The 228,477-nt window shown below is 73.5% G+C and carries 205 protein-coding genes, 1 tRNA gene and 3 pseudogenes (2 of these 209 only partly in view); 121 read left to right on the top strand and 88 right to left on the bottom strand.

What is annotated here, in order from left to right; translation table 11 throughout:
• The 6 genes from ACSMX9_RS25150 to ACSMX9_RS25175 form a co-directional block, all read left to right on the top strand.
• Positions 1–30 carry the 3' portion of a hypothetical protein gene (locus tag ACSMX9_RS25150; protein WP_351239359.1) on the top strand. It extends 114 nt beyond the left edge of the window, so only the last 30 of its 144 coding nucleotides appear in the window; its start codon lies off the left edge, out of view; the stop codon is at positions 28–30.
• Positions 27–605, top strand: coding sequence for a sigma-70 family RNA polymerase sigma factor (locus tag ACSMX9_RS25155; protein WP_351239357.1), 579 nt, complete (start codon positions 27–29; stop codon positions 603–605). The genes ACSMX9_RS25150 and ACSMX9_RS25155 overlap by 4 nt, the downstream gene beginning before the upstream one ends.
• The gene (locus tag ACSMX9_RS25160) at positions 598–1,431 is read left to right on the top strand and encodes a hypothetical protein (protein WP_445397218.1); all 834 of its coding nucleotides are present in this window, start codon (positions 598–600) and stop codon (positions 1,429–1,431) included. Before ACSMX9_RS25155 ends, ACSMX9_RS25160 begins: the two co-directional genes overlap by 8 nt.
• Before the next feature lie 202 nt (positions 1,432–1,633).
• Entirely contained in the window at positions 1,634–2,020 is a 387-nt protein-coding gene (locus tag ACSMX9_RS25165) for a 6-carboxytetrahydropterin synthase (protein WP_445397220.1), read from the top strand.
• 99 nt (positions 2,021–2,119) lie between these two features.
• Positions 2,120–2,581, top strand: a complete 462-nt coding sequence (locus tag ACSMX9_RS25170; RefSeq protein WP_445397222.1) for a MarR family winged helix-turn-helix transcriptional regulator — start codon at positions 2,120–2,122, stop codon at positions 2,579–2,581.
• A 149-nt stretch (positions 2,582–2,730) separates the two neighbouring features.
• Complete coding sequence (locus tag ACSMX9_RS25175) at positions 2,731–3,378, top strand: isochorismatase family protein (RefSeq protein WP_445397224.1); 648 nt, start codon at positions 2,731–2,733, stop codon at positions 3,376–3,378.
• Between the two features lie 108 nt (positions 3,379–3,486).
• Here the strand turns inward: ACSMX9_RS25175 and ACSMX9_RS25180 are convergent, their stop codons facing one another.
• Together ACSMX9_RS25180 and rpmF are read right to left on the bottom strand one after the other, a co-directional pair.
• On the bottom strand, positions 3,487–3,912 hold the full coding sequence (locus ACSMX9_RS25180) for a cold-shock protein (protein WP_366115400.1): 426 nt from the start codon (positions 3,910–3,912) through the stop codon (positions 3,487–3,489).
• A 133-nt stretch (positions 3,913–4,045) separates the two neighbouring features.
• Positions 4,046–4,216 (bottom strand): 50S ribosomal protein L32, encoded by a 171-nt coding sequence (gene rpmF / locus ACSMX9_RS25185; RefSeq protein WP_445397227.1) that lies wholly within the window; start codon positions 4,214–4,216, stop codon positions 4,046–4,048.
• Between the two features lie 175 nt (positions 4,217–4,391).
• On the opposite strand from rpmF, the gene ACSMX9_RS25190 reads away from it, so the two are divergent.
• Positions 4,392–5,615 (top strand): thiolase family protein, encoded by a 1,224-nt coding sequence (locus tag ACSMX9_RS25190; protein WP_445397229.1) that lies wholly within the window; start codon positions 4,392–4,394, stop codon positions 5,613–5,615.
• Between the two features lie 18 nt (positions 5,616–5,633).
• Here ACSMX9_RS25190 and ACSMX9_RS25195 read toward each other — a convergent pair.
• Positions 5,634–5,723: pseudogene (locus ACSMX9_RS25195) on the bottom strand (DUF4440 domain-containing protein); the annotation flags it as partial.
• 166 nt (positions 5,724–5,889) lie between these two features.
• The gene (locus tag ACSMX9_RS25200; RefSeq protein WP_445397231.1) at positions 5,890–6,735 is read right to left on the bottom strand and encodes a response regulator transcription factor; all 846 of its coding nucleotides are present in this window, start codon (positions 6,733–6,735) and stop codon (positions 5,890–5,892) included.
• A 177-nt stretch (positions 6,736–6,912) separates the two neighbouring features.
• Here ACSMX9_RS25200 and ACSMX9_RS25205 point away from each other — a divergent pair, with 177 nt between their 5' ends.
• On the top strand, positions 6,913–8,589 hold the full coding sequence (locus tag ACSMX9_RS25205) for an AMP-binding protein (RefSeq protein ID WP_445397233.1): 1,677 nt from the start codon (positions 6,913–6,915) through the stop codon (positions 8,587–8,589).
• Complete coding sequence (locus ACSMX9_RS25210) at positions 8,586–10,202, top strand: AMP-binding protein (RefSeq protein WP_445397235.1); 1,617 nt, start codon at positions 8,586–8,588, stop codon at positions 10,200–10,202. The genes ACSMX9_RS25205 and ACSMX9_RS25210 overlap by 4 nt, the downstream gene beginning before the upstream one ends.
• Positions 10,203–10,256: 54 nt before the next feature.
• Here ACSMX9_RS25210 and ACSMX9_RS25215 read toward each other — a convergent pair whose 3' ends face one another.
• The 7 genes and pseudogenes from ACSMX9_RS25215 to ACSMX9_RS25245 all read right to left on the bottom strand — a co-directional run bounded on the left by ACSMX9_RS25215 (position 10,257) and on the right by ACSMX9_RS25245 (position 18,642).
• The gene (locus ACSMX9_RS25215) at positions 10,257–11,030 is read right to left on the bottom strand and encodes a hypothetical protein (RefSeq protein ID WP_445397237.1); all 774 of its coding nucleotides are present in this window, start codon (positions 11,028–11,030) and stop codon (positions 10,257–10,259) included.
• A 426-nt stretch (positions 11,031–11,456) separates the two neighbouring features.
• Positions 11,457–12,902, bottom strand: coding sequence for a glyceraldehyde-3-phosphate dehydrogenase (locus tag ACSMX9_RS25220; protein WP_351239637.1), 1,446 nt, complete (start codon positions 12,900–12,902; stop codon positions 11,457–11,459).
• A 204-nt stretch (positions 12,903–13,106) separates the two neighbouring features.
• Entirely contained in the window at positions 13,107–15,320 is a 2,214-nt protein-coding gene (locus ACSMX9_RS25225; protein WP_445397239.1) for an alpha-N-acetylglucosaminidase, read from the bottom strand.
• Positions 15,321–15,439: 119 nt separating this feature from the next.
• Positions 15,440–16,069 carry a hypothetical protein gene (locus ACSMX9_RS25230; RefSeq protein WP_445397241.1) on the bottom strand — a complete coding sequence of 210 codons (630 nt, stop codon included), beginning with the start codon at positions 16,067–16,069 and terminating at the stop codon, positions 15,440–15,442.
• Between the two features lie 61 nt (positions 16,070–16,130).
• Positions 16,131–16,709, bottom strand: a pseudogene (locus ACSMX9_RS25235) (response regulator); the annotation flags it as partial.
• A 76-nt stretch (positions 16,710–16,785) separates the two neighbouring features.
• Positions 16,786–17,379, bottom strand: coding sequence for a histidine phosphatase family protein (locus tag ACSMX9_RS25240; protein WP_445397243.1), 594 nt, complete (start codon positions 17,377–17,379; stop codon positions 16,786–16,788).
• A 54-nt stretch (positions 17,380–17,433) separates the two neighbouring features.
• Positions 17,434–18,642 carry a pyridoxal phosphate-dependent aminotransferase gene (locus ACSMX9_RS25245; protein ID WP_351239325.1) on the bottom strand — a complete coding sequence of 403 codons (1,209 nt, stop codon included), beginning with the start codon at positions 18,640–18,642 and terminating at the stop codon, positions 17,434–17,436.
• A 109-nt stretch (positions 18,643–18,751) separates the two neighbouring features.
• Here ACSMX9_RS25245 and ACSMX9_RS25250 point away from each other — a divergent pair, with 109 nt between their 5' ends.
• The 5 genes from ACSMX9_RS25250 (at position 18,752) to ACSMX9_RS25270 (ending at position 23,809) form a co-directional block, all read left to right on the top strand.
• On the top strand, positions 18,752–19,480 hold the full coding sequence (locus tag ACSMX9_RS25250) for a winged helix-turn-helix transcriptional regulator (protein ID WP_445397245.1): 729 nt from the start codon (positions 18,752–18,754) through the stop codon (positions 19,478–19,480).
• A 314-nt stretch (positions 19,481–19,794) separates the two neighbouring features.
• Positions 19,795–20,205: an apotyrosinase chaperone MelC1 gene (gene melC1 / locus ACSMX9_RS25255; RefSeq protein WP_445397247.1), complete on the top strand. Its 411-nt coding sequence runs from the start codon at positions 19,795–19,797 to the stop codon at positions 20,203–20,205.
• 17 nt (positions 20,206–20,222) lie between these two features.
• Entirely contained in the window at positions 20,223–21,047 is an 825-nt protein-coding gene (locus ACSMX9_RS25260; protein ID WP_445397249.1) for a tyrosinase family protein, read from the top strand.
• A gap of 168 nt (positions 21,048–21,215) precedes the next feature.
• Complete coding sequence (locus tag ACSMX9_RS25265; protein ID WP_445397251.1) at positions 21,216–22,403, top strand: MAB_1171c family putative transporter; 1,188 nt, start codon at positions 21,216–21,218, stop codon at positions 22,401–22,403.
• Positions 22,400–23,809 (top strand): NAD(P)/FAD-dependent oxidoreductase, encoded by a 1,410-nt coding sequence (locus ACSMX9_RS25270; RefSeq protein ID WP_445397253.1) that lies wholly within the window; start codon positions 22,400–22,402, stop codon positions 23,807–23,809. The genes ACSMX9_RS25265 and ACSMX9_RS25270 overlap by 4 nt, the downstream gene beginning before the upstream one ends.
• Before the next feature lie 13 nt (positions 23,810–23,822).
• Here ACSMX9_RS25270 and ACSMX9_RS25275 read toward each other — a convergent pair whose 3' ends face one another.
• The 8 genes from ACSMX9_RS25275 to ACSMX9_RS25310 all read right to left on the bottom strand — a co-directional run bounded on the left by ACSMX9_RS25275 (position 23,823) and on the right by ACSMX9_RS25310 (position 31,319).
• Positions 23,823–24,764, bottom strand: coding sequence for a fumarylacetoacetate hydrolase family protein (locus ACSMX9_RS25275; RefSeq protein ID WP_445397255.1), 942 nt, complete (start codon positions 24,762–24,764; stop codon positions 23,823–23,825).
• A gap of 136 nt (positions 24,765–24,900) precedes the next feature.
• The gene (locus ACSMX9_RS25280; protein ID WP_445397257.1) at positions 24,901–25,854 is read right to left on the bottom strand and encodes a VOC family protein; all 954 of its coding nucleotides are present in this window, start codon (positions 25,852–25,854) and stop codon (positions 24,901–24,903) included.
• 89 nt (positions 25,855–25,943) lie between these two features.
• On the bottom strand, positions 25,944–26,870 hold the full coding sequence (locus ACSMX9_RS25285; RefSeq protein ID WP_445397259.1) for an NAD(P)-dependent oxidoreductase: 927 nt from the start codon (positions 26,868–26,870) through the stop codon (positions 25,944–25,946).
• 51 nt (positions 26,871–26,921) lie between these two features.
• The gene (locus tag ACSMX9_RS25290) at positions 26,922–27,293 is read right to left on the bottom strand and encodes a YciI family protein (protein ID WP_445397261.1); all 372 of its coding nucleotides are present in this window, start codon (positions 27,291–27,293) and stop codon (positions 26,922–26,924) included.
• Positions 27,290–27,826: a nuclear transport factor 2 family protein gene (locus ACSMX9_RS25295; RefSeq protein ID WP_445397263.1), complete on the bottom strand. Its 537-nt coding sequence runs from the start codon at positions 27,824–27,826 to the stop codon at positions 27,290–27,292. The genes ACSMX9_RS25290 and ACSMX9_RS25295 overlap by 4 nt, the downstream gene beginning before the upstream one ends.
• Entirely contained in the window at positions 27,808–28,893 is a 1,086-nt protein-coding gene (locus ACSMX9_RS25300; protein WP_445397264.1) for a cupin domain-containing protein, read from the bottom strand. Before ACSMX9_RS25300 ends, ACSMX9_RS25295 begins: the two co-directional genes overlap by 19 nt.
• A gap of 47 nt (positions 28,894–28,940) precedes the next feature.
• Complete coding sequence (locus ACSMX9_RS25305; protein WP_445397266.1) at positions 28,941–29,816, bottom strand: fumarylacetoacetate hydrolase family protein; 876 nt, start codon at positions 29,814–29,816, stop codon at positions 28,941–28,943.
• 90 nt (positions 29,817–29,906) lie between these two features.
• Positions 29,907–31,319 carry an amidohydrolase family protein gene (locus ACSMX9_RS25310; protein WP_445397268.1) on the bottom strand — a complete coding sequence of 471 codons (1,413 nt, stop codon included), beginning with the start codon at positions 31,317–31,319 and terminating at the stop codon, positions 29,907–29,909.
• A 248-nt stretch (positions 31,320–31,567) separates the two neighbouring features.
• Between ACSMX9_RS25310 and ACSMX9_RS25315 the strand changes: the two genes are divergently transcribed.
• Both ACSMX9_RS25315 and ACSMX9_RS25320 read left to right on the top strand, forming a co-directional pair.
• Positions 31,568–32,350, top strand: a complete 783-nt coding sequence (locus ACSMX9_RS25315) for an IclR family transcriptional regulator (RefSeq protein WP_445397270.1) — start codon at positions 31,568–31,570, stop codon at positions 32,348–32,350.
• 309 nt (positions 32,351–32,659) lie between these two features.
• The gene (locus ACSMX9_RS25320; RefSeq protein WP_445397272.1) at positions 32,660–35,005 is read left to right on the top strand and encodes a transketolase-like TK C-terminal-containing protein; all 2,346 of its coding nucleotides are present in this window, start codon (positions 32,660–32,662) and stop codon (positions 35,003–35,005) included.
• Positions 35,006–35,013: 8 nt separating this feature from the next.
• Here ACSMX9_RS25320 and ACSMX9_RS25325 read toward each other — a convergent pair whose 3' ends face one another.
• The gene (locus tag ACSMX9_RS25325; RefSeq protein ID WP_445403094.1) at positions 35,014–36,204 is read right to left on the bottom strand and encodes an IS110 family transposase; all 1,191 of its coding nucleotides are present in this window, start codon (positions 36,202–36,204) and stop codon (positions 35,014–35,016) included.
• Positions 36,205–36,597: 393 nt separating this feature from the next.
• Between ACSMX9_RS25325 and ACSMX9_RS25330 the strand changes: the two genes are divergently transcribed.
• The 3 genes from ACSMX9_RS25330 to ACSMX9_RS25340 all read left to right on the top strand — a co-directional run bounded on the left by ACSMX9_RS25330 (position 36,598) and on the right by ACSMX9_RS25340 (position 38,492).
• A complete protein-coding gene (locus ACSMX9_RS25330; protein WP_445397274.1) occupies positions 36,598–37,557 on the top strand; it encodes a HipA family kinase in 960 nt (319 codons plus the stop codon).
• 59 nt (positions 37,558–37,616) lie between these two features.
• Positions 37,617–37,886 carry a SelT/SelW/SelH family protein gene (locus ACSMX9_RS25335; RefSeq protein ID WP_445403095.1) on the top strand — a complete coding sequence of 90 codons (270 nt, stop codon included), beginning with the start codon at positions 37,617–37,619 and terminating at the stop codon, positions 37,884–37,886.
• A 288-nt stretch (positions 37,887–38,174) separates the two neighbouring features.
• Positions 38,175–38,492, top strand: coding sequence for a DUF5955 family protein (locus ACSMX9_RS25340; RefSeq protein WP_351249100.1), 318 nt, complete (start codon positions 38,175–38,177; stop codon positions 38,490–38,492).
• A gap of 28 nt (positions 38,493–38,520) precedes the next feature.
• Here ACSMX9_RS25340 and ACSMX9_RS25345 read toward each other — a convergent pair whose 3' ends face one another.
• On the bottom strand, positions 38,521–39,333 hold the full coding sequence (locus ACSMX9_RS25345) for an IclR family transcriptional regulator (RefSeq protein WP_445397276.1): 813 nt from the start codon (positions 39,331–39,333) through the stop codon (positions 38,521–38,523).
• Positions 39,334–39,454: 121 nt separating this feature from the next.
• A complete protein-coding gene (locus tag ACSMX9_RS25350; protein ID WP_445397278.1) occupies positions 39,455–39,685 on the bottom strand; it encodes a hypothetical protein in 231 nt (76 codons plus the stop codon).
• A 180-nt stretch (positions 39,686–39,865) separates the two neighbouring features.
• On the opposite strand from ACSMX9_RS25350, the gene ACSMX9_RS25355 reads away from it, so the two are divergent.
• Both ACSMX9_RS25355 and ACSMX9_RS25360 read left to right on the top strand, forming a co-directional pair.
• A complete protein-coding gene (locus ACSMX9_RS25355) occupies positions 39,866–41,116 on the top strand; it encodes a sensor histidine kinase (protein ID WP_445397280.1) in 1,251 nt (416 codons plus the stop codon).
• On the top strand, positions 41,113–41,799 hold the full coding sequence (locus ACSMX9_RS25360; RefSeq protein WP_445397282.1) for a response regulator: 687 nt from the start codon (positions 41,113–41,115) through the stop codon (positions 41,797–41,799). Before ACSMX9_RS25355 ends, ACSMX9_RS25360 begins: the two co-directional genes overlap by 4 nt.
• 18 nt (positions 41,800–41,817) lie before the next feature.
• Here ACSMX9_RS25360 and ACSMX9_RS25365 read toward each other — a convergent pair whose 3' ends face one another.
• Positions 41,818–42,822 (bottom strand): Gfo/Idh/MocA family protein, encoded by a 1,005-nt coding sequence (locus ACSMX9_RS25365; protein WP_445397284.1) that lies wholly within the window; start codon positions 42,820–42,822, stop codon positions 41,818–41,820.
• 130 nt (positions 42,823–42,952) lie between these two features.
• On the opposite strand from ACSMX9_RS25365, the gene ACSMX9_RS25370 reads away from it, so the two are divergent.
• The 9 genes from ACSMX9_RS25370 to ACSMX9_RS25410 all read left to right on the top strand — a co-directional run bounded on the left by ACSMX9_RS25370 (position 42,953) and on the right by ACSMX9_RS25410 (position 56,222).
• Positions 42,953–43,690, top strand: coding sequence for a GntR family transcriptional regulator (locus ACSMX9_RS25370; protein WP_445403096.1), 738 nt, complete (start codon positions 42,953–42,955; stop codon positions 43,688–43,690).
• A 186-nt stretch (positions 43,691–43,876) separates the two neighbouring features.
• The gene (locus ACSMX9_RS25375) at positions 43,877–44,890 is read left to right on the top strand and encodes a sugar ABC transporter substrate-binding protein (RefSeq protein ID WP_445397286.1); all 1,014 of its coding nucleotides are present in this window, start codon (positions 43,877–43,879) and stop codon (positions 44,888–44,890) included.
• The gene (locus tag ACSMX9_RS25380) at positions 44,887–45,924 is read left to right on the top strand and encodes an ABC transporter permease (protein ID WP_366115995.1); all 1,038 of its coding nucleotides are present in this window, start codon (positions 44,887–44,889) and stop codon (positions 45,922–45,924) included. The genes ACSMX9_RS25375 and ACSMX9_RS25380 overlap by 4 nt, the downstream gene beginning before the upstream one ends.
• The gene (locus tag ACSMX9_RS25385; RefSeq protein WP_445397288.1) at positions 45,921–46,775 is read left to right on the top strand and encodes an ATP-binding cassette domain-containing protein; all 855 of its coding nucleotides are present in this window, start codon (positions 45,921–45,923) and stop codon (positions 46,773–46,775) included. The genes ACSMX9_RS25380 and ACSMX9_RS25385 overlap by 4 nt, the downstream gene beginning before the upstream one ends.
• 105 nt (positions 46,776–46,880) lie before the next feature.
• Positions 46,881–48,023 carry an ROK family glucokinase gene (locus ACSMX9_RS25390; RefSeq protein WP_445397290.1) on the top strand — a complete coding sequence of 381 codons (1,143 nt, stop codon included), beginning with the start codon at positions 46,881–46,883 and terminating at the stop codon, positions 48,021–48,023.
• A 5-nt stretch (positions 48,024–48,028) separates the two neighbouring features.
• Entirely contained in the window at positions 48,029–48,604 is a 576-nt protein-coding gene (locus tag ACSMX9_RS25395) for a sugar kinase (RefSeq protein ID WP_445397292.1), read from the top strand.
• A gap of 82 nt (positions 48,605–48,686) precedes the next feature.
• On the top strand, positions 48,687–51,608 hold the full coding sequence (locus ACSMX9_RS25400; protein WP_445397294.1) for a DEAD/DEAH box helicase: 2,922 nt from the start codon (positions 48,687–48,689) through the stop codon (positions 51,606–51,608).
• Positions 51,605–53,104, top strand: coding sequence for an SWIM zinc finger family protein (locus ACSMX9_RS25405; RefSeq protein ID WP_445397296.1), 1,500 nt, complete (start codon positions 51,605–51,607; stop codon positions 53,102–53,104). The genes ACSMX9_RS25400 and ACSMX9_RS25405 overlap by 4 nt, the downstream gene beginning before the upstream one ends.
• A 166-nt stretch (positions 53,105–53,270) precedes the next feature.
• Positions 53,271–56,222 carry a SpaA isopeptide-forming pilin-related protein gene (locus ACSMX9_RS25410; protein WP_445397298.1) on the top strand — a complete coding sequence of 984 codons (2,952 nt, stop codon included), beginning with the start codon at positions 53,271–53,273 and terminating at the stop codon, positions 56,220–56,222.
• A gap of 212 nt (positions 56,223–56,434) precedes the next feature.
• On the opposite strand, the gene ACSMX9_RS25415 is transcribed toward ACSMX9_RS25410, so the two are convergent.
• Entirely contained in the window at positions 56,435–57,178 is a 744-nt protein-coding gene (locus ACSMX9_RS25415) for a L,D-transpeptidase (RefSeq protein ID WP_445397300.1), read from the bottom strand.
• Between the two features lie 89 nt (positions 57,179–57,267).
• On the opposite strand from ACSMX9_RS25415, the gene ACSMX9_RS25420 reads away from it, so the two are divergent.
• The 5 genes from ACSMX9_RS25420 to ACSMX9_RS25440 all read left to right on the top strand — a co-directional run bounded on the left by ACSMX9_RS25420 (position 57,268) and on the right by ACSMX9_RS25440 (position 61,324).
• Positions 57,268–57,939 carry a DUF6232 family protein gene (locus tag ACSMX9_RS25420; RefSeq protein ID WP_445397302.1) on the top strand — a complete coding sequence of 224 codons (672 nt, stop codon included), beginning with the start codon at positions 57,268–57,270 and terminating at the stop codon, positions 57,937–57,939.
• A complete protein-coding gene (locus ACSMX9_RS25425; protein WP_445397304.1) occupies positions 57,936–58,286 on the top strand; it encodes a hypothetical protein in 351 nt (116 codons plus the stop codon). Before ACSMX9_RS25420 ends, ACSMX9_RS25425 begins: the two co-directional genes overlap by 4 nt.
• Before the next feature lie 177 nt (positions 58,287–58,463).
• On the top strand, positions 58,464–59,753 hold the full coding sequence (pcaDC, locus tag ACSMX9_RS25430; protein ID WP_445397306.1) for a bifunctional 3-oxoadipate enol-lactonase/4-carboxymuconolactone decarboxylase PcaDC: 1,290 nt from the start codon (positions 58,464–58,466) through the stop codon (positions 59,751–59,753).
• 83 nt (positions 59,754–59,836) lie between these two features.
• Positions 59,837–60,487, top strand: a complete 651-nt coding sequence (locus ACSMX9_RS25435; protein ID WP_445397308.1) for an MBL fold metallo-hydrolase — start codon at positions 59,837–59,839, stop codon at positions 60,485–60,487.
• Between the two features lie 57 nt (positions 60,488–60,544).
• Positions 60,545–61,324, top strand: coding sequence for an exodeoxyribonuclease III (locus tag ACSMX9_RS25440; protein WP_445397310.1), 780 nt, complete (start codon positions 60,545–60,547; stop codon positions 61,322–61,324).
• A gap of 16 nt (positions 61,325–61,340) precedes the next feature.
• Here ACSMX9_RS25440 and ACSMX9_RS25445 read toward each other — a convergent pair whose 3' ends face one another.
• The gene (locus ACSMX9_RS25445) at positions 61,341–63,104 is read right to left on the bottom strand and encodes a GDSL-type esterase/lipase family protein (protein WP_445403097.1); all 1,764 of its coding nucleotides are present in this window, start codon (positions 63,102–63,104) and stop codon (positions 61,341–61,343) included.
• 251 nt (positions 63,105–63,355) lie between these two features.
• On the opposite strand from ACSMX9_RS25445, the gene ACSMX9_RS25450 reads away from it, so the two are divergent.
• The 5 genes from ACSMX9_RS25450 to ACSMX9_RS25470 all read left to right on the top strand — a co-directional run bounded on the left by ACSMX9_RS25450 (position 63,356) and on the right by ACSMX9_RS25470 (position 67,215).
• Positions 63,356–63,796 (top strand): DUF6278 family protein, encoded by a 441-nt coding sequence (locus ACSMX9_RS25450; RefSeq protein WP_445397312.1) that lies wholly within the window; start codon positions 63,356–63,358, stop codon positions 63,794–63,796.
• A gap of 145 nt (positions 63,797–63,941) precedes the next feature.
• Positions 63,942–64,685, top strand: a complete 744-nt coding sequence (locus tag ACSMX9_RS25455; RefSeq protein WP_445397314.1) for an amino acid ABC transporter ATP-binding protein — start codon at positions 63,942–63,944, stop codon at positions 64,683–64,685.
• Positions 64,686–64,695: 10 nt separating this feature from the next.
• A complete protein-coding gene (locus ACSMX9_RS25460) occupies positions 64,696–65,634 on the top strand; it encodes a glutamate ABC transporter substrate-binding protein (protein ID WP_445397316.1) in 939 nt (312 codons plus the stop codon).
• 10 nt (positions 65,635–65,644) lie between these two features.
• Positions 65,645–66,289 (top strand): amino acid ABC transporter permease, encoded by a 645-nt coding sequence (locus tag ACSMX9_RS25465; RefSeq protein ID WP_351246830.1) that lies wholly within the window; start codon positions 65,645–65,647, stop codon positions 66,287–66,289.
• On the top strand, positions 66,286–67,215 hold the full coding sequence (locus ACSMX9_RS25470) for an amino acid ABC transporter permease (protein WP_445397318.1): 930 nt from the start codon (positions 66,286–66,288) through the stop codon (positions 67,213–67,215). Before ACSMX9_RS25465 ends, ACSMX9_RS25470 begins: the two co-directional genes overlap by 4 nt.
• Before the next feature lie 268 nt (positions 67,216–67,483).
• Here the strand turns inward: ACSMX9_RS25470 and ACSMX9_RS25475 are convergent, their stop codons facing one another.
• Together ACSMX9_RS25475 and ACSMX9_RS25480 are read right to left on the bottom strand one after the other, a co-directional pair.
• On the bottom strand, positions 67,484–70,015 hold the full coding sequence (locus tag ACSMX9_RS25475; protein ID WP_445397320.1) for an ATP-dependent Clp protease ATP-binding subunit: 2,532 nt from the start codon (positions 70,013–70,015) through the stop codon (positions 67,484–67,486).
• Positions 70,016–70,161: 146 nt separating this feature from the next.
• On the bottom strand, positions 70,162–71,403 hold the full coding sequence (locus ACSMX9_RS25480; protein ID WP_445397322.1) for a L,D-transpeptidase: 1,242 nt from the start codon (positions 71,401–71,403) through the stop codon (positions 70,162–70,164).
• Positions 71,404–71,575: 172 nt separating this feature from the next.
• On the opposite strand from ACSMX9_RS25480, the pseudogene ACSMX9_RS25485 reads away from it, so the two are divergent.
• A pseudogene (locus tag ACSMX9_RS25485) lies at positions 71,576–71,807 on the top strand (IS110 family transposase); the annotation flags it as partial.
• A gap of 61 nt (positions 71,808–71,868) precedes the next feature.
• Here the strand turns inward: ACSMX9_RS25485 and ACSMX9_RS25490 are convergent.
• From ACSMX9_RS25490 to ACSMX9_RS25500, 3 genes are all read right to left on the bottom strand, one after another.
• Positions 71,869–72,252 (bottom strand): HEAT repeat domain-containing protein, encoded by a 384-nt coding sequence (locus tag ACSMX9_RS25490; protein WP_445397324.1) that lies wholly within the window; start codon positions 72,250–72,252, stop codon positions 71,869–71,871.
• 291 nt (positions 72,253–72,543) lie between these two features.
• Complete coding sequence (locus tag ACSMX9_RS25495; protein WP_445397326.1) at positions 72,544–73,239, bottom strand: DUF4352 domain-containing protein; 696 nt, start codon at positions 73,237–73,239, stop codon at positions 72,544–72,546.
• Positions 73,240–73,364: 125 nt separating this feature from the next.
• The gene (locus ACSMX9_RS25500) at positions 73,365–74,120 is read right to left on the bottom strand and encodes a hypothetical protein (RefSeq protein ID WP_445397328.1); all 756 of its coding nucleotides are present in this window, start codon (positions 74,118–74,120) and stop codon (positions 73,365–73,367) included.
• A 145-nt stretch (positions 74,121–74,265) separates the two neighbouring features.
• Here ACSMX9_RS25500 and ggt point away from each other — a divergent pair, with 145 nt between their 5' ends.
• Positions 74,266–76,083 (top strand): gamma-glutamyltransferase, encoded by a 1,818-nt coding sequence (gene ggt / locus ACSMX9_RS25505; protein WP_445397330.1) that lies wholly within the window; start codon positions 74,266–74,268, stop codon positions 76,081–76,083.
• A 3-nt stretch (positions 76,084–76,086) separates the two neighbouring features.
• Here ggt and map read toward each other — a convergent pair whose 3' ends face one another.
• A complete protein-coding gene (gene map / locus ACSMX9_RS25510) occupies positions 76,087–76,854 on the bottom strand; it encodes a type I methionyl aminopeptidase (protein WP_445397332.1) in 768 nt (255 codons plus the stop codon).
• Positions 76,855–76,886: 32 nt separating this feature from the next.
• Between map and ACSMX9_RS25515 the strand changes: the two genes are divergently transcribed.
• From ACSMX9_RS25515 to ACSMX9_RS25580, 14 genes are all read left to right on the top strand, one after another.
• Positions 76,887–77,138, top strand: coding sequence for a helix-turn-helix domain-containing protein (locus tag ACSMX9_RS25515; protein ID WP_351246814.1), 252 nt, complete (start codon positions 76,887–76,889; stop codon positions 77,136–77,138).
• Positions 77,139–77,654: 516 nt separating this feature from the next.
• Positions 77,655–79,346, top strand: a complete 1,692-nt coding sequence (locus ACSMX9_RS25520; RefSeq protein WP_445397334.1) for a hypothetical protein — start codon at positions 77,655–77,657, stop codon at positions 79,344–79,346.
• A 224-nt stretch (positions 79,347–79,570) separates the two neighbouring features.
• Positions 79,571–80,413, top strand: a complete 843-nt coding sequence (locus ACSMX9_RS25525; protein ID WP_445397336.1) for a nitrilase-related carbon-nitrogen hydrolase — start codon at positions 79,571–79,573, stop codon at positions 80,411–80,413.
• Positions 80,410–81,693 carry an aspartate aminotransferase family protein gene (locus tag ACSMX9_RS25530; RefSeq protein WP_445397338.1) on the top strand — a complete coding sequence of 428 codons (1,284 nt, stop codon included), beginning with the start codon at positions 80,410–80,412 and terminating at the stop codon, positions 81,691–81,693. The genes ACSMX9_RS25525 and ACSMX9_RS25530 overlap by 4 nt, the downstream gene beginning before the upstream one ends.
• A gap of 51 nt (positions 81,694–81,744) precedes the next feature.
• Entirely contained in the window at positions 81,745–83,148 is a 1,404-nt protein-coding gene (hydA, locus tag ACSMX9_RS25535; RefSeq protein ID WP_445397340.1) for a dihydropyrimidinase, read from the top strand.
• 36 nt (positions 83,149–83,184) lie between these two features.
• Entirely contained in the window at positions 83,185–84,216 is a 1,032-nt protein-coding gene (locus ACSMX9_RS25540; RefSeq protein ID WP_445397342.1) for a TIGR03842 family LLM class F420-dependent oxidoreductase, read from the top strand.
• 118 nt (positions 84,217–84,334) lie between these two features.
• Positions 84,335–85,165 carry an inositol monophosphatase family protein gene (locus tag ACSMX9_RS25545; protein ID WP_445397344.1) on the top strand — a complete coding sequence of 277 codons (831 nt, stop codon included), beginning with the start codon at positions 84,335–84,337 and terminating at the stop codon, positions 85,163–85,165.
• 58 nt (positions 85,166–85,223) lie between these two features.
• Complete coding sequence (locus ACSMX9_RS25550) at positions 85,224–86,645, top strand: phytoene desaturase family protein (protein ID WP_445397346.1); 1,422 nt, start codon at positions 85,224–85,226, stop codon at positions 86,643–86,645.
• A 205-nt stretch (positions 86,646–86,850) separates the two neighbouring features.
• Positions 86,851–87,006 (top strand): hypothetical protein, encoded by a 156-nt coding sequence (locus ACSMX9_RS25555; protein WP_445397348.1) that lies wholly within the window; start codon positions 86,851–86,853, stop codon positions 87,004–87,006.
• A 142-nt stretch (positions 87,007–87,148) separates the two neighbouring features.
• The gene (locus ACSMX9_RS25560; RefSeq protein WP_445397350.1) at positions 87,149–88,408 is read left to right on the top strand and encodes a hypothetical protein; all 1,260 of its coding nucleotides are present in this window, start codon (positions 87,149–87,151) and stop codon (positions 88,406–88,408) included.
• Positions 88,405–88,917: a hypothetical protein gene (locus tag ACSMX9_RS25565; RefSeq protein WP_366116028.1), complete on the top strand. Its 513-nt coding sequence runs from the start codon at positions 88,405–88,407 to the stop codon at positions 88,915–88,917. The genes ACSMX9_RS25560 and ACSMX9_RS25565 overlap by 4 nt, the downstream gene beginning before the upstream one ends.
• A gap of 56 nt (positions 88,918–88,973) precedes the next feature.
• Positions 88,974–90,254, top strand: a complete 1,281-nt coding sequence (locus ACSMX9_RS25570; protein WP_445397352.1) for an MFS transporter — start codon at positions 88,974–88,976, stop codon at positions 90,252–90,254.
• A 255-nt stretch (positions 90,255–90,509) separates the two neighbouring features.
• Complete coding sequence (locus tag ACSMX9_RS25575) at positions 90,510–91,994, top strand: AlkA N-terminal domain-containing protein (protein ID WP_445403098.1); 1,485 nt, start codon at positions 90,510–90,512, stop codon at positions 91,992–91,994.
• A gap of 32 nt (positions 91,995–92,026) precedes the next feature.
• Entirely contained in the window at positions 92,027–92,518 is a 492-nt protein-coding gene (locus ACSMX9_RS25580; protein ID WP_445397354.1) for a methylated-DNA--[protein]-cysteine S-methyltransferase, read from the top strand.
• Positions 92,519–92,530: 12 nt separating this feature from the next.
• Here ACSMX9_RS25580 and ACSMX9_RS25585 read toward each other — a convergent pair whose 3' ends face one another.
• A complete protein-coding gene (locus tag ACSMX9_RS25585; protein WP_445397356.1) occupies positions 92,531–94,234 on the bottom strand; it encodes a BCCT family transporter in 1,704 nt (567 codons plus the stop codon).
• 206 nt (positions 94,235–94,440) lie between these two features.
• On the opposite strand from ACSMX9_RS25585, the gene ACSMX9_RS25590 reads away from it, so the two are divergent.
• Positions 94,441–95,553, top strand: a complete 1,113-nt coding sequence (locus ACSMX9_RS25590; protein ID WP_445403099.1) for a glycerate kinase — start codon at positions 94,441–94,443, stop codon at positions 95,551–95,553.
• Positions 95,554–95,627: 74 nt separating this feature from the next.
• Here the strand turns inward: ACSMX9_RS25590 and pssA are convergent, their stop codons facing one another.
• From pssA to ACSMX9_RS25605, 3 genes are all read right to left on the bottom strand, one after another.
• Positions 95,628–96,410, bottom strand: a complete 783-nt coding sequence (pssA, locus tag ACSMX9_RS25595; RefSeq protein WP_351246100.1) for a CDP-diacylglycerol--serine O-phosphatidyltransferase — start codon at positions 96,408–96,410, stop codon at positions 95,628–95,630.
• Between the two features lie 91 nt (positions 96,411–96,501).
• Complete coding sequence (locus tag ACSMX9_RS25600; protein ID WP_351246094.1) at positions 96,502–97,149, bottom strand: phosphatidylserine decarboxylase; 648 nt, start codon at positions 97,147–97,149, stop codon at positions 96,502–96,504.
• Positions 97,150–97,866: 717 nt separating this feature from the next.
• Positions 97,867–98,835 carry an HpcH/HpaI aldolase/citrate lyase family protein gene (locus ACSMX9_RS25605; protein WP_351246092.1) on the bottom strand — a complete coding sequence of 323 codons (969 nt, stop codon included), beginning with the start codon at positions 98,833–98,835 and terminating at the stop codon, positions 97,867–97,869.
• Between the two features lie 235 nt (positions 98,836–99,070).
• Between ACSMX9_RS25605 and ACSMX9_RS25610 the strand changes: the two genes are divergently transcribed.
• Positions 99,071–99,487, top strand: a complete 417-nt coding sequence (locus ACSMX9_RS25610) for a hypothetical protein (protein ID WP_445397358.1) — start codon at positions 99,071–99,073, stop codon at positions 99,485–99,487.
• Positions 99,488–99,508: 21 nt separating this feature from the next.
• On the opposite strand, the gene ACSMX9_RS25615 is transcribed toward ACSMX9_RS25610, so the two are convergent.
• The gene (locus ACSMX9_RS25615) at positions 99,509–100,321 is read right to left on the bottom strand and encodes a TetR family transcriptional regulator (RefSeq protein WP_445397360.1); all 813 of its coding nucleotides are present in this window, start codon (positions 100,319–100,321) and stop codon (positions 99,509–99,511) included.
• A gap of 143 nt (positions 100,322–100,464) precedes the next feature.
• Between ACSMX9_RS25615 and ACSMX9_RS25620 the strand changes: the two genes are divergently transcribed.
• Complete coding sequence (locus ACSMX9_RS25620; RefSeq protein ID WP_445397362.1) at positions 100,465–101,031, top strand: adenylosuccinate lyase; 567 nt, start codon at positions 100,465–100,467, stop codon at positions 101,029–101,031.
• A 16-nt stretch (positions 101,032–101,047) separates the two neighbouring features.
• Here the strand turns inward: ACSMX9_RS25620 and ACSMX9_RS25625 are convergent, their stop codons facing one another.
• On the bottom strand, positions 101,048–102,613 hold the full coding sequence (locus ACSMX9_RS25625) for an alpha/beta hydrolase (protein WP_445397364.1): 1,566 nt from the start codon (positions 102,611–102,613) through the stop codon (positions 101,048–101,050).
• Between the two features lie 138 nt (positions 102,614–102,751).
• On the bottom strand, positions 102,752–103,795 hold the full coding sequence (locus ACSMX9_RS25630) for an Rv2578c family radical SAM protein (protein ID WP_445397365.1): 1,044 nt from the start codon (positions 103,793–103,795) through the stop codon (positions 102,752–102,754).
• 207 nt (positions 103,796–104,002) lie between these two features.
• On the opposite strand from ACSMX9_RS25630, the gene ACSMX9_RS25635 reads away from it, so the two are divergent.
• From ACSMX9_RS25635 to ACSMX9_RS25665, 7 genes are all read left to right on the top strand, one after another.
• A complete protein-coding gene (locus ACSMX9_RS25635) occupies positions 104,003–104,446 on the top strand; it encodes an SRPBCC family protein (protein WP_351246080.1) in 444 nt (147 codons plus the stop codon).
• Between the two features lie 162 nt (positions 104,447–104,608).
• Positions 104,609–107,140, top strand: coding sequence for a SpoIIE family protein phosphatase (locus ACSMX9_RS25640; protein ID WP_445397367.1), 2,532 nt, complete (start codon positions 104,609–104,611; stop codon positions 107,138–107,140).
• Between the two features lie 56 nt (positions 107,141–107,196).
• The gene (locus tag ACSMX9_RS25645) at positions 107,197–107,919 is read left to right on the top strand and encodes a class I SAM-dependent methyltransferase (protein WP_445397369.1); all 723 of its coding nucleotides are present in this window, start codon (positions 107,197–107,199) and stop codon (positions 107,917–107,919) included.
• Positions 107,920–108,037: 118 nt separating this feature from the next.
• Positions 108,038–108,871, top strand: coding sequence for a M55 family metallopeptidase (locus tag ACSMX9_RS25650; RefSeq protein ID WP_445397371.1), 834 nt, complete (start codon positions 108,038–108,040; stop codon positions 108,869–108,871).
• Complete coding sequence (locus ACSMX9_RS25655) at positions 108,864–110,246, top strand: M20/M25/M40 family metallo-hydrolase (protein ID WP_445397373.1); 1,383 nt, start codon at positions 108,864–108,866, stop codon at positions 110,244–110,246. Before ACSMX9_RS25650 ends, ACSMX9_RS25655 begins: the two co-directional genes overlap by 8 nt.
• Positions 110,243–111,190: a S66 peptidase family protein gene (locus ACSMX9_RS25660; RefSeq protein ID WP_445397375.1), complete on the top strand. Its 948-nt coding sequence runs from the start codon at positions 110,243–110,245 to the stop codon at positions 111,188–111,190. Before ACSMX9_RS25655 ends, ACSMX9_RS25660 begins: the two co-directional genes overlap by 4 nt.
• Before the next feature lie 114 nt (positions 111,191–111,304).
• Positions 111,305–111,550: a DUF1049 domain-containing protein gene (locus ACSMX9_RS25665; protein WP_445397377.1), complete on the top strand. Its 246-nt coding sequence runs from the start codon at positions 111,305–111,307 to the stop codon at positions 111,548–111,550.
• 30 nt (positions 111,551–111,580) lie between these two features.
• Here ACSMX9_RS25665 and ACSMX9_RS25670 read toward each other — a convergent pair whose 3' ends face one another.
• Entirely contained in the window at positions 111,581–111,949 is a 369-nt protein-coding gene (locus ACSMX9_RS25670) for a VOC family protein (protein WP_445397379.1), read from the bottom strand.
• A gap of 163 nt (positions 111,950–112,112) precedes the next feature.
• On the opposite strand from ACSMX9_RS25670, the gene ACSMX9_RS25675 reads away from it, so the two are divergent.
• Positions 112,113–112,811 (top strand): GvpL/GvpF family gas vesicle protein, encoded by a 699-nt coding sequence (locus tag ACSMX9_RS25675; RefSeq protein WP_445397381.1) that lies wholly within the window; start codon positions 112,113–112,115, stop codon positions 112,809–112,811.
• Positions 112,812–112,833: 22 nt separating this feature from the next.
• On the opposite strand, the gene ACSMX9_RS25680 is transcribed toward ACSMX9_RS25675, so the two are convergent.
• Positions 112,834–113,643 (bottom strand): methyltransferase domain-containing protein, encoded by an 810-nt coding sequence (locus ACSMX9_RS25680; RefSeq protein WP_445397383.1) that lies wholly within the window; start codon positions 113,641–113,643, stop codon positions 112,834–112,836.
• Positions 113,644–113,848: 205 nt separating this feature from the next.
• A complete protein-coding gene (locus tag ACSMX9_RS25685) occupies positions 113,849–115,423 on the bottom strand; it encodes a bifunctional phosphatase PAP2/diacylglycerol kinase family protein (protein ID WP_445397385.1) in 1,575 nt (524 codons plus the stop codon).
• Positions 115,424–115,514: 91 nt separating this feature from the next.
• Between ACSMX9_RS25685 and ACSMX9_RS25690 the strand changes: the two genes are divergently transcribed.
• Positions 115,515–117,134: an ABC-F family ATP-binding cassette domain-containing protein gene (locus ACSMX9_RS25690; RefSeq protein ID WP_445397387.1), complete on the top strand. Its 1,620-nt coding sequence runs from the start codon at positions 115,515–115,517 to the stop codon at positions 117,132–117,134.
• Between the two features lie 93 nt (positions 117,135–117,227).
• Positions 117,228–117,467: a DUF6158 family protein gene (locus ACSMX9_RS25695; RefSeq protein WP_351246056.1), complete on the top strand. Its 240-nt coding sequence runs from the start codon at positions 117,228–117,230 to the stop codon at positions 117,465–117,467.
• 11 nt (positions 117,468–117,478) lie between these two features.
• Here the strand turns inward: ACSMX9_RS25695 and ACSMX9_RS25700 are convergent, their stop codons facing one another.
• Positions 117,479–118,690 (bottom strand): serine hydrolase domain-containing protein, encoded by a 1,212-nt coding sequence (locus ACSMX9_RS25700; protein ID WP_445397389.1) that lies wholly within the window; start codon positions 118,688–118,690, stop codon positions 117,479–117,481.
• A 244-nt stretch (positions 118,691–118,934) separates the two neighbouring features.
• On the opposite strand from ACSMX9_RS25700, the gene ACSMX9_RS25705 reads away from it, so the two are divergent.
• A complete protein-coding gene (locus ACSMX9_RS25705) occupies positions 118,935–120,221 on the top strand; it encodes an aminotransferase class I/II-fold pyridoxal phosphate-dependent enzyme (protein WP_445397391.1) in 1,287 nt (428 codons plus the stop codon).
• Complete coding sequence (locus tag ACSMX9_RS25710; protein WP_445397393.1) at positions 120,218–121,330, top strand: MBL fold metallo-hydrolase; 1,113 nt, start codon at positions 120,218–120,220, stop codon at positions 121,328–121,330. Before ACSMX9_RS25705 ends, ACSMX9_RS25710 begins: the two co-directional genes overlap by 4 nt.
• A gap of 14 nt (positions 121,331–121,344) precedes the next feature.
• On the opposite strand, the gene ACSMX9_RS25715 is transcribed toward ACSMX9_RS25710, so the two are convergent.
• Together ACSMX9_RS25715 and ACSMX9_RS25720 are read right to left on the bottom strand one after the other, a co-directional pair.
• Positions 121,345–121,977: a DedA family protein gene (locus tag ACSMX9_RS25715; protein WP_351246048.1), complete on the bottom strand. Its 633-nt coding sequence runs from the start codon at positions 121,975–121,977 to the stop codon at positions 121,345–121,347.
• On the bottom strand, positions 121,974–122,747 hold the full coding sequence (locus tag ACSMX9_RS25720; protein ID WP_366113522.1) for an MBL fold metallo-hydrolase: 774 nt from the start codon (positions 122,745–122,747) through the stop codon (positions 121,974–121,976). The genes ACSMX9_RS25715 and ACSMX9_RS25720 overlap by 4 nt, the downstream gene beginning before the upstream one ends.
• A gap of 83 nt (positions 122,748–122,830) precedes the next feature.
• Between ACSMX9_RS25720 and ACSMX9_RS25725 the strand changes: the two genes are divergently transcribed.
• Together ACSMX9_RS25725 and ACSMX9_RS25730 are read left to right on the top strand one after the other, a co-directional pair.
• A complete protein-coding gene (locus ACSMX9_RS25725) occupies positions 122,831–123,283 on the top strand; it encodes a hypothetical protein (protein ID WP_445397395.1) in 453 nt (150 codons plus the stop codon).
• A gap of 161 nt (positions 123,284–123,444) precedes the next feature.
• Complete coding sequence (locus ACSMX9_RS25730; RefSeq protein ID WP_445397397.1) at positions 123,445–125,700, top strand: phage holin family protein; 2,256 nt, start codon at positions 123,445–123,447, stop codon at positions 125,698–125,700.
• Here ACSMX9_RS25730 and ACSMX9_RS25735 read toward each other — a convergent pair.
• The gene (locus tag ACSMX9_RS25735) at positions 125,604–126,155 is read right to left on the bottom strand and encodes a hypothetical protein (protein WP_445397399.1); all 552 of its coding nucleotides are present in this window, start codon (positions 126,153–126,155) and stop codon (positions 125,604–125,606) included. The two genes, ACSMX9_RS25730 and ACSMX9_RS25735, sit on opposite strands and share 97 nt — an antisense overlap.
• A gap of 158 nt (positions 126,156–126,313) precedes the next feature.
• Between ACSMX9_RS25735 and ACSMX9_RS25740 the strand changes: the two genes are divergently transcribed.
• From ACSMX9_RS25740 to ACSMX9_RS25750, 3 genes are all read left to right on the top strand, one after another.
• A complete protein-coding gene (locus tag ACSMX9_RS25740; protein WP_351246038.1) occupies positions 126,314–127,375 on the top strand; it encodes an ATP-binding protein in 1,062 nt (353 codons plus the stop codon).
• Positions 127,372–129,186 (top strand): vWA domain-containing protein, encoded by a 1,815-nt coding sequence (locus tag ACSMX9_RS25745; RefSeq protein ID WP_445397402.1) that lies wholly within the window; start codon positions 127,372–127,374, stop codon positions 129,184–129,186. Before ACSMX9_RS25740 ends, ACSMX9_RS25745 begins: the two co-directional genes overlap by 4 nt.
• A gap of 98 nt (positions 129,187–129,284) precedes the next feature.
• Entirely contained in the window at positions 129,285–129,710 is a 426-nt protein-coding gene (locus ACSMX9_RS25750) for an OsmC family protein (RefSeq protein WP_351246034.1), read from the top strand.
• Positions 129,711–129,840: 130 nt separating this feature from the next.
• Here ACSMX9_RS25750 and ACSMX9_RS25755 read toward each other — a convergent pair whose 3' ends face one another.
• Positions 129,841–130,119 carry a hypothetical protein gene (locus tag ACSMX9_RS25755; protein WP_445397404.1) on the bottom strand — a complete coding sequence of 93 codons (279 nt, stop codon included), beginning with the start codon at positions 130,117–130,119 and terminating at the stop codon, positions 129,841–129,843.
• 350 nt (positions 130,120–130,469) lie between these two features.
• Here ACSMX9_RS25755 and ACSMX9_RS25760 point away from each other — a divergent pair, with 350 nt between their 5' ends.
• Positions 130,470–131,228 carry a GntR family transcriptional regulator gene (locus ACSMX9_RS25760; protein ID WP_445397406.1) on the top strand — a complete coding sequence of 253 codons (759 nt, stop codon included), beginning with the start codon at positions 130,470–130,472 and terminating at the stop codon, positions 131,226–131,228.
• A 79-nt stretch (positions 131,229–131,307) separates the two neighbouring features.
• Here the strand turns inward: ACSMX9_RS25760 and ACSMX9_RS25765 are convergent, their stop codons facing one another.
• Entirely contained in the window at positions 131,308–132,936 is a 1,629-nt protein-coding gene (locus ACSMX9_RS25765; protein ID WP_445397408.1) for a flavin-containing monooxygenase, read from the bottom strand.
• Between the two features lie 187 nt (positions 132,937–133,123).
• The gene (locus tag ACSMX9_RS25770) at positions 133,124–134,092 is read right to left on the bottom strand and encodes a hypothetical protein (RefSeq protein WP_445397410.1); all 969 of its coding nucleotides are present in this window, start codon (positions 134,090–134,092) and stop codon (positions 133,124–133,126) included.
• Positions 134,093–134,197: 105 nt separating this feature from the next.
• Here ACSMX9_RS25770 and ACSMX9_RS25775 point away from each other — a divergent pair, with 105 nt between their 5' ends.
• The gene (locus ACSMX9_RS25775) at positions 134,198–134,890 is read left to right on the top strand and encodes a MerR family transcriptional regulator (RefSeq protein ID WP_445397412.1); all 693 of its coding nucleotides are present in this window, start codon (positions 134,198–134,200) and stop codon (positions 134,888–134,890) included.
• A 13-nt stretch (positions 134,891–134,903) separates the two neighbouring features.
• On the opposite strand, the gene ACSMX9_RS25780 is transcribed toward ACSMX9_RS25775, so the two are convergent.
• Positions 134,904–135,857 (bottom strand): helix-turn-helix domain-containing protein, encoded by a 954-nt coding sequence (locus ACSMX9_RS25780; RefSeq protein WP_445397414.1) that lies wholly within the window; start codon positions 135,855–135,857, stop codon positions 134,904–134,906.
• Between the two features lie 228 nt (positions 135,858–136,085).
• Positions 136,086–136,931 (bottom strand): helix-turn-helix domain-containing protein, encoded by an 846-nt coding sequence (locus ACSMX9_RS25785; RefSeq protein ID WP_445397415.1) that lies wholly within the window; start codon positions 136,929–136,931, stop codon positions 136,086–136,088.
• A gap of 296 nt (positions 136,932–137,227) precedes the next feature.
• On the opposite strand from ACSMX9_RS25785, the gene ACSMX9_RS25790 reads away from it, so the two are divergent.
• A complete protein-coding gene (locus ACSMX9_RS25790) occupies positions 137,228–138,136 on the top strand; it encodes a class I SAM-dependent methyltransferase (RefSeq protein WP_445397416.1) in 909 nt (302 codons plus the stop codon).
• Between the two features lie 60 nt (positions 138,137–138,196).
• On the opposite strand, the gene ACSMX9_RS25795 is transcribed toward ACSMX9_RS25790, so the two are convergent.
• The 3 genes from ACSMX9_RS25795 to fdhD all read right to left on the bottom strand — a co-directional run bounded on the left by ACSMX9_RS25795 (position 138,197) and on the right by fdhD (position 142,108).
• On the bottom strand, positions 138,197–139,033 hold the full coding sequence (locus tag ACSMX9_RS25795; protein ID WP_445397418.1) for an aldo/keto reductase: 837 nt from the start codon (positions 139,031–139,033) through the stop codon (positions 138,197–138,199).
• Positions 139,034–139,147: 114 nt separating this feature from the next.
• Positions 139,148–140,980 (bottom strand): AMP-dependent synthetase/ligase, encoded by a 1,833-nt coding sequence (locus ACSMX9_RS25800; RefSeq protein WP_445397420.1) that lies wholly within the window; start codon positions 140,978–140,980, stop codon positions 139,148–139,150.
• Positions 140,981–141,256: 276 nt separating this feature from the next.
• Entirely contained in the window at positions 141,257–142,108 is an 852-nt protein-coding gene (fdhD, locus tag ACSMX9_RS25805; protein ID WP_445397421.1) for a formate dehydrogenase accessory sulfurtransferase FdhD, read from the bottom strand.
• 214 nt (positions 142,109–142,322) lie between these two features.
• Here fdhD and ACSMX9_RS25810 point away from each other — a divergent pair, with 214 nt between their 5' ends.
• The gene (locus ACSMX9_RS25810; protein ID WP_445397423.1) at positions 142,323–143,270 is read left to right on the top strand and encodes a beta-ketoacyl-ACP synthase III; all 948 of its coding nucleotides are present in this window, start codon (positions 142,323–142,325) and stop codon (positions 143,268–143,270) included.
• 211 nt (positions 143,271–143,481) lie between these two features.
• Positions 143,482–143,569: transfer RNA gene (locus tag ACSMX9_RS25815), tRNA-Leu, on the top strand.
• Positions 143,570–143,785: 216 nt separating this feature from the next.
• Here the strand turns inward: ACSMX9_RS25815 and ACSMX9_RS25820 are convergent.
• Both ACSMX9_RS25820 and ACSMX9_RS25825 read right to left on the bottom strand, forming a co-directional pair.
• Positions 143,786–144,190: a hypothetical protein gene (locus ACSMX9_RS25820; RefSeq protein ID WP_445397425.1), complete on the bottom strand. Its 405-nt coding sequence runs from the start codon at positions 144,188–144,190 to the stop codon at positions 143,786–143,788.
• A gap of 88 nt (positions 144,191–144,278) precedes the next feature.
• Positions 144,279–144,689: a hypothetical protein gene (locus ACSMX9_RS25825; protein WP_445397427.1), complete on the bottom strand. Its 411-nt coding sequence runs from the start codon at positions 144,687–144,689 to the stop codon at positions 144,279–144,281.
• A 161-nt stretch (positions 144,690–144,850) separates the two neighbouring features.
• Between ACSMX9_RS25825 and ACSMX9_RS25830 the strand changes: the two genes are divergently transcribed.
• Entirely contained in the window at positions 144,851–145,543 is a 693-nt protein-coding gene (locus ACSMX9_RS25830; RefSeq protein WP_445397429.1) for a recombinase family protein, read from the top strand.
• Positions 145,544–145,564: 21 nt separating this feature from the next.
• Here the strand turns inward: ACSMX9_RS25830 and ACSMX9_RS25835 are convergent, their stop codons facing one another.
• The 8 genes from ACSMX9_RS25835 to ACSMX9_RS25870 form a co-directional block, all read right to left on the bottom strand.
• Complete coding sequence (locus tag ACSMX9_RS25835; RefSeq protein WP_445397431.1) at positions 145,565–145,906, bottom strand: hypothetical protein; 342 nt, start codon at positions 145,904–145,906, stop codon at positions 145,565–145,567.
• A 5-nt stretch (positions 145,907–145,911) separates the two neighbouring features.
• A complete protein-coding gene (locus ACSMX9_RS25840; protein WP_445397433.1) occupies positions 145,912–146,418 on the bottom strand; it encodes a hypothetical protein in 507 nt (168 codons plus the stop codon).
• Complete coding sequence (locus ACSMX9_RS25845) at positions 146,399–147,304, bottom strand: aldo/keto reductase (RefSeq protein ID WP_445397435.1); 906 nt, start codon at positions 147,302–147,304, stop codon at positions 146,399–146,401. The genes ACSMX9_RS25840 and ACSMX9_RS25845 overlap by 20 nt, the downstream gene beginning before the upstream one ends.
• A complete protein-coding gene (locus tag ACSMX9_RS25850; RefSeq protein WP_445397437.1) occupies positions 147,301–148,488 on the bottom strand; it encodes a cupin domain-containing protein in 1,188 nt (395 codons plus the stop codon). The genes ACSMX9_RS25845 and ACSMX9_RS25850 overlap by 4 nt, the downstream gene beginning before the upstream one ends.
• A 14-nt stretch (positions 148,489–148,502) precedes the next feature.
• Positions 148,503–148,640 (bottom strand): hypothetical protein, encoded by a 138-nt coding sequence (locus tag ACSMX9_RS25855; protein WP_169435287.1) that lies wholly within the window; start codon positions 148,638–148,640, stop codon positions 148,503–148,505.
• A gap of 562 nt (positions 148,641–149,202) precedes the next feature.
• Complete coding sequence (locus tag ACSMX9_RS25860; RefSeq protein WP_445397439.1) at positions 149,203–150,036, bottom strand: helix-turn-helix domain-containing protein; 834 nt, start codon at positions 150,034–150,036, stop codon at positions 149,203–149,205.
• Entirely contained in the window at positions 150,033–150,545 is a 513-nt protein-coding gene (locus tag ACSMX9_RS25865) for a DUF6879 family protein (protein WP_445397441.1), read from the bottom strand. The genes ACSMX9_RS25860 and ACSMX9_RS25865 overlap by 4 nt, the downstream gene beginning before the upstream one ends.
• Positions 150,529–150,738 (bottom strand): hypothetical protein, encoded by a 210-nt coding sequence (locus ACSMX9_RS25870; RefSeq protein ID WP_265293932.1) that lies wholly within the window; start codon positions 150,736–150,738, stop codon positions 150,529–150,531. Before ACSMX9_RS25870 ends, ACSMX9_RS25865 begins: the two co-directional genes overlap by 17 nt.
• Positions 150,739–151,820: 1,082 nt before the next feature.
• Between ACSMX9_RS25870 and ACSMX9_RS25875 the strand changes: the two genes are divergently transcribed.
• From ACSMX9_RS25875 to ACSMX9_RS25895, 5 genes are read left to right on the top strand one after another with little or no spacing between them, the layout of a single operon-like run.
• On the top strand, positions 151,821–152,681 hold the full coding sequence (locus tag ACSMX9_RS25875; RefSeq protein WP_445397443.1) for a DUF4132 domain-containing protein: 861 nt from the start codon (positions 151,821–151,823) through the stop codon (positions 152,679–152,681).
• Complete coding sequence (locus ACSMX9_RS25880) at positions 152,678–157,795, top strand: hypothetical protein (RefSeq protein WP_445397445.1); 5,118 nt, start codon at positions 152,678–152,680, stop codon at positions 157,793–157,795. Before ACSMX9_RS25875 ends, ACSMX9_RS25880 begins: the two co-directional genes overlap by 4 nt.
• Complete coding sequence (locus ACSMX9_RS25885; protein WP_445397447.1) at positions 157,792–159,024, top strand: ATP-binding protein; 1,233 nt, start codon at positions 157,792–157,794, stop codon at positions 159,022–159,024. The genes ACSMX9_RS25880 and ACSMX9_RS25885 overlap by 4 nt, the downstream gene beginning before the upstream one ends.
• Positions 159,025–159,027: 3 nt before the next feature.
• A complete protein-coding gene (locus tag ACSMX9_RS25890) occupies positions 159,028–162,675 on the top strand; it encodes a vWA domain-containing protein (RefSeq protein ID WP_445397449.1) in 3,648 nt (1,215 codons plus the stop codon).
• Positions 162,672–164,447, top strand: coding sequence for a hypothetical protein (locus ACSMX9_RS25895; RefSeq protein ID WP_445397451.1), 1,776 nt, complete (start codon positions 162,672–162,674; stop codon positions 164,445–164,447). Before ACSMX9_RS25890 ends, ACSMX9_RS25895 begins: the two co-directional genes overlap by 4 nt.
• Positions 164,448–164,632: 185 nt before the next feature.
• On the opposite strand, the gene ACSMX9_RS25900 is transcribed toward ACSMX9_RS25895, so the two are convergent.
• Complete coding sequence (locus ACSMX9_RS25900) at positions 164,633–165,454, bottom strand: DUF6328 family protein (protein WP_445397453.1); 822 nt, start codon at positions 165,452–165,454, stop codon at positions 164,633–164,635.
• A 712-nt stretch (positions 165,455–166,166) separates the two neighbouring features.
• Between ACSMX9_RS25900 and ACSMX9_RS25905 the strand changes: the two genes are divergently transcribed.
• Positions 166,167–167,303, top strand: a complete 1,137-nt coding sequence (locus tag ACSMX9_RS25905; protein ID WP_445403100.1) for a glycosyltransferase family 4 protein — start codon at positions 166,167–166,169, stop codon at positions 167,301–167,303.
• Complete coding sequence (locus ACSMX9_RS25910; RefSeq protein ID WP_445397455.1) at positions 167,300–168,145, top strand: SAM-dependent methyltransferase; 846 nt, start codon at positions 167,300–167,302, stop codon at positions 168,143–168,145. The genes ACSMX9_RS25905 and ACSMX9_RS25910 overlap by 4 nt, the downstream gene beginning before the upstream one ends.
• Before the next feature lie 679 nt (positions 168,146–168,824).
• Here the strand turns inward: ACSMX9_RS25910 and ACSMX9_RS25915 are convergent.
• The 3 genes from ACSMX9_RS25915 to ACSMX9_RS25925 form a co-directional block, all read right to left on the bottom strand.
• Complete coding sequence (locus tag ACSMX9_RS25915) at positions 168,825–169,163, bottom strand: MerR family transcriptional regulator (protein WP_445397457.1); 339 nt, start codon at positions 169,161–169,163, stop codon at positions 168,825–168,827.
• A gap of 660 nt (positions 169,164–169,823) precedes the next feature.
• The gene (locus ACSMX9_RS25920; RefSeq protein ID WP_445397459.1) at positions 169,824–170,117 is read right to left on the bottom strand and encodes an SCO5918 family protein; all 294 of its coding nucleotides are present in this window, start codon (positions 170,115–170,117) and stop codon (positions 169,824–169,826) included.
• 173 nt (positions 170,118–170,290) lie between these two features.
• Positions 170,291–171,583 (bottom strand): DEAD/DEAH box helicase, encoded by a 1,293-nt coding sequence (locus tag ACSMX9_RS25925; protein WP_445397461.1) that lies wholly within the window; start codon positions 171,581–171,583, stop codon positions 170,291–170,293.
• A gap of 69 nt (positions 171,584–171,652) precedes the next feature.
• On the opposite strand from ACSMX9_RS25925, the gene ACSMX9_RS25930 reads away from it, so the two are divergent.
• Positions 171,653–171,898: a hypothetical protein gene (locus ACSMX9_RS25930; RefSeq protein ID WP_445397463.1), complete on the top strand. Its 246-nt coding sequence runs from the start codon at positions 171,653–171,655 to the stop codon at positions 171,896–171,898.
• 213 nt (positions 171,899–172,111) lie between these two features.
• Here ACSMX9_RS25930 and ACSMX9_RS25935 read toward each other — a convergent pair whose 3' ends face one another.
• The gene (locus ACSMX9_RS25935; protein WP_356631380.1) at positions 172,112–172,315 is read right to left on the bottom strand and encodes a cold-shock protein; all 204 of its coding nucleotides are present in this window, start codon (positions 172,313–172,315) and stop codon (positions 172,112–172,114) included.
• Positions 172,316–173,026: 711 nt separating this feature from the next.
• A complete protein-coding gene (locus ACSMX9_RS25940) occupies positions 173,027–173,749 on the bottom strand; it encodes a polysaccharide deacetylase family protein (RefSeq protein ID WP_445397465.1) in 723 nt (240 codons plus the stop codon).
• 258 nt (positions 173,750–174,007) lie between these two features.
• Here ACSMX9_RS25940 and ACSMX9_RS25945 point away from each other — a divergent pair, with 258 nt between their 5' ends.
• Positions 174,008–175,441, top strand: a complete 1,434-nt coding sequence (locus tag ACSMX9_RS25945; RefSeq protein WP_445397467.1) for an MFS transporter — start codon at positions 174,008–174,010, stop codon at positions 175,439–175,441.
• Positions 175,442–175,449: 8 nt separating this feature from the next.
• On the opposite strand, the gene ACSMX9_RS25950 is transcribed toward ACSMX9_RS25945, so the two are convergent.
• From ACSMX9_RS25950 to ACSMX9_RS25965, 4 genes are all read right to left on the bottom strand, one after another.
• On the bottom strand, positions 175,450–175,683 hold the full coding sequence (locus ACSMX9_RS25950; protein WP_351245981.1) for a hypothetical protein: 234 nt from the start codon (positions 175,681–175,683) through the stop codon (positions 175,450–175,452).
• A gap of 107 nt (positions 175,684–175,790) precedes the next feature.
• Entirely contained in the window at positions 175,791–176,978 is a 1,188-nt protein-coding gene (locus ACSMX9_RS25955; RefSeq protein WP_445397469.1) for an MAB_1171c family putative transporter, read from the bottom strand.
• Between the two features lie 7 nt (positions 176,979–176,985).
• On the bottom strand, positions 176,986–177,522 hold the full coding sequence (locus ACSMX9_RS25960; protein WP_445403101.1) for a toxin-antitoxin system, toxin component: 537 nt from the start codon (positions 177,520–177,522) through the stop codon (positions 176,986–176,988).
• 23 nt (positions 177,523–177,545) lie between these two features.
• Positions 177,546–178,289 (bottom strand): helix-turn-helix transcriptional regulator, encoded by a 744-nt coding sequence (locus ACSMX9_RS25965; protein ID WP_445397471.1) that lies wholly within the window; start codon positions 178,287–178,289, stop codon positions 177,546–177,548.
• 459 nt (positions 178,290–178,748) lie between these two features.
• Here ACSMX9_RS25965 and ACSMX9_RS25970 point away from each other — a divergent pair, with 459 nt between their 5' ends.
• From ACSMX9_RS25970 to ACSMX9_RS25985, 4 genes are all read left to right on the top strand, one after another.
• Positions 178,749–179,420: an MmyB family transcriptional regulator gene (locus tag ACSMX9_RS25970; RefSeq protein ID WP_445397473.1), complete on the top strand. Its 672-nt coding sequence runs from the start codon at positions 178,749–178,751 to the stop codon at positions 179,418–179,420.
• 194 nt (positions 179,421–179,614) lie between these two features.
• Positions 179,615–179,692 carry a putative leader peptide gene (locus tag ACSMX9_RS25975; protein ID WP_351249801.1) on the top strand — a complete coding sequence of 26 codons (78 nt, stop codon included), beginning with the start codon at positions 179,615–179,617 and terminating at the stop codon, positions 179,690–179,692.
• A 225-nt stretch (positions 179,693–179,917) separates the two neighbouring features.
• A complete protein-coding gene (ssuE, locus tag ACSMX9_RS25980; protein WP_445397475.1) occupies positions 179,918–180,469 on the top strand; it encodes an NADPH-dependent FMN reductase in 552 nt (183 codons plus the stop codon).
• Positions 180,470–180,542: 73 nt separating this feature from the next.
• Positions 180,543–181,889 (top strand): 6-phospho-beta-glucosidase, encoded by a 1,347-nt coding sequence (locus tag ACSMX9_RS25985; protein ID WP_445397477.1) that lies wholly within the window; start codon positions 180,543–180,545, stop codon positions 181,887–181,889.
• A 23-nt stretch (positions 181,890–181,912) separates the two neighbouring features.
• Here ACSMX9_RS25985 and ACSMX9_RS25990 read toward each other — a convergent pair whose 3' ends face one another.
• A complete protein-coding gene (locus ACSMX9_RS25990; protein ID WP_445397479.1) occupies positions 181,913–182,848 on the bottom strand; it encodes a hypothetical protein in 936 nt (311 codons plus the stop codon).
• A 239-nt stretch (positions 182,849–183,087) separates the two neighbouring features.
• Here ACSMX9_RS25990 and ACSMX9_RS25995 point away from each other — a divergent pair, with 239 nt between their 5' ends.
• On the top strand, positions 183,088–183,753 hold the full coding sequence (locus ACSMX9_RS25995; RefSeq protein WP_445397481.1) for a TetR/AcrR family transcriptional regulator C-terminal ligand-binding domain-containing protein: 666 nt from the start codon (positions 183,088–183,090) through the stop codon (positions 183,751–183,753).
• A 135-nt stretch (positions 183,754–183,888) separates the two neighbouring features.
• Here the strand turns inward: ACSMX9_RS25995 and ACSMX9_RS26000 are convergent, their stop codons facing one another.
• The gene (locus ACSMX9_RS26000) at positions 183,889–184,845 is read right to left on the bottom strand and encodes a DUF2510 domain-containing protein (RefSeq protein ID WP_445397483.1); all 957 of its coding nucleotides are present in this window, start codon (positions 184,843–184,845) and stop codon (positions 183,889–183,891) included.
• Between the two features lie 281 nt (positions 184,846–185,126).
• Here ACSMX9_RS26000 and ACSMX9_RS26005 point away from each other — a divergent pair, with 281 nt between their 5' ends.
• Positions 185,127–187,829, top strand: coding sequence for an ATP-binding protein (locus ACSMX9_RS26005; RefSeq protein ID WP_445397485.1), 2,703 nt, complete (start codon positions 185,127–185,129; stop codon positions 187,827–187,829).
• A gap of 23 nt (positions 187,830–187,852) precedes the next feature.
• Here ACSMX9_RS26005 and ACSMX9_RS26010 read toward each other — a convergent pair whose 3' ends face one another.
• Together ACSMX9_RS26010 and ACSMX9_RS26015 are read right to left on the bottom strand one after the other, a co-directional pair.
• Entirely contained in the window at positions 187,853–188,812 is a 960-nt protein-coding gene (locus tag ACSMX9_RS26010) for a DUF3048 domain-containing protein (protein WP_445397487.1), read from the bottom strand.
• Between the two features lie 92 nt (positions 188,813–188,904).
• On the bottom strand, positions 188,905–189,969 hold the full coding sequence (locus ACSMX9_RS26015) for an ATP-dependent DNA ligase (RefSeq protein ID WP_445397489.1): 1,065 nt from the start codon (positions 189,967–189,969) through the stop codon (positions 188,905–188,907).
• 111 nt (positions 189,970–190,080) lie between these two features.
• Here ACSMX9_RS26015 and ligD point away from each other — a divergent pair, with 111 nt between their 5' ends.
• Positions 190,081–191,121, top strand: a complete 1,041-nt coding sequence (gene ligD / locus ACSMX9_RS26020) for a non-homologous end-joining DNA ligase (protein ID WP_445397491.1) — start codon at positions 190,081–190,083, stop codon at positions 191,119–191,121.
• Positions 191,122–191,157: 36 nt separating this feature from the next.
• Here the strand turns inward: ligD and ACSMX9_RS26025 are convergent, their stop codons facing one another.
• The 4 genes from ACSMX9_RS26025 to ACSMX9_RS26040 form a co-directional block, all read right to left on the bottom strand.
• Positions 191,158–191,418 carry a WhiB family transcriptional regulator gene (locus ACSMX9_RS26025; RefSeq protein WP_351248929.1) on the bottom strand — a complete coding sequence of 87 codons (261 nt, stop codon included), beginning with the start codon at positions 191,416–191,418 and terminating at the stop codon, positions 191,158–191,160.
• Positions 191,419–191,524: 106 nt separating this feature from the next.
• The gene (locus ACSMX9_RS26030; RefSeq protein ID WP_351248927.1) at positions 191,525–192,496 is read right to left on the bottom strand and encodes an acyl-ACP desaturase; all 972 of its coding nucleotides are present in this window, start codon (positions 192,494–192,496) and stop codon (positions 191,525–191,527) included.
• Between the two features lie 508 nt (positions 192,497–193,004).
• Positions 193,005–193,421 (bottom strand): SsgA family sporulation/cell division regulator, encoded by a 417-nt coding sequence (locus ACSMX9_RS26035; RefSeq protein WP_351248925.1) that lies wholly within the window; start codon positions 193,419–193,421, stop codon positions 193,005–193,007.
• A gap of 169 nt (positions 193,422–193,590) precedes the next feature.
• Positions 193,591–193,890, bottom strand: a complete 300-nt coding sequence (locus ACSMX9_RS26040) for a YciI family protein (protein ID WP_445397493.1) — start codon at positions 193,888–193,890, stop codon at positions 193,591–193,593.
• 96 nt (positions 193,891–193,986) lie between these two features.
• Between ACSMX9_RS26040 and ACSMX9_RS26045 the strand changes: the two genes are divergently transcribed.
• Complete coding sequence (locus ACSMX9_RS26045; RefSeq protein ID WP_445397495.1) at positions 193,987–194,691, top strand: endonuclease V; 705 nt, start codon at positions 193,987–193,989, stop codon at positions 194,689–194,691.
• Here the strand turns inward: ACSMX9_RS26045 and ACSMX9_RS26050 are convergent.
• Genes ACSMX9_RS26050 through ACSMX9_RS26060 form a run of 3 tightly spaced genes read right to left on the bottom strand, consistent with a single transcriptional unit; the run spans position 194,629 to position 196,964 of the window.
• Positions 194,629–195,282 (bottom strand): VTT domain-containing protein, encoded by a 654-nt coding sequence (locus tag ACSMX9_RS26050; RefSeq protein WP_445397497.1) that lies wholly within the window; start codon positions 195,280–195,282, stop codon positions 194,629–194,631. The genes ACSMX9_RS26045 and ACSMX9_RS26050 overlap by 63 nt on opposite strands.
• On the bottom strand, positions 195,275–196,024 hold the full coding sequence (locus tag ACSMX9_RS26055; RefSeq protein ID WP_445397499.1) for an SDR family oxidoreductase: 750 nt from the start codon (positions 196,022–196,024) through the stop codon (positions 195,275–195,277). Before ACSMX9_RS26055 ends, ACSMX9_RS26050 begins: the two co-directional genes overlap by 8 nt.
• Positions 196,025–196,034: 10 nt before the next feature.
• Complete coding sequence (locus ACSMX9_RS26060) at positions 196,035–196,964, bottom strand: helix-turn-helix transcriptional regulator (RefSeq protein ID WP_445397501.1); 930 nt, start codon at positions 196,962–196,964, stop codon at positions 196,035–196,037.
• Between the two features lie 257 nt (positions 196,965–197,221).
• On the opposite strand from ACSMX9_RS26060, the gene ACSMX9_RS26065 reads away from it, so the two are divergent.
• From ACSMX9_RS26065 to ACSMX9_RS26085, 5 genes are all read left to right on the top strand, one after another.
• On the top strand, positions 197,222–198,436 hold the full coding sequence (locus tag ACSMX9_RS26065) for an acetyl-CoA C-acetyltransferase (RefSeq protein WP_351248913.1): 1,215 nt from the start codon (positions 197,222–197,224) through the stop codon (positions 198,434–198,436).
• A gap of 52 nt (positions 198,437–198,488) precedes the next feature.
• A complete protein-coding gene (locus ACSMX9_RS26070) occupies positions 198,489–200,678 on the top strand; it encodes a 3-hydroxyacyl-CoA dehydrogenase NAD-binding domain-containing protein (RefSeq protein WP_445397503.1) in 2,190 nt (729 codons plus the stop codon).
• Between the two features lie 128 nt (positions 200,679–200,806).
• Complete coding sequence (locus tag ACSMX9_RS26075; protein ID WP_445397505.1) at positions 200,807–201,670, top strand: oxygenase MpaB family protein; 864 nt, start codon at positions 200,807–200,809, stop codon at positions 201,668–201,670.
• A gap of 389 nt (positions 201,671–202,059) precedes the next feature.
• Positions 202,060–203,088, top strand: a complete 1,029-nt coding sequence (locus ACSMX9_RS26080) for an oxidoreductase (RefSeq protein WP_445397507.1) — start codon at positions 202,060–202,062, stop codon at positions 203,086–203,088.
• Positions 203,089–203,285: 197 nt separating this feature from the next.
• On the top strand, positions 203,286–204,923 hold the full coding sequence (locus tag ACSMX9_RS26085; protein WP_445397509.1) for an ABC-F family ATP-binding cassette domain-containing protein: 1,638 nt from the start codon (positions 203,286–203,288) through the stop codon (positions 204,921–204,923).
• A gap of 55 nt (positions 204,924–204,978) precedes the next feature.
• On the opposite strand, the gene ACSMX9_RS26090 is transcribed toward ACSMX9_RS26085, so the two are convergent.
• Entirely contained in the window at positions 204,979–207,342 is a 2,364-nt protein-coding gene (locus tag ACSMX9_RS26090; RefSeq protein WP_445397511.1) for a Tex family protein, read from the bottom strand.
• 343 nt (positions 207,343–207,685) lie between these two features.
• Between ACSMX9_RS26090 and ACSMX9_RS26095 the strand changes: the two genes are divergently transcribed.
• Positions 207,686–208,645 carry a GlxA family transcriptional regulator gene (locus ACSMX9_RS26095; RefSeq protein WP_445397513.1) on the top strand — a complete coding sequence of 320 codons (960 nt, stop codon included), beginning with the start codon at positions 207,686–207,688 and terminating at the stop codon, positions 208,643–208,645.
• 58 nt (positions 208,646–208,703) lie between these two features.
• Positions 208,704–209,327, top strand: a complete 624-nt coding sequence (locus ACSMX9_RS26100) for a DJ-1/PfpI family protein (protein WP_445397515.1) — start codon at positions 208,704–208,706, stop codon at positions 209,325–209,327.
• A 37-nt stretch (positions 209,328–209,364) separates the two neighbouring features.
• Here the strand turns inward: ACSMX9_RS26100 and ACSMX9_RS26105 are convergent, their stop codons facing one another.
• Positions 209,365–210,129, bottom strand: a complete 765-nt coding sequence (locus tag ACSMX9_RS26105) for an enoyl-CoA hydratase/isomerase family protein (protein WP_445397517.1) — start codon at positions 210,127–210,129, stop codon at positions 209,365–209,367.
• A gap of 71 nt (positions 210,130–210,200) precedes the next feature.
• On the opposite strand from ACSMX9_RS26105, the gene ACSMX9_RS26110 reads away from it, so the two are divergent.
• Both ACSMX9_RS26110 and ACSMX9_RS26115 read left to right on the top strand, forming a co-directional pair.
• Positions 210,201–210,821 (top strand): HdeD family acid-resistance protein, encoded by a 621-nt coding sequence (locus tag ACSMX9_RS26110; RefSeq protein ID WP_445397519.1) that lies wholly within the window; start codon positions 210,201–210,203, stop codon positions 210,819–210,821.
• Between the two features lie 205 nt (positions 210,822–211,026).
• Positions 211,027–211,536: an ATP-binding protein gene (locus ACSMX9_RS26115; protein ID WP_445403102.1), complete on the top strand. Its 510-nt coding sequence runs from the start codon at positions 211,027–211,029 to the stop codon at positions 211,534–211,536.
• Between the two features lie 79 nt (positions 211,537–211,615).
• On the opposite strand, the gene idi is transcribed toward ACSMX9_RS26115, so the two are convergent.
• Together idi and ACSMX9_RS26125 are read right to left on the bottom strand one after the other, a co-directional pair.
• Positions 211,616–212,209 (bottom strand): isopentenyl-diphosphate Delta-isomerase, encoded by a 594-nt coding sequence (gene idi / locus ACSMX9_RS26120; RefSeq protein ID WP_366113460.1) that lies wholly within the window; start codon positions 212,207–212,209, stop codon positions 211,616–211,618.
• A 270-nt stretch (positions 212,210–212,479) separates the two neighbouring features.
• The gene (locus ACSMX9_RS26125; protein ID WP_445397521.1) at positions 212,480–213,415 is read right to left on the bottom strand and encodes a cation diffusion facilitator family transporter; all 936 of its coding nucleotides are present in this window, start codon (positions 213,413–213,415) and stop codon (positions 212,480–212,482) included.
• Positions 213,416–213,966: 551 nt separating this feature from the next.
• On the opposite strand from ACSMX9_RS26125, the gene ACSMX9_RS26130 reads away from it, so the two are divergent.
• From ACSMX9_RS26130 to hpnH, 13 genes are all read left to right on the top strand, one after another.
• Positions 213,967–215,862, top strand: a complete 1,896-nt coding sequence (locus ACSMX9_RS26130; RefSeq protein ID WP_445403103.1) for a DUF5941 domain-containing protein — start codon at positions 213,967–213,969, stop codon at positions 215,860–215,862.
• On the top strand, positions 215,859–216,611 hold the full coding sequence (locus ACSMX9_RS26135) for a phosphocholine cytidylyltransferase family protein (protein ID WP_445397523.1): 753 nt from the start codon (positions 215,859–215,861) through the stop codon (positions 216,609–216,611). The genes ACSMX9_RS26130 and ACSMX9_RS26135 overlap by 4 nt, the downstream gene beginning before the upstream one ends.
• Entirely contained in the window at positions 216,599–217,660 is a 1,062-nt protein-coding gene (locus ACSMX9_RS26140) for an iron-containing alcohol dehydrogenase family protein (RefSeq protein WP_445397525.1), read from the top strand. The genes ACSMX9_RS26135 and ACSMX9_RS26140 overlap by 13 nt, the downstream gene beginning before the upstream one ends.
• Positions 217,638–218,417, top strand: a complete 780-nt coding sequence (locus ACSMX9_RS26145) for a CDP-alcohol phosphatidyltransferase family protein (RefSeq protein ID WP_445397527.1) — start codon at positions 217,638–217,640, stop codon at positions 218,415–218,417. Before ACSMX9_RS26140 ends, ACSMX9_RS26145 begins: the two co-directional genes overlap by 23 nt.
• Positions 218,418–218,681: 264 nt before the next feature.
• Positions 218,682–219,611 (top strand): ABC transporter permease, encoded by a 930-nt coding sequence (locus ACSMX9_RS26150; protein ID WP_445397529.1) that lies wholly within the window; start codon positions 218,682–218,684, stop codon positions 219,609–219,611.
• Entirely contained in the window at positions 219,604–220,383 is a 780-nt protein-coding gene (locus tag ACSMX9_RS26155) for an ABC transporter ATP-binding protein (protein ID WP_445397531.1), read from the top strand. Before ACSMX9_RS26150 ends, ACSMX9_RS26155 begins: the two co-directional genes overlap by 8 nt.
• Positions 220,384–220,827: 444 nt before the next feature.
• Entirely contained in the window at positions 220,828–221,799 is a 972-nt protein-coding gene (gene hpnC, locus ACSMX9_RS26160) for a squalene synthase HpnC (protein WP_445397533.1), read from the top strand.
• Positions 221,796–222,746: a presqualene diphosphate synthase HpnD gene (gene hpnD / locus ACSMX9_RS26165; RefSeq protein ID WP_445397535.1), complete on the top strand. Its 951-nt coding sequence runs from the start codon at positions 221,796–221,798 to the stop codon at positions 222,744–222,746. Before hpnC ends, hpnD begins: the two co-directional genes overlap by 4 nt.
• 67 nt (positions 222,747–222,813) lie before the next feature.
• Complete coding sequence (hpnE, locus tag ACSMX9_RS26170; protein ID WP_445397537.1) at positions 222,814–224,247, top strand: hydroxysqualene dehydroxylase HpnE; 1,434 nt, start codon at positions 222,814–222,816, stop codon at positions 224,245–224,247.
• Positions 224,244–225,362: a polyprenyl synthetase family protein gene (locus ACSMX9_RS26175; protein WP_445397539.1), complete on the top strand. Its 1,119-nt coding sequence runs from the start codon at positions 224,244–224,246 to the stop codon at positions 225,360–225,362. The genes hpnE and ACSMX9_RS26175 overlap by 4 nt, the downstream gene beginning before the upstream one ends.
• A 107-nt stretch (positions 225,363–225,469) precedes the next feature.
• The gene (gene shc / locus ACSMX9_RS26180) at positions 225,470–227,611 is read left to right on the top strand and encodes a squalene--hopene cyclase (protein WP_445397541.1); all 2,142 of its coding nucleotides are present in this window, start codon (positions 225,470–225,472) and stop codon (positions 227,609–227,611) included.
• Positions 227,611–228,324: a phosphorylase family protein gene (locus ACSMX9_RS26185; protein WP_445397543.1), complete on the top strand. Its 714-nt coding sequence runs from the start codon at positions 227,611–227,613 to the stop codon at positions 228,322–228,324. Before shc ends, ACSMX9_RS26185 begins: the two co-directional genes overlap by 1 nt.
• Before the next feature lie 6 nt (positions 228,325–228,330).
• On the top strand, positions 228,331–228,477 hold the 5' end (the start) of the coding sequence (hpnH, locus tag ACSMX9_RS26190) for an adenosyl-hopene transferase HpnH (protein WP_445397545.1). 876 nt of this gene lie beyond the right edge of the window; the window shows 147 of its 1,023 coding nt (coding positions 1–147); it begins with the start codon at positions 228,331–228,333; its stop codon lies off the right edge, out of view.

Consider the following 228,477-nt stretch of genomic DNA (forward strand, 5'->3'; position numbering starts at 1 on the left):
CCGCCCCGCTCCGCGCGGGAGGGCCGGTGATCCAGAACCACGGCGCCCCCACGCCCCAGCGCGTCACGTCGATGCCTCCGGCCCCGCCGATCGACTTCTCGGCGTTCCACCAGATGCACCGCCCGGCCTACCTCCGCTACGCCCGGGCCTTCTTACGCAACCACGCGGACGCCGAAGAGGCCGTCGACGCCGCCTTCGAACGCTTGCTGACCAAGTGGGTGCAGGTCCTGAGCAGCGACAGCCCCGACCGGTACGCCTGGGCCGTGCTGCGCAACCAGGTCGCCGACCACTACCGGCGGGCCCGTCCGCGCCTCCAACCCCTCGACGAGGCCGCCTTCGAGACCGTCGCCCTGCGCGCCACGGTCGATCCGATCGCCCAACTGGAGGAGTCCCTCACCTTGATGAGGGCCATCCGTCAACTCCCGGAACGGCAGCAGGACGTGACCGTGCTGCGCTACCTCCTCGACCTGCCGGTGGAGCGCATCGCCTACGAACTCGGCATCTCCCAGGCCGCCGTCCGCTCCAGCGACCGGCACGCCCGGCGCAGGCTGCGGGAGATCCTCGGGCCCGACCGCTCCACCATGGAGGGACGCTCCGGTGCGTGACGACCTGCTGGACCGGCTCTCCCGTGCCCGCCTCGTCGACGACGGTCCCTGCACCACCGCGGACATCGCCGCGGCGGAGGTCCGCATCGCCGCCAGGTCGGCCGCCCTGCCCGAGGCGCGCCCGCCGGGGGAGGGCAGGGCCGCGCGGGGTGACGCCCGGCGGGCCGCCGCGCTCCGACTGACCACCCTCTGCGAGACGGTCGTCACCCATGCCGCACTCGGTCGGCTGCGCCACTTCCTCGCCCGGGCGATGCCCGAACCGGACGGGGCGCTGCTGCTCGGCTGCCTCCTCCAGTTGGCGGAGGGCGAGGGCGGGGAGGAGGCCGCACGGTTCTGGTGGCAGTACGCCGCGGGGGCCGGGGAGCCGACTGCCGTCTCCTGTCTGTACCTCCACCACCTGGCGCTGGGGGAGGAGGCCCCCGCCAGTTGGTGGTACGTCCAGCAGCAGCGCCCGCTACGGGCTTCGGAGCCGATTCCTGTACGACGCATCTCGGCCGAACTGCCGGACGACCTCAGACACTTCGATGCCGCCGACGCCAGCCTCGACACCACGCTACGGGTGTTGAACGCGCTACGGGTGAGCGCCGATTGGCGGGTGCCGGCCGTGGTCGACGCGGTCCTGGATTACGTGTCCGCCGCTGTGGCGTGGGTCGACGAGGACGTCGAACTTCCGCTTCCGGAACCGGGATTCACCGACCGCATACGCCATCTGACCAGCGAACCCGTCGTCCAGGGGGGTGGGCGCGGGGAATCCGACCTCCCCGCGCGGCGGCGTCGCGCCCACGGCGGTGTGGCCACGGCCCACCGCGGTGGAGGGGGGCGCTGAGCCGGGCTTCCGGACCGAGCGGCTCCGGGCCGCCGTGCGCGGGTTCCGGCAGCGAGGCCGTACGGGTGTCCGTCGGTCGATGGATCACCCGGTCGCCGTCGTGCCACTGGTACCGGGCCGGCGGGCGTGGCAGCGTGGGCGGGTCAACTCGACACGGACGGACGAGAAGTCCTCGCCCGACAGGGAAAGGGATGAGTGCCCGATGGCGCTAGGCACGGAGACGGTGTACTTCAGCGCGACCCATACGGAGCACGGCCTTCCGCCGGGCCACCCGTGTGCGGGTGTGGCGCACAGCCACCTGTGGATCGTCACCCTGGAGACGGTCCTGCCCGACGAGAGCCCGGACGGGATGCCACCGGACGGGACGGAATCGGCGAGGGCCGCGTGTGCGGAGTTCGCCCGGTGGGCCCGACGGAGCCTGGACGACGCCCACCTCAACGAGGTGGCGGACGAGCTGCGGCACCGGGCCGGCCCGGACGAGCTGGCCCGCTGGGTCTACGCGCAGTGGTCCGCCCGGCTGCCGTTGCGTGAGGTGCGGGTCCACGGCCCCTACAGCGGACGGTGCGGCGCGGCCGTGCTGACCTCCTGAGCGCGCGCGGCACCGGGCTCGGCCCGGTGCCGCGCCCCGTCCCGCCACCACCTGCGAGAATGGTGCATACGCAAGCAAATGCAGGTGTGAGGAGAGATCGTGGTGGCGCAGTCGGAGCGGGTGGTGTCCCGGGGGTTCAAGGTCGGGGTGTGGCGGGCCTACATGGAGGTCAACCACCAGGTGCTGACCGCCATCGAGCGGGCGCTCGCGGACCGGCACCGCCTGTCGATCAGCGAGTTCGACGTCCTGGTGAACATTCCGCTGGCCGGGACCCGGCTCAAGGACCTCAAGGAGCGGGTCGTCCTCACCCAGAGCGCGCTCAGTCGCCTGTTCGACCGGCTCGCCCAGCGCGGACTGCTGGCCCGCAGCCCGCTGGAGGAGGACCAGCGCGGCGCGATGATCACCCTGACCGAGGAGGGGCGCAAGCTGCTGCGCGCCGCGGTCCGCACCAATGCCGAGGTGGTCGAGCGGACCTTCGCCGGCAAGCTGACCGACGACGAGTTGCGCACCCTGGACGCCCTGGTGGCCCGGCTGAAGGCGCCCGAGGTCTCCGAGGGCTGACCCCCGTCATGTGACTCAGATCACTCCGTGCGGGGGTGAGGGGCGGGAATGGGGGGCGTCCGTTCTGGGTTATGGTGCTTGCGCAAGCAACAAAAAGCGCGACAAGCCGGGGCCGTCCCCACGGCCCGACCCCCAAGGAACGGGAAGACATGAGCAGCAACAGCTACCTCACCGACCGGCTGACCCCCGAGAACACCGGGATCCTGCTGGTCGACCACCAGGCGGGTCTCATCCTCGGCGTCCAGGACCACGACCAGAACGAGGTCCGCCGCAACGCCCAGGCGCTCGCCCGCACCGCCAAGGTCTTCGGCCTCCCGATCGTGGCCACCACCTCCGCGCCGCAGGGTCCCAACGGGCCGCTCCTGCCGGAACTGGTCGCCGAACTGCCCGAGGGTGCGCCGATCATCCACCGCAGCGGCGAGGTCGACGCCTTCGACGACCCGCGGTTCGACGAGGCCGTCCGTGCGATGGACCGCCCCAACCTGATCATCGCGGGCGTCATCACGGACGTGTGCTTGATGTTCGCCTCGCTCTCCGCCCTCGGCCGTGGCTACCACGTGCACGCCGTGACGGACGCCTCCGGCACCACCAACAAGCTGGCCCGCGAGACCTCGCTGCTCCGCCTCCAGAACGCGGGCGCGACCCTCAACAGCACGGTCGGCGTCATCTCCGAACTGCTGCGGGACTGGAAGAACCCCGGCGGCCCCGGCACCGCCGACATCTTCAGCAGCCTGGCCATGCCGTTCTACGGCGCGGTCGTCGCCAGCCACTCCTCCGCCAGCGGCGGACAGGGCTGAACGGGACCGCACCCTCCTCGGGAACCCCGCTCGTGGGTGACGGGGACTCCCGAAAAGGCCGGTGGCCCGGGCGGAAGGACTCCGCCCGGGCCACCGGTCCGTTCCGGGTCAGCCCTCGGTCCACCCGTGGTTCTTGCCGAACTGGAGCAGCCCGCGGCGGACCGCGAGGATCTGCTCCCCGGTCAGCGAGGGCGCCGCGGACAGCAGGACCTCGGTCACGTCGTGGAGGAACTCCTCCGACGTGAGCACGTCACACAGCGAATCGTCGTCCACTTGTACCTGGCGCGCGACACCGGCGCCGCCGCTGCGCACCGGGATCGGTACGACCGCTCCCTCGGCGAGCCGCACGTCCGACGCCTTGGGGCCGCGCTCCCCTTCCTCGATCTCGAATTCGACCGCGAGTCCCGGACGCACCTGCTGTTCCGGCATCAACAGGTCGTTGACGTGCATGAACACGTCTTCCCCACCGAGATCCGGAGCGATGAATCCGTAACCGCGCAAACCGTCGAACCGCACCACACGACCGGCAACCATGCCGTCACCCCCACAGAAAACCGGGCCACATGCCCGGTAGGAACACCACAGGTCACGAAGCCTACGCGAGCCGCCCTGCCCACACCAGTACCCCGCTGCCCGGTCGCGGCGCCGCCGGCGGCCCGGCGCGGTTTCAGTCCTCCGGGTGCAGCAGTCCGCGTTCGTAGGCCCGCACCAGTCGTTGCGGTACGCGGTGGACGGCGCCGTCGACGGTGATCGGCACCAGCTGCTGCGGGCTCGCCTTCCACTGTGCCCGGCGGTGGCGGGTGTTGCTGCGGGACGTCTTGCGCTTGGGGACTGCCACGGAAACCTCCTGGTCGGGAACGCCCTCGACGCTATATGAAAACGGTAATCAATACCAATGGTGGGGGGTGTGGGTGGGGCCCTTGCCCGTCGACCGACCGTTCGGTTAGCTTGCGGTGCGCCCGGCACCCCGCCGCACCCCCGCCGGGTTCCGTCCCGCCGTGAGGAGTCCGCCCATGTCCGACGAGGTGTTCCTGGTCGACGGTGCCCGCACCCCCCAGGGGCGCTACGGCGGCGTCCTGGCCACCGTCCGCCCCGACGACCTGGCCGCCCTGGTGGTCGGGGAGGCGGTCCGCCGGGCCGGCGTCCCCCCCGAAGCCGTGGACGAGGTGGTCCTCGGCGCCGCCAACCAGGCCGGCGAGGACAACCGGAACGTGGCCCGGATGGCCGTGCTGCTCGCCGGCCTCCCCGCGACCGTGCCCGGCTACACCGTCAACCGGCTCTGCGCCTCCGGGCTGACCGCGGTGGCCTCCGCCGCCCAGGCCGTCCGATCAGGGGAGGCCGACCTGGTCGTCGCGGGCGGAGTGGAGTCGATGACCCGGGCCCCCTGGGTGATGGCCAAACCCGGTACCCCCTGGGCGTCCCCCGGCCCGCTCCACGACACCTCGCTGGGCTGGCGCTTCACCCATCCGCGCTTCACCGAAGCCGATCGCGCGGTGCCCGCCGGCGCGGGCCCCGAGGCCGTGCGGGTCACCCTGCCGATGGGGGAGACCGCCGAGGAGGTCGCCGCCGCGGAGGGCATCACCCGCGCCGACTCGGACGCCTTCGCGCTCCGCAGCCACCAGCGGGCCGTCGCGGCCCGGGAGGCCGGGCGCTTCACCGCGGAGATCGTGCCGGTGCCGGTCGCGGACACCACGGTGACCTCGGACGAGGGCCCCCGCCCCACCTCCACCCTGGCGAAGCTGGCGGCCCTGCGCCCCGCCTTCCGCCCGGACGGGGTGGTCACCGCCGGCTCCGCCTCGCCGCTGTCCGACGGCGCCGCGGCCCTGGTCGTGGCGAGCGGCGCCGCCGTCCGCAGGTACGGACTGTCCCCCCGGGCCCGGGTGGTCACCTCCGCCGCGACCGGCGTCCCCCCGCAGCTGATGGGGATCGGCCCGGTGCCCGCCACCGTGAAGGCGTTGGCCCGGGCCGGGCTGCGCACCGACGACCTGGGGGCCGTCGAGGTGAACGAGGCGTTCGCCGTTCAGACCTTGGCCGTGATCCGACGGTTGGGGCTGGAGGAGGAACGGGTGAACGCGGACGGCGGGGCCCTCGCCCTGGGGCATCCGCTCGGCGCCTCCGGCGCCCGGGTCCTGCTCACCCTGCTGGGCCGACTGGAGCGGGAGCGGGCCCGGTACGGGCTGGCCACGCTCTGCGTGGGCGTCGGACAGGGCGTCGCGCTGCTGGTGGAGCGCGTCTGAACCCCGGCCCGGCGGGGTTCAGACGGTCGGCCGGACGAACTCCGGCTGGTCGAGCACCCGCAGCCAACTCCCGTCCGGCTGACGCCTGACGACCTGGGCCCGGGCGGACCGGCTCTCCGCCCGCCGCCCGCTCGTCGACGTCGAGACGCCGGCGCTGCTCGCACTGGTCTGGAAGAACGGCCACCACCCCGCGGTGCGGGTGGCGCTCGGCCACCTCCGGCGGTCCTTCGCCGTCACCGACCGCGCCGGAGGGGAGCAGCCGTGACGGCCGCGGTCAGGGCAGGTACCCGGCCCGCCGGGCCGCCACCACCGCCTCCCCCCGGGTGGACGCCCCCAACTTGCGCATGGTGGAGCGCAGATACGCCTTCACCGTCTCGGGACGCAGTCCCAGCCGCTCCGCGACAGCGGCGTTGGTCGCCCCCGAGGCGAGACAGCCGAGGACGTCCACCTCACGCGCGGTCAACCCCGACTCGGGGCGGCGACCGTTGTCGGCACCGCCGGTCAACAGGCCGCATGCGGCCAGGAGTTCGGCCCGCAGTCCCGGATCGGTGATCCGCGGGGCGAGCGCGCGCAGCGCGCCGTGCGCCTCCCGCACCTGCTCCCACGCCGCGGCCCGGGCCCCGTCCGGGTCGCCGCGGGTCGCCCCGGCCGAGGTCAACAGCGAACGCGCCTCGTCCTGGACCACCAACGCCTGCTCCACGTCGCGGGCCGCCGCGACCGCCGCGCCGAGCGTCCGGTCGCCCAACGGTTGCGCCGCCCGCAGCGCCCCGTACAGCACGCCCCGGACCCGTCGGCGCACCACGACCGGCACCGCCAGCACCGCGTGCAGGCCCTCCTGCCGGACCGCCTCGTCGTACTCGTGACTGATCTGGCGCGAGGCGCGGTAGTCGGTCACCGCGCAGGGGCGGGTGCGGGCCAGCGCCTTGCCGCCCAGACCGTTGCCGAGGGAGACCACCAGCGCCCGCAGCGATGCCGTGGCCGTGCCCGACAACTGCTGGATGCGCATCTGCCGTCCGCCCGCCTCGATCAGCCCGCCGAAGGCGACCGGCAACCCGGTCGTCCGGCGCAACCGCAGCAGCGCCGCCCCGATCTCGGCCGCGTCCGTCCTCGTCGTCGTCACCGGTCCGTCCGCCTCCCGCTCGGCCGTTCCCGCACACGGCTCGCCACCACCCCCGTTCGGGGGTAGTGAGACCTGTATCACGGATTCCAGGATGGTAGGCAGGGGACGCACGCGAAGGGGGCGCCCGGGCGCCCCACCTGCCGCTGCCCGTGACGTCCGTGAGCGAAGGAGGCCAGGTTGACCCCGACCACCGCCACCGGGGAGTTCCGTGCCGCGCGGGATTTCCTGTTGCGCCACCGTGCGGATCTCGCCGCCGCCCGGGAGGGCTTCGTCTGGCCCCGCCCCGCCCGCTTCAACTGGGCCCTCGACTGGTTCGACGTGATCGCCGAGGGCAACGACCGCGTCGCCCTGCACATCGCCGAGGAGGACGGCCGGCAGGAGCGGACCACCTTCGCCGAACTGTCGCGCCGCTCCGCGCGGATCGCCAACTGGTTGCGCTCCCGGGGCGTCGCCGCCGGAGACCGCGTCCTGGTGATGCTCGGCAACCAGACCGAACTGTGGGAGACCGCGCTCGCCGCGATGAAGCTGCGTGCCGTCGTCATCCCCGCCACCCCGCTGCTCGGCCCCGCCGACCTCGCGGACCGGGTGCTGCGCGGCCGGGTCCGCCATGTGATCACCCGATCGGCGGACACCGCGAAGTTCGCCGACGTCCCCGGCGCGTTCACCCGGATCGCGGTCGGCGAACCGGTCCCGGGCTGGCTGGCGTACGCGGACGGGAAGGCCGCGCCCGCGCACTTCGAGCCGGACGGGGAGACCCTCGCCGACGACCCGCTGATGCTGTACTTCACCTCCGGTACCACCGCCCGCCCCAAGCTCGTCGAGCACACCCACGTCTCGTACCCCGTGGGCCACCTCTCCACCATGTACTGGATCGGACTGCGCCCCGGTGACGTCCATCTGAACGTCTCCTCGCCCGGGTGGGCCAAGCACGCCTGGTCCAACCTGTTCGCCCCGTGGAACGCCGAGGCCACCGTCTTCGTGCACCAGTACGCGCGCTTCGACGCGACCCGACTGCTGGCCCAGATGGACGCGGCGGGGGTCACCACCTTCTGCGCCCCGCCGACCGTGTGGCGGATGCTCGTCCAGGCCGACCTGAACGCGCTCCGCACCCCGCCGCGCGAAGCGGTGGCCGCCGGGGAGCCGTTGAACCCCGAGGTCATCGAGCGGGTCCGCAGTGCCTGGGGGGTCACCGTCCGCGACGGCTTCGGCCAGACCGAGACCGCCGTCCAGATCGCCAACACCCCGGGCCAACGGGTCGTGCCCGGCTCGATGGGACGCCCGGCCCCCGGCTACCGGATCGTGCTGCTGGACCCGGTCACCGGCGAACCCGGCGCGCAGGAGGGGGAGATCGCCGTCGACCTCGCCGACCGGCCGGTCGGCGTCATGGCGGGCTACCACGGCGATCCCGAGCGCACCGCCGAGGCCATGTCCGGCGGCTACTACCGCACCGGGGACATCGGCCGCCGCGCCGCCGACGGCCGTCTGTCGTTCGTGGGTCGAAGCGACGAGGTCTTCAAGGCGTCGGACTACAAGATCAGTCCCTTCGAGCTGGAGAGCGCGCTCCTGGAGCACGAGGCCGTCGTCGAGGCCGCCGTCGTCCCCGCCCCCGACCCGCTGCGGCTGGCCGTCCCCAAGGCGTACGTGGTGCTCGCCGAGGGGTACGTCCCCGGGCCCGAGACCGCGGCCCTGCTGTTCGCCCACTCGCGTGCGGTGCTCGCCCCGTACAAACGGGTGCGGCGGCTGGAGTTCGCCCCGCTGCCCAAGACCGTCTCCGGCAAGATCCGTCGGGTGGAGCTCCGGGAGGCCACCGCGCACGGGTCCGCCACCGAGTACCGGGAGGAGGACGTCCGGTGACGACGGACGCGCCGCCGTCCTACGCGCACGGCACCGACCCCACCCCGTTGCTCGGGGACACCATCGGCGAGAACCTCGACCGCGCGGTGGCCGCCTTCGCGGACCGGGAGGTCCTGGTGGACCTGGCCTCCGGCCGCCGCTGGACCTACGCGCAGTTCGACGCGGACGTGAACCGGCTGGCCCGCGGGCTGCTCCTGCGGGGCGTGCTGAAGGGGGACCGGGTCGGCATCTGGGCGGGCAACTGCCCGGAGTGGCTCTTCGTCCAGTACGCGACGGCCCGGATCGGCGCGGTCATGGTGAACGTCAACCCCGCCTACCGCGCCCACGAGTTGGCGTACGTGCTGCAACGGTCCGGGGTGTCCGTGCTGATCGCCGCCACCGGCCACCGGACCGCCGACTACCGGGCGTTGGTCCGGGAGCGCGAGGGCGACTGTCCGCAGCTGCGGACGACGGCGTTCATCGGGGAGCTCTCCTGGGAGGAGCTGCTGGTCGGGCCCGACCCCGACCTCGACGAGGAACTCCGACTCCGAGCCGGGGAGTTGAGCTGCGACGACCCGGTCAACATCCAGTACACCTCGGGCACCACCGGCTTCCCCAAGGGGGCCACCCTCTCCCACCACAACATCCTCAACAACGGTTACTGGGTGGGGCGTACCATCGGCTACGACGAACGGGACCGCATCTGCGTGCCGGTGCCGTTCTACCACTGCTTCGGCATGGTGATGGGCAACCTCGCCGCCACCTCGCACGGCGCCTGCGTGGTCATCCCCGCGCCCTCCTTCGACCCGGTGGCCACCCTCCAGGCCGTGGAGCGGGAGCGCTGCACCGCCCTGTACGGGGTGCCGACGATGTTCGTCGCCCAACTGAACCTCGCCGACTTCGCCCTCTACGACCTCTCCTCGCTGCGCACCGGGATCATGGCCGGTTCGCCCTGCCCGGTGGAGGTGATGCGCCGGGTGGTCACCGAGATGCACATGGCCGAGGTGGCGATCTGCTACGGGATGACGGAGACCTCCCCGGTGTCCACCCAGACCCGCCGGGACGACGACCTCGAACGGCGCACCGGCACCGTCGGCCGGGTCCTGCCGCACACCGAGGTCAAGATCGTGGACCCGGCGAGCGGGGTGACCCTGCCGCGCGGCGAGCCCGGTGAACTGTGCACCCGCGGCTACGGGGTGATGCTCGGCTACTGGGGCGACCCCGAACGCACCGCGGAGGTCATCGACCGGGGGCGCTGGATGCACACCGGCGACCTGGCGGTGATGCGCCCGGACGGCTACGTGCAGATCGTCGGACGCATCAAGGACATGATCATCCGAGGCGGTGAGAACGTCTACCCGAGGGAGATCGAGGAGTTCCTGCACGGTCATCCCAAGATCGCGGACGTCCAGGTGGTCGGGATCCCGGACGAGCGCTACGGCGAGGAGGTGCTCGCCTGCGTGATCCTGCGTGACCCCGTGGACCCGCTCACCCTGGAGGAGGTGCGCGCGTACTGCCGCGACCGGCTCGCCCACTACAAGGTCCCGAGCCGGCTGCGCCTCCTCGACGCCTTTCCGCTGACGGCCAGTGGAAAGGCGCGCAAGGTCGAACTCCGCGAGCGCTTCGCGGAGTGACGGTCGTCCGGGCCCCGTGTCGGCGCGGGGCCCGGACCTCTTCCCGGGTTCGGCTCAGGCTCCGGTGGAGACCAGTTCCTCGGCCGGTCCGTTGACCGGTCGGGGCACCCCGGTGAGGTCCACCACGAACAGCGGGACCCCCAGCGCGTCGGCGCGTTCGGGGACGCCGTCCTCGTACCCGGAGAGGGCGAAGTACGCGCAGCGCCGGGCCTCGGCGAGGGCGGCCAGCCAGAGGCACTCGACGTCCCGCAGGGTGACCACCCGCACGGTCGGTTCGACCACGGCGGACAGGGCGTCGGCGGACAGGTGCACCCCGGACGCGGTCGGGGGCTCGGCCCGCCGGATGTCCCGGCAGCCCAGCCAGCGCAGGTACAGCGCGGTGACCGTCACCGCGTCCCGGGCGGAGCGGATCACGGTGGGCCGGAAGGCGGGGCGGGGAGTGGCCGCGGTCGCCGGCAGGGGGATGTGCGCGGGGTACCGGGGGCGTGCGCGCCGTTCCCGGCCGGTGCAGTCCCCGGGACGGGAGGCCGTCCGGTCCCGGTCGTCCGCGGCCGGGTCGGGTGCGGACGGTGCGGCCAGGGGCACCCGCAGCACGGCCCCGCAGACGCAGCCCAGTTCGGGCCGGGGCCAGGAGTCCGCGCGTCCGCAGGAGGGGCAGGGGACGGTGACCCAGTCCGCCGCCCAGGCGCGGTCGGTCACGTTCTCGGGCGTTCCGCCCGCGGCGACCCGCGGGGCGAGCGCCTCGCCGCACGGACAGGGGTAGGCGGTCGGGGTGAACCGGTGGTCGCGGCGGCAGATCGGGCACCGCACCGGCACGCTCTCGGTCATGACCTCTCCAGGGCGGGGCTCGATGGTCCGTGGGTGCCGTCGGGCGCACCGGCAGCCGGAGCCGACCCGTGAGCGTTCCCGGGCGGTACCTCGACGGCCCCTCCATCGTGCTCCACTCTCCCCCGCGCGCGCAGCACTTCACCCCATGCCCGTGGTCCTTTGACGCGCCGGGTTCACGCCCCCCGTCCGCTCCGCCCCGTCGTGCGTGGGGTGCCTGTGGCCCGGAGGGACTCCCGATGCTCGGCTGACAGATGGGGACGCTACATCATGCCCATGCCAGATGAGGTCCATGCCGCCCCGACCGGGTCGGGGCGGCGGGCCCGGAAGGGCCGGGGGAGCGGAGGCGGCGAGCGGAAAGGCGGAGGGGGGACGGACACCGCCGTGTCCGTCCCCCCTCCAGCGGGAACCTGGTCGGGGACCCGCGGTCTACACCGCCGGAGCGGGGAAGGTCGGGTACTCCACGCCGGAGACGTGCTGGACCACCCGGATGACCTGGCACGAGTAGCCGAACTCGTTGTCGTACCAGAGGTAGAGGATCGCGTTGTCGCCGTCGACCTTGGTGGCCCCGGCGTCCACGATCGAGGCGTGACGGGAGCCCACGAAGTCCATCGACACGGCGTCGGGGGCGGTGGTGAAGTCGATCTGACGCTTCAGCGGGGAGTGCAGCGAGACGTCGCGCAGGTGGTCGAGGACCTCCTCGCGGGTGGTCTCGCGGCCCAGCCGGAGGCTGAGGATCGCGATCGAGACGTCCGGCACCGGGACGCGGATCGAACTGCCGGTGATCGGGGCCTTGAGGTCCGGCAGCGCCTTGGCGACCGCGGAGGCGGCACCGGTCTCGGTGATGACCATGTTGAGCGGCGCGGAGCGACCGCGACGGTCGGCCTTGTGGTAGTTGTCCAGCAGGTTCTGGTCGTTGGTGAACGAGTGGACGGTCTCCACGTGGCCGCGCAGCACGCCGAACTCGTCGTCCATGGCCTTGAGCGGCGGGACGATGGCGTTGGTGGTGCAGGAGGCGCAGGAGAGGATCTGCTCGTCCGGCTTGATCGTGTCGTGGTTGACGCCGTGGACGATGTTGGGGACGTCGCCCTTGCCCGGGGCGGTGAGGACCACCTTGTCGATGCCCGGCCGCAGGTGCTGGCCGAGGCCCTCGCGGTCGCGCCACTTGCCGGTGTTGTCGATCAGGACGGCGTTCTTGATGCCGTACTCGGTGTAGTCGATCTCGGAGGGGTCGTTGGCGTAGATCACCCGGATCGCGTTGCCGTTGGCGATGATCGTGCTGTTCGCCTCGTCGACCGTGATGGTGCCGTTGAACTGGCCGTGGATCGAGTCCCGGCGCAGCAGCGAGGCCCGCTTGACGAGGTCGCTCTCGCCTCCCCCGCGCACCACGACCGCACGCAGGCGCAGCCCGTTGCCGGAGCCCGCCTTCTCGATCAGCAGCCGGGCCACCAGGCGGCCGATGCGCCCGAAGCCGTACAGGACGACGTCGCGTCCGGTGCCGCGCTCCAGCTTGTGCTCACCGGTGGCTCCGGCGACGGCCTGCGCGGTGAACTCCTCCACCGACAGGCCGCGGTCGTCGGCCTTGTAGGTGGCGGCGAGCATGCCGATGTCGATCTGGGAGGGCCCCAGGTCGAGCGTGGTGAGCGCCCGCAGGAACGGCGCGGTCTCGGTGACCGAGAGTTCCTCCCCGGCGATCTGCCGGGCGAAGCGGTGGGTCTTGAGGATGCTCACCACCGACTTGTTCACCAGGGAGCGGCTGTGGAGCAGGACGGTGACGTCGCGCTCCCGGTGCATCTTCCCGATGATCGGGATCATCGACTCCGCGATCTCCTCGCGGGTCTTCCAGTTGGTGAAGGAGTCCTCGTTGGCAGTCACGACAGTCACAGATTTATCTTTCGAGCTAGGCGGCGCTCATATGGTAACCACCTCGCGCTTTGATCGATCAAGGCTTGTCGATGGGTGAGGTGCCGTGACTCGGGTCACGATCTCAAGGGAGATGGGGTGCTTTGGTGGGTTTTACTATGATTTCCCGCGTCGTTCTTCCCCGGCGATCCGGGGCGCATCCGGAGCGCGGGCCGCTCAGCGCGCCACCACCCGTTCGTACACCTCGGTCGCCACCGCATGGGTGCTGCCCCGCGGGGCGGTGGCCAGCGGCCCGGGGGAGCGGGTCCACTCCTCCTCGACCGCGTACCAATCGGTCTGCACGGGAGCCCGGCCGGTGCGCAGCGCCTCGGCGAGGTCCGCGAAGTACCGCGACCACCGCTGCCGGTACAGCCCGCCGACCAGACCGGCCCACTCCCGGTTGCCGTAGTCCCGCAGCCCCGCGGCCGCCGCCCGGCGGGGTCCCCACACGGTGATCAGCGACAGCGCGTCGTAGGCGAGCCGCTCCCGTTCCGCCGCGTCACCGCCCCAGGAACGGGCCTCGGCGAGGTGCCGCCCCAGCAGGTGGGCCCCGTCCGTCGCCAGCAGCCGCTCCAACAGGTCCATCAGATCGAGCCAGTGCCCGCTGAGTGCCTCGAACCGCCCGGCGTCCCGGGCCTCGTACGCGGCCCTGACCTCCGGCAGGAGGGTACGGCTCCGATTGGCCAGGACCTGGCGCGCCACGTCCAGCAGGTCCCGCCGGTACGCCGAGGAGTTCCGCAGTCCCGGACGGACCTCCAACAGTTCGCCGAGCGCGGGGGCGAACTCCGCGGGGTCGTAGCGCACCGCCTTCGGCGACCAGCGGGCCGCCCGCACCGCGGTGAGCGAGGGACGGGCCCCGAACAAGCCGTCGGCGCCCTCGCTCCAGCCGTCCTCGCGGGTCGTCCCGTACACCGTTCGACGCAACCGGTCCCAGGCCGCCGCCGCCTTCGGGTCCGGCTCCCCGTACCGGGCGTGCGCCCACCGGGCGAACCAGTCGCGGAGGTCCGTCGGACCGTCCGACCAGGCGAGTTCGGAGAAGAGTTCGAAGGCCGCCGGGTTGTTGTCCGCCGCCTCCGGCAACAGGGCGGTGCCGCGCAGCGCACCGCCCGGCCGGGCCAGCCGCTCGGGGAACGCCCGCACCCACTCCCGCGCGTTCGCGCCGAGCACGGTGTGCCCGCCGAAGTTCCAGATCGAGCCGTACGCGTACGGGGTCCCGCCCCAGGCCGCCTCCCGGTCCTGCGCCGCGGCGAGCCGGTCGGCGACCCCGTCGACCACCAGCATGCCCTCCCGGTCGACCGCCTCGACGACCTCCCGCGGCGGGTTCGTCCGCCACCCGAGCGTCACCCACACCGCATCGGGGCGCGCCGCCCGCAGCGCCCGCTGCACCGCCCGGGCCGCCTCCCCGACCGGCACGTTCCCCGCGGTGCCCCCTTCGTGCAACAGGTCGGTCTTGAAGAACGCGGTGCTCCCGAAGACCTCCCGCTGCACCGCGTAGTACGCGGCGGCGACCCGCGCGAACACCCCGGTGCGCGGGTCCAGCCAGTCCGGCCGGTCGAAGCCGTACCACTCGCCCTGGGCGATGGTGCGCGCCCCGGGGTTGCGGTCCGCGAACCCCGGGGGCACCATCCCGGACCACCCCGGCAACACCGGCTCCATGCCCAGTTCGCGCAGCCGGTCGCAGATCCGCCGGCCCAGCGCGGCGCGCTCGCCGATCAGCCGGCGGGACGGCGGAGCCGGGAAGCCCGAGAGGTTCTGGAGCAGCCACCACGGCTGGTGGGCCGGCCCCGGGAGCCAGGCCCGCACCTCCTCCCCGGTGTACCCGAAGTCCTGGAAGACCCGGTGGTGCACCGCTTCGGCGCCCAGTTGGACGAAGACCCGGTTGTAGCCGTGCAGGGCGAGGACGTCCACCTCCCGCTCCCAGTAGGCCCAGTCCCGGTAGGCGCCGGTGTAGCCGTCGTTGGTGTCGTTGAGCGCGAAGCGGTGCGGCACCCGGGCCGTCCGCACGGTGTCGGCCGGGGGCGCCGGGAGCACCCGGGGCAGGTCGAGTTGCTCGCCCGCCCATCCGAGGTGCGCGTGCGCGGTGTGCTTGAGGTACCAGCGCAGCGCGGTGAGCCGGACGGCCGGCGTGGTGCCGGCGAGGACGATCCGCCCCCGCTCCCCAAAGACCCCGAACGCATCGGCCCCGCCGCGCTCCGCCGCTGCGGGCAGGGTGCGGAAGACGAACTGGTCGGCGTGGCGGGGCAGCAGCCGCCGGGCGGCCCGGGCGGCGGCTCCGTCCCCGTCGGCGGGTGCCGGGGCGCCCACCGACGGGGACGGGGCGAGGCCGGCGAGGGCGACACCGGTCGTCCCGAGGGCGGTGGCGCGGAGCAGGGCGCGGCGGGGCAGCGGCACGGTGCCTCCCAGGACGGTGTCGGGGTCGGCACCTGTGTAGCGGCTGTGCTCCCGTCGGGCGGGGAGCGCACGCCCGTGTCGTCGGGAAGGCAGGGCCCGCACCCGGCGGGTCCGCCCGTTCAGCCGCGGCGCGGCGAGGCGAGCAGGTGCCGACGGCCGCCGCTGCGCGGCTCGGTGTGCTCGCTCACCTGCCAGCCCGCCCCCTCCAGGGCCGCCGCGCAGGAGCGGAGCCCGGCCGGGTCCGCCGCGTGCACGCCCACCGCCTCCGGCTGGGCGGAGGCCACCACCCGGTAGCCGGGGCCCTCCCCGGTCTCCGGTACGCAGCCGGCGGCCTCCAGCGCGAGGGCCGCGGCCGGTACCAGATGCGCCCGCTCCCAGGCACAGGGCCGGTCGGTCGCGCCGTCCGCCCGGGTCATCCGCCGCAGCTCCAGCAGCCCCGTCCAGGCGCTGGCCACCTCACGGGCCCGACGGGCGCCCCCGCGGTCCGGTGCGTCCCCGCCGATCCGGGCCGCGAACACCGCCGGCGGCGGCGCGGGCGCCGCGGCCGGCGCCGGGGCGGGCTCCTGGGGGAGGGTCCACCGGCGGCCCGCCGGGGTGAGGAACCAGTCGTGCGGGGGCCGGGGGTGTCGGAAGGCGAGCCCCAGCCGACCGAGGGCGGCGAGTCGTGCCGCGGTGCCGCGCAGCCGCCCGGTCACGGGATCGGCCGCCGCGATGAGGCGGCGCTGGGCCGCGGTCGGTGTCCGGTCCACGCCTGGCCTCCCCAACTCGCAGCGCCGGTGGCCCCCTGCCCCGTCCCCCGCTCCGGTCAGCCTAGTACCGCGGGGGCCGGTCCGTTCCGTCCACTGCCCGGCCCCACGCGCCGGGCGGGGGATCCGTGCCCTCGGCGCCCACGAAGCCGCCTTCGTAGGCCGCGATCACCGCCTGGGTACGGTCCCTGGCACCGGTCTTGGCCAGCACGGCCGCCACGTGCGACTTCACCGTGGCGTGGCCCACCGCCATCCGCCCGGCGATCTCCGCATTGGTCAGCCCGGTGGCCATCAACCGCAGCACCTGTTCCTCCCGTTCGGTGAGCCGTCCCGCCCACACCGGGGCCGTCGCCCTGCCGTGGGCCCGGGCCAGGGCCCGCACCGCCGCCGGGAACAGCAGCGAGTCCGTGGTCGCCACGAGACGCACCGCCTGCACCAACTGCTCGGGCTCGGCCCGCTTCAGGAGGAAGCCGGCGGCGCCGGCCCGCAGCGCCTCGTACACGTACGCGTCGTTCTCGAAGGTCGTGACCACCACGATGCGGGGCGGGGCCGTCATGGTGGCGAGGATGCGTTCGGTGGCGCGGATGCCGTCGACCTCCGGCATCCGCACGTCCATCAGCACCACGTCCGGCCGCGCGGCCCGGCCCTAGCGGACGCCGCTCCCCGGGGCCGCCCCCCGCACGGACCCGGCGCAGGGCCCGTCCTCGACGACGCGGACCTCAGGGCCTGACGTTCCATCCGGCGACGACCGGGCGGCCGTGCTCCGTGCTGAGCCGGCACACCGTTCCGGTGGCGAGTTGGAACAGGGCGCCGTGCGAGGCGGGCAACCCCAGGCGTCGTGCGGTCAGCACCCGGAGGAAGTGGCCGTGGGCCACCAGGACCACGCTGCCCTCAAGGTTGGCGAGCGCGGCATCGGCCCGGGCCAGCATCCGGTCCGCCCGCGCGCCCACCTCCTCGGGACTCTCGCCGGGGTGCTCGGGCGGACCGGCGGTCACTCCGTCGTCGAACAGGAACCAGCCGGGGCGGGTGCGGTGGATCTCCACCGTGGTCAGGCCCTCGTAGCCGCCGTAGTCCCATTCCCGCAGGTCCGGGTCGACGTGCACCTCGGGCAGTCCGGCCAGTTCGGCGGTCTGCCGGGCCCGTTGCATCGGACTGCTGAGGGTGCACGCGATCCGGTGCGAGGTGAGCAGCGGGGCCAGCGCCCGGGCCTGTGCGCGACCGTTCGCGGTGAGCGGGAGGTCGGTCCAGCTGGTGTGCTGTCCGGACAGCGACCACGCGGTCTCCCCGTGCCGGACCAGAAGAAGATCACCCATGGGCCCTTGATACCACCGGCCGGGCCGGGGGAGCGCACCGGCGGGCGCCGCGGGTCACTGGCGGTACCCCGCGAGGAACCGTCCGATCCGGCTGATCGCGGCGTCCAGGTCGTCCACGTGGGGCAGGGTGAGGATGCGGAAGTGGTCCGGGCGCGGCCAGTTGAAGCCGGTGCCCTGCACGACCTGGATCTTCTCCCGCAGCAGCAGGTCCAGCACGAACTTCTCGTCGTCGTGGATCGGGTACACCTCCGGGTCGAGCCGGGGGAAGGCGTACAGGGCGCCCCGGGGCTTGACGCAGGACACCCCGGGGATCTCGTTGAGCTTCTCCCAGGCGCGGTCGCGCTGCTCCCGCAGCCGTCCGCCGGGCGCCGTCAGCTCGCGGATGGACTGCCGTCCGCCGAGCGCCGCCTGGATGGCGTACTGGGCCGGCGCGTTGGCGCACAGCCGCATGGAGGCCAGCATGGCCAGGCCCTCCAGGTAGCTGCGGGCGTGCTGGCGGGGGCCGCTGACGACCAGCCAGCCGGAGCGGAAGCCCGCCACCCGGTAGGTCTTGGACAGCCCGCTGAAGGTGAGCACCACCAGGTCGGGCGCGAGGGCGGCGGCGGTGTGGTGCACGGCGTCGTCGTAGAGGATCTGGTCGTAGATCTCGTCGGCGAAGACCATCAGGTGGTGGCGGCGGGCGAGGTCGAGGACGCCCTCGACGACCTCCTTCGGGTACACCGCACCGGTCGGGTTGTTCGGGTTGATGAGGACGAGGGCCTTGGTCCGGTCGGTGATCTTGGCCGCCATGTCGGCCAGGTCCGGGTACCACTCGGCCTGTTCGTCGCACAGGTAGTGCACGGCCTTGCCGCCGGCGAGCGTGGTCACGGCGGTCCACAGCGGGAAGTCCGGTGCCGGCACGAGGACTTCGTCGCCGTCCTCCAGCAGGGCCTGCACCGCCATGGACACCAGCTCGGACACCCCGTTGCCGAGGAACACGTCGTCGACGTCGACCTCCAGGCCGAGCGCCTGGTACCGCTGGGCGACCGCGCGCCGGGCCGACAGGACGCCCCGCGAATCGGTGTAGCCGTGGGCCTGCGGAAGCATCCGGATCATGTCCTGGACGATCTCTTCGGGGGCTTCGAAGCCGAACAGCGCCGGGTTGCCGGTGTTCAGGCGCAGCACGCTGTGGCCCGCCTCCTCCAGGGCGTTGGCGTGCTCGATCACCGGGCCCCGGATCTCGTAGCAGACCTCGTTGAGCTTGCTCGACTGCCGGAACTCCATGCGCGGGCCTCCCAGACCGTGGGCGGACGTCGTCCGGTGGGACGGAGCCGGCGTCCTGTGTGGCGTGTTGCTTGGTTTTACCAAGCGTGAGCTTGGAAAGTCCAATGGCATGGCTAGACTGCGGCGCATGCCACGTCAGTTGCACGCCGCGTCGGGCCGTCCCCGACGCAGCTACGACCAGTACTGCGCCACCGCCCGGGCCCTGGACGCCGTGGGCGACCGCTGGACCCTGCTGATCGCGAGGGAGTTGCTCGCCGGACCCCGCCGCTACACCGACCTGCACGCCGACCTGCCCGGGGTCAGCACCGACATGCTGGCCTCCCGCCTCAAGGACATGGAACGCGAGGGCGTCGCCGAACGCCGACGACTGCCCGCCCCGGCCGCCGCCACCGTCTACGCCCTCACCGACCGCGGGCGCGCCCTGCTCCCCGTCCTCGACGCCCTCGCCGCCTGGGGCGGCCCCGCGCTCACCGACCCCGGGCCCACCGACGCCGTCCGCGCCCACTGGTTCGCCCTGCCGCTGCGCCGTCTGCTCGGCGCGCTGCCCACCGGGGGCGCGACCGGCCTCGTCGACGTCCGGGTGGACGAGGGCGAGTTCCACGTACGGGTCGGGGCCCTCCCCGTGGACGAGTGTCACGAGCCCTACGGGGACGGGCCCGCGCCGGGGGGTGCCGACACCCGGCTCGCCCTCTCCACGACCGTCTGCGCGGCGCTCGCCCGCGGTGACCTCTCCCTGGCCGAAGCGGTGCGGCGGGGAGAGGTCCGCGTGCACGGCACGGGGGAGGTCGCGGTGCTGCTGGGAGCTTCGACAGGCCCGTCCGGCCATCGCCCCGGATGAGGTGCGGGATCCCCCCCTGATTTTTCCAGCCATGTTCGGATCATTGCTCTGAGCTGGGGTGACCGGGTGTCAGCCGGAAGAAGTCCAGGCAACGGGCCCCGGGGTGGAGGATCTTTCCCCGCATCGCCTCCGCCGCGTCGGTGCCCGCGCCCTCCGGTGCCGCGGACCCGCCGCGGGCGGGCCCGAACGTGTCCGTATGACAGCCAACCGAAAACGTCCGTCTACTCCCGGCCGTCACTCCCCGGGTAGGCATGGTCACGGCGGCCCCGAACGTCCGGGGGCCGCCTCCACCATCCGTCTGGGGGTCTTCTGCCATGCCCGGAATCACTCGCCGTCAGGCCGTCGGGGCCATCACCGGCGTAGCCGCGGGAACCGCACTCGCCGGCGTCGCCACCGCCGTCGCCCACACCACCTCGACCGGCGACCGGAGCGGACCCGCCGCCGGCACCGGCGGCCCCGCGCCCTTCGACGAGGTCTACCGCGGCCGCCGCATCCAGGGCGAACCCGCCGCGGAGCACGCGCGCGCCCACGGCCACGCCGGACACCATTCCACCTACCGCGTCCTCATCGACGGCCGCGAACTCCAGGTGATGCAGCACGGGAAGAGCGGCTGGAGCAGCGCGATCAACCACTACGAACGGTTCGCCACCCCGCTCGACGCCGCCCGCACCGCGGTCACCTCGCTCAAGGGCGCCCACGTCGTCCCCTTCCACCCCGCCGTCTGAGCCCGGGAGCAGCCGCCATGACCGTACGCAAGAACCAGGCGAACCTCACCACCGCCGAGAAGAAGGCGTTCGTCGACGCCGTACTGGAGGTCAAGCGCCTCGGCGTGTACGACGAGTTCGTCGCCGCCCACCGCCTCCGCTTCGCCCTGGACATGAACACCGGGATATACGTCGGCCACTTCGGACCCTCGTTCCTGCCCTGGCACCGCAAGTTCCTCATCGACTTCGAGAACGAACTCCAGAAGGTGGACGCCTCGGTGTCCATCCCCTACTGGGACTGGACCGTCGACAACACCGTGGGCTCCTCGCTCTGGGCCCCCGACTTCCTCGGCGGCACCGGACGCCCCCTGGACGACCAGGTGATGGACGGACCGTTCGCGTACGCCGCCGGCAAGTGGCCGATCACCGTCCAGGTCGACAGCCGCCCCTTCCTCGCCCGCAACCTCGGCTACCGCGTCCCCACCCTCCCCACCAGAGCCGAGGTCGACGCCGCCCTCGCCCTCCCCACCTACGACTCCGCACCCTGGCGCGACGGTTCGGCGGGCTTCCGCTCCGCCCTCGAAGGCTCCGCCGGCTACCTGAGCATGCACAACCGGGTGCACACCTGGGTCTGGGGCCAGATGGAGTCGAGCGTCTCCCCGAACGACCCCGTGTTCTGGGTCCACCACGCGTTCGTCGACAAGCTCTGGGCCGACTGGCACGCACTCCACCCGAGCAGCGCCGAGTACCTCCCCGCCGGCGGCACGGTCGACGTCATCGACCTCAACGAGACGATGCCGCCCTGGACCAACGCGACCCCCCAGAGCGTGCTGGACCACACGCAGTTCTACACCTACGCCTGAGCGGCCGGGGCAACTCCACGGACCACTCGTGGAGATGCGGTGGAGGGGAGGGTAGGGTGACGCCATCCCGGCTCGTCCCACGACCACGGACGCCGTACCGCGACCGCCGCACCACCGGTCGCGGGAACGGAAGGACACCGGTCGGGCGGGCACGGGAGGGAACAGGCGGTGACTTCCGGGCCGGGCAACCTCGTCTACTTCAGCAGCGGGCTCGTCCTGCTGCTGGCCTGCGCGGTGAAGGTGCCGGCCCTGATCCGACGCCCGGACAACGCCCTGCTGCGGGCCGCCTGCCGGCTGCTGCTCGCCGGCGGCTGCATCATGTTCCTCGCCGCCCCGCAGACCATCGTCGCGCTCAACCGGTGGAGCGGGATCACCAACCTCTCCGCCCCCGTGGTGTACGCGACGCTGACCGCCTACTCCGGGTCGAGCCTCCTGTTGATCATCCACTGGAGACCGGCACCCCCCGAGCAGACCCGGCGCCTCGCACGGTGGTGCGTGATCGCCTACGCCCTCGCCGTCGCCGCCGTCTTCCTCCTGTTCTGGGCCGGTGACGCCCCGGTGGAACAGGTCACGCTGTTCGACGCGCACTACGCCAACACCCCGTTCATCCGGGAGATGATCGTCACCTACCTGGTCGCCCACGGAGTGGCGGCGATCGCCAACGTCGTCCTGTGCTGGCGCTGGTCGAAGCAGATCCGCGGCTCGCTGCGGGCGGGACTGCGCCTGCTCGTCGTGGCCTACCTGCTCCACCTCTGCTACGACGGCACCCGACTGGTCGCCGTGGCCGCCCGGTGGACCGGCCGCGACCTGGACTTCCTGGTCGACGAGGTCTCCCCCCGGTTCGTCGCCGCATCCGCGTTCATCGGCGCCATCGGCTTCACCCTGCCGCTCTTCGGACCGCGACTCGCGGCCGCCGCCCGGGCGGTGCACCAACTGCGACAACTCGCCCCCCTGAGCCGGGCGCTGCGGAACGTGTCCGCCCCCGGTGCCGTCCGGAGCCTGCTCCCGTGGTGGCGCACCTCGCCCGCAGTGCTCCTGACGAGCCGGAAGACCGCCCTGTACGACGCGGTCCTGGCCCTCGCGCCCTACTGCGACCGCACCCTGCGCGAGGCCGTCTACCGGGCGGCGCTCCGCTCCGGAGACCAGGAACCCTCCGCGGCGGCCGCCGCGGACGCGGCCATGATCATGGCCGCGCGGGAGCGGCAGCGCGCCGCGCCGGACCGGCTCCCCGACCACCCGCCCCCCGCGGCCTGGCAGGCGCCGGACCTGATCCCGATCTCCCTGGCGCTCGCCTCGCCCCACGTCAAGGCCCTCCACGAGCACCACCGTGCTCCCACGGAAAGCAGCACATCGTGAGCGGACGTCCGCGCCGAAGAACCACCCGAGCCGTCGTCATCGGAGGCAGCATCGCGGGCACCCTGGCCGCGGCGGCGGTCAAGGACCACGTCGACACCGTGGAGATCGTCGAGGCCCACGAACTGCCGCACGGCCCCGAGCCGCGCCTCGGAGTGCCCCAGGCCGCACACGTGCACCTGCTCCAGACCGGAGGCGCCGAAGCGATCGAGGACCTCCTGCCCGGCACCCTCGACCGGCTGGCGGCCGCCGGGGCGCACCGCATGCCGATGACCACCAACATGGTCATCCACTCGCCCGAAGGCTGGTACCGCCGCTGGCGACGGGCCACCCACTACCTCATGGCCGCCAGCCGGGACCTGACCGACCACGTGGTCCGGGCCCGCGTCCTCCAGGACCCCGGGGTGACCGTCCGCACCCGCGCCCGGGTGGTCCAACTGCTCGGCGACCGCCGACGGGTGACCGGCGTGCGCCTGCGCACCGCCGCCGGCGAGTCCGACTTGTCGGCCGACCTCGTCGTCGACGCGGCCGGCCGCACCTCCCGCACCCCGCAGTGGCTGCGGCACCTGGGCATCACCGGCCTCCGGGAGGACCGCATCGAGTCCGGGCTCGTCTACGCCAGCCGCATCTACCGGGCACCCGTCCCCACCGAGGGCTGGCCCATGGTGGCCGTGCACGCCGACCCGCGACGGCCCGGGCCGGGGAACTCCGGCGGCGTCCTGCCCATCGAGGGCGACCGTTGGCACGTGAGTCTGATGGGCGCCCCCGGCGGTCACCCCACCCGCGACCCCGAGGCCTTCGAACCCTTCGCCCGCACCCTGCGCCACCCCGTGCTGGCCGATCTGATCGCCCGCGCCGAGCCGCTCACCGACGTCACCCTGACCCGGACCACCGCCAACCGGCGCCACTACTACGAACGCCTCCCCGACCTGCCCGAGGGACTGGTGGTGCTGGGCGACGCCCTCGCGGCGTTCAACCCGGTCTACGGCCACGGGGTCTCGGCCGCCGCCCGCGGAGCCCTCGCCCTGCGCGACCAACTCGCCGCCGGACCGGCCGAGGACCTGACCCGCCGTGCCCAACGCGCCGTCGCCCGCCCGGTCGACGCGGCCTGGGCCCTCGCCACCGGCCAGGACATCCACTTCCCCACCACCACGGGCCGGACCCCCACCCCCGCCGACCGCCTGCTGCACCGGTACGTCAGCCGCCTGTCCCGCACCGCCGTCGGATCGTTCGGCGCGGCCACCGCCCTGACCGACGTCCTCACCCTCCAGGAGCCGCCGACATCCCTGGCCAAGCCGGGTGCCCTGGTCAGGGCCCTGGTCGGACCGCTGCGCCGCCCGCTGGACGGCCCCCCGTTCACCGCCGCCGAGCGCCGCCTGCTGGAGGGCCTGCCCGTACGCACGCGGTGAGCGCGGGCGGTCGTCAGGCCCCGGTCACCCGGTTCACCAGTTCGCCGATGCCCTCGACGCTGACCCGGACTTCGTCACCGTCCCGCAGGAACACCGGGGGCTTGCGGCCCATGCCCACTCCCGCGGGCGTGCCGGTGCTCAGCACGTCGCCGGGTGCGAAGCTGAAGTACCGCGACAACTGCTCGACGAGTTCGGCGACGCCGGTCAACAGGTCCGAGGTGTGCCCGTCCTGCATGAGCCGCCCGTTGAGCGTCGTCCTGATCCACAGGTCCTCCGGGTCGGCGATCTCGTCCGCGGTCACCACGGCGGGCCCCATCGGGCAGAAGGTCGGGAACTGCTTGCCCAGCAACATGTCGCTCCAGGTCACACGCCCCTCTTCCGGAGTCAGGGCACTGTTGATCGCGGGGAAGCCGTCACGGGCCGACACGTCGTTGATGATGGTGTAGCCGCCGATGTGGTCCAGGGCGTCCACGGCCTTCACACCGTGACAGGTACGGCCGAACACCACGCAGAACTCGCCCTCGAAATCGACCATGTCCGGGGCCGCGGCGGGGATGCGGATCGGCGCCCCGGGCCCGGTCACCGCGTGCGGCGACTTGACGAACCACGCCGGCTTCTTGGGCGGCTCCCCGCCCATCTCCCGTACGTGACTGGCGTAGTTGACACCGGCGGCGACGATCAGCACGCGTTCGCCGAGCGGGGCCAGCAGCGTGACGGGCCCGGGGAGCAGCCACCCCCGGTCCCGGGCGCGCCGGGGATCGGCGGTGACCTCCGCCAGCACGCCGCGTATGGAGTCCTGGTAGTCCTGCCCGCGCCGGAAGACGTCCGCGACGGAGGAGGGCACCGGGACGCGATGGGCGTCCAGGACCCGGGACAGGTCGACCACGCCCAGGTCGGGGAGGTCGACGCCGGGGGCCGGCCGACCGGACGGGTCCGCAAAACTGACGAGACGCACGAGGTTCCTCCAAGCTGTGTCGGGGCCCGCGGTGCGCCGTGGTGCGACGACCGGGCCCCGGCGGTCGGGGTGGGGCGCCGGCCCCGCCGTGGAGCGGTCGGGGCCGGCCGGGTGACGCGGCGCGCCGGGCCTGCGGCTACGTGAAGCTCTCCGGCGGGAAGGTGCCCCACTCGTCCGCCGATCGCGGGTCGGTGACCGACCAGTGCGTCGGCGAGTAGTTCTCGTCGTCGAGGATCGTCATCTCCTCCGAGGAGAACTCCATGATGTGCCCCACGTGGTCGCGGAAGTAGACCGCCATGTTGTGGCCCGGGCCGTGGCGCACCGGTCCCCAGAGGACCTCGACGCCGCTCCGGGTCATCGACTCGAAGGTCTCCAGCACGGCGGCCCCGTCCTTGACGGTGAACTGCACGTGGTGCAGGCCGTTCACATCGGCCCGGGCCAGCGCCATGCAGTGGTAGAGCTTGCTGCCACGGAAGAAGGCCATCAGCGCGGAGGAGTCGGGCAGTTGGATCTGGGAGCTCTCCATCAGACCCAGCTTGGTCTTCACGTACTCGATCTCGCCCTCCATGTCGACCGTGCGCAGCACGACGTGGTCCGAGGCGATCGGGGCGGGCGCCGCCTCGGGCCGCCGGGTCGACGCCGCGACGGGCACCTCCGGGGCGTGGCCGACCCTGAGTTCGATCGGGTGGCCGGCCGGGGTCCGGAAGCTCAGGGTCGGTCCGGGACGGAACCGCGAAGTCCCCTCGTCGCGGACGACGTCGACCTCGGCCCGGGCGAGCGTCGACGCGGCCTCCTCGAACGCCGCGTCGTCGGGGACGATGTAGGAGATGGTCTCCAGCCCGCTGACGCCCGGCGAGTAGACGAGCGAGTAGGCGTCCGGCCCGTGCCCCGCGAGGTAGTGGCGGCCCTCGTCGTCGTTGCCGGCGTGCAGGAAGCCCAGGTGACTGACGGCGTACTCGGCGGAGGCCGCCGGGTCGGGGCTGAAGAGCGAGACGTGGCCGGTGCGGAAGATGCCCAGCCCCTTCGGCTTGGTGACGGGCGCGAGTGGGCGCGGTATCTGCATCGCTTCGGCTCCGGTGTCGACGGACATCGTGCTGCTCCGATCAGTGGTGGTTGGGTGACTGGTGCGGGTGGTGTTCGTGGTGCCGGACGGGTCGATCAGGCGCGGCTACGGGCCGTTCAACAGACCACGGCCACGCCGGGGCGGTCGTTGCGGACGGACCCGGCGGCCCGGGATTCCAGGACCGAGACCAGGACGGCGATGTCCTCCTCGCCCAGGCCGCTCGCACAGGCTTCCTCGCAGATCTCCAGGACCTCGCTGAGCAGTGGCATCTCCGCTCCCGCTTCGGCCGCCGTCGCCATGATCGCCTCCACCACCTCGACGGCCCCGGAGACCGTGCCCTTCACGGGACGGGTCTGGCCTTCGGCCATCATGGGTGCGCGTACGTTGAACATCGTCGACGCGGCGGCGGACGGCCTGATGGTGTCGATCACCAACTTGGTGTCCAGGCCCACCGCCTTGGCCAGGGCGATCGCCTCGGCGGCGGCCGTGATGTGGACGAAGGTCAGGGTGTTGGCGACGAACTTCATCTTGGAGCCCGAGCCGAAACCCCCGGTGTAGATGACCCGGCCCAGGGCTTCGAGTGCCGGGCGGACCCGCTCGAACGACTTCTGGTCCCCGCTGGCGAAGACGGTCCCCTTGCGGTCGGCGACCATCGGCGGGGTGCCGCTGACCGGGGCGTCGAGCATGGTGATGCCGTGCGCCCGCAGGATGGCGTGCGCCGCCTCCTTGCGGCTGAGCGCCATCGCGCCGATGTCGACCACGAGCAGGTCGGAGCGGCCGGCCGCGAGGATGCCCTGCTCGCCGCCGATGACCTCGTCGAGGGCGTCCGCCGAGGTGACGCACGTGAAGATGACGTCGGCGCGCTCGGCCACCTCCCTGGCCGAGGCGGCGGCCCTGCCGCCGACGGCTTCGAAGTCCGCCATCGAACTGCGTCGGTATCCCCACACGGTGTAGCCGTCGGCGATGAGGTTCGCCGCGAACGGCAGGCCGATCTTGCCGGGTGCGATCAGACCGACGGTGAGGTCGGAGCCTTGTGCCGTCACCGGGTGCCTCCTTGGTACGTGCGCCGTTCGCGCAGATGGGTGGATGTGCGGTCAACGCAGCAGATAGGTGCGGTCCGAGAGGTCGATGGCGAGGTCGATGCGGCCTTGGTGCACCTGCCACTCCTCGACCCGGAACGTCCGCGCGCCGCTGCGGTGGAACGGGTCGCCCGCGGCGAGGTCCGCGGCCTCCTCGGCGCTCGCGGCGCGGACGATCAGCATGCCGCTGGGGCCGGGGTCGCCCGATACGTCGAGGAACGGCCCGGACATGAACAGCGCGCCCCGCTTCTCCAGCCCGGCGAGGTACTCCAGGTGCGCCGGGACCTGCGCGGGCAGCTCCTCCGGCCGGGCGCCGGCCTCGGAGAAGATCACGAAGAAGTGCTTCTTCAACGGCTCCACGGCGTGGCCGGAGGGCGTCGCGGTCATCTCCGCCGCCCCTTCTCCGCGGCGAGCTCCATGATGCGCGGATTGCCGTCGTTCCACAGCAGCACCATCGTCACCGAGGTGATCAGCCAGCCGGACCCGGCACGGACCAGGCCGAATGCGTAGGTTCCGTTGGTCGACGTGCCGGGGCTGCCCGCGGGGTTGGCGAGCCGCATCTCGACGCGGGCGTGCACGGTGCAGGTGGCCCGGTCGCCGTCGACGCCTATCCGGGGCAGCGACAGGAAGTGCTGCGAGGCGTCGGTGTGCACGAGGGTGGCGTTCCACCGGGCTGCCAGCTCTCCGGGGCCGAGCACGGCGGCGGGACGCCCGTTCACCGACGCGTAGTCCCAGGTGACCTCTTCGGCCAGACACCGGACGGCGCCCTCGATGTCGCGGCCGTCCAGGGCGAGGACGAAGGCGGCGACCGTGTCCTCGACGCGGGCGCGGTCCTGCGCGTAGTCGGCCGCCGGTGCGGGGCCCGTCACCCGGCCCGCCCGGGGCACCCCGCCGTCGCCGTTCACGCCTGGCGCGGGCATGCCCGCTCCTGGTAGAAGCCGAGTGCCTTCAGCACCGGGATGTCCGTGTGCGAGAACAGGATCGCCGGCTCGTTCTCGGTGTTGATGTGCTCGTGCACCGACCATCCCGGCACCGTGAAGGTGTCGTGCTCGGACCAGTCGAGCACGGTGCCGTCCACCACGGTCCGACCGCGACCGCGCACCACGTGGTAGATCGCGCTGCTGGTGTGCTGGTGCGCCTGGGTGTGCATCCGGGCCGGCAGCGCCTGGATGTACGCACCCATGGTCGGCATGATGGGTCCACCGCTGTTCGGGTTGGTGAACTCGAAGATGACGCCGTCGGTCGGCGAGCCGCTCCAGTCGTCGAGTGCGGTCTTGAGCAGCTGCTCGGTCTGGCTCCACGGGTAGTTGATGACGGGCGAGTACGGCTTGTCCCACGTCTGCCAGGCCGGGTTGAGCCGGCTGGTGGCGTAGAGCCGTTCGGTCGAGTTCGCCGGGCGCAGCTCGTCCTGGGCGCGCTCCGGTCCGTTGACGAAGAAGTTCGCCTCCAGCTTCTTGATCAGCGGTAGGTCGAGTCCGTCCATCCACACCATCGGCTCGTCGCTGAAGTTGCCGTGGTCGTGCCAGGCCCAGGAGGGGGTCAGCACGATGTCGCCGGGCCGCATGTGGGCGCGCTCCCCGTCCACCGCGGTGTACGCCCCCGATCCCTCGATGACGAGGCGGAACGCCGCCGCCGCGTGCTTGTGCATCGGGGCGATCTCACCCGGCAGGACCAGTTGGATGCCGGCGTAGAGGTTGTTGGCGGTCTCCACCTCGGGCGCCAGACCGGGGTTGATCAGCATCAGGACGCGGCGTTCCGCTTCCTCGGCGCTGATCAGCCGTCCCGCGGTCATCAGTTGGGCGCGGACCTCCTGGTACCGCCAGACGTGCGGCACCGCACGGCTCTTGGGCTCGGCGGGCAGCAGCCGCGGGTCGGTGTTGCGCCACAGCGGCTCGACGTTGAACGAGTCGAGACCGGCGTAGTACTGCTCGGCGTCGATCGCGGCCGCGGGGCCGGGCGCGACGCCGTCGATGCTGGTTCGGGGCATGTGTTCTCCAGGGGCTCGTGCTGTTCGGGCGTCGACGGCGGGGTGGTTCACCAACCGCGCTTCACCACGGGCAGGGTCAGCTCGCCCAGCCCGTCGATCTCGGCGCGCACCACGTCGCCCACCTCGATGGGGCCGACGCCTTCCGGGGTGCCGGTCGCGTAGACGTCGCCGGGCCGCAGCGTCACCACACCGCTCGCCTGCGCGATCAGCTCGCCGATGCCGACGATCAGGTCGCGGGTGTTGGCCTGCTGGCGCAGCTCGCCGTTGACCCACAGCTTCAGGTCGAGGGCGTTCGGGTCGGGCACCTCGTCGGCGGTGACGAGGAACGGGCCGATCGGGGTGAAGGTCTCGAACGACTTGCGCATGGTGCGCTCCTCCTGCTGCTCGCCCTCGGTGCGCAGGGTCAGGTCGAGCAGGACGAGGTAGCCGAAGATGTGGTCCGCGGCCCGCTCCGCGGGGACCCCGCGGGCGGGCTTGCCGATGACGATCCCCAGTTCCACCTCGTGGTGGAAGGCACGGTCCGGCATCGGCGGCAGTTCGATCGGGTCGGCGGGACCCGAGATCGATCCGGAGCTCTTGACGAAGAAGCCCGCCCGGCTCGGTGACTGGAGCGCCTGCTGATTGGTCGGCCGGTACCGGGAGTCGGTCATCTCGGCGACGTGCGCGTGGTAGTTGGCGGGTGCCGCGAGCACCTGCCCGGGACGCGGGACGGGCGGCAGCAGGTGCACGTCGGCCAGTGGGCGCTCCTCGGCAGCGGCCAGCGCCGCCCGGAGCGGCGCTTCGAGCTCGTCGAAGTGCTCGATGAGTTCGTTGATCACGTACGGAGTGCCGTGCCACCGGCTGTCGACGACGTCGGTGACGTCACGCACCGACGTTCCGTCGACGATGCCGATGCGGTACTGGTCGAAGAGTGCGATACGCATGGGGAGGGAGTTCCTTCGTGGGTGGAAGCGGGGAGAGGGGCGGTGACCGTCCGGGCGCCCGTGGTTGACGTCGTGGGCGCGCGGCGGACGTCAGTGATCGCCCTCGGGAGCCCGGGGCGGTTCCGGGGCCCAGCCGGGTTCGACGCCGGCCGCTTCGAGCAGTGCGGCGGCGGCTCCGGTCGCCCGGCGGCTGAGGGCGGCCACGTCCACGCCGAGGAGTTCGCCGTCGCGCTTGACGGCCCTGCCGGCGACGAAGACGGTGTCGACGGTCTGCCGGCTCGCGTGGTGCACGATCGAGGCCACCGGGTCGAGGACCGGGGTCATGGAGAGGTGGTCGGCACGGATCATGACGATGTCGGCCTGCTTGCCGGGGGTCAGGCTTCCGGTGACGCTCTCCATGCCGAGGGCGCGGGCGCCCTCGATGGTCGCGAACTCCAGCACGTCACGGACGGAGACGTCCAGCTGCCACGGGTTGACCGACTCGTCCAGCGAGCGCTGGTTGGCCAGCCCGCGCGGTACGGCGAGGGCGAAGCGCATCGCCGTGAACGGGTCGCCGCCGACGGCCATGCAGGTGTCGATGCCGATGTTGGGTCTGATGCCGGCCCTGAGCAGTTGGGTGATCGGCGGCCATCCGTGTCCCATCGCGGACTCGTCCTCGGGGGTGACCGAGGCGGACACCCCCGCGTCCGCCATCAGCCGGAACTCCTCCTCGGTGAGGAGGTTGCAGTGCCCGAAGATCAGGTCGTCACCGAGGAGCCCCTCCTTGTGCAGCCGGGTCACGTTGGGGCGGCCCTCCGGGTCGAGGACCCCCATGCCTATGTGGGTGTTGATCCGCAGCCCGAGCTCGCGGGCGAGGGCGAAGTCGGCCCGTACCACGTCCATGGTCGAGCTGTCCGGGCCGCGGACCGCGAAGCCCATGGTGACCAGGCCCGAGTCGGCGGAGAAGTACCGGCTGCGCACCCGTCGGATCTCGGCCTCGTTGCTGGGGCTGGTACTGGTGAACGGCGGTGAGAGGATCTCCAGTTGCTCGGCCATCGAACCGCCGTAGCCGAAGACCGCGCGGATGCCGCTCTCCTTCAGGGCGCGCACCGACTCGTCAGTGTGCTCGGGCGAGGACTGGTTGTGCGAGTAGTCGTAGACGGCCGTGACTCCGGAGTCGAGGGCGTCGTAGGCCCCGAGCGTGGTGCCCAGGGACATGTGCTCCGCCGTCATGTGGGGACCGAGCATCCCGAACATCGTCGTGAAGTACTGGAACAGCGACCAGTCGGCGCCGATACCGCGCAGCAGCGCCTGGTAGAGGTGCCGGTGGGAGTCGATGAAGCCGGGGATCACGAGGTGCCGCGAGGCGTCGATGACCTCGACGTCGCCCTCCGCGACCTCCAGACGGGGACCGACGGCGGCGATCCGACCGTCCTCGACGAGCACGTCACCGACCAGGTCACCCACGGCCGGGTCCATCGACACGATCCGCCCGCCGCGCAACAGTGTGCGCGCCGCCGTCATGTCGTGACCGCCTTGTACCGATTCAGAGCAGAGTTCATCCCAGGACCCCTTCTACGGGCGGTGGGCTAGTCTGATAATGTTCTGCATAACAGAACAGGTAACCGTTACTCAGAACAATATGTTCGCGCCGTTGTGAAGCTGTCAAGGGTTCGGACCGCTGTACGGCACCGCGCAACTCACTCAACTCGCGTGACGCGCCCTAGACTCGGCGCCGCCCCTCCGGACGCCGGACGCGAGGAGGGGATCAGATGACCGAGCCAGCCAAGGAGACGGACACCTTGACCCCGAACTATCCGATCGGCTCAGTCGACAGGGCGCTGCGGTTGCTGTGCCTGCTCGCCGAGGAGCGGGCGATCCGGGTCGCCGACGCCGGCCGCCGGATCGGGGTGGCCCGCTCGACGGCGCACCGGCTGCTGGAGATGCTGCAACTGCACGGATTCGCCCAGCAGGACCCGCTGACCCGTGCGTACGTGCCCGGCCCGAGGTTGCTGGAGATCGGGGCGGGGGCGCTACAGAACCTCGACATCCGGGCGATCGCCAGGCCCGTGCTGGAGGACCTGGTGGAGGAGGTCCAGGAGTCGGCGCACCTGGTGATCCTCTCCGGTGCGGACATGCTCATCATCGACGCCGTGGAGAGCCCGCGGGCGCTGCGGGTGAGCTCGCGCGTCGGGGTCCGGACGCCGGGGTACGCGGCAGCCGGTGGACGGGCGGTCCTGGCGGAACTGCCCGAGGAGCGCGTATTGTCGCTGCTCCCGTCCGAGGAACTGGACGCGGTCACCCCCGACACCGTCACCAGCCGGGCCACACTCATCCGGCTGCTGGCCGAGGTGCGCGAGCGCGGCTTCGCCGTCTGCGTCGGGGAGGTGGAACCCGATGTGGCGACCGTGGGTGCGATGATCCCCAACGGCGACCGCATCACTCCCGCGGCGATCACGGTCTCGGTACCCCGATTCCGGTTCTCCGAGGGTGACCTCGCACGACTGGGTCACGCCGCGGTGGCGGCGGCGCGGCGCTGCGCGGCCAAGGGCTGAGCCGACGGCGCTGGCGCGCTCCGCCGGGCGTCGCGCACCCGGAACGGCATCTGCGGCGGCGATGCCACCCCCGTACCGCCTGCCCTGCCGGGCCGTCGCGGGGTGCCCACCTGAACGGCTGCCGAGGGGTGACCGGGGCCCGCTCCGCCGCTGGGCTCGTTCGGCCAAGTAGCCGGCTGACAGGTGTGATTGAGCCAACTGTCCCGAAGGGTGCCGGCGCCTTGTCGAGTCGTCCGACGGGGTGTCTACTCGCTGAACACAAGCAGGCAAACCAACGCAAGGTGTACATAGGTACGGAGGTGGTCGGGCATGATCGTGAATGCTGTGTCCTCGGCTGGGTCACGTGACGCGGACGGTGTCGACGAGGGAGTGCTGCGGACGCTGGGGGAGGTCGAGCGGCGGGTGCTGTGGTTGTCCACGGCGATCATCGACCAGGCGAACCGGGTGCGGCCCAATCCCGAGGGGCTCAAGGTCGGTGGTCACCAGGCGTCCAGTGCCTCCATGGTGTCGATCATGACCTCCCTGTGGTTCCACCACCTCGGCGCGCACGACAGGGTCTCCGTCAAGCCGCACGCCTCGCCGGTCCTGCACGCCGTCAACTACCTGCTCGGCGAGTTGGACGAGTCCTACCTGAGCACGCTGCGCTCCTTCGGCGGGTTGCAGAGCTATCCCAGTCGTTCCAAGGACCCGGACCCGGTGGACTACTCGACCGGGTCGGTGGGCATCGGGGCCACGGCACCGGTCTGGGCGGCGATCGCCCGTCGGTACGTGGACGGCCGCTTCGGCCAGGCCGGTCGGGGGCGTCAGTTCTCGCTGCTCGGCGACGCCGAACTCGACGAGGGCGCGATCTGGGAGACGGTCCAGGACCCGATGGTGGCCGGTCTCGGCGAGGTCGTGTGGATCGTCGACCTCAACCGGCAGTCCCTGGACCGGGTCGTCCCCCACCAGGCCGCCGACCGGCTCCAGGGCATGTTCGACGCCGCCGGTTGGCAGGTGCTCACCCTCAAGTACGGGCGCCTGCTGGAGGAACTGTTCACCCGCCCCGGCGGCGAGGCGCTACGGGTCCGCATCGACTCCATGGGCAACCCCGAGTACCAGCGACTCCTGCGTTGCAGCCCCGCGGAACTGCGCGACCGGCTGCCCGGCACCGGATCCACCCGCGAACCGATCGCCGCCCTCATCGCCCCGCTCGACGACACCGAACTCCGTGCCGCCCTGCGCAACCTCGGCGGCCACGACCTCGGCGCCCTGCTGCACGCCTACGACAGCATCGACGACACCCGGCCGACCGTCATCTTCGCGTACACGCTCAAGGGCTACCAGCTCGCCAACGAGGGCCACCCGCAGAACCACTCCTCCTTGTTGACGGAGAACCAGATGCGTGACCTGGCCGACCGGCTGGGCGCCGACCTCGACTCCCCCTGGGGCCGCTTCCCAAAGGAGAGCGCGGCGGGGTTGCTGTGCGCCCGGGCCGCGGAACGGCTCCGTCGCCAGGACCCGCCCGCGCTACGGCCCCCCACCGTGCCCACCGACATCGGGCGCACCCCTGCCGGGACCGCCAACACCCAGCAGGCCCTGGGGCGCGTGCTGCTCGACCTCACCCGCCAGGCCCCCGAAGCGGCGGCACGGATCGTCACGGTCAGTCCGGACGTGAGTTCCTCCACGAACCTGGGCGGTTGGATCAACAAGGCCGGGATCTGGTCCGTCGCCGAACGCACCGACTGGTTCGCCGACGATGCCGAAACGATCCTGCACTGGCGGGAGCGACCCACCGGCCAACACGTCGAACTGGGCATCGCCGAGACCAACCTGGTCTCCCTCCTCGGCGAACTCGGCGCCACCTGGAGCCGCTGGGGACAGCCCCTCCTGCCCATCGGCGTCATGTACGACCCCTTCGTCAACCGAGCCCTGGAACCCTGGTCCTTCGGCATCTACGCAGGCGGCCAGTCCATCCTCGTCGGCACCCCCTCCGGCGTCACCCTCGCCCCCGAAGGCGGCGCCCACCAATCCATCACCACCCCCTCGCTCGGCATCGAACAACCCGGCTGCACCACCTACGAACCCGCCTTCGCCCTCGACACCGAGTGGTGCCTGCTCGCCTCCCTCAACCAACTCGGCAAGCCCGACGGCACCTCCGCCTACCTGCGCCTGTCCACCCGACCGGTGGACCAGACGCTGGCCGCGGTCCCCACCGACCCGGCCGCACGCGAACGTCGCCGCCGGCAGGTCGTCGCCGGCGCCTACCCGCTCCTTCGGCGTGAGGCGCCCGCGGTGACCATCGCGGTCATGGGCGCCCTCGTCCCCGAGGCCCTCGCCGCCGCCGGCCGCCTGGCAGCGCTCGGCATCCCGGCCGACGTGGTCTGCGTCACCAGCCCCGACCTGCTCTTCCGAGCCCTCCAAGCGCGCCGGGGCCTGACGGAGGGGCCGCACGGGATCCTCGACCAGGTCTTCCCCGCCGACCGGGCCACCCCCCTGGTCACCGTCCTCGACGGACATCCCCACACCCTCGCCTTCCTCGGCACCATCAACAACACGCCCGTCACCACGCTCGGCGTCACCCGCTTCGGCCAGTCCGGCACCATCCAGGACGTCTACCGCCACCACCACATCGACACCGACAGCATCGTCACCGCCGCCCTCGACCTCACCTCCTAATGCTGTTGTCAAGCGGCGACTGTGACAGGGAGTTCACGTTGGAAGCGCTGTCCGTCACGGATGAGGGCCCACAGGACGTTGACCCGTCGTCGGGCCAGGGCGAGGACGGCCTGGGTGTGCCGCTTGCCCTCAGCGCGCTTGCGTTCGTAGAAGCGGCGCGACTCCTCGCAGCTGCGGATGCTGATGAGCGCGGAGGTGTAGAAGACGCGCTGCAGGCCGCGGTGGTAGCGCCGGGGGCGGTGCAGGTTGCCGCTGACGTTGCCGGAATCGCGGGGCATCGGGGCGACCCCGGCGAAGCCCGCCAGGTGGTCGGCGCTGCCGAAGCGGCTCATGTCGCCGGCGGTGGCGGCCAGGAACTCCGCTCCCAGCAGGGGGCCGATGCCGGGCATGCTGGCGATCACGTCGGCGAGGTCGTGTTCGCGAAACCGGGCCGCAACGAGCTTGTCGATCTCTGCGATCTGCTCGTTGAGGCCCATCACCTCCTTCGCCAGGGTGTGGATCACCTGCGCGGCGACCTTCTCCCCGGGGAGGGCGGTGTGCTGGCGCTCGGCGGCTGTCAGGGCGGCCTGGGCCAGCGTGTCGGCCCCGCGGACCTTGCGATTGCGCAGCCAGGTCTCCAGCCGGCTGCGGCCGGTCCGGCGCAGGGAGGCCGGTGTCTGGTAGCCGGTCAGCAGAACCAGCGGGCCGACGTTACCCAGGTCCAGGGCGCGCTCCAACGCGGGGAAGATGCTGGTGAGTTGGCCGCGGAGGCGGTTGATCCGGCGGGTGCGGTCGGCGTTCAGGTCGGCGCGGCGGTTGGTGAGGATCCTCAGCTCGACGGCGTGCTCGTCGTCCGGCCGGATGACGGCCAGGTCCCGGCGCATCCGGGCCTGGTCGGCGATGACGGTGGCGTCCTTCGCGTCAGTCTTGCCCATGCCCCGGTAGCCGGCCGAGGCCCGGTTGACCGCCAGGCCGGGTATGTAGACCAGTTGCTGGCCGTGGTTGAGGAGCATGTTGATCAGCAGGGCGGCCATGCCGTCGGCGACGTCGACCGCCCAGACCACGTTCTCGTCGATGGCCAGTACGTCGGCGAGCAGGGCCAGCAGTTCCGGCTCGTCGTTCAGGACCCGGCGCGAGAGCAGCTTCCTGCCCTCTGTGTCCAGGACCACGCAGTGGTGGTGGGTCTTGCCGATGTCCGTCCCCGCCCAGATCTGGACCACCTGTTCCTCCGGTCGTTCGATGTGCACTGTTCGTCCGGACGACCTCGCCAGCGTGGTCCTACTCAGCGATGCACCCGAGGGGCCCGCAGCTCCTAATCAGCGGTCGAGTCGTCGTGAGACACCGGGCGGCCAGGTGAGCTGAACCATCGAGGGCAACCGACTGAAAGCCATACCCGGTGTCTCTGGATCTCTGGACCCTACGACGGCCCGTCCGACCCACCAACAACGTAGGACCGACTGACGCCCGGGACGGGCCGCACCCCGACCGCGGCGCTTCGGGTCCCGATCCGGAATCCGAGGCCCCGCGGGCCCGGCCCGCGGGGCGGCGGGCGGGAACCGCTCGGGGCCCCGGTCGGCGGATGCGTACCGAGCCACGCCGTATAGCCTGGGCGAATGCTGACCGAGGTGACCGCCACCCGCTACATCGAGCCCCTGACGGCGGGCGGCTCGGTGCCCGGTGTCGTGGAGGCCGACGACCTCGGCACCTACGTCGTCAAGTTCACCGGCTCCGCCCAGGGGCGCAAGGCGCTGGTCGCCGAGGTGATCGTCGGGGAGTTGGCGCGGGCCCTCGGGCTGCGGGTGCCCAGACTGGTGCGGGTGCACTTCGACCCGGCGGTCGGCGCGCACGAGCCGCACCAGGAGGTGCGGGAACTGCTGGAGGCCAGTCCGGGGCTGAACCTCGGCATGGACTACCTGCCGGGCGGCGCGGACTTCGCCCCCGACGCGCCCCCGGCGGCCTTGCGGGTCGACCCGCTGGAGGCCGGGCGGGTGGTCTGGCTGGACGCGCTGACCGCCAACGTCGACCGCACCCTGCACAGCTCCAACCTGATGGTCTGGCCCACCTTCGGCGGCCCCGCCGTGAACGTGCCGCGGCTGTGGCTCATCGACCACGGGGCGGCGCTCGTCTTCCACCACCGCTGGGCGGGCGCCGCCGAGGCGGTGGCCAAGCGCTACGACTTCCGCCGTCACGCGCTCGGCGGATACGCCCCCGACACGGCGGCCGCGGACGCGGAGTTGGCCCCCCGGGTCACCCGCGGTCTGCTGCGGGAGATCACCGCCCTGGTCCCGGACGAGTGGCTGGCCGACGAGCCGGGCTTCCCCGACGCCGACGCGGTCCGCGCCGCCTACGTCGACCACCTCGCGGCCCGGGCCGCCGCCTCGGCGCACTGGCTGCCCACCGACTTCCCGACCCGGGACCGGCTCGCCGAGGAGGACGCCCGGCGGGCGGCGGCCACCGAGGCGGGTCGCCCCGACTGGCTCAAGCGCGTACCGGACCTGCACGGCAAGCCCGCCGCGGCCCAGGACTGGTCGACCCATGTGGACAACCCCCGGAAGGGAAGCAACCAGCCGTGACCGCGCCCACGAGCCCCGTACCGCCCGGACCCGGCCGGGAGGACGCCGGACCCGCACCCGTGCACCGGGTGGGCATCGAGTACTGCACCCAGTGCCGTTGGCTGCCCCGGGCGGCCTGGCTCGCCCAGGAGCTGCTCACCACGTTCGAGGCGGAACTGGTCGAACTGTCCCTCGTACCGGGGAAGGGCGGGGTGTTCGTGGTGCGCGTCGACGGGGAGGTGGTGTGGGACCGCAAGCGGGACGGCTTCCCCGAACCGACCGCCGTCAAGCGCCTCGTCCGGAACCGGGTGGCCCCCGGACGCACCCTCGGCCACAGCGACCGCCCCTGACGCCGAGCCCCGCACCGGCCTCGGGGCAGGACTCGTGCAGGGCGTGCGGCAAACGGTTTCCGCCGGCGCGCGCAGAAGTCCGCACGCCCTCTTGATCCTCCACGCGCCGTCAGATTCGACCGCCAGGTGGATCGTTGGGCAAAGCCACGGGGAAATTCCGTCCGCGCGGTGGCGGTGACCCCGCCGGGTGGCGTTTACTGACCGCCAACCCCTGGATCGACCGGTCCGGCGGGGGACGGCCGAGCGATGAGCAAAATGCGCACAACGATGTGCGCGGGGGGAGCAGCGATGTTGCGGAGCGCGAGGCAGAAGCCAGTGACCGGCAGCGACGACGACCCGCGCGTCCTGGAGTTGCGGGACGCGGTGTCCCGACTCCGCAAGGAACTCGCCGTGCACCCGGCCGAGTTCCCCGATCGCACCATCGCCGAGGACGAACTGGCCGCCCTGGACGCCATGGCCCTCGCCGGCGCCCCCGAGGGTTCCCGGTTGCGCCGCTCCCTCCTGCTGATCGCCGGCTCCATCGGTTCGGTGAGCGCGCTTGCCGTGAGTCTCGCCCGGGTGCGCAACGCGGTCGACCTCTTCGGCGGCCCGCCGAGCCGGTACTGACGCACCGTCTGCTGCACGGGGTCCTCGGTCAGATCGACGGCCCCGTGCTGGCCAGCTCCGCGGACAGCTCCACCGCGACCTGCTGGAGCACCGGAACGATGCGTCGGGTCGCCGCGTCGGTGACCCGACCGGTCGGGCCCGAGATGGAGATCGCCGCGGTGGTCGGTGCGTCGGGCACCCGGACGGCGAGGCAACGCACCCCGATCTCCTGCTCGTTGTCGTCGGCCGCGTACCCGTGGCGGCGCACGTCCTCCAGCGCGGCGAGGAAACCGTCCACCGTGGTGATGGTCTTCTCGGTGGTCGCCGGCATGCCGGTGCGCCCCAGCAGTGCGCGCACCTCCTCGGCGGGCGCATGCGCGAGCAGGGCCTTGCCGACCCCGGTGGTGTGCGGCAGCACCCGGCAGCCGACCTCCGTGAACATCCGCACCGAGTGCTTGGACGGCACCTGCGCCACGTAGACGATCTCGTCGCCGTCCAGGAGCGCCATGTTGGCGGTCTCCCCGGTCTCCTCCACCAGACGGGTGAGGTAGGGGCGGGCCCAGGTCCCCAGCAAGCGGGCCGCGGACTCGCCGAGTCGGATCAGCCGGGGGCCCAGGGAGTAGCGGCGGTTGGCCTGCTGGCGCACGTAGCCGCAGGCGACCAGCGTCCGCATCAGCCGGTGGATCGTCGGCAGCGGCAGCCCGCTGGACGTCGACAGCTCGCTCAGCCCGACCTCGCCCCCGGCGTCCGCCATCCGCTCCAGCAGGTCGAAGGCCCGCTCCAGGGACTGCACTCCGCCGCTCGGGGCTGCGGGCCCACGGGGCTTGACGGCGTCGACGGGGCGGGCTGTGGGGGTGGGCACGGCGCGGTCCTTTCGGGGCGGACGGGCGAGCAAGCAGCCTACCCGGCCCCCCTGGGTCGGCTGCGGGCAAGGCACCGTGTCGGCACGCCGCCCACCGGTGGCCGGCGAGGACCGGACGGCGTCACCGGTCCTCCCGTCCCCCGGGGCCTCCGCTCCGCTTCCCCGTGCTCCCGGCGACGCCGAACAGGGTGAACGAGAGCAGGATCAGACAGAGGCTCACGAACAGTTCGTGGCCCTCGAAGAACGGCACCCGACGCACCACTCCCCATTCCCGGCCGGCGTATCGATGGGCGATCCCCATGACGCCCTGGAGCAGTGCGAGGAATCCCAGCAGTTCCCACAGACGTTTCATGGACGCAGATGCTTCCCCCCTCGCCCGGCCAGGGGGGTCGGCCACCGGGTGGACGTCCGACGCCGATCGGCCGACTTCCGTCGGGCCGGGTCCGTCGATGGTCGCACCCGTGCCGACGTGAGTCGCCCGTTCCGTCCCGGGAGCCGGAACGGCTGGTGCCGGTCCGTAGATTGGCGCAGCATGAGCGGTAGAGAACCCATCGAGCGCCCGCCCGCGGCGTCCCGCATGCGCTGGTTGCTGCCCTCCGCGGTGGCCGCCGAGCTGTACCCGCGGCGGGGCGAACGGCGCTCCCCCCGCCGCACCCTGCGCGACTGGTTCGTCGACTCCGTGTGCTTCCTGCTCGCGGTCTTCGTGGGGATGCTCGACGGGGCGAGCCTGGCCGACCACCCCGGTTCCTCGCTCCCGATGAACGCGGTGGACCAGGTCCTCGGGGCACTCGCCTGCGGCGCCGTGTGGCTGCGCCGCCGCTGGCCGGTGGCGATCGCCGTGGCCCTGATCCCGGTGGGGGCCCTGTCGGTGACCGCGGGCGGCGCCGCGGGCGTGCTGACCTTCTCGCTCGCCGTGCACCGACGGTTCGCGTACGTCGCCTGGACCACCGGGATCTCCCTGGCGATCGCCCCCGTCCACCTCTGGCTGCGGCCCACGCCGGGCCTCTCCTATCCGGCGGCCCTGGCCTTCACCCTCCTGATGACCGTCGCGGTCGTCGGCTGGGGCATGTTCGTCCGCTCGCACCGCGAACTCCTGCTGTCCCTGCGGGAACGGGCGCGACGGGCCGAGAGCGAGGCGGCGCTGAAGGCGGAGCGGGCCCAGCGACTGGCCCGGGAGGCCATCGCCCGGGAGATGCACGACGTCCTCGCCCACCGGCTCACGCTGCTCAGCGTCCACGCGGGCGCCCTGGAGTTCCGGCCCGACGCCCCGCGCGAGGAGGTGGTGCGGGCGGCCGGGGTGATCCGGGAGAGTTCCCACGAGGCGCTCCAGGACCTGCGCGAGATCATCGGCGTGCTGAGGGCGGGGGAGGGGGAGGAGGCCGGCCGGCCCCAACCCACGCTCGCCGGGCTCGACACCCTGGTCGACGAGTCCCGTGCCGCGGGCGCCGCCGTCCACCTCGACAACCGGGTCGCCGACCTCGCCGCGGTGCCCGTCTCCGCCGGTCGCACGGCCTACCGGATCGCCCAGGAGGCACTGACCAACGCCCGCAAGCACGCGCCCGGCGCCCGGGTCTCGGTCCGGGTGGCCGGCGCTCCCGGCACCGGTCTGACGGTGACGGTGCGCAATCCACCGCCCTCGGATCGGGTGCCCGCCGTCCCCGGCTCCGGCCAGGGGCTCATCGGCCTCACCGAACGGGCCACCCTGGCCGGCGGCCGGATCGAGCACGGACCGGACGGTGCGGGGGGCTTCCGCGTCAGCGCCTGGCTACCGTGGCCCTCATGACTGCGATCAAGGTGCTGTTGGTGGACGACGACCCCCTGGTCCGTGCGGGCCTGCGCCTGATGCTGGGCGGGGCCGCGGACATCGAGGTGGTCGGGGAGGCCGGGGACGGGAGCGAGGTGGCCCCGTTGGTGGAACGCCTGGCCCCCGACGTCGTCCTCATGGACATCAGGATGCCCACCGTGGACGGACTGGCCGCCACCGAGCTGCTGCGCGCCGGCGAACACCCGCCGGAGGTAGTGGTGTTGACCACCTTCCACGCCGACGAACAGGTGCTGAGAGCCCTGCGCGCCGGTGCCGCCGGGTTCGTCCTGAAGGACACCCGGCCGGCCGAGATCGTGGCGGCGGTGCGCAAGGTGGCCGCCGGGGTGCCCGTGCTGTCGCCGGCGGTCACCCGTCAGCTCATCAGCCGGGTCGCCGGCGACGACCCCCGCCGGGACCGCAGCCGACTGGCCCGTCAGCGGCTGGCGGCACTCGGCGAACGGGAGCGGGAGGTGGCCGTCGCGATCGGCCGGGGACGGCCCAACGCCGACATCGCCGCCGAGCTCTACATGAGCCTTGCCACCGTGAAGACCCACGTGTCCCGCATCCTGACGAAGTTGGAGCTCAACAACCGCGTGCAGATCGCCCTGTTGGCCCACGACGCGGGCTGGTTGCCGCAGGACGAGCAGGAGGCGCGGCCCTGACGGGCCGTCCGGCCGGGCTCACGCCCCCGGGACCTCCGCCAGTGCCACCGGCCGCCTCTCGCGCCGCGACACCTCGCACGCCTCGGCGATGCGCAGCGCCGCCAACGCCTCGTACCCGTCGCAGGGGTTGGGCCGCTCGCCGCGCACCACGTCCACGAAGGCCGTGAGTTCCGCCTCGTAGGCGGGGGCGAACCGTTCCAGGAACCCGGTCCACGGCTTGTCGGCGGCGGGCGGCCCCACCGGTTCCGTGGAGGTGATCGGCGTCCGGTCGTCCCAGCCCACCGCCACCTGGTCGGCCTCCCCGGCGAGTTCCATCCGCACGTCGTAGCCGGCGCCGTTGAACCGGGTCGCCGTCGCGGTGGCCAGCACCCCGTCGTCCAGCGTCAAGAGCGCCGCGGCGGTGTCCACGTCCCCGGCCTCCCGGAACATCGCGGCCCCCGCGTCGGAACCGGCCGCATACACGTCCACCACCTCGCGGCCGGTCACCCAGCGCAGGGCGTCGAAGTCGTGGACCAGGCAGTCCCGGTAGAGGCCGCCGGAGAGCGGGAGGTACGCGGCGGGCGGCGGCGACTGGTCCGAGGTCATCGCGCGGACGGTGTGCAGCCGGCCCAGCCGCCCCTCGCGCACCGCCGCCCGGGCCGTTCCGTACCCGGCGTCGAAGCGGCGCTGGAACCCCATCTGGAGGACGGTGCCCGCCGCCGCCACGTCCCGCAGCGCGGCCAGGGTGCCGGCCAAGTCCAGGGCGATCGGCTTCTCGCAGAAGACCGGCAGCCCCGCCCGGGCCGCCCGGGAGATCAGCTCGGCGTGCGCGGCGGTGGCGGTGGTGATGACCATCGCGTCGACGCCCCAGGTGAACACCTCGTCCACGCCGGGCGCCGCGGTCGCCCCGAGCCGGACGGCCAGCGCCTGGGCGCGCGCCCGGTCGGCGTCCGTGACGACGAGGGAACCCACCTCGCGGTTGCGGCTCAGGGAGGCCGCGTGGAACGTGCCGATGCGGCCCGTCCCGATGAGTCCGATGCGCATGGGTCCACGGTGGAGCGGCCCGCACCCCCTGTCAATGGTTTGTCCGGACAATCGGACCTCGCCGACTTCACGCCCCCCGATCGGCCGAGTACGCTCCCCAAGCGTGTCCCGACCAGATGCCGACCCGTCCGTGGCGCTCCACCTCAGTGTCGACCGGAGCAGCCCGATCCCGCTGTACTTCCAGCTGTCCCAGCAGCTCGAAGCGGCGATCGAACGCGGCGTCCTCGCTCCGGGCAGCCTGTTGGGCAACGAGATCGACCTCGCCGGCCGCCTCGGCCTGTCCCGCCCCACCGTCCGCCAGGCCATCCAGTCCCTGGTGGACAAGGGGCTCCTGGTGCGCCGCCGGGGCGTGGGCACCCAGGTGGTGCACGACCGGGCCCGCCGCTCCCCGGAGCTGAGCAGCCTGTACGACGACCTGGAGGCCGCCGGGCAGCGCCCCGCCACCCGGGTGACGGTCAACGGACTGGTCCCCGCCTCCGCCGAGGTGGCCGCCGCGCTCCGGGTCGCCGAGGGCACCCAGGTGCACCGGGTGGAACGGCTCCGGCTGGCGCACGGCGAACCCATGGCGTACCTGCGCAACCACCTGCCGGCCGGACTGCTCGCCCTGGACACCGAACGGCTGGAGGCCACCGGGCTCTACCGGATGCTGCGGGGAGCCGGGATCACCCTGCACAGCGCTCGCCAGTCGGTGGGGGCCCGGGCCGCCACCGCCCAGGAGGCCGAGCTCCTGGGCGAGCCGGTGGGCGCGCCCCTGCTCACCATGGGCCGCACCACCTTCGACGACACCGGACGCCCCGTGGAACACGGGGCGCACACCTACCGGGCCTCCCGGTACGCCTTCGAGTTCCACCTGCTCGTCCGCCCCTGACGGGCCCGCACCGGCCCGCGGCGGGCTACTCCGCTCGCCGCACGGGGAGCGCCGGCACGACACCCCAGCAACGCCCGCACCGGCTCCGTGGCCGATACTGGAGCGTTCGGGGTCGCAAAACCGACCCCCGGGACCGGCGCACCGGTCCCGGCGCACCGGGCAGTACGGCAAGGAGGGCACGGGTTCGTGGCAAGGGTACGAACAGGGGTACGCGGAGCGAGGGCCGCGCTGGTGATCGCGCTCGCCGTGGCGCTCGCGGGATGCTCCAGCACCGGGGGCAAGCGCGCCGAGGACGCCCGCGAGGCCGCCGCGGCACGGGGCAAGGCCGCCGTCAGCACCCCCCGCTGGACCTTTGCGATGGTGACGCACTCGGGGGACGGCGACACCTTCTGGGACATCGTGCAGAAGGGCGCGCGGGAAGCCTCCGCCAAGGACAACATCAACTTCCTGTACTCCCACCACGACGAGGCCCAGCAACAGGCGCAGCTCGTCGACGCGGCCGTCGACAAGGAGGTGGACGGGCTGATCGTCACCCTCGCCAAGCCGGCCGCCATGAAGGCCGCGGTGGAGCGCGCCCGCAAGGCCGGCATCCCGGTGGTCACCATCAACTCCGGGTCCGCCGAGTCCAAGGAGTTCGGTGGCCTCACCCACATCGGCCAGGACGAGACCGTGGCCGGTGAGGCGGTGGGCACCGAGCTGACCGAGCGCGGCCACCGCAAGGCCGTGTGCGTCCTGCACGAGCAGGGCAACGTGGGTCACGAGCAGCGCTGCGCGGGGGCGCGGAAGACCTTCCGCGGCGAGTTGGAGAACCTGTACGTCGACGGCACCAACATGCCCGACGTCCAGGCGTCGATCGTCGCCAAGCTCCAGGCCGACCGGGACGTCGACGCGGTGGTCACCCTCGGCGCGCCCTTCGCGGCCACCGCGATCAAGGCCAAGCGGGACGCGGACAGCGAGGCCGAGATCGACACCTTCGACCTGAACGCCTCCGTGGCCGCCGCCCTCGGCGACGGCTCCCTCGGCTTCGCCGTCGACCAGCAGCCCTACCTCCAGGGGTACGAGGCCGTCGACCTGCTGTGGCTCTACAAGTACAACGCCGACGTCCTCGGCGGCGGCGGCCCGGTGCTGACCGGCCCCCAGATCGTCACCCGCGACCAGGCCGCCGAGCTGGCGGACTACACCGAGCGGGGCACCCGATGACCGTCGGTGCGGCGGCCACCGACGAACGCCTGCTGCGGTCCTCCCCGCTGCGCCGGCTGCTGGGCCGGCCGGAGCTGGGCTCCGTCGTCGGCGCGGTCGCGGTGTTCCTGTTCTTCGCTCTCGTCGCCGACAGCTTCCTGCGACCCTCCAGCCTGAGCACGGTGCTGTACGCGGCCTCCACCATCGGGATCATGGCGGTGCCGGTGGCGCTGCTGATGATCGGCGGCGAGTTCGACCTGTCGGCCGGGGTGCTGGTCACCAGCTCCGCCCTCGTGTCCTCGATGTTCAGCTACCAGATGACCGCCAACGTCTGGGTCGGCGTCGGGGTGTCCCTCCTGGTCACCCTGGCGATCGGGGTGTTCAACGGGGTGATGCTCACCCGCACCCGGCTGCCCAGCTTCATCATCACGCTCGGCACCTTCCTGATGCTGACCGGACTCAACCTCGGCTTCACCAAACTGATCAGCGGCACCGTCTCCACCAAGTCCATCGCCGACATGGAGGGCTTCCCGTCGGCCAAGGCCGTCTTCGCCTCGACCCTGACCCTCGGCGGCGTCGACTTCAAGGTCACCATCCTGTGGTGGTTCGCGCTGGTGGCCCTCGCCACCTGGATCCTGCTGCGCACCCGCGTGGGCAACTGGATCTTCGCGGTCGGCGGCGGTCGGGACGCGGCCCGCGCGGTCGGGGTCCCCGTCACGGCCACCAAGATCGGCCTCTACGCAGGCGTCGGCCTCGGCGCCTGGATCGCCGGGCAGCACCTGCTGTTCTCCTTCGACGTCGTCCAGTCCGGAGAGGGCGTCGGCAACGAGCTGATCTACATCATCGCGGCCGTCATCGGCGGCTGCTTGATCACCGGCGGCTACGGTTCCGCCATCGGCTCGGCGGTGGGCGCCCTCATCTTCGGCATGACCAGCAAGGGCATCGTCTTCGCCGAGTGGAACCCCGACTGGTTCAAGTTCTTCCTGGGAGCGATGCTCCTCCTGGCGACCCTGCTCAACGCCTGGGTCCGCAAGCGTGCGGAGGCCACCACATGACCGCCCCGACCCCCGAGGGCACCGAGTCCGCCCCCCTGATCCGGTTGGAGGGGGTCGGTAAGCACTACGGCACCATCCGCGCCCTGGAGGGCGTCAGCCTGGAGGTGCACGCGGGCGGGATCACCTGCGTCCTCGGCGACAACGGCGCGGGCAAGTCCACCCTCATCAAGATCATCTCGGGGCTGCACCGGCACGACGCGGGAACCCTGCGCATCGAGGGTGCGGAGCGCCGCCTCGGCTCCCCGCGCGAGGCCCTGGACCTGGGCATCGCCACCGTCTACCAGGACCTCGCCGTGGTCCCGCTGATGCCGGTCTGGCGCAACTTCTTCCTCGGCTCCGAACTCACCCGGGGCACCGGCCCGCTGCGCCGGCTCGACGTCGACCTGATGCGGCGCACCACCCGTACCGAACTGTTGCGCATGGGCATCGACCTCCGGGACGTCGACCAGCCCATCGGCACCCTCTCCGGCGGCGAACGCCAGTGCGTGGCCATCGCCCGGGCCGTCTACTTCGGGGCGAAGGTCCTGGTCCTCGACGAACCGACCGCGGCGCTCGGCGTGAAGCAGTCCGGGGTCGTCCTCAAGTACGTGGCCGCCGCCCGGGACGCCGGCCTCGGCGTGGTCCTCATCACCCACAACCCGCACCACGCCTACCTGGTCGGTGACCGGTTCGTGCTGCTCAAGCGGGGCGTCATGGCCGGCAGCCACACCCGCGGCGAGATCACCCTGGACGAGCTGACCCGCCAGATGGCCGGCGGCAGCGAACTGGACGACCTCCGACACGAGCTGCAACGCGCCCCCGCCCCCACCCATCTGGGCGGCCACCCCACCCGGGAAACCCGGGACCGCTGACGTGCCCGACCTCCCGAGGGGCCGGCGCACCCCGGAGTCCGGCCGGCCCCCCGCCGCACCGGCGACGCGTGCGGCGCGGGGCGCCGGTGAGGCAGAATCGGCCCGATGAGCACTTACCGCGACCTCGCGCACCGCGGCTCCGCGCGCGCCACCGTCCTGCGGACCGTCGGTACGCGCGAGCGCCGGTCCCTGCTGGCCGCGCCCCGGGTGCCGACCGTGGGCATCGACATCGGCGGCACGAAGGTCATGGCGGGCGTGGTGGACGCCGACGGCACCATCCTGGAGAAGGTCCGCACCGAGACCCCCGACAAGTCCAAGAGCCCCAAGGTGGTCGAGGACACCATCGTCGAACTGGTCCTCGACCTCTCCGACCGGCACGACGTGCACGCCGTCGGCATCGGCGCGGCGGGCTGGGTCGACGCCGACCGCAACCGGGTCCTGTTCGCCCCCCACCTGTCCTGGCGCAACGAACCCCTGCGGGACCGGATCTCCGGCCGCCTCGCGGTGCCGGTGATGGTCGACAACGACGCCAACACCGCCGCCTGGGCCGAGTGGCGGTTCGGCGCCGGTCGCGACGAGGACCACCTGGTCATGATCACCCTCGGCACCGGCATCGGCGGCGCCATCCTGGAGGACGGCCGGGTCAAGCGCGGCAAGTACGGCGTCGCCGGCGAGTTCGGCCACATGCAGGTCGTCCCCGGCGGCCACCGCTGCGCCTGCGGCAACCGCGGCTGCTGGGAGCAGTACAGCTCCGGCAACGCCCTGGTCCGCGAGGCCCGCGAACTGGCCTCCGCCGACTCCCCGGTCGCCTACAACATCATCGAGCGGGTGGCCGGCAACATCCCCGACATCACCGGTCCCCTCATCACCGAGCTGGCCCGCGAGGGCGACCCCATGTGCGTCGAACTGCTCCAGGACATCGGCCAGTGGCTCGGCGTCGGCATCGCCAACCTCGCCGCGGCCCTCGACCCGTCCTGCTTCGTCGTCGGCGGCGGCGTCAGCGCCGCCGACGACCTGCTCATCGGCCCCGCCCGGGAGTCCTTCGCCCGCCACCTCACCGGCCGGGGCTACCGGCCCGAAGCACGCATCGCCCGCGCCCAGCTCGGCCCCGAGGCCGGCATGGTCGGCGCCGCCGACCTCGCCCGGCTGGTCGCCCGCCGCTTCCGGCGCGCCAACCGGCGCCGGGTCGAGCGCCACGAACGCTACGAGCGGTACGCACGGACCCGCCGCGCCGCCCAGGGAACCTGAGAGCCATGCCGAACGTGCCGCGCCAGGCCCCGCCACCCGACCGGCAGTCCCGCCCCGAGGGCCGAGCCCGGGTGGTGCGCCGCCGGGCCCTGACCCTGCTGACCATCCTGCTGCTCATCGGGGTGCCCGCCGGCTACCTGGTGATCTCCGCCGCCCAGAGCCGCGACAGCGGCCGGGACAAGGCCGCCAAGTACTCCGCGACGGGCCTCACCGAGGGCTGGCCGGCCAAGGTCCAGCGCCGCCTCTACGAGGTGCCCGTCCCGGCCTGGTCCGCCGAGGTCGCCTACTACGAGACCAACAACTGGAAGACCAGCCGGCTCTACGTCCAGTTCCTGACCAGCAACGAGGGGCTCGACCGGTTCCTCACGGAGCTGGGGCTCCACGGCGACCTGCTCCACGCCGGCGAACTGCCCATCAGCGACCGCGACCGGGGGATCGTGGGGTGGGACTTCTCCGGGGAGGGCCCCTGGTACGGCCTGAAGCGCGAGGCCGAGGACCCGCGCCCCTCCCACGACATCGTCGTCAATCGCTCCAATCCCGACCACCCGATGGTGTACGTCGTCTCCTCGACCACGCCCTGACCCCGCCGCCGGCCCGACGGCGTTGTCAGAGCGCGCACGTACAGTCGGAAACGACGGCCGACCCGGAGCGAGGAGGTGGGGGATGCGTTGGTCACGACTGACCGCGGTCTTCCTGCCCGGGCAGCCCCCGCGCGAGGGCCGCATCGCCCTCTGGGACCCGGAGGGCACCCTTCCGGAAGCCGACGGTCCGGGGACGCCCGGAGAACTCCTCGTCGTCCGCCCGCACGGCCCGGGCGTACGCAGCGCCACCGTGCCGGCCCGGCTGCTCCCCCTCGTCGACGCCCTCCCGCTGCTGGTCCGCGCGCGCCGCGACCCGGCCGCCGCCCCCGCCACCGCCTGCTGGGGGGCCGCCGCGCTCCTCGCCCTCCGCCTGGTCGCCCGCGGCCGCATCCTGCCCGGGCTCACCCCCGACGCCCACGACGCCTGGCGCGCCGGGCCCCTGGACCCCGGCGACCTGGCCCACCTGCGGGCGGTCGCCGCCGCCCTGCCGCCCGAGGGCCACGCCACCCCGCTGCCCGGCCGCACCCCGCTGGAACTGCCCCGGCCCGAGGACCTCGTCCGGGCCTTCCTCGACGCCGTCGCCGACACCCTGCCGCGCACCCCGGCCGCCCGGCACGCCACCGGCGCCCCTTACGCCGCCCGGGAACCCCAGCACCTGCCCCGGGCCGGGGAGTGGGCCGCCGAGGTCGCCGCCGGCGCCGACGCGGGCGTGCGCATCTCGCTCCGCCTCGACCTCGCCGCCGCCCGGGTCTTCGACCGCGCGGAGGAGGACGCCCCGGAACGCCGCGCCGGGGCGGCGGTCGTCCAGGTGCACAGCCTCGCCGACCCCACGCTGGTGGCCGACGCCGCGACCCTGTGGGCCGGCACGGCCGACCCGGCGTTCGGCCCCCGGGCCCAGGTGGACGCGGCCCTCGCGGTGCGGCGCGCCGCCCGGACCTGGCCGCCCCTGGAGCGCCTCGCCGACCAACCGGTGCCCGACGTCCTCGCCCTCGACGAGGACGAACTCGCCGACCTGCTGGGGCCGGCCGCCTCCCGGCTGGCCGCGGCCGGCACCGCCGTGCACTGGCCGCGCGACCTCGCCCGGGACCTCACCGCCCGGGCCGTCGTGCACGCCGCCCCCGGATCGGCGACGGACGGCAGCCCCGTGTTCGGCGGCCTCCTCGACCCCGCCGAGGGCGCGCAGCCGTTCCGCTTCCGCTGGCAGCTCGCCCTCGGCGACGACCCGCTCAGCGAAGCCGAGATGGACGCCCTCGCCGAGGCCCACCGCCCCGTGGTCCGGCTGCGCGACCAGTGGGTCCTCGTCGATCCCGCGCTGGTCCGCAAGGCCCGCGCCCGGGAGCTGGGCCTCCTCGACCCCGTCGACGCGCTCGCCGCCGCCCTCACCGGCACCGCGGAGGTCGACGGGCAGCACGTCCCCGCCGTCCCGGTGGGCGCCCTCGCCGCCCTCCGCGACCGCCTCACCGGCGGACTGCCGCCCGCCGACACCCCGCCCGGACTCCACGCGGAGCTGCGCGACTACCAGCGCCGGGGCCTCGCCTGGCTCGACCTGATGACCTCCCTGGGCCTCGGAGGCTGCCTCGCCGACGACATGGGCCTCGGCAAGACGGTCACCCTGATCGCCCTCCACCTGCGCCGCGCCCGCACCGCACCGACCCTGGTGGTCTGCCCCGCCTCCCTGCTCGGCAACTGGCAGCGCGAGATCGGCCGCTTCGCCCCCCACCTGCCCGTGCACCGCTTCCACGGCAGCTCCCGCACCCTCGACGTCCCCGATGACCCCGACGCCTTGGCCGGCGGCTTCGTGCTCACCACCTACGGCACCATGCGCTCCGCCGCCGCCCGACTCGCGGACCGGGACTGGGGCATGGTCGTCGCCGACGAGGCCCAGCACATCAAGAACCCCCACTCCGCGACCGCCAGGGCGCTGCGCACCATCCCCGCCCCCGCTCGGGTGGCCCTCACCGGCACCCCCGTCGAGAACAACCTCTCCGAACTGTGGGCCCTCCTCGACTGGACCACCCCCGGACTCCTTGGCCCGCTGCCCGCCTTCCGAGCCCGCCACGCCCGCGCCGTGGAGAACGCCACCAGCGCCGCCGTCGCCCTGCACTCCCTCACCCCCGGGCCCGCCACCCCGGTGCCCGACGCGCCCGACACCGAAGCCGTCGAACGGCTGGCCCGGTTGGTCCGGCCCTTCCTGCTGCGCCGCCGCAAGTCCGACCCCGGCATCCTCCCCGAACTGCCGCCCAAGACCGAGACGGACCACCCCGTCCCCCTCACCCGGGAGCAGGCTGCCCTGTACGAGGCCGTCGTCCGGGAGTCGTTGCTCGCGATCGGGGCCGCGGAGGGCATCGCCCGCCGCGGGCAGGTCCTGGCCCTGCTCACCTCGCTCAAACAGGTCTGCGACCACCCCGCGCTGTACCTCAAGGAGGCGTTCGACGGCCCCGACGGACGGCGCCCCCGACTCGCCGGCCGCTCCGGCAAGCTCGAACTGCTGGACGAGCTGCTGGACACCGTCCTCGCCGAGGAGGGGTCGGCCCTGGTCTTCACCCAGTACGCCACCATGGCCCGGCTGATCGGCAGCCACCTCACCGACCGCGCCGTCCCCGTCGAACTCCTGCACGGCGGCACCCCCGTACCCGAACGGGAACGCCTGGTCGACCGCTTCCAGGCCGGAACCACCCCCGTGCTGGTCCTCTCCCTCAAGGCGGCCGGCACCGGGTTGAACCTCACCCGCGCGGGCCACGTGGTCCACTTCGACCGCTGGTGGAACCCGGCGGTGGAGGCCCAGGCCACGGACCGCGCCCACCGGATCGGCCAGACCCAGCCGGTCCAGGTGCACCGGCTCGTCGCCGAAGGCACCGTCGAGGACCGCATCGCCGACCTGCTCACGGCCAAACGCGCCCTCGCGGACGCCGTCCTCGACGCCGACGGCACCGCCCTGCCCGACCTCACCGCACTCACCGACCGGGAACTGGCCGACCTGGTCTCCCTCCGGAGGCCCGCATGACCGGCACGGCACCGCTCCCCACCAACGAGCCGACCGGCCGCGCCCCCGCCGGTGCTTCCCGCCGCCCCTCCGAGGCCGCCCGGCAGGCCCTCCGCGCGGCCCGTCGCACCCGGAACCCCGTCGAGGACGGTCAACCCCCGAGACCGGCGCCCGCCCCCGCACCCCCCGAGCCGGCGGACCGTCCCGGGGACGTCGCCCGGCGAGCCCTGCGCACGGCCCGCGCACGACGGATCACCGAGCCCACCGCGGCGGCACCCGCCGACCGCGGCCCCGCGCCCCGGCCGGCCCCCGTCGAGACCCCGGGACCCGCTGCCGCACCCGAGCCGACCGTCCCCCTCGCCAGCACCTGGTGGGGCACCGAGTGGATCCGCGCGATGGAGGACCACGGACCCGAACGCCTGCTCCGGGGCCGCGGCCACGCCGCCGGGGGCCGGGTCGGAACGATCGCCGCCACCCCCGGCCGGCTGCTCGCCTACGTCCAGGACGACCGCCCCCGCCCCTACCGCGCCCAACTGGAACTGGGCACCCTCACCGACCAGGAGTGGGACGCCTTCCTCGACGCCGCGGCCGAGCACCCCGGCCACCTCGCCGCCCTGCTCGACGGGGAACTGCCGCCCGCCCTCGCCGACTGCGGCGCCCTGCTGCCCGGCCCGGGCGACCTCACCGCGTCCTGCGGCTGCCCCGGTCCCGACCGACCCTGCCGCCACGCCGCGGCCCTCGGCTACGCCGCCGCCCGACTGGTGGACGAGGATCCGTTCGTCCTGCTGCGGCTGCGGGGCCGCAGCGAGGACGAGTTGCTCACCGCACTCTCCCGGCGCGCCGCCCGCACCGGGCGACACCCGGCGGGGGCGCCGCCCCTCCCCGGCGTGCGGGCCCGCACCGCCTTCGCCGTCCGTGCCCTGCCCGCCCTGCCGCCCCCGCTGCCGGTGCTCGCGCACCCCGAGGCCCCACCGTCCTACCCGTCGCACCCGGACGGCCCCGACCCCTACGCACTGGACCAGTTGGCCTCGGACGCGGCGGCCCGCGCGCACGCGCTGCTCACCACCGGGCACGACCCCCTCGCCGGGCTGACCCCGTGGCAGGACGCCGTCCGCTGGGCGGCGGCCCGCCCCGGCTCGGGCCTCACCGCGACCACCCGCGCCCCGTACGCCTCGCTCGCCGCCGCGACCGGTCGGACGACCACCGACCTCCGTCGTGCGGTGGCCGCCTGGCGCCAGGGCGGCGCCGCCGGGCTCACCGTCCTCGAAGAGCCCTGGGACCCGCCCGCGGGCCGCTTCGACCGGGCCCGCCCCGCCCTCCTCGCCGCCGGCCTGCCGCCGTTCCGGCCGGTGCGCAACCACCTCACCCACCCCCGCGGCCACCGCCAACTACGGCTGGGCCGGGACGCCCTCTGGTACGCGTACGAGTCGGAACCGGGCCACGACGACTGGTGGCCGCGCGGCACCCCCGCCACCGACCCCGTCTCCGCGCTCACCGGCCTGGACACCACCGACTGACGCCTGCGCACAGCACCGGAAGGGAGGGCGCCGGTCCGGTCGGCGCGCCCAGCGAGTCGACCCCCGAATGCCCCGGGAGGTGCCCTGTCGGGTAGGTGAGTGAAGTTCACTGCCCCGGCCGGTGTGTTCCTGCCGGACGCCCGGGGGCGGAGGTGTGATGCGGTCTATGCGAACGATGAGCGGCCGTGGTGCCGCGTACGAGGAGAGCGGGGCCACGAGTCCCCGCGGATCGAGTCGAAGACGCCGCAGTGCGCTGTGGGCCGGCCTGGTGACGGCGTGCGCGGCAGTGCTGCCGCTCATGGGCCTGACCGTGCCCGCCGAGGCCGCACCGCGCGCCACCGGTACGCTGCGCCTGTGCGCGGACCGGAGCGTGGACGGCGGGCCCTTCTCGACCGGGCAGACGAGCACCGAGCAGCCGTTGCCGCCCGGCCACACCACGTACATGGCGGTCTACGACGCGGGGGTCACCCCGGGCGAGTTCGCCGACGAGGTGTACGACGGCATCGCCGGAGTCCCGACGCAACGGCAGGTGGCCGCGAACCTGGACACCGCCGACGGCCTGTTGGACCCGTCCAGCCCCGAGCTGTACGGCGGCCAGCTGTACGAGGTCCACGGGGGCTCGTGCACCGATGTCGTCGTGGACACCGCGCACACCTACTACGTGGTGCAGTACGAGCGGGAGTTCGACGCCAGCGGGAACCTCGTCGGCTACCGCGACCTCACCCAGTTCGGCCTGGGGCCGGACTGGTCGCTGGGGTACTGGGTGGACGGCGGCTTCCCGGCGGGGTCGCACTTCGACGACTCGGGCCTGTACGTCACGCCCTCCGGTGACCGGGCCTACTTCTCGGGCGGCAGTGGCGGCTACCTGGGCGGGCGTATCCTACCCGTCACGGTGGACGCCGGCGCGGTCCGCAAGGTCACCACGATCACCAAGCACTTCTCCGTCACCGCCGTCAAGGAGTTGGCCCCGGGAACGGCCGGATCGGTCGCCGACCGGACGATCCTGTTCACCAACAAGAACCTCGGCGGCTCGGTCGGCGGGGTGGGCGGCGTGTGCTGCACGGCGATCTACGCGTCCCGGACCGGTTCGGACGGCACCGCGTACAACACCGATCCGCTGGCCGGATGGCAGCTGACCGCCTACGAGTACATCAGCCCCGAGGAGTGGGCGGCCGGATACCGGTTGCAGTCGACCACCCAGGACGGTGTCGAGCGTCCGGTGGCCTACGTACCCGTCACCCAGACGCTCAAGGACGCCCTGCTGGCCTGGCCCTACCTCCAGGAGTACGACCGCGGTCTGATCGAGGCCGTCGAGGTCGGGGGCTTCTTCGCCGGCGGCGGCGCCATCCTCAACGACTCCAACGGCGGCTCGTACCGCGCGGCCCCCGTCACCTTCACCAACAACACCGGCGTGGTCCCCCCGGTGACCGGCGCCGTCACCGTGGTGAAGGAGGACGACGAGACCGGAGCGGCCCTCCCCGGTGCCGTGTTCGAACTGTGGCAGGAGACCAACGGCGTCGCCGGCCTCCAGACCGGCGGCGGCGATCCCGACACCCAGGTCGGTCTGCCCTGCACCACCGGCACCGACGGAACCTGCTCGACGGTCGTGGAACTCGGCACCTACTACTGGCGCGAGACCGAGGCCCCCGACGGGTACCAGCTCCCGGCCGAGCCGGTGTTCGGGCCGCTCGTGCTCACCGCCGCCAACGCCGCGCAGGGAGTCACCGTCACCGCCGACGACACGGCGGTCCCGCCGACTCCGGTCACCGGTGACGTCACGGTGGTCAAGGTGGACGAGGAGACGGGCACCCGGCTGGCGGGCGCGCTGTTCCAACTGTGGGAGGAGACCAACGGCGTCGCCGGCCTCCAGACCACCGGCGCCGACCCGGACACCAGGGTGGGCACCCCGTGCCTGACCGACACCCGGGGCGAGTGCTCGCGCACGGTGGAGACGGGGACGTACTACTGGCGGGAGACCGCGGCGCCGGAGGGCTACGACCTGCCGGCCGAGCCGGTGTTCGGGCCGCTCGTGCTCACCGCCGCCAACGCCGCGCAGGGAGTCACCGTCACCGCCCGGGACACGGCGGTCCCGCCGACCCCGGTCACCGGCGAGGTCGCGGTGGTGAAGCAGGACGAGGAGACCGGGACCCCGCTCGCCGGCGCGGTCTTCGAACTCTGGGAGGAGACCAACGGAGTGGTGGGTCTCCAGACCAGCGGCGCCGATCCCGACACCCGGGTGAACGGCTCCTGCACCACCGGAGCCGACGGCGAGTGCTCGCGCACGGTGGAGACGGGGACGTACTACTGGCGGGAGACCGCGGCGCCGGAGGGCTACGACCTGCCGGCCGACCCGGTCGGGCCGCTGCCGCTGACCCAGGCCAACGCCGAGGAGGGCGTCACGGTCACGGCCGGGAACACCCGGACGCCCGTGCCGCCGACCCGCGGTGAGGTGACCGTGGTCAAGGAGGACTCCGTCACCGGCGCCGCTCTGCCCGGGGCGGTCTTCCGACTCTGGGAGGAGACCAACGGCGTTCCCGGTCTCCAGACCACCGGCGCCGACTCCGACAGTCGGGTCGGGGCCTCCTGCACCACGCCCGCGAACGGCACCTGCACCCGCACCGTGCCGTTGGGGACCTACTACTGGCAGGAGACCCGGGCGCCGGAGGGCTACGACCTTCCCGCCGACCCGGTGTTCGGGCCGCTCATCCTCACCGCGGCCAACGCGGACGAGGGGGTGACCGTGGTCGCCGACAACACCGAGACACCGGTCCGCGGGACGATCCGGCTCACCAAGACCGACAAGAAGACGGGCGAAACCCTGGCGGGCGCGGTGTTCGAACTGTGGCGGGAGACCAACGGCGTCGCCGGCCTCCAGACCGGCGGCGGTAACCCGGACACCGAGGTCAACAGCGGTTGCTCCACCGACGGAGCGGGCACCTGTGACTTCGGTGACCTCCCAGCGGGTTCGTACTACCTGCGGGAGACGGCCGTGCCGGAGGGCTACGTCCTGCCCTCCAACCCGATCAGCGGCCCCTACGAGATCACCGAGGCCGACGAGACGGTCTCGGTCTCGTTGTCCAACAAGAGAGGGGAATCCCCCAAGGTGAGCAGCCCCTGACCGGCATCCGGTGACAGGATCCCGGGGGCGGACGTGCGGTCTCCACGTCCGCCCCCGGTCCACGACCGTCCGTTCGGTGATCTGCAACTGGACAACACGGTCGTCTCCGAGGTCCCGGGCAACAACTGCCCGGCCCGCAGCACCGACTGGCAGTGCACCACCCACGACGAGGTCACCGGACAAGAGCAGGAGGAGACCGTGACGGGCGCGCCTCAACCGTCCCGTTCGCCCCACAGCCGTACCGTGTCCCCGACCCGCAGCGCGCGCCACAACCGTTCGGCGTCCCGGTAGCGGAGGTTCACACAGCCGTGGGAGCCCGGCTCCTCCCAGATCTCGCGGTAGCTCCCGTGCAAGGCCTGCCCGCCGCTGAAGAACTGGCTGAACGGCATCGGCCCGTCGTAGAGGTCCGACCACTGCTCCTCGACCCGTTGGTAGATCGCGAACCGACCGGTGCGGGTGGCGTACCCCGGCATGCCCGAGCGCACCGGTACCGGCCCGAACAGCACCCGGGTCCCGTCACGGACCCACAACACCTGGCGCGTCAGGTCCACGCACACCACCACCCCCGTCTCCTGGCCACACCCCACCAGGCTCGACGGCTGCGCCGCCGCCCGTTCGAACTGGATGATCCGCCAGGTCTCCACCCCCGCGTAACCGTCCGCGGCCGTCAACTCGTTGCGCACCTGGAGTTGCCGTATCGCCTCGCAGTCGTCCGCCGACTGGACCCCGTCCTCGGGCAGGGACAGATGGTCCTCCGCCGCCTCCTGGTACGGGCCGGTGCGCAGATCGCACTCCGCGCCCGGGGCGCGCGCCCCGGCGAGCCCCCGCGCGCCGGCCGGCGCACCCGGCTCCGCCGGAACCCCGGCGTCTTCCACGGCCGGGTCGCCCGCCCCTCCCGTGTTTCGGCGTCCCGAGCGCAACACCAGGGCCAGCAAGCCGGGTTGACCCTCCGTCACTTCCCGGAAACTCCCTTTGCGCGGGGGCCGGATCGGGTGGTTAATGTTGCTCACTCTCGACGACGGTGCCGCACCAAACAGGGGGAACGATGCAACCGGTAGAACCGCCCGCCCAGCCACCGGAGCCGCCACCACGGCCCTGGCACGTCCCGCCCGCTCCCGCCGCTCCGCCGCCCGATCCGACCGGGGGCACGGGCAGCCTGCCCACCGGTCTGACCGGCTCGCTCGACCTGAGGGTCAGCCAGCGCCTGCTCTGGGTCGGTGGCGCGGTCTACCCGCTCCACAACATCGCCCGCGTCTACACGTACACCCTCCACCCGCGGCGCAAGGAAGCGGTGGTCCGGTTCGTCCGGCGGGTCGGCCTCACGCTCGCGGTGACCACGGTGCTCAGCCTGCTCGGCATGCTGATCGAGATCCTGGGACGGGACGGGGGCGGCGGAACCTTCGTGTCGCTGGCGTGGGCCGTCGCCCTGGGCGTCCTGGTCTACGCCCTGGTCGACATGATCATGGTGTTGTCCTCGCCCACCCACTTCGTGCTGGGGATCGAGACCTCCGGACCGTCCACCGCCGTGATCGCCGGCCGGGACCACGCGCAACTGCGGCAGCTGGTGCTGGACATCTCCCACGCCATCGAGAACCCCTCGGAGGAGTTCCGGGCGCGGGTGGAGACGCTGGTGATCAACAGCCCCAGCAACTACTACTTCGGCGACAACGTGAACATGTACGGCGGCAACGGCAACGTGGGGATGGCGAACTCGTGAGCGGCGGCAACTACTACTTCGGCGACAACGTGAACATGCACGGAGGGGTGGGCAACCAGGGCATCGTCCACCAGTACGCCGGTCCGGCCCGGGCGTCCTCGCCCGCGCTGGAGGAGGCCGTCCAGGAACTGCTGGTGCTCCTGCGCGAGTTGCGCACCAACGTGCCCCCGCTGTCGGCCCGGTCGATCGACGAGTCCGTTCCGGTGCTGACCGGGGGCCCCGAGGTGCAGCCCGAGGAACGGCACCGCGCCCTGATGGCCATCACGGGGGTCGCGGCCACGGCGGGGGCGCTCGGCCAGCCGGTGGTGGAGCTGGTGCAGCAGATCATCGGGCTCCTGGGCGGCTGAGCCCACCGCGTCCGGATGGCCCGGGGCCGTCGCCCCGGGCCCTCCGGACGCGGCACCACGGACGCGTGCCCGCCCCCGGAGGGTTCGGCGGTGCCGGAACCGTCGTGGTGAGGGGCGCGAGCCGTTAGGTTGGGACCGGCCATGCGGGATCCCGTGAGAGATGAGAGGGTCTGACGGGTGAGCGAGACACCGCCGAACACCCTGCAATACCGCGTCGACGGTCCGGAGGACGCACCGGTCCTGGTGCTGGGGCCGTCCCTGGGCACCACCTGGCACATGTGGGACCGGCAGGTGCCGGAACTCTCCGGCCAGCTCCGGGTGCTCCGGTTCGACCTGCCCGGACACGGCGGCGCCCCCGCCAGACCCGCCCCCTCGGTCGGCGAACTGTCCGACCGGCTGCTGGCCCTGCTGGACCACCTGGGGGTGCAGCGCTTCGGCTACGCGGGCTGCGCGTACGCCGGCGCCATAGGGATCGACCTCGCCCTGCGCCACCCCCACCGGGTGGCCTCGCTGGCCCTGATCGCCTCGTCCCCCAGGTTCGGCACCGCGGACGAGTTCCGCCAACGCGGGGTGGTCGTGCGCACCAACGGGCTAGACCCGATCGCCCGGTCCTCCCCCGAACGCTGGTTCACCCCCGGCTTCGCCGCCGCCCAGCCGGCCATCACCGAGTGGGCCGTGCAGATGGTCCGCACCACCGACCCCGGTTGCTACATCGCCGCCTGCGAGGCGCTCGCCAACTTCGACGTGCGCGGTGCGCTCGGCCGGATCGGGGTGCCCACCCTGGTCCTGGTCGGCTCCGAGGACAAGGTCACCGGGCCGGCCGAGGCCCGCACCCTGGTCGCGGGGATCCCGGACGCCCGACTCGCGGTCGTCCCCGGCGCCTCGCACCTGGCGCCCGTGGAACAGCCCGCAGCCGTCACCGACCTGCTCGTGCGGCACTTCGCCACGCCGTGGGGCGGCTCCGTCGACTCCACCGGCCAGCACCGGCTGGTCCCGCCGGGCGCCGCCCCGGCCGTGATCCCCCCGCCGGCCACCGCCCCGGTCGCCGCCATAGCACCGGCCGCACAGCAGTCCGGCGGCTTCCGCCCCGGGGACCGCTACGACGTCGGCCTCAAGGTCCGCCGCGAAGTGCTGGGGGACGCCCACGTGGACCGGGTGCTCGCCGATGCCGACGAGTTCGCCGAGGACTTCCAGCGGTTCGTCACCCGCTACTCCTGGGGCGAGGTGTGGGACCGGCCGGGCTTGGACCGCCGGATGCGCAGCACCATCGCGCTCACCGCACTGGTGGCCGGGGGGCACACCGAGGAGATCGCCACCCACACCCGGGCCGCGCTCCGCAACGGGCTCACCCCGCGGGAGATCAAGGAGGTGCTCCTCCAGACCGCGGTCTACTGCGGGGTCCCCGCGGCCAACCGGGCCTTCCGGGTGGCCCAGCGGATCATCCAGGAGGAGACCACCCCCCAGTGACGCCGCGGTGGTGCCGGGCGGTGCCCGGCGCCACCGGCGCACGCACCGCCGCCCACGACGCGCACCGACCACCAGGACGGACCATGCGACTGACCAAGCAGACCCATTCCTGCGTCCGCCTGGAGCGGGACGGCCAGGTCCTGGTCATCGACCCGGGCGGGTTCACCGAGGCGGACGCCGTGGCCGGGGCCACCGCGATCCTGGTCACCCACGAGCACCCCGACCACTTCAGCGAGGAGCACCTCCGCGCCGCCCTGGACGCGAACCCGGCGGCCACCGTGTGGACGCTCCGCTCGGTGGCCGAGCGGTTGGCCGCCGCCCACCCGGGCCGCATCCGTACGGTGGGCCACGGCGACGCCTTCACGGCGGCCGGGTTCGACGTCGAGGTGCACGGCGAGTGGCACGCGGTCATCCACCCGGACATCCCCCGGGTCACCAACGTCGGGTTCCTCGTCGAGGGCGCCGGGAGCGGCGGGGGAGCGCTGTTCCACCCCGGGGACGCCCTGACCGTCCCGAACCGGCCGGTGGACACGCTGCTGCTGCCGGTGCAGGCCCCCTGGAACAAGATCTCCGAGGTCATCGACTACGTGCGGGAGGTGGCCCCGCGGCGCGCGTACGACATCCACGACGCCTTGCTCACCGAACGGGCGCGCCCCATCTACGACCGCCAGATCGGCGCCCTCGGCGGCACCGAGCACCTGCGCCTCGCCCCGGGCGAGACGATCGCGCGGTAGCCGTGCCCCGGGTCGAGGGGGCGGGCGCTGTCAGAGCCGCCCGGTAGGTTGGACGGCATGCGCATCGCCACCTGGAACGTGAACTCGATCACCGCACGGACCCCCCGGCTGCTGGCCTGGCTGGAGAGCACCGGCACGGACGTGCTGTGCCTCCAGGAGGCCAAGACCACCGAGGCCCAGTTCCCCGCCGAGCAGTTGCGGGAGCTGGGGTACGAGGCCGCGGTGCACGCCACCGGCCGGTGGAACGGGGTCGCGGTGATCTCCCGCGTCGGGCTGGCGGACGTGGTCAAGGGCCTGCCGGGCGATCCGGGGTACGAGGGGGTCCAGGAGCCCCGGGCGATCGCGGCGACCTGCGGACCGGTCCGGGTCTGGTCGGTGTACGTGCCCAACGGCCGGGAGGTCGACCACGCGCACTACGCGTACAAGATCCAGTGGTTCGAGGCGCTGAAGGCGGCCGTCGCGGGGGACGCCGCGGGCAGCCGTCCGTTCGCCGTGCTCGGCGACTACAACGTCGCCCCGACCGACGAGGACGTGTGGGACGTCGCGGCCTTCGACGGAGCCACCCACGTCACCCCCGCGGAGCGCGCCGCGCTGGCCGCCCTGCGCGGCACGGGACTCTCCGACGTGGTGCCGCGCCCCCTCAAGTACGACCACCCCTACACCTACTGGGACTACCGGCAGCTCGCCTTCCCGAAGAACCGGGGCATGCGCATCGACCTGGTCTACGGGAACGAGCCCTTCGCCAAGGCCGTCTCCGACGCCTATGTGGACCGGGAGGAGCGCAAGGGCAAGGGCGCCTCCGACCACGCCCCGGTCGTCGTGGACCTGGACGTCTGAGCCCGCGGGCACGGGCTCAGGATCCGAGGGTCCGCAGGTCCACGGCGTCGGTGAGGGCCACCAGCCCCGCGTCGCCCGGGTGCAGGTGGTCGCCGCTGTCGTAGCGGGGCAGCAGCCGCTCGGGCCGCTCCGGGTCCCGGAGCACCCGGTCGGCGTCGAGCACCGCGTCGACGTGCCCGGGCCGGGCGCGCAGCGCCGCGTTGACGGTCTGCCGCCGGGCGTCGACCTCGGGCGTGCACCGCTTCTCCCCGCCGCACGGCGCCAGTGTGGCGACCACCGTGCGCAGCCCGTGCGCCCGGGCCCGTTCGGTCACCCGCCGCAGGCCGTCGAGGACCTCCTCGGCCGTGGCCCCCCACCGCAGGTCGTTGACGCCCTGGAAGACCAGGAGGACACGGGGCGAGGTCTGGGCGAGCACGTCCCGGTCAAGGCGGTTGAGCACGCTGACGCCGGAGGACTCCGCCGACTCCCCGTCCCCGGGGTACCGGTCGGTGAGGATCCGGTTGGCGGAGATCGCCTGGTTGAGCACCCCGTACCGGGGCGTGCGGTGCTGTCGGTGCAGCCGGGCGGCCAACAGGTCGGTCCATCGGCGGTCGGTGTCCCGGGTCCGGGAGGACGCGTCCGTGATCGAGTCGCCGACCACGACCAACGAGCCCTCGCCCCCGGCCACGTCGACGCCGGTCAACAGCGGCCAGGACCGCAGGGTCGTCGGGTAGGCGCCGCCGCCGGTCTCCCGGGTCCGGTCCCCGGGCCCGCCGAGGTAGGAGGTGTGGGCCGCCTCCCGGTGCAGCGGGAGCGCACGCACGGTGCCGGGCAGGTGGAAGCTGACCAGGAGGTCGTCCCCGGCCGGCACGGCGAGGTCGACCGGGTCGCTGACGGCCCGGGCCCCGGCCGGCACCTCGGTCCCGGCGCGCCCGCCGAAGGTGACCGGCACCGGGCGGCCCAGGGCCTGTGCGCCGGCCCGCCGCCGTGCCACCGAGGCGGCCCCGATCCGCACCGGTTCCCGGGCGAAGGCGTTCTCGAACCGCAGCCGCACCCGGGGGCCGCCGGCGGTGGTCCGGGTCACCAGCCGTAGGGTGCGGTCGGTCCACGGACCCACCCGGGCGTAGGTGCCGGGCGCGGCGGACCAGGTGCCGGTCCAGCCGGTGGCGGCGGGCCGTACCGACAGCGCGAAGACGTGCAGGTCGGCGCCGGCCGGATCGCGGGGGAGGGTCACCGAGGAGACCGGTCGTCCGGTGCGCAGCGGCACGCTGACCGCGTACAGCAGGGCCCGCTCGGCGACCCGTCCCGAGGGCTTGTTGAGGTGGGGCAGGGCCACCGCCTTGGCGCCGAGCGGGCCCCGTCGCCAGTCGGGCGCCGTCAACGTGAACGCGGCGTGCCCGCCGTCGCGGTAGTGCACGGTGCCGGTCCCGGTGGCGTCACCGCGGGTGCCCGCGACGAGCAGCACGAGGGCTTCACCGCGACCCTCGACCCGCACGGACTGTCCGTTCGCCCGGACGTTGTCGTCACCGCTCGGGGTGGGGCGCGGCCAGGTGAGCTCGGCCCCGTCGAGGGCGACGGTCCGGCCGGGCGTCCAGCCGGCCGCGGCGAGGGCGCCGGCGGAGAGCGAGGCGCCGGAGCCGTCGAAGTCGGCGTACTGGGGGTGCGCGTCCTCGCTGACGCCCCGGTTGTCGAAGTGTCGGGCGAGGGGGAGCGGGGTGCCGTCCGCGGGCGTGCCCGGCGCCCCGGGCAGGGGTGCGGCGCCGGCCCGCGGAGGCACCGTACCGGCCGTCGCGGGGGTCATCGCCGCGGCGAGGGCGAGCAGCCCCGCCCCGGCCCGGGCGGCGAGGCGCCGGAGGGCGCCCGTCGTCCGCGGCATGGTCACTCCCTGGAGGACGGTGGGGCTGGCGAGATGGATGTTGCACGTGGTTCCGCAGACGCTAAGCAGCCCGTCCCGGCCCGTCAACGTGCGACGCGCCATCACCCGGTGCGCACGGCCCGGGCGGGCTGGCGCGCCTGGGGTGCGGCGGCTCCCACCGGTGACAGGCTGCGGGCATGAGGATTCCCTTCCTGCGCGCCTGGCGCGGACGTTCCCCCGACCGATCGGAGTCCGCTGTCGCGACCGCGTTCGAGGACGACCCCGAAGGGGTGATCGAACTGTTCGGGGAGTGCGACCTGTTGCGGGACCGGGCGGCCGGTGCCGGCCTGGAACTGGACGGTTCGGCCGCCTCCCTGGGCGGGCTCGACCAACTCCCGCCCCGCTGGCGCGACGACCCCGAAACGCTGCCCGGGCTCGGCAGCGACGCCGGCCTCTACCTCGGCACGGTCATCGTGCGGACCGTGCCCGGGGCGTCCTGGCGCGTGGGCCCGGACGGGGCGCCACGGGTGCGGCTCGCCTCCGGCCGGGAGATCGGCGTGGTGGCCGTGGGGACCGAGTGGGCCGCGAGCGGGGCGCCCGGACTCTCCCAGGTGTACGCGGAGGCCGCGGAAGGGTGAGGCGGCGATGCGGGCCCGCCCCTGGTGCGTCGCCGGGCCGGCCGCAAATACGGTTAATCCCTCACCGTGCGTGTCGTCTGTTAAGTCCCATATTGTCGTGGATAGTTTGCGCGAACCGAGACGCCGACAGTGGGCAGGGCAGGGCATGGCCGTCGATCCCTTGATCGAACTGCGTGATGTGAACAAGTACTACGGGACCTTGCACGTCCTCCAGGACGTCAACCTCACCGTCGGCAAGGGGGAGGTGGTCGTCGTCATCGGCCCGTCGGGTTCCGGCAAGTCCACCCTGTGCAGGACCGTCAACCGCCTGGAGACCATCCAGTCCGGGACGATCTTCCTGGACGGCCAGCCGCTGCCCGAGGAGGGCAAGGCCCTGGCCCGGCTGCGGGCCGAAGTCGGCATGGTCTTCCAGTCGTTCAACCTGTTCGCCCACAAGACCGTCCTCCAGAACGTCTCCCTCGCCCAGATCAAGGTCCGTCGCCGGGAGAAGGGCCGGGCCGCGGCCCGCTCCCGGGAACTCCTCGACCGGGTCGGCCTCGCCGACCAGGCCGACAAGTTCCCCGCCCAACTCTCCGGCGGACAACAACAGCGCGTCGCCATCGCCCGCGCCCTCGCCATGGATCCCAAGGCCCTGCTGTTCGACGAGCCGACCTCGGCCCTCGATCCGGAGATGATCAACGAGGTGCTGGAGGTCATGCGCCAACTCGCGCACGACGGCATGACGATGGTCGTCGTCACCCACGAGATGGGCTTCGCCCGCTCCGCGGCCAACCGGGTCGTCTTCATGGCCGACGGCCGCGTCGTCGAGGACCGCACCCCCGAGGAGTTCTTCACCCACCCGGAGAGCGAACGGGCCAAGGACTTCCTCTCCAAGATCCTCAAGCACTGAAGGGGGACCGATGCGCCGCACCCCGCCCGGGCCTCCCCGCCCCGCCCTCCGCAAGGCCGCCGCCCTCCTGCTGGCCGCGCTCGCCCTCCTCGGTTCCGCCTGCGGAAAGGAGGGCAGCCCGCCGGTGAAGGGGCCCGCCCCCGGCGCGCTACCGCACTACGCGGTCGCCACGGACTTCCGCCTCCCCGACTCGCCCACCTGGGAACGCGCCAAGCGCCGCGGCCACTTCACCGTGGGGGCCAAGGAGGACCAGCCCTACCTCGGTGAGAAGGACCCGGCGACCGGCGCCTACGCCGGCTTCGACATCGAGATCGCCCGCATGATGTCCGCCTCCCTGGGCCTGGACCCCGCGACGATCCGCTTCCGCACCATCGCCTCCGCCAACCGCGAGACCGCCCTCCAGAACGGCCAGATCGACTACTACGTCGGCACCTACACCATCAACGACAACCGGAAGAAGCTCGTCGGCTTCGCCGGCCCCTACTACCTCGCCGGCCAGGGACTCCTCGTCCGCACCGACGAGAACGACATCCACGGCCCCCAGGACCTCGCCGGCAAACGGGTCTGCTCCGCCGCCGGCTCCACCCCCTACCAGCGCATCCAGAAGGACTACCCGAAGGCCACGCTCGTCGCCTACGACACCTACTCGGTGTGCGTGGACAACCTCCTGACGTACCAGGTCGACGCCGTCACCACCGACGACGCCATCCTCATCGGATACGCGGCCAAGGTCCCCGAGGAGCTGAAGGTGGTCGGCAAGCCCTTCTCCCGGGAGCCGTACGGCATCGGCGTCCCCCGCGGCGACAACGCGCTGCGCTTCGCCCTTGACGACGCGCTCGCCGCCCGCGAGGAGGACGGCGACTGGAAGGCGGCGTACCAGGCGACCCTCGGCCTGTCCGGCGTCCCCGCCCCGGAGCCGCCCGCCATCGACCGCTACCCGGCGAGCTGAACGAGGCCCCGTGAACGTACTGATCGACAACTTCGACACCTATGCCGAGGGCTTCCTCGGCACCGTCGAACTCACCGTCTACGCGTCCCTGCTCGCCCTGGTGCTCGGCTTCGTCATGGCGTCCTTCCGGGTGGCGCCCATCGGCTCCCTGCGGGCCTTCGGCACCGCCTGGGTGACGGTGCTCCGCAACACCCCGCTGACCCTGCTGTTCTTCGCGGTGCTCCTGGGACTGCCCCGGTTCGGACTGGTCCTGCCCTTCGAGGTGTTCGCCGTCCTCGCCCTCGGCTGCTACACCTCCGCGTTCATCTGCGAGGCGCTGCGCTCCGGCATCAACACCGTCCCCAAGGGCCAGGGCGAAGCCGCCCGCAGCCTCGGCATGACCTTCGGGCAGACCCTCACCCTGGTGGTGCTGCCCCAGGCGTTCCGCTCGGTCATCCCCCCGGTCGGCTCCACCCTGATCGCCCTCGCCAAGAACTCCGCCATCGCCGGCGCCTTCAGCGTCACCGAACTGCTCGGCACCTACAAGACGCTCAGCGAGCTCGGCTACAACATCATCTGGACCTTCGTCTGGATCGCCGTCGGCTACCTCATCATCACGCTCACGATCAGTGCCCTGTTCCACCTGATGGAACAGCGCTGGGGGGTGGCCCGTTGAACGCCGCGCAGACCACGACCGCCACGACCTCCCCGACCGCGGGACCCGCCCCCGAGTCGACGGCGCTCTACGACGTCCCCGGGCCCAGGGCCCGGCGCCGCCACCGCACCTACGGCCTGATCGCCAGCGCGGTGCTGCTCGCCCTGCTGGGCTGGTTGCTCTACCTGCTCTTCGACACCGGGCAGTTCACCGCCACCAAGTGGGCGCCCTTCGAGTACAAGGGCATCCAGGAACTCCTGCTGAGGGGGCTCGGCAACACCCTCAGGGCGTTCGCCATGGCGGCGGTGCTCTCCCTGGCGCTCGGCGCGCTCCTCGCCACCGGCCGGCTCTCCGACCACGCCCCGGTGCGCTGGGCCGCCACCCTGGTGGTGGAGTTCTTCCGGGCGATGCCGGTGCTGGTGATGATCTTCTTCATCTTCGTGGCGCTGAAGGTGCAACCGTTCCCCGCCCTGGTCGCCGGACTCACCCTGTACAACGGCAGCGTCCTCGCCGAGGTCTTCCGCTCCGGGATCAACGCGGTGGAACGCGGCCAGGGCGAGGCCGCGTTCGCGCTCGGCATGCGCAAGACCCAGGTGATGTCGTACGTCCTGGTGCCCCAGGCCGCGCGGGCCATGCTGCCCGCGATCATCAGCCAGTTGGTGGTGGCCCTCAAGGACACCTCGTTGGGCTATCTGATCACCTATGAGGAGTTCCTCCACGCCGGGAAGCTGATCGCGTCGAACCTCGACTACGATCTGCCTTTCATCCCCGTCGTGATGGTGATCTCACCGATCTACATCGGGATGTGCATGTTGCTGTCGTGGTTCGCCCACTGGGTGGCCCGCCGCCAGCGCCGCAATCCCAGGACGGAGGCCGTCGACGTCGCACCGGCCGAACCAGGGACGCTGCTGCCGGGCGGAGGTCCGCCCGCAGCCCCGAGGCTGTAGGGGCAGCGGCACAACCGGGCCACGCCCGACCGGTGACGGCCGGAGATCACTGTCCGTCCGGGGTACGACACGCGCCGCGTGCCGTCCCCGGTCGGAAGAAGGTCAGCCGTGCGCCGTCGGGCCGCTCCGAGCGGGTCGGCCGGGTCGGGGGCCGGGGCGTTGCGACGCCCGGCCGCCACGGCCCCGTCGACCGGCTGCCGAGGCCGAACGGCCCCCCGGCGCGCGACCCGCGCCGGGGGGCCGTTCGGGTGCCCGGCGCACCCGCCCCTCAGTACTCCGCAGACCCCTCCGCCTCCCCGGGCGGCTTGCGCACCGTGCAGACCAAGGAGTCGTCCCGTACGTCGGCCACCACCGTGTCCCCGGGGTCGGCCTCCCCGCTCAGCAGCAGCGCGGCCAGCCGGTTGTCCAACTCGGTCTGGATCGTCCGGCGCAGCGGGCGGGCGCCGAACTCCGGCTTCGTCCCGTGCGCCACCAGCAGCCGCTTCGCCGCGTCCGTCACCTCCAGGTGCAGCCCCTGGGCCCGCACCCGGCGCTCGCTGCGGTCCAGCAACAGGTCCAGGATGCGCGTCAGGTCGCCCTCGCCCAGGCCGTGGAACACGATGATCTCGTCGATCCGGTTCAGGAACTCCGGGAGGAACCGGTCCCGCAGGTCGTCCATCAACTCGTCCTTGAGCTGCTGGCTCAACGCCCCGCTGCCGTCGTCCACCTCCCCGCGCCGGGCCAGGATGCGCTGGGCGCCGACGTTGCTGGTCATGATGACGACCGTGTGCCGGAAGTCGACCGTCCGGCCCCGCGCGTCCGTCAGCCGTCCGTCGTCCAGCACCTGGAGCAGGGCGTTGAACACGTCCCGGTGCGCCTTCTCGATCTCGTCGAAGAGCAGCACGGCGTACGGCTGACGGCGCACCTTCTCGGTCAACTGGCCGGCGTCCTCGTGGCCCACGTAGCCGGGCGGCGCACCCACCAGGCGGGAGACCGTGTGCCGTTCCTGGAACTCGCTCATGTCGAAGCGGGTCATTCGGTTCTCGTCCCCGAACAGCAGCTCCGCCAACGCCTTCGCCAGCTCCGTCTTGCCCACCCCGGTCGGACCGAGGAACAGGAACGATCCCACCGGCCGGTCCGGGTCGCCCATCCCCGCGCGGTTGCGGCGCACCGCCTCGGCGACCGCCACCACCGCCTCGTCCTGCCCCACCACCCGGGCGTGCAGGGCGTCCTCCAGCTTCAGCAGCTTCTCCTTCTCGCTCTCGGTGAGCTGGGAGACGGGGATGCCGGTCTGCCGGGACAGCACGTCCGCGACGTCGTCGGTGGTGACCCTCATGACGCCCTCGCGGCGCTCCGCCACCCCCGCGATCTCGTCCTCGACCGTCGCGATCTGCCGCTTGAGCTCCGAGGCCCGCTCGAAGTCCTCCGCCGCGATCGCCTGGTCCTTCTCGCGTTGCAGTCGGGCCATCCGGTCCTCCCGCTCCACCACCTCCGTGGAACGCCCCAGCGACCGCAGCCGGACCCGGGCGCCCGCCGTGTCCATCAGGTCGATCGCCTTGTCGGGCAGGAACCGGTCGGTGAGGTAGCGGTCGGAGAGCTCGGCGGCGGCCACCAGCGCCTCGTCGGTGAACCGGACCTGATGGTGCGCCTCGTAGGTGTCCCGCAGCCCCTGGAGGATCTCGACGGTCTCCGCCACGGTCGGCTCGGGCACGGTGACCGGCTGGAAGCGGCGCTCCAACGCCGCGTCCTTCTCGACGTGCTTGCGGTACTCGTCGATCGTCGTCGCCCCCACCACGTGCAGTTCCCCGCGGGCGAGGGCGGGCTTGAGGATGTTCCCCGCGTCCATCGCCCCCTCGCCGCCCGAGCCGGCCCCCACCACCGTGTGCAGTTCGTCGATGAACAGCACCGTCGACTCCGAGGCCGCCCGCACCTCGTCGATCACGTTCTTGAGCCGCTCCTCGAACTCGCCCCGGTACTTGGAGCCGGCGACCAGACCCGACAGGTCCAGCGCCACCACCCGGCGGTCCTTGAGGGTGCCCGGGACCTCTCCGGCGACGATCCGCTGCGCCAGCCCCTCCACGATCGCCGTCTTCCCGACCCCCGGGTCACCGATCAGCACCGGGTTGTTCTTGGTGCGCCGGGAGAGCACCTCCACCGTCTGCTCGATCTCCTCGGCACGACCCACCACCGGGTCCAGCCGACCCGCCCGCGCCTGCGCGGTCAGGTCCCGCCCGTACTGGTCCAGCGTCGGGGTGGCGCTCTCCGGTTCCGGCGCGGGACCGCGCCGGGCCGGGGCGTCTGCGGCCCGGCGCAGCCTGCCGGCGTCCGGCACGTGGTGCGCGAGGGCCTGCGCGGCGCCGGAGTCCCGGTCCTCCAGCAGCGCCCCCAGGACGTGCTCGGGACCGATGTACGAGGAGCCCGCGGCCTGTGAGCGGGTGTGCGCGCTGATCAGCACCCGTTTGGCGGCCGGGGTGAGGCCCGGTTCGGCCGAGGCCGCGGCCGACTCGCCGGGCAGCGCCTCGGAGACCTCCCGCCCCAGGGCGTCCGGATCGGCGCCCGCCGCCTCGATCAGGGACCGGGTGGGCTCCGTCCGGGTGGCGGCCCACAGCAGGTGCTGGGTGTCCAGGTCCGGGCTGCCGTCCTTCTCGGCCCGTGCCGAAGCGGTGGCCAGCAGCTCCCGCGCCGAGTCGCTGAGCAGCCGCCCGATCGGCACCCGCTGGACGGCCGGGGGAGCGGTGCCCGGGGACATCCCGAAGAAGCGGTTCAGGAGGTCGGAGAAGGGGTCCGGGCCGCCGAGCGACCCGAAGGAGGACAGCGACATGGCACGCTCCGAGGACGTCCGTAGGGGAACACACCCACACAAACACCCCCCGACACGCCCCGCAATCGGGCTCCGTGACGCGCCGTGCCCCCGCCCCGCGACCGGCCGGTCGCGGGGCGGGGGCACGGGCCACCGGTGGACGGGCGTCAGCGCAGGGCGCTCCGCTGCTGCCACTCGGCCCAGGACAGGTTCCACTGGCCGTACCCGTTGCCCGGGGCCGGGGCGCCCTTGTGGCCCTCGCCGGAGACCTCGAAGGGGTCGCCGGGGCGGACCTTGCCGTACAGCCAGGCCGCGTTCTCCGTGCTCAGGCCGAGGCAGCCGGAGCTGCGGTTGGCGTTGCCGAAGTGGGCCGCGTTCCACGGGGCCGCGTGCGCGTACATCCCGGACCAGGTCAGCCGCATCGAGTAGTCGACCATCTTGTCGTACGCGTTGCCGAGCCCCACGGTCTCGGAGTTCATCCGGATGGTGCCCTCCTTGGCCATCAGCACCGTGGTGCCGCCCCAGGAGCGCTTCTTGCCGCCCGGCGTCCCCGCCGACATCGGCAGGCTCCGCACCACCTTGCCGTCCACCTCCAACCGCAGCTGCTTGGTGTTGAGGTCGGCCTTGACGACCTGCGCCGCGCCGATGGTGAAGGAGGTGTCGTAGTCGCGGACGAAGAAACCGCCCGCGGGACCCGAGTCGACGCCGTTGAGGTCCGCGCGCAGGCGCACCGTGGTCCCGGGACGCCAGTACTCCTTCGGGCGCCAGTCGATGCGGTCCTTGCCGTCGTAGTGCTCGATCCAGCCCCAGGACCCGACCGTGTCGTTGGAGGTGGTGACCTTCAACGCCCGCTCCACGGCCGCCTTGTCCTTCACCGGGTGGTCGAAGGTGATGGAGAGCGGCTGGCCGATGCCCACGGTGGTGCCCTTGCCGGGGGCCAGCGTCAGCTTGTTGACCTTCTCCGCGGCGACGGTGGTGAAGGCCGCCGAGGCGGTGCCGCCGTCCTTGGCGGTGGCCCGCACCCGGTAGGCGGTGCCGGGCGCGGCCGGTCGTTCGGAGGTCCAGCTCCGGCCGTCCGCGGAGACCTTGCCGGTCAGCGCGGCGCCCTTGGCCGCCGTCACCTTCACCCCGTCGAGTTCGCCCTCGGCGAGCCGCACCGTCACGGGCTTGCCCGCGGCGGCCCGCTCGCCCTTGAGGTTCACGGATATCTCGGCCCGGGCGGGGCCGGCCGCGGTGGACCCGCCGCCCTTGCCGTCGCCGGAGCCACCGGAGGAGCAGGCGCTGAGCAGGACGGCGCAGCAGGCGGCGCCCGCGCCGAGGGTCAGGAGCCGCCCACGACGGCCCCGGGCGGACAACGCGCCGGTCGGCACGTGTGAGCGCGGTGCGGGCGTGAGCGGTGAGCTGGACATGGGTCTCGTACCTCCGTGCGATTCGGAATCGATCGGAGAGAGCGCGTGCGCGGCCGGAAGGTTCCCCTCCGTTCGCCCCGGAGCGCCGTTGTCACAGAACCGGGACATACGGGCCCCACCGGGACGAGAACCACGCCCCTGTGGCCCCTCCCGCCCCGTCCACCACTCACCCGCTCTGGACGAACGGACCGTCGTCATCCCGGGCACCGGCGCTCTCGACACCGTCGTACCCTCCCTGGCCCGCTCGCTCGTGGCCGTCCACGAACAGCGGGCCGGGCCCCTGGACATCCAGCTCAACACCCTGCGGGAGGCGCGCCCTCTCTGCCCGGTCCTGACGTCGACGCCCCGGCGTCGGCGTCAGGACCGTCGCCGTCCTGCTGGTCACCGTCGGCGACGGCACCACTGTGAACCCCCCTCTCCCAAGCCGCGGCTGCATGAACCAGCCCGCAGGCAGGTCGATTCAGGTCAACGCCTTGTGCCGTCCGCCCATGCCGAGATGGCGGCGGCAGCCCGCCGGACGGCGTCCTCCTGGTCCCAGGCGAGGCTCGCGCAGGCCGCTGCGACGTCCGGCACGTCGTCCGGTCCCACGAGCGCGTCATGCACCCCGGTCTCCAGCCAGTCAGCCTGGTTGTCGTCAGCCCCGGCAACCGCAAGAGCAATGAGCCTCATGGCCGCCACTGTCCCCGTCCGGGCCAGGGCCTCTGCCGTCTGCCGGGTCACCGCCGTGTCCTCGACGTCCAACAGCAGCCCCACCAGCACTTCCGCCGCCTCGGGAACATCAGCGAAGGAAGCAAGCTCGCGCCCGGCACGAACACGTTGCGTCCACGAGGGCGACGATGCCTCAGCCAAGGCCGCCTCCGACCCACTCGTCATCTCTGGCACGACCGGACGGCCTCATGCTCCACGAAGAGGATCGAACGCCGGGCCGAAGCTGCCCACACGCCTGACGAAGGACGTAGCGGCACCCCCGACTCCGCCCACGCCGCCGGCCGGTGCCTCGACCGTCGACCGCCGGGTGCACCCGTGGGTGGTGGCGGCGGGGCGAGGCACCTGCGGCATCGAGCGCTCGGGACGGTCACGCCACGGCACGCGTACGGGTCCGCGGGACGACGACGAGGCCGCTGCTGCGGCGCGCCGGCGTCAGGACACGTCGACGCGCACGGGGTCACCGAGGAGCCCGTCGGTGTAGGTGACGTAGTCCGCCGTGAAGGTCCCCTTGCCGGTGACGGCGCCGGAGACCTTCTCCCCGGGCGCCAGGTCCACGGTGTCGATCTGGTTCTCGTCCACGCCGAGTTCCGCGGTGTGCTTGGTGCCGTTGCTGTCGGTGATGGCGAAGTAGAGGGGGTTGACGCTGATCGTGTCCTTGCTGTTGTTGCTGATGGTGACGAGGACACTGGTGTACGCGGTGCCGTCCGCGAGGAAGCCCTTGGCGAAGGAGGTCTTCTTCGCCGTGAGCTTCACGGCCGGCTCCTCGGCGGGCTTCGGCTTCTCCGCCTTCTCCGGGGCCTTGTCGCCTCCGGCTGCCGGAGCCGGCTTGTCGTCGCGCTTCTCCTCGGCGACCGTGGCCTTGTCACCGGCTCCGTCCGAGGTGTCGCCGCCGAGGGCCGCGCCGATGGCCCCGATGAGGACGAGCAGGACGACGATGCCGAGGCACCCGAATCCGATGATCTTCCCCGTGTTGCTCTTCTTCGGCGGCATGGGCGCGGGGGCCTGGAAACCGGGCGGGGGCGGAGGGTAGCCGTAGCCCGGCTGGTGGGGCGCGCCCCAACCGGGTTGCTGCGCGGGGTGGCCGGGCTGCGGTTGGTGCGGCTGCTGCGGCGGGTACTGCTGGTTCATGTGAGGCAGGGTGCCGATCGTCGGGCGGGCGGGTCCGGCGGGGAGGAGCGGCTCGCACGGGACCTCCCGACGAGCAGCGAGCCGCGCCGGCGCTCCGGTGGCACGGGTGGAGCCGCCCTGCTCCCTCAGGAGGCCCGGTGCGAGGTCCGCGGGGCCGGGGTGGGGACGGGTTCCTGGGCGACGCGGGTGACGTCCGCGACGAGTTCGACCACATCGGGCCCGTACGCCTGGGAATTCACCACCTTCAGCAGCAGCACCAGGGAGTCGGTGCCGTGCTTGCGGGCCAACCGTTCGTGGTGGCGGGCCAGGTAGCGGGTGGCCGCCTGGTTGGTGATGGCGCGTTGGCCGCAGAACAGGAACACCGGGCGGGCCTTGCGGTCCTGTCCGGCGGTCAGCCGCGCCAACAGGACGTACTCGGTCCGGCCGGTCTCCAGGCGGTACCGCTCGCTGCCCACCTGGAAGGCGCCGCGGTCCGGGCCGCCGTCCGGGTCGGCGTTGACCCGCACCCCGGGCAACAGGCTCGCCATGTGGGCGGCCATCCGACGACTGACCGTGGGATTGCCCACCACGAACTCGGTCCGCTCCCCGAACCCCTGGGGCGCCGTGTCGTGCGCGACCACCTGGGCGTGCGCCCCGCACTCCTGGACCAGGGCGGCGAGTTCGAGCAGTGCCGACATGTCGAAGCGGTTGACGGACAGGTCCGCCCCGCCCGGGTCCCGGCTGACCACCAGCAGCGACTCCGCATGCTCGGGCAACCCGAAGAACGCCTGCTTGCGGCGGAGCCTGCGCCGTGACAACTGGGTGCGGACGGTCCAGCCGAGCGCGGTGCCGCCGGCGGCGGCGACCGTCCCGAGGACGAGGAGGGGGAGGACGTCGGTCATGGGCGGGCATGCTAGCGGCCCCCCGTACGGGGGTTCGAGAGGGGGCCGTTCGGCTGGTTCGTGCGGGACCGTGGCGCGAACCCGTCCTGCCCGCGCGATGGTGGCGAAGTTACGCTGCGCGGACGTCTGTTGACCGGAGGCATGCATGCGCCGTTACGTCACCCGGAACCTGTTGTCGCTGGCCGTCGCCGTCACCGGTGCCGTCGGTGTCGGCGCGGCGGCCCCGCCCGCCCCCGCGACCGGGGGCGCTCCGCCGGGGGTGCCGGTGAAGGCGCCGGTGGCCGTCGGGCACGGCGGGGCCGTCGCCAGCGTCGACGCGGACGCCTCCGCGGCCGGGATCGAGGTGCTGCGCAAGGGCGGCAACGCGGTGGACGCGGCCGTCGCCACCGCTGCGGCCCTCGGGGTCACCGAACCGTACTCGGCGGGCATCGGGGGCGGCGGCTACTTCGTGTACTACGACGCCGCCTCGCGCACCGTGCGCACGATCGACGGCCGGGAGACCGCGCCCCGTTCGGCGGACGCCGGGCTGTTCCTGGAGGGCGGCAAGCCGGTCCCGTTCGCCGAGGCGGTCACCAGCGGGCTGGCGGTCGGGGTGCCCGGGACGCCGGCCACCTGGCGCGCCGCCCTGGACGCCTGGGGCAGCCGCAGCCTCGCCACCCTGTTGCGGCCCGCCGAGCGGCTGGCCCGCGAGGGCTTCACCGTCGACACCACGTTCCGCGCCCAGACCGCGGACAACGAGGCGCGGTTCCGCGACTTCCCCGCCACCGCCGAACTCTTCCTGCCGAACGGCGAACTGCCGGTGGTCGGCTCCACCCTCACCAACCCCGATCTGGCCCGCACCTACGCGCAGTTGGCGCGCCGGGGCGTCGACGCGCTGTACCGGGGCCCGATCGCCGAGGACATCGTCCGCACGGTGCAGGCTCCGCCGGTGGACCCGGCGGCGGCCCGGGTGGTGCGGCCCGGCGATCTGACGGCCCGGGACCTGCGGACGTACCGGACGAAGTTCCAGCAGCCGACCCGCACCGCGTACCGGGGGCTGGACGTCTACTCGATGGCCCCCTCCTCCTCCGGGGGGACGACGGTGGGGGAGGCCCTCAACATCCTGGAGGGCACGGACCTGTCGAAGAAGTCCGAAGCGGCGTACCTGCACCGGTTCATCGAGGCCAGCCGGATCGCGTTCGCGGACCGCGGCCGTTGGGTCGGCGACCCGGCCTTCGAGGACGTGCCCCGGCGCGAACTGCTCTCGCAGCGGTACGCCGACTCCCGGGCCTGCCTGATCAGGGACGACGCGGTGCTGCGCAGCCCGCTGGCCCCGGGGAACCCCCGACGGCCGGTGCCGTGCGCCGCGGGTGACCGGGCGGCTCCGACCACCTACGAGGGGGAGAGCACCACCCACCTCACGACCGCGGACAAGTGGGGCAACGTCGTCTCCTACACCTTGACCATCGAACAGACCGGCGGGAGCGCGATCACCGTTCCCGGGCGCGGCTTCCTGCTGAACAACGAGCTGACCGACTTCTCGTTCACGCCCGCCGACCCGGCCGTGCACGACCCCAACCTGCCCGGCCCGGGCAAGCGCCCGCGCTCCTCGATGTCCCCGACGATCGTCCTGGACGGGGCGGACCGTCCGGTGCTGGCGCTCGGTTCGCCGGGCGGGGCGACGATCATCACCACCGTCCTCCAGACCCTGACCGGGGTGGTGGACCGGAAGCTGCCGTTGGTCGACGCGATCGCGGCGCCCCGCGCCAGCCAGCGCAACCAGGCCACCACCGAGCTGGAACCGGGACTGTGGGACGGCGCGGTGCGCCCCGAGCTGGAGGCCGTCGGACACGCCTTCCGGCGGAATCCGGAGATCGGCGCGGCGACCGGGGTGCAGCGCCTCCCGGACGGCCGGTGGCTCGCCGCCGCCGAGCGCGAGCGCCGGGGCGGGGGGTCGGCCATGGTGGTCCGGCCGGCCGGGTAGCCGTCATGGCAGCGTGAGCACCCGGGGGCCGTCGTCGGTGATCGCCACCGTGTGCTCGGCGTGGGCGGCCCGGCTGCCGTCGGTGGTGCACAGGGTCCAGCCGTCGGCGGCGGTGAGGTAGTCGTCACCGCCGCCGGCGATCACCATGGGCTCGATCGCGAGCACCATGCCGTGTCGCAGGCGCACCCCGCGCCCGGGGCGGCCCTCGTTGGGCACCGAGGGGTCCTCGTGCATCCGGCGGCCGATGCCGTGGCCCCCGAAGCCGTGCGGGATGCCGTAGCCGGCGCCGCGGCAGACGGCGCCGATGGCGTGGGCGACGTCCCCGATGCGGTTGCCGACCACGGCCGCGTCGATGCCGGCCGCGAGGGCGCGTTCGGCGGTCTCGACGAGGGCGAGGTCAGCCGGGCGGGGGGTGCCCACGGTGAAGCTGACGGCCGCGTCGCCGGCCCAGCCGTGGAGGAGTGCGCCGAAGTCGGCCGAGACCAGGTCCCCGTCCCGCAACGGCAGGTCGGTGGGGATGCCGTGCACGATCGCGTTGTTCACCGAGACGCACAGCACCGCGGGGAAGGGCACCGGCGCGAACGAGGGGCGGTAGCCGAGGAACGGGGAGGTGGCCCCCGCCTCGTCCAGCACCGCCCGGGCCACCGCGTCGAGGTCCCGGGGCGTCACGCCGGGCCGGGCCGCCTTCCGCACTGCGGCCAGGGCCCGTCCCACCACGCGTCCGGGGGCCCGCATCGCGTCCATGGACGCATCGGTCTTGAGCTCAATCATGCCAATTACTATACCGGTATTAGAATGGTGCCATGGTGCGAACCCCCTTGACCCCCGAAGAGCGCGAGCGCGGCGAGCGGCTCGGTCGCCTGCTGCGCGAGGCGCGTGGTGCGCGCAGCATGGCGGAGGTGGCCGCGCAGGCCGGCATCTCCGCCGAGACCCTGCGCAAGATCGAGACCGGGCGGGCCCCCACCCCCGCCCTCTTCACGGTGGCCGCGCTGGCGCGGGTGCTCGGGCTCTCGCTGGACGAACTGGTGTCGCGCTGCGCCCTGGTGCCCGTGTGAGGTGCCGGTGTGACCGGCGTTGCCGAGGGGGCGCGTGGGGTCGGCCGGGCTGAGGGTGCTCTTCCGACCGGATGCGCCGTACGGTTCGGCCGTTGCGCGGGCGTCCGTGCGGTCGACGGGAACCTTGGCCTGGGCGTCCTTCTCGTCGGTCCGGCGCTCCGGGTAGCCGGTGATCCCTCGGTGGTCGTAGTCCGACTGCGTTCAATGGTGTGGGTGCGGATTCGTGCCGGGCGTGTTTTGGGTGCGTGATCCGTGGTGCGGGAGCGCTCCCTCCCCCGGACGGGGTGGGGTGGGTCGTCCGCTCTGTGATGCTTCGTCGGGAGTTTCTTCCCCGAGGCGAAAACCGCGTGTAGTCATGCTGTAACACCGTGGGTGTTGGCTACCGGGCTGACGCCGGACAGTGACCGCACTGCTAGCGGACCGGGGGATTCCCGTCCGACACGGGGGTGGGTTTCGATGACCTTGCATCAACTCCCGGAACATGTAAGGGAGTTCGCGGCATACTTGAGGGACCTGTTGGCGCGTGTTGACCAGCGCGCCGGCTGGTGTGGGGTGTTCTGGCAGCGCGATCCCGAGGGGATGCGGGCCTGTATGGAGGGGCGGGAGATGCCGCCCTGGGACGTGGTGGAGGCGTTGCTCCAGGACGTAGGAGCGAACCTGGGGGCGCGGGTGGCCCGACTGGAGACCGCCCGCGCCCGCACCCTGCACGCCGCCGCCCTGGCCGCGTTCGACGCGCGCCCCGGCGGGCGCGACATCCTGGGCCGACGGCTGGACGTCATGCTCGGGGAACAGCGGTACGCCGCCGAACGGCGGCTGGAACTGAGTCGTCTACTGGACGCCGCGACCCACCCCGAGGAGGCCGAGGGGTACCGCCGCGACCTGGCGTGGGCGCAGGACGACCACGAGCGGGCGACCGCCCGGTGCGGGGAACTGCGGGCCCGTATGCTCGCGTTCGACCGACTGGCGACGCCGAACGGGCGGCTCACGCCGACCGGCCGGAGCGAGGGCCGGCCCCGCCCCGCGGTCCGACCCGCGCCCGTCGCCCCACCGGGGCGACCGGACCCCTCGGTCGCCCACCGCGGGGACCGGGAGGAGCCCGCGGAACAGGGCGGCGGGACCACCGGGTCCGGCCCCGCTGCCCTGCCCCCGCACCCCCAGGTGTCCCGTCCCGCCCGTTCGTACCGCTCCGGGCCCGACGGCGAACGCACCACCGACCCGGACTCCGGGCGCCAACCCGTCTCCCGTCGGCCGCCCGCCCCGAACCCGTACGCCCTCGGCACGCCGGGGGGGACCCCGCACTACGACCCCCGGGGCCATGCCGCACCGGCTCCGGGCGGCCCCTACGGGGCGGATTCCCCCCGGCACGGCGCGCCCCCGCCCCCCGTCGCCCCGCCACCCGCCCCGCCCGCGGACGCCGCACCCCGGCCGACGGCGCCGCCGCCCGCTCCCGTCCCCGCGCCCACCCGGGCGCGGCACCCCGCGGCGCCCGAGGCGCCCGATCCCCCCACCGGCCGCCGTGGCCTGCTGCGCGCCGGCCGCCGACTGCGCGGCGCCCGCTACGGGGTGGCGGGCGACTCCGAGTCCACCGGCGGCACGGCGGTGCCGCCCAGCGGCGGCACCGCACCGCGGGGCGCCCGGTTCGCCGGCACGGAACCCGGGCCGGAGGCCGTCGACGGGGACGAGGCCGGCCGGGACACCGCCGCCGCCGTCGCCGCCCTGGTCCGCCTGCGCGCCGAGGGGCGCGGCGGCGAGGCGCACGGAGTGCTGGTGGAGGCCGCCGCCGGCCCCGCCGACCGCTTCCCGCTGCTCGCCGTGGAACTGCACCGGGCCGGGCTGGCCGCCGACTGGGCCACCCTGCTCTGGGAAGCGGCCTGCCTGCCCGTGGAGCGGCTCGTCGCGGTCGCCGACGCGCTGGCCGTCGCCGGCCGCACCGATGACGCCGCACTGGTGCTGCGCCAGGGGGTGGGCCGTCCACCGGCCGAGATCGGGGAGGTGATCACCGACCTGGTGGTGGAGGGGCGGCGCCGTGAGGTGCGCGCGCTGGCCGAGGTGTACCTGCGGGTCCGCACCGCGGAGGAGGTCGCCCGGTGCGCCGGGACCGACCCGGGGCGTCTGGTGCCGCTGTTCCTGGAAGCCGCCGACCGGGTCTCCGAGCAGCGGCGCCGGGACCTCGTCCACGCCCTGCGGGTGGCGGGGCTCCACACCTGAGGCCCACCGAGCCGGCCCGTTCCTCACCCACCCGGGTGCGAAACGCGGTCGGCTCGGCCCGTTCCCCGGGATGGTCTTGCTCCGTCCGACCCGCGGGCCTAGGTTCGTCCATCTACGCCCCGTATGTCCGTACGGGTTCGGGTGGTTGCCGGGCGGCGCAGCCCGGCGAAGGTCCTCCACGGTGCCGCCGAGGGCGTCCGTCGAGGGAGTCGAAGGAGCAGTCCATGGCCGCCGTCGTCCGTGCCGCCCTGGTCCAGGCCACCTGGACCGGCGACACCGAGTCCATGATCGCCAAACACGAGGCGCACGCCCGCGAGGCGGCCCGGCAGGGGGCGCGGGTCATCGGCTTCCAGGAGGTCTTCAACGCCCCGTACTTCTGTCAGGTCCAGGAGCCCGAGCACCACCGCTGGGCGGAACCGGTGCCGGACGGGCCGACCGTCACCCGGATGCGGGCGCTCGCCGCCGAACTGGGCCTGGTGGTCGTCGCCCCCGTCTTCGAGACCGAGGGCCCCGGGTTCCACTACAACACCGCGGCCGTGATCGACGCGGACGGCCGCTACCTCGGCAAGTACCGCAAGCACCACATCCCCCAGGTCGAAGGGTTCTGGGAGAAGTACTACTTCCGCCCCGGCAACCTGGGCTGGCCCGTCTTCGACACCGCGGTCGGGCGCATCGGCGTGTACATCTGCTACGACCGCCACTTCCCCGAAGGGTGGCGCCAACTCGGCCTGAACGGGGCCCAGCTCGTCTACAACCCCTCGGCGACCTCGCGCGGCCTCTCGGCCCACCTGTGGCGGCTGGAACAGCCCGCGGCGGCCGTCGCCAACGCGTACTTCGTCGCCGCGATCAACCGGGTCGGCCGGGAGGAGTACGGCGACGACGACTTCTACGGGACGAGCTACTTCGTGGACCCGCGGGGCCGGTTGGTCGGCGAACCCGCCGACGACCGGAAGGAGGAACTCCTGGTTCGGGACCTCGACTTCGCGCTGATCGAGGAGGTCCGCACCCAGTGGGCCTTCTACCGCGACCGCCGGCCCGACGCCTACCAGGGGCTGGTGCGGCCGTGACCGGACTCCACGCCCGCCACCGCGCGGTCCTCCCGGACTGGGTGACCCCGTACTACCGCGAGCCGATCGAACTGGTCCGCGGCGAGGGACGCCACGTCTGGGACGCCGACGGCACCCGCTACCTCGACTTCTTCGGCGGCATCCTCACCACGATGACCGCCCACGCCCTGCCCGAGGTCACCCGGGCGGTGTCCGAACAGGCCGGGCGGCTGGTCCACTCCTCCACGCTGTACCTCGACCGCTCCATGGTCGAACTCGCCGAACGCATCGCGGTGTTGTCGGGCATCCCGAACGCCCGCGTCTTCTTCACCACCTCGGGCACCGAGGCCAACGACACCGCCCTGCTACTGGCCACCGCGTACCGCGGCTCCGCCCAGGTCCTGGCGATGCGCAACAGCTACCACGGTCGTTCCTTCAGCACCGTGGGGATCACCGGGAACCGCGACTGGTCCCCGACGCACCTCTCGCCCCTGCACACCCTGTACGTGCACGGGGCGGTCCGCACCCGCGGCCCGTACGCCGCCCTGTCCGACGCGGACTTCACCGCCGCCTGCGTCGCCGACCTGGAGGACCTGCTCGGCCAGTGCCACGGCCGGGTGGCCGCGCTGATCGCCGAACCCGTCCAGGGCGTCGGCGGGTTCACGGCCCCGCCGGACGGACTGTACGCGGCCTTCCGCGAGGTGCTGAACCGCCACGGCATCCTGTGGATCAGCGACGAGGTGCAGACCGGTTGGGGCCGCACCGGCGAACACTTCTGGGGTTGGCAGGCGCACGGCGCCAGCGGCCCGCCGGACCTGCTCACCTTCGCCAAGGGCATCGGCAACGGCATGGCCATCGGCGGGGTCGTCGCCCGGGCCGAGGTCATGAACTGCCTGGACGCCCGCTCCATCTCCACCTTCGGCGGTTCACCGATCACCATGGCCGCGGGCCTCGCCAACCTCGGCCACCTCCTCGACCACGACCTCCAGGGCAACGCCCGGCGCGTCGGCGGGCTGTTGGGCCAACGGCTGCGTGCCGTCGCCGCCCGGGTCCCGGCCGTGCGGGAAGTGCGGGGGCGGGGCCTGATGATCGGGGTGGAACTCGTCCGACCCGGTACCGACGAGGCCGACCCCGACGCCGCGTCCGCCGTACTCGAAGCGGCCCGCGGGGGCGGTCTGCTGATCGGCAAGGGCGGCGGCCACGACACCAGCGTGCTGCGGATCGCCCCGCCGCTGTCCCTCACGGTCGCCGAGGCGGAAGAGGGCGCCGCGATCCTCGACGACGCCCTGCACGCCCTCTGAGCCCCCGCACGCCCCCGCGGCCTCGTCCCAGGACACGACGGAGCACACCCCATGAGCACCCGCACCCTGATCCGCGGCGGCCTGGTCGTCACCGCCGCCGAGGAGGTCCACGCCGACGTCCTGATCGAGGACGGCCGCATCGCCGCGCTCGCCGGCCACACCACCGCCACCGCCCGCTCCTGGACCGCGGACCGGGTGATCGACGCCACGCGGAAGTACGTGATCCCGGGCGGCGTCGACGCGCACACCCACATGGAACTGCCCTTCGGCGGCACCGCCGCCTCGGACACCTTCGAAACCGGCACCCGCGCCGCGGCCTGGGGCGGGACCACGACGATCGTCGACTTCGCCGTGCAGTCCAAGGGCGGGGCGCTCCGGGCCGGGCTGGACGCCTGGCACGCCAAGGCGGACGGCAACTGCGCGGTGGACTACGCCTTCCACCTGATCGTCTCGGACGTCAACGGGGCGACGCTCAGGGAGATGCCGAGACTGATCGAACTCGGCGTCACCTCGTTCAAACTGTTCATGGCCTACCCGGGGGTCTTCTACTCGGACGACGGACAGATCCTGCGGGCGATGCAGCGGGCCGGCGAAACCGGCGGGCTGATCATGGTGCACGCCGAGAACGGCGTCGCCATCGACGTGCTGGTGGCCCAGGCCCTGGCCCGCGGCGAGACCGCGCCCCGTCACCACGGGGAGGTCCGCAAGGCGCTGCTGGAAGCGGAGGCCACCCACCGGGCGATCCGGTTGGCTCAGGTCGCCGGGGCCCCGCTGTACGTGGTGCACGTGTCGGCGGCCGAGGCCCTCGCCGAGCTCACCGCCGCGCGCGACCAGGGGCTGCCGGTCTTCGGCGAGACCTGCCCCCAGTACCTGTTCCTGTCCACCGACGACCTGGCCGCGCCCGGCTTCGAGGGCGCCAAGTACGTCTGCTCCACGCCCCTGCGGCCGAAGGAGCACCAGGCGGCGCTCTGGCGGGGGCTGCGGACCGACGACCTCCAGGTGGTCTCCACCGACCACTGCCCGTTCTGCTTCGCGGGGCAGAAGGAACTCGGACGCGGTGACTTCTCCAAGATCCCCAACGGTCTCCCGGGCGTCGAGAACCGCATGGACCTGCTCCACCAGGCCGTCGTCGACGGACACCTCTCGCGCCGGCGCTGGATCGAGATCGCCTGCGCCGCCCCGGCCCGCATGTTCGGCCTCTACCCGCAGAAGGGGACCATCGCCCCGGGCGCCGACGCCGACCTCGTGGTCTACGACCCGCACGCGGTCCACACCCTGTCCGTCACCACCCACCACATGAACGTCGACTACTCCGCGTACGAGGGCCGGACGGTCACCGGCCGGGTCGAGACCGTCCTCTCCCGCGGCACGGTCGTCGTCGACCGCGGAACGTACACGGGCCGCGCCGGCCACGGAACCTTCGTCCCCCGCACCACCTGCCAGTACCTCGACTGACCCCCACACCCCACACCCCGAACCAGGAGGTCCCGCGTGGACTTCGGACTCGTCCTCCAGACCGATCCGCCCGCCTCGCGGGTCGTCGAGCTGATGCGCCGGGCGGAGCGGAACGGCTTCCGCTACGGCTGGACCTTCGATTCCGCGGTGCTCTGGCAGGAGCCCTTCGTCATCCACAGCCGGATCCTCGAACACACCACCGAACTGCACGTCGGCCCGATGGTGACCAACCCCGGAACCCGGGCCTGGGAGGTGACGGCCTCCACCTTCGCCACCCTCAACGACATGTTCGGCAACCGGACCGTGTGCGGCCTCGGCCGCGGCGACTCCGCCCTGCGCGTCGTCGGCCGCCGACCGAACACCCTCGCCCGGCTCGCCGAGGCCGTCGACGCCATCCGCGACCTCGCCGAGGGCCGCGAGGCCGTCGTCGACGGCAACCCGGTCCGCATTCCCTGGGTCAAGGACGGCAGGTTGCCGGTGTGGGTGGCCGCGTACGGCCCCCGGGCGCTTGCCCTGGCCGGCCGGAAGGCGGACGGCTTCATCCTCCAACTCGCCGACCCCTTCCTCACCGAGTGGATGGTGCGGGCCGTGCGGACCGCGGCCCGGGAGGCCGGCCGCGACCCCGATGCGCTCACCATCTGCGTCGCCGCCCCCGCCTACGTCACCGCGGACGACTCGCCCGGGGCGCTCGCCCACGCCCGCGAACAGTGCCGCTGGTTCGGCGGCATGGTCGGCAACCACGTCGCCGACCTGGTCGCCCGGTACGGCGAACACTCCGCCCTGGTCCCGGCCGAGCTGACCGCGTACATCAAGGACCGGCACGGCTACGACTACTCCCACCACGGCCGGGCCGGGAACCCCTCCACGGACTTCGTCCCGGACGGCGTCGTCGACCGCTTCTGCCTGCTGGGCCCCGCCGCCGCCCACGTCGAGCGGCTGCGGGCGCTGCGCGACCTCGGCGTCGACCAGTTCGCCGTCTACGCGATGCACGACGCGCGCGAGACGACGATCGACGCCTACGGCGCCGAGGTCATCCCCGCTCTCACGGCCGTCGACGGACGGCACTGACCGGCGTTCCGGTCGGCTCGGGCCGCCCCGCCCGACCGACACCCGCAGGACACCCGGCGTTCGGCCCGGGTTGGGGAGCCCGTCGAGGGATGTCAGCTACACGTGCTTCGATGGAGGCATGATCAACGACTTCCTCGCCCATGACCTCCCCCGGGTGGAAGCTGCGGTGCGCGAGGCCGCGGCGGCCGAGATCACCCCCCGTTTCCGACAGCTCGACGTCGCCGAGATCCACCAGAAGTCCGGCCCGCACGACCTGGTCACCACCGCCGACCGGCTCGCCGAGAAGCACCTGACGGCCGCGCTCACCGAACTGCTCCCGGGCTCGGTGGTGGTCGGCGAGGAGGCGGTCTCCGAGGACCCCTCGACCTACGCGGCACTGGACGGCGACGCGCCCGTGTGGATCGTCGACCCCGTGGACGGCACCCGGCAGTTCGTCCGCGGCGAACCCGCCTTCTGCACCCTGGTCGCCCTGGCCCACCGCGGCGAACTGCTCGCCTCCTGGACCTATGCGCCCGTCCTCGGGCAACTGGCCGTCGCGGTCCGCGGCGGCGGTGCCCGGCTGAACGGCCTGCCGCTGAGCGCGGGCACCCCCGAGGTCGGGGCGGACCTGAGGGTGGTCACCTCGCACCCCGACTTCACCACCCCCGTCGAGGAGCGCGCCCTGAGCGGTCTGCACGGGGTGCCCGGGATCAGCGCCAGGCCGTGCGGCTCCGCCGGCCTGGAGTACCTGGCCCTCGCCCGGGGCGCCTCCGACGCCCTCGCCTTCACCTGGCAGAACGCCTGGGACCACGCGGCCGGCCTGCTGCTCCTCGCCGAGGCGGGCGGCGGCCACGCCACCCTGGCCGGTGCCCCGTTCCGGCTCGCCGGCGGCAACGCCCTGCCCTTCTCCGCGGCCCGTGACACGGACACCGTCGACCGGGTGCTGGCCCTGCTGCGCCCGGTCGGTTGAGCCTCTTCCACCGGGCCTATCCTGGGGGTCCGGCCATCGTGACGTGAGGAGTCCGACAGTGTCGTCGATGCTCGACGTGGTCGTCGTGGGCGCGGGGCCGAACGGGCTGACCGCCGCCGTGGAACTGGCCCGGCGCGGCCGGTCCGTCGCGGTGTTCGAGGCCCGCGACACGGTGGGCGGGGGCGCCCGCACCGAGGAGCTGACCCTCCCCGGCTTCCGCCACGACCCGTGCTCGGCCGCCCACCCGCTGGGAATCGCCTCCCCCGCCTTCTCCGCGCTGCCCCTGGCCCGGTACGGACTGGAGTGGCTGCACGCCCCGCTGCCCATGGCCCACCCCTTCCCGGACGGCACGGCCGCCGTGCTGTCGCGGTCGGTCGCCGAGACCGCCGCCTCCTTCGGTCCCCGGGACGCGGGCGCCTACCGCAGGCTGGTGGCCCCGTTCGTCCCCCGCTGGGACCAGTTGGTGCGGGACTTCATGGCGTTGCCGCTGACCGCACTGCCGCGGGACCCGGTGACCCTCGCCCGGTTCGGCCTGGCCGGGCTGCCGCCCTCCACCTGGCTGATGCGCCGCTTCCGGGACGACCGGGCCAAGGCCCTCTTCGCCGGACTGGTCGCCCATGTCATCGCCCCGCTCGGCGGCATCGCCACCGGTGCGGTCGGCCTCGTCTTCGCGCTCGCCGCGCACACCGGCGGCTGGCCGGTGGCCCGGGGCGGCTCCCAGGCCATCGCCGATGCCCTCGCCGGCCATCTGCGCGACCTCGGCGGCCGGGTGCACACCGACTTCGAGGTGAAGCGGCTGGACGACCTCCCGCCCGCCCGCGCCTACGTCTTCGACACCTCGCCGCGCGCCCTGGCCCGGATCGCCGGCCTCGGCCGCGCCTACGAGGGGTACCGGTACGGCGCCTCCGTGTTCAAGATCGACTACGCCCTGGACGGCCCGGTGCCGTGGACCGCCGAGGCCGCCCGCCGCGCCGGCACCGTGCAGGTCGGACCCGGCAGCAAGGACATCGCCACCGCCCTGCGCGCCGCCTCCCGGGAGGGCCGGGCCCCCGACAAGCCGTTCCTGATCACCGTCCAGCCCTCCCTGGTCGACCCGGGCCGGGCCCCCGAGGGCAAGCACGTGTTCTGGGCCTACGGCCACGTGCCGAACGGGTGGGACGGCGACCTCACCGATGCCGTGGAACGCCAACTGGAGCGGTTCGCCCCGGGCTTCCGGGACCTGGTGCTCGCCCGGGCCACCGCCGGGCCCCCGCAACTGGCCGCGCGCAACGCCAACTACGTCGGCGGGGACATCGCCTGCGGTGCCGCTGACGGACTGCAACTCCTGCTGCGGCCCCGGCCGAGCCTGCGGCCGTACCGCACCGCGCATCCCGCCGTCTTCCTCTGCTCCTCCGCCACGCCCCCGGGCCCGGGGGTGCACGGCATGTCCGGGCACAACGCGGCCAAGGCCGTCTGGCGCTGGCTGCGCACCACGGCCTGACCACCGGGCGGCCCGGTCGGTGCCCACCCGTCCCGCGCGGCTCCACCGCGCCCGGACGCCCCCGTTTTCCTACCCGTCTTCCGGCCCGATGACCATGAGCGTTTTCTCATTCTTGCTTCCATTGACACGCATAGCTGCGGACTCCTAGCTTCCTTTCATCGAAAGCGCGGTCAATGGGCCGCGCTGCCCCCAACGGGAGGTCGAAATGGAACAGCTCATCAAGAAGATGGCCCAGGACGACAACTGGCAGGCGTGGAACGCGCTCAACTCCGCGACCGCCGGCGACAAGACCGGATGCATCAGTGCCGCCCCGAAGAGCGGCTGCATCAGTGCCGCCCCCAAGACGGGCTGTATTTCCTAGGCGCTCGTCCGGTTCGGACATCCACCCGGTGGATCGCGCGCCCGGGTGGCGGCAGCCAGTCGCCCCCCAGGTGCTTTCCGGAATTCCGATTTCGATTCCCCTTCTGTTCTCCCTCCCTGTTCCACACCCCACGAAGGCGAGCATGGAAAGCCAGCCGGGCCCCGACGTCATCGACCAGATCAGGGACATCCCGATCTACCGGGAACACATCGAGCGCGGTCACTTCCCGATCCTGGAGAAACCGGAGATAGCCCGCGGGTTCCCGGAGAACTGGATGACGCCCCGACTGGCCGCCGCGCTGGACCGCGGTGAAGCGGAGTTCGTGCTCTCCACGGGCACCAACCACGCCCGGATGCAGCTCATCCGCCCGCCGTACTTCCTGCTCAAGAGCTACTACCAGCTGTGGAGCGAGCACCCCGACATCGCCCGTACCTGGCAGGCGGGCTGCCGGCGGGTCTCCCTGACCACGGTCCTCGCCACCGAACACGTGGCCCGGGTCAACGCCCGCAAACGCGGCGCCGCCCCGGACCCCGAGCCCGCCCTCGACGAGCGCCGGCTCGACGAGCGCACCGTCTACCTCAACCTCCGGCTCGACCCGGACCTGTGGGAACGGACCGACGTCCAGCGCATGCTGGCGGAGATCCGGGCCGAGCGCGCCGCCCACCCCGAGGGCTGGTACCACCTGGACTGCTCGGGCTACCACCTCGCCCACCTGGTGCGCAAGGCGCTCCGCTGGGACCTGTGGGACGGGTTCCCGCTGCCGGAGACCGTGATCACCGCGTACGAGTACACCCCGCTGAACGTCCGCCGCTTCCTGGAACGCCGGCTGGGCCGCCCGGTGATCGACCTCTTCGGCAGCACCGAGCTGGGCTACCTCTACTACAGCGACCGCTCCGGGCGGTACCACCCCCACCTCGACCGGATGAGCCTGGAACTGCTGCCCGTCGCCCCGGGCAGCACGCTCTACAGCCTCATCGTGACGAGCGTGCGCAACCCTTACATGCCGCTGGTCCGCTACCGCTCCGGCGACTGCGTCCGCACCCTCGACGGCAGCCCCGACCCGGCGAAGGCCATGCGCTTCTGCGGTCGGGAGAAGGAACTCCTGGACGCTCCCGGGGGCCCCGTCTCCCAGGGCGACCTGGACGAGTGCGTGGCCGCCGCCTCGCCGCGCGTCTTCCTCTACCAGCTGCGCCTGTCGGACCGGGCAGAAGCACGTCTCCACTTCACCACTTTCGATGACGAACCCCTCGAACCGTCCGAATCCTCGGCGCTGGAGAAACTCGTGGCGGACCTCACCGGAATGCCGTGCACCGCCCGGCACCGTACGCACATACCGGTGGGCCCCTCCGGGAAGCACGCCTGGCTCGTGACGGAGAACCCCACCCGGTCTGGAGAACGATGAAGACGCAGGAGCGCATGACGGAAGCGGACCTCATCGGCCTGCTCGGTGAGCCGCTGCACGAAGAAGTCGTCACCCACTTCCTGAAGGAAACCGGCGCCGATCGACACGAAGTCGAGCGGCAGGTCGCCGAATGCCTGCGCTATCTCTATCTCGTTTCCCGGCACCGTTCCGAACTGGCCGGACTCTTCCTGCCCGTGGAACAGCACATCGACGAGATATGGCACTACCTGATCCTCCAGACCCGGGAATACCGGGAACTCTGCGAGGAACGCCTTCCCGGGAAGTTCTTCATCAACCACCGCAGCATCGGGTACGAGGAGTACGCCGAGGAGCCCGGCCGCGAGCGGACCATCGAGGAAGCCCTGCGCTGGATCCCGTTGTACTGCCAGGAGTTCGGCCCCTTCGAGGAGGAGGCCGTCCCGCACTGGACCATCGTCCGGTTCCTCCGGGACCGCATGAACCTGTCCCTGGCCGACATCGCCGCACTGCGTTCGGCGCGCGCGGCGTAGCCTCTCCGGACCGGGGCGCGTCCGCCGCCCTCACCGGCACCACGAGGAGCGAGCGCATGACGTCCCCCACCGCACCGTCCGTCACGGCGGACCGCGGGGAGCACCCGGCCCAGCGGCGGGTCCTCACGGTCCTCGTGGCCACCCAGATCCTGAGCGGCGCGGCCCTCGCGGCCGGAATCACCGTCGGCGCACTGCTCGCCGAGGAGATGCTCGGTTCCACCGGCCTGGCCGGTGTGCCGAGCGCGCTGTTCACCATAGGCGCGGCAGTGGGGGCCGCGGGCATAGGCCGGGCCTGTCAGCGCTGGGGCAGACGGCCCGGCCTCACCCTCGGCTACGGCGGGGGCGCCGTGGGGAGCCTCCTCGTGGTCGCCGCCACCGCCTGGAACAGCGTGCCGCTGCTCTTCCTGGGCCTGCTGGTGTACGGCGCGGGCACCGCGTCCGTCATGATCGCCCGGTACGCGGGCGCCGACCTCGCCTCGCCCGAGCGCCGCGGTCGTGCGGTGTCCACCGTCCTGTTCGCCACCGCCGCCGGTGCGATCGCCGGCCCCGGGCTCGTGGGCGCCACCGGCGACCTCGCCGAAGCCTGGGACCTGCCCCGCCTCTCGGGCCCGTTCCTGCTGGCGACCGCGGCCTTCGTGTCCGCAGCGCTGGTGACCTGGTCCTTCCTCCGCCCCGATCCGCTGGTGCTGGCCCGCCGGGCGACGCCCCCCGCAGCACCGGCCCCTTCGCCGGCCGAGCCGGCCCCGGTGGCCGGCCGGCTGCCGCGCGAGGACCTCCGCCGGATGGCGGCCGGAGGAGCGGTGATGGTGCTGAGTCAGGTCGTCATGATCGCGATCATGACGATGACCCCCGTGCACATGGCGGACCACGGTCACGGCACCGGTGTCGCCGGACTCGTCATCGGGCTGCACATGGGGGCGATGTACCTGTCCTCCCCGCTCTCCGGGTACCTGGTCGACCGCACCGGGCGGCTGCCCACCGCGGCCCTGGGAGCCGTGGTGCTGGGCGCCGCCGCACTGCTCGCGTACGTCGCCCCGCCCGGTTCGGCACCCACCCTCGCCGCGGCGCTGATCCTGCTCGGCATCGGCTGGAACCTGGGTTTCGTCAGCGGAACCACGATGGTCACCGATGCGGCGCCGGCCGACCGGAGGGCCGCCTACCAGGGCCTCATGGACGTGGGCGTCCTGGTCGCCGGCGCCTCCGGCGGGCTGGCCTCGGGGATGCTGGTCGCCTCCGGCGGCTTCGGGCTGCTCACCGGCACGGGCGCGGTCCTCGCCCTCGCCGCCACGGTGCTGCTGCTCGCCCGGGGTGGCCTGCCGAAGGCCCCACGGGGATAGCGCCCGGCGCTCCGGCTACCGCGGAGCGCACCGGAGGTCGGTCGTCCGGAGCTTCCGGGTCGAGACCAGGGGGGCACCCGGACCGTCGTCGAGCGGACCTTCTTCCACGGCCGCACCACCAGGGAGGCCCCGCCCGCTGACCCCGCTCGGGAGTGGCCAGGGCACCACCCGGGGCCACGTCAGCGGAACACTCATGTCGGATTCCTGCCAGCGACACCGTCTCGCGTCCCCGATGCTGGAGACATGCGAAGCGCGATGCACGCCGACACCGAGCGGTGCGTGAGAGCGGTGCAGTCCAAGGACAGCCGGTTCGACGGCTGGTTCTTCACGGCCGTGCTCACCACCGGAATCTACTGCCGCCCGAGCTGCCCCGCGGTGCCGCCCAAGCCCGAGAACATGGTGTTCCACCCGAGCGCCGCGGCCTGCCAGCAGGCGGGGTTCCGGGCCTGCAAGCGCTGTCGGCCCGACACCAGCCCCGGTTCCCCGGAGTGGAACCAGCGCGCCGACCTCGTCGCCCGGGCCATGCGGCTCATCGCCGACGGGCTGGTGGACCGGGAGGGCGTTCCGGGACTCGCCGCCCACCTCGGCTACAGCACCCGACAGGTGGAACGCCAACTCCTGGCCGAGTTGGGCGCGGGCCCGCTCGCCCTCGCCCGGGCCCAACGGGCGCAGACCGCCCGACTGCTGGTCGAGACCACAGCACTGCCCATGGCGGAGATCGCCTTCGCCGCCGGATTCGCCTCCATCCGCACCTTCAACGACACCGTCCGCGAGGTGTTCGCGCTCTCCCCCAGCGAACTGCGGACCAGGGCCGCCGGCCGCTCGGGCGCCCCGGCGGCACCGGCCGGCACCCCCGGGGCGCTCTCCCTGCGGCTGCCGTTCCGCGCCCCCCTGACCCCCGACAACCTGTTCGGGCACCTCGTGGCCACGGCCGTCCCCGGGGTGGAGGAGTGGCACGGCGCGGCGTACCGCCGGACCCTGCGGCTGCCCTACGGCCACGGCATCGTCGCCCTCACCCCGGGACCGGAGCACATCGGCTGCCGGCTGACCCTCACGGACCTGCGGGACCTGCCCGTCGCCATCAGCCGCTGCCGCCGGATGCTCGACCTGGACGCCGACCCGGTGGCCGTGGACGCCCAACTCCGCGCCGATCCGCTGCTCGCACCGCTGGTCGACAAGGCCCCCGGCCGCCGGGTGCCGCGGACCGTCGACGAGGACGAGTTCGCCGTCCGGGCGGTGCTCGGCCAGCAGGTGTCCACCGCCGCGGCGCGCACCCACGCGGCCCGGCTGGTCACCGCGCACGGCACCCCGGTCGACGACCCCGAGGGCGGACTCACCCATCTCTTCCCGACCGCACGGGACCTGGCCGCCCTGGACCCCGAGGCGCTCGCCCTGCCCCGGAGCCGCCGCGCCACCCTCACCACCCTCGTCGAGGGGCTCGCCGCGGGCACGCTGCGCCTGGGCGCCGAGTCCGACTGGGCCGAGGCGCGCGCCCGTCTCGCCGCGCTCCCCGGCTTCGGCCCGTGGACCGTCGAGGTGATCGCGATGCGCGCCCTCGGCGACCCGGACGCCTTCCTCCCCACCGACCTCGGCGTGCGCCGTGCGGCCGAAAGGCTCGGCCTGCCCTCGACGCCCGCGGCCCTCACCGCCCGCGCCGCGGCCTGGCGCCCCTGGCGGGCGTACGCGGTGCAGCACCTCTGGGCGACCGACGACCACCCGATCAACGTCCTTCCGGGTTAGCCCCCGGTCGGCAGCACGCACCAGGAGCCACCATGAACCCCGTCCGGCAGCACCTCCACCACGACAGCCCCTACGGCACCCTCACCCTGGTCGCCACCGAAGGCGTCCTCAGCGGGGTGTACATGACCAACCAACGGCACCGTCCGCCGGAGGAGACCTTCGGCGACCGCGATCCCGGGCCCTTCACCGAGGCCGTCCGTCAGCTCGACGCCTACTTCGCGGGCGAACTGACCGCGTTCGACCTTCCGCTGCGCCTCGACGGCACCCCGTTCCAGCGCTCCGTCTGGGACCAGTTGCTGCGCATCCCGTACGGGCGCACCCGCACCTACGGGGAACTCGCCGAGGCCCTCGGCAATCCGGCGGCCTCCCGGGCGGTCGGGCTCGCCAACGGCAAGAACCCGATCAGCGTGATCGTGCCCTGCCACCGCGTGATCGGCGCCAACGGGGACCTCACCGGCTACGGCGGCGGCCTGGCCCGCAAGCAGCGGCTGCTGGACTTCGAACGCGGCACCGCCCTGTTCTGACCCCCTCCGGGCTCACTCGGGCGGGTCCGACTCGCCCGGCCCGGGGCCCTTGCGGGCGAGTCGACGCAGCCGCCGGTGCCGCTCCGGCGCGACCTCGGAGATGGCCTCGCCGACCATCGCCCGCACTGCGTCCCGGAGCCCGTGCAACCGCTGCGTACGGGCGGCCCCCGCCCCGGGGTCCACCCGCAGCTCCGCCAACAGCGCCCAGCACAGCACCAGCATCACCACCACGAACGGCAGGGCCACCAGGATCGTCGCCGTCTGGAGCGACTCCAGCCCCCCGGCCACCAGCAGCACCGCGGCCACCGCCGCCATCAGCACGCCCCAGGTCACGACCAACCAGGTCCGCGGGTGCAGGGCGCCCCGGCTGCTGAGCGACCCCATCACCAGGGAGGCGGAGTCCGCACTGGTGACGAAGTACGTCATCACCAGCAGCATCGCCACCCAGGAGGTGACCGAGCCGAGCGGCAGCGCGTCGAGCATCGCGAACAACGACGCCTCGGCCCCCTGCTCCACCTTCTCCGCCATGTCCACCCGGCCGGTCTGGTCCAGCCGGATGCCGGTGCCGCCCATCACGCAGAACCAGACGACGGTGGCGCCGCTGGGCACCAGCAGCACCCCGAAGAGGAACTCCCGAATGGTCCGGCCGTGCGAGATGCGGGCGATGAAGGTGCCCACGAACGGCGCCCAGGAGAGCCACCAGGCCCAGTAGAAGATGGTCCACGCCCCGAGCCAGGCACTGTCCGTGAAGGCACCGGTGCGGGTGGCCATGGACACCAGGTCGTTGAGGTAGCCGCCGACGCTCGCCGGAACGGCGTCGAGGATGAACACCGTCGGCCCGAGTGCGAAGACGAACACCATCAGACAGGCGGCGAGCACCACGTTGAGGGTGCTCAGCCACTTCACGCCCTTGTGGAGCCCGGAGAACGCGGAGAGCACGAACGCCCCCGACAGCACCACCACGATGAGCAGTTGCAGCGTGGTCGAGTCGTCGACCCCGGCGGTCAGCCCGAGGCCGGTCGCGACCTGGAGGGTGCCCACGCCGAGGCTGGTCGCCGTCCCGAAGACCGTCGCGAACACCGCGAGCAGGTCGATCACCCGCCCCGGCCAGCCGGCCGCCCGCCGTTCCCCGAGCAGGGGAACGAACACCGAACTGAGCTGGTTGCCCCGGCCCTTGCGGAAGCTGGCGTAGGCCAGGGCGAGTCCGGCGATCCCGTAGATCGCCCACGGGGTCAGCGTCCAGTGGAAGAACGAGTACTCCAAGGCCACCCGGGCCGCGGCGGGCGTCCGCGGCTCCACCCCGCTGGCCGGCGGCGGCTCCAGGTAGTGGGTCAGGGGCTCCCCGACGCCGTAGAACATCAGCCCGATGCCCATGCCGGCGCTGAACATCATCGCGATCCACGCCAGGTTGGTGAACTCCGGTTCGCTGTCGTCCGTGCCCAACTTCACCCGCCCGAACCGGGAGAGGGCGAGCACCAGGCACAGCACCAGGAAGGCGTCCGCGGCGATGACGAAGAGCCAGGCGAAGTTGGCGAGCACCCAGTCCAGTGCGGTGCCCGACACCGAGTCGAAGGACTCCTTGCCGATCGCCGCCCAGGCGACCACGGCGAGGACCACCCCGACCCCGACGCCGACCACGATGAGGTCGGGCGGTGGGCTCGCCCCGTCCGGTGCGCCGCTCTCCCCGGGGTCCGTTTCCAGCGTCTCTGTGCTCATCGCGCCCCACTATGGGGGGAAACATCCGGCTTCGCCGTGGTGGCGCGCCGTGTCCGTGACGGGGAGCCCGAGCCGGCCGGGGGGACGCCGGCTAGGGTCGCAGCGGCGCGGGCCGACGAGTGAAGGGGACGGGACAGCACGTGACGAAGGCATCGGTGACCGGGGCGGACGACCAACGCGGCGGGGGCGGGGCCCCGCGGCGGCTCGTGCTCGTGGCCGCGGACAAGTTCAAGGGCTCGTTGACGGCGGTCGAGGTGGCCGACCGGGTGACGGCCGGACTCCGCCGGACCGTGCCCGACCTGGAGGTGCGCGCCCTTCCGGTCGCGGACGGCGGCGACGGCACGGTCGCCGCCGCCCTCGCCGCGGGCTTCGCGCCCCGCGACGTCCGGGTGCGCGGGCCGCTCGGCGACGCGGTGACGACGCGGTTCGCCCTGCGGGACGACACCGCCGTGGTGGAGATGGCCGGGGCGTCCGGACTGCAACGGCTCCCGGTCGGGGTCTTCGCCGCCCGCACCGCCACCAGCCACGGCACCGGCGAACTGCTGCGCGCCGCGCTGGACGCGGGCGCCCGCACCATCGTGTTCGGCATCGGCGGCAGCGCCACCACCGACGGTGGTGCCGGGATGCTCAGCGCCCTGGGCGCCCGGTTCCTGGACGCGGCCGGGGAACCGGTGGGCCCGGGCGGTGGAGGTCTGCTGGACCTCGCAGCGGTGGACCTCTCCGGCCTGGACCCCCGGTTCGCCGAAGTGGACCTGGTCCTCGCCGGCGACGTCGACAACCCCCTCACCGGCCCCCGGGGAGCGGCGGCGGTGTACGGCCCGCAGAAGGGCGCCGACGCGGCCGACGTCACCGCCCTGGACACGGCGCTGAGCCGCTTCGCCGCGCTCATGGAACGGGCCACCGGCGTGCGCGCCGCGGAACGCGCCGGGGCGGGCGCCGCGGGCGGCGTGGGCTACGGGGCGCTGGTGGCCCTCGGCGCCCGGTTCCGCCCGGGCATCGAGGTGATGCTGGAGGTCCTCGGCTTCGCCGCGGCGTTGGAGGGCGCCACCCTGGTGGTGACGGGGGAGGGCTCCCTGGACGGGCAGACCCTGCACGGCAAGGCACCGGTCGGGGTGGCCGCGGCGGCCCGGGCCGCCGGGGTGGAGGTGGTGGCCGTGTGCGGACGCCTCGCCCTGTCGGCCGGGGAGCTGGAGCGCGCCGGCATCCGCCGCGCCTACGCCCTGGCGGAGCTGGAGCCCGACCCGGCCCGTTCGATGGCCCAGGCCGGACCGCTGCTGGAGCGCCTGGCCGCCCGGCTGGCCGAGGACCGTCTGGTCTGATCGCCGGCACCACGGACGCCGGTGGGCCCCGACCACGTGGTCGGGGCCCACCGGCGTCTGCGCGGGGCGCGCGGTTACGGCATGTGGGCGGCGCGGGCCTCGCGCCGGTTGTCCCGGAAGTTGTTCACCCGGCGGGCCGTGGCGAACAGCGGGATCACCGCACCCATGACCAGCTGGAGCGCACAGCCGGTCTGGAGCAGCAGCAGCCCGCCGGGCGCGTCGAACGCCCAGGCCGCGAGCAGCCCCATGCTGAGCACGATCCACGACAGCATCGCCACCGCGAGCCGTCCGCGCGGCTTGGGATACTCCACCCGGCTCACCATCAGCCACGCGGTGCCCACGATCGCGAGCAGCGTCGCGAAGAAGGGCAGTCCGAGCAGCACGATGGAGACCACGGTCAGCGCCCCGAAGGGGCTGGGCATGCCCTGGAAGACCCCGTCACGCAGGGTGACGCAGGAGAACCGGGCGAGTCTCAGCACCACCGCCAACAGCACCACGATCGCCCCGACCGCGGCCACCTTCTGGTACGCGTCGTCGGCGACCATGCCGTAGACGAGCACGAAGTAGGCGGGGGCGAGGCCGAAGCTGATGAGGTCGGAGAGGTTGTCGAGCTCCGCTCCCATCGGTGACGACCGCAGCTTGCGGGCCACCAGGCCGTCGAAGAGGTCGAAGACCGCCGCGCACAGCATGAGGATCACCGCGGTGGCGGCGGAGTGCCGGGCCATGCCGGACTCGTCGCTGCCGGTGAGGTGCGGGATCAGGATGCCGGTGGTGGTGAAGTACACCGCCATGAAGCCGCAGGTGGCGTTGCCGAGGGTGAGGGTGTCCGCTATCGACAGCCGGAGCGACAGCGGCATGTCCTCCGCTTCGTCCTCGGTTCCCTCGCGCCCCTCGGCGGCCTTGGCCTCGGGCACCCAGCCGGGCTGGGCTCCGGGCGATGTTTCGGGATCAATCACGGTCAATGCGAGTCACCCCCGCGGTCGTCTTCTGCCCGACCTCGACATCCACGTCCACGCCTTCCGGCAGGTAGATGTCGACGCGCGAGCCGAAGCGGATGAGGCCGATCCGATCACCCTGCTCGACCTTGGTGCCCTGCGGCACGTACGGCACGATGCGACGCGCGACGGCTCCGGCGATCTGCACCATCTCGATGTCGCCCAGCTCGGTGTCGAAGTGCCAGACGACGCGCTCGTTGTTCTCGCTCTCCTTGTTGAACGCGGGAACGAATCCACCCGGGACGTGCTCCACGGACGTCACGGTGCCGGAGAGGGGAGCACGGTTGACGTGGACGTTGAGCGGGCTCATGAAGATCGCGACCCGGGTCCGTCCGTCCTTCCACGGCATGATGCTCTGCACCACTCCGTCGGCGGGGGAGATGACCCGGCCCTGGGCGATCTCGCGCTCGGGGTCGCGGAAGAACCACAGCATGCCGGCCGCGAGTGCGGTCGCGGGCACGGCGATGGCGGCGGCCTTCGAGGAACGACGCGACCGGGCCAGGCTGAGGGCGGCGGTGGCGACCGTCGGCAGGAGCCACGGGGACGCTCCGCGAGCGAGGCGGACCCGGCCGCGAGGTGCAGAGATTTGGCTGTCGGGCATGGATGACCTTCGTAGCGGGTGGTGCCGCGCTGGACGGGGGACGGCGGCTGTTCCGCGATCGTATCGGTTGCGGGCCGCAACTGGGCAAGCCAGGAAGCTGAGTCGAAGCCCGAACAGGGTGGACAGGATGTGACGTTCTTCTCGAAGAAACCACCCTTATCGGGGCAACCAGCCCGATGGCCGTCCAGGGAGTCGGTGTCCTTCGAACGGTCCGAGCCGAGGGGCACCGTCTGGATCCGGGCGGTTCCTTCGCCGATCAGCAGCATCGGTGGCCCCGGGTGGAGGCGTTCGATCTCGTACCCCGTGGAGGAGCCGTAACCGCGTGGTTCCGGACGGTGTCCCCGCGACCTCCGCGACCTTGCCCGGAGGTGAGGCGCCCGCCGTCCCGGCCCCGAGGCCGTTTCGTCGTCCGGAGTCCTTTTTGCGCGCTGCGGTCACCATCATCGCACGCGCCGTCCCGACCGTGGTAGCCATCTCGGCCAGCCCTGACCGGGCGGCCCGACCCCCGCCGTTGACGCTCCGCGCGCCGTCCGTCGCCATGGGTGAGAAGCGCCAGTTCCCGCACCCGCCCCGGGGCCGGGTGGCCGTGTACGGGCCCGTCCCCCGCCCTGCTTCCCGCTGTTCCCATCATCCGATGGAAGCCCCGGTGAAGGACACCCCCCGGTCCGTGATTGGCCGGAATGCGCGGGCCGTGCGGGGCCGGGGGGCTCCGCCCTCCTACCGCTCCCCGGGAGCTTCGAAGGCCGAGGTCCGGGACAGCCCGGCGGCGCGGCCCTTGCCCGCGATCACCAGGGCCATCTTCCGGGACGCCTCGTCGATCATCTCGTCGCCGAGCATCGCCGAACCCTTGCGCCCGCCCGCCTCCGACGTGTGGTGCGCATAGGCGTCCAGGATCAACTCGGCGTGGTCGTAGTCCTCCTGGGAGGGGGAGAACACCTCGTTCGCCGCCTCCACCTGCCCCGGGTGCAGCACCCACTTGCCGTCGAAGCCCAACGCGGCGGACCGCCCCGCCACCTCGCGGAAGCCGTCCGTGTTGCGGATCTGGAGGTAGGGGCCGTCGATCGCCTGGAGGTCGTGGGCGCGGGCCGCCATCAACAGCCGCATCAGGATGTAGTGGTACGCGTCCGCGGGGTACCCGGGCGGCTGTTCGCCGACCACCAGCGTCTTCATGTTGAGGGAGGCCATGAAGTCCGCCGGGCCGAAGACGATGGTCTCCAGCCGCGGCGAAGCGCCCGCGATCGCATCCACGTTCACCAGGCCCCTGGCGTTCTCGATCTGCGCCTCGATGCCGATGCGGCCCACCTCGAAGCCCATCGCCTTCTCGATCTGGGTCAGCAACAGGTCCAGCGCCACCACCTGCTGGGCGTCCTGCACCTTGGGGAGCATCAGGCAGTCGAGGTTCTGGCCCGCGCCCTCGACCACCGTCACCACGTCGCGGTACGTCCACTCCGTCGTCCAGTCGTTGACCCGGACCACCCGGGTCTTGCCGCCCCAGTCGCCCTCGTTGAGGAAGGTCACGACGGTGTGCCGGGCCCCGGGCTTGGCGAGGGGTGCGCAGGCGTCCTCCAGGTCCAGGAACACCTGGTCGGCCGGGAGCTGCTGCGCCTTCTCCAGGAACCGGGGGTTCGACCCGGGGACCGCGAGGCAGGAGCGGCGCGGACGGAGTCGGTTGACGGGGGCGGTCATGCGGGGACCTCCTGGGTCGGGGCGGTTCGCCGAGCGGGTCCCGTCGACGATACGGCTGTCGATCTCGATGGTGCCGAATCCCCCGGGCAGCCCGACGACCGCCCCGCCCGAACGGACTTTCGCGGAGGTACGGGACGGAAGCGGTTCACGGGACGGGGGCGTTCGACGATTCTGCTGTTTCTCCCCGGTGGGTCCCGCATGATGGGGCCGTTCATCGACCGTCCTGGGGAGAAACATGCGCACCCGGATCACCACGGCCGTCGTCGGCGCCGTAGCCCTGCTGACGCTCACCGCCTGTAGCGCCGAGCCCGACGCGCCGGCCGCGGCCGGGCCCGCCGCCCAGGAAGGGGCTCAGAAGGCGACGGAGGAACGGCTGGCCGCCGCGCGCGAGGCGGCGGGGGTGCCGGACGAACCCACCGGCGCGGCGCGGACCGAACTGATCGCCGCCATCGCCGAGGTGGCGCCCGAGGCCGCCCAGCACGAGCAGAAGGCCGTGATCGCCGCCCAGAACCAGTGCGCGGCGATGCACGCGAAGGCGCCCAAGGTGGACTGGCTCGCGGCCCAGCGCTTCAGCTACGAGGGCGTGAAGACCACCGAGGAGCAGGGCAGGAAGCTCAACGCGGCCCTGGAGCGCGGTTTCTGCGCGTCCTGACCCGCGCGCGCGGAGGGGGGCTCAGCCCTCCGCGCGCAACGCGCCCTCGATGGTCCGCATGACCTCGTCCAGGGGCGCGTCCGTCCGGGCCACGGCGACCAGCACCTGCCCCCCGCCGGCCGTTTCCGCGGTGGCCGCGGAGGCGGTCCGCCCCGAGCCGATGCCGGTGCCGAACGTCCGGCGGACGATCGCGAAGGCGTGGTCGAGCTGGGCCTCCACGTCGCCCTCGCCGCCGGCCCGCAGCCACCGCCGCAGGACGTGGTTGTGGGCCGTCACCACCGCGGAGGCCGCCACCTCCGCGAGCAACGGATCGTCATTGCCGTCGTGGTGCGCCTGCTCGTCGAAGTGCGCCAGCAGATAGCGGGTGAACAGCCGTTCGTAACGGGCCACGGAGGCGATCTCCCGCTCCCGCAGCGTCGGCACCTCCCGGGTGAGCCGGTAGCGCTCCACCGACACCGCGGGCGAGGCGGCGTACATCTTCATGACTTCCTTGATCCCGCGGCACACCGTGTCCAACGGGGGCTCGTGCGGCGGGGCCGCGTTGAGCACCGCCTCGGCCCGGACCAGGGTGTCGTCGTGGTCGGGGAAGATCGCCTCCTCCTTGGACCGGAAGTGGCGGAAGAACGTCCTGCGCGCGACCCCCGTGGCGGCGGCGATCTCGTCGACCGTGGTGGCCTCGTACCCCTTCGTCGCGAACAGCTCCATGGCCGCCGCGGCCAGTTCCCGGCGCATCTTCAGACGCTGGGCGGCGGCGCGGCTCCCGGCCGAGCTCCCGGGTGCCTCGGACGCGGGGGGACGGGGCGGACGGCGGGCGGAATCCGCGGACTGGGACATGCCATGAACGTACTCCATCCGATCGTTCCGGCGCGCACGTCCCCGCTCCGGGGCGACGGCGCACGCCCCCCGCCCCCGCCCGGCCGGACCGCCGTGTCCCCGGGTGTCCCCGGGGTGACGTTCCGCAGCGGTAGGGTCGGATCGTGGACGAGGAGCGGCGCGTGCTCATGGAGCGACTGCGCGAGGAGTCCGGCGGTGGCGCCTCCTACCGGCGGCTGGCCGCGACGAGCGACCCCGAGGTGCTGGCGGAGGCCCTGGTGACGACCGGGCAGCCGTTGTGGGCAAGGGAGTTGGCCGCCCTGCGGCTCGGCGCCACGGGGGACCGGCGCGCCTTCGAGCCCCTGGTGCTCCTCCTGAACCACCGCGATCCCCGGCGGTGCGCCGGCGCCGCCGCGGCGCTGGCCCGGCTGGCCGACCCGCGGACCGCCCGCGCCGCGGCGGCGCTCGCCACCAATGAACTCAGGGTCGGGTACGCGCTGCACCCGGTGCGTCTGCTCACCGTCCTGCGCGCGCCCGAATCGGTGCCCGCGCTGATCACCGTGCTGGAACGCCGGCTGGCCCCGCGGGACCCGCACCGGGCGGTGGCCCTGGCGTGCGTCGACGGGCTGGGGGAGCTGGGGGACGCCCGCGCCCGCCCGGTGCTCCGGGAGGCCAGGACCCGCGCGGCCCTGGCGCCGAGCGCCGAGCGGGCGCTGGCCCGGTTGGGCTGAGCCCGCCCCGCCCCGCTCAGCGGCCGAAGCCCAACGCCCCGTGCAGGGCCGCGCCCCGGCCCGTCGCGGCACCGCGCCCGGGACGCGGTGCGGGTGCGGGCCCGGGGGCGCAGACGGCGTCCGCACCCGGGGCCCGCCCCCGCGGCACCCGACCGGTGTCCAGGTAGGCGGCGAGGTGACGGTCGAGGCAGTCGTTGCCGCTCAGGGTCACCCCGTGGTTCCCGCCGCCCTCCTCCACCACCAGGCGGGAGCCCCCGAGCGCCCGGCGCAGGGCGAGCGCGCCGGCGAAGGGCGTGGCGCCGTCCCCGGTCGCCTGGAACAGCAGCACCGGCGGCAGCTCGTCGGTGCCGACGCGCGGGCGGACCGACGGGGGGACCGGCCAGTGTGCGCAGGGCGCGTTGTACCAGGCGTTGTTCCAGGTGGAGAACGGTGCCGTGGGGTGCAGCCGGCGCTGGTCGGCGCGCCAGTCGTCCCAGTCGCGGGGCCACCAGGAGTCCCGGCACTGCACGGCGGTGTACACGCTGTAGCCGTTGTCCCCGGCCGCGTCCTGGGCGCCGAACCGCTCGTAGGCGGCGACCAGCGGGCCGGTGTCGCCGCCGTGGGCGTAGGCGGCGAACGCCTCGGCCAGGTGGGGCCAGTAGCCGTCGAAGTAGCCGCCGGGCAGGAAGGTGTCCTCCACCTCCGCACCGCCCACCTCGCCGTGCGCCGGGGCGCGGGTGAGCGCCTCGCGCATCGCGTACCACGCCCGCGCCACCCGTTCGGGATCGGTGCCGAGCCGGTAGACGGCGTCGTGCCGGGCCACCCAGGCCAGGAACGCCCGGTGGCGGGCGTTGAGCGCGGTGTTCTGCCGGAGGTTCGCCCGGTACCAGACCTGCTCGGGGTGGACGACCGAGTCCAGCGCCATCCGCTGCACCCGGTGCGGGTAGCGGGTGCCGTAGACCGCGCCGAGGTAGGTGCCGTACGAGTAGCCCAGGTAGCTGATCCGCGGAGCGCCCAGTGCGGTGCGGATCGCCTCCAGGTCCCGCACCGTGCTGACGGTGTCGAGGTGGGGGAGGACGTCCCCGTGCCTCTCGCCGCAGGCCCGGGCGAAGGCCCGGGCCCGTTCGACGTTGGCCCGTTCGTCGGCGGCGGTGCCGGGCACGCTGGGCGGGCGCAGCGGGTCGAAGTGGCCCGGGAGGCAGTCGAGGGCGGGCTCGCTCCGGCCCACGCCCCGCGGGTCGAAGCCGATGACGTCGTACCGGGCCGCCACCTCCTTCGGGAGGCCGTCCGCCACCACCCCGGCGAGGGACAGTCCGCTGCCGCCGGGACCGCCGGGGTTGACCAGGAGGGGCCCCCGGTGGGTGCGTGCGGTGTGCGGGACCCGGGACAGGGCCAGGGTGATGTGCCGGCCGTCCGGGCGGTCGTGGTCCAGCGGGACGTCGAGGGAGGCGCACTGGAGGGCGGGGTGGCGTGCGGTGCCGCAGTCCGACCACTCCAGGGCGGTGGGTGCCGGTGCGGGGGCGGCGCCGGCCTGCGGGGGGAGGGCGAGGGCGGGGAGCAGTGCCGCGGCCAGGCCGCAGAGCGCGGCGGTGCGTTTCTTCACGGGGCCTTCCGGGGCGGAGGGTGCGGGGCCGTGGACCCACGGACCCCCCGCGCATGCTTCCGGACCGCGCTGGGGGATCGGCCCCGGTCGCCCGGGTGTTGCCGCTCGTCGCCCCGAACGGGTGAGGGGCGGCACGGGTCACAGCAGGGTCAGTTGGGTGGCTCCGGGCGGTTCGGAGGTGGGGGAGCGGTCCGTGTTCCGCGCCGCCGGGCGTCGGTGGTCGGTGCGCGGGCCGATCCCGTACTCCGCGGCGAGTTCGTGGACCTGTCGGGTGATCCGGCGCTGGTACCAGGTCGGCGCGTACGCCCCGTGGGCGTACAGCCGCTCGTAGCGCGGCACCAGCCGCGGGTGGGTGCGGGCCAGCCAGGCCGTGAACCACTCCCGAGCGCCCGGGCGCAGGTGCAGCACCAGCGGGGTGACCGAGCCGGCTCCCGAGGCGGCGACGGCGCGGACGGTCTCCCGCAGCTGTTCGGGGGAGTCGCTGAGGAAGGGCACCACCGGGGCCATCAGCACCCCGCACCGGATGCCGTGCTCCCGGAGGGTGGCGATCGCGTCGAGGCGGCGCCGCGGGTCCGGCGTGCCCGGTTCGATCGTGCGCCACAGCGTCGGGTCCGTGAAGCCCACGGAGAAGGAGACGCCGACCTCGGTGACCTCGGCGGCCTGACGCAGCAGGTCGAGGTCCCGCAGGATCAGGGTGCCCTTGGTCAGCACCGAGAACGGGTTGGCGCGGTCGCGCAGCGCCGCGAGGATGCCCGGCATGAGCCGGTACCGCCCCTCGGCCCGCTGGTAGCAGTCGACGTTGGTGCCCATGGCGACGTGCTCCCCCGACCAGCGGGGTGAGGCCAGTTCGCGGCGCAGCACCTCGGGCGCGTTGACCTTGACCACGATCTGGGTGTCGAAGTCGACCCCGGAGTCCAGGTCGAGGTAGCCGTGCGACTTGCGGGCGAAGCAGTACACACAGGCGTGGGTGCAGCCGCGGTACGGGTTCACGGTCCATTCGAACGGCATCCGGGACGCCCCGGGCACCCGGTTCAGCAGGGAGCGCGCCCGGACCTCGTGGAAGGTGATCCCGCGGAACTCGGGGGTGTCGAAGGTGCGGGTGGTCACCGCGTTCGCGTCGAACAGTCCCGGGGTGCCGCCCGCGCGGGGTGCGGTGTCGTCGGTCAGGTTCTCCCAGCGCATGGCGCCTCCTCGTCAGCTCACCCGTACAGACTAGAACAGATGTTCGTTTTTGTGTCGAACGGGGATGCGGGCGGTCGTTCGAGGGCGGTCGACGGCCCGGTCCGCCGCCCCGGGCGACCCGAACCACGACCCCGATTTGGGGGCGTGACCGCCGGGGTGGTTGGCTTTCCGTGGACCTTTGGGAAAACGAGCCTTGGAGGAAGTGCAATGGCGCAGGTCGAGGCCACCACGGAGCGGATCATCGCGGCGAACCCCGACGACGTCTTCGACGCACTTGCTGACTACAGCGACGTGCGCGCGAAGCTGCTGCCGGAGCAGTTCAGCGAGTACGAGGTCCGCGAGGGCGGCGACGGCGAGGGCACCCTCGTCCACTGGCGGCTCCAGGCCACCAGCAAGCGGGTGCGGGACTGCCTGTTGGAGGTCACCGAGCCCAAGGACGGGGAACTGGTCGAGAAGGACCGCAACTCCTCCATGGTCACCACCTGGATCGTGACCCCGGCGGGGGAGGGCCGGGCCCGGGTCGTCGTCACCTCCCGCTGGCAGGGCGCCACCGGCATCGGCGGCTTCTTCGAGCGGACCTTCGCCCCCAAGGGCCTCGGGCGGATCTACGACGCCCTCCTCGCCCGGCTCGCCGTCGAGATGGAGAAGTAGCGCTCCCTCCCCGGGCGGTGCGGGCCGCCCGGGGGCGTGCGGGGGCGTGGAAGGCGGCGCGGGGCGGCGCGAGTTCTGCCGTTGTCGCACACCGCGACGCGCGCCGGACGTACCGTGGTCACCGGACCAGACTGGTGGCACGCCCCGGAAGGAGCCTCGGCCATGGAGCACGGCACGGGACCCGTACGCCCCGGGGGCGCCGGAGGCCCGGCCGGCCGGGTCCCGCTCGCGGTGGTCGTCGTGGACGGCGCGGGCCTGGTCACCCACTGGAGCACGGGTGCCCGGCGGCTCTTCGGACCCGCCCGGGACACCGCCGTGGGGCGCCCCGTCACGGATCTGCTGCCCGTCGCCGGGGTGCTCCCCGACACCCCGGAGGGGTTGCCGGCCGAGGACGACGGCCCCGACCTGGCCCGGACCCTGGACGAGGGCACCGGGTACGCCGTCGCCGGGCGCGCCCGGCTCCCCGCAGCCCCGGCCGGGGCGCACACGGCGCGCCGCGTCCGGGTGCCGCACCCCCGGTCCGCGGCGGCAGACGCCCCGACCGGCCACCGCACCGAGGTCCTGTGGTGGGCCTATCCGCTGGTCGGACCGGCAGCGGCGCGACTGCTCGTCCTCGCCACCGAGATCGACCGGAGCGGCGACGCCGAGGAGCTCGACGCCCCGGACGGTACGCGAAGCGTGGCGCCCCGCTTCGCCCGGCACACCGAGTTCCCCGACGCCGAGGACCTCGCCCGACGGCTGCCCGAGATCCTGCCCAGCATGAGCGTCGCCGAGAGCGCCGCCATCGCCGAACAGGTCCTCGAACTCGGCTATCCGGTGATGGAGTTCAGCCAGTACGACCGCGTCCCCGTCACCCCGGACTGGGGAGTGACCCGTCGTGCCGAGCGCCGGGAGCGCCGGGCCCGCGCCGCCGCACCACCCGCCCCGGACGGTACCGCGGCCCCGGACGAGGAGGCGGTCGACCTGGAGTACGCGGCCGTGCGGGAGCGCCTGGAGTTCCTCAACGAGGTGAGCGGCCGGATCGGGTCCTCGCTCGACCTGGCGCGGACCATCCTGGAGGTGAGCCGTGCGGTGGTGCCCCGGTTCACCGACGTCGCCGGCACCTACCTGCGGGAACAGGTGGTGGCGGGCGAGGGCTTCCCCCAGGGGCCGCCCGACGCGCGCACCCTGTGGCACCGGGTCGCCGTGGAGCACACCGACGAACCCGGCCGCTGGGACGACGTGGTGCCGGTGGGCGAGTCGATGCCCTTCCCGGTGCACACCCCGTTCTTCCAGTGCATGACCACCGGAGACCCCGTCCTCGTCCCGCGGATCAGCGAGGAGATGGGCAACGCCATCGCCGCGCAGTTCGAGAAGCGCGACATCCGCCCCCTCATCACCCACCGCTCGATGCTGGTCGTTCCGCTCAAGGCCCGCAACGTCGTGCTCGGCTTCATGATCCTGCTGCGCCACCGGGAGCGGCCGGTCTTCAACGACATGGACCGGGTCACCGGCGCCGAACTCGCCGCCCGCGCCGGGCTCGTCCTGGACAACGCCCGGATGTACACCCACCAGGAGAACGTGGCGGAGACCCTCCAGGACAGCATGCTGCCGCACATCGCGCCCCGGATGCCGGGCTGCGACCTCGCGACCCGCTACCTCCCGGGCACCCTGCTCGGGCGGATCGGCGGCGACTGGTTCGACGCGGTGAAGCTGCCGGGCTCCCGCACCGCCCTGGTCGTCGGCGACGTGATGGGGCACGGCCTGAACTCCGCCGCGATGATGGGCCAGTTGAGGACCTCCGTCCAGACGATGGCCGCCCTCGACCTGCCGCCCGCGCAACTGCTGCGCCATCTGGACGACCTCGCCCAGCGACTGGGCGAGCACTACCTCGCCACCTGTCTGTACGCGGTGTACGACCCGGTGCGGGGCCGGCTGGAGATCGCCAACGCGGGCCACGTCCCGCCCGTGGTGGTCCGGGCCGGGGACGGGCGCAGCGAGCTCCTCGACCTGCCGACCGGCGCCCCGATCGGGGTCGGCGGAGTGCCCTTCGAGACGGTGCGGGTGCCGGTGTCCCCCGGCGACCGCCTGGTGATGTGCACCGACGGACTGGTGGAGGCCCGCGACGAGGACATCGGGGTGGGCCTGGCCACGCTCTGCGAGTCGGCGGCCCACCCCGCGGCCTCGATGGACGCCGCCTGCGACACCATCATCCGGGCGTTGGCCCGCCGGGGCGGCCGCAAGGACGACGTGGCGCTGTTGATGGCCCGGCTGAACGGCATCGACGCCGGGGACGTGGCCCACCACCTGCTGCCCGCCGACCCGGCGCGGGTCCCCGGAGCCCGGGCCTTCGTGGCCGACCGGCTCACGGACTGGGGGTTGGCCCCGCTCGTCGACACCGCCCGACTGCTGGTCGGCGAGCTGGTCGCCAACGCGGTGCGGCACGCCGGCGGCGGCGAGGTGGCGGTGCGCCTGGTCCGGGGCGCGGACGGCGTGCTGTGCGAGGTCACGGACGGGGACCACCACCTGCCGACGCTGCTCAGTGCGGGCTCCCGGGACGAGGCCGGACGTGGACTGCGGGTGGTCAGCGCACTCGCCCGGCAGTGGGGCAGTGGGCGGACCGCCACCGGCAAGACCGTGTGGTGCGAACTCCCGTTGCCGCACGTCCGGGCCCGGCCCGGGCGGCGACCCTTGCCGATGTCTCCCGCTGGGTAGACCGTTCGTACCGACGTTCGGGAGCGGCTCGAACGCGCCGGCGGACGGGGCACCGCATGGACGAGGGACGGGCGCACGAAACGGCCTGGCAGGGGTTCTGGAGCGAGGCGCCCGGCGAGGCGGGCGGAGTGTTCTGGGACGCCGACCCCGCCACCACCGTGGCCGTCCACCTGACCCTGTTCGAATCCCACTTCATCGGCGGACTGCCACTGGTGGACATCGGCTGCGGCAACGGCACCCAGACCCGCTACCTCGCCCGGCGCTTCCCCCGGGTCGTCGGCACCGACCTGGCGCCCGCGGCGGTGGCGCACGCCCGACGCGCCGACCCCGCCGGCACCGTCGACTTCCGCACCGCCGACATGGCGGACCCCGCCACGGCCGAGCAACTGCACGACGAACTCGGCGACGCCCACGTGTACATGCGCGGGGTCCTGCACCAGTGCCCGCCCGAGGAGCGCCAACCGCTCGTGGACGGGATCGCCACCCTGCTGGGCGCCCGCGGCCGCGGCTTCCTGGTGGAGCCCGCCGAAGCCGCCGGCGCCCTGCTGCGCGGCCTCGCCGCCGCCCCGACCGGCCCGCCGGCCAAGCTCGCCCCGGTCCTGGCCCACGGGATCGCGCCCGGCGAGGTGCCGGACGCCTCGGTGCCCGTGCACGTGCGCGCCGCCGGGCTCGGCATCCTCGCCCGCGGCGACCTCCCCCTCACCACCACCGAGACCACCGAGGCCGGCCCGATCGTGCTCCCCTCCCGCTGGCTGCTGGTCACGGCCCGGGAGCGCTGAACGACCGGCCGGTGCCCCGGCGCGCGGCAGGGGTCCGGACCGGTGAACCCGCTCCGGGGTTCCTGGCCCCGCCCCCGGGCGGCGCGTACCGTGACCGGAGGAAGAGGGGAGCCCCGGTGTGAAGATCCTCATCAGCGCCGACATGGAGGGCGCGACCGGAGTCACCTGGCCGGCCGACGTACTGCCCGGCACCCCGCAGTGGGAACGCTGCCGCACCCTGTTCACCTCCGACGTCAACGCGGCCGTCCAGGGCTTCTTCACCGGGGGCGCCGACGCCGTCCTGGTCAACGAAGCCCACTGGACCATGCGCAACCTGCTGCTGGAACGCCTCGACGACCGGGTCGAACTGCTCACCGGCCGCCACAAGTCGCTCTCCATGGTCGAGGGCGTGCAGCACGGCGACATCGACGGCATCGCCTTCCTCGGCTACCACACCGGGGCCGGGATGGAGGGCGTCCTCGCCCACACCTACCTCGCCAACTCCCTCACCGGCGTCTGGCTCAACGGCGAACGCGCCAGCGAGGGCCTGCTCAACGCCCGGGTGGTCGCCGAATTCGGAGTGCCCGTCATCCTCGTCACCGGCGACGACCTGACCTGCGAGGACGCCCTCGGCTACGCACCGGGCGCGCTCAAGGTGGCCGTCAAGGACCACGTCTCGCGGTACGCCGCGGTCTGCCGCACCCCCACCCGCACCGCCGCCGCGATCCGCTCGGCGGCCACCGAGGCGGTGGCCCTGGCACGACGCCACGCCCCCGCCGGGGACGGGCCGTTCACGGTGGAGATGGAGTTCGACGCGGAGCACCTCGGCCACGCGGCCACCGTCGTCCCGGGCGTGCGCCGTAGCGGGGAGCGCCGGGTCGTCTACACCAGCGACACCATGTACGAGGGCATTCGGACGTTCAAGGCGGTCACCACGATCGTCTCGGCAGCGGTGGAGGAGAGCTATGGCTGAGCTGAGCCCCGGCCACCCCGGCGCCGACGGGGCCGCCGCCGCGTCCGGGGAGGCCACCGGGGTCGACGAGCGGGCCCTCGACGAGGTCGTGCGCTTCACCTCCGACCTCATCCGCATCGACACCACCAACCGGGGCGACGGCACCTGCCGGGAGCGCCCCGCGGCCGAGTACGCGGCGGCCCGGTTGGCCGGGGCCGGGCTGGAACCCGTCCTCCTGGAGCGGGTTCCGGGCCGCACCAACGTCGTCGCCCGCTACCCCGGCACCGACCCCACCGCCCCCGCCCTGCTGCTCCACGGCCATCTGGACGTGGTCCCCGCCGAGCCCGCCCGGTGGTCCGTGCCGCCGTTCTCCGGGGAGGTCCGCGACGGGGTGGTCTGGGGCCGGGGCGCCGTCGACATGAAGGACATGGACGCGATGGTCCTCGCGCTGGTGCGCTTCTGGGCCCGCGCCGGGGTACGCCCCCGCCGTGACGTGGTGATCGCGTTCACCGCCGACGAGGAGGCCAACGCCGCGGACGGGGCCGCCTTCCTCGCCGACCGGCACGCCGCGCTCTTCGAGGGCTGCACCGAGGGCGTCAGCGAGTGCGGCGCCTACACCTTCCACGACGGGCGGGGCACCCAGATCTACCCGATCGCCGCCGGCGAACGCGGCACCGCCTGGGTACGGCTGACCGCCCGCGGCCGGGCCGGTCACGGCTCGAAGATCAACCACGCCAATGCGGTCACCCGGCTCGCCGCCGCCGTCACCCGCATCGGCGCCCACGCCTGGCCCGTCCGGCTCACCCCGACCGTGCGCGCCTCGCTCGCCGCCCTCGGCTCCCTGTACGGGCTCGACGCCGACCCGCACGCACCCGACTTCGACGTCGACGCCCACCTCGCCGCCCTCGGCCCGGCCGCCGCACTGGCCGCCCCGGTCGTCCGCAACAGCACCACCCCGACCGTGCTCAAGGCCGGCTACAAGGTCAACGTCATCCCCGGCGAGGCGACCGCCCTGATCGACGGCCGCTGTCTGCCGGGCACCGAGGAGGAGTTCCGCGCCACCCTCGACGAACTCACCGGACCCGACGTCGAATGGGAGTTCCTCCACCACGAGATTCCCCTCCAGTCCCCCGTGGACACCCCCACCTACGCCCGGATGCGCGCCGCGCTGGAGGAGTTCGCGCCCACCGCCCGCGTCGTCCCGTTCATGATGTCCGGCGGCACCGACGCCAAGCACTTCTCCCGCCTCGGGATCACCGGCTACGGCTTCACCCCGCTCCGGCTGCCCGCGGGGTACGACTACGGGGCGATGTTCCACGGCGTGGACGAACGGGTCCCGGTGGACGCCCTGCACTTCGGGGTCCGGGTGCTCGACCGCTTCCTGCGCACCGCGTGACGCCCCCGCCCCCGGCCCCGCCGGCCCGTGCCGCCCGGCTGCGCCCCGGCGACCGGGTCGCCGTCGTCGCCCCCAGCGGTCCGGTACCGGCCGACCAGCTCACCGCCGGCCTCACGGTGCTGCGCGGCTGGGGCCTCGACGCCTTCGCCACCCCTCACGTCCTCGACGGGCACCCGCACCTGGGCCACCTCGCGGCCTCCGACGACGCCCGGGCGGCCGACCTCCAACGCGCCTGGTGCGACCCCTCCGTCGCCGCGGTGGTGTGCGCCCGCGGCGGCTACGGCGCCGCCCGCATCGTCGACCTCCTCGACTGGGCAGCGGTGCGCGCCGCCGGCCCCAAGGTCTTCGTCGGATTCAGCGACGTCACCGCCCTGCACGAGGCCCTCGCCGTCCGGGCCGGGTTCGCCACCCTGCACGCACCGATGCCGGCCACCGCCGACTTCCTCGCCCCCACCGGGGCCGGGGACCGCGCCCGCGAGCACCTGCGGACCACCCTGTTCGCCCCGCAGGAGGTGCGCACCCCCGCCACGGGGCGCGCGCTGTTCCCCGGCCGGGCCGAGGGCACCACCCTCGGCGGCTGCCTCTCGGTGCTCGCCGCCGACCTCGGCTCCCCCCACGCCCGCCCCGGGGCCCGCGGCGGGCTGTTGTGCCTGGAGGACGTGGGGGAGGAGCCCTACCGGCTGGACCGCTACCTGACCCAACTGCTGCGCGCCGGCTGGCTGGACGGGGTCGCCGGAGTCCTGCTCGGCTCCTGGCGCGACTGCGGCCCCGCGGAGGCGGTCCGTGCCGTGTTCGCCGACCGGCTCGGCCCGCTGCGGGTGCCGGTGCTGGAGGAGTGCGGCTTCGGCCACGCCCCGGGGGCCCGCACCCTGCCGCTCGGCGCGCCGGCCGTCCTCGACGCCGACGCGGGCACCCTGACCCTCGGCGCCCCCGCCCTGGGCTGACCGTCCGCGTCCACCCGCTCGCCCGGTGTCGCCGGCCCTCCGGTTCGCCGTGCGGAGCGGCCGGTGGCTGCCCATGCTGGTGGGGAGGCCCGGACACGGCGAAGGGTGGGCACCATGAGCTCCAGAACGACCACGACCAAGTCCCGGAGCACGGTCGGCGAACTGGCCACGCCCGGCCGGATCGTCGTCATCGTGCTCGCGATCCTGGCCCTGATCTTCATCTTCGAGAACACCCAGGACACCGAGATCAGGCTGCTGATCCCCGAGGTCACCATGCCGCTCTGGCTGGCCCTGCTGGCCATGTGGATCATCGGGGCGCTCTGCGGGGCGTACTTCCTGCGCCGCCGCGGCCGCCGCTGACCGCTGCCGGCGTCGGCGCCCGCCGGGGGCCTACCCGGCGTCCTGACCCCCGCCCGCCCCCCGGTCCGCGTACTCGAACACCGAACCGTCCGGGTGCAGCGCGATCAGGTTGCGCCCGGCGGGGGTGTCCACGGGCCCCGCCAGGACCTTCGCCCCGGACGCGCCGAGCACCGCTGCCGTCTCGTGCACGTCCCGCACGGCGATGGTCGCGGCCACCCGGCGCAACAGGTCCAACTCCTCGGCCGGACCGCTCATCAACAGGAAGCAGCCGACCGCGGCCACCGACACCCCGCCGCGTTCGAAGCGTTGTGCCGGACGGCCGGTCAACCGCTCGTAGAACGACACCGAGGACGTCAGGTCGGTGACGCAGATGCGCAGTGTGGTTCCCAGGATCTCCATGCGGGCGAGCCTAGTTGGCCACCGCGCGGCAGGTGATCGGTTCCTCCGAAGGGCGTTCCGGCCGGCCCCGGGCAGTACCCCGATCGGTTGGTCCTCGCCCGGGCCCCGCGCGCCGCCGGCTCGAAGATGTCGTCCCGGGCCCGCCGCGGGGAAGGGTGGCACCATGACCGATCCGCGATACCTGTACGCCGTGTGCCGTCCTTGGAGCGCACCGCTCCAAGCCGAACTGCGGGGCGTCGCCGGGGCGCCGGCCCGGGAGGTGCGGCACGGCTCCCTCGTCGCGGTCGTCAGTGCCGTGCCCGCCCGGGCCTTCGCCGGCGAGTCGCTCCGTGCCCACCTGGCCGACCCGCAGTGGTACGCGGGCGTCGTCCGCGCCCACGAGGCGGTGCTCTCCGCGCTCGCGACGGTCACCACCCCGCTGCCGGTGCGCCCCGGGGCGGTGTTCCCGGACGACAGCGCCGTCCGGGTGCTGCTGGCCGCGGACGGGGACCGGCTGGCCCGCACCCTGGACCGGCTCGCGGGGCGGGTCGAGTGGACGGTGACGGTGACCGGGGAACCCGGTGCGGCGGACGACCGGCCGCCCCCCGGCGGCGCACCGGAGGGTGCGGTGCGGGAGGTGCACGAGCGGTTGACCGCGCTGGCCGACGAGTGGCGCCTCGATCCGCCGGACCGGCACGGCGCGCCGCCCCCGTCGCAGGGCCCGGTGTTGCTGCGCGCCGCCTATCTGGTGCCCCGCACCCTCAGCGAGGAGTTCGTGGAGACCGTCGACCGGTACGGTGCGGGGCGCCCCGCACCGACGGCCTCGCTGTCGGGACCGTGGGCGCCCCGTTCCTTCACGCCCGCTCCGTACGGCGGCGACTGACCCGCCGGACGGTGGGGGGCGGTCACGCCCGGCAGAGCAGTTCGCCGTGCAGCACGGCGAACCAGCCGTCGGGTGCCGCGCTCCACTGCCGCCACGCCTCGGCCACCCGCTGGAGTCCGGCCCGGTCGGCGTGGCCGCCGGCCAGGGCCCGGTCGGCGTAGGAGGAGGCCACCGTGCGGTCCGCCCAGAGCCCGCCCCACCAGGCCCGTTCCTCCTCGGTGGCGAAGCACCAGGTGTCGGCGGTCGCGGTGACCTCGGTGAATCCGGCCGCCAACGCCCAGGACCTGAGCCGCCGTCCGGCGTCCGGTTCGCCGCCGCCGGCCCGGGCCACCCGCTCGTACAGGTCCAGCCAGTCGTCCAGGCCGGGCACCCGCGGGTGCCAGACCATGGCGGCGTAGTCGGCGTCCCGCACGGCCACCAGACCGCCCGGTCGGGTCACCCGTCGCATCTCGGCCAGGGCCCGGACGGGGTCGCCGACGTGCTGGAGCACCTGGTGGGCGTGGACGACGTCGAAGGAGTCGTCCGGGAAGTCGAGGTCCTGGACGTCGGCGACGACGAAGTCCGTGTTGGTCAGGCCGCGTTCGGCGGCCGTGGCCCGGGCCCGGGCCACGATCCCGGGGGCCCGGTCCACCCCCGTGACGTGTCCCTCCGGTACCAGGGCGGCCAGGTCGGCGGTGATGGTCCCGGGGCCGCAGCCGACGTCCAGGACCGTCAGGCCCGGGGTCAGCGAACCGATGAGGTAGCCGGCGGAGTTGGCGGCGGTGCGCCAGGTGTGCGAACGCAGCACGGACTCGTGGTGGCCGTGCGTGTAGACGGCGGTGTCCTTCGACATCGTGTTCCCCTGTCCCGGTGTCCCCCGGCCCGGACGGCGGTCCCGGCCCTCCCGCGTCGACCACGGCCCGGGCCCGCCCGACGCGGGTCGCGGCGCGGCTCGGGACGGTCCGGACCGCCGCTCCACGGCACCCCGGACCGTCCCTCCGACCGTACGCCCCCGATCGCATCCTGAGACAGGACGTCTTGAATGGTGAGACGTCAGGTTACAGGGTGAGCGGTCGGTACACCGTCAGCGCCTCGTGCAGCTTGTCGACCCGCAGCACCGGACCGCACGGCCCGATCTCCCCGTCGAACGCCAGCCGGGTCCCCGGGGCGATCCCCTCCACCCGCACCCGCAGCCGGCGCACCGCTGCGTGGAACGGCGACCGGGACAGCGGCCCCGCCAGGGCCGCCCCGAGCAGGCGCACGCCCGGCCAGCGCCCGCCGTGCACCGCCCGCACGTCCAGCAACCCGTCCGCCAGGTCCACCCGCCGCCCCGCGGTCAGCCCCATCCGGCCGTAGGTGCAGTTCCCCGCGAACAACAGCCACAGCGCCCGTCGCCGGCCGTCCACCACCGCCCGCAGCGGCCGGCTCCGCCGGCGCACGTGCACGGCCGCCACCACGTCCGCCAGCCGCCCGCCGATCCGCCCCGACCACCGTTCCCGCTCGTGCACCAACTCCGGGTACACCCCCAGGCTGAACGTGTTGAGGAAGATCCCCGACGTCCCCTCCGGTCCCGAGCGGAAGCGCCCCACGTCCACCGCCACCGCCTCCCCGCGCTCCACCGCCCGCACCAGGTCCTGCGGGTCCTCGACCCCCAGGTCGTAGGTGAAGTGGTTGAGCGTGCCGCCCGGCAGCACCGCCAGCGGCAGACCGTGCCGCAGCGCGGTGGCCGCCGCCGTGTTCACCGTCCCGTCCCCGCCGCACGCCCCCAGCGCCACCGCGCGCTGCGCCGCCGCCTCCAACTCCCGCGCCAGATCGGGGCCCGTGGTCTCCACGACCTCCATCAACGGCAGCGCCTCGCGCAAGGCCCGCACCCGGTCCGGGGTGCCCGCGCCGGCGTTGACGACCATCACCAGCCCCCGCCCGCCGGGCAGCGCGGGCGTGTCCACCAGCGGGCGCCCCGGCGACGGCAACTGGTCGCGGGTCGGCACCAGGCCCCGCACCGCGAAGGCCGCCCCCACCCCGAGGGCTGCCCCCGCCAGCACGTCCGCCGGGTAGTGCACCCCCGTGTAGACCCGGGAGAAGGCCACCGAGAAGGCGATCGGCGCCACCACCGCACCCCACCCCCGGGACTCCAGGGCCACCCCTGCCGCGAACGCGGCAGCCGAGGCCGCGTGCCCCGAGGGGAACGAGGTCGTGATCGGCTGCCGCTTCAGCCGCCGCACCACCGGCACGGCGTCCAGCACCGGCCGGGCCCGGCGCACCGAACGCTTGCCCAGGGTGTTGATCGTCGCCGAGGCCACCGCCAGCGAGGCCATCCCCCGCACCGCGCCCCGGCGGGCCCGCCGCGAGCGGGTCAGCACCAGGCCCGCCGCGACCGCACCCCACAGCAACCCGTGGTTGGCGCTGCGGCTCAGCCGGGGCAGCACCCGGTCGCCGTACGGCCAGTGGTGGTCGGCGACCGACTCGAACAACCGGGTGTCCACCGTCGCCAGTCGGTCCTTGAACGAGGGCGGCACCGGGGGCTCGCCCGTCGCCCTCCGCAGCCGCTCGTACGCCGCGCGACCGGCGCGGCGCACCCCCAGTGGGACCGGGCGGAACCCGAACCCTTCGTGATCAACCTGGTCAGGACGCATGGGGCTCGTCTACCCGCTCCGGCCCCGCCGATCCCGGAACGTGGCGAAAAGCATTTGGTCCCCCGCCGCCCGCCCCGGAGAATGCGACCCCATGGGACACCTCGAAGCCGCGCACCTCGCCTACGACCTCCCGGACGGCAGACCGCTGCTCGGCGACGTCTCGTTCCGGGTCGGCGAGGGGGCGGCCGTGGCACTGGTCGGACCCAACGGGGCCGGCAAGACCACGCTGCTGCGGCTGATCTCCGGCGAGCTGAAACCGCACGGCGGCACCGTCACGGTGAACGGCGGCCTCGGGGTGATGCGCCAGTTCATCGGCTCCGTGCGCGACGAGACCACCGTCCGTGACCTGCTGGTGTCGGTCGCCGAGCCCCGCATCCGGGCCGCCGCCCGAGCGGTGGACCGTGCGGAGCACGCGATCATGACCGTCGACGACGAGGCCGCCCAGCTCCAGTACGCCCAGGCCCTCGCCGACTGGGCCGAGGTGCGCGGCTACGAGGCCGAGACGCTCTGGGACGTGTGCACGGTGGCGGCGCTCGGCGTCCCCTACGAACGTGCCCAGTGGCGCGAGGTGCGCACCCTCAGCGGCGGCGAACAGAAGCGACTGGTCCTGGAGGCCCTGCTGCGCGGCACCGACGAGGTGCTGCTGCTGGACGAGCCCGACAACTACCTCGACGTGCCCGGCAAGCGCTGGCTGGAGGAGCAACTGCGGGAGACCCGGAAGACGGTCCTGTTCGTCTCCCACGACCGGGAACTGCTCGCCCGCGCCGCCGACCGCATCGTCAGCGTGGAGCCCGGGCCCGCCGGGGCCGACGCCTGGGTGCACGGCGCCGGCTTCGCCACCTTCCACGAGGCCCGCAAGGAGCGCTTCGCCCGGTTCGAGGAACTGCGGCGCCGCTGGGACGAGAAGCACGCCCAGCTGAAGAAGCTGGTGCTCAACCTGCGCCAGGCCGCCGAGATCAGCCACGAGCTGGCCTCCCGCTACAAGGCGGCCCAGACCCGGCTGCGCAAGTTCGAGGAGGCCGGGCCGCCGCCCGAGCCGCCCCGTGAGCAGGACATCCGGATGCGGCTGCGCGGCGGCCGTACCGGAGTGCGTGCGATCACCTGCGAGGGCCTGGAGCTGAGCGGGCTGATGAAGCCGTTCGACCTGGAGGTCTTCTACGGCGAGCGGGTCGCCGTCCTCGGCTCCAACGGCTCCGGCAAGTCGCACTTCCTCCGGCTGCTGGCCGGCGGGGAGGTCGCCCACCAGGGCCTGTGGAAACTGGGGGCCCGGGTGGTCCCGGGACACTTCGCCCAGACCCACGCCCACCCCGAGCTGGCCGGACGCACCCTGTTGGACATCCTGTGGCGCGAACACGCCCGGGACCGCGGGGCGGCCTCGTCCCTGCTGCGCCGCTACGAGCTGACCGCCCAGGCCGAACAGTCCTTCGACCGGCTCTCGGGCGGGCAGCAGGCCCGCTTCCAGATCCTGCTGCTGGAGCTGGCCGGGGCCACCGCGCTGCTCCTCGACGAGCCCACAGACAACCTCGACCTGGAGTCGGCGGACGCCCTCCAGGAGGGCTTGGAGGCCTTCGACGGCACGGTGCTCGCGGTCACCCACGACCGCTGGTTCGCGCGCGGCTTCGACCGGTTCCTGGTGTTCGGCAGCGACGGGCGGGTCCGCGAGACCCCGGAACCCGTCTGGGACGAACGCCGGGTCACCCGCGCCCGCTGACCCGAGCACGCCCGCCCCGCCCGACAGGCGGGGCGGGCGTCCAGCGGGGAGAGTGGGAGGAGGACGCACACGATCCGAGCGGGGTGGTGCACCATGACCGGAGTCGAACCCGCGCGGCTGGACGACCAGCAGCTCATGCGGGAACTGGAGACCATCCACCGCACCCGCCACGACACCCTGCTGCACGGCTCCAACGACGCGCTGCGGATGCACAACGCCAGGATGGCCGAACTGGAGGGCGAGTACCTGCGCCGCCACCCGCGCCGACCGGTGGCCTCCGGCCGGACCCGGGAGGGGGCACGCGAGCGCACCCCCCTGGCCGGCCCCGGCTGACCCCGCGCGCCCTACCGCCTCGGAACCCCGTCCCGGCCCCCGGCCGGACCGGCGCCCTCCGGCTCGGTGCCGCAGAACTCGGCGTTCAAGGGGGCCTCCAGCCCCTTCGAGGTCCAGTCGCTGTTGAGGTTGTAGGCCAGGGAGTGCTTCCCGTCCTCGGTGGCCATCGCCACGGTGACCGACCCCATCCAGCCCCCGGTGTGGCCCCAGACCGTGCCGCAGGCCGTCCGCATCTTCTCCAGGCCCAGCCCGTACCCGGTCCCCGGGTCCGACTCGTCCGGCACCAGCGTCTTCATCGCCTCCAACTGCCGGGCGGGCAACAGCTCACCGCCGAGCAGCGCCCCGAGGAACCGGTTCAGGTCCCCGGCACTGGAGATCATGTCGCCTTCCGCCCACGACTGGCTGCCGTTCTGGAGGGTCACGTCGTAGACCTTCGTCGCGTTCGGGTCCGGCGACAGGACCGAGTACGAGCGGCTGCTGGGCCGCGGCAGCCCCAGGGTGTTGCCCGGCATCACGGTGCCGCGCAGCTTCAGGGGCTTGATGATCCGCTCCCGCACCTCCCGCTCGTAGGAACGGCCGCCCGCCTTCTCCATGACCAGTGCGGCCAGCACGTAGTTGGTGTTCGAGTAGCTTTGGCGGGCACCGGGCGGGCCGGTGGGCGCGTGCCGCATCGCCACCGCCACGGCCACCTCGGGGGCGCGGTCCAGGAAACGGTTCTTCAGGTAGTTCGGCGCGAACATGTAGTCCCGCATGTAGTCCTCGTCGCTGAGGTAGTCGAACACCCCGCTGGTGTGGTTGAGGAGCTGACGGACGGTGATGTTCCGTCCGTCGTGCCCGTTGCCGCGCACCAGCCCCGGGAGCCACCGCTCCACCGTGTCGTCGAGGTCCAGCTTGCCCTCGGCCTCCTGCTGGAGCAGCACCGTCGCCACGAACGTCTTGGTGATGCTGGCGATCCGGAACCGGTCGTTCTTGCCGTGAGGGGCTCCCGTCCGCACGTCGCCGACGCCGGCGGCGCCCTTCCACACCCCGTGCCCCTTCCGTGCCTGGCCGGTGACGCCGTACGCCCCGTTCGCCACCACCCGCTCGAAGGCGCGTTGGGTCGCCCCGCGCTCCGCGACACCTCCCCCCGCCCCCTGCGCCGCTGCCGGAACCGTGCACACGCTCGCCACGACCGCCGCCGCGATGCCCACCGCAGCCGCCCGCGCCGCACGTCTCGTCGTCATTCCCCGCTCCTTCGGTCCCGGGCCCGTCCCGGTCGTCGAAGATGACTCCGACCGGTGCCACGGGGTTGACTCCCGCGTGGTGAAGGGTCGTTGACCCCGTCCCCGGTTGCCTGGCCGCCCGCCCGCGGACCGCCGCCCCGCACCCCTCGGCCCCCGTCCGGTCGCGGACGCCCCCCAACGACGGAACCCTGAGTACCAGAGCGCCGGGCACCGGCCGGGTGCCCGACCCACGGCGGAGGTGCCCATGCGGTGGACGGACGAGGCGGTCGGCGCCGGCTCGCCCACCGGACACGGCGCGCTCCGCCACGCCCCGCCCCGGCCCGGCACCGGACGCCCCGAGCCGCCCGGGACCGGCCGGGCCCTGGCCGGGGCCGCGCCCGGCGCCGAACCGCTCGGCGGCGGCCCCGCCCTGCGGGCCGCCGCCTGCGGCTACTGGGCGCGGCGGGGCCTGGCCACCGCCCGGGAACAGGTCGTCGCCGCCCCGGGGGGCGCCCCGCTGCTGCTCGCCCTCGCCGCCGCCCTCGGCGGGGACCTGCTCCTGCCGCGGCCCTGCCCGGCCTGGTGGCTGCCCCAGGCCCCGTTGCTGGGCCGGACCGCGCACCCGGTGGCGACCCCCGCCGAGTGCGGCGGGGTGCCCGACCCGTACGCGCTGTGGGAGACGGTGCGGCGGATCCGGGACGAGGGCGGTGACCCCCGGCTGCTGGTCCTGGCCGTGGTGGACGACCCCACCGGCACCGCGGCCCCGCCCGAACTGCTCCACCAGGCGGTGGCGGCCGCCACCGAGGCGGGCCTGCACGTCGTCAGCGACGAGACCTGGCGGGACACCGTCCACCCCGTCCCCGCCGGCCGGGCCCCGGTGCTGGCCGGACCGGCCGGAATGCTGCCCGCGGAGGTGACCGTGCTTACCGACCTGGCCGGAGCACTGCTGCCCGGCGGCTGGCCGGTGGCCGTGGCCCGGTTCCCGGCCACCGACCGGGGAGCCGTGCTCCACGACGAGGTGCTGGACGTCCTCGCCGGCACCGGTGCCGTCCTCGCCGCCCCGGTGGCCGCGGCCGGAGCGCACGCCCTCGCCGAACCCGAGGAGGTGGTCGCCCAGGCCGTCGACGCCGCCCGGGTGCACGGCCGACTGGCCGCCGCCCTGCACGGGGTGCTCCGCACCGCCGGCGCCCTCGCGCTGCCGCCGTGCGGCGGACGGCAGCTGTACGCGGACCTCGGTCCGCTGGGGGAGGCGCTCGCCGCCCGCGGCGTCGGCGACGCCCAGGAGCTGGAGGACCACCTCACCGGGCTGCTGGGCTTCCCGGTCCCCGGCGGCCACCGCTTCGGCGACGACCCCGCCGCGCTCCGGGTCCGCTTGGACACGGCGGCGTTCCTGGGCGCCACCGCCCCCGAGCGGACCGCCTCGCTCACCGCCGCGGACCCGCTGGACGTGCCCGCCGTACGGGACGCGGTGACGATGTTCGCGGCCGTCCTGGACGGCCTGCGCGCCGATGCCCGCCGCGCCGACGCCCAGCGAAGGGAGCGCCCCCGATGACCCGTCACCGCTCCGAGCCCCCGCGCACGGCGACCCCCGGCCCGGGCGGCCCCCCGGCTCCGCCCGGCGCCCACCGGGCCGGTGCCGCCCCGCCGGGCGGGACCACGACGGCGCCGCCTCCGGCCGCACCCCGGCCCCCGGCAGACCTCCCCGCGTCCGCGCCCCGCCGGCTGTGGCCGAAGTCCTTCGCCGATCGGCTCACCTCGCCGCTGCCCGGGCCCGGCGCCCTCGCCCGGCTGGCCCGCGAGGGCGCCCTGCGGCCCCGCCCGGACGGGCTGCGGGACGTACCCCGACTGCCGTTCGCCCCGGGGCCGCTGCCCCGCGTCGACGCCCGCACCCTCGCCGTCACCTGGGCGGGGCACGCGAGTTGGGTGGTGCGGATCGGCGGGCTGACCGTCCTCACCGACCCCGTGTGGTCCCGTCGCATCCTGGGCACCCCCGCCCGGGTCACCCCGGTCGGCGTGGCCTGGGAAGCGCTCCCGCCCGTGGACGCGGTCCTCATCAGCCACAACCACTACGACCACCTGGACGCCCCCACCCTGCGCCGGCTGCCCCGGGACACCCCCGTCCTCGTCCCGGCCGGCCTCGGCCGCTGGTTCCACCGGCGCCGCTTCGAACAGATCACCGAACTCGACTGGTGGCAGGGCACCACCCTGGGCGGCGTCCGCATCGACTTCGTCCCCGCCCACCACTGGTCCAAGCGCACCCTGCTCGACACCTGCCGCAGCCTGTGGGGCGGCTGGGTGCTCACCGACGCCCACGGGCAGCGGCTGTACTTCGCCGGCGACACCGGGTACGGCCACTGGTTCGACCGGATCGGCCGCCGCTACCCCGGCATCGACCTGGCCCTGCTGCCGATCGGCGCCTACGCCCCGCGCTGGTGGCTGAGGGACGTGCACTGCGACCCGGAGGAGGCCGTCCGGGCCGTGCGGGACCTCGGCGCCCGTCGCATGGCCCCCATGCACTGGGGCACCTTCCTGCTCTCCGCCGAACCCGTGCTGGAGCCCCTCCACCGGGTCCGGGCCGCCTGGCGGACCGCCGGACTCGACCGCGCGGACCTGTGGGACCTGCCGGTCGGCGGCTCACGGCTGCTGCCCGCCCCCGCCTGACCGTCCGCCGCCCGTCAGCCGGACGCCCCGGGGGCCCGGTGGCCGCGCAGCCGCCGCCACACCGCCGGCACCGCGCTCAGCAGCAGCGTCAGACCCACCGCGGTGGCGACGCCCTCCCAGGGCTCCGCGAACAACGCCCCGCCGAGGATGCCGATCAACTGGTAGGTCACCGCCCAGGCCAGGGCGGCCGGCACGGCGCCCCGGGCGAACCGGTGCACCGGCCACTCGGCCAGCAGACAGGCCAGCATCACCGGAATCCGCCCGGCCGGCACCAGCCGGGACAGCACCAGCACCGCCACCCCGTGGTCCTGGAGCCCCTGCTGGGCCCGGGCCAACCGGTCCGCGGGGGCGTGCGCCCGGATCGCCCCGAGCCAGCGCGAGCCGCCCCGCGACCGGAGCCCCCGCTGCCCCAACCAGTACAGGGTCACGTCCCCGACGAGCGCCGCCAACGAGGCCACCACGAACACCAGGAGCAGGGCGAACGGCGCGGTCTGGTGGAACGCGACCACCGCCGCCGAACTCACCAACGCGCCCGTCGGCACCACCGGCACCAACGCCCCGATCAGCACCAGCAGGAACAGCGACGGATATCCGAGTGCCTGCTGGGTGGACTCGTGCGGCACCGCCGAGGCGGCCAACCAGTTCACCGGCCGACCTCCGGCCGCACGCTCTCGCCGTGCCCCAACAGGTGCACCGCCACGCCCGGCGCCCGTGCCGCGACCGACCGCACGAACTCGTCACCGGGGGAGTGGAACTCGTGCGGGCGCACCCCGTCCATCCCGATCGGCCAGTAGGTGCCGTAGTGCACCGGCACCGCGCTGCGCGGGGCCAGCCGGGCCGCCGCCTCCGCCGCCCGGCCCGCGTCCAGGTGCCCGTGGCCCAGGAACGGGCCCCAGCCGCCGACCGGCAGCAGCGCCACGTCCACCGGCCCCACCTCGGCCGCCATGCCCTCGAACAGTCCGGTGTCCCCCGCGAAGTACGTTCGTGCCTGGCCGCTCACCACGAAGCCCAGGGCGGGCGAGCGCCGCGGACCCACCGGCAGCCGCCGTCCGTCGTGCGCCGCGGAGACCGCACGCACCGACAGGTCCCCGTGCGCGAGCTCCTCGCCCGGCGCGACCTCGGTGATCCGCGCCCCGGTGAGCCGGCGCAGCGCGGGCACCGCCCGCAGGGCGCCGCGCGGCACCACGACCCGGGTGCCCGAGGGGAGCGCCGCCAGCGAGGGCACGTGCAGGTGATCGGCGTGCAGATGCGAGACGAGGACCAGATCGGCCGCCCGCGCGCGCCCCGGCGGCACGGCGCCCCGGCGGCGCCGCAGGTGGGCCAGCCGCCGCGCGAACAGCGGGTCGGTGAGCACGCGGGTCCCCGAATCCTCCACCGTGCAGGTGGCGTGCCCCCACCAGGTGATCTCCACCGGCACCGGTTTTCCTCCTCCGCGCGACTCCCCCCGAGCCTACGGGCAGCGGTAGGGTCGACGCCCGAACGATGACGTGAGGGGCTCGCATGGACAGCGACGGCAACGGCGACGGCGGCGTTGACGACGGCGACACGGGCGGCGCGGTACGGGTCGCGGCGATCGCGAGCCTGACCCCGCTGGAAGAACTGGACGCCGACCCGTTCCTGGTGGACTCGCGCAGCCAGTACGCCATGTGCGCCCGCTGGGCCGCCGCGCAGGGCTACGTGATCACCCGCGAGCTCCTGGTGCACGCCCTCCGGTTCGACCACCGCGCCCTGTGGACCGACGTCGACGACGGCCAGGTCGACCTGTTCGTGGCGCCCAGTCGCCGGGTGCTGGAGCGCGCCCTGCGCTCCGTGGAGGAGTTCACCGCCGAATGCGCCCGGCGCGGGGTGCGGGTGGAGACGGTGGGCTCCGAGGAACCGGCGTACGACGCGGAGATGAAGGCCCGGGTGCACCGCAGGCTGTCGATGCCCACCGCGGGGTACGACGGACGCTGACCGGTCGTCCCCCTGCCCTACGGTCCGCTCCGGCGCGTACGGGCGTGCGCCCCGGAGCGGAAGGCGGGCGCACGGGTGCCCGGGGCGCGGTCCCGACCTGCGACGCCTCCGGGCGCCGGGCGACGTCACCCCGGGGTGTGCGAGGGTGGACGGGGAAGCGGATGCGTGAGGCGGGTGGACGTCGGGTGGCCACGGGACGATGGCGGCGGATCGGCAGTGCCGCATGGCGCTCGGTCACCGTGTGGGCGGTCAGCACGCTCACCATGCTCGTCCTCGCCGGCATCCTGCCCGACTTCCGCCTCCAGTCGGCCGACGGCGACAGCGCCACCCGCATCGCCGTCACCGCAGCCCTCGGTGCCGGAGCGTTCGGCCTGCTCAGCGCCCTGGTCTGGCCGCTGCTGGTGCGGGCCCTGCTGCTGGTGCCGGCGCTGGTGCTCGGGCTGCTGGTGTTCTTCCTGAACGGTTCCCTGCTCCTGCTCGCGATGCGCCTCAACCCGGCCGGCCGGGGCGAGGTCGCGCCCGAGACCGCGGTGGTCGTCGCCGCGGTGATGTCCGCCGTGGCCTCGGCGACCGGCGCGGCCCTCGCGGTCCGCGACGACGACGCCTACCGGCGCCGCCTCTCCCGGCTGGCGGCCCGCCGGCGCGCCCGTACCGACAGGTGCCCGGGCACCCCCGGCACCGTGTTCATCCAACTCGACGGCGTGGGCCACGACGTCCTGGTGCACGCCGTCGACCACGGGCTGATGCCCACCGTCGCGGCCTGGCTCGGCGTCCCCGACCCGGCCGACGGGCCCGGGGCCCCGACGGGCACCGCCACCCACGGGCTGGTCCCCTGGCGCACCGACTGGTCCAGTCAGACCGGGGCCAGCCAACTCGGCATCCTGCACGGCAGCAACCACGACGTCCCCGCCTTCCGCTGGTACGAGAAGGACACCCGCGAGGTGGTGGTGTGCAACCGCCCCACCAGCGCCGCCGAACTGCAACGGCGCGCCGTCGCCCGCACCGGCGGCCCCGGGCTGCTCGCCCTCGACGGGGCCAGCCGGGGCAACCTGTTCAGCGGCGGCGCCGACCAACTCGCCCTGGTGCTCTCGGTCTCCGCCCGACGCGGCCGGGAGAACCGGTCCCGCGCCGGGTACTTCGCGTACTTCAGCGACCCGGCCAACGCGGTCCGCACCGCCCTCTCCTTCGTCGCGGAGGTGTCCCGCGAGATCACCCAGTCCACCCGGTCCCGGCTGCGGCACGACCGCCCGCGGGTGTCCCGCGGCGGCCTCTACCCCCTGGTGCGGGCCTTCGCTACGGTCGTGGAACGCGACGTCGTGGTGGCCGCGGTCCTCGGTGACATGCTCGCCGGCCGCGGCGCCGTCTACGCCGACCTGGTCGCCTACGACGAGGTCGCCCACCACTCCGGCCCCCGCAGCGGCGACACCGAGCGCGTCCTCACCCGGCTGGACCGCTCACTGGCCCTGCTGGCGCAGGTCGCCGAACACGCACCCCGCCCCTACCGCATCGTGGTCCTCTCCGACCACGGCCAGAGCCCCGGGGAAACGTTCCTCGGCCGCTACGGCCTCAGCCTCGGCAACCTCGTCCGCGCCGGCTGCGGACTACCGGTACCGCGGCGGGCGCACCGCACCCACAGCGGCGCCGAAGCCCGGGCCGCGGTCCGGGCCGCCCTGCACCGCCCCGTCGAGGAGCCCTCCTCCGTACCGGACGCCCCGACACCCCGCGCTGAGCCCCTGGTCCTGGCCTCCGGCAACCTCGGCCTGGTGTCCTTCCCCGACGTGCCGCACCGGATGACCCGTCAGGAGATCGACCGCCGCCACCCCGCCCTGCTGTCCACCCTCGCCAACCACCCCGGCATCGGCTTCCTCCTCGTCGCCGACGAGGAGCACGGCGGGGTGGTGCTGGGCGCCCGCGGCCTCGCGGTCCCGCTCACCGAACTCGACCGCACCCCCGGCCCGCTCGCCGACTTCGGTCCGGGCGCCGCCGACGCGGTCCGGCGCACCCACGCCTTCCCGCACGTCGCCGACATCATGGTGAACTCCTGGTACGACCCGCAGAGCGGCGAGGTCCTCGCCTTCGAGGAACAGATCGGCTCGCACGGCGGACTCGGCGGCGACCAGAACCGTCCGTTCCTGCTCCACCCCCTCGACCTGCCCGATCCCCGGACGGACGGCGCGGAACTCGTCGGCGCGGAGCACCTGCACCGGGTGTTCCGCACCTGGCTCGCCGAGACCGAAGGCCCCCAGATACCGCTCACCGCCACCCGTACCGTCCGCACGCCCCCCACCGCCGTCCCCCCGAAGGAGCCCGACCGGGGAGGTCACCCGAGCCGGACGGCCGGCAGCGGCTCCACGTCGAACGGGCGGACGCCCAGGGCCTCCTCGGACCGGGCGCGCACCAGCGGCAGCGCCTCGTAGAGGTCCGCACCGAGACGGTGCAGGGTGTCGGAGCGGCGCGACTCCCAGACGGGGAACTCCCCCTCGGCGGTGCGCGACGCGGTCTCCCAGAGCAGCACGTCGCCGTTCTCGCTCCGGGCGAAGACCTCCAGCGAGCCGGGCAGGGCCCAGCGGCCGTCCGGTTCCACCATCCAGTCGAAGCCCTCGTGCTCGCCCTCGCGGTACGCCGCCCGGAAACGCTCCGTGAGCTCCGCGCCGCGCCCCTGCCAGCCGTCGGCGTACCCGGCGAGCACCGGCGGATGGACCAGCCACAGACCGAAGGCGCGCCCCCACCCGGCGCGGCGGACGAACGCGCGGTACGAGGGCGGGAACCCACCGCCGTCCGCGAAGCGGTACCCGTCGAGGACGTCGAAGTCGACGTGCCCCAGCGCGGGCGTGCCCCGCACGCGCAGTCCGACCACGGCTCCACCGTCCATGCGGGGAGCCTACCGAGGGCCCGGCCGGGCCCGGTCGGTGGCTTCCGGACGCCGCGCGAAATGCAGCTGCACCGGCAGGACCCGCCCGGCACACTGGTGGCTCCGGTCGGTGCTCCCTCCACCGGCCCGCCCCCGTCCCCACCCGCTGGAGCCGCCGAGTGCAGTCCGCCGTCACCGTCACCCCCTCCCGGATCCCCGAACTGCTGCTGGGCCTCGCGACCGTGCGGCCGGTGTTCCTCTGGGGCGCGCCCGGCATCGGAAAGTCCTCCCTGGTACGGCAGTTCGCGGACTCGCTCGGCCTGGAGTGCGTGAGCCTGCTCGGCACCCAGCTCGCCCCCGAGGACCTGATCGGCGTTCCCCAGATCCGTGACGGACGGTCCGTGTTCTGCCCGCCCGAGACCATTGCCCGCGACGAGCCGTACTGCCTCTTCCTCGACGAGCTGAACGCCTCCACGCCCGATGTGCAGAAGGCGTTCTACTCGCTGATCCTCGACCGTCGCATCGGCAGTTACGAACTGCCCGAAGGGTCCCTGGTGATCGGTGCCGGCAACCGCGCCACCGACAACGCGCTCGCCCGACCGATGGCCTCCGCGCTCCTCAACCGGCTGACCCACGTCCACCTCCGGGCCTCCGCGACCGACTGGCTGACCTGGGCCGCCGGCCACGACATCCACCCCTGGGTCCTCGACCACCTCACCGACCGACCCGACCACCTGTGGTCCACCCCGCCCAAGACCGAGGAGCCGTTCTCCACGCCCCGCTCCTGGCACATGCTCTCCGACGCCCTGCACTCCTTCGGGCCGGGCATCGACGAGGACACCGTGCAGATCGTCGCCCACGGCACGCTCTCCCCGGCGCACGCCGTCGCCTTCTGCGGCTACGTGAAGATCGTGCGGCACGCCTACGGCATCGAGGCCATCATCAAGGGCGACGCCTCCTGGCCCCGCGGCCGGGGCGACCGGGACCTGCTCTACTACCTCGCCGAGGCGTTCCGGGGCCGGCTCATCAAGGAGCTGCCCGCCGACCGGGAGCACGTGTCGCCGACGGTCCGCCAGACCGCCTACCGGGCCAAGTCCCTCCTGGTCCAACTCGCGGAGATCTCCGTGGAGGTCGCCCAGACCGTCATCGCCGACGACGCGGCCGGCCAACCGGTCCTGCCCGCCTGGTTCCTCATCGAGGCGGTACGCGACATGCCCCGTCTGGTGGAGGCCCGGCGGTGAGCCGCCGCGGCCCGGCCCGCCGGTACCCGAAGGCCAGCGACCCGGCTGCCGAGGCGTTCGCCACCGGGCTGCGCAGCGCCCTCGCCAACCCCGCGCTGGCCGCCCTGGAACCCCGGGTGTGCCGCACCAAGAAGTGCTGCGACTGCCCCCGCGAGGGGCTGTGCCGCATCGACTCCACGGGCGTGCTGCACGTCAACCCCACCCGCCGGGCCGAACCCGACGCCTGGGCCTGGGCGGTCGCCCACTGCGTCATCCACCTGGGATTCGGTCACGTCCCGGCGGCGACCGGAGTGCGGATCCAGCCGGACCGGTTCGACACCGCCGCCCGCTGCACCGTGGTCAGCCGCTTCCAGGAGACGTTCCCCTGCGGGCGCGCCCCCGAGGACCTGCCCGCGCACTGGCCCGGCGGCGACGAGGAGCAACTCGCCGCCCGCTGGCGCCGCGACGGTCTGCCGCCCGCCCACGAACGCTGCGGCACCGCAGGCGCTTCCCCCGACCAGATCCTGGTGCCCTGGCCCGAGGAACCGTGCCAGCCGAATCCCCCCGACTGGCGGGAAGCGTTCGCCCGGGAACTCACCCGCGGCGTCTCCCTGGCGATGGACGTGGCCGGCGGGCGCCGGGCCTCCGCCGACGCCGAAGCGCCGGCGCTGCACCCCTGGGACCTGGCGCTGAACTGGTTCGTCTCCTCCTACCCCCTGCTCGGCGGGATCGCCGCCGGGATGACCGTCGTCGCCGATGCCGGGGTGGCCCGCAGCCACGACATCGCGATCGCCGCCGTCCATCCGGAGGCGGGCGAGATCTACGTCAACCCCCTCGCCCACCTCACCGAGGAGGAGTGGCGGTTCGTCCTGGCCCACGAGATGCTGCACGCCGCGCTCCGCCACGGCGAACGGCTCGGCGGCCGGGACCCGTACCTCTTCAACGTCGCGGCGGACTACGTCGTCAACGGGTGGCTCCACGCGATGGACGTCGGCCGGATGCCCGAGGGACTGCTGCACGACGCCGCCCTGGCCGACCTGTCGGTCGAGGAGGTGTACGACCGGATCACCGTCGACCTGCGCCGGATGCGCCGGCTGGGCACCCTGCGCGGCAAGGGGCGCGGCGACATCCTCGGGGAGCCGCCGGCCCGCTCCGCCGGCGTCTACGTCGACCTCGACGAGTTCTACCGCCGCGGCCTGGTCCAGGGCTTCGACCTGCACGGGTACCAGGACCGGGGGCTGTTGCCCGCGGGGCTGGTGGAGGAGATCCGGGCGCTCAGCCACCCACCGCTGCCCTGGGACGCCCGGTTGGCCCGCTGGTTCGACGCCCAGGTCCCCCGTCCCGAGTCGCTGCGCAGCTTCGCCCGGCCCTCCCGACGACAGGCGTCGACCCCGGACATCCCGCGCGCCGGACGCTGGTTCCCGCCCGAGGAGGTGGCCCGCTGCACCTTCGGCGTGGTCCTGGACACCTCCGGCTCGATGCCGAGGGAACTGCTCGGCAAGGCGCTGGGCGCCATCGCCTCCTACGCAGCCGCCCGCGACGTGCCCGCGGCCCGGGTGGTGTTCTGCGACGCCGCCCCCCACGACGCCGGGTACCTCCCCGTCGAGGAGATCGCCGGCCGGGTCCGGGTCACCGGCCGCGGCGGGACCGTGCTCCAGCCCGCGGTCGACCTGCTGGCCCGCGCCGAGGACTTCCCGCCCGGTGCTCCGCTGTTGGTCATCACCGACGGCGACTGCGACGTGCTGCGCATCCGCCGCGAACACGCCTACCTGGTCCCCCAGGGCGCAGGGCTCCCGTTCCACGCCCGGGGGCCGGTGTTCCGGGTGCACTGAGCGGGTGGGCGCGCGCGCCCACCCCGGAGTGTGATCGGATGGGGGGCGACGGTCCCCGTCGACGGGGACCCGGCCGTACGTCAGGAAAGGGCACTCACGTGGCAACCACGCGCTCCGCGCACACCGTTTGGGAAGGCAACCTCCTCCAGGGCAACGGTGTCGTCACCTTCGACTCCTCCGGCATCGGCGAGCAGCCGGTGTCCTGGCCGTCCCGCGCCGAGCAGGCCAACGGCAAGACCAGCCCCGAGGAACTGATCGCCGCCGCGCACTCCAGCTGCTTCTCGATGGCGCTGTCGCACGGCCTGGCCGGCGCGGGTACCCCGTCGACCAAGCTGGTCACCTCGGCCGACGTGACCTTCCAGCCGGGCGAGGGCATCACCGGCATCCACCTCACCGTCGAGGGGACCGTTCCGGGCGTCGACGAGGAGACCTTCGTCGCCGCCGCCGAGAACGCCAAGGCCAACTGCCCCGTCAGCCAGGCCCTCACCGGTACGACGATCACGCTGTCGGCGAAGCTGGTCTGATCCGCCGGCGTTCCGGAGCGGCCGCTCCGGATGTGCCCGGGCCTGGGCCGGTCGTCGTGCTGACGGCGGCGTGCCCAGGCCCGGTCCGCCTATGGGGTGGAGCGGTGCCCCGGCCCCGCGGGGACCACGGTCACGTGCGCTCCTCGTCTTCCTGGGACACCAGCCGTGCCCCGGCGATCACGAGTTCCCGAGCCAGGGCCCTGCGGACCCCGGGCAGCGTCGCCAGCCTCTGTTCGGAGGGGACCAGGCAGAGCAGCCGCACGTCAAGGGCCTCCGAAGTCCGCACGGCCAGCAACAGCCGTCCCCAGGCCGGACGGTTGTAGTCCAGGAGCGCGTGGGCGCCCAGGTCGACGAACTCTCCCCGCACCCGCCAGCCCCGGTCGGAGGCGTACTCACGGGCGCTCTTCACACGTGCCAGACACAGTGCGGAAGCGGGCGAGTTGGCGCTGCGGTCGTACAGGAAGACCACGGTGAACGGCGGACTCGGCGGCTCTGCGCTCCGTGTGGGCGTCGTGGTTGCAGTGACCTCGGCCGTGACGGGTTCGACGCGTGGCCCCGTGATGTTTCCGGGCATGATGGAGACACCCTTCCAAGGGTCGGGGAGCGGCGGAACTGCTGGCAGGCGTACGCCGCTCCTTGTTGTTTGCACACAAGCACAGTCCGTAAGGGCTAGCCGTATTCAGATTGGAGATCTTGCTCGCGCATGTCAACAGGGCTAGCCTTAAAGAGTGGACATGAGGCGGTGCGAAGGAGGTGAGCGTGGTGATCGGGTACAAGGAACTCTCCGATGAGCTGCGACGACGCATCGACTCCGGGGAGTTCGGGCCGGGCGACAAGCTCCCCAAGATCACGGAACTCATGGAGGAGTACGGGCTGGCCCGTCAGACCGTGCGGGGAGCCATCGGCGAACTCGCCGACGAGGGGCTGGTGGTCGCGATCCGCAAGGCCGGGACGATCGTCCGACACCGGACGCCCGTCGTCATCCCGCTGAACCGCTACCGGCGCGCCATGGCACCCGGCAATGCGGGTGGGCCGTGGGAGACCGCCACCGCCGCGCAGGGGCTCGACGGCTCCATGCAACTGGTCAGGGTCGAGCGGGTTCCCGCGGACGCGGAACTGGGGGAACTGTTGAACGCCCGGGGCGGGCCACTGGTGTACCGCCTCCGCCACGCGGTGATCCGGCCCGACGACGTGGTGCAGATCCAGCACGCCTGGTACCCCGTCGACCTGGCCGAGGCCGCGGGCATCGCCACCTCGGACAAGGTCCGGGGCGGTGTCTACCGGGCCCTCGCCGCCGCCGGGTTCGCTCCGGTCAGCATCAGCGAGACGGTGACGGCCCGCACGCCCACCACCGAGGAGGCCGCTCGACTCCGCATCGGTGGCAAGGTCTCGGTACTGATGGTGGAACGCCTGACCCGGGGTGAGGGCGGGCGGGTCCTCGAAGTCCTGCGGACCGTCGCACCCGCGGACCGGGTCAAGCTCAGCTATGACGACCTTCCCTTGGACCCGGGCTCTTGAGGGCGGAGCCGGTCCGGGCCCGCTGTGTGGTGCCGTGCCCCCTGTTCGGGGCACCGCACCACCCGGGCCCGCGGGGGGCTCAGGCGAGGGCGAAGCCGGCGTAGCCGTCGCGGGCGACCGCGTCGCAGCGCTCGCGGTAGACGTCGGCCCCGCCGGTGTAGGCGAGGAAGCCGCGGGCCTTCCCGGGGACGTTCGCCCCCGTGTACCAGGACTCCGCGGCCGGGTAGAGGGTGCGGTCCGCGACCTCGGCGGCGTGCCGGACCCACTCCCGTTCGGCCGTCCCGGTCGCCTCGATCTCGGTCCAGCCGCCGTCCCGCAGGAACCGGAGGCAGTCCGTGATCCACTCCACGTGCTGCTCGATGGAGACCGCCATGTTGGTGAGCACCGAGGGGCTGAGCGGCCCGGTCACCGTGAACAGGTTGGGGAATCCGGCCGCGGCGAGCCCCAGGTAGGTGAGCGGGCCGTGCGCCCACTTCTCGCGCAGGGTCACCCCGTCCCGTCCGACCAGGTCGATGCCGGTCAGGGCGCCCGTCATGGCGTCGAAACCGGTCGCCAGCACCAGGACGTCCGCGGGGAACTCCTCCTCCTCGGTGCGCAGCCCCTTGGCCGTGACCTCCACCAACGGGGTGCGCCGCAGGTCGACCAGGCGCACGTGCGGCTGGTTGAACGTCGTGTAGTAGCCGGTGTCCAGACAGGGCCGCTTGGTGCCGAAGGGGTAGGTGCGCGGCGAGAGCAGTTCGGCGGTGGCCGGGTCGGTGACGGTCGCCCGGATCTTGCCGCGGACGAACTCGGCGACCGTCTCGTTCGCCGTCCGGTCCACCAACAGGTCGGTGTAGGAGCGCAACAGGGCGCTGAGGACGCCCTCGGACCAGGCGGCCTCGTACCGTTCGACGCGCTCCGCCGCCGACGCCTCCAGCGCCGACCGGGTGGGCATCGGGAGCACCGAGCCGCCCTTGCTGCGGCGCTGTGCGTCCCGGAACGCCGGGTACTCCGCCTTGCGCGCGGTGACCTCTGGTCCGCTCAGCGGCCGGTTGAGGGCGGGGAGTGCGTAGACCGGGGTGCGTTGGAACACGGCCAGGGCGGCGGCCCGGCGGGCGATCAGCGGGATGCACTGCACCCCCGAGGACCCGGTGCCGATGACCGCGACCCGGCGGTCGTCGAGGTCCGCACCGGTGCGCGGCCAGCGCGCGGTGTGGTGCACGGGGCCCGCGAAGGCATCGAGTCCCGGCACCTCCGGGTCCTTGGGCACGGTGGAACAGCCCGAGGCCATGATCAGGAACCGGGTGGTGACCCGCTCGCCGGTGTCCGTCGACACCTCCCACCAGCGGTGGCGCTCGTCGTAGACGGCGCGGGTGACGCGGGTGCCCAGGGTGAGGTGCGGGCGCAGCCCGAACCGGTCGGCCACATGGCGCAGGTAGCGCAGGATCTCGGGCTGGGTGGCGTACCTCTCGGACCAGACCCACTCCTGGTCCAGTTCGGGGGAGAAGGAGTAGGAGTACGTCATCGACTCGATGTCGCACCGGGCCCCGGGGTAGCGGTTCCAGTACCAGGTGCCGCCGACGTCGTCCCCCGCTTCGAACACCCTGGTCCGCAACCCCAGTTCCCGCAGTCTGAGCAATTGGTACAGCCCGGACATCCCGGCCCCGACGACGACGGCGTCGGTTTCCGGGGCGGGTGCGTCGGGGATGCGGGCTGCGGCGGCGGGCATGGGGGCTCCTGGGCAGGGTGGATCGCCGCGGAACCGCCATTCCGCACACGGGGACGCGTCGATGCTGCTCCAGTGGCGGCACGGCGCGCCACCGGCCGGCGGGGAACGGCCGGATCACCCACCCCGCATCGGCCGGTTCTCGCCGTCGTCTCGGTGCACCAGAACGCGAGGCCGAAGAGGAGTCCGGTCATGCGGAGGCCGCCTCGCGCCGTTGCGCGGCGGCAGGGTCCGGCGGGGAGCCCCCCGCCCGCAGCACGGCCAGGCCGGCGAGCAGGGTGCCCGCGACCAGGGCGGCACCCAGGGCGAGGGTGACGGCGTCGGGGCGCAGCAGCGGTTGTCCGCGCAGTGCCTGCCAGGTCACCAGGGCCAGCAGCCCCGCGTAACCGCCCGAAGCGGTGAGCACGAGGCGTACCCGTACCCTCTCCGTGCCGAGCCGGGGCAGGTGCGGGGCGAGCGCGGCGAGGACGAGCAGCAGCAGGGGCAGCACCTGGAGGGCGTGCATGCCGACGAAGTGGGGGATGCGCAGGTCGCCGCCGGTGGTGGACCACCCGGTGAGCGGCATCGAGGGGCCGCCGTCGGGCACGCCCACGCTGTGCGCGCCGACCACGTCCAACGGGCCGTCGCCCATCGCGGCCCGCTGGGCGGCGGTGGGTTGGGCCATCAGGAATCCCACTCCCGCGCCGGCGAGTGCGATCACCGAGCCGAGGCGCAGCGCCCAGGCGGAGGCGCGGTCGGCGAGCCGGGAACGGAACAGCAGGACGGCGATGACCAGGGCGGCCGTCCACAGCACCGCGACGCTGAGGCCCATGACGTCGTAGAGGGCGGAGTCGAAGGCGGTCTCGTGGTTGAAGTGGCTGCGCCGGCCGCGGAACACCTGGCCGATGATGAGGACCATCTCGACGGTGCCGGTGAGGGTGATGACCGTGCCGGCCCACCAAGCCGCCCTGCGGGCGCGGGTGACGAGCGAGAGCATCCAGGCCAACGACAGTGCGTACGCCAGCAACGAGACCGAGAACTTGAAGGGCTTGAACCAGATGGGCGAGCCCACCAGGGTGCGGTCGTCGAGGAGCAGGCCCACAGCGGAGAGCAGACCCGTCGCGACCATCAGGGCGGCGAAGAGCATCAACGGTCGATGCCAGGAACGCCAGGAAGACATGGAGACCCCCGTTCCATTATGGATAGCAGAACTATCTGCTTTCTGTTGTGCACTATCTAGGATGGGGACCGTTAGACGCAAGGGCGAGGAAGGGCGAGCGGGGTCGTGCGCATCGGCGAGTTGAGCCGCAGCACCGGGGTCCCGGTGCCGACGATCAAGTACTACGTGCGGGAGGGCCTGCTGCCGGCCGGTGAGCTGACCCACCGCAACCAGGCGACCTACGGCGAGTCCCACCAGCACCGACTACGGCTGATCCGTGCCCTGCTGGACGTCGGGGGCCTGCGGGTCGCCGTGATCCGGGAGGTGCTGGCCGCGGTCGACGACTCCGGCCGCTCGCTGCACAGCGTGCTGGGCGCCGCCTCCGACGTGCTGATCCGCCCGACGCCGGCGCAGGGGTCCGCGGAGACGGAGCCCGAGAGGGACGAGGTGCTGACGGCGGCTCGTGCCCGGGCGCTCGAACTGATCGCCCGTCGGGGCTGGCGGGTGCAGCAGACCTGTCCGGGCGTCGAGGCGCTGGCCGTGGCGCTCGCGGCGCTGGACGGGGTCGGACTCGACGGGTTCGCGGTGGTGCTCGACGACTACGCCGAGGCCGCGGAGGCGGTGGCGCGGGCGGACCTCGACTTCGTGTCGGGCCGGCGCACCCTCGACGAGGTGGTGGAGGGCGTCATCGTCGGGACGGTGGTGGGGGAGGCCATGTTCGCCGCGCTGCGGCACCTCGCCCAGGTGGACCGTTCGGCCCGGATGCACGGGGCGGGAGCCGCCGGGCCGAGCACGGAGCCGGCGGTCGACGGGGGCTGAACCCGCCCGGGCCCTACCCGGGGTGGTGCCGGGCGGCGCCGGCCTCGCACCGCTCGGCCGCATCGAGCGCCTCGACCGGGAAGGGGTCCTCGTCCTTGGTCAGGGACCGGTAGTGGTCGCGGGCGTCCCGCAGGATCTCCCGGGTGCGGTCCGTGGAGGCGGCCTGCGCCGACATGTGGTCGAGGACCTCCAGGTGGTTGGCCACCTCGATGGGGGAGTCCAGGTACAGCGCCCCGGTCAGGAACTCGCAGTAGACCATGTCCGGCAACTCCGGCTGGGTGAACCGGAACAGCGAGAACGGCCCGTACGTCCCCGGATGGGGCCCCTCCGCGAACTCCGCCACCTGGAGCGTGAGCCGGGGCGCGTGGGCGGCGGTGACCAGCCGGTCCATCTGCTCGGCCATCACCTCGGCGCTGGCGACCGGGCGGCGGAGCACCGTCTCGTCCATGATGATCCACAGGTGTGGGGCCTCGGGCTTGGCCAACAGCTGTTGCCGGTCGAGACGCAGGGCGACGTGGCGCTCCACCTCTTCGGGATGGGAGTGGCCGATGGTGCCCGCGGTCATCACCTCGCGGGCGTAGCGATCGGTCTGGAGGATGCCCGGCACGAAGTGCGGTTCGTACGACCGGATGAGCCGGGCCTCCGCTTCCAGGCTCACGTACAGGCTGAACCACTCGGGAAGCACGTCGTGGTACCGCTGCCACCACCCCGGCCGGTTGGCGTCCTCGACCAGGGAGAGGAAGGCTTCCGTCTCCTCGGCGGACGCTCCGTACAGCGGCAGCAGGATGTGGACGTACGGCACCTTCAGCGCCACCTCGGCGGTCTCCATCCGCCGGACGGTGGCCGCGGTGACCCGCAGTTCGCCCGCGGCCTCCTCGCGGCTCAGGCCCTTGGCCTCCCGCAGATCCTTCAGCCGCTTGCCGAGGACGACCTGTCCCACGGTCGGCGCGGCACGCCGTTCGCTCATGTCACGCCTCCCCACCTGCCGAACACGTGAGCAGTGTGTCATGTCGCGGCTACGGGGCGGGGCCGCTCCGCCGTTCGCAGAGGAAGTTACGTTCCGGTCACGGGTTCGGTGCGGGGTGGGAACCGGGCGTTAGGGGAAGAGAACCGGCGGCGCCGGAGGCTCCTTCGTGGTGGATGTCACACGGGGTTCCTCGGGCGGCGAGCAGGGGCCCGTCACGGTGACGCTCCGTCAGAATTCCAGTGACCGAAGGTAGTCGGCGGTGCTCCGATCTGCGGGGACGAAGGTCTCGATGGCGAGCTCCGCGACGGTCACGTCCATCGGGGTGTTGAAGGTGGCGATGGACGACACGAACGAGAGCAGGCGGCCCTCGTGCTCCAACTGCATCGGCAGCGCGAAGTACGGTGCCCCGGAGTTCTCCGTCGCCTTCCTACCCGGGTCGAGCACCGGATAGGCCGCGACCTCCTCGTAGAGTTCCCGGGCCGCGGGTGAACGGTCGAGCGCGATCTGGCGGGCCATCTGCTCCAGCAGGTGCCCCCGCCACTCGGCCAGGTTCCGGATGCGCCGCGCGAGACCCTCCGGGTGCAAGGTCAGCCGCATCGCGTTCATCGGCGGGGCCAACAGGTGTTCGGGGATCCCCGCCAGCAGCATCGTGATGCCCCGGTTCGCCGCGACCACCCGGTACGTCCCGTCGACCACCAGCGCCGGATACGGTTCGTAGCCGCGCAGCAACTGCTCCAGGGCCTCGCGCAGCTCGCCCATCGCCGGGTCGTCCATCGACGTCTCCGGGAACCGGGGCGCGTAACCGGCGGCCAACAACAGGGCGTTGCGCTCGCGCACGGGGACGTCCAGGTGATCGGCGAGCCGGAGGATCAACTCCTCGCTGGGACGGGACCGCCCCGTCTCCACGAAGCTGATGTGCCGCGCCGACGAGTCCGCACGCAAGGCCAGTTCGAGCTGGCTGAGCCGCCGTCGCTCGCGCCAGTCGCGCAGCAGCGGTCCCACGCTCCGCGTCCCCTCGGGGAGGGCGGGGCTCCTGCGGGCGGGTCGGTGGACGGCCGCGGCCGGGGTGCTCATGCCCCCGACCGTAATCGACCCGTGCGTCCGGTGTGGAACCCCCGGAGCGCCCGCCGGGCCCCGTCCCGCCGTCGCGCCCCGCACGCGGCGGGAACAACCGGGGCGAAAGGGGGCGAGTCGGTTGCGTCCGGTTCCGGCGCCCCGCCCCGCCTGGCGTGAATCCGCCAAGCGACCGCAGGGCATCGACCGTCCGGTTTGCCGGACCGGCAACGCCACTGGCCCTCGACACCCGGGCCGCGCACCCTGACCGGAGCGGCGCCGCCCGGCGCGCCGCCCCGCACACGGAAGGCGACCCCATGGCGCACACCCCGCACCAGCACGGCCCGCAGGCCCCCCACGGACACCACCACGGGTCGGGTCAGCACGCCATGGACTGGACCGAGATGGGCCCCTACCTCGAACAGGAGGGCGAGGTGATGGCGCCGCTGTACCGGGACGTCGCCCACTGGCTCGCCGCCTCCCGCCCGGCCCCCGGGCGGATCCTCGACGTGGGCAGCGGCCCCGGAGTCGTCTCCTGCCTGCTCGCCGAGGCGTTCCAGGAGGCCGAGGTCACCGCCGTGGACCCCGAGGAGTACCTCCTCGGCCGGGCCGTTGAACGGGCCGCCCGCGCCGGAGTGGCCGACCGGGTCCGCACCCACCGGGCCGAACTCCCGGACGGACTCGACGCCCTGGACCCCGCCGACCTGGTGTGGCTCGGCAACTCCCTGCACCACGTGGGGGACCAACGGGCCGCGCTCACCGCCGTCGCCCGGCGGGTCGCCCCCGGCGGGGTCGTCGCCCTCCTGGAGGGCGGCCTGCCCACCCGCGTGCTGCCCCGTGACATCGGCTTCGGCCGCCCGGGCCTCCAGGCCCGGATCGACGCCGCCGAACAGGACCACTTCACGGCGATGCGCACCGAACTGCCCGGCACCGTGCGCGAGACCGAGGACTGGTCCGCCCTGCTGGCCGCGGCCGGGCTGCGACCCACCGGGAGCAAGACCTTCCTGCTGGACCGCACCGCGCCGCTGACCGACCACGAACGCGACTACGTCATCGCCGCCGTCGGCCGCCGCCGGGGGTCGCTCGGCGATGTCCTCGACCCGGCCGACCTCGCCGCCTTGGACCGGCTCCTCGCCCCCGAGGCCGACGAGGGGCTCGCCCGACGCCCCGACGTCTTCCTGCTCACGGCGCGGACCGTGCACACGGCCGTCGCCGACCCGGCCTGAGCGGGGTGGCCGGAGCCGCGGGCCCACCGCGGCTCCGGCCACCCGGGGCGCGTCCGCCGGTCAGGTCACGTTGAAGCCGGCCGGGTCCGGGCCCAGCCGGCGGTTCTCGTTCAGGGCACTGATCGCGGCGAGGTCCTCGGTGTCCAGTTCGAAGCCGTACACATCGATGTTCTCGACGATCCGGGACGGCGTCACCGACTTCGGGATCACCACGTTCCCCAGCTGGACGTGCCAGCGCAGCACCACCTGCGCCGGCGTGCGCCCGTGCTTCTGCGCGATGGCCACGATCGCCGGCACCTCCAACAGGCCCTTGCCCTGGCCGAGCGGCGACCACGCCTCCGTCGCGATGCCCTGCTGGGCGTGGAACTCGCGGGCCTCCCGCTGCTGGAGCCGGGGATGCAACTCGATCTGGTTGACGGCCGGGATGATCGACGTGGCCTCGATCAACCGCTCCAGGTGCTCCCGGAGGAAGTTCGACACCCCGATGGACGTGGCGCGCCCCTCCGCGTGGATCTTCTCGAACGCCCGGTAGGTGTCGACCGCCTTGCCCAGCGCCGGCGCGGGCCAGTGGATCAGGTACAGGTCCACGCGGTCCAGGCCCAACCGGGCGAGGGAGGCGTCGAAGGCGCGCATCGTGGCGTCGTACCCCTGGTCGCTGTTCCACAGCTTGGTGGTGACGAACAGCTCCTCGCGGGGCAGGCCCGAGGCCGCGAGCGCCCGCCCGGTGCCCGTCTCGTTCTCGTAGACGGCGGCGGTGTCCACGCTGCGGTAGCCGGCCTCCAGGGCCGTGGCCACGGCCCGCTCCGCCTCGGCGTCCGGGACCTGCCAGACGCCGAACCCCAGCTGGGGCATCTCGACGCCGTTGTTCAGGATGACCGGGGGGACCTTGCTGCTCACGGGAATACGATCCTTCGCGTCGTGGGGTCAAGCCGCTGGAGTGCACACGGAGCACACCTCCATCGTGAACGATCGGGTGCGCCCGCGCATTCCGTCCCGCGTGCGACGCGCCCCTCACACCCGGTACAGCGCCGCCACCTCCGTCGCATAGGTCCGCTCGATCTCCTCGCGCCTGAGCTTGCCGGAGGGCGTCAGCAGACCGTGCTCCTCCGTGAACCGGTGCGCGAGGATGCGGAAGGTGCGGATCGACTCGGCCCGGGACACCACGGTGTTCGCGGTGACCACCGCCCGCCGCACCTCCGCCTCCAACTCCGGGTCCCGCACCAACCGGGCCACCCCGGGTGCCTCCTGGCCCCGCATGTGCAACCAGTGCGCCACGGCCTCGGCGTCCAGGGTGATCAGCGCCGCCACGTACGGGCGGTCGTTCCCCACCACCAGGCACTGCGCCACCAGCGGATGGCTGCGCACCCGCTCCTCCAACCGGGCCGGGGACACGCTCGTGCCGCCCGAGGTCACCAGGAGGTCCTTCTTCCGGCCCGTGATCGTCAGATGGCCCTCCACGTCGAGCACCCCGAGGTCCCCGGTGGCCAGCCAGCCCTCGTGCAGCACCGCATCGGTGGCCTTCGCGTCGTCCAGGTAGCCGGCGAAGACGTGCGGGCCGTGCAACCAGACCTCACCGTCCGCCGCGATGTGCACGCTCGTGCCGGGGATCGGCGGCCCCACCGTCCCGCAGCGCACCCGCCCGAACTGGTTGCCGGTGGCCGCCCCGGCCGTCTCCGTCAGCCCGTACCCCTCGTACACGGCGATGCCGGCGCCGGTGAAGAACAACCCGAGCTCCCGGCTCATCGGCGACCCCCCGGACATCGCGCACCGGGCCCGGCCACCCAGCGTCCGACGCAGCCGGGCGTACACCAGCCGGTCGTACATCCGGTGCCGTGCCCGCAGGGTCGCGGACGGGCCGGGGCCGGTGCCGAACGCCCGGTCCTCCAGGGCCTCCGCGTACTGCACGGCCGTCTCCACCGCCTTCTCGAAGACGCTTCCCCTGCCCTCCCGCTCGGCCTGCCGCCGTGCCGTGTCGAGCACCCGCTCCAACAGGTGCGGCACCACCAGCAACAGCGTCGGCCGGAAGGTGCCCAGCCCCGCTTCCAGGGCCGTGGCGGTCAACTCCGGCTGGTGCCCCAGCCGCAGCTTCCAACGGACCGCCGCGACCTGCGCCGTCCTGGCGAAGACATGGGCCAGGGGGAGGAACAACAGGGTCGAAGCGGTCTCGCCGCGCCGCGGGCGGAAGGCATCCCGCCACCGGTGGTAGAGCGTGTCCGCCTCGAACATCAGGTTCCCGTGGGTGAGCACGCAGCCCCGTGGTCGACCCGTGGCGCCCGAGGTGTACACGACCGTCGCCACCGACCCGGGGCCCACCCGTCCGCGCTCCCGGTGGACCAGTTCCTCCTCGACGTGCCGCCCCGCCTCGGTGAGCTCCCACTGCGCGCCCGCGTCGAGCTGCCACAACCGCTGCAATCCGGGCAAGCGGTCGATCACGGTGGCCACGGTCATCGCGTGGTCCTCGTGCTCCACCACCGCGGCGCTCACCTGCGCCTCGTGCAGCACCCACAGCACCTGCTCCGCCGAGGAGGTCGGATAGACCGGGACCACCTCCGCGCCGAGGGTCCACAGCGCGAAGTCGAACAGCGTCCACTCGTAGCGGGTCCGCGACATGATCGCGACCCGGCTCCCGGCGCGCACCCCCTGCGCGAACAACCCCTTGGCCAGCGCCCACACCTCGTCCCGGAACTCCGCCGCGGTGACGTCGCGCCAGACGCCCGGCGCCACCTCGCGGGCCAGGACGACCCGCCGGGGGTCGAGCCGGGCGTGCTCGTAGACGGTGTCCGCGAGCCCGCCCGCGAGCGACTGCGGGACGTGCGACAACGGTGGGCTGGTGAACTCGCGCAAATGTGCTCCTCGTGCCGGCTCTCCCACGGCGCCGCAGACCGTACCCCACCCGGTCGCGCGGCGGGAGGGGGACGGCGAACCCCCGTGGTGGGGGTGACCGGACGCCCGTCCGGTCACCCCCACCACGGGGAACCTCCACCCGGCATCCTCGCGACCGCGCGGCTCGGACACCGCGATCTGCACCGAATCGCCACCGGCTCCGCCGGATCACCACGGCCTCCACGCGGGCCGCCCGTACCGGGCGCGCGGTACCGTCCGGATCCCGCGCCGACCCCCTCAGCGCCCCGTGGACCCCGGGTCGTCCAGGACCAGCCGGTGGTCGTGGCTGTAGACGTTCATCGACGCCCCGCGCAGGAAGCCGACCAGGGTGACCCCCGTCTCGACCGCGAGGTCCACCGCCAGGGACGAGGGCGCGGAGACCGCGGCGAGCACCGGCACGCCCGCCATCACCGCCTTCTGCACCAACTCGAACGAGGCCCGCCCCGACACCAGCAGCACCCCCCGCGACAAGGGCAGGGCGCCGGACTGCAAGGCCCGCCCCACGACCTTGTCGACGGCGTTGTGCCGCCCCACGTCCTCCTGGACGTCCAGGAGGTCCCCGCCCTCGTCGAACAGGGCCGCCGCGTGCAGACCCCCCGTCCGGTCGAAGACCCGCTGGGCGTCGCGCAACCGCTCCGGCAACGCCGACAGCACCTCGGGCGCCAGTCGCACCGGCGGCTCGTCCGCCACCGGCCACCGCGTCCGCGTCCGCACCGCGTCCAGGCTCGCCTTGCCGCACAGCCCGCAGGACGACGTGGTGTAGACGTTCCGCTCCAGCCGGATGTCCGGCACCGGCACCCCGGGGGCGAGCCGGACGTCCACCACGTTGTAGGCGTTGCCGTCGTCGGGGGAGGCGCCCGCACAGTACGCGATGGTCCGCACCTCGTCCGCGGCGGCGAGCACCCCCTCGCTCACCAGGAACCCGGCGGCGAGCGCGAAGTCCGCGCCCGGGGTGCGCATGGTGATGGCCAGAGCCTTCCCGTTCAGTCGGATCTCCAGCGGCTCCTCGGCGACCAGGCTGTCCGGGCGGCGGTCCGCCCGCCCGTCCCGCACCCGGAGCACCCGTCGGCGCTCGGTGACGCGTCCCATGTGTGTCCGTCCCGATCCTGTCCGTAGCGGCCGGTGTGCGCCGGTGGGCGCACCGGCCGCCCATTCTCGCGCACCACACACTCGGCGGGCCTGGGCGCATGACCGGAGCCAACAACGCCCACGCTCGAATCCTGTCGCTTTAGTCGTCCGCCTACTGACGAGTCGGTCAGCAGACTGGCAAATCCGTGATCTCACCGGAACCCGAGGGGGACCCTTGCACGGCACGCGCATCGCGGCGCTCGGCCACTACCAACCGTCCGGTGTCCTCACCAACGAGGACCTGGCCGGGATGGTGGACACCAGCGACGAGTGGATCACGTCACGAGTCGGCATCCGCACCCGGCACATCGCCGGGCCCGAGGAGCCCGTGGACGAGCTGGCCGCGCACGCCGGAGCCAAGGCCCTGGCCACGGCCGGGATCACCCCTTCGGACATCGACCTGGTGGTGGTCGCCACCTCCACCGCGATCGACCGCTCCCCGAGCACGGCGGCCCGGGTCGCCGCCCGCCTGGGCATGCCCGGCCCTGCGGTCCTCGACCTCAACGTCGTCTGCGCCGGGTTCACCCACGCCCTGGCCACCGCCGACCACACCCTGCGGGCCGGCGCCGCGACCCGGGCACTGGTCATCGGCGCCGACAAGATGACCCAGATCGCCGACTGGACCGACCGCACCACCTGCGTCCTGGTCGGCGACGGGGCCGGCGCCGCCGTGGTGGAGACCTGCGCCCCCGGGGAGGAACCGGGCATCGGGCCGGTGCTGTGGGGCTCGGTCCCGGAGATGGGTCACGCGGTGCGGATCGAGGGCACCCCGCCGGTCTTCGCCCAGGAGGGGCAGAGCGTCTACCGCTGGGCCACCACCCGGCTCCCTCCGCTGGCCCGCCAGGCGTGCGAACGCGCGGGCGTCGCCCCCGCGGACCTGGCCGCGGTCGTCCTCCACCAGGCGAACCTGCGGATCATCGAGCCGTTGGCCGAGCGGATCGGCGCGGTGAACGCGGTGGTCGCCCGCGACGTGGTCGACTCCGGCAACACCTCGGCGGCCAGCATCCCGCTGGCCTTCGCCAAGCTCGTCGAACGCGGCGAGATCCCCTCCGGGGCCCCCGTCCTCCTCTTCGGCTTCGGCGGCAACCTGTCCTACGGCGGCCAGGTCGTCCGCTGCCCCTGACCCCCGCCACCCCCACCGGACGCGCCGCCGGAACCGGGCGGCCCCGCCCCGCCCCGAGCTGCCCGTTCCCCGTGCGCGTCACCCCGTGTCAGTGGCCGTCGACGGACCGTCACCCACCCCGCCGGCCTGCGGATACGTGGGTGAAAGGCACTCGGAAACCTTGGTATTGTTGTCCATGTCGCCGCGGGGAAGCCCGCGAAACACCACACCAGTCCGGGTGGCGGAATGGCAGACGCGCTAGCTTGAGGTGCTAGTGCCCTTTATCGGGCGTGGGGGTTCAAGTCCCCCCTCGGACACCAGCAGAAACCCCAGTTCACCTGGGGTTTTTCTGTTTCTCCGGCTGTGGCGTGACCAACCACGTGACCAACAGCCGAGCGAATCCCCAGGTCAGACCAGGGATGACAGGCCGAGTCGGCCCGCTCCGGAGGCGGCCAGTCGGCGCGCTCCGTCCTTACGTGAGTGCCCGTACCGGGCCATGGTGTAGCCCGGCGAGTGCCGGACGTTGGCGAAGACCTCTACGGGGTTCTCCCCGGCCTCCAGGTCGTTCGTGACCTTGCTGTGCCGCCAGTCGTGGATGCGGAAGTCCTCGGGAGGTGGAGCCGGGTGCGCAGGGTGCGCCAGCGCGCCGCAACCTTCTCGGGGTCCTGCGGTCCGCCCGCCTCGCCCCGGTACAGCTTGAAGCCGTCGCGGGCGAAGACGAGATCACTGTCCGCCCACGCGGAGCCGAGCCGTTCTCGCTCCGCGTTCTGGCGTTCCCTCTGCCACTTCAGGACGTTCATCACGGACTGGTCCACGTAGATGACGGCGTTGTCGTCGCCGTCCTTGGTGAGCTTGCGCAGCCGATAGGTATTGCCCTCCTCGACCACGACCCAACCCAGTTCGATGGACCCCGCATCCCAGTTGATGAGGGACCACTTCATGCCGAGTGCCTCACTGCGGCGCACGCCGGTAGCGGCGTACAGGGTCCACAGCGGGGCGTCCCGCAGACAGTGGTGGGTCAGGCCCCCGTCACAGGCCCGGTTGCCACACCGTCCCCAGGAACCGGGTCGTCTGACCGTCGTCCAGCGTCGGATACCTCGACTCCTGCGCCCGGATCTGCCGGGCGGTGGGAGGGTGCGCCGTCGCGGCGGGGTTGACGGGTATCAGCTTGGGCACCGCCGCCCCCAACGCGCCGGACAGGATGTTGTGCACGTGGCGCACCGACTTGGCCCCGAGCGGCTTGCCCTTGTTGGTCGGGCACGGGGTCGTTTCCAGCAGCCGGTACAGGTCGTCAAGGGTGTCGTCGGTGACCTCGCACAGCTTCACGCCGCCGATGTGCGGCTTGATGTGCAGGCGGACCTTCGTCTCGTAACCGGCCATGGTCGTTCCCTCCTTCCTGTGGTTGCTCAGCCACTTGTCCAGCCAGTCACCGAGTTTCATGTCCGAGCGGGCGGCGACTTTGCCTGCCTCGTAGTCGGTGATCCAGACCCGGAGTGCTCTCTCCGCCGCCGTCTTGTTCTTGTATTCCCGGCCTATCCAGTGGCGCTCCCGCTTCCCTGTCGCCTCGCTACCACACGGGGCGCTTCGCCCTCGTGCCCGCCTTGAAGGCAGAACTCACCGTGAAGACCCCGGCCGACAGGCAGCCTGGCAAAGCGTGGACACAGGGCGCACCCGTGACACAGGCGCCCGGAGGGAAGCCGGGCGCAGCGATCCGGCTCGGCTACGCCCGGTGCTCCACGGTGGGTCAGGAACTCCAGTCCCAGTTGGACGCCCTTGCCGGTGCGCAGTGCACCCGCGTGTTCTCCGAGAAGATCAGTACCCGCGTGAAGGAGCGGCCGGAGTTGGAGAAGGCTCTCGCCCTCGCGCGGGAGATCCAGGCAGGCCGCACCCGGGCAAGCCGTCATCCTCACCGTGGTCGAGATGAAGCGACTCGCCCGCAACGCGGCAGAGCTGATGTCCCTGTCCGCCACCCTCCAAGCAGACGGCATCCAACTGAACTCCTCTCCGGCCCCCTCCCGGGTGTGTACGACCCGAACGGGGCGGGCGCCATCGTCTTCGCCGTACTCGCTGTCAGCGCGGAAGTCGAGCGAGAGGGCATCCGGGAGAAGACCTTGGAAGGTCTTGATGCTGCAGCCCGCAAGCGCAACCACGGGGGACGCCCCACCGTCGTGGACGACGACAAGCTAGCCGCAGCCCGCGCCCGGCACGCCAAGGGAGAGAGCGTCACCGTCATCGCCAAGGCCCTGGGGGATCTCCCGAGCCACCCTTACCGGCACATCGGTGAGAGCGCCTGAGACAGGCGCACAGGGGCGCAGTCAGGCGCTCACCTCGGAGTGCACAGGAACGGGCGGGCGCACTCCGGTGAGCGCCTCCGCTCGGGCAACCAGGCGGGGCGCAAGGTCCGGGTACCAGCCACGCGCTACGGCTTGCAGCATCTCGGCCAAGGCGGCGAGTTCGCCGATTCGGCCGGCGGGGGTGTCGAGTGTCGGCGCGAATTCCTTGCGGATGCGGGCGGCTACGTCAGGGACAAGCAGGCTGTTGGCGCAGAGGAGTCCCACGTCGTAGCCGAACGGCACGAGGCCCCATCGCTCCCAGTCCAGCAGGCACAGGGGCGCGGTGGTGAGGTTGCCCCAGTGCAGGTCACCGTGACCGGTCACCCGCTTTACCCTGGCAGGGGCCGGGATGCCAAGGAACTGAGGAAAGGCCCGTTCGATCCACCCGTCCCGGACGGTCGTCTTCGCACCTCCGCTTCAGCAAGCAGGGCAAGGGCTTGGCGAAGATCCACCCACCACTCGTCAGGCAACCCGGGGTCGTGGTCGATGTCGGCCCGGTCCGGGGACACCACCGGTTGCGTGAGGTAGTCCAGGACTTCCGCCTCGAAAGCCCACTCGCCGTCAGTCCAGTCGTGCACCCCGTACAGGCGGGGGCGGGGCACGCCGTCAGGCACCAGCTCCGAGGCCCCGACGATGCCTTCCCCCGCCTTCCTGCCCGCGTTCCTCTTCGCCGTCCGGCTGACCCGTAGCCACCGGTCCCCCACTCGGCGTCCGAGAGTGACACCGAGGAAGCCCCACGCCAGCGGCCCCGTGCAGGTAAGCCCCAGTGCCTTGGCCGCCCGGTCGTGGGCGGCCTCCATCAGGGCCTGCACCCCCTCATTCACCGGCGAGTTCATCCGTCACCCTCCTGAGTTCCTGGGCCGTCAGCGGCGCAGCCAGAGCCTTGGCCACATCGTCCCAGTGCTCGCAGGTGCTCGCGGAGGTGAGGACGACATCGAGGCCGGGGCACGAGCCAACGGCCAGCAGGGCAGTGGCTGCCGCCGACAGGCCGGGGCGGATGAGGTTCACCAGTTCGGGTGTCATGGCGTCGAGGAGTTCGCCCCCGTGCAGGGGAGCGGAGCCGAAGGTGATCAGCCCCGCGTCCTTCGCCTGCACCAGTGGTCCGCCGCCGTTCAGGGCCTGTGTGATCGGGGAATCCATGATCAGGCTGACGGGCATCTGCAAGCCCGTGAAGTGGTGCTCGGCGGACCCGGCCGCCTGCCGGGCGAGCGTGAGCAATTCGGGCACGCTGAGCGCTCCGGAGGTCAGGCCCGACCAGGTGGCAACGCCGTACCCGCCGATCCTGCCCGCGTGGGCGAACTCTTCCAGCGCCGTGAAGGCTTGCCGCACCCGCCCGTGCAGAGCGGCACGGTCAAGGCCGTGCCCGTGGTGCTCCGGGTTGTGCACGAACACCAGGTCCACGCGCCCGAGCGCGGCCAACGACCGCTCCGTCTGCCAGCGGACGAAGCCCCGCTCAAGGCTGTGCCTACCGACCGCCTCTTCCCGGGCGAGCATGCCCTCAGCCAGGGCAGCACGGCCCTGCTCCTCCGTGAAGAACCCCGTCTTCGTGGCTACCCGCACGGTCGGGTACTCTCCGAGAACCGGGCGCAGTTCCTCATGCGCCCGACCACGGGCGTAGTTGGGTGCCGTGTCCACCCAGGGACTCCCGGCCGCCAGGGCGGTGCGCGCCGCCCGACTGACGGCACGCACGCGGTATGTCCCCAGGCAGAGCGCGGCGGTCACAGCGCCGTCCCCACGACTGCGACGGCGTGGCCGTCGATGAGAACGGAGACCAGTTCGGCCACCTCCTTGACCTCAAGCCCGGCGGAGTCGGCGAGTTCGCCGAGCGTGGTCGGCTGGTTGGTCAGCAGCGTGCCCAGCGCGGGCGCGGCGGACTCGGCGAAGTCCCAAGCCGTACCGGCCGCAGAGAAGGTGACCGTGCCCTGTTCGCGGTTCGCCGTCAGGCGGCCCCTCGGAGTGGTGAGCTTGACCGCGATCTCCCCCCGTGCGGGGAGTTCGCCCACGTAGGGCAGCGACGGAATCGCGTGGCCCAGATCCGTCGTGTCGATCGACTCCGCCCACCGCTCCACGAGGCGGGGGTCCGCCATCATGTCGGCCACCTCACGGCGTACAGCGTCGATGAAGTCCGACTGTTCCGCCGACGAGCCGAAGCGCGGAATGTCCCGGCGGAGCGCGAGGGACGCCCTGAGCTGATCGACGACCCACAGCATCAGGTCAGCACCTGTGTGCGGGACCATCCCGAACGTGAGGTGAAGGGACTCTGTCCCCTGATCGGCGGTGACCGAGTGCCACCAGCCGCGCGGCAGGTAGAGCACGTCGCCCGCGGACAGAACGAGGTCCGCCATCGGGTCGCCCTCCGGCTCCTCCGGCGACTCCACGTCCCGGAAGGTGGGCGCTTCACGGGTCATCCCCCACAGGCGCCACCGCTTCGAGCCGTGCAGTTGGACCACGACCACATCGTGGTCGTCCCAGTGCCGGCCGAAGCCCTCCCGCTCGGTCCACGAGGCGTACACGTTGGCCTGCACGGAAGTTCCGAGGAAGCGTTCCAGTGCCTCCGCAGCCGCCCCCACGGCGGGGTGGATCTTCTCCACCGCGTCAAGGACCAGCGACGCCCCGTCCCTGAGCTGGGCGTGGAAGTCGGACGGCTGGATGCGGGACCAGGTGACCGCACGGCGGTTCGTGGTGGGGATCGCGTAGCGGTGGAGCGGGACCATCTCGCCGTCGACCGACAGGCGCAGCCGGGGCGGCTCCAGCCGCTGCGTGGCGATGATCCGATTCAGGTCATCCCAGGAGAACAAGCCCGCCGTGTCGGCGACCCCGGGGAAGTGCGCGTATGAGCGGTGGTACGTCTGGGCGAGGAACCTGTCCCCGCCCAGACGCCCCGCCCACGAGGCTGCATCAAGCAACGTGGGCGCTCCCGTCAGTCGTTGCCGTCGGAACGGCCACTGCTGACGTCAGACTCCTGCTCGGCACGGGTACGCGCGGCCACGATCTTCCGCTTCGCGACGAGCAGGCCACCCCCCTCGGGGGCCACCGAACCGGTGTTCTCTTCCACCATCGGACTACCTCTCTTCTCGGGAACTCCCGCCGGGAATCCGGCAGGAAGCAAAGGGGGACAACGACGAGTGCAGCAGTTACCGAAACGCCAGGGTTCCAGCGAGAACCAGGGCACAGCCGCCGAGGATCGTGGCCAGGTAGAGCGGCCCCGCGTACCGGCCAAAGCGGCGCAGCACCCAGTGGCCCAGGCGACGCATCACGTCGCCTTCGGCTCCACCGCCATGGGGCGGAGAGCACTGGCAGGCAACGAACTGCGACCCGTGCACCGAGGGCACCCGCACGGCGGGTACTTGGTCGGCGAACCCAGGATCACCGCATTGCGTGGCTCCACCTGCACCTCACGAACCGGGCCGTATGTCCGGCCGCCGTCGTACGACACCCGCATAGTCATGCGCCCCATCACGAGCGCACACCACCATCAGGGCCGAACGTCCGCCGGTACTCCAACCCCTGACCTACGCCGTAACGCACCCGCTCTTCGTTTCGCTCGGTCGCTGTCATGGGGGAAATCATTGGCCCAGAAAGCGGGGGCTGTGTAGTTGTTTCCCGTCATGGACTAAAGATCATGAACGGCAGGCGGTAGCCCACTCCGTCAACAAGGCTCGCGCTTCGGCCCCGAACAGCGCGTACCCCTCCAGTGTCGAGAACAGTTCCAAATGCATTTCGATGTCGCGCGGATCTCTCAGGATCACGACTCCGGTGGTGTTCTCCACCGTGGCCAGGGTGTTGTCGTAGACAGTGAAGGTGTCCATCGGAGCCATGGGCTTATGGCCCGCGATTGGAATGACACCGAGCTTCACATTCGGCAGGTGGCTCAGTGAGGCCAGCCGGTCAATCTGCATCGCCATCGCGGCCGGGGGCAGGAGTGGCCACCTCACGGCCTGTTCGGTGAGGATGAAGGTGAACCGCTTCTTCGTGTCGTAAAGAACCTCCTGCCGTTCCAGCTTCCTCGCGATCGTCTTAGTGACATCAGCCGGTGAATGGGCAAGGCTGGCCCGGATGTACTCAGGGGTGGACAGCAGTCCCGTAATCATCGAGAGCAGGAAGAAACGGAACTCGGTAGAGGATGATTCGAGCGCGGCAAGTTCGGTCTGCTTCTTCTCCAGCCCCCGTCGCCGTAGCGAGCGCAGGTCTTGCCACTCGGTATTGGCCAGCCTCGCGAGGGCAATGACCTCCTCGATGACCTCGGGCGGAGCAACGACAGCCCGGAGGATTCTTTCCAGGTCGAGCAGGCTCGATTGCGCTTTCCCGTTCTCGATCCGACTGATCTTCGATTGGGACATGTTGCAACGCCGAGCGAGTCGGTCCCCAGTGAGGCCGGCTCGCTTACGTAGTTCTTTTAGCAGGGCGGCCAATTCTTGCTTCGGCTGCCCCAACTGTTCAGGGTCGAACGTCACCCGCTCACGTACTCCAGGAATGGAACCGACTCGGCAACGGCAATCCGCTTCCACTGCCGATACGGCTCAGGATCACCCTCGTACAGTTCCCGATTTATCTGCGTCCCGTCCGCCCGGTAGTTCATCAGCACCACCTTGGACTCATCGAACATCCAGAAGTCCTGGCCTGGAAGCCCCAGGCTCTCTCGGTCGGTGAGGTCGAGAATGCGGATATCCTCGCCCGCCTTAACGTGGTGCCGGTAGTAATACTCGAACTCGAACCGGAGGTAGTCCGAGAGCGGGCGGGTTACGACATGCACCCTGCCTACGCTCTTCCCTTCCGAGGCCCATTGCCGAACCTCGTCCATCCAGGCCGACATGTAATCGTCCGGGGACTTCTCCCCGGCGAGGAAGCGCTTCAGCCTTTCCGCTTCCTGGGGCATGGTGTAAACGGGCAGCGTCTCCAGCCGCCACGCCTCACGCTCCATGGAATCGAAGCAGTCATTCCACGCGTCACCATCCAAGTGCACGGATTGCCTCCCTGAGAACCGCCTCCGGGATTTCCACGAGCCCTTCCCCGGCGGGCGGGGTGAAGGCGTCGGACACGTCGCCCTGCACGACGAACGATCCCGTGGCCGTGCGGTACACGTTCGGGCAGTCCTTCTCCCCGCACTCGCCGTTGCCGTTGCCCGTGAGCCGGGTGAGTGCCGAACGTTCGGCCATGCCAAACCCCCTTGCTCTGGCCCCGTTTGGGCCGCCTGGCCAACGACAGTAGAGGGGGTGGCGCTACGCGTCTATGCGTGAACGCGACTATGCGTGTCCTTGCATAAACAGGTCCCCGACCGCGCCAGCCCACCCCGTACGCGGTCACGTACGCGACCGTGCAGACTGGGCGTAGCCCCGTGGCGCCGTCCGGGAAGCCTGACCAGGGACGGACGCCCCGAGGAGGGCTGGTCACATGACCAACGCGTGACCAACAGGGGCCCGAGGGCCTGAACCAGCAGGAAAGAACAGGAGAAGCGCCCGCCGAAATGAAGCCTGTCAGCGGGCGTTTCCCCAGATCGGTTGTGGGCTGGTGCCCGAGTGGAGAGTTCAAGTCCCCCCTCGGACACCAGCAGAAACCCCAGTTCACCTGGGGTTTTTTGCTTTTCTGGGGTGCGGCGCAACAGCATGTGCTCGCGTGGTCGGCCCCTCTCAAGGCGTGGCCGTGCGGGTGGGGCGTCCGGCTCGACGGACCGGAACGGTCTCGGAGCGTCCGAGAAGAGGGCGATCGACGGGCGGGGTCGGCGTGATCACGCATGACCAACAGAGGCCCGAAAGCACAGGAAACAGCAGGAAGGAAGAGGAGGAGCGCCAGCCGAAATCCCGCTTGCTGGAGCGCGTTTTCGCAGGTCAGAGTCGTTGGGAGCTGGCGCCGAAGGAAGAGTTCAAGCCCCCTCGTACACCGGCAGGGACCCCACCGGCGTGTGGGGTTCTTCGTTCTTCAGGGCAGGCCCGTGACCACCCGCGCACCCGAGGGCTTCCGGTCCGGCCACCCAGGTCGGTCCGGCTCGCGCTCGGGGCGGCCGGCCTGTCCGCTCCGTCGGTTCGACGCGGGCCGTAGGCCGCACACGGTCGACGCGACGAGTCCGGCGGGCGGCGGCCGATGAGGCGGCGCCGGCCCGACGACCAGGGCGGACCGCTCCGAAGACGTTGTCACAGGGTGCGCCTAGAGTCTCTTCCACTCGTCACGGCGCGTTGCCGTGGACGGGTCTCATCAACGTGCCGTCGGTCCGGCGGCGTCGAGAACCACAGGGGAACAGCGCATGGGGTGGGTATCGGCGGGTGACTACGAGGTCGCCCTGGAGGCGGGCACGGTGGTCTGCCGCAACGGGAAGGGCCGGCGGTTGAAGTCCGTTCCGGCCAAGCTCAAGGACGATCCGGCGGTCGTCGGACTTCGGCAACTGACCGAGTGGTTGGAGCGGCACGAGCGCCGGTGCCTGACCGACGTCGAGCAGTGGATGGTGCGTTCGCTGCCCGTTCCCGCGGCTGTCTTGGCCCGGGTCTGGCCCGATCCGGCGTGGCAGGCGGCCCTGCGGGACGTGGTGGTCGTCGGCGCGGACGGCGGGGTCGCCGGGTTCCTGCGCGACGTCGACCCCGAGCGCGGCCTCGGCCTGGTCGACCTGGACGGCGACACGGTCCGCATCACCCCGGACGTCGTCCGCCTGCCCCACCCCGTCCTCCTCGACGACCTCGACGAACTGCGGGAGTTCGCGGTCGAACTGGAGGTGCGCCAGAACGTGGAGCAGCTGTTCCGCGAGGTGTGGCGCCGCCCGCCGGGCTTCGCCCCGGACACCACCTCCGTGGAGACCTACGCCGGCGGAGCGTTCAAGGAACTGCGCTTCCTGCACGGCCGCGTCACCCAGCTCGGCTACCGCTCGCGCGGCGGGTACGCGGTCTGCCCGGTCGTCGAGGACGGGACCACCGTCGAGGCGCGCATCTGGATCGGCGAGCACGACGGATACGACGCCCACGACACCGAGACCGGTCCCCTGGGCTGGACCGACCCCGCGGGGCGCACGCTGACGGCCGCCGAGGTCGGTCCCGTGGCGTGGTCCGAGGGCATGCGCATGGCGGCGGCGCTCTACGCCGGTCGCGACGTGGAGGACGAGGAGCGGGCGGCATGAGCACGACGACGAACACGCACACCCACACGGACACGGAGTCCGGCTCCGGCCCGGCCGACGCGAGCCGCGCGGCGGCCCTGCTGGACGCGGGCGCGGTGCTCCCCGCCGGCACCAGCGACCGGGACGACGCCGACGACCTGACCGCCCGCACCTACACCCACACCGCGCTCGGCGACCGCCCCGTGGTCCGACTGGTGCCCGGCACCCTCGGCGAGGCCGAGGACCTGGCGCTGGAGTTCCTCGGACTCGCCCGGTCCGCCGAGGCCCCCGTCGTGGGCCAGGTGCGCCGCGAGACGCTGGGCTTCCCCGCCTGGGCCCTGGTCAACGACCCGGCCAACGGGCACCACGCCCTGGCCCTGGTCAAGGACATCGAGCGGCTGGGCCGGCAGGCCAAGAGCCGCGCCGGCGCGGCCAAGGAGGGCTTCGACGCCCTCGGCACCCGGCTCGGTCGGGCCGTACCGCACTTCCTCCCCACCTACTACGAGCAGGTGGCGCGCCTCTTCCTGGAGGTCGAGAACACCTCCTACGCCGCGTCCTTCTTCGGCAAGGCCCGCGAGGCCGAGCGGGTGCACGGGCTGGTCGTGGACGAGGACCGGCAGCGGGCCGTCTTCCTGGAGTTCGCCTTCGCCGGGGCCCTGACCGTCAAGGCGCTGCGGCAGTACGTCCGGGACCTGGTGGCCCGGCTCGCGCCGGCGGACGCCTGGGCCCAGTTCCGCCGTCTGCTGGTCGAGCGCTGCGCCGCCGGCATGCCGCCGTACGCGGCGCTGCCCCAGGACGTGCGCGCGCTGGTCAAGGAAGCCGGGCTGGACCGCGAGAGGGCCGAACGCGAGCTGGTGGGCGATCTGATCGGCTCGCCGGGCGTGGTCCGCGCCCCCGCCTCGTTCTGGACGGCCTACGGTTCCGCGCTCGTCGCCCTCGCCCGGCAGGACGAGAGCGTGCGCACCCGGCTCCTCGGCTTCTTCCCGGAGAACTTCAGCCAGAGCGGCCAGGACCGGGACGGCGAACGCAGCTGGCTGGCCCTGCTGGCGGAGACCGGCGCCGAGGAGCTGTTGACCGCCCGTCCGGACGCCTCCGACACCGCCCGGGACCCCTCCGTCTCCGCGGCGGAGTGGCTCGGCCGTTGGGAGGCGCACCGCCGGCGCAACCGGGCCATCTGCGGCCGCAGCCCGGAGACCCTCGAACTCGTCGCGCGGATGGCCGACCGGCTGCGCGCCGAGGGGCGGCCGGTGGAACTGTTCCAGGGCCGTTGGCGGCGCACCGCGGACCTGGACCTCCTCGACCTCTGCCTGGCCTCGGACGTCCCGGTCGTCGACCCGGGCGAAACGGATGCGGACACTCCCTCGGAGGTCCCGCTCGGCACCTGGCTCACCGACACCGCGCCCGGCGCGCGCGACCTCGCCGCCGTCGCCGGACGGCCGGTCTTCCGCGCCCTGCTGAGCCGGACCATCGGCGGATTCGGCGGCGGGCGCGCCCAGCAGCTGGGCACCGCCGCGATGGCGGGGCTGGCGGCGCATCCGGTGCTCTCCGGGGTCCTCAGGGAGTGGCTGACCGCCCGGGCCGAGGAGTACGCGAAGGCCCGCGGGCTGCCCCGGCTGCTCACCACCTTCAACCGGATTTCGGCGTTCCGTGCGGTGATCGCGGACGTCGCCCCCGAGGCGGTACGGCTCCTCGCGGAACACGAGGTGGTGCCGCTGCTCGCCGCCACCCTGCGCACCGGCCTCCTCGACGAACTGGGCTGGTCCGCGCTCGACGAGACCTACGCCGAACTGGCCGCCGAGGTCGCCGCCACACGTCAGCGGTCAGGCAGGTCGGAGGGCGTCACCGTCACCGGCGCCTGGCCCGCGCTGATCCTGAGCACCCGCGAACGGGCCGTCGTGGTCGGCCCCGAGGGCGTCCTGCTGGAGCACACCCTGCGGCTGCCCGGCACGGTCGACCGGTGGCGTGCGGTCGCCTTCCGCTACGTCGACGGCGAGTTGCTCGTCATCTGGTGGGAGGACGGCAAGCAGCGCGGCTACTGGTCGCACCGTCCCGCCGAGGTGTTCGCCGTCGGCGGCGAGCAGATACCCCGCTGGGGCAACTCCGGTCCCTCCGACGAGGTCTGCCTGCCGCTTCCCGGCGGCGGCCGGGCCACCGGCGGCAAGGCCCTGCACGCCGGCGACACCTCGCTGCCGCCGCAGCGCGCCATCATCTCCGACGGCACCGGGCACTGGCGGGCGGGCCGTCAGGGCACCCGACGGGTCTGGCTGGAGTACGACCCGGCCAGCGGCACCCACGGCCGTTCCTCCCTGCCCGCCTTCCTCCGCTCCGCGGTGCAGGACGGCACCCGGCTGCTCACCGAGCACTGCCAGGTGCTGCCCCTCCAACCCGGTCTGGAGACCACGCCGTTCGGCACGGACGGCACGGTCCTCGGCCGCTGGGTCCGCCGCACGGTCACCGAACCGGGCGCACCCGCCCCCGCGGGCGGGCACCGGATCGTCGCGGGCACGCCCGACGGCCACACGGCCGCGCTGCCCGACGGCGGTTCCTCGGTGCCGCTCGGCGCCCTCGCCCTGCCCGGCGGCTCGCGGCCCGTCATGGCCCTCGGCCGGCGCTCCGTCGAAGCGCACCCGGCGGACACCGACGGCGCCGGCGGCAGCATGTGGTACGTGACCACCGACTCCTCCGGCCAGGGCGCTGCGGCGGGCACCCCCTACGTACCGCCGGTCGCCTACTGGCACGCCCTGCGCCCGAGGGACGAGCGCGGTTCGGCCGCGCTGCGGCAGCTGACGGACTCCCGGGCGGAGGAGCTCGTCGAGGTGGTGGCCGCCACCCTCGCCCGGCACCTGGAGGCGTTCCGGGCGGTCGAGGAGTACACCGGGCCCACCTCGCGGGAGCTGACCGAGGAGGCCGTCGCCAAGGTGCTCCCCGAGGTGTCGGACGCCCGGCTGCGCAGCGGCGTCACCGCGCTGGTGTGCGACGCGGTGCAGCAGGCCGCCACGCTCGCCCGGTACCTGGCACCGCCGGAGCCGGCACGGCCGGTCACCCCCCGGACCACCGCGCGCACCCAGGGCATGTTCTTCGACCGCGCACCCCAGCACGCCGACGACCTGACCCTCTCGCAGGCCACCGCCTGGGGCTCGGACCGCCCGTACCGCGGCTGGTGGGGCTCCGGGCCGCAGTGGACGCTGGTCCGGCAACTCCTCGCCGTCAACCACGTCCTCGGCGGTGATCCGGCGTACGGCCCGCCCGTGCCGGCCAAGGAGCCGTTCACCCCGGTGGACGGCTGGCAGCGGGACGAGCACACCGTCCCCGCCCAGTGCCCGGACTGGACGCGGCTGCTCGACGTGCTGCCCGAACTCGCCTACCGGGCCGCCTCGGCGGCCACCTCCCCGGAGCACCGGGCCGGGCTCCTGGTCCTGCTGGACGCCCTCGCCGAAGGACCGCTGGCCGATCCGGCGGGTACCGTCCGCCGGGTGCGGCTCACCGAGGCGTCCGCCGCCGTCACGCCCGCCGGGAACCGCCGGAAGGCCCCGTCCCGTCTCGGCCAGGTGTTCCGCAACGGGGACCGCACCGTCGTGGTCATCGCCGAAGGCGGCTGGAACTCCGGGCAGGAGACCTTGCGCTGGCTGGCCCTGGACCACGACCCCAGCGGCGCCTTCGGACCCGTTGCCGGCTTCGCCCTGGAGGACGAGCACGTCCACCGGCAGGGCATCGCCCGGGACCGGCTGACCCGGCTCACGGCCCTGGTCCGGGAGCGGGGGCCCGCGCCCTGGCGCCCGGAGGCGGCCAAGGCGTTCCACACGGCCACCGGCATCGGCCCGCTCCAGTCCACCGCCCTGCTGTCGGCCGCCGTTCCCGACTCCGGTGCCGGGACGCTGGCGACGCTCGACGTGAAGGCGCGCGCCTTCGGGGGCGCCCAGGCGCAACTGGACGCCCTGCCCCGAGCCGACCACCAGGCGGTGCAGCGGGCCCTGCTGCCGGCGGACCCGGCCGAGCTGTGGTCCGCGGGTCCGCAGGTCGACGCTGCCGTCGAGGTCTGGCGGGAGCGCCTGGGCTCGCTGGTCCGCGTCCCCGAGGAACTGGACCTCGACCTGTCCGGCACCACTGCGGGCGCCGTCGACCTGGTCCTCAACGCGGACTCCCGGACCTGGCTGGGCCGGGGCACCCGGATGGAGGGCGGCGCCGGAGGACCGGGGCTGCGAAGGGTGAGCACGTACGGCTCGCTCTCCTCCGCGCTGACCGCGCTGCGGACCCTCGCCTACGTGCTGCCGTACCGGCACCCCCTGCGGGCGGGCCTGGTCACCGGCCTCGCGGCCGTGCGCCGCACCCTCGCCGACCCGGACCTGGTGCTGGACCTCCAACTGGACTGGACCGAGGAGGGCGGCCCGGTCGGTCCCGTGATCCGCGCGGCCCACCAGCTGCCGGAGACCGGGGGCGCCGGGGCCGACGGGCTGGTCCGGGCCGGCGCCGCGCTGCTCCTCGCGTCCGACGAGGGGGGCCGGGAGAAGCTGCTGATCCGCCCGGCCGGCCTGGAGGGCCCCGAGGACCCGGCCTTCGGCCTGGTCGAGGGCACCGTCCAGCGGTACCGGCTGGACGAGGTCCGCGCCCTGCGCGCGTTGCTGGCGAAGGACGCCGACGCCATGGTCTCGGCGGGTGCCCCCGACGGCACCCCGCACCACCCGGCCCAGGACCCGACCCGTACGGTCCCGGACCTGGTGGCCGAGGCCGCCGGGACGCTCGGCCTGAGCGCCGACGCCACCGTCCTGTACCTGATGCTGCTCGCCCTGCCCGACCCGACGGACCGCAACTGCGTCCGCTGGACCGGGTGGGGGCCGGCACGGGTCAAGCGGGCCCGGGCGGAACTCGCCGCCACCGACCTCGTGGTGGAGGCCAAGCGCTCCCGCGCCGGCCGCTCCCTGTTCCTGCCCTGCGGCTGGCTGGAACGCGGGGCCCCCGGCCTGCCGCTGGAGACCTGGAAGGAAGGGCTGTACCCGGTGGCGGGGTCCGTCCGGGTCCTGCCCCAGCTCCCGGTGCCCGAGCTGTTCGCCGCGGCGTGGACCCGGGTCCGCAGCGGCGACGCCCCCGCCTTCGAAGAACTGGACACCCGCGCACCCCGGAAGGGCCGCCGCCGATGACGAGCGACACGCACACCACCGACACCCCCGCCACGGACGGGGTCCCGGACCCGACGGAGCCCCCCCTCGCCCCCGGCGGCGGGGAGAACCGCCAGGTCGTCCCGCCCGAGGACCGGCACGCCACCGAACTGGCCTTCCTCGCCGCCTACGACCCGGGGCCGCGCCCGCCCGGTTGGCTGCTCACCCCGCGCGCCGTCGTCACCTTCGTGATGGGCAGCGCGGGCGAGGCGCTGGGCCTGCCGAAGGGCGCGCGGCCCGGCGCCGGGGTGCCGCGCCGTCTGGTGATCGAGCAGAAGTTCGTCGGCGAACGCGCCCTGGTCGAGCGGTGCGTGGTCACCCTCGCCGGGGAGCGCGGGCTGCTGCTGGTGGGCGAGCCCGGCACCGCCAAGTCCCTGCTCTCCGAGCTGCTGTCGGCGGCCGTCTGCGGGACCAGCGCGCTCACCGTGCAGGGCACCGCGGGCACCACCGAGGACCAGCTCAAGTACGGCTGGAACTACGCGCTGCTGCTCGCCCAGGGCCCCACCCCCCAGGCACTGGTGCCCTCCCCGGTGCTCACCGCCATGACCCGGGGCGCCGTCGCCCGCGTCGAGGAGGTCACCCGCTGTCTGCCCGAGGTGCAGGACGCGCTGGTGTCGCTGCTCTCCGAGCGGCGGATCGCGGTGCCCGAACTCGCGGGCGGCGAGGGTTCCGCACTGCACGCGGCCCCCGGGTTCACCCTCATCGCCACCGCCAACCTGCGCGACCGGGGCGTCTCGGAGATGTCCGCCGCGCTGAAGCGGCGCTTCAACTTCGAGACCGTGGGCCCGATCGGGGACCTGGACGCCGAGACCGCGCTCGTCCGGCGCCAGTCGCGGGCCGCCGTCGAACGCGCCGGCACCGCCTACCAGGTGGACGACACGGTCCTGGAGGCCCTCGTCACCGCCTTCCGGGACCTGCGCGAGGGTCGCTCCGCGGAGGGCTGGGAGGTCGAGCGCCCCTCCACGGTGATGAGCACCGCGGAGGCCGTCTCCGTCGCCGGTTCGCTCGGCCTGGCCGCCTCCTACTTCCCCGGCGACCGGGACGTGCTCTCGCTGCTCCCCGGCCATCTGCTGGGAGTCGTGCGCAAGGACGACCCCGCCGACGCCGCACGGCTGCTGGGCTACTGGGACGGTCCGGTGCGCAGGCGCGCCGAGCAGGGTTCGGCCACCTGGCGCGCCCTGTGGGAGCTGCGCGCGGTGCTGGAGAGCTGACGGATGAACCACTCGACCACCCCCGGTCCGGGGCCGGCCACCACCCCGGAGGGCGCGGTGGCCGCCCTCGCGGCCACCGGCCCGGGGCTGCCGTACCTGATCGGGGTGCGCCACCACGCACCCTCGCTCGCCGCCGCCCTCCCGGCCCTGTTGGACGCGGCGGCCCCCGAGGTCCTGCTCGTCGAACTGCCCGCCGACTTCCAACCCTGGTTGGGTTGGCTCGCCCACGAGGAGACCGAGGCCCCGGTCGCGCTGGCCGCGGTCGCCGGGGACGGGACGGGGGCGGCCGGCGAACGGGGGCCCGCCTTCTACCCGTTCGCCGACTTCTCGCCCGAACTGGTCGCCCTGCGGTGGGCGGCCCGCAACGGGGTCCCGGCCGTGGCCTGCGACCTGCCGCTGGCCGACCGGGCCTGGGCGCGGGGCGGGCCGGACGCCGCCCCCGTCCCCGCGCCCCCGCCCACGGCGGGGGAGGCGCAAGGGCTCTCCGCGGCCCTCGGGTCCCGGCTCACCGGCCGGGACGGCGACGACCTGTGGGACCGGCTGGTGGAGGCCCCCGCACCCGGTTCGACACCCGAGGCGCTCCGTCGGGCCGCCCTGCTCACCGGCTGGGCGCTCCGGTACGAGGCCGAGGCGCGGGGCGGGGTGGACGGCACGGACCTGGCGCGCGAGGCGTGCATGCGCGGACACCTCTCCGAGGCCCTGGCGAGGGGGCGGCGGCCCGCCGTGGTGGTGGGCGCCTTCCACACCCCGGCACTGCTGCCGCCGGCCTCCGTGCCGGTCCCGCCGGGGCCGGTCGAGGAGGGCCGGGCGGAGCCCGCCGCCGACGGGACGACGTGCACGGTCTCGCTGATCCCGTACACCTACCCGCTCCTCGACTCACGGTCCGGGTACCCGTCCGGCATCCGGGACCCGGAGTGGCAGCACACCGTCCTGGAGGCGGCAGGTGACCCGGCGGCGCTCCACGAGGCGCTGGTCCGCACCGCGGTACGGATCTGCGCGGACCTGCGCGAACACGGCCACCCCTCCGGCCCGGCGGACGCCCGGGAGGTCGTCCGGGTCGCCGCGGACCTGGCCCGGCTGCGTGACCTGTCCGCCCCCGGCCGCGGCGAACTCCTGGAGGCCGTGCAGACGGTCCTCGGTCGCGGCGAGACCCACGGCACGGGCCGGGCCGTCGCCCGGACCCTCGAACGCGTACTCGTCGGAGCCCGCACCGGACGACCCGCCCCCGCCGCTCCGCGCGGCGGACTGGGGCCCGCGGTGGAGGCCGAGACCGCAGCGCTCTCGCTCCCCGGCCCCGGGGACGCGCACGAGAAGGCACCGCGCGACCTCCGGCTCGACCCGGCCCGCTCCGGCCTCGACGGGCGGCGTGAACTGCTGCTGCGCAGACTGACGGTGTGCGGCATCCCCTACGCGCAGGAACAGGGGGTGACGGGTGCCGCGGGTGCGGAGGGCCTGACGACCCGTTGGCAGGTGCGGTGGACTCCGGCGACGGCCGCGATGCTCACCGCGGCCGGGGTCCGCGGTGTCACCCCGGCCCAGGCGGCCGAGGGGGTGCTCCGGCAGCGGCACGCGGCCGAGCGCGCGGCGGGCGGCCCCACGGCCGCCCAGGCGGTGCGGGGCCTGACGGAGGCCGCCGAGTGCGGGCTGCCCGTCCTGTCCGGCGAACGGCTCACGGAACTCGCGGCCGTGCTCCCGGCCAGCGGGACCCTCCCTGAGCTCCTCGCCGGGCTCGACCTCCTGGACCGCATCGCGGCGGGCCACCTGCCGGGCTGCCCGGCGAACCCCGACGCCCCGCCGGCCGAGGACGCGCCCCGGGTCCCGGAAGCCACCGCTCCCGCCGGTGCCGTCGAGGTGGCGCACGCGGTGGAGCTCCTGACGGCAGCGGCGGTCCGGCAGGTCGACGGCCTGACCGGTTCCGAGGAGCCCGAGGACGCCCGCGCCCTGCTGGAACTGGCCCAGCGCGCCGACCGGCTGGGCGGCATCCGCCTCGCGGACGCCCTGGTGCGGCTGGTCGCCAACGGCACCCCGCTGATCGCGGCTGCGGCCGGGGCCGTCCGGGTGCTCACCGGCCACGAGGAGGCCGGGGCGTTCGGCGTCCGCATCGCCTCCTGGGTGGACGGAGCCGTGGACGCTGCTTCCCGGGCCGCGCTCACCGCCCGCCTCACCGGAGTGCTGACGGCGGCCGGCCCGCTGCTGACCGTCGGCGTCGGCGCCCTGGACCCGTTGCTGCACCGCGTCGTCGAGGTGGACGACGCCGCGTTCCTGACCCGGTTGCCCGCCCTGCGCGGCGGCTTCGAAACGCTGAGCCCCGCTGCCCGGGACCGGCTGTTGGACACCGTCGAGGAGCGCTTGGGCGAGCGGGTGGACGGCCCCGACGCCGAGGACCCGGCCGAACTGGCCCGCCGCACGGCCGCCGACCTCGCGGCCCGTGCCCTCCTGTCCGACCTCGGCCTGCCGGTGCCGACCCCGGCACACGAGGACCGGCCGCCGCGGTCCTCGGCGCACCCCGAGGCGCACCCGGCGACGTCCACCGCCGCCCTCGGGCGCACCCTCGCACCCGCCGACCGGTGGCGGCTCGTGCTCGGCCGGCGTCCCGACCGGCTGCCGTCCGGTGCCGCCCGCCTGGCGACCGCCCTGGACGAGCTGTACGGGGCGGGACACGGCGAGGGTTCCCGCGGCGGCACCACCGGCCCGGGCCGCGGTGGTCGCGAGGCGTCCTTCCCCGGCGTGCGCGAGTGGTCCGAGGAACTGGCCGCGCTGTTCGGCCCCGGCATCCGCGAGGAGGTCCTCGCCGCCGCTGCCGCGACCGGCCGACCGGACGTCCTGGCCGAGCTCGACCCGGCCGCCGCCACCCCTTCCGTGGAGCTGCTCCGGACGGTCCTGCGATACGCCGGCGGCCTCCCCGAGGCGCGCCTGGCCGCGTTGCGCCCGCTGGTCCGCCGCCTGGTCGACGAACTGACCCGGCAGCTCGCCACCCGGCTGCGGCCCGCCCTGACCGGCACCATGCTGGCCCGGCCCACCCGCCGCCCCGGAGGTCGGCTGGACCTGCCGCGCACCGTGCGCGCCAACCTGGCCGCCGCCCGCCGGACGACCGACGGAACGGTCCGGGTGATACCAGAGAAGCCGGTGTTCCGCAGCCGCGCCCGCCGGTCCGCCGACTGGCGTCTGATCCTGGTCACCGACGTCTCCGGCTCCATGGAGGCGTCCACGATCTGGTCCGCGCTGACCGCGTCCGTGCTGGCCGGGGTGCCGACCCTGAGCACCCACTTCCTGGCCTTCTCCACCGAGGTCATCGACCTCACCGGTCATGTGCACGATCCCCTCGCCCTCCTGCTGGAGGTGAGCGTGGGCGGGGGCACGCACATCGCCGCCGGGCTGCGGCACGCGCGCAGCCTCGTCACGGTGCCCACCCGCACCCTCGTCGTCGTCATCAGCGACTTCGAGGAGGGCGCTCCGCTGGGCGGACTGTTGGCCGAGGTACGGACTCTGGTGGCCACCGGCTGCCACCTCCTCGGGTGCGCCAGCCTCGACGACGCGGGCCGGCCCCGCTACTCGACGGGAACCGCCGGGCAACTCGTCGCCGCCGGCATGCCCGTGGCCGCGCTCAGCCCGCTCGAACTGGCCCGCTGGATAGGGGAGAAGACCGCATGACCACCGCCCCACTGCCCCCGGTCGCGCCGGAGGTCACGGCCACCCTGGTGGAGGCCCTCTCCCCCCGGCTGCGCAAGCGGCTGGACGCGGCGGTCGCCAAGCTCGGCGCCCGGCCGACCCACCGTGACGGGGAGACGGTGACGATCGCGGTCGACGACGAGACCGAACTGCGCCTGCACGCACCGGGCGGTGCGGTGGTGTCGGTGGACGCCATCCGCTGCGGCTGCCTCCTCGCCCCGGCCTGCGTCCACCGTGCGGCCGCCGCCTGTGCCGCTCCCGCGGCGGAGCCCGCCCCCGCTCCTGCTGCGGAGCCCGAGCCGGCCCCGCACCCCGGCCGGGACGACCCCGACGCCCTCTCCGTCCTCCCGCCCGAGACCGCGAGCCCGGCCGAGCGCGCCGCGGCCGAGGCCCTGTGGTCGGCGGGTGCCGCGGTGCTGGAGGCCGGGGTCGACGGGGCCGGCGCCGTCGCCCAGGCAGCGCTCCTGCGCGCCGCGCACACCGCACGGCTCCGGTCCCTGCCGCGTCCCGCGGGCGCGGCGCTGTCCGTCGTCACGCTGCTGCGCGCGGCCCGCGCCGGGGACCCGTCCTACCGCACCGCCGACCTCGTCGCCGCCCTGGCCGAACTCCTGGGCACCGCGCACCGGGTGGGGAGGACGTCCGGGCCGGAGCTGGCCGCCGTCCGGGGCCGGGCGCGCCGCCCGTACCGCCCGGACGGCTCGCTGCGCCTGTACGGGCTGTTCACCGAACCCGTGGTCACCGACTCGGGGCACGGTGGCGTCCGCACCTGGGTCGCGGGACCGGACGGTCGGCTCTGGTCGGTCGGTGACGTGGCACCCGGCGGCGTGGGGCGGGCCCTGGGCGTGGCCGACCGTGCCGTGCGCCTCGGGGACAGCGCGCTCACCCACCGGGAGTTGGGCCGGGCCGGCCTGGCCGTCTCGGGGGCGACGGTCTCCCCGGACGGCCGTTTGGGCGCCGGGAAGGGCGTCAAGGCCGTCTCCGCCCGGGGCGCGGCGTGGACGGAGCCGCCGCTCGCCGCCCTGTGGGAGACGCCGCCGCCCCGTCAGGTCGTCAGGGCCCTGCGGTCCGCCTCCCGCGATGCGGACCCGGACGGCGCCGGCGACCTGCTCTTCCTGGACGTCGAACTGCTCGGCGCGGTGCGGGAGTCGGCCGGCACCTGTCTGCTCGCGCGGTGTGAGGGGGGCGTTCGCGTCCGGCTCGCGGTCGCCGACGACGACCCCGCGTTGGCCCACCGGGACAATCTGATGCTGCTGGCCTCGGCACCGGGGACCCGGTTGCGGATCATCGGTCGCCTGGTGCCCGCCCTCCACCCCAGGCTCACCCTCCTCGCCTGCGCGCACCCCATCGGTCAGGGCACCGTCGACCTCGGGTTCGACCGTCTGCGCCGCGCCGACCTGCCCGTCCCGGGAGCCCGCGTGCACCCGGCTCCGCACGAGCCCGAGGGTTCCGGCGGGCAGGCGCCCCTGCACCTTCTGGAACGCCGCGTCGAGCAGGCGGTTCCGGCGGGCCGCGCCGCCCTCGGCATGCTCGGCGACGTCTCCGCCGAGAGCCACCGCCTCCGTCGGGCGGGCCTTCCCACGGCTGCCGGCCTCCTCACCGCCCTGTGCGCCTCGGCCGCCCGCAGGGCACGCGACCCCTTCGGCCGGCTGTTGCCCGCCGACGCCGACGGCTTCGCGCTCCACTGGCTCTCGGCCGCCCGTTACGCGTCCGCCGTGTCGGAGTCCCTGTGCGTGGCGGCCTGGGAGACGGGATGACCCCGGGCACCGGCGGGGCCTCGGAGGTCCGGGTCCTTCCCCGAACGGGCCCGCACGCACGAACCCCGCCCGGACGCCGTGGAACCGGCGGGGCGGGGGGCGACGGTGAGCCGTTGCGGCTCGTGAGGGGGGTGGCACCGTCCGGACCGGAAGTCAGGTCGGCTCAGGGGCGGTACTCGCGGGTGCTAGGAGCTGCGCCGGTCGCGCAGTCTGGCCCGGAGCGGCATGCAGAACCAGAAGCCGGTCATCCAGAGGAGGATCGCGGCGGAGAGGTAGGCGGCGAAGGTGATGTGCATGACCACGCTCAGCACCAGCAGCACGGAGCAGGTCAGCGCGAGCATCATCAGCACCAGCCCCCACAGGGCGAGCTTGCTGGAGACGTTCACCAGCCGGCGCTTGCGCCGGGGGTCGGTGACCATCCGGTGGAACGGCGCGGGTGCGGTGAGCAGGCCGAAGGAGGCCAGTGCGAGCACCAGCGCGGAGACGTAGATCGCCCGGTCCGAGGTGCCGAACTCGGCGAACCGCGGAGTGACGGAGATGGCCATCAGGAAGCCGAGGAGGAACTGGAGGGCGGTCTGGGCGACCCGGACCTCCTGGAGGATCTCGGCGTACGCCTGGGTGCTGGTCTCGGTGATGGGCGCGGGCTCCGGAGCGGCGGGCGCCGGGACGTTCGCGGGCCCGGGGTGCACCAGCTGGCCGTTGCCCGGTGCCGTGGCGTGCGTCGGGCTGCCGTAGCCGTTCCCGTTCCAGGAGCGCGACCAGTGGTCGGGCTGCGGCGGCACCTCGTCGAGCTGCCAGCGCGGTTCGTCCCGGGTGCTGTTGGTCGCGTTCGCCCAGTGGGTCTTCACCGGTTTTCGGAAGGCGAGCGCGCCGCCCGCCGCCGCGCCGCGGATCGTCCCGGGTGAGACGGCGATTCCGCTGCGGCCGCTGCCGATTCTCGGCGCGCTGTCGTCGTTGCCGCCCTCTCGTCTCCTACTGCGTTTCTTGCTGCTGCTCTTGTCGGACATCTAGCCGAACCTCCCGTTGTCGTGGGGGCCCGAGGCGGTTAACGCCCCTCGCCATGTCTAGTAGTACGTCGATTTGTTCACCTACAGTTCACCTAGAATCTGCTTTGACTTAAAGTAGCCAAAATTTGACTGAACTTTGAACATGGTGAGCGGAACATTCCATTCCGGAATGAGGCAGGTGTGACAACCGATGCGTTCCGGCCAATACCCGGACGCATGAGGCGGACGTCGCCCGTCCCGGGGCCGCACCCCGGTGCGCGCTGGGTACCGGGGGCCCGGTGCATCGGACGGCCGGCGTTCCCCGCGATGCATCCCGGCCACGCCCGGGCCGCCCGACCGCCTCGTTGCGGCGGGGACATCACGCCGGCTGAACAAATCCGTGACGGGGCGCGTACCCAAGGTGGAGCCCCGGCAGATGGACCGACATGCCGTAAAAGGGAGGGTCCTTGTTCCGCTTCACCGTCCATGGCCATCCGATGGCCGCCCACCACTCCCGAGGGGCGGGTCCCGATCGTGCCGCGCCCCACGGGTCGTACCGTGCGTCGACGGGGAAGGGGTGCGGCCCGTGAACGCGCCCCCCGCGCCCGCCTCCGCGCACCGTCCGCCCTCCGCCCGGGGTGCCGCCGGCCGCTGCGGGAGCGCCCCGCAGCCCTCGGCCGAACCGCCCCCCGCCCCCGGCCCGCCACCGGCGCCGGGCCGGGGGGCTCCGGCCGTGCTCCAGGGGTCCCTCACCCCGGCGGACCTGCGCCCCGCCGATGTGCGCCCGGTGCACTTCGTGATGCCCGGCACGGTGGACGACCCGGACGCGTACAGCGGCGGCGCCACCTACGACCGCCGGGTGGGGCTGGACCTGTCGGGCTTCGGCTGGGTCGTCCGGGCCCACGCCCTGCCCGGCGACTGGCCGAAGCCCGATCCCCTGGCCGCCGCCCAGTTGGCGCACCTGCTCGCCGGCCTGCCCGACGACAGCGTCGTCCTCATCGACGGACTGGTGGCCGGCGGGGTCCCCGAGGTCGTCGTCCCGGAGGCCAAGCGGTTGCGGCTCGCGGTGCTGGTGCACCTCCCGTTGGCGGACGGGGCGGGACTCGATCCCGATGCGGTCACCGAACTCGACGCCCTGGAGCGCACCGTGCTGCGCGCCGTCTCCGCGGTCGTCGCCACCAGCGACTGGGCCGCCCAACGGCTGGTCAACCACCACGGCCTGGCCCGGCGTCGGGTGCACGTCGCCGCCCCCGGTGCGGACATCGGGCCCCTGGCCACCGGGACCGACGGCGTCTCGCGCTTACTGTGCGTCGCCGCCGTCACGCCCCGCAAGGGGCAGCACCGGCTGGTCCGGGCCCTGGCGAGCGTGGCGGACCTGCCCTGGAGCTGCGTCTGCGTCGGCAGCTTGGACCGGGACCCCGAGTACGTGGCCAAACTCGCCGCCCTCATCGACCGGCACGGCCTGGGCGACCGGATACGGCTCGCCGGACCGCAGTCGGGTGCGGAACTCCACGCCAGCTACGCCAGCACCGACCTGATGGTGCTGGCCTCGCGCGCCGAGACCTACGGCGTGGCGGTGACGGAGGCCCTGGCCCGCGGCATCCCCGTGCTCGTCAACGACGTGGGCGGCCTGCCCGAGGCGGTCGGCAGGGCGCCGGACGGTTCGCTGCCCGGGATGCTGCTGCCGCCCGACGACCCCGGGGCGCTCGGCGCGGCGGTGCGCCGGTGGTTCGACGAGCACGACGAACGGCAACGGCTGAAGACCGCCGCCCGGTGGCGGCGGACGTCCCTCGACGGCTGGGCCACCACGGCGCGTAGTGTTTCCGGAGTCCTCGAACAACTCCGTCGCGACAGTTGGAGCGCTCTGTGACCCAGTCGGCCGCCGACGCGACCGCATTCACCCCCGAGTGGCTCGCCCTGCGCGAACCCGCCGACGCAGTGGCCCGTTCGGCCGCCCTGCTCGGTTCGCTCGGGGCCTGGCTCGCCCGACGCCCCGCGCCCGGGGGGCGGCTGGTGGTGCACGACCCGGCCTGCGCGACCGGGGCGATGGCCCGGTGGCTGGCGCCCCGGCTGTCCGGCGCCCAGCACTGGGTGGTGCACGACGCCGACGCCTCCTTCGCCCGGCTGGCCCTGGACCGGATGCCCCCGGCCGCGGCGGACGGTTCCCCGGTGACCGCGGCGTGCCGGGAGGGCGGACTGGCGGAGCTGACGGCGTCCACCCTCGCCGGGGCGTCGCTGGTGACCTCGTCCACGTCCCTGGACCTCCTCACCGGCGAGGAGGTGGCGGCGCTCGCCGCGGCCTGCGCCGGGGCGGGGTGCCCCGCGCTGCTCCCGCTGTCGGCGGTCGGCCGGGTGGACCTGCGTCCCGCCCGCCCGGCCGACGCGGAGGTCACCGAGGCGTTCAACGCCGGTCAGCGCGGTCGCGGGTTGCTCGGCCCGGACGCGGTGGCCGTGGCCACCGAGGAGTTCGGCAGCCGGGGCATGGCGGTCTGCACCCATGCCAGCCCCTGGCGGCTCAGGCCCGCCGCCGAACTCACCGGGGCCTGGCTGCGGGGGTGGGTGGGAGGTGCGCAGGCCCAACGGCCCGACCGCGCCTCCGCGTGGGACGACTACCTGACCCACCGCCTGGACGACAGCGTGACCGGCGCGCTGTGGGTCACCGTGCACCACGTGGACATCCTGGCGCTGCCCGCCGGGCGGCCGGCCGGCTGACCGGTGCGGGTGCCCCCGTTCTCCGGGGGCACCGGGGCGTTCCCTCCGCCGGGTGCCCGCTCGTGGAGAGGTTTCCCGCGCGGCGCCGTAGGCTGATCCCGGCCATTCGATGCACACCGGATGTATCGGGCGAGGTCGTGTCTCGACGGTCCGGGCCACCCGGCGGGAACGAGACACGAGGACCCGATGGCGGCCACCACTCCGGCCACCGCGCCCCGGCGCGGCAACGGTGCTTGCCGTGACGGTGGTCGGGCAGGCTCCTCGGGCGGTTCGCGCGGAGTGAGACCGTGCTGGCCTACACGCCTGGCCTGCTGGCACCGTTGGAGTGCAGAACGGGTGGACAGTGCCGATGCCGCTCTGCCCGTGGTGCGACGCCGACACCGACCTGGTCAGTCTGCGCGAAGGGCTTCGCTGCGGGACCAAGAGTCGAGCGGCCCGGTGCGCGTTGCGGCCGGAACCGTCCCGTGGGCCGCTTCGACGACGAGGGCGGGGAAGCCGAGTCGTCTCCTGCCGTCAGATGGCCCCGCTGCACCGCCGCCGCTGTGACGGCCGCGGGCGAGATCGCATCCCGCCGTCGCCGGACCCCGACGGCGGAGGGGTTGTGCCCGGCGTTGCATCAATCCCTCGCCCTCTGCGCGACCCCCGGGGGGATCGGAGCCGTGCTGGAACGGCGCTCGCCTCAGGCTGTGGCCGTCGGATCGGAGGATCCGGCGGCGCGCCGGTACTCGGCGTTGATGCGCTGGGCTTCTTCGAGTTGGTCTTCGAGGATGACGATCCGGCACGCGGCCTCGATCGGGGTGCCCTGGTCGACGAGCTCACGCGCGCGGGCTGCGATCCGCAGCTGGTAGCGGGAGTAGCGGCGGTGCCCGCCCTCTGAGCGCAAGGGCGTGATCAGCCGTGCCTCGCCGATGGCGCGCAGAAAGCCAGGAGTGGCGCCGATCATCTCGGCGGCCCGGCCCATGGTGTATGCGGGGTAGTCGTCGTCATCGAGACGGCCCAGCGAGTTGTCTGCTGTCATTTCACCTCTCTGCGGAACGCGTTGAGGGGCCTTGATGCCGTACGGCACCAAGGCCCCGAAGGAACTACTACACCATCTGCCGACCATGATGCGACGTCGGCCCTCTGTTTCCGCACGACCGTCCGGAATTTCGACGGGAGCGCGGGGATCGCGGATGCGTGACCGGAGACCACCTGCCTATCGATGTCCTGCGGTACCCGGGCTCAGCCGTGAGCCCGGGCGATCCTGATGGCGATCGATTCCTCCGTTCTTCCCTCTGGTTCATTCGCTCTCTTGCTGGCGGCGGCCCCACTGATCACCTCGGGCCACCCGGTCCGGTGGTCAGCCCCGTCGCCGTTCGTGCAACAGCCCTGGCTTCGAAACTCCACCACCGTGCCGTGATGCGTGCGTTGCTGCCTGGCAGTTCGTGTCTGCCTGGCCTGTATCGATCTCGGCTACAACAGAGACTATAACTACGCGATGACCCAATGTCTACTCCAGCGATGATAGATTTTTGGGTATCTGCCAATGAGGTAATCCTGTCCGCCGGCATATGGATGACGGGGGAGGGCGGGCCTGCCCCGCTATGGCCAGGGACCGGCACGCAGTGAGGGTCCGACCGGCACGACCGGTCGGACCCTCACTGTGGTTCTGGTGTCGTCTGGCGCCTGCTCTGGTTACTCAGGCCACGTCGGTCCCCAGGATGGCGGAAGCCCGCTGGAGTGGGCTGGGAGCGGTCGCAGGGGCCGTCCTGCAGGTGAAGCCGAGTCGGGTCAGGGCCCGGATGACCTCGCCGGCACTGAAGTCGCGGCGGTCCTGACGGGTGATCACCTGGCCGACCTGCTTGACGGGGTACTGGCGCCGTCCGATGGTCACCGACTCACCGGTGACCGGCTCGGGCCTGACGCCCTTCATCGATTCCAGTACGCCGGCCTTGGTCAGGTCGAACGGGAAGCGGGCGATGACACAGCGCATGAGACCTCACAAGGAGAAGGGAGACGGGACCGATCGTGGTGAACCAAAGGGAGTCGGAGGGCGAGGCTGGGCACGTTCAGGGCTCTCGGGGGTTCGCCGGGTGGAGCTGCGTCCGAGCTGGCGTCCAAGGACGTCTCCTGCAGAGAGGGATCAGCTTCCTGACCGGGAAGGTGCTAGACCGCCTTCTCGACCGGGCGTTGCCGAACGGACGCGCGCCGACTCGCCGAAGAAGGGCGCCGGCGGCCGCGGGAGGCGCTGCCGCGCTTGGGGCGGTCGACCGCCGTCGCGGCGATGACGACCGGAACGCCGGAGGGAGTCCGTGCGCCGGTGATGCGGTGCAGTTCCGGCTCGCCGGAGCTGACCTGGGTGACGTGCGGCCGGATCCCGGCGTCCGACATGAGACGGACCGTGCCGCGGCGTTGGTTCGGCGTGACGAGGGTGACGACGCTGCCGGACTCACCGGCGCGGGCGGTACGACCGCCGCGGTGGAGGTAGTCCTTGTGGTCGGTCGGCGGGTCCACGTTGACGACGAGGTCGAGGTTGTCGATGTGGATGCCCCGGGCAGCGACGTTCGTGGCGACAAGGGCGGTGACGTGCCCGGTCTTGAACTGCTCCAGGGTGCGGGTGCGCTGAGGCTGTGACTTTCCGCCGTGCAGCGCCGCGGCGCGCACGCCGCTGTTGAGCAGGTCCCGGGTCAGTCGGTCGACGGCGTGTTTGGTGTCCAGGAACATGATCACTCGGCCGTCACGGGCGGCGATCTCGGTGGTGACGGCGTGCTTGTCGGTGCCCTGGACGTGCAGAACGTGGTGCTCCATCGTCGTGACCGCACCGGCCGACGGGTCGACCGAGTGGACCACGGGGTCGGTCAGGTAGCGGCGCACCAGGAGGTCCACGTTGCGGTCCAGTGTGGCGGAGAACAGCATGCGCTGCCCCTCGGGGCGCACCTGGTCGAGTAGCGCGGTGACCTGGGGCATGAAGCCCATGTCCGCCATCTGGTCGGCTTCGTCCAGCACGACGATGCCGACCTGGTCCAGTCGGCATGCACCACGGTCGATGAGGTCCTTGAGACGGCCCGGGGTCGCCACCACGATCTCGGCTCCGCCGCGCAGTGCGCCCGCCTGCCGGCCGATCGACACTCCGCCGACGACCGTGGTCAGGCGGAGCCTGACGGAGCGGGCGTAGGGAGCGAGCGCGTCGGTCACCTGTTGAGCAAGCTCGCGGGTGGGTACGATGACCAGCCCCAGCGGTTGGCGGGGCTCGGCGCGCTGTCCGGCGATGCGGGAGAGCAGGGCGAGCCCGAAGGCGAGCGTCTTGCCGGAGCCGGTGCGCCCACGGCCCAGGATGTCACGGCCTGCGAGGGAGTTCGGTAGCGTCGCACCCTGGATCGGGAACGGTGTGGCGACGCCCTGGCTGCTGAGTTCGGCCAGCAACTGCGCGGACATGTCGAGATCGGCGAAGTCCTCCACGGCGGGAATCCCGGGAGTGATCGTCGTGGGAAGCGTGAACTCGCGCTGCAGTGCGGAGTTCCGACGGCTGTGATTGCCCGAGCGAGCGGGCTTGCCGGAACGGCGCGGAGTTGGCGAACTGAAGCGGCGCCCGCCCTTTTTGGTATCGGCGCTGCCGCCGCGGGTTCGGCTGAAACGGTCGTCCGTACGTGTGCGGTTCATGCGGGCACCTTCCTCGATGCGGTGCATGTCAAGGAATTCCCGCCAAAAGCGAACGGTGCAGAGAATCACAAGAATGTACCGATGGAAAACGACAGTGGAGCTGACCGGCAATGAGAATGTGCGGGCGCAGGCACTGACATGGATGGCGCGAGGTGCCGGTCTTGGGTGTGCGGGGCCGTGTCCCCGTCGCTGCGTGAGCACCGGCCTGCGCTGATGCTGCAGATCTCGCCGAGTGGGGATCACGGGTGAAGCCGCCGGAGGAAAATCATGTAGCTGGGGCCCGCACCCCGAAGGATGCGGGCCCCAGCTGCGAACTGCGCGTCAGTATCAGGCGGGAACGATGTTCTCGGCCGTCGGGCCCTTCTGGCCCTGCGCGATGTCGAAGGTCACCTTCTGGCCTTCGAGGAGCTCACGGAAGCCCTGGGTGGCAATGTTCGAGTAGTGGGCGAACACGTCGGGGCCGCCACCATCCTGCTCGATGAAGCCGAATCCCTTTTCCGCGTTGAACCACTTCACAGTGCCACTGGCCATGTCGATCTCCTTTGGGGGCAGTGCATTCGGTATCCGCGCTCTGCGAATGCCGTGTCGCCGCGATGATCAACCCGCCGGAAATTACCGGTCAACACGAAAGTGCCCCCGTCCTGATTTTTGATCGGGAGCACTTGAAGTTTTGGGAACCACAACTGCAGCTGAGACGACGGTAGCACGTCTCGGCCGTCTGTGATCGACGAATGATCCCACTCCGCTCGGTGCGCCCGAAATCCTTATTGCGCGGCCCGTTAAACTCTCCCTCCGCGAACGTAGGTATTTATTTTCCCCGAGCGCAACTTCTGTGCCCCAGGCGAAGGCGAGCGGCGCTCCGGGAAACCGACACGCCGGTGCGCATGAATCCGTGGCGCCCCTGGGACGGGTCGCCAACGCTCCGGCGGTGACGATCCGCGGTCCGGCCGCGGTGCCGGAGCGGATCTGCTCGTCCAGTCGTAGGGTCCGTCCCGGTCGCCGAGGTCCCGGGCCCCCGCGCACCCACCCGCCCCTGGTGGCCGGTGGCCGCCGGGGTCGTGCTGCTCCTCACCCGGCCTGGCCGGATCGTCCTCGCCGCCGGCGGCGCCCGGCTGCGGCCCGGCACGCGGGCCGCCCGCTGGACGAACTCTTCGCCGCCTGGGTGCACGGCAGGGCCCTGCCCCCGCTGCCCGGACGGTTGACCGTCGTCGCCCCGGCCGCCGAAGCGTCGGTCCGGCGGCCTCAGCAGGTCTGCTTGCCGAAGGAGTAGCCTCGCGCCTTCAAGGTCTTGAGGATCTTCGGTAGTGCCGCCACCGTCTGGCTGCGGTCCCCGCCGGCGTCGTGCATCAGCACCACGGAACCGTCGCGCACCTCGTTCAGCACCCGCGACTCGATGGCGGCCCGACCGGGCCGGGCCCAGTCACGGGTGTCCACCGTCCACAACCGCAGTCCCTTGCGCAGGGCCGCCGCCCGCTCACGCACCTTCTGGTCGACCGCCCCGTAGGGCGGGCGCAGACAGGTCGGCGTCGTTCCGGTCCCGTTGCGTATCGCGGTGTCGGTGCGCGAGACCTCGGACTTGAAGGTCGGCCAGTCCACCCGCCGCAGGTCCACGTGCGACCAGGTGTGGTTCTGGACGCTGTGGCCCTCCCGGTGCGCTCGACGGGTGACCGAGGGACGGGCCGCGGCGTTGACCCCGGTCTGGTAGAACGTGGCCTTGGCCCCGTGCTGCTTCAGCAGGTCCAGCACCTTGGGGGTGTGGACGCCCGGTCCGTCGTCGAAGGTCAGGTACACCACCTTGCGCGGCGCCGCCACGGCGGTGGCGTCCACGGCGACCAGGACGGACCCGGTCAGGGCTCCGATCACGACGGCCGTGACCAGACGGGTGCGGCCGCGCCGCGGGGCCCCGGCCGATGCGCGGCCGTCCCGCTCTGTCCCCGTGAACCGTTCGATCGTGCGCGTTCCCATCGAAGTGCCTCCCCGCGATGACGAGTTACGGAAGCCGCCCACGGATCGATCTAAAAGGAAGAGGAGTTGATCAGCTTCCGATTCGAAGTCACCACTGCCCGGCATGAGTTCAGACACCCGCATCGGACGGGCGGTTGCACCCCACGGCGAACCCGTCCGACCGCGACCGCGAGACGCCGCGGCCGGGCACCGCGGGCCCGCGGCACCGACCGAAAAAGCGGTGGCCCCGGGCCGGGCTCACACCTAGCTTGGGTACTCGTGACCCATGATCCGCAGCGCCCGCCGAGCGGCCCGGCCGCGGGCCCCTCCGACACCCCTCCCGCCCCCGGGACGCCCCCCGCGACCGGCGAGGGGCTCTTCTCGAAGAGGTACGCGGCGGCCACCACCTCCTTCGCCGCGGTGATGTTCCTGACCGGCTTGGCCGCGCTGGCCGTGCTGCCCACCCTGCCCACCGCCGCCGAAGCCCTCGACGGGGTCCACCTCTTCCCCCTGGTGGCGGGGTGCTTCGTGGCCGCGAGCCTGTTCGGCGGGGTCCTCGGCGGGCATTGGGCGGACCGCTCGGGCGCCCACCGTCCGCTGGCCGTGGGGATGCTGCTCGCCGTGGCCACCCTGGTGGTCTCGGGGGCCAGCCAGTCGATCTGGCACCTGGCCGCGGGCCGGTTCCTGGACGGGCTGGCCGCCGGCATGGTGGCCGTGTCGATCAACACCGCGATCGGCCAGTCCTATCCTTCGGCGCTGCGCTCCCGCGCCCTGGCCCTGATGAGCACCTGTTGGATCGTCCCCTCGCTGCTGGGCCCGCCGCTCGCCGGCGTGGTCGCCGAGGTGTGGTCCTGGCGAACGGTGTTCCTCGGGCTCGCGGTGCTCACCCTGATCCCCGCCCTGGCCGTGGTCGCGGTGTTGCGCGGCGACTCCTGGGCGCTCGCCGTGCCCGAGCCGAAGGACGTCCCGCGCCCCGCGCTGCTGACCGCCGCCGCGGTCAGCCTGGGCGCCGCGGTCGCCCAGTACGGCGTATCCGGCGGGGGAGCGGGACACCTGGCGTTCGCGGTGGCCGGTCTGGCCCTGCTCGCCGGCTTCGCCCCGCGGCTGCTGCCGCCCGGGACCCTGCGGGCCGCACGGCGCCTTCCGGTCACGGTGCTGTCGCGGGGCCTGTCCTCCGGGGTGTTCTTCACGCTGGAGGCCCTCGTCCCGCTGCTGCTCGTCACCGAACGGGACGTGTCACCCCTGCTGGTCGGCCTGGTCTTCACCGGTGCCGCGATCGCCTGGGCCGCCTCCTCCTGGGTCCAGGGCCATCTGCTGGAGAGCCGTCCGCGTCACCAACTGGTCCGGGCGGGCGCCGCGCTCATGGCGGGGGCGATCCTGGTCGCGGCGGTCGGCACCTCTCCCGCGCTGCCCCCGTTCGTGGCGGCCTCGGCCATGGTCCTGGCGGCCCTCGGGATGGGGATGCTGGTCCCCTCGCTGACCGTGCTCTCCCTCGAACACAGCCCCGAGGGGCGGCAGGGCTACGCCAGCGGTGCCATGCAGACCGCACAGAACCTCGGTCAGGTGACGGTGCTGGGCGCGGGGTCGGGCGTCCTCCACTTCTGCCTCGCCCGGGGCACCGGGGAGACCGTCGGCTACGTCACGGCCTTCCTGCTGCTCCTCGTCCCGTGCACCCTCACGGTGCTGCTGGCCACGCGGACCCGACGCCCCTGAAGGAGCGGTCACCGGTCGAAGGCGCAGGCTCCGCGCAGCAGCGCGAAGAACTCCTCCTCGTTCCCCGCGAGTCCGGCGCCGGCGAGCGCCCGCTCGGCCTCGTCGAGCACGCCCTCCGGAACGAGCGCCGGGTGGGCCGGGGCGGGCGGGGAGGTGTCGAGGGCGGCCCGCACGGTGTGCAGCAGCCGCAGGTACGCCTGGACCGCGTCACGTTCGCGGTCGGTCGGCACGCTGGTGGGCATCGGTCGTCCCCCTGCTCGGTATCGGGTGCGATCGCTGGTGGTGCGCCTCCAGCTTGCCCCCCGCCACTGACGATCCGTCCGCTCCGGGCGTCCCGCGTCCCGGTGAATCAGCCTTCCGGGCGGGAGCCGGCCGTGCGGGCCGCCGCGACCACGGGGGAGTGGCGCAGGGCATGCGACATGCGCACCAGGTTCCGCGGGACGTCGTGGGCCGGCAGCGGGGGGTGCGGCCGGACGGGGCCGTCCAGGGCCGTGCCCTCGGGATCGGCGGCCCGGGCGCGCACCGCCGTGGTCACCATCACCGCGTCGGCGACGGCGTGCGCCTGGTCGGGGCCGCTGCCTGCGCTGACGGCCGCGGCGTAGGCGCGGGAGCGCACCCGGTCGTCGAAGTACGGGTAGAGGCACAGCATGCCGTCGTGGATGTCGGACTCGCGTTGGATGACGAGGAGTTCGGCGGAAGGCCACCACGACAGGCGTTGCGGTTGGTCCCCGCGGGGCGAGAGCCCGCGCAGCTCGTGCCAGAGCGGCCCCAGCTGTCGGTACGTCGACCAGATCGTGAGGCGGTGCCGCAGCCCCTGGAAGGCCAGCGGCAGGCAGAAGCCGAAGGCCGTGAACACGGCCGCCACCGAGGCCAGCAGCGGGGCGGTGTGGGTGCTGAGCCAGTCGAGGTCGTCCCGTCCGGCCCAGCGGGCGAACACCGCAGTGAACTTGGCCGCGGCGTAGGACAGGTTGAACAAGTAGCCGACCGCGATGGAGACGAGACCGATCCGCAGCAGCCCGCCGACCTGGACCGACCAGCGCAGGCACAGCCAGGCCATCGCGACGCCGGCGATGGTCAATCCGGTCAGGTACAGCACGATCATCTCGCGCATGTACGGGGTGGTGGCGTAGTAGGTGTCCAGGTCGCGCAGCCGCTCCACGGGGGCGTCGCCGAGGGCGAACAGCACGATCAGCGCGAGGCTCACCGCTCCGTATCCGGCCACCCACCGCCGCGAGGTGCGGCGGGTGACCTCGGCCGGGCCGCCCCGCCAGTTGACCATCAGCACCACGCAGGAGGCGCTGAACGCGGAGAGCAGGACATACACCAGCGGCCCCGAGACGTTCGGCACCCCTGTGAGCCGGTTGACCCGGGCGATCGTCGGCGGGGCGGAGAAGAAGAACACCGCCGTGCCGAGGGCGAGCAGCGCGCAGACCGACCGCAACAGCGGATCGGGCCAGTTGCGGGCCAGGGCGGGGAGCTTGAGGGCGAGGGCGAAACCGGTCGCCAGTGCGGGAATGTAGTAGTCGGACCCGTTCACGCCCGCCCTAGCCCTGCGGGCGGCGGTAGCCGAGGGACGCCTCGATCCGGGCGGCGAGCCCGTCCCGGGGGGCGTGCCCCGGGACCGACGTGCCGCCGAGCCAGGGCCGGCACTTGCTGGCGAGCAGCAGGCCGAAGCTCTCGGCCTGCTCCTCTTCGGCGGCGTGCGAGCGGCTGCGGGCGGCGATCTTGCGGACGGTGTCGCCCAGGTTCACCCCGTCGGCCAGGAGTCGTGCGGCCACGCCCGTTCCCGCGGGGTCGACGTGGCGACTGCTGTGGCCCGCCGTCATGTGCCACAGTTCGTGGCCGAGGATCACCAACTGGTGGTCCGGGGCGGTCCGTTCCTCGATGACGATGAGGTCCTGGTCGGCCATGTCCAGCCACAGGCCGCTGGCGGTGCCCGGCGGGAAGGCCGCCATGCGGTGGTTGACGGGGCGCCCGCGCCGTCTGGCCATGGCCTCGCACAGGGCGGTGAGCAGGTCGCCGGGTCCGCCGGGGACCTCGGGCGGCAGGCCGGCGATCAGCTCGCCGCACAGCCTGCGCATGTCCTTGCTGACCCGGGTGCGCATCAGGGCTCCGTGGGGCCGTGGGGCGGCTTCACGCTCTCCAGCAGCATGTCCAGCCACTCCGTGACCTTGTCGCGGTGCTTGTCGGTGGGGAGTTGGGCGGCCCGCCAGGCGATGCCGCGCACGCCGTGGTTCTGGAGGAGGCGCTCCAACGCGTCGTCCATGGTGGTGGATCCGGTGGGTTCGTCGGAAGGGCCGTGCGCGGCGCCGCCGTGGCCGGTGGCCGGTATCACCTGTCGGTCCCGGGTGCTCCGCTCCTGGGCGGCCGCCCGCTGGAGCAACTCCTGCTCGGTGAGCTGGAGGGCGAAGACGAGGGCGTCCGAGTCCTCCGCGGACAGGAACCCCGCGTGGACGCCGAAGAACCGTTGGATGGCCGCACAGTGCTCCAGGGTGGGCCGTCGGTCACCGTTGATCAGGGCGCCGGCCTGCTGCCGGGACATGCCGGCACCGTCGGCGATCTCCTGCTGGGTGTAGCGGCGCCCGTTCGGCTTGAGGCGGGTGCGGCGCAACAGGTCGAACCGCTGGAGGAAGCGGACCTGGAGGTCCGGCTCGCCTCCCGACCGCCCGGACAACAGGTCCTTGACGACGGTGTCGGGCACCCCCGAGGCGACCGAGAGTCTGGTCACGTCGAACACCTCGGCGGGAGGCACGCCGAGCCGGTTGGCGAGACCGCGGACCCGGGTGAGCACACCCGGCAGTGAGCCCGAGGCGGTGACGCCACCCGGTACCGAGAAGCCATCCGTCACCGAAGGTCTCCTAGCACCGACAGGTCGAACAGGGTCGACATCCCTCTACAGCACGTCCGCGCCCCTGCCGAACCCGAGTGCGGCTTCCGCGCCCCCGCCGATCGAACGCCCCGGTCCTCCCGGGGCCTCCGGTGACGCCGGACGGGGTGTCATCCGCAACGTACGGGCCCGTGGTGACGGGTCCGGGAACGCCGATGTCCGGCTTGTGCAATGGACAGCACCAGAGGTTAGCCGCCCGAAGGGCGGGGGTGCCAGGCCGCGCCACATCTGTGGCGAGAATCAGCCGTCAACCGACCGTAAATGCCACGATAGTTGACACGACTCCGGGCGGGGTAGCACGATCATCACGCGGTGTTGAGGGGCCCACGCCCCCGGAACGGTCCACGACCGTCCTTCCGGCGAACGCCGTGCCGCACGACCAGCGCTCGCCGTCAGAGCCGTAAGAGGGGTGACCACCCGGTGGCATTCGAGGCAGAGGGGCGCCGGCGAACGGCTCGGGAGATTACGCGGACCGAGCCGGAGAGCCGGGCCTACCTCCAGGACTACGCCGTACTGCTGGACGCCGTCTCCTTCCCGTCCCTCGTCGTCGACCACCGCTGGAACGTGGTCCACGCCAACGACGCGTTCGACGCGCTCTTCGGGGCGGTGTCGCCCCACCCGACGGCCGACCCCCGGGACAACCTCCTCCGGTTCGTCCTCTTCCACCCCGAGGCGGGCTCCGTCCTCGCGGACCGCGAGGCCAGCTGGTGCCTGCCCATGCTCGCGCACTTCGCGGAGGCGTTGGAGCGGCACCCGAACGACGAGGAGCTCCGGGCCGTCCGCCGCTCCATCGCCGAGGACCCGATCATGGACGCCGCCTACCGCGAGGGGCTGCCCCGCTGGATCAGCGCGGTCGGCGCGGAGGCGGTCGCCCACGACGGCGCGCTCCGTCCGCTGACCCACCCCGACCCGCGTTGGGGCCGCACCCACTGCCGGGTGGTCGGCGAGACCCCCCAAACGCTCCAGTCCATGGGCCTGTCCCGGTTGACACTGGTCCTGCGCGAGCCGCGCCGGGCAGAACCCCGTCCGGTGCGCCGCGGCGCGGCCCGCCGAGGGCCCCGACACCTGAGGGCCGTCCCCGCGGACGGCTGAACCGACCCGGGAGGGCGGCCGTCGCGACCGGTCAGGGGGCCGCGCCGGGCCGCCCTCCCCTTCCCCGCCGCCGGCCGGGACCCGATGCGGGTCCCGGCCGGCGGCGCGCCGGCCTCCGGGGCCGCGCCGCCGTGCGATCCCGCAGCCCGGACCGCCCTTGACCCGCCTCGACCGCGCCTGATTTGATCCCGAGCATGCGGCAACGACAGGAACTCACGAGGCGACGCCACGTCGACCTCGTCCGCGTCGCCAGTTCCTGCTGTCCTTCCTGACCGCCGGCCGCCCCTCGAACAGCCCGGCCCCGTGGCCGCCCGCGAGCGTTCCCCGGTCGGCTTCGGCTTCCCGTAGGGCCCCGAGGCGCCCGGCCCGCCCTTGCGCCCCGCGCCGGGAGTTCCCGCCGTCGTGCGCTCCCGAACCACCCCTCCCGCCGCGCGTGCCGCCGGTGCGCGCGCGGGCGCACCCGCTCCGGCTCGTGCCCCCCGATCCGAAGGATTCCCATGGCCACCGTCCTGTCCGTCTCCGGAAGTCCCTCCGCCGCCTCCCGCACCGCACGACTCCTCCGCCACCTCGACGCACGACTGCGCGAGCAGGGGCACGAGGTGATACCCCTCGACGTGCGCACCCTCCCCGCCGAGGCGCTGCTCGGCGCCGACTTCGCCCACCCCGACATCGTCCGCGCCGGATCGTTGTTCGAGCGGGCGGACGGGGTGGTCATCGGGACGCCCGTCTACAAGGCCGCCTACTCGGGACTGCTGAAGTCGCTGCTGGACCTGCTGCCCCAGCACGCGCTCAGCGGCAAGACCGTGCTGCCGCTGGCCACCGGCGGCACCCATGCACACGTCCTCGCCATCGACTACGCGCTGCGCCCCGTGCTCACCTCGATGGGCGCCGACCACATCGTCCAGGGGTGGTTCACCCTCGACCGGCAGATCACGGTGGAGGCCGACGACACCCTCACGCTCGCACCGGAGGCGGAACGGGCGGTGACCCGGGTCCTCGACCGGTTCTCCGCGGTGCTCGACGCACCCCGGTTCGCCGCCGCCGGCTGAACTCCCGCCGGCACAGGGGCCGGCCGGTTCCGGCCGGCCGCATAGGATGCCGTCGAGGACGAGGCGGTGACGCGTGCGACTGGTCGTACTGGGTGGCGGGGGATTCCGGGTCCCCCTGGTGTACGGGGCCCTGCTCACGGACCGGGGGGAGGGCCGGGTCGACGAGGTCGTGCTGTACGACACCGATCCGGCGCGGTCGGCGGCCATCGCCCGGGTGCTGGCCGACCAGGCCGCCGCCGACCCGGCCGCGGCCCCCCGGGTCCGGGTCGCCACGGACCTCGACGCCGCCCTGCACGGGGCCGACTTCGTGTTCTCCGCGATCCGGGTCGGCGGACTGGCCGGCCGCGCGGCCGACGAACGGGTGGCCCTCGCGGAAGGGGTCCTCGGCCAGGAGACCGTCGGCGCCGGCGGCATCGCCTACGGACTGCGCACCCTGCCGGTCGTCGACCACATCGCCCGACGGGTGGCCGCCGTGGCACCCGACGCCTGGTTCATCAACTTCACCAACCCGGCCGGCCTGGTGACCGAGGCCATGTCCCGGCACCTGGGGGACCGGGTGATCGGCATCTGCGACTCGCCGGTCGGGCTCGGCCGCAGGGTCGCCCGGGTCCTGGGCGTCGACCCCGGCAGCGCCGAGGTCGACTACGTGGGGCTGAACCACCTGGGATGGCTGCGCGGGCTGCGCGTCGACGGCCGGGACGTGCTGCCGGACCTGTTCGCCTCCACCGCGCTGCTGGAGGGCTTCGAGGAGGGCCGGCTGTTCGGCGCCGACTGGCTGCGCTCCCTCGGCTGCGTCCCCAACGAGTACCTGCACTACTACTACTTCAACCGGGAGACCGTGCGCGCCTACCGCGAAGCCGCGCTCACCCGGGGGGCCTTCCTGCACCGACAGCAGGACCGCTTCTACGCCCGGGTGGGCGATCCGGCCGTGCCCGCGCTCACCACCTGGAACGCCGTGCGGGCCGAACGCGAGGCCACCTACATGGCCGAGAACCGGGAGGCGGCCGGGGCGGGCGAGCGGGACGAGGCGTCGCTGACCGCGTCCGGCGGGTACGAGGAGGTGGCCCTCGCCCTGATGCGGGCCATCGCCCGCGACGAGCGGACCACCCTCGTCCTCAACGTCCGCAACCGCGCCGCCCTGCCGGGGCTGGACGCCGACGCGGTGATCGAGACGCCCTGCCGGGTCGACGCCGCCGGCGCCCACCCGATCCCCGCCGACCCGCTGCCCGGGCACGCCCTGGGCTTGGTGACCACCGTCAAGGCGGTGGAGCGCGAGGTCATCGCGGCGGCCGACGGCGCCTCCCGGGCGAGGGCGGTCAAGGCGTTCGCCCTGCACCCCCTGGTCGACTCGGTCTCCGTCGCCCGCCGGCTCGTCGCCGGGTACACGGAGGTCCACCCCGGTCTCGGCTACCTCCGCTGACGGGACCCCCGGGGCGGCGGGGATCAGCGGCAGGACGCCGGCCGGCGCACCCCGGGCGCCTCGGGGCGGGGGACGGCGGGGCCCGCGGCGACGATCCGTCCCCGCGCCGCGGTGCGGGTTCCGGCGGCGCGGTCCGCGGCGGCGGCCCGGCTGAGGACCAGCACTCCGCGCGCCGCGACCACCGCGCCCGCCAGGGCCAGGGCCGCTCCCAGGGCGCCGCCGCGGAAGCCCTCGCCGAGCAGGGCGATCCCGATCGTCGAGGCGGCCACCGGATTGGCGAGGGTGAGCAGGGCCAGCGGCGCCCCGAGTCCGTCCTGGTACGCGGTCTGGGCCAGCAGCAGGCCGCCCACCGCGAACCCCGCGACGAGCAGGACGACCACCGCCACCCGGCCGCTCAGTAGCGCGGCGCCGGCCCCGGTGGCCGCGACGGTCACCGTCTGCGTCAATGCCGAGGCGACCCCCGAGGAGAGTCCGGAAGCGGTCGCGTGCCGCAGTCCCGGCCGGGCGCCCGGCCACGCCAGCAGGCCCAGGACCGCGGCGGTCGCCCCGGCCACCCCCAGCGCCTGGGCGAGCGACAGGGTGGCCTCGGGAGCCGGGCCCGAGGCGGCGAACGTCAGCGCGCCCAGTCCGGCCAGCGTCCAGGCGACCCCGTGCCACTCGCGTCGGCCCACCCGGCGCCCGGTGAGTCGGGCGCCCAGCGGCACCGCGGCGACCAGGGTGAGGGCGCCCAGCGGCTGTACCAGGGTGAGCGGGCCGAACCGCAGGGCGGCGACGTGGAGGAGCGCGGCCCCGGAGTTGAGGGCGACGGCGAGCCACCACGCGCGGGCGCCCCACAGCGTCCGCAGGCGTCGGGAACGCGGTGGGATGCGGGCCGCGAGGCGCTCCTGGGTGACCGCGGCGGTGGCGTAGGCGACGGCCGACAGCAGGGAGAGGCCGACCGCGAGCAGGGTGGGGTTCACGGAGCCGTCCTCGGGGAGGGCGGCGCGGGACGCCGGCCCGGCCGGATCGGTGCCGGGGGGAGAGCCCCGGTGCGGGAGTCCATGCCCTGCCCCTTTGTCTGGTTGTGCCGCTCAACACGTATCGATACGCGAGTGTACCGATACGGCAGCGTATCGGTACACTCGCGTATCGCTGGGCTGTCGCATCGCGGACGGGAACCAGCGGTGCCGGACGGGACCAACGGGGCAGGAGGAGCGGGATGGCGGGGCAGTCAGCGCGGCCGGTGCCGGTGTCGGAGCCGGCGGCTCCGGCCCGTCGGTCCAAGATCAGCCCGGAACGGGAACGGGAGTTCTTCGCCGCCGTCCTCGACCAGCTCCGCGAGCACGGCTACGAGTCGGTCACCATGGAGGGCGTGGCGGCCCGCGTCCGGTGCGGCAAGTCCACGCTGTACCGCCAGTGGGGCAGCAAGCCCCGCTTCGTGGCCGCGGCCCTGCGCTCCGAACGGTGCCCCCGTTTCGCCGGCATCGACACCGGCAGCCTGGCCGGGGACCTCAGGGCCGCCGCCCACGCGGCGGGCACCGAGTCCTGCGACGACACCCGGTTGCTGCACGCCCTCGGCCACACCACGCTCCAGGACCACGAACTGCAACGGGCGTTGTGCGAGGCGCTGGTCGAACCGGAACTGGCCGCCCTCGACGCCATGCTCGCCCGGGCGGAGGCCCGTGGGGAGATCGGCGCCGCACACCCGGCGGCCGAGTACGTGGCCGCCCTGCTCTTCGGCGTCACCCGGGTGCGACCGCAACTGGAGGGACGCTTCGCCGACCCCGCCTATCTGATCGGGCTGGTGGACGCGGTGATCCTGCCCGCCTTCGGCCTCACCGCGCCGCCCCGTCCCGCGGCGGACGGGGCCAGTCCCGCCCCCTGAGCGCCAGGCCGCCGCCCCGGGGATGACCGGTGGCGGCCTGGCCGCGCCGCACCGTGGGGACGGGGGCGGCGCGCACCCCCGGGCCGGGTGGGTGCCCTCCCGCGGAGGGCACCCACCCGGCCCGATCCGCGGGCGTCAGGCCGACCGGCCGTTGCCGACTCCCTGCGGGGCCTTCTTGATGCCCTTGGCGATCTTGTCCATCACGGACGGCGCCGGGGCCTCGTCGCTCACGTCGAACCCGAACCGCACGACCACGAACTGCTTCGCGTCCTTCGGCGAGGGGAAGACGAGCGACTGCACGTAGCCGTCGTCGCCCTTCTCGGTGACCACCTTCCAGCGGACCAGGTGGCCCTCGCCGCCCGCGACGGTCGTGGCGCGGTTCGCCAACACCTGGTGCGAGGTGATCCTGCCGTAGGTCTTCCCGCCGTACGCCCGCTCCGCCGCCTGCTCGATGTCCGTCCGCGCGATCGCCGCCGCCGAGGTCTGGGTATGCCGGTACGCCGCGGCAGGGGCGGAGTCGGCCCCGGCCCGCGCGCACTGCTCCCCGGCGTCGCCCGGGCACGGGTAGGGCCCGGTCGACAACTGCGCGCCGATGGGCGCGGACTCGCCTGACCACCCCTCGGGCACCGGCAGGCTGATGCCGCTCGCCCCGTCGGTGACGTACCCCTCCTCCGCGGGCGGCTGTGCCGGCCCGCCGGGGCCGCGGGGCCCGCTCGGTGCGTCGGGGCTCTCGGTCTCGGGGCCCGGCTCCGGGGTCGGAGCGCCCTGCGGCGCCGGGGACGAAGCGCGGCTCCGGTCGTCGTCCCCGCCGTCCCCGTCGTTCCGGGTCAGCGCGTACACGCCGCCCACCAGACCGCCGAGCACCGCGAGGGCGACGACCCCGCCTATCGTCGCGCGCACCGCCCGCCGCCGTGCGGAGGGCGGTGCGGCCGGCGGCCAGGCCGGTGCGGTCGGGGGACCCCAGGCGCCCGCCGCGCCGAGTACCCGGGTCTGTTCGGTCCAGGCGGTGCCGTCCCACCAACGCTCGGTCGTCGGCGCGTCACTCCTCTGCCCGGGATCGGGGTACCAGCCGGGCGGCGTCATCTGGGTCATGGCGCCCACACTAGGAGCTCCTCCTGAAATCCGGATGAGAGGGGATGCCGCTGCCCTCCCCGCGACCAGCGGCGGGGCCCCGGGCCCGCCCTCCCGGCCGTACCCCGGCGACGGACTCCGGGCCCGCGGACGGCACCACGGTTCTGAACGCGTGTTCGCCCTGTTCGAGTGCGGGCGTCACTCGGGCAGGGCAACCTGTTCGGTCCCCCCGCGAATCCGGCCTTCGGCCCGCTAACCTCGGTGTTCCGTAAGCCGGTTGAGTGATCTGGGGAGGACGCGGGATGACACAGGAACGGCCCGGAGGGGCCGGTTCGAGCCCGCTGTGGGAACGGGAGGCCGAACTCGGCTCGGTACGGGCGGCCATCGACCTCCTGTGCACACAGACGCCCCGGAGCGTGCCCTCCCGCCCGGAGAGCCCCGGTGGCCTCCTGGTCTTCACCGGCGAACCGGGCGTCGGCAAGACGGCACTGCTCGACGCGACCCGCAAGGCGGCCCGGGACCGCGGCTGCGCCGTCTGGTCGGCGCGCGGCGGCGAGACCCTCGCCTCCGTCCCCTTCTACGTGGTGCGGCAACTGCTCAAACCCGCGTTGCTCTCCCTCAGCCCCGAGGAGTACGACCGGCTCGGCGGCTGGCTCGACATCGCCGGTCCCGCCCTCGGCATGACGGAACCGAGCGGCGGGCACGTCGATCCGCAGGCCGTCTCGGACGGGCTCGTGGGCGCGGTCTGCGACCTCACGGAGATCAGCTTCCCCCTGGTCCTGCTCGTCGACGACGCCCACTGGGCGGACCAGGAGACCCTGCGCTGGCTGGTCAACCTCGCACAGCGCCTGGACGAACTGCGGATCCTCCTCGTCGTCACCCACCGGGCCGTCGCCCCGGGCCGGGAGGCCGCGCCCGCCCTGGCGCGCGTGGGCGCACTCGCCGGCCTCCGCGGCGTCCTGCACGACCTGACCCCCGGCGCCGCGGCCCAACTCACCCGGGCGAGGCTCGGCAGCCACGCCGACGACGCCTTCTGCCGTCAGGTGTGGGCCGTCACCGCCGGCAACCCCTACGACACGGTGGAACTCCTCGCCAAGGTCGAGGACCGGGGCCTCGAACCGGTCGAGTCCTCCGCCGAGGAACTGCGCGGCCTCAACAGGTCCGCCCGGGACGGCGGTCTGATCGCCCGCCTCAGCGCCCTCGGGACGGCCACCGTCGAGCTGGCCCGGGCCGCCGCGATCCTCGGCACCAACATCGCGGTGCCCGTCGCCGCGGGCATCGCCGGGATCCCCGTGGAGGAGGCCCGCGGGCGCGCCGCCGACCTGCGCACGGCCCGGATCTTCGCCGAACGGCCGCCGAACCGCCCCGACGAGGAGGACCGGCTGGAGTTCGTGCACCCGCTCATCGCCAGCACCGTCTACCAGGCGATCCCCGTGGCCACCCGGACCGCCCTGCACGGTGCCGCGGCCGGCCAGTTGCGCAAGGCGCAGGAACCGGCCGCCGTCGTGGCCCGGCACCTGCTGGAGGTCCATCCCGAAGAGGACCCGGAGCTGGTGGCGCAGTTGCGTGCCGCGGCCGGGGAGCACCTCGGAGTGGGCGCGCCGGAGGCCGCCGTCCGCTGCCTGGAGCGCGCCCTGCGCGAACCGCCGCTGCCCGAGCACCACGCCGAGGTGCTCTACGAACTCGGTTGCGCGACCCTGCTGACCGCCCCCACCAAGACCATCGCCCATCTGCGCGAGGCGCTCGCCCTGCCCCACTTCACGGGGGAGAACCGGGTCGACGCGGTCTGCCGCCTCGCCCAGGCGCTGGTGCACAACGGCGAGTTGGAGGAGGCCGTGCGGGTGATCGACGGCGAGGTCGACCTGCTGCCGCCGGGGCCGCACCAACTCCGGTTGCGGGCCCTGCGCTTCATGTGGCAGGGCATCCACGCCGGCCACCAGGACTCCACCCGGCGCTCACGCAGCCTCAAGGAGCTCGCCGACCCCCTGAACGGCCGGGACAACTCCGAGCGAGCCCTGCTCATCATCCGGGCGTTCGACGCGTTGACCCGCGGGGAGAACGCGGCGTTCGTCGTGGAGCTGTGCGACCGCTCCCTGGTGAACGGGGAGCTGCCGCCCGGGCTCGGCTGGACGGACACCGAGTGGGGCTTCGAACTCCTGATGATGCTCGGGAGTTCGTACCTGTTCGCCGACCGTCTGGACCGGGCGGGCAACCTCTTCAACGACGCGCGGCGGGAGTACGAGGACAGGGGCTGGACCGGAGCCCATCTGGCGCTCGCCCACTGCTTCGGCGGATACGTCCTGCGGCGGCGCGGCAAGCTCGTCCCCGCCGAAGGGCTGCTGCGGGAGGCCCTGCGCCTGGCCGACCGGGTGGGCACCGGCCTGCCGATGCACTGGGACGCGGCCTGCATGCTGATCGACACCCTCATCGCCCGCGGCAACATCGACGGCGCCATGGAGGTCTTGGAGAAGTACAAGGTCGCCCCGCCCTACCCGTCCACCTTCATCATGCCCGACCCCGATTCGGTCCGCGGGCGGCTCCTGATCGAGGCGGGACGGGTGCCGGAGGGGATCGAGGCGCTGGAGGCCGCGGAGCGGGCCGCGCTCGCGAGCGGTCGCCACAACACGGTGATGGCGACCTGGGCGGGGGACCTGGCGCGCGCCCTGGCGAAGGAGGACCCCGCCCGGGCCGCGCGGCTGGCCGCGGTGTGCCGGGCACAGGCCGAGCGCTTCGGCACCGACACGGCCATCGGGGAGGCCCTGAGGTGCGCCGCGGTCCTGGCGACCGGGCAGCGCTCGGTGACGCTGCACGCCCAGGCCGCCGCCTACCTGGAGGCCTCGCCCTGCGGGTACGAGCACGCCGTGGCCCGGATCGAGTACGGCATCGCGGCCCGTTCCACCGCCGAACTGGAGCGGGGCACCGCCCTCGCCCGCGCCTGCGGCGCCGACACCGTGGCGGCCCGCGGCGAAGAGGTCCTCGCGTCGTGGCGGCGGTTGCGGGGCTGAGCCCCGCCGGGGCGGGTCCGCCCTCAGCGCTCCACCAGCAGCACCCAGACCGGGCCCGCGGCGAAGTGGAGCGGTCGGCCGTCGGTGGTGGTGAAGGTGGTCCCCCCGGCGGCCGAGGGCCGCTGCCACTCGCCGGCGTGGGCCCGCCCGTCCCGCAGCACCTCGACCGGCCCGGAGCCCACGGTCACGGTGAACGGCGAGTTGTTGCCCATGAAGTCCTGGAACCGTGACTCCCGGATCTCCACCCGCTGGACGACGACGGTCGCCGCGGTCACCGCGGTGCCGTCGGCGTCCACCGCCCGGCGCCCGTCCAGGGCGACCTGCCACCGTCCCGCCTCCGCCGACCAGGTGAAGGTGAACCGGGCCGAGGGGAAGCGCACGGTCCGTTCCGTCACCGGTTCTCCCCCCTCGGGTGCCGCCCCGGTACGGAAACCCGCCTCCGCCAGCACCGCGGCCCCGGCCGGCCGGTCCACCACCTCCGCGGGGTGCAGGACCAGGTCGTGCGGGGCCACCCGGGACGGGTCGCGAATGTACGCGCCGGCCGGAGCACCCTCGGGCTGCACGGGGCGCAACGGCGCCGCGTCGATCAGCGGCAGCAGCTTGGACTGGGCCCCGGAGAAGGCGAGCACCGGATCGGGGAACTGGGCCAGCAGTTCCAGGTCGGACTCCCGGGCGCTGCGCACCGGCCCGACCTCCGGCGGCAGCCGGGTGGCGTAGAGCGCCATCAGTCGGCTCAGCCCCGCCTCGACCTGCTCCGCGTACACCACGTCGGCCGCGGCGAGGCCGAGCTGGGGGCGGGCGGCCGCCACGTTGTCGATCTTCACGGCCAGCAGGGGAGCGGCACCGGACGGGGGCGCGCTCGACTCGGCGGGCGAGGGACCGCCCGAGGAACAGGACGTGCCGAGCACGGCCAGCACCAGCACGGCCAGGGCGACGCAGCCGCCCCGTCTGGCCCGGGCACCCGCCCGGAAGGACTTCGTCATCCGCACACCCCCGGTGTCCGACTGCCCCCACGGTACGTCCGACTGCGCCGCGGGGCCCCGGGAACGCGCGCGTTCCGCCGGCCGGACGGGGCTCAGCCGCCGAGGACCTCCCCGAGGTCGTAGCGCACCGGCTCGTCCAACTGCTCGAACGTGCAGGTTCCGGGGGTCCGGTCCGGACGCCAGCGCCTGAACCGTGCGGTGTGCCGGAACCGCGCCCCGTTCTCCATGTGGTCGTACGCCACCTCGCACACCCGCTCCGGGCGCAGGGGGATCCAGGACAGGTCCTTCTTGCCGGACCAGCGGCTTGGTGCCCCCGGCAGCCGGGCGGCCTCGTGCGCCGCCCCGTCCGCCCACGCCGCCCAGGGGTGCTCCGCCGCCGACTCCAGCCGCAACGGTTCCAGTTCGTCCACCAGTTCGGCCCGGCGCTTCATCGGGAAGGCGGCGCACACCCCCACGTGCTGGAGCACGCCCCGGTCGTCGTACAGCCCGAGCAGCAGCGAACCGACCACCGGGCCGGACTTGTGGAAGCGGTAGCCCGCCACCACCACGTCGGCACTCCGCTCGTGCTTCACCTTGAACATGACCCGCTCGTTCGGCCGGTACCGCAGGTCCAGCGGCTTGGCCACGATCCCGTCCAGGCCGGCCCCTTCGAAGCGCTCGAACCAGGAGCGCGCCACCTCGGGGTCGGTCGTCGCCGGCGCCAGGTGCAGCGGTGGGGTGGTGTCGGCGAGGGCTCCGGCCAGCAGTGCGCGGCGTTCGACCAGCGGCGCCTCCAGCAGGCCGTCGTCGCCGAGGGCGAGCAGGTCGAAGGCGACGAAGGACGCGGGGGTGCGCTCGGCGAGCAGCCGGACCCGGGAGTCGGCGGGGTGGATGCGTTCGGTGAGCGCGTCGAAGTCGAGGTGCCCCTCCCGGGCGATGACGACCTCCCCGTCCACGACGCACCGGCCCGGCAGCCGGGCGGACAGCGCGGCGACCAGTTCGGGGAAGTACCGGGTCAGCGACCTGCCGGTGCGGCTGCCGAGTTCCAGTTCGGGCCCGTCCCGGAAGGCGATGGCCCGGAAGCCGTCCCACTTGGCCTCGTACTGCATGCCGGGCGGGATGTCCTTGACGGACTTGGCGAGCATCGGCTTCACGGGCGGCATCACCGGGAGGTCCATACCGCGATTCTCGCCGAACGGGACGTTCGGTGCAGATCCGTCGATCCTCGGCCCCCTCGACCGGGGAGCGCCGACGTGCGCGTCCCCGGCCCTGCGCCTACCGTGGCCGTCATGGGTGCCAGCAGCCACGGCAAGCCGGTCGAGCTGGAGGCCGGTGGGCGGACCGTACGACTGTCGAGTCCGGACAAGGTCTACTTCCCGGAGCGCGGCTTCACCAAGTTGGACCTGGCCCGCTACTACCTCGGCGTCGGCGACGGCATCCTGCGGGCCCTGCGGGACCGCCCCACCACCCTGGAGCGCTACCCCGAGGGACTGGACGGCGAGCACTTCTTCCAGAAGCGCGCCCCCAAGAACACCCCCGACTGGATCCCCCGCGCGCACATCACCTTCCCCAGCGGGCGTTCGGCCGACGAGATGTGCCCCACCGAAGTCGCGGCCGTCGTCTGGGCCGCCCAGTTCGGCACCCTCACCTTCCACCCCTGGCCGGTCCGGCGCGCCGACACCGAACGTCCCGACGAGCTCCGCCTCGACCTCGACCCCCAGCCCGGCACCGACTTCGCCGACGCGGTCGCCGTCGCCCACGAACTGCGGGCCGTGCTCGCGGAGGCGGGCATGCGGGGCTGGCCCAAGACCTCGGGCGGTCGCGGCCTGCACGTCTTCGTGCCCATCGAACCGCGCTGGACCTTCACCCAGGTCCGGCGCTGCGCCATCGTCTGCGGTCGGGAACTGGAGCGCCGGATGCCCGGTCGGGTGACCACCGCCTGGTGGAAGGAGGAGCGCGGCGAACGGATCTTCGTGGACTACAACCAGACCGCCCGGGACCGCACGATCGCCTCCGCCTACTCCGTGCGCCCCCGTCCGCACGCCCCCGTCTCCGCGCCGCTGCGCTGGGCGGAGGTGGACGAGGTCACCCCCCGGGACTTCGACCTCGCGACCATGCCCGTGCGCTACGCGGAGCTGGGCGACGTCCACGCGGACATGGACGAGCACCGGTTCTCCCTGGAGCCCCTGCTGGAGCTGGCCAGGAGGGACGAGCGGGACCACGGCCTGGGGGACCTGCCGTACCCGCCGGAGTACCCCAAGATGCCGGGCGAACCCAAGCGCGTCCAGCCGAGCAGGGCCCGCCACGAGGCGGTGGACGAAGGTTCCTGAGCGCGGGCGCGGCGCCCGTCGCCGCGGTGGGACCGGTCAGTCCCGGCCGGATGCCCGGCGCAAGGCGAACCGCTCGCGCTCCGAGAGGCCGCCCCAGACGCCGAAGCGCTCGTCGTGGGTCAGGGCGTACCGGAGGCACGCCTCGCGCAGGTCGCACATCCGACAGATGCGCTTGGCCTCGCGCACGGAGCTGCCGGGTTCCGGGAAGAAGAACTCGGCCCCGGTCTGTGCGCACAGGGCGCGGTCCCAGTCGACGCCCTGCTCCGCTTCTTGATCAATGACACCGTCCGTCTGCATGCCCCGATCGTGCCGCGCGGGGAAAAACGAACGATCAACGCGCTGTTCAGCGCCCCGTCGAAGGGGGCGGGGGGGCGCTCGGGCCCCTGACCCCGCCGACCGGTGGTCACGCCTTGCGCGCGGCCATCCGCGCCTTGCGGGCCGCGAGCTTCTCGTCGAACGCCCGGGCTTCGCTGTCGAGCCCCTCCATGAAGAAGCCGAGCTCCTCCTGGGCCTTGAGTCCCTCGGGCCCGAGCCCGTCGATGTCCATGATCTTCAGGAACCGCAGTACCGGCTGGAGCACGTCGTCGTGGTGGATGCGCAGGTTGTACACCTCGCCGATGGCCATCTGCGCGGCGGCCCGCTCGAACCCGGGGATGCCGTGTCCGGGCATCCGGAAGTCGACGACGACGTCCCGGACGGCCTGCATGGTGAGGTCGGGAGCCAGGTCGAACGCCGACTTGAGCAGGTTCCGGTAGAAGACCATGTGCAGGTTCTCGTCGGTGGCGATGCGGGCCAGCATCCGGTCGCAGACCGGGTCGCCGGACTGGTGCCCGGTGTTGCGGTGCGAGATCCGGGTGGCGAGCTCCTGGAAGGCCACGTAGGCGACGGAGTGCAGCATGGAGTGCCGGTTGTCCGACTCGAATCCCTCCGACATGTGCGACATGCGGAACGCTTCGAGCTTGTCGGGGTCGACCGCGCGCGAGGTGAGGAGGTAGTCCCGCATCACGATGCCGTGGCGGCCCTCCTCGGCGGTCCAGCGGTGCACCCAGGTGCCCCAGGCCCCGTCCCGTCCGAACAGTGACGCTATCTCGTGGTGGTAGCTGGGGAGGTTGTCCTCGGTCAGCAGATTGACCACGAGGGCGATCCGGCCGATCTCGGTGACCTTGGACTGCTCCTTCTCCCAGGGGTCGCCGTCCTCGAACTGCCCGGGGAAGTTGCGGCCGTCCGACCACGGCACGTACTCGTGGGGCATCCAGTCCTTGGCCACCTTCAGATGGCGGTTGAGCTCCTTCTCGACCACTTCCTCCAACGCGTGGAGGAGTCTGGCGTCCGTCCAGGTGGACGGGGCGCCGAGGTGGGGAGAAGTGAGCGTCACTGGAGCTCCAGGGAAGGGGAGTGCATGCCGGGAACCGTAACCTACGCAGTCGTAGGCTACGTCCGCGTAGGTTACGAACCCGTAGGTTAAGCCCGCTGTAAAGGCGCCTCCCCGCCGGGGGTGGCCGGTAAGGCGCCGGCGCACGCCTGACCACGGCACTTCCGCCCTCTGCGCGCCCGGGGCGCACGCATCCCGCAAGCGGACTGAGAGGCACCTCACACCGCCGTTCAGCGGCGCGTCCCGGGCGGGGCAGGCTCCCGTGCCCGGGACGGCCCCGGGTGATCCCGGCCGCTCCAGGAGCGGCAGGCCGTGGCGGGCCGCGCCGCCCTCGGCCCGCGCGGTTCCCCGGGCCGGCCGGAGGGACACCCGCGATCGACGTCGACGGGGCGGCCTCCCGACACCGTCGGGTCCGATCGGCCGGGTGCGGCGACGGTGTCACCGGGCCCGGACGCGCCTCGCCGTCACCGCGGTGGCTCGGTGCGGTGACGGCGGAAGCGGGGCGGGTCGGTCAGCAGGGGTCGCGCATCAACGCCGCGAGGTCACCGTCCAGGTCGAGGTGCAGGTACTCGTCGCCCCGGGCCACCACGGCGTCGGTCCGGCGCAGGAACCGGCGCAGCTCACCGCTGCGCACGTGCACGATCGCGGTGCCCTCGGGGGCGTGGAACTCCATGACCGTGCGGTCGTACCCGTACGGTCGCACCCGTACGTCCCCGTGGCCGGCCGCTTCCTCCATCCCGGCCGTCAGCAGTTCCCGGGAGAACGTCCAGCACACGTCCACGCCCTCCAGGGTCGCGGCGGCGGGGAACGTCATCCTGATCGCGAAGGGATCGTCCTCCGTGTAGCGCAGCATCGCGGGGATGGTGGCCATGCGCGGCGCGGCGGCGACCAGTCGCGCCTCCACGGCCTGCTCGATGACGATGGACAACGCGTGCTCCCTCGTGACGGCGGTGAGGTCGGCCCGGCGCCCGGCGGGCCGACGAAGCCGGACACCTGAAGAGACGACGGAAAGCCCCTTCACGTACACCCGGACGGTCAGTGACCTCGGTCACGGCCGCCGCGCCGGGCACGGGCCGCCGGACCGGAACGGCGGCCCGTCAGGACGGGGCCGGCTGCCGGTACGCGTCGAGCGCGGGTGCCGTCCGGGTGACGACGAACTCCGTGATGCGGTAGGCGCAGACCCCGGCCGTCACGAACGGATCGGTCGCGGCCAGGTCCTCGATCGCCGCGCGGTCCGTGCCGACCGCGAGCAACACCCCGCCGTCGCGCGGCTGCTTGCGGCCCGAGGCGATCACCACTCCGGAGGCGTACAAGGCGTCCAACCACGCGATGTGCGCGGCCAACTCGGCGTCCACGGCCTCGACGGGTGCGGTGTAGGTCAGTTCCAGAACGAACATGACCGAAACCCTATCGGCTTCATCCCGAACCGCGCGGCCCGGCCCGGGGTCCGGGCCGTGGGCTGCGGCGCCCGCCGACCCCGTACCCTCGACGCAATGGAAGCCGTCGCGAATCCCCGCCCCGCCCCGCTGCCCGCCGGTTGGCCCGTGAGCGAGGAAGGGGCCCGCGCCGTCCAGGACGCCCTGCGGGACGCCGTCGTGCACGACGAACCCGGGCCCGAGCCCGGTCTCGGGCACGCGACCGGGGTGGACGTGGCGTACGACGACGCCCGTGGTGTCGTGGCCGCGGCGGCGGTGGTCCTCGACTGCGCGACCCTGAAGGTGGTCGAGGAGGCCACCGCGGTGGGTCCGGTGGCTTTCCGCTATGTCCCCGGGTTGCTCGCCTTCCGTGAACTCCCGGCCGTCCTCGCGGCGTTGGAGGCGCTGTCCGTGGATCCCGGACTGGTGGTGTGCGACGGCTACGGGTTCGCCCACCCGCGCCGCTTCGGTCTGGCGAGCCATCTCGGAGTGCTCACCGGGCGGCCCACGATCGGCGTCGCGAAGAACCCGTTCGTCTTCACCCACGGGGAGTTGGCCGAACACCGGGGAGCCGCCGCCCCGTTGCTCGCCGGGGACGAGCAGGTGGGGGCCGCGCTGCGGACCAGGGCGGGCGTCAAACCGGTGTACGTCTCGGTCGGCCACCGGGTGTCGCTGCCCACGGCACTCGCCCACACCCTGTCCCTGAGCCCGCGCTACCGCCTACCGGAGACCACCCGGCACGCCGACTCGCTCTGCCGCAGGGTCCTGGCCGGCCGTTCCTGAGGGCTCCGGGGCGGTGCGGCCCGCCGCGACCTCGGCGAGGACCCGGTCGATCCGGCGCGAGCGACGCAGCAGCCGCGGCGCCCGGGCTCCGGCGAGGCCGATGAGCACCAGCGGCACCGGCCGGCCCGCGAGGACGGCCAGGACGATCGTCAGCGGTTCGACACCGGCCAGCGCACAGGCCAGCACCGCGGTCCGCGGGGTGAACGGCAGCATGGACAGGGCGGCCAGCACCCAGGGTCCGTGCTGGGCGACCAACTCGGCCGCCTGTTGGAACTCGGCCCGGTCCGGCGCGAGTTGCCCGGCGACCTGGAGAAGTCTGTCCCCGGCGGCCCGAACGGCGAGGGCGGTGAGCAGGGCGCCCAGCACCGAGCCGGTGACGAAGGTGAGGACGAGCGGCCACCAGCGACGCGGATGCAGCGCCGCCAGCCCGGCGAGGAGCAACTGGCCGGGCAGCACCGGCAGGACGTAGTCGCCGAGCGGGAAGGCGCCCACCGCGGGCAGGAACCAGCGCCGGTCGGCCGATCGGTCCAGCCGGGACAGCAGCCGTCCGGTCCGGGTGGAGGGCACAGGGGCGGTGGCGGTCTCAGCCATGGCGCAGCGTCCGGTAGCCGAGGGACGGGGCGAGCCGCATCAGGGGCGGCAGCAGCCGCGCCTTGCCGACGTAGACCTCCGACCGCCCCCGGGCCACGCCGTGCAGCACGGAACGGGCTGCGGCGGCCGGGCTGATCTTGCCGCGCCCACGGCCCGCGGTCATGTCCGTGTCGACGAGGGGGAGGACCGCGTCGACCACCCGGACGTGCGGCGCGCCGTCCTCGCACTGGTAGCGCAGCGCCCGGGTGAAGGTGCGCACCGCCGACTTGGCGGCGCAGTACACCGGGGCGGAGGGCTTGGGCACGACGGCCAGCCCGCTGCTGATGTTGACGATCGCCGCGGACGGCTGCCGGCGCAGATGGGGGAGCAGCCCGGTGGAGAGGGTGATGACGGCGTCCACGTTGACGGTCAGCTCGCGTCGCAGGAGTTGCCGGGTGCGGGGGAGGTCGTCGGCGAGGAAGTCGGTCAGGTGCTGCACCCCGGCGTTGTTGAACACGGCGCGCAGCGCGGGGTGGCGGGTGGGCAGCGCCTCGGTGAGGGCGTCGAGGGCCGTGGGGTCGGCGAGGTCGACGACCTCGATCGACACCCGGTCGCCGTGCGCGGCCGCGAGCGCGGCGAGTCGTTCCCGGTCGCGGCCGACGGCCACCACGTGGGCGCCGAGCCCGACCAGTTGTCGGGTGAGTTCCCTGCCGACCCCGCGGGCTCCGCCCGTGACGAGGACGGTGGTGTCGTGGAATTCCATGGGGTGACCTTCACTTCGTTGGGTCGGGGCGTCGGGCGGGGGGCCCGAACGTGGACCGGTAGGCCGCCGGGGTCATGGCGGTGCGGTGTTTGAACTGACGGGTGAAGTGCGGCTGGTCGGCGTAGCCGCAGGCGAAGCCGATCACGCCGATGGGGTGTTCACCGCGGACGAGCAGGCTCGCGGCCCGTTCCGCGCGCACCTCGCCGAGCAGCCCGGTGAAGCCCCCCGCGGCCGCCAACCGCCGTTGGAGGACCCGTGAGGAGAGCGCCAACTCCCCGGCGAGGTCGGCGAGCGTCCAGCGGCGGGCGGGGTCGGCGGCGAACAGTTCCCGGGCGGGCGCGGCCGGGTCGGTGCCGGGTTCCGCGCTTCGATCGGGGCGCGGCGGTCGGCTGCCGGACCAGGCGAAGTGCCAGTGGGCGCTGTCCCCGGGGGCCGGTTCGACGCGGAACGCGCCCTCGCTGAACACGGTGAGCGGCCGGTGCCGTCCGACGGTGACCGTGACGTCCAGGGCGCCGATCATGACCAGGAGGGCGGTGAGCACCCCGATGACGACGGCGTCCTCCGCCGGTTCGGGCGGCGCCCCGACCGGGCCGGTGTGTTCGACGAGCAGTCGACCGGCCCCGCTGTCCCGCACCCGCACCCGGTGCCGGGCGTGGGTGAACCGTTCCAGCCGGCACCACCGCTCGAACAGGTCGTGCGGGGAGGCGGCGGACAGCAGGGCCGAGACGGCCGGGTCGGAGCGGACCTCGGAGAACCGCCGCCCCACCCGGAGCAGGGGCAGCAGCCCGTGCTCGTGGGCCACCTCGGCCAGGAACCGGCGCTTGGCGGCGAGCGGGAGCAGCGCTCCGGACCCGGCGGGGGCCACGGTGTGGATGCCTTCGGCGGCCAGGGCGCGCTGGGCCACCGCCACCAGTCGTGCACTCGCGTACGCCTCGTCCATGGTTCCCCTCCGTCCGGTGCCCTCACGCTAGGGCCCGGTCCGGGCCGCCGTCTTGAACGATCACGCCACCGGACCGGGCCCGTGACGCCGGATTCCGACCGGTGGCGGGCGCGGGCGGCGCCTCGTGCGGCTATCGGTGGGTATCCACGGGGACAGCCCTTTAGCATCGCTTCCGGTGCCGCGAGCCGCTTGCGGGCCGGTCGCGCACGCCACGCATCCGCAGCGCGCCCGCACGGGCGCCGTCGAAAGGCCCACCCGTGACCACCGAAGCATTCGTGTACGAAGCGATCCGCACCCCGCGCGGGCGCGGCAAGGCGAACGGCGCCCTGCACGGCACCAAGCCGATCGACCTGGTCGTCGGACTGATCCACGAGCTGCGCGACCGCTTCCCGGACCTCGACCCGGCGGCGATCGACGACGTGGTCCTGGGGGTCGTCAGCCCGGTCGGCGACCAGGGCTCCGACATCGCCCGGATCGCCGCGCTCGCCGCGGGACTGCCGGACACCGTCGCCGGGGTGCAGGAGAACCGCTTCTGCGCCTCCGGGCTGGAAGCCGTCAACCTCGCCGCGATGAAGGTCCGTTCGGGATGGGAGGACCTCGTCCTCGCGGGAGGCGTCGAGTCGATGTCCCGGGTGCCGATGGCCTCGGACGGCGGGGCCTGGTTCGCCGACCCGCTGACCAACCTCGCCACCGGATTCGTTCCGCAGGGCATCGGCGCCGACCTGATCGCCACCATCGAGGGCTTCTCCCGCCGCGAGGTCGACGCGTACGCGGTGCTTTCCCAGGAACGCGCGGCGGCGGCGCGCGCGGACGGCCGCTTCGACCGTTCCGTCGTTCCGGTGCGCGACCGGGCGGGGCTCGTCGTCCTCGACCACGACCAGCATCCGCGCCCCGGCACCACGGTGGACGGCCTCGCCGCGCTGAAGCCGTCGTTCGCGGAGATCGGCGAGCGCGCGGGCTTCGACGCCGTGGCCCTCCAGGAGTACCACTGGGTCGAGCGCATCGACCACGTCCACCACGCCGGCAACTCCTCCGGCATCGTGGACGGCGCGGCGCTCGTCGTCGTCGGCTCACGGGCGGTGGGGGAGCGCTACGGGCTCCGGCCGCGGGCCCGGATCGTCTCCGCCGCGGTGTCCGGCTCGGAGCCGACCATCATGCTCACCGGACCGGCGCCCGCCACCCGCAAGGCCCTCGCCAAGGCCGGGCTCACCGTCGACGACCTCGACCTGGTGGAGATCAACGAGGCGTTCGCGGCGGTGGTGCTCCGGTTCGTGCGGGAGACGGGCCTCCCCCTGGAGAAGGTCAACGTCAACGGCGGTGCCATCGCCCTCGGTCACCCGCTCGGCGCCACCGGGGCGATGATCCTCGGCACCCTCGTGGACGAACTCGAACGCCGGGACGGGCGCTACGGACTGGTCACCCTGTGCGTCGGCGGCGGCATGGGCGTCGCGACCGTCGTCGAACGCCTCTGACCGCGCCGCTCGTCCCCCTCCACCCGCCCGCCGCACCCCGGAGCAGTCACCCATGAGCGAGTCCACCACCGTCCGGCAGCCGTCCGCGATCCGCTGGCAACAGGACCGGGCCGGGGTCGTCACCCTCGTCCTCGACGACCCCCACCACTCCACCAACACCCTGAACGTGGCCTTCCAAGCCTCCCTCACCGCCGTGGCCGACCGACTGGAGGCCGAACGCAGCAGCGTCCGGGGCGTCCTCGTCACCTCCGCCAAGAAGACCTTCTTCGCCGGCGGCGACCTCAAGGAACTGCTCGCCGCCCGCCCGGAGGACGCCGCCCGGGTCTTCGAGGCGAGCCTCGGCGTCAAACGCGACCTGCGCCGGATCGAGACCCTGGGCGTCCCCGTGGTCGCGGCCCTGGGCGGCACCGCCCTCGGCGGCGGGTACGAGATCGCCCTCGCCTGCCACCACCGCATCGCCCTGGACGCCCCGGGCGTCAAGTTCGGCCTCCCGGAGGTCACCCTGGGCCTCCTGCCCGGCGCCGGCGGGGTGACCCGCACGGTCCGGATGCTCGGCGTCTCCGACGCCCTCCTCAACGTCCTGCTCCAGGGCACCCAGTACGGCCCGCGGCGCGCCCTGGAACTCGGACTCGTCCACGAGGTCGTGCACAGCCCCGAGGAACTCCTGGTCAGGGCACGGGCGTTCATCGACGCGCATCCGGAGTCGCGGCAGCCCTGGGACGCCCCGGGCCACCGCATCCCCGGCGGCACCCCCGCGCACCCCCGGCTCGCCGCGAACCTGCCCGCCTTCCCCGCCACCCTGCGGAAGCGGACCGCTGGGGCGCCCTGCCCGGCGCCGCGCGCCATCCTCGCGGCGGCCGTCGAGGGCGCACAGGTGGACTTCGCCACCGCGGAGGTCATCGAGTCCCGCCACTTCACCGCCCTGGTGACCGGGCAGACGGCGAAGAACATGATGCAGGCGTTCTTCTTCGACCTCCGTACCGTCAACTCCGGTGCCGCCCGGCCCCGGGACGCCCGGCCGCGCCCGATCGGGAGGGTCGCCGTGCTCGGCGCCGGCCGGATGGGGGCGGGCATCGCCCACGCGTGCGCCCGCGTCGGGATCGACGTGGTCCTGGGGGACGTCTCCCTCGACGCCGCCGAGCGCGGGCGGGAACGCGTGGCGGAGCGGTGCGCCAAGGCCGTCGCCCGGGGCCGCGGCAGCCGGGAGGAGGCGGACGTCCTGCTCGCCCGGATCACCCCCGCGGCCACCGCCGCGGACTTCGCCGGGGCGGACGTGGTCATCGAGGCGGTCTTCGAGGACCCCGACCTGAAGCGCCGGGTGTTCCAGGAGGTCGAGCCCTTCCTGGCCCCGGACGCCCTGCTGTGCTCCAACACCTCCAGCCTGCCCGTCACCGACCTCGCCGACGGGGTGCGGCGCCCGGCCGACTTCCTCGGCCTGCACTTCTTCTCCCCGGTGGACCGGATGCCCCTGGTGGAGATCGTCCGGGGCGAACGCACCGGCGACGAGGCGGTCGCCCGCGCCTTCGACCTGGTGCGCCGGCTCCGCAAGACCCCGATCGTCGTCAACGACGCCCGCGGCTTCTTCACCTCCCGGGTGATCGGGAGGTTCCTGGACGAAGGAGTGGCGATGGTCGGCGAGGGCGTCGAACCCGCCTCCGTCGAGCAGGCCGCCGCCCAGGCCGGCTATCCGACGAAGGTGCTCGCCCTCGCCGACGAGGTCACCCTCACGCTGTCCCGCAGCATCCGCGCCGCCGCCCGCCGTGCGGTGGAGGACGCCGGGGGCACCTGGCAGCCGCATCCCACGGAGGCCGTCGTCCACCGCATGGTCGACGAGTTCGACCGCCCCGGTCGGGCGGGCGGCGCGGGGTTCTACGACTACGTCGACGGTCGACGTGCGGGCCTGTGGCCGGGGTTGCGCACCCACTTCACCCGCTCCGGTGCGCCCGCGTCCCTGCCCGAGCTGTCCGAACGGCTCCTCTTCGCCCAGGCGTTGGAGGCCGTCCGGGCGTGGGACGAAGGGGTGGTCACCTCCGTCGCCGAGGCCAACATCGGCTCCCTGCTCGGCATCGGCTTCCCCGGTTGGACCGGCGGAGCGCTCCAGTACGTCGACGGCTACCGGGGCGGGCTGCCCGGCTTCGTGACCCGGGCGCGTGAACTCGCCGAGCGCCACGGGGACCGCTTCGCCCCGCCGGAGTCCCTGGTGGCGCGCGCCCGGCGCGGCGAACCCCTCCGTGACCGCTGACCCCTGCGCAGGGCTTCGCCCCGCGTGCCCACCGGTGCACGGGGCGAAGTGGCCCACGCCACAACGGAATCACCTGACGCGCGGAGTCAAATGAGCCTCTCCGGAAGCATCTTCCTCATACTGGCCATATGTCGCTCGATGTCCAACATTCTCGTATTCTCCAACCGCCTCCGCCCGGAGGCATCCTCTGGCAGGACACAGGTGACATCCGCACCTTGCTGACCCTCGGCCCGGCCTTCGTCCTCCAGGTGAGCCACCCCGCGGTCGGGGCCGGCGTCGACGACCACTCGGCGTTCCGCACCGACCCCTGGGGCCGTGGCGCCCGCTCCGTGCGGTCCGTGCTGCTGTGGGTGTACGGGGAGGAACGGGCCGTGGCGGAGGGGCGCCGTCTGCGTGCCCTGCACCGCACCGTCGGCGGTACCGACGCCCGGGGGCGCCGCTACCACGCACTGGCCGCCCGCACCTACGCCTGGGTGCACGCCACCGGGTACCCCGTGACCCGCTACGCCCGCCCGTACCTCTGGTCCCGCCCCTACACCGAGGACGAGGAGCGCCGTTACTTCGCCGAGTGGCGTCGGGTCGGTCAACTCCTCGGCATCCACGAACGTGATCTGCCGGAGACCGTCGAAGAGTTCTGGCCCTACTACCGGGCCACCCTCAAGGAGCTGGAACTCACCCAAGTGGCACAGGAGTTGCTCGACGTCCGACGGCCGCTACCGGTCCCCGAAGCGGGGCCCCGACCGGTGCGGATCGCGGTGCGCCTGCTGTGGCCCGCGCTGCGCCCGCTGTTCCTGCGGCTGCGCCGGTTCCTGTCGATCGGACTGCTGCCGCCCGAAGCGCGCACCGCGCTGGGGCTGCCGTGGACCGAGGCCCAGGAGCGTCGCCTACGGCGGCTGTGCCGGGCCATCGGGGCCGTGGTCTCCCGGCTTCCGCACCGCATGCGCTACCTTCCCGACGCCCATGCGGCCCGGGTCCGGCACGGACTGGACTGAGCGGCCGGTCGAGGACCGTCCGGGGGCGGGACACCGCGCGGCGCGCCGTCCCGCCCCGTCCGTCCAGTCGGACGGCGCCGGCTACGCCCTCGACCGTGTGTGCGCCCCCGCGCACGGCCGGCGCGGCACCCGCCCCCGCGCCGCCCCGCGCCGGGCCCGGCTGGCGCGGGGCGGCGGATTCGCAACGGCAACCGAACCACCCCCCGGACGCCGCGACCGTCGAGGTGATCGCCTGCCACCGCACCGTTTGCCCACAGCGAAGAGCGGGCCCCGTCCGTCCGGCATCCGCCGCCCCCGCCACCGCCGTCCCTCACCCGGGCACCCGACCGGCCCCCTCCGCAGCCGTGGCGCGCCGCCCCCCGGCCGGCCCGGCTGGGGATACTCGCCCCATGTCTGCCGCGTACGCGACCTTCGCCCTGGCACCCGCCACCCGTGCGGGCGAGATCCACGCCAACGGCGAACCCCAGGCACACCGGGACTTCGTGGACTTCATCGTCGACGGCCGCCCGCTGCTGTACCGCCTCGCCGACCTCGACGCCGTCTCCCCGCTCGCCGCGGACGTGCCACCGGCGATCTTCTCCTCCCAGGTGCGCAGCCTCCTCCTGGAAGCCCCCGCCCCGCTCGCCCACCGCCGGCACATCATCTACGCCTGTCCGGAGTGCGAGGACCTCGCCTGCGGCGCGGTGACCGCAGTCATCGAACGGGACCCCGCCTCCCCGGAGGACGTCGTCTGGCGCGACTTCGCCTGGCAGACCACCCCCCGCGTGGACCTCGTGCTCGGCGGCTACCACGGGCTGGGGCCGTTCCGGTTCCGCGGCGCCGAGTACCGCGCGGCCCTGCGCCCCCTCCTGGACACCGCCGGGCCGGCTCCGCGCCGGGTGCTGCTCGTCGGCGACCGGGTCGCCGTACTGGCCCGGCTCGCCGCGGCCCTGCGCACCATCGGCATCGGCGCCGAGATCACCCGGGACGCCGCCCGGGTGCCCCCGGCCGAACTGCGCACCTACGGCGCGGTCGCCTTCGGCGCCACCGTCCCCGCCGGCGAACGCACCCAGGTCCGCGCCGCGTTCGCGCACGCCGGGGTCAACGTCACCTACGTCGACGGACTGGCGCCCATCGTCCCCCTGCTCGTCGCCCAGGTCGAACACGCCCTGGACACCGCCCCGGCCGGACGCCGCAGGCTCACCCGCCTCGCGCGTTCCGGAGACGACGCCGGCATCGACGTCACCTCCACCTGCCGGGTCCGCGTGCTGGCCTACCGCCTCGACCGACTGCGCCGTGCCCGCACCCAGGAGGTGTTCGACGGGGTGCTCGGCCCCGGCCACCACCGAATCCCGCTTGACGGTGGCCTGCGTCGGAGCCGATCCTTCCTGGTGGCGCGCACCACGGACAGCGTGCTCGTCGCGCCGTCCGCACGGTGACGGCGGCGGCCGCCGGGCGCCGTCCACGAGGACCACGACCAGCAGGGGGTACCCGCCGATGTGCCGGTGACCGAGGACCGTCCCGACGGACGACGCCCCGCCCCCGGGCCGCAGCGCATGTGCCCGCGGGCACCCGGCGCGGGCGCAGCGGTGTGCGTCCGTCGTACGCTCGTCACCCACTCCCACGATCGGACCCCATGACCGCCACCCTCGTCGCCAAGGACCTCGCCGCGGGCCACGGCAGCCGCTCCCTCTTCTCCGGACTCGAACTCGTCGTCGCCCCCGGGGACGTGATCGGCCTCGTCGGCGCCAACGGCGCGGGCAAGTCCACCCTGCTGAGACTGCTCGCCGGACTCGACACCCCCGAGGAGGGCGTCCTACGGCTCTCCCCGCCGCACGCCACCGTGGGCCACCTCCCCCAGGAACCCGACCGGCGTCCCGGCGAGAGCGTCCGCGCCTTCCTGGGCCGCCGCACCGGTGTCACCGAGGCCCAGCACGCCATGGACACCGCCACCCAGGCACTCGTGGACGGCGCCCCGGGCGCCGACGACGCCTACGCGGTGAGCCTGGAGCGCTGGCTGGCCCTGGGCGGCGCCGACCTGGACGAACGCGCCGAGGAGACCGCCGCCCAACTGGGCCTCGGCGTCGACCTGGACCAGCCCATGACCACCCTCTCCGGGGGCCAGGCGGCCCGCGCCGGGCTCGCCTCCCTGCTGCTCTCCCGTTACGACGTGTTCCTGCTGGACGAGCCCACCAACGACCTCGACCTCGACGGGCTCGACCGGCTCGAACGCTTCGTGCAGGGGCTGCGCGCGGGCACCGTCCTCGTCAGCCACGACCGCGAGTTCCTCACCCGCACCGTCACCAAGGTCCTGGAACTCGACCTCGCCCAGCAACAGGTGAACCTGTTCGGCGGCGGCTACGCCTCCTACCTGGAGGAACGCGAGACCGCGCGCCGCCACGCCCGCGCCGCCTACGAGGAGTACGCCGACAAGAAGGCGTCCCTGGAGTCCCGGGCCCGCACCCAGCGGGCGTGGATGGACAAGGGCGTCAAGAACGCGCTCCGCAAGTCCCCGGACAACGACAAGATCCTGCGTCGGGCCCGTGCCGAGTCCAGTGAGAAGCAGGCGGCCAAGGCCCGGCAGACCGATCGGCTCATCGAGCGGCTGGACAAGGTGGAGGAACCCCGCAAGGAGTGGGAGCTGCGGATGGAGATCGCCGCGGCGCCCCGCTCGGGCGCCGTGGTCGCCACCCTCCGCGGGGCCGAGGTGCGCCGCGGCGACTTCCGCTTCGGTCCGGTCGACCTCCAGATCGACTGGGCCGACCGGATCGCCGTCACCGGCCCCAACGGCTCGGGGAAGTCCACCCTGCTCGCCGCTCTGCTGGGACGCCTCCCCCTGGACGCCGGGCACAGCGCGCTCGGCCCGGGCGTCGTCGTCGGCGAGGTCGACCAGGCACGGGCCCTCTTCCACGGGCCGCAGCCGCTGATCGACGCCTTCCGGCTCGCCGTGCCGGACACCGAGCCCGCCGAGGTGCGGACCCTGCTCGCCAAGTTCGGGCTGGGCGCCGACCACGTGCTGCGCCCGGCGGCCACCCTGTCACCCGGTGAACGGACCCGTGCCGCCCTCGCCCTGCTCCAGGGCCGGGGCGTCAACCTCCTGGTGCTGGACGAGCCGACCAACCACCTCGACCTGCCCGCCATCGAGCAGTTGGAGTCCGCACTGGGCGCCTACCCGGGCACGCTGCTGCTGGTCACCCACGACCGGCGGATGCTGGACGCCGTCCACACCACCCGCCGGGTTGCCGTGGCCGACGGTCGGATCACCGAGGGCTGAGCCACCCGACGCACGAGGGGGGCGGCGGCGGGTCCCGGCCGCCCCCTCACCGTCGCTAGCCCAGGCCGGCGCGCCGCAGCGCGTCGGCCATCGCGCCGTTCGCCGGCTGCGCGGCCGGCCGAGACCCGCCGCCGCCCCTGCCCTGTCGCGGCTGGGGCGCCCGCCGGCCCTCGCGGGCGGCGCCCTCCCGGGAGGGCCGGGCCACGCCGTCCCGGCCCTTCGCGGGCTCGTCGTCCAGCCGGAGCGTCAGGGAGATCCGCTTGCGCACCGCGTCCACGTCCACGACCTTCACCCGGACGACGTCTCCGGGCTTCACCACGTCCCGCGGATCCTTGACGAAGGTCTTCGACATCGCCGACACGTGGACCAGCCCGTCCTGGTGCACACCGACGTCCACGAAGGCGCCGAACGCGGCGACGTTGGTGACGACCCCTTCGAGCACCATCCCCGCGACCAGGTCGGAGAGCTTCTCCACGCCCTCCTTGAACGTCGCCGTGCGGAACGCGGGCCGCGGGTCGCGCCCCGGCTTCTCCAGCTCCCGCAGGATGTCGGTGACCGTCGGCAGACCGAAGGTCCCGTCCACGAAGTCACCGGGCCTCAGGGACCGCAGCGCGGTGCCGTTGCCGATCAGGGCGGCCACCTCGCCCCCGCTCGCCCGCACCATCCGCCGCACCACCGGATACGCCTCCGGGTGGACGCTGGAGGCGTCCAGCGGATCGGCGCCGCCCCGGATGCGCAGGAAGCCCGCGCACTGCTCGTACGCCTTGGGGCCGAGTCGGGACACGTCCTTGAGCGCGGTCCGGGACCGGAACGGGCCGTGGGCGTCCCGGTGCGACACGATGTTCTCGGCGAGGCCGGTGCTGATGCCCGACACCCTGGCCAACAGCGGCGCCGAGGCCGTGTTCACGTCCACCCCCACGCCGTTCACGCAGTCCTCGACGACGGCGTCCAACGAACGGGACAGCTTCACCTCGGACAGGTCGTGCTGGTACTGGCCGACCCCGATGGACCGGGGGTCGATCTTCACCAACTCGGCGAGCGGGTCCTGCAACCGCCGTGCGATGGACACCGCCCCGCGCAGCGACACGTCCAGGTCCGGGAGTTCCTGCGAGGCGAACGCCGAGGCCGAGTACACCGAAGCACCGGCCTCGGACACCATCACCTTGGTCAGCTTCAGCTCGGGGTGCCGGGCGATCAGGTCGCCGGCCAGCTTGTCCGTCTCCCGGGAGGCGGTGCCGTTGCCGACGGCCACCAGCTCGACCGCGTGCTCCGCGGCCAGCCGAGCCAAGGTGGCCACCGAGGCGTCCCAGCGGTTCTGCGGCACGTGCGGATGGATCACGTCCGTCGCCACGACCTTGCCGGTGGGGTCCACCACGGCCACCTTCACCCCGGTGCGGAAACCGGGGTCGAGGCCCAGCGTGGCCCGGGTGCCGGCCGGGGCGGCCAGCAGCAGGTCCCGCAGGTTGGCCGCGAAGACCCGGACCGCCTCGTCCTCGGCGGCGGTCCGCAGCCGCAGCCGCAGATCGATCCCGAGGTGCACCAGCACCCTGGTCCGCCAGGCCCAACGGACGGTGTCCTTCAACCACTTGTCCCCGGGACGACCCCGGTCCGCGATGCCGAAGCGCGCGGCGATCGACTGCTCGTACGAGGTGGGGGCCGGGGGAGCGGTCGGGTCCCGCGGCTCCTCGGGCTCCAGGGTGAGGTCGAGGACCTCCTCCTTCTCGCCGCGCAGCATCGCCAGCACCCGGTGCGAGGGCAGTGCGGTGAACGGCTCCGCGAAGTCGAAGTAGTCGGCGAACTTGGCCCCCGCCTCCTCCTTGCCCGCCCGCACCTTCGCCGCGACGCGCCCCCGCGTCCACATGCGCTCCCGCAACTCGCCGATCAGGTCCGCGTCCTCGGAGAACCGCTCGGTGAGGATCGCCCGGGCCCCGTCCAGCGCGGCCTGCGGGTCGGCGACGCCCTTGTCGGCGTCCACGAACGCGCCCGCGGCGGCCAGCGGCTCCACCGACGGGTCGCCGAGCAGACCCTCCGCCAGCGGCCCCAGCCCCGCCTCGCGGGCCGTCTGCGCCTTGGTGCGCCGCTTCGGCTTGAACGGCAGGTAGACGTCCTCCAGCCGGGCCTTGGTGTCCGCCGCCCGGATCGACGCCTCCAGCGCCCCGGTCAGCTTGCCCTGCTCGCGCACCGAGTCGAGGACCGCGGTCCGCCGCTCCTCCAGCTCCCGCAGATAGCGCAGCCGCTCCTCCAGGGCGCGCAGCTGGGCGTCGTCGAGGGACTCGGTCGCCTCCTTGCGGTAGCGGGCGACGAAGGGCACCGTCGCACCGCCGTCGAGCAGTTCCACCGCGGCCCGCACCTGCCGCTCCCGCACGCCGAGCTCCTCGGCGATCCTGCCTTCGATGGACCCTACGAGGGGTGTCGTCACGATCCCGTCCCGCCTTCTTCACTGAGGTTGCGCCGCAATTGTCGCAGGTGCCGGTGACAACGGGCGGCCGCCGCCTCGCCGGCCGACGGGAGCGGGCCGACCCGGCGCCGTCGCCGTCCCCCACCGTCCGCAGCCCCGCCAGGGTGCGTGGGCAGCGGCGAGGAGGAGCGCCCCCGGGCCCCCTCCGCGCCCAGCGGGCGCTCGGGCCGCAGTACGGACCCGTGCTGACGGGCGGTCAGTCCGCCGCCGGGCCCGTCCCTTCCGGGCCCGCCGAGGGCCGTGGCAGGAAAGGTGGGACACCCGTCATTGCGGTCGTCCACCGGGAGCGAAGAGGATCGACGACATGCAACGAACCGTCCTCGTGCTCCTCTTCGACGGGGTGCAGAGCCTCGACGTCACCGGGCCCACGGAGGTGTTCAACGGCGCCTCGTACGCCCTGGGCGACCCGACCGGGGGCTACCGGGTGCGCACTGCGGCACCGGACGGCCGCCCGGTGCGGACCTCCAGCGGCCTGCTGCTCGTTCCGGACACCGACCTGGCCGGGGCGCCGTCCGCGCACGTCCTGGTGGTGCCCGGCGGCGACGGCGAGGGCCCGGCGCAGGAATCGGTCGTCGCCTGGCTGCGGGAGCACGGGGCGGGCGCCGAACGGTTGGTGTCGGTCTGCACCGGAGCCGTGCTGCTGGCCCGGGCGGGGTTCCTGGACGGCCGCCGGGCGACCACCCACTGGGCGTACTGCGACGCCCTGGCGCGCGAGCACCCGGCCGTGACGGTCGACCCCGACCCCATCTTCGTCCGGGACGGCGCCATCGCCACCTCGGCCGGCGTCACCGCGGGCATCGACCTGGCCCTGGCCCTCGTCGAGGAGGACCACGGCCGCGAGGTCGCCCTGACCATCGCCCGCCACCTGGTGGTCTATCTGCGCAGGCCCGGCAACCAGGCCCAGTTCAGCGCGGCGCTGGCCGCCCAGACCGCGAGCCGGGCGCCGCTGCGGGAGGTGCAGCGCTGGGTGGTGGAGCACCCGGCGGCCGACCTGTCCGTGGACGCGCTCGCCGCCCGGGCGGCGCTGTCCCCGCGGCACTTCGCCCGGGCCTTCCGCGCGGAGACCGGCGTGACCCCCGGGCGGTACGTGGAGCGGGTCCGCGTCGAGCACGCCCGGCGGCTGCTGGAGGAGACGGCCGACGGGATCGAGGAGGTCTCGCGCCGCTGCGGCTACCGCACCCCGGAGGCCCTGCGCCGCGCCTTCGTGCGCACCGTGGGCGCTCCGCCGGCCGACTACCGCCGCCGCTTCCGTCCCCCTTCCTGACGCGCGGGCCCGTCCCGCGCCCCGCACCAGAAGACACACCCGAGAGAGAGGCACCCGAATGCAACTGGCCGTCGTCCTGTTCGAGGGGTTCACCACCCTGGACGCCGTGGGTCCCTACGAGACCCTGCAACACCTCCCGGACACGGAAACGGCCCTGGTGGCCGCCGCCCGCGGCCCGGTCCGCAACGACTCGGGTGGTCTGGCGCTGGTCGCCGACCGGACCTTCGCCGAGGTGCCGCGCCCCGACGTCGTGGTGGTCCCCGGCGGCCCGGACGTCACCCCGCAGACCCGGGACCCCGACCTCCTGGACTGGCTGCGCGCCGTCGACGCGCACACCACCTGGACGACCTCCGTGTGCACGGGGTCGCTGGTCCTCGCCGCGGCCGGGCTGCTCACCGGGCGCCGGGCCACCACCCACTGGCTGGCGCGCGAGGAGTTGCGTGCCGCGGGGGCCGTGCCGAGCCCGGAGCGGGTGGTGTTCGACGGGAAGTACGTGACCGCCGCGGGGGTGTCGTCGGGCATCGACATGGGGTTGACCCTGGTGGGCCGGATCGCGGGTGACCGTGCGGCCCAGAGCGTCCAGTTGCTGCTGGAGTACGACCCGCAACCGCCCTACGACGCGGGCGCCCCGGAGAAGGCCCCCGCCGACCTCGTCGCCCACTGGAGGGCGACGGCGGGCTGAGGCCCTTCCCGGGGTGCGTCCGCGGGACGCCGCGGGCCTACTCCGCGGGCTGCGGCGGCCAGGGGAACCGGGGCGGCCGGTTGTCGAGGAAGGCGGCGACGCCCTCGGCGGTCTCGCCGCTGCCGCGGGCGAGCGCCGCCCACTGCTCGGCCCGGTCGGTACGGCCCGCCGCGAAGTCCTTGGCCGCCGCCTGGGTGAGCTGCGAGCGGGTGGTGAGCAGCGCGGTGAACGCGGCGACCCGCTCGTCCAGCGCGTCGGCCGGCAGCACCTCGTCCACCAGGCCGGTGCGCAGTGCCCGGGCGGCGTCGATCAACTCGCCCGAGAACAGCAGGTACTTCGCCGTCGCCGGCCCCACCAGGGACACCAGTCGCCGGGTGGACGACTCGGCGTAGACGATGCCCAGGTTCGCGGGCGTCACCCCGAACAGGGCCTCCTCGTCGGCGAACCGCAGGTCACAGGCGACGGCGAGCTGGCAGCCGCCGCCCACGCAGTGCCCCCTGACCACGGCCAGCGTCGGCTTGGGGAAGGCGGCGAGGGCCTCCTCGGCGCGCACGGCCAGGGCCTGGGTGGCCTCGGCCGTGCCGGGGGGCCCGCTGAGGGTGGAGATGTCCGCGCCCGCGCAGAACGTTCCGCCGGCACCGGTCAGGACCAGGGCCCGGACGGCGGGGTCGGCGGCGAGCTCGTCGAGGATCGGCGGCAGCGACTGCCACATCTCCTCGGTCATGGCGTTGCGCTTCGCGGGCTGGCAGATGACGATCGTCGCCACCCCGTCGGTCACGCCGTACGGCAACTGAGGCTCCATGCGCCGGATGCTATCCGCCGCGCGTGAACGTACGATCATCAGTGGGGGTCGTGCCGTTCCGGGAGGCGCCCATGAGTACGCCCCGTACCGAGGCCAAGAAGCTGCGCCGGGGGTTCACGGGTCTTGTGGTGCTCGGCCTGCTGCTGGTCGTGGCCGGTGTGGTCGGGCTGGTGTACGTCGGCGTGGCGACCCTCACCTCGATGCTGCTGTTCGGTTGGCTGCTGCTGATCGGCGGGGTGGTCGGCCTGGTGCACGCGGTCCAGGCGCGACACGAGAGCTACTTCTGGCCCGCGGTGCTCATCGCCGCGCTGTACCTCGCGGCGGGCATCGTGATCCTGCGCCGCCCGGACGTGGCGGCGGCGACGCTCACCATGTTCGCCGCGCTGCTGTTCCTGGCCGGAGGGCTGTTCCGGCTGGTCGGAGCCCTGGTGGCGCGGGGTCCCCAGCTCGGCTGGGCGCTGGTGCAGGGAGCCCTGGGGGTGCTTCTGGGGGTGTTGGTCCTCGCGGAGTGGCCCAGCAGCAGCGTGTACGTCATCGGCTGCTTCTTCTCGCTGGCGCTGCTCTTCGACGGGCTCGGGCTGATCGCCACCGGCCTCGGCGGGCGCCAGATCGTCGGGCTGGTCACGGACGCCCTGGTCGGACCGGAGGAGCCGAAGCCCCCGACCGGCCCGCGCGGAACCCCTACCCACTGAGGATCGCGTACAACCCGAAGAACGGGAGAGTGTCCGAACGCGACAAATCGATTCACGAGTAGTCGTCGCGGCCGGCGGGCCCCATGCGCGTTCGGTCACAATGCATCGATACGTGCTGACTTCTGGTCAGTTCTCCGAGAAGGGTCCGCGCGTTCCCAACACTCGGTATGTGGAGACAACCGAGCGCAAGGGCGGAGAGCGGACGATGGACAGCGGCGGGTGGGATTCCGGACCTCCTTCCGGAGTCGGCCACCAGGTACCCCCTGGCGTCGTCGACCCCCTGCCCTACGAGGGGGTCTGGCGCCTCCAGGCCCCCGCGGCGGACGCCTCGGTGCCCCGCGCCCGCCGTGCCGTGCGCGACCTGCTGCTGCGCCAGCGGGTTCCGTTGGCCGAGGAGGTCCTCCACGGGCTCCTGCTGATCGTCTCGGAGCTGGCCACCAACGCGGTCAAGCACGCGGCCCTGCTGTCACCGCTGCTCTCCGTGGAGCTCGCGGTCGGGGCCGAATGGGTGCGGGTGTCGGTGGAGGACAACCACCCCTACCGTCCGACCGCCCTGGAGGCCGACCACGGGCAGACCGGCGGCCGGGGCCTGCTCCTGGTGCGCGAGGTGACCAGGGAGGTCGGCGGGGTGTGCGACGTCGAGCAGACGCCGGGCGGCGGGAAGGTCATCTGGTCCGCCCTGCCGCTCGTCCCCCGCGCCGTCGCGCACCACTGACCGCGCGGGGAGGGGAAGACGAGGTGTGGCCCGGATCCCCTCGGGGATCCGGGCCACGCCTCGTGCACGGTCGGGACGGTCACCAGCCGGCGGCGGGACCCGTCAGCTCCCTGATGGCGGGCCGTGCGGCGTCCAGCACGGTCATGAACCACGCCGAGAAGGGGTCCTTCCCGTGGCGCGCCAGCAGTTCCTCCGCGGTGACGAAGGCGGTGTCCCCGACCTCGGTCCCGTCCGGCCGCGGGGTCGCCTGCACCATGCCCACGAAAAGGTGGTTGAACTCCTGTTCCACCAGCCCCGAGGCGGGGTCCGGGTGGTTGTACCGGACCGTGCCCGCCTCGGCGAGCAGGGACGGGGAGACGCCGAGCTCCTCGAAGGTGCGACGGGCCGCCGCGGCGAAGGGGGCCTCGCCCGGGTAGGGGTGGCCGCAGCAGGTGTTCGACCAGACGCCGGGGGAGTGGTACTTGCCCAGTGCGCGCTGCTGGAGCAGCAGCCGCCCCTGCTCGTCGAAGAGGAACACGGAGAACGCGCGGTGCAGCCGGCCCGGAGCCCGGTGGGCGGAGAGCTTCTCGGCGGTGCCGATGGTGACGCCGTCCTCGTCGACCAGTTCCAGCATGATCGCTTCGGCTGTGGCGCCCGGCACGGTGTGCTCCGCGGTCGCAGGTGTGATCGACATACCCATCCTTCGCTTCGGTCCTCGCACGTCAAGTCTGCCGCACAACACCGACACTTCCGGCATCGGCGGTCTCCGCCGCGCGCCGCGGAGCGGCCGCCCGCTCGCGTCGTGCCACTGCTCTGGACGCCCGGGGCCATCGGCTACCCGACTCGCTTCCCACCTCTGATCGGAAAACACCCCGACCCCGCCTTGCGCACCTGTTCGAGGAACGATAGTGCGATGACCTGCGCGGAGGCCACCGTCCGGGAGGCCCCGCCCGGACGGTGGGCTTCAGTGGCAGACCCGCTCGTGCGCGGCGTGACCGCTCGGCTCCAGCTGGAAGGTGCAGTGCGCCACGTCGAAGTGGTCGCCGAGGCACTCCTGCAAGGCGTGCAGCACCCGCTCGTGCCCCGCCCGCTCCAGGCACTCCTCGTCGACCACCACGTGCGCGGACAGCACGGGCATCCCCGAGGTGATCGTCCAGGCGTGCAGGTCGTGGACCTCCTCGACGCCCTTCAGCGCCAGCATGTGGGACCGCACCTCGTTCATGTCGACGTCCTTGGGTGCCGACTCCAGCAGCACGTTCAGGGTCTCGCGCAACAGCTTCACGGTGCGCGGAATGATCATGAGGCCGATGAGCAGCGAGGCGATCGGGTCGGCGGCCTGCCAGCCGGTGCCCATGACGACCAGCGCGGAAACGACCACCGCGAGCGAGCCGAGGGCGTCCGAGAGCACCTCCAGGAAGGCGCCCCGCACATTGAGGCTCTCCTTCTGCCCGCGCATCAACAGGGACAGCGACACGAGGTTGGCGACCAGGCCGACCAGACCGAAGACCGCGGTCAGCCCGCCCTGGGTCTCGGTCGGGGTGACGAACCGCTCGATCGCCTCGTAGAGCACGTAGCCGCCGACGCCGAGCAGGAGCAGACAGTTGGCGAGCGCCGCGAGGATCTCGGCGCGGGCCAGGCCGAAGGTGCGGTTGGTGCTGGGCGGGCGGTTCGCGAAGTGGATCGCTAGCAGGGCCATCCCGAGCCCCACGGCGTCGGTCGCCATGTGGGCAGCGTCGGCGACGAGCGCGAGCGAGCCGGTGACGACGCCGCCGATGACCTCCATCACCAACACCGTCAGGGTGATGGACAGCGCGATCCGTAGTCGTCCCTTGTACGCGGCGGCCGCGGTGCCCGTGAGGGGTGCGCCGTGCGCATGCCCGTGATCGTGCCCTGCCCCCATGAAAACCCATCCTCTCGCAGCAGTGGTCGGTGCTCCGGTGGCGCTCCTGGCACTGCCAGTCAACTACGGGTGGGGGGTATCCGGCAACACGGCACTGAACACCGTTGTCATCTGCTCTGACCTGCGGAAACGAGAGCCTGGTCAGAGAGGTGGAAGCTGCTGCGAGCGCCCCCGTGCGCCGGGGCTGAGCCGGGCCGACCGTGCTCCGGCGCATGCGACCTGTGCGCTCCGCGCGGAGCTTCGAGGAGGCAGTCGTCCGCGCTCCGCGGAAGCGACCGCGGCGTCGGTACGCCCTTCCGGTCGCCGGTGCGCCGGCGCACCACTCGTCCTCGGCCGTTTGTGCTAAGGGCCCCTGATCAACAATGATGATCGCGGTGGCGAGGGGACGGCGGAGCCCGCCGATCGGCCCCCGAACGGGTGGTGAACGCCCATGGGTACGCATCCGATAGCCTCTGCCGACGTGCCGCCCGGCCGACCCCGGTCCCGGGGCGCGCCCCCACCCATGCACACGCCCGGCGTCAGCGCGTGTCGGAACCCAGGGAGTGAGTCCGCTGTCGACCGCCATCCTCACCGGCCGGCCGGTCCCGGGATCGTCGCTCGAAGACGATCTGCGGGGCCTCGGCTTCGACGTGCGGGTCGCCGAGGACGCCTCCGACGTCCCAGCCCTGCTCGACGCCGTACCCGCGGGACGGCGCGTGGCCCTCGTGGACAGCCGCTTCGTGGGCCACGTCCACGCACTGAGGCTGGCCCTCACCGACCCGCGCTTCGACGCCGCCGCCGTCCCCGGCGCCGTCACCGCGCAGCGGGCCGCCCGGTCGGCCCTGGAGCGCGCGGTGCGCGCCGGCGGGCCGGGGACCGGGCAGGACGGCGCCGAGGAAACCGGACGCCCCGGGTCCGCCGACGGCGGAGCGGCCACGGCCTCCGACGCCCCGTCGGACGGCACGGTGACCGCCCCCGACCCCGAGACCCCCGCCCCCGACCGGGCCGCCGCACTCGTCGAGACCGGCGGCACCCCCGTCCACCGCCCCGAGCTCGGCCCCCTCGTCGCCGTCGTGCCCGCCGACCCGCAGGCCCGCGACGAGGCCCGCCGGGCGGTCGCCGCCGTCGACGACGAGGACGTCCGGTTGCGCACCGCGGTCAAGTCCCGGGACGGCTTCTTCACCACCTTCGCGGTCAGCCCCTACTCCCGGCACGTCGCCCGCTGGGCCGCCCGTCGCGGACTGACCCCCAACCAGGTCACCACCGCCTCCCTGATCACCGCGCTGATCGCCGCGGGCTGCGCGGCCACCGGCAGCCGGGCCGGCTTCGTCGCCGCCGGAGCCCTGCTGTTGTTCTCGTTCGTCCTCGACTGCGCGGACGGCCAGCTCGCCCGCTACTCCCTCCAGTACTCCACGCTCGGGGCCTGGCTCGACGCCACCTTCGACCGGGCCAAGGAGTACGCCTACTACGCGGGCCTGGCGCTGGGCGCGGCCCGCGGCGGGGACGACGTGTGGGCGCTCGCGCTCGGCGCGATGGTCCTCCAGACCTGCCGGCACGTGGTGGACTTCTCCTTCACCGAGGCCAACCACGACGCCACCGCCAACACCAGCCCCACCGCCGCCCTCTCCGACCGGCTCGACAGCGTCGGCTGGACGGTCTGGGTGCGCCGCATGATCGTGCTGCCGATCGGGGAGCGCTGGGCGCTGATCGCCGTCCTCACCGCGGTCACCACCCCCCGGATCACCCTGGTCGTCCTGCTCGTGGGCTGTGCGTTCGCGGCCTGCTACACCACCGCCGGCCGGGTGCTGCGCTCGCTCACCCGCAGGGCCGCCCGCACCGAGCGGGCCGCCCGTGCCCTGCACGACCTCACCGACACCGGCCCCCTCGGCGAGGCGTTCGCCGCCGCCCTCGGCGGCGTCGCCCGCCGGCTGCCGGCCCTCGCTCCGCCCGCGGTCGCCCTGTTCGGCTGCGCGGCCGTGGTGGCCGCGGCCCTCCTCACCGACTTCGGCGGTTGGGCGCCGGTCACCGTCGCCTGCCTGTACGTGGCCACCTCGGGCCTCGCCGTGGCCCGCCCGCTCACCGGAGCGCTGGACTGGCTGGTGCCCCCCTTCTTCCGGGCCGCCGAGTACGGCACCGTGCTGGCACTGGCCGCACAGTCGGGGTCGAGCGGGGCCCTGGCCGCCGCATTCGGGCTGGTGGCGGCCGTCGCCTACCATCACTACGACACGGTCTACCGCATCCGCGGTGGCACCGGCGCGCCACCGACCTGGCTGGTGCGCGCGGTCGGGGGGCAGGAGGGCCGGGTCCTCCTGGTGACCTTCGCCGCGGCCCTGCTCGGCAACACAGGTTTCACCGCCCTGCTCACGGTCCTCGCCGTGGCCGTGGCACTCGTGGTGCTCGCCGAGAGCATCCGCTTCTGGGTCTCCTCCGGAGCACCCGCCGTACACGATGAAGGAGAACCCGCATGATCGGCCTCGTGCTGGCGGCCGGCGCCGGACGGCGTCTGCGTCCCTACACCGACACGCTCCCCAAGGCGCTGGTGCCGGTGGGTCCCGAGGGCGCGGAGGACAGCCTCACGGTCCTCGACCTGACCCTCGGCAACTTCGCCGAGATCGGGCTGACCGAGGTCGCGATCATCGTCGGGTACCGCAAGGAGGCCGTGTACGAGCGCAAGGCGGCCCTGGAGGCCAAGTACGGCCTCACGTTGACCCTCATCGACAACGACAAGGCCGAGGAGTGGAACAACGCCTACTCCCTGTGGTGCGGCCGTGACGCCCTCCAGCACTCGGTGATCCTCGCCAACGGCGACACCGTCCACCCGGTCTCCGTCGAGAAGACCCTGCTGGCCGCCCGCGGCGACGGCAAGAAGATCATCCTCGCCCTGGACACCGTGAAGCAGCTCGCGGACGAGGAGATGAAGGTCGTCGTGGACCCCGCCAAGGGCGTCCAGAGGATCACCAAGCTGATGGACCCGGCCGAGGCGACCGGCGAGTACATCGGCGTCACCCTCATCGAGGGCGAGGCCGCCGCCGAGTTGGCCGACGCCCTGAAGACCACCTTCGAGCGCGACCCCGACCTCTACTACGAGGACGGCTACCAGGAGCTGGTGAACCGCGGCTTCAAGGTCGACGTGGCCCCCATCGGCGACGTCAAGTGGGTCGAGATCGACAACCACGACGACCTCGCCAAGGGGCGTGAGATCGCGTGCCAGTACTGACCCGTCTGATCCCCTCGCCGCTGGTCGTCGACATCCGTGCGGGTGCCCTCGACGACCTGGTGGGGGTCCTCGCGGACCAGCGCATCTCCACGTCGGGCAAGCTCGCCGTCGCCATCAGCGGTGGCAGCGGCGCCCGGCTGCGGGAGCGGCTGGAGCCCGCGCTCCCCGGCGCCGAGTGGTTCCCGGTCGGCGGCGGCACGCTGGACGACGCGGTCAGGCTCGCCGACGCGATGAAGAAGGGCCGCTACGACGCGGTGGTGGGCCTGGGCGGCGGCAAGATCATCGACTGCGCCAAGTTCGCCGCCGCCCGCGTCGGCCTGCCCCTGGTGGCGGTCGCGACCAACCTGGCCCACGACGGCCTGTGTTCGCCGGTCGCGACCCTCGACAACGACGCGGGCCGCGGCTCGTACGGGGTCCCGAACCCGATCGCGGTCGTCATCGACCTCGACGTGGTCCGCGAGGCCCCCGTGCGGTTCGTCCGCTCCGGCATCGGCGACGCCGTCTCCAACATCTCCTGCGTCGCCGACTGGGAGCTCGCCCACCGGGAGACCGGCGAGTCCATCGACGGACTGGCCGCGGCGATCGCCCGGCAGGCCGGCGAGGCGGTGCTGCGCCACCCCGGCGGGGTCGGCGACGACGGCTTCCTCCAGGTGCTGGCCGAAGGGCTGGTCCTCACCGGCATCTCCATGTCGGTCGCGGGCGACTCCCGTCCCGCCTCCGGCGCCTGCCACGAGATCAACCACGCCTTCGACCTGCTCTACCCCAAGCGGGCCGCCAGCCACGGCGAGCAGGTCGGCCTGGGCGCCGCGTTCGCCATGCACCTGCGCGGGGCGCAGGAGGAGTCCCGGCGGATGGCCGAGGTGCTGCGCCGGCACGGGCTGCCCGTGCTGCCGCAGGAGATCGGCTTCAGCACGGAGGAGTTCGTCCGGGCCGTGGAGTTCGCCCCGCAGACCCGGCCCGGCCGCTACACCATCCTCGAACACCTCGACCTCAACACCGACCAGATCAAGGACGCATACGCCGACTATGCCAAGGCCATCGGTAGCTGAACTCCGCCCGGTCGTGCACCCCGCGGGGGTCAAGGACCGGCGCAGCGGTGAGCACTGGGCGGGACGCCTGTACATGCGGGAGGTCTCGCTCCGCGTGGACCGGTACCTGGTCGACACCCGGGTCACCCCCAACCAGCTCACGTACCTGATGACCGTCTGCGGACTGCTCGCGGCCCCGGCCCTGCTGGTGCCGGGGATCCCGGGCGCCGTGCTCGGCGTGGTGATGGTCCAGCTGTACCTGCTGCTGGACTGCGTGGACGGCGAGATCGCCCGGTGGCGGCAGCAGTTCTCGCTCAGCGGGGTCTACCTGGACCGGGTCGGGGCCTACCTCACCGACGCCGCGGTACTGGTGGGCTTCGGCCTGCGCGCCGCGGACCTGTGGGGGACGGGACGCATCGACTGGTTGTGGGCCTTCCTCGGCACCCTGGCCGCGCTCGGCGCCATCCTGATCAAGGCCGAGACGGACCTGGTGGGGGTGGCCCGTCACCAGGGCGGACTGCCGCCGGTCAGGGAGTCGGCGGCGGAGCCCCGCTCCTCCGGCATGGCCCTGGCACGTCGCGCCGCCGCCGCGCTCAAGTTCCACCGGCTGATCCTCGGCATCGAGGCATCGCTGCTGATCCTGGCCCTGGCGATCGTGGACACGGCCCGCGGGGACCTGTTCTTCAGCCGGCTCGGCGTCGCCGTCCTCGCCGGCATCGCCCTGCTCCAGACCCTGCTGCACCTGGTCTCGATCCTGGTCTCCAGCAGACTGAAGTGAGACGTTCCGGTCGGTGCCGCACGGCACCGACCGGAACGGCCACCGGCCCGGCGGAGCCCGATCGGGGTTCCCCGGCGTTCGACGCGGTGGCGTACGGTGTGGCGAACGATCCGACCGGGGTCGCCCACCGGAGATTCCGGCACGTTCGGGTCCGAGGGAGAATCGGGTCCGAGGACGTCCGGCCGTGCCCCGGCCCCGGCGGGCAACCGGCACCGTCCGTGTCCGGCCAGGCAGCTCATCTCTTGAAGACGAAAGTTTCCACTTGTGAGTGAGACAACGCATGACGGCGGTGTCGCGGTGAGTGCGCCCCCGTCGCCCGACGACGGGCTCTCCCCGGCGGCGCTGGCCGCCAAGCACGGGCTGTCCGTGAGCGGTGCCCGCCCCGGGCTCGTGGCGTACGTTCGCCAACTCTGGGGCCGGCGCCACTTCATCCTGGCGTTCTCCCAGGCCAAGCTCACCGCCCAGTACAGCCAGGCCAAGCTCGGCCAGCTCTGGCAGGTGGTCACGCCGCTGCTGAACGCGCTGGTGTACTTCCTGATCTTCGGGCTGATCCTGAACGCCGACCGGGGCATGGACCGCGAGGTGTACATCCCCTTCCTGGTGACGGGGGTGTTCGTCTTCACCTTCACCCAGAGCTCCGTGATGGCCGGGGTCCGGGCGATCTCCGGCAACATCGGACTGGTGCGGGCACTGCACTTCCCCCGGGCCTCGCTGCCGGTCTCCTTCGCGCTCCAGCAACTCCAGCAACTGCTGTTCTCGATGCTGGTGGTCTTCGTGGTGGTCGTCGCCTGCGGCAGTTACCCCACGCTGTCCTGGGTGCTGATCGTGCCGGTGCTGGTGCTCCAGTTCTTCTTCAACACCGGACTCGCCCTGGTCATGGCCCGGCTGGGGGCGAAGACCCCGGACCTCGCCCAGCTGATGCCGTTCGTGATGCGGACCTGGATGTACGCGTCCGGCGTGATGTTCTCCCTCCCGGTCATGCTGGAGGACCAGCCGGCGTGGATCGCGGACGTGCTCCAGTGGAACCCGGCCGCGGTGTACATGGACCTGATGCGGTTCGCCCTGATCGACGACTACGGCTCCGCGTACCTGCCCGCGCACGTCTGGGCGGTCGCCCTGGGCTGGGCGGTGCTGGTGGCGGTCGGTGGTTTCGTGTACTTCTGGAAGGCGGAGGAGCGGTACGGCCGTGGCTGAGCAGAGCACGGGCGCCCGGCGCCCCACCGTCATCGCCGACGAGTTGCACATCGTCTACCGCGTCAACGGCGCGAAGACCGGCAAGGGCAGTGCGACCTCGGCCCTCAGCCGCATCGTCCGGCGCGGCAGGGAACGCGGGGTGCGCGAGGTGCACGCCGTGCGCGGCGTCTCCTTCGTCGCCTACCGGGGCGAGGCGATCGGTCTGATCGGTTCCAACGGCTCCGGCAAGTCGACCCTGCTGCGGGCCATCGCGGGGCTGCTGCCCGCCGAGCGCGGCAAGGTCTACACCGACGGCCAGCCGTCCCTGCTCGGCGTGAACGCGGCGATGATGAACGATCTCACCGGAGAGCGGAACGTCATCCTGGGTGGTCTCGCCATGGGGATGTCCCGGGAGCAGATCAGGTCCCGGTACCAGGAGATCGTGGACTTCTCCGGGATCAACGAGAAGGGCGACTTCATCACCCTTCCCATGCGCACCTACTCCTCGGGCATGGCGGCGCGGCTGCGCTTCTCCATCGCCGCGGCCAAGGACCACGACGTCCTGATGATCGACGAGGCGCTGGCCACCGGTGACCGCAGCTTCCAGAAGCGCTCCGAGGCCCGCATCCGGGAACTGCGCAAGGACGCCGGCACGGTGTTCCTGGTCAGCCACAACAACAAGTCCATCCGGGACACCTGCGACCGGGTGATCTGGTTGGAACACGGCGAGCTGAGGATGGACGGCCCCACGGCGGACGTGCTGAAGGAGTACGAGAAGTTCACCGGGAAGTAGCGGCCCCGCCCCGAGCCCGGCCGCGCACGGACCCCGCCGCAACCAACGGGCGGGGTCCCCGTGCGCCGGGCCGCGACCCCCGTGCCGCGGCGCGGCCCTGACGCTTCGTGAACCGTGCCGCCGTTCCGGAACCCGGGCGGGGGCCGGTTCGTTGCCGGGGGGAGAGAACAGGGGGAAGGGTGGGGAGGAGCCCCGGCCCGTGCTTCGACGCCGTACAACGTAAGCTGTAGCGGTACCGATTCGCGGCAACTAGGGCGATAGCGGTCAAAGCCCCGGTGCCTCCACCATGATTGACCTGGGCGGTGTGTCCGAAAGGGGATGTTTTCGGTCGGTAGTGTAGAACGGAGATGTGACGGCAATGGCTACGGAAAGTCTCCGGCTCCGCGACGCTTCCGCAGTCTCCGTACCGGGTGGCGCGTGGTGACGGACGCCGAGAGGACCCCCATGCACAGCACGTTCCGTAGCGGAGCCCTCGCGGCCCGCGCGGACGACCCGCGGCCCCCGGGACCGGCCGCGGCCCCCGCGCCCGCCGACCCCGTGGTGCTCGCCACCCTGGACAAGGCCGCGCACGAGAACTTCCCGGTCGCCCCCTTCTTCCTGCCGCGCGCCTGGCGGGGCGACCTGATGGCCCTCTACGGCTACGCCCGGCTCGTCGACGACATCGGCGACGGCGACCTCGCCCCCGGCGGGGCCGACGCCCGCCACCTCGGCCTCGCGCCCGCCGACGCGGCGGACCGACTGCTGTTCCTGGACGCCTTCGAGGCCGACCTGCGCCGCGTCTTCGCCCCCGCCTCCGACGGCCCCCGCCACCCGCTGCTCCAGCGCCTGTCGCCCACCGTCCACCGCCACCGCCTGGACCCCGAACCCTTCCTCGGGCTGATCGCCGCCAACCGGCAGGACCAGACGGTCACCCGGTACGCCACCCACGACGACCTGCTGGCGTACTGCGAACTGTCGGCGAACCCGGTCGGCCGGCTCGTCCTCGCCGTCACCGGCACCACCACCCCGGAACGCGTCCGCCGCTCCGACGCGGTGTGCACCGGCCTGCAGATCGTCGAACACCTCCAGGACGTCGCCGAGGACCTCGCCCGCGACCGGATCTACCTGCCCGCCGAATCCATGGCGCGCTTCCACGTCCGGGAGGCCGACCTCGCCGCCCCGACCACCGGTGCCTCGGTGCGCGCCCTCGTCGCCCACGAAGCGGAACGTGCCCACGAGCTCCTCGCCGAGGGCGGCGCCCTGATCGGCAGCGTCCAGGGCCGGCTCCGGCTGCTCCTCGCCGGGTTCGTGGGCGGTGGACGCGCCGCCGTCCGCGCCCTCGCCGCCGCGGCCTACGACGTGCTGCCCGGCCCGCCCAAGCCCACCAAGGCCCAGCTCCTGCGCGAGGTGGCCACCACACTGCGAGGAGAGGGGTGAACCGGGCCGTGGAGTCAGAGCCGCGCGCATCCGCGCCGGTGCTCGCCGCGTACAGCTACTGCGAGACCGTCACCGGGCAACAGGCCCGCAACTTCGCCTACGGCATCCGCCTGTTGCCGACCGCGAAGCGCCGCGCCATGTCCGCGCTGTACGCCTTCTCCCGGCGGGTGGACGACATCGGCGACGGCGACCTCCCCCCGGACGTCAAGCAGAAGCGGCTGGAGGACACCCGCACCGTGCTGTCCCGGGTCCGGGACGGCGAGGTCGCCGAGGACGACACCGACCCGGTGGCGGTCGCCCTCAGCCACACCGCCCGGGCGTTCCCGATCCCCCTGGACGCCCTGGACGAGCTCATCGACGGCGTCCTGATGGACGTGCGCGGAGAGACCTACGCCACCTGGGACGAGCTCAAGGTCTACTGCCGCTGCGTCGCCGGCGGCATCGGCCGGCTCTCCCTCGGGATCTTCGGCTCCGAACCGGGTGCCCGCGGTGCGGAGCGCGCACCCGAGTACGCCGACACCCTCGGACTCGCCCTGCAACTCACCAACATCCTCCGGGACGTTCGCGAGGACGCCCTCGGCGGACGGGTCTACCTCCCCGCCGACGACCTGGCCGAGTTCGGCTGCTCCGCCGGCTTCGACGGGCCCCGCCCGCCCGAAGGCGGCGACTTCGAGGGGCTCGTCCGCTTCGAAGTGCGCCGCGCCCGGGCGCTGTTCGCCGAGGGCTACCGGCTGCTGCCGCTGCTCGACCGCCGCAGCGGAGCCTGCGTGGCCGCCATGGCCGGGATCTACCGCAGACTCCTCGACCGCATCGAGCGCGACCCGCAGGCCGTGTTGCGCGGCCGGGTCTCCCTCCCGGGCCACGAGAAGGCGTACGTGGCCGTGCGGGGGCTGTCCGGACTCGACACCCGCCACCGCCCTCGACGGACCGTCAGGAGGCGTGCCTGATGAGGGCCTCGGCACCACTCGCCGCCCCCGGCCCGGGGCACCAGGACCACACCCCCGGGGGAGCCGCGTGACCACCACCGACCCACGTTCCCACGGGCGGGCGCCCACGGACGCGGAGCCGCCCACCGCCGTCGTCGTCGGCGGCGGCATCGCCGGGACCACCACCGCCCTCTCGCTCGCCGACGCCGGGGTCCGGGTGACCCTGCTGGAGGGGCGTCCCCGGCTCGGCGGACTCGCCTTCTCCTTCCAGCGCGGCGACCTCACCGTCGACAACGGCCAACACGTGTACCTGCGGTGCTGCACCGCCTACCGCTGGTTCCTCGACCGGATCGACGCGACCGCGCTCGCCCCCGTCCAGGAGCGGCTCACCGTCCCCGTGGTGGACGCCGCGAGCCGGGTGCGCACCCCTTCCGGCGAGGGCCCGCGGCTGGGCACCCTGCGCCGATCCGCCCTGCCGGTACCGCTGCACCTCACGCGCTCGCTCGCCGCCTACCCCCACCTGTCGGTCGCCGAGCGGCTGTCCGTCGCCCGGGCGGCGCTCGCCCTCAAGGCCCTCGACCCCGCCGACCCCGCCCTGGACGCCCAGGACTTCGGCAGTTGGTTGACGCGCCACGGCCAGTCGGCGCGCGCCGTCGAAGCGCTGTGGGACCTCGTCGGCGTCGCCACCCTGAACGCCGTCGCCGGGGACGTGTCCCTGGCCCTGGCCGCCATGGTCTTCCGGACCGGGCTGCTCCAGGAACCGGGCGCCGCCGACATCGGCTGGGCCTCGGTCCCCCTCGGCGAACTCCACGACACCCTCGCCCGCAAGGCGCTCGACACCGCGGGGGTGCGCACCGAACTGCGCACCCGGGTCGCCGGCATCTCCCCGACGCCGGACGGCCGTTGGACGGTGAAGGCGCCGGGCGGCGAGATCACGGCGGACACCGTCGTGCTCGCCGCGCCCCAGCGCGAGACGCACGACCTGCTGCCCCCGGGCGCCCTCGACGCCCCCGGCAAGCTGCTCGCGCTCGGCACCTCGCCGATCCTCAACCTGCACGTGATCTACGACCGCACGGTGCTGCGCCGGCCGTTCTTCGCGGCCCTGGGCTCGCCCGTGCAGTGGGTGTTCGACCGCACCGCCGCCTCCGGACTGACCGAGGGCCAGTACCTCGCCGTCTCCCAGTCCGCGGTGCAGCACGAGATCGACGAGCCGGTCGCCGTCCTGCGCGAGCGCTACCTCCCCGAACTCGAACGGCTGCTGCCCGCCGCCCGAGGCGCGGAGGTCCGCGACTTCTTCGTGACCAGGGAGCGCACGGCCACCTTCACGCCCGCGCCCGGCAGCGGCGCCCTGCGCCCCGGTGCACGCACCAGGTCACCCGGGTTGTTCCTGGCCGGAGCATGGACCGCCACCGGCTGGCCGGCCACGATGGAGGGAGCGGTGCGCAGCGGCGTCAGTGCGGCCGACGCCGCCCTCCACGCCCTGGGCCGGCCACGTGACCATCTCTTCCGGGAGGCGGCATGACCATCGATCTGCGCGCCCCCGGCACCACCGCAACAAGAGGAGAGACTGTGCCCACTGTGCCCCCGGGCCAAGCGTCCGCCGAGGCCGTGGACGTGGCCGCGCTGCTGGAGCGGGGCAGAACCCTGGCGACCCCCGTGCTCAAGGCCGCGGTAGATCGCCTCGCCCCGCCCATGGACACCGTCGCCTCCTACCACTTCGGTTGGATCGACGCCCACGGCAACCCGGCGGACAGCGACGGCGGCAAGGCCGTCCGCCCCGCGCTCGCCCTGCTGTCCGCCGAGGTCGCCGGAGCCCCGCCCGAGACCGGCGTGCCCGGTGCGGTCGCCGTGGAGTTGGTGCACAACTTCTCCCTGCTCCACGACGACCTGATGGACGGCGACGAACAGCGCCGCCACCGCGACACGGTGTGGAAGGTGCACGGTCCGGCCCAGGCGATCCTGGTCGGCGACGCCCTGTTCGCCCTCGCCGGCGAGGTCCTGCTGGAGCTGGGCACCGTCGAGGCGGGTCGCGCCACCCGCCGGCTCACCAGCGCCACCCGCGCCCTCATCGACGGCCAGGCCCAGGACATCTCCTACGAGCACCGGGAGCGGGTCACCGTCGCCGAGTGCCTGGAGATGGAGGGCAACAAGACCGGCGCCCTGCTGGCCTGCGCCTCCTCCATCGGTGCGGTGCTCGGCGGCGCCGACGACCGCACCGCCGACAGCCTGGAGAAGTACGGCCACCACCTCGGCCTCGCCTTCCAGGCGATCGACGACCTGCTGGGCATCTGGGGCGACCCGGAGGCCACCGGCAAGCAGACCTGGAGCGATCTGCGCCAGCGCAAGAAGTCGCTGCCCGTGGTCGCCGCCCTCGACGCGGGCGGCCCCGCCTCCGAGCAACTCGCCGAGCTGCTGGCCGCCGACGCCAAGAGCAACGACTTCGACAGCTTCTCCGAGGCGGAGTTCGCCGCCCGTGCCGCCCTCATCGAGCAGGCCGGCGGCCGGGAGTGGACCTCCCAGGAGGCGCGCCGCCAGCACGCCGTCGCCGTCGAGGCCCTGGACTCCGTGGACATGCCCGACCTGGTGCGGGCGCAGTTCGTGGCGCTCGCCGACTTCGTCGTCGTACGAAAGAGATGACCATCAACATCCGGAGCATATGACTCGCGGTCGCCGGCCGGTGCCCTCCCGGGCGCCGGCCGACGGCGGACCCAGCAGAAGATCCACACTGCATCGAAGGGGAAGCCATGACAGCGAGGACCGACGGAGGCAACGGGGCGGTACCGCCCCGCGCGGCCTCGGCGACCGACGAACACGCCGAGCAGACCCCCCGCGCGCCCGACGACCACGAAGCCGTTCGGCGCGCCACCCGTCGCGCCGCTGACTTCCTGCTCTCCCTCCAGAGCCCCGAGGGCTGGTGGAAGGGGGACCTGGAGACGAACGTCACCATGGACGCCGAGGACCTGCTGCTCAGGGAGTTCCTCGGCATCCGGGACGAGGCCACCACCCGGGCCGCTGCCCTCTTCGTCCGCGGCGAACAACGCAGCGACGGCACCTGGGCCACCTTCCACCAGGGCCCCGGTGACCTCTCCGCCACCGTCGAGGCGTACGTGGCCCTCCGGCTCGCGGGCGACGACCCCGACGCACCCCACATGGCGCAGGCCGCCGAGTGGATCAGGTCCCGCGGCGGGATCGCCGCCGCCCGGGTCTTCACCCGCATCTGGTTGGCCCTGTTCGGCTGGTGGCGGTGGGAGGACCTGCCCGAGGTGCCCCCGGAGGTCATCTACGTCCCCCGCTGGTTCCCGCTGAACATCTACGACTTCGGCTGCTGGGCCCGGCAGACGATCGTGCCGCTCGCCGTCGTCTCCGCCCAGCGACCGGTGCGCCCCGCGCCCTTCCCCCTGGACGAGTTGCACACCGATCCGACCGACCCCTGCCCGCACCGCCCGCTGGCGCCGGTGACCTCCTGGGACGGGGTGTTCCAACGCTTCGACAAGGTGCTGCGGCTCTACCACCGGATCGCCCCCCGGCCGCTGCGCGCGGCGGCCATGCGCTCCTCGGCCCGCTGGATCATCGAACGCCAGGAACGGGACGGCTGCTGGGGCGGCATCCAGCCGCCCGCGGTCTACTCGATCATCGCCCTGCACCTGCTGGGCTACGACCTGGACCACCCCGTGCTGAAGGCCGGGCTCGCCTCCCTGGACCGGTTCGCCGTGTGGCGTCCGGACGGCTCCCGGATGATTGAAGCGTGTCAGTCGCCGGTGTGGGACACCTGCCTGGCCACCATCGCCCTGGCCGACGCCGGAGTGCCCGGCGACCACCCCCAACTGGTCAGGGCCGCCGAGTGGATGCTCGGCGAGGAGATCGACCGGCACGGGGACTGGTCGGTGCGGCGCCCCGGACTCGCCCCGGGCGGATGGGCGTTCGAGTTCCACAACGACACCTACCCCGACATCGACGACACCGCCGAGGTGGTGCTCGCCCTGCGCCGGGTGGTCCACCCCGACCGCGAACGGCTGGAGGGAGCCGTCGCCCGCGGCGTCGCCTGGACCCTCGGCATGCAGTCCCGGGACGGCGGCTGGGGCGCCTTCGACGTGGACAACACCAGTCCGTTCCCCAACCGGCTGCCGTTCTGCGACTTCGGCAAGGTGATCGATCCGCCGTCCGCCGACGTCACCGCGCACGTGGTGGAGATGCTCGCGGTCGAGGGCCGGGCGGGGGAGCCGGGCGCCCGCCGCGGGATCGCCTGGTTGCTCGCCGCCCAGGAGTCCGGCGGCGCCTGGTTCGGCCGCTGGGGCGTCAACTACGTGTACGGCACCGGATCGGTGGTGCCCGCACTGGTCGCCGCCGGGCTCCCGCGCTCGCACCCGTCGATCCGGCGCGCCGTGGCCTGGCTGGAGGCGGTGCAGAACGAGGACGGCGGATGGGGCGAGGACCTGCGCTCCTACCGCGACGCGCCCGGCTGGGGCGGTCGCGGCGCCTCCACCGCCTCCCAGACCGCCTGGGCGCTGATGGCGCTGCTCGCCGCGGGGGAACGCCACGGCAAGGCCGCCGAGCGCGGTGTCTCCTGGCTGGTGCAGACCCAATGCGAGGACGGCTCCTGGGACGAGCCGTACTACACGGGCACCGGCTTCCCCTGGGACTTCTCGATCAACTACCACCTGTACCGGCAGGTGTTCCCGCTGACCGCGCTCGGGCGCTTCCTGCACGGGGACCCGCTCGCGGGCCGTGCTCCGGGGTGCGGCACCGCCGCCGGGACCGCCCCCGCCGGCCCGGGGACCCGTCCCCCGGACCGCCGCCCGGTCCGTCCGACCGTGGTGCGCACCGCACGATCGCTGGTCGCGGCGGCGGCCGGACGCATTGCCGAGCGGACCGGTAAGGCGGGCTGATGCGGCCCGCCCCGGACGAGCCGCCGGATGCGGGGTCGTCGGCCGGCCCAACCGACCCCGGGACCGCCGTCCCCCTCCTGGTCGCCTGTGCACTCGGCATCGAACGGCTCGCCCTGCGCCTGGGCACCCACGGCCCGACCGCGGCCCCGCAACCGACGGTGGTGCGCACCGGCATGGGGCCCCGGGCTGCGGCCCGGGCGCTGTCCCGGGCCCTGGAGCGCCCCGCCCTGCACGACGCGGCGGTCCTGGCCACCGGCTTCTGCGCCGGGCTCGCCCCGGGGATGCGCCCGGGGGACCTGGTGGTCGCCGAGGAGACCCGGGACGCACAGGGCTCGGTCCGCTGCTCCGGCACCGGGCCGCTGGTCGCGGCGCTGCTGCGACGGTCGCCCGGACGGACCGTGCACACCGGAGTGCTGATCGGTTCCGACCACGTCATCCGGGGGGCCGAACGCGCCGCGCTGCGCACCACGGGGGCCATCGCGGTGGACATGGAGTCGGCGGTGAGCCTGCGCACCGCCGTGCGCGCCCCCGGAAGCGGTTCCCGGCCGGGCCCCCGCCCCGTTGCGGCCGTCCGGGTGGTCGTCGACGCCCCCGCACACGAACTCGTCCGCATCGGCACCCTGCGCGGTGGAATATCGGCTTTCCGCGTTCTCCGCGCCGTGCTCCCCGTCTTCAGTGAATGGCACCGCACTGTGATGCTCCCCCGGAGGTGAGCTGAGATGGCCATGCCGCTCCGCCAGTCCGTCAAGGTCGCGACCTACCTCTTCGAACAGAAGCTCCGCAAGCGGGACAAGTTCCCGCTGATCGTGGAGCTCGAACCGCTCTTCGCCTGCAACCTCAAGTGCGAGGGCTGCGGAAAGATCCAG

Source organism: Streptomyces sp. LE64 (genome assembly GCF_052606915.1).

Coding starts and splice junctions, on each gene's coding strand:
- fdhD (WP_445397421.1), bottom strand. CDS start 142,108: ATGGGACGCGTCACCGAGCGCCGACGGGTGCTCCGGGTGCGGGACGGG.
- ACSMX9_RS25585 (WP_445397356.1), bottom strand. CDS start 94,234: ATGAGCACAGAGACGCTGGAAACGGACCCCGGGGAGAGCGGCGCACCG.
- ACSMX9_RS25640 (WP_445397367.1), top strand. CDS start 104,609: ATGGAGCACGGCACGGGACCCGTACGCCCCGGGGGCGCCGGAGGCCCG.
- ACSMX9_RS25245 (WP_351239325.1), bottom strand. CDS start 18,642: ATGGAGTTCCGGCAGTCGAGCAAGCTCAACGAGGTCTGCTACGAGATC.
- ACSMX9_RS25545 (WP_445397344.1), top strand. CDS start 84,335: ATGATCAACGACTTCCTCGCCCATGACCTCCCCCGGGTGGAAGCTGCG.
- ACSMX9_RS25475 (WP_445397320.1), bottom strand. CDS start 70,015: ATGTCGCTGTCCTCCTTCGGGTCGCTCGGCGGCCCGGACCCCTTCTCC.
- ACSMX9_RS25995 (WP_445397481.1), top strand. CDS start 183,088: ATGGCGGGGCAGTCAGCGCGGCCGGTGCCGGTGTCGGAGCCGGCGGCT.
- ACSMX9_RS25960 (WP_445403101.1), bottom strand. CDS start 177,522: ATGCGCAGGCTGTGCGGCGAGCTGATCGCCGGCCTGCCGCCCGAGGTC.
- ACSMX9_RS25630 (WP_445397365.1), bottom strand. CDS start 103,795: ATGCGCTGGGAGAACCTGACCGACGACACCGCACCCCGCGCGGGCGGC.
- ACSMX9_RS25240 (WP_445397243.1), bottom strand. CDS start 17,379: ATGGGTGATCTTCTTCTGGTCCGGCACGGGGAGACCGCGTGGTCGCTG.
- ACSMX9_RS25365 (WP_445397284.1), bottom strand. CDS start 42,822: ATGCGCATCGGACTCATCGGGACGGGCCGCATCGGCACGTTCCACGCG.
- ACSMX9_RS26110 (WP_445397519.1), top strand. CDS start 210,201: ATGAGTACGCCCCGTACCGAGGCCAAGAAGCTGCGCCGGGGGTTCACG.
- ACSMX9_RS25355 (WP_445397280.1), top strand. CDS start 39,866: ATGAGCGGTAGAGAACCCATCGAGCGCCCGCCCGCGGCGTCCCGCATG.
- ACSMX9_RS25790 (WP_445397416.1), top strand. CDS start 137,228: ATGGCGCACACCCCGCACCAGCACGGCCCGCAGGCCCCCCACGGACAC.
- ACSMX9_RS25450 (WP_445397312.1), top strand. CDS start 63,356: ATGAGGATTCCCTTCCTGCGCGCCTGGCGCGGACGTTCCCCCGACCGA.
- ACSMX9_RS26125 (WP_445397521.1), bottom strand. CDS start 213,415: ATGGGGGCAGGGCACGATCACGGGCATGCGCACGGCGCACCCCTCACG.
- ACSMX9_RS25495 (WP_445397326.1), bottom strand. CDS start 73,239: ATGAACCAGCAGTACCCGCCGCAGCAGCCGCACCAACCGCAGCCCGGC.
- ACSMX9_RS25935 (WP_356631380.1), bottom strand. CDS start 172,315: ATGGCCAGTGGCACTGTGAAGTGGTTCAACGCGGAAAAGGGATTCGGC.
- ACSMX9_RS25280 (WP_445397257.1), bottom strand. CDS start 25,854: ATGTCCGTCGACACCGGAGCCGAAGCGATGCAGATACCGCGCCCACTC.
- ACSMX9_RS25695 (WP_351246056.1), top strand. CDS start 117,228: ATGACCGGAGTCGAACCCGCGCGGCTGGACGACCAGCAGCTCATGCGG.
- ACSMX9_RS26145 (WP_445397527.1), top strand. CDS start 217,638: ATGCCAAGGCCATCGGTAGCTGAACTCCGCCCGGTCGTGCACCCCGCG.
- ACSMX9_RS25765 (WP_445397408.1), bottom strand. CDS start 132,936: ATGCCCGCCGCCGCAGCCCGCATCCCCGACGCACCCGCCCCGGAAACC.
- ACSMX9_RS26055 (WP_445397499.1), bottom strand. CDS start 196,024: ATGGAATTCCACGACACCACCGTCCTCGTCACGGGCGGAGCCCGCGGG.
- ACSMX9_RS25895 (WP_445397451.1), top strand. CDS start 162,672: ATGACCACCGCCCCACTGCCCCCGGTCGCGCCGGAGGTCACGGCCACC.
- ACSMX9_RS25570 (WP_445397352.1), top strand. CDS start 88,974: ATGACGTCCCCCACCGCACCGTCCGTCACGGCGGACCGCGGGGAGCAC.
- ACSMX9_RS25580 (WP_445397354.1), top strand. CDS start 92,027: ATGAACCCCGTCCGGCAGCACCTCCACCACGACAGCCCCTACGGCACC.
- ACSMX9_RS25215 (WP_445397237.1), bottom strand. CDS start 11,030: ATGACCGAGAGCGTGCCGGTGCGGTGCCCGATCTGCCGCCGCGACCAC.
- ACSMX9_RS26005 (WP_445397485.1), top strand. CDS start 185,127: ATGACACAGGAACGGCCCGGAGGGGCCGGTTCGAGCCCGCTGTGGGAA.
- ACSMX9_RS25560 (WP_445397350.1), top strand. CDS start 87,149: ATGGAAAGCCAGCCGGGCCCCGACGTCATCGACCAGATCAGGGACATC.
- map (WP_445397332.1), bottom strand. CDS start 76,854: ATGATTGAGCTCAAGACCGATGCGTCCATGGACGCGATGCGGGCCCCC.
- ACSMX9_RS25175 (WP_445397224.1), top strand. CDS start 2,731: ATGAGCAGCAACAGCTACCTCACCGACCGGCTGACCCCCGAGAACACC.
- ACSMX9_RS25825 (WP_445397427.1), bottom strand. CDS start 144,689: ATGAAACTCGGTGACTGGCTGGACAAGTGGCTGAGCAACCACAGGAAG.
- ACSMX9_RS25875 (WP_445397443.1), top strand. CDS start 151,821: ATGGGGTGGGTATCGGCGGGTGACTACGAGGTCGCCCTGGAGGCGGGC.
- ACSMX9_RS25410 (WP_445397298.1), top strand. CDS start 53,271: ATGCGAACGATGAGCGGCCGTGGTGCCGCGTACGAGGAGAGCGGGGCC.
- ACSMX9_RS26185 (WP_445397543.1), top strand. CDS start 227,611: ATGCGGCCCGCCCCGGACGAGCCGCCGGATGCGGGGTCGTCGGCCGGC.
- ACSMX9_RS25950 (WP_351245981.1), bottom strand. CDS start 175,683: ATGCCCACCAGCGTGCCGACCGACCGCGAACGTGACGCGGTCCAGGCG.
- ACSMX9_RS25260 (WP_445397249.1), top strand. CDS start 20,223: ATGACCGTACGCAAGAACCAGGCGAACCTCACCACCGCCGAGAAGAAG.
- ACSMX9_RS25605 (WP_351246092.1), bottom strand. CDS start 98,835: ATGACCGCCCCCGTCAACCGACTCCGTCCGCGCCGCTCCTGCCTCGCG.
- ACSMX9_RS25445 (WP_445403097.1), bottom strand. CDS start 63,104: ATGACCCCCGCGACGGCCGGTACGGTGCCTCCGCGGGCCGGCGCCGCA.
- ACSMX9_RS25780 (WP_445397414.1), bottom strand. CDS start 135,857: ATGAGCGAACGGCGTGCCGCGCCGACCGTGGGACAGGTCGTCCTCGGC.
- ACSMX9_RS25290 (WP_445397261.1), bottom strand. CDS start 27,293: ATGACCGCGACGCCCTCCGGCCACGCCGTGGAGCCGTTGAAGAAGCAC.
- ACSMX9_RS25645 (WP_445397369.1), top strand. CDS start 107,197: ATGGACGAGGGACGGGCGCACGAAACGGCCTGGCAGGGGTTCTGGAGC.
- ACSMX9_RS25385 (WP_445397288.1), top strand. CDS start 45,921: ATGACCGCCCCGACCCCCGAGGGCACCGAGTCCGCCCCCCTGATCCGG.
- ACSMX9_RS26105 (WP_445397517.1), bottom strand. CDS start 210,129: ATGGAGCCTCAGTTGCCGTACGGCGTGACCGACGGGGTGGCGACGATC.
- ACSMX9_RS25610 (WP_445397358.1), top strand. CDS start 99,071: ATGCGCACCCGGATCACCACGGCCGTCGTCGGCGCCGTAGCCCTGCTG.
- ACSMX9_RS25855 (WP_169435287.1), bottom strand. CDS start 148,640: ATGGTGGAAGAGAACACCGGTTCGGTGGCCCCCGAGGGGGGTGGCCTG.
- ACSMX9_RS25705 (WP_445397391.1), top strand. CDS start 118,935: ATGCGGTGGACGGACGAGGCGGTCGGCGCCGGCTCGCCCACCGGACAC.
- ACSMX9_RS26015 (WP_445397489.1), bottom strand. CDS start 189,969: ATGGACCTCCCGGTGATGCCGCCCGTGAAGCCGATGCTCGCCAAGTCC.
- ACSMX9_RS25915 (WP_445397457.1), bottom strand. CDS start 169,163: ATGACAGCAGACAACTCGCTGGGCCGTCTCGATGACGACGACTACCCC.
- ACSMX9_RS25300 (WP_445397264.1), bottom strand. CDS start 28,893: ATGCCCCGAACCAGCATCGACGGCGTCGCGCCCGGCCCCGCGGCCGCG.
- ACSMX9_RS25575 (WP_445403098.1), top strand. CDS start 90,510: ATGCACGCCGACACCGAGCGGTGCGTGAGAGCGGTGCAGTCCAAGGAC.
- ACSMX9_RS25870 (WP_265293932.1), bottom strand. CDS start 150,738: ATGGCCGAACGTTCGGCACTCACCCGGCTCACGGGCAACGGCAACGGC.
- ACSMX9_RS25920 (WP_445397459.1), bottom strand. CDS start 170,117: ATGCGCTGTGTCATCGCCCGCTTCCCGTTCGACCTGACCAAGGCCGGC.
- ACSMX9_RS25405 (WP_445397296.1), top strand. CDS start 51,605: ATGACCGGCACGGCACCGCTCCCCACCAACGAGCCGACCGGCCGCGCC.
- ACSMX9_RS25315 (WP_445397270.1), top strand. CDS start 31,568: ATGACCGAGCCAGCCAAGGAGACGGACACCTTGACCCCGAACTATCCG.
- ACSMX9_RS25700 (WP_445397389.1), bottom strand. CDS start 118,690: ATGACGACGAGACGTGCGGCGCGGGCGGCTGCGGTGGGCATCGCGGCG.
- ACSMX9_RS25675 (WP_445397381.1), top strand. CDS start 112,113: ATGACCGATCCGCGATACCTGTACGCCGTGTGCCGTCCTTGGAGCGCA.
- ACSMX9_RS26115 (WP_445403102.1), top strand. CDS start 211,027: ATGGACAGCGGCGGGTGGGATTCCGGACCTCCTTCCGGAGTCGGCCAC.
- ACSMX9_RS25885 (WP_445397447.1), top strand. CDS start 157,792: ATGACGAGCGACACGCACACCACCGACACCCCCGCCACGGACGGGGTC.
- ssuE (WP_445397475.1), top strand. CDS start 179,918: ATGGCCACCGTCCTGTCCGTCTCCGGAAGTCCCTCCGCCGCCTCCCGC.
- ACSMX9_RS25190 (WP_445397229.1), top strand. CDS start 4,392: ATGTCCGACGAGGTGTTCCTGGTCGACGGTGCCCGCACCCCCCAGGGG.
- ACSMX9_RS25350 (WP_445397278.1), bottom strand. CDS start 39,685: ATGAAACGTCTGTGGGAACTGCTGGGATTCCTCGCACTGCTCCAGGGC.
- ACSMX9_RS25460 (WP_445397316.1), top strand. CDS start 64,696: ATGCGCCGCACCCCGCCCGGGCCTCCCCGCCCCGCCCTCCGCAAGGCC.
- ACSMX9_RS25615 (WP_445397360.1), bottom strand. CDS start 100,321: ATGTCCCAGTCCGCGGATTCCGCCCGCCGTCCGCCCCGTCCCCCCGCG.
- ACSMX9_RS25600 (WP_351246094.1), bottom strand. CDS start 97,149: ATGCCCGACAGCCAAATCTCTGCACCTCGCGGCCGGGTCCGCCTCGCT.
- ligD (WP_445397491.1), top strand. CDS start 190,081: ATGGGTGCCAGCAGCCACGGCAAGCCGGTCGAGCTGGAGGCCGGTGGG.
- ACSMX9_RS26025 (WP_351248929.1), bottom strand. CDS start 191,418: ATGCAGACGGACGGTGTCATTGATCAAGAAGCGGAGCAGGGCGTCGAC.
- ACSMX9_RS25565 (WP_366116028.1), top strand. CDS start 88,405: ATGAAGACGCAGGAGCGCATGACGGAAGCGGACCTCATCGGCCTGCTC.
- ACSMX9_RS25680 (WP_445397383.1), bottom strand. CDS start 113,643: ATGTCGAAGGACACCGCCGTCTACACGCACGGCCACCACGAGTCCGTG.
- ACSMX9_RS25390 (WP_445397290.1), top strand. CDS start 46,881: ATGAGCACTTACCGCGACCTCGCGCACCGCGGCTCCGCGCGCGCCACC.
- ACSMX9_RS25940 (WP_445397465.1), bottom strand. CDS start 173,749: ATGGGAACGCGCACGATCGAACGGTTCACGGGGACAGAGCGGGACGGC.
- ACSMX9_RS26085 (WP_445397509.1), top strand. CDS start 203,286: ATGACCGCCACCCTCGTCGCCAAGGACCTCGCCGCGGGCCACGGCAGC.
- ACSMX9_RS25400 (WP_445397294.1), top strand. CDS start 48,687: ATGCGTTGGTCACGACTGACCGCGGTCTTCCTGCCCGGGCAGCCCCCG.
- ACSMX9_RS25785 (WP_445397415.1), bottom strand. CDS start 136,931: ATGAGCACCCCGGCCGCGGCCGTCCACCGACCCGCCCGCAGGAGCCCC.
- ACSMX9_RS25455 (WP_445397314.1), top strand. CDS start 63,942: ATGGCCGTCGATCCCTTGATCGAACTGCGTGATGTGAACAAGTACTAC.
- ACSMX9_RS25250 (WP_445397245.1), top strand. CDS start 18,752: ATGGCTAGACTGCGGCGCATGCCACGTCAGTTGCACGCCGCGTCGGGC.
- ACSMX9_RS25480 (WP_445397322.1), bottom strand. CDS start 71,403: ATGTCCAGCTCACCGCTCACGCCCGCACCGCGCTCACACGTGCCGACC.
- ACSMX9_RS25180 (WP_366115400.1), bottom strand. CDS start 3,912: ATGGTTGCCGGTCGTGTGGTGCGGTTCGACGGTTTGCGCGGTTACGGA.
- ACSMX9_RS25360 (WP_445397282.1), top strand. CDS start 41,113: ATGACTGCGATCAAGGTGCTGTTGGTGGACGACGACCCCCTGGTCCGT.
- ACSMX9_RS25685 (WP_445397385.1), bottom strand. CDS start 115,423: ATGCGTCCTGACCAGGTTGATCACGAAGGGTTCGGGTTCCGCCCGGTC.
- ACSMX9_RS25665 (WP_445397377.1), top strand. CDS start 111,305: ATGAGCTCCAGAACGACCACGACCAAGTCCCGGAGCACGGTCGGCGAA.
- ACSMX9_RS25305 (WP_445397266.1), bottom strand. CDS start 29,816: ATGCGTATCGCACTCTTCGACCAGTACCGCATCGGCATCGTCGACGGA.
- ACSMX9_RS25500 (WP_445397328.1), bottom strand. CDS start 74,120: ATGACCGACGTCCTCCCCCTCCTCGTCCTCGGGACGGTCGCCGCCGCC.
- ACSMX9_RS26075 (WP_445397505.1), top strand. CDS start 200,807: ATGTCGCTCGATGTCCAACATTCTCGTATTCTCCAACCGCCTCCGCCC.
- ACSMX9_RS26095 (WP_445397513.1), top strand. CDS start 207,686: ATGCAACGAACCGTCCTCGTGCTCCTCTTCGACGGGGTGCAGAGCCTC.
- ACSMX9_RS25440 (WP_445397310.1), top strand. CDS start 60,545: ATGCGCATCGCCACCTGGAACGTGAACTCGATCACCGCACGGACCCCC.
- ACSMX9_RS25730 (WP_445397397.1), top strand. CDS start 123,445: ATGCGTGAGGCGGGTGGACGTCGGGTGGCCACGGGACGATGGCGGCGG.
- ACSMX9_RS26040 (WP_445397493.1), bottom strand. CDS start 193,890: ATGTTCGTTCTGGAACTGACCTACACCGCACCCGTCGAGGCCGTGGAC.
- idi (WP_366113460.1), bottom strand. CDS start 212,209: ATGTCGATCACACCTGCGACCGCGGAGCACACCGTGCCGGGCGCCACA.
- ACSMX9_RS25420 (WP_445397302.1), top strand. CDS start 57,268: ATGCAACCGGTAGAACCGCCCGCCCAGCCACCGGAGCCGCCACCACGG.
- ACSMX9_RS25555 (WP_445397348.1), top strand. CDS start 86,851: ATGGAACAGCTCATCAAGAAGATGGCCCAGGACGACAACTGGCAGGCG.
- ACSMX9_RS25840 (WP_445397433.1), bottom strand. CDS start 146,418: ATGAACTCGCCGGTGAATGAGGGGGTGCAGGCCCTGATGGAGGCCGCC.
- ACSMX9_RS26060 (WP_445397501.1), bottom strand. CDS start 196,964: ATGGACGAGGCGTACGCGAGTGCACGACTGGTGGCGGTGGCCCAGCGC.
- ACSMX9_RS25515 (WP_351246814.1), top strand. CDS start 76,887: ATGGTGCGAACCCCCTTGACCCCCGAAGAGCGCGAGCGCGGCGAGCGG.
- pssA (WP_351246100.1), bottom strand. CDS start 96,410: ATGCCGCTGTCGCTCCGGCTGTCGATAGCGGACACCCTCACCCTCGGC.
- ACSMX9_RS26010 (WP_445397487.1), bottom strand. CDS start 188,812: ATGACGAAGTCCTTCCGGGCGGGTGCCCGGGCCAGACGGGGCGGCTGC.
- ACSMX9_RS25435 (WP_445397308.1), top strand. CDS start 59,837: ATGCGACTGACCAAGCAGACCCATTCCTGCGTCCGCCTGGAGCGGGAC.
- ACSMX9_RS26100 (WP_445397515.1), top strand. CDS start 208,704: ATGCAACTGGCCGTCGTCCTGTTCGAGGGGTTCACCACCCTGGACGCC.
- ACSMX9_RS26175 (WP_445397539.1), top strand. CDS start 224,244: ATGACCATCGATCTGCGCGCCCCCGGCACCACCGCAACAAGAGGAGAG.
- ACSMX9_RS25525 (WP_445397336.1), top strand. CDS start 79,571: ATGGCCGCCGTCGTCCGTGCCGCCCTGGTCCAGGCCACCTGGACCGGC.
- ACSMX9_RS25655 (WP_445397373.1), top strand. CDS start 108,864: ATGGCTGAGCTGAGCCCCGGCCACCCCGGCGCCGACGGGGCCGCCGCC.
- ACSMX9_RS25690 (WP_445397387.1), top strand. CDS start 115,515: ATGGGACACCTCGAAGCCGCGCACCTCGCCTACGACCTCCCGGACGGC.
- ACSMX9_RS26050 (WP_445397497.1), bottom strand. CDS start 195,282: ATGGCTGAGACCGCCACCGCCCCTGTGCCCTCCACCCGGACCGGACGG.
- ACSMX9_RS25340 (WP_351249100.1), top strand. CDS start 38,175: ATGTTGCGGAGCGCGAGGCAGAAGCCAGTGACCGGCAGCGACGACGAC.
- hydA (WP_445397340.1), top strand. CDS start 81,745: ATGAGCACCCGCACCCTGATCCGCGGCGGCCTGGTCGTCACCGCCGCC.
- ACSMX9_RS25395 (WP_445397292.1), top strand. CDS start 48,029: ATGCCGAACGTGCCGCGCCAGGCCCCGCCACCCGACCGGCAGTCCCGC.
- ACSMX9_RS25310 (WP_445397268.1), bottom strand. CDS start 31,319: ATGACGGCGGCGCGCACACTGTTGCGCGGCGGGCGGATCGTGTCGATG.
- ACSMX9_RS25165 (WP_445397220.1), top strand. CDS start 1,634: ATGGCGCTAGGCACGGAGACGGTGTACTTCAGCGCGACCCATACGGAG.
- ACSMX9_RS25330 (WP_445397274.1), top strand. CDS start 36,598: ATGCTGACCGAGGTGACCGCCACCCGCTACATCGAGCCCCTGACGGCG.
- ACSMX9_RS25890 (WP_445397449.1), top strand. CDS start 159,028: ATGAACCACTCGACCACCCCCGGTCCGGGGCCGGCCACCACCCCGGAG.
- ACSMX9_RS26135 (WP_445397523.1), top strand. CDS start 215,859: ATGATCGGCCTCGTGCTGGCGGCCGGCGCCGGACGGCGTCTGCGTCCC.
- ggt (WP_445397330.1), top strand. CDS start 74,266: ATGCGCCGTTACGTCACCCGGAACCTGTTGTCGCTGGCCGTCGCCGTC.
- ACSMX9_RS25725 (WP_445397395.1), top strand. CDS start 122,831: ATGGACAGCGACGGCAACGGCGACGGCGGCGTTGACGACGGCGACACG.
- shc (WP_445397541.1), top strand. CDS start 225,470: ATGACAGCGAGGACCGACGGAGGCAACGGGGCGGTACCGCCCCGCGCG.
- ACSMX9_RS25770 (WP_445397410.1), bottom strand. CDS start 134,092: ATGTCTTCCTGGCGTTCCTGGCATCGACCGTTGATGCTCTTCGCCGCC.
- ACSMX9_RS25635 (WP_351246080.1), top strand. CDS start 104,003: ATGGCGCAGGTCGAGGCCACCACGGAGCGGATCATCGCGGCGAACCCC.
- ACSMX9_RS26070 (WP_445397503.1), top strand. CDS start 198,489: ATGAGCGAGTCCACCACCGTCCGGCAGCCGTCCGCGATCCGCTGGCAA.
- ACSMX9_RS25900 (WP_445397453.1), bottom strand. CDS start 165,454: ATGTCCGACAAGAGCAGCAGCAAGAAACGCAGTAGGAGACGAGAGGGC.
- ACSMX9_RS25820 (WP_445397425.1), bottom strand. CDS start 144,190: ATGAAGTGGTCCCTCATCAACTGGGATGCGGGGTCCATCGAACTGGGT.
- ACSMX9_RS26000 (WP_445397483.1), bottom strand. CDS start 184,845: ATGACCCAGATGACGCCGCCCGGCTGGTACCCCGATCCCGGGCAGAGG.
- ACSMX9_RS25735 (WP_445397399.1), bottom strand. CDS start 126,155: ATGGACGGTGGAGCCGTGGTCGGACTGCGCGTGCGGGGCACGCCCGCG.
- ACSMX9_RS25710 (WP_445397393.1), top strand. CDS start 120,218: ATGACCCGTCACCGCTCCGAGCCCCCGCGCACGGCGACCCCCGGCCCG.
- ACSMX9_RS26045 (WP_445397495.1), top strand. CDS start 193,987: ATGGAAGCCGTCGCGAATCCCCGCCCCGCCCCGCTGCCCGCCGGTTGG.
- ACSMX9_RS25295 (WP_445397263.1), bottom strand. CDS start 27,826: ATGCCCGCGCCAGGCGTGAACGGCGACGGCGGGGTGCCCCGGGCGGGC.
- ACSMX9_RS25880 (WP_445397445.1), top strand. CDS start 152,678: ATGAGCACGACGACGAACACGCACACCCACACGGACACGGAGTCCGGC.
- melC1 (WP_445397247.1), top strand. CDS start 19,795: ATGCCCGGAATCACTCGCCGTCAGGCCGTCGGGGCCATCACCGGCGTA.
- ACSMX9_RS25320 (WP_445397272.1), top strand. CDS start 32,660: ATGATCGTGAATGCTGTGTCCTCGGCTGGGTCACGTGACGCGGACGGT.
- hpnC (WP_445397533.1), top strand. CDS start 220,828: ATGCACAGCACGTTCCGTAGCGGAGCCCTCGCGGCCCGCGCGGACGAC.
- ACSMX9_RS26080 (WP_445397507.1), top strand. CDS start 202,060: ATGTCTGCCGCGTACGCGACCTTCGCCCTGGCACCCGCCACCCGTGCG.
- ACSMX9_RS25975 (WP_351249801.1), top strand. CDS start 179,615: ATGCGGCAACGACAGGAACTCACGAGGCGACGCCACGTCGACCTCGTC.
- ACSMX9_RS25380 (WP_366115995.1), top strand. CDS start 44,887: ATGACCGTCGGTGCGGCGGCCACCGACGAACGCCTGCTGCGGTCCTCC.
- ACSMX9_RS25670 (WP_445397379.1), bottom strand. CDS start 111,949: ATGGAGATCCTGGGAACCACACTGCGCATCTGCGTCACCGACCTGACG.